Origin of the sequence: Rhizobium gallicum bv. gallicum R602sp, from assembly GCF_000816845.1 — a bacterium.
In the GTDB taxonomy this organism is placed as follows: domain Bacteria; phylum Pseudomonadota; class Alphaproteobacteria; order Rhizobiales; family Rhizobiaceae; genus Rhizobium; species Rhizobium gallicum.
In genome coordinates, this window is record NZ_CP006877.1 from 67501 (window position 1) to 295741 (window position 228241).

Below are 228241 nucleotides of genomic sequence, written 5' to 3' on the forward strand. Positions count from 1 at the left end.
CAGTCGTGAGACATCCTGGAGGTATCGGAAGTGCGAATGTCGACATGAGTAACGATAAAGAGGGTGAGAGACCCTCTCGCCGAAAGACCAAGGGTTCCTGCTTAAAGTTAATCTGAGCAGGGTTAGCCGGCCCCTAAGACGAGGCGGACACGCGTAGTCGATGGGAACCACGTTAATATTCGTGGGCCTGGTGGTAGTGACGGATTGCTCAACTTGTAAGGTCTTATTGGATTGATCTTGCAGGGACGCGGTTCCAGGAAACAGCTCCACCGTATAGACCGTACCCGAAACCGACACAGGTGGTCAGGTAGAGTATACCAAGGCGCTTGAGAGAACTATGTTGAAGGAACTCGGCAAATTGCACGCGTAACTTCGGAAGAAGCGTGACCCCATTTTGGGCAACCAGGATGGGGTGGCACAGACCAGGGGGTAGCGACTGTTTATCAAAAACACAGGGCTCTGCGAAGTAGCAATACGACGTATAGGGTCTGACGCCTGCCCGGTGCTGGAAGGTTAAAGGGAGAGGTGCAAGCTTTGAACTGAAGCCCCAGTAAACGGCGGCCGTAACTATAACGGTCCTAAGGTAGCGAAATTCCTTGTCGGGTAAGTTCCGACCTGCACGAATGGCGTAACGACTTCCCCGCTGTCTCCAACATAGACTCAGTGAAATTGAATTCCCCGTGAAGATGCGGGGTTCCTGCGGTCAGACGGAAAGACCCCGTGCACCTTTACTATAGCTTTACACTTGGCATTCGTGTCGGCATGTGTAGGATAGGTGGTAGGCTTTGAAGCGGGGACGCCAGTTTCCGTGGAGCCATCCTTGAAATACCACCCTTATCGTCTATGGATGTCTAACCGCGGTCCGTTATCCGGATCCGGGACAGTGTATGGTGGGTAGTTTGACTGGGGCGGTCGCCTCCGAAAGAGTAACGGAGGCCGCGCGATGGTGGGCTCAGACCGGTCGGTAAATCGGTCGTCGAGTGCAATGGCATAAGCCCGCCTGACTGCGAGACTGACAAGTCGAGCAGAGACGAAAGTCGGTCATAGTGATCCGGTGGTCCCGCGTGGAAGGGCCATCGCTCAACGGATAAAAGGTACGCCGGGGATAACAGGCTGATGACCCCCAAGAGTCCATATCGACGGGGTTGTTTGGCACCTCGATGTCGGCTCATCGCATCCTGGGGCTGGAGCAGGTCCCAAGGGTTTGGCTGTTCGCCAATTAAAGCGGTACGTGAGCTGGGTTCAGAACGTCGTGAGACAGTTCGGTCCCTATCTGCCGTGGGTGTAGGAATATTGACAGGATCTGTCCCTAGTACGAGAGGACCGGGATGGACATATCTCTGGTGGACCTGTTGTCCTGCCAAGGGCATAGCAGGGTAGCTACATATGGAAGGGATAACCGCTGAAGGCATCTAAGCGGGAAACCCACCTGAAAACGAGTGTTCCCTATCAGAGCCGTGGAAGACGACCACGTTGATAGGCCGGGTGTGGAAGTGCAGCAATGCATGAAGCTTACCGGTACTAATAGCTCGATCGGCTTGATCGTTCTCATTGACAATGCTCATCAAAAATGAGCCTGACCCTTACCGGTCAAGACGTGTTCAAAAAAAACGAAGTGAAAACTTCTCCAGCTTCTCAAATCGTTGCGCTTCGCTGACCTGGTGGTTATGGCGGGGTGGCTGCACCCGTTCCCTTTCCGAACACGGCCGTGAAACGCCCCAGCGCCTATGGTACTTCGTCTCAAGACGCGGGAGAGTCGGTCGCCGCCAGGTCTGCGAAACGCAACAAATCAAAAATCTTCTCAAAAACAATAAAACGGCAAATAAGCCAGATAAACCGGCCGCAAATCAAGCGGTCCGTTCCGCTCAATCAAAATAACGCGGGGTGGAGCAGCCCGGTAGCTCGTCAGGCTCATAACCTGAAGGCCGCAGGTTCAAATCCTGCCCCCGCAACCAAAGCAAGCCCGCCACGATGAACTGACCCCCGAAAGTTGGACACCGACCTTCGGGGGTTTTGCATGTCCAAGTACAGCTTAGCGTTCAAGCAGTCCGTCATCGCCGCTTATGAGAGCGGCACGGAAGGGGCACGCGCAGTAGCGGCTCGGTTTGACGTTGATCATTCGACGGTGCGCAAATGGGCTGCGGCTCATGCGGCGCATGGCGTGTCTGGGTTGGTAAAGAAATACAGCTCCTTTGACGCGTCTTTCAAGCTTTCGGTATTGCAGCGGATGTGGGACGATGGGCTTTCCTATCGGCAGACGGCTGCGATTTTCAACATCCGCAACAAGAGTAGCCTTGTCGATTGGGAGACGTGTTACGAGCGCGGCGGGATAGAGGCGTTGGCCCCGCGGTGTAGAGGAAGGCCCCGATTGATGCCCAAACCGCCTACCACCGATGAACCGCAAGCCTTGGCGAGCGATGACACGAAGAGCCGCGAGGAGTTGCTTTCGGAACTGGCCTATCTGCGCATGGAGAACGCTTTCCTAAAAAACTGGAGGCCTTAACGCAGGAACAACAGCGGCTCAAAAAGCGCAAGCCGTTCACGCGTTAAGGCCGCTCCATTCGTTTGCCGGTCTGCTGCAATTGGCAGGCCTGGCCCGCAGCACGTTCTACTACCAGCAAACGGCAGCATCGCTGGCCGACCGCCATGCCGCGCTCAAAGACAGCATCAAAGCCATCTTCGCCCTTCACAAGGGGCGCTATGGCTATCGCCGCATCACGGCTGCCATCTGCCGACTGGGACAGCACGTCAATCACAAGACAGTTCAGCGGCTGATGGGGCAAATGGGTTTGAAATCGCTGGTGCGGCCGAAGAAGTATCGGTCCTACAAGGGCGCTACCGGCCGCACCGCTCCCGATCTCATCCAGCGCAAGTTCACGGCTGAGGATGCAAACCAGAAATGGGTGACGGATGTGACCGAGTTCAACGTTGCGGGCGAAAAGCTCTATCTCTCACCGGTCATGGACCTCTTCAATGGCGAGATCATCGCCTTCGAGACAGCCCGCCGTCCCGTCTTCAAACTCGTGGAAAAAGGCGCTGGACCGGCTGGGGAGCGGCGAAAAGCCGATCCTGCATTCCGATCAGGGATGGCACTATCAGATGACCGCCTATCAGCGCACGCTTGAAAAACACGACGTCATCCAAAGCATGTCACGCAAAGGCAACTGCCTCGACAACGCGGCAATGGAAAGCTTCTTCGCGGTGCTGAAATCAGAGCTGTTCTACCCGACCAAATTCGCCAGCATTCAAAGCCTGCAGTCCGCCATCACCGACTATATCAACTACTACAATCACGACAGGATCAAAATGAAACTCAAAGGGCTGAGTCCTGTACAATACAGAACCCAGCCCTTAAATCTGCCTTGCCTTTAGACCGTCCAACTTAATGGGGTCAGTTCACGACGGCGGGCTTTTTGTTTGCGCGAGGACGGCGTGAAGCGACCATAAAGCGCTTGTCTGTGAAGTGCTACCGAATTTCTTGAACATCTCACCTGAACCGCCGGGACGTGGATCGTAGCCCTTTCGTTGCAGTGCGCCGATCAGGGGTAGCTCGGCATCCCGCTCTCAAGTGCATCGTTGTCCATGCTCCTTATTGAGCTTCAACATTCAAGCATGCGTGAACGTGCCCCGACGCAATCTCTCGCAACTCCGGACGTGTCCGTCTGCAATGGTCGGTCGCAATTGGACAGCGCGGATGGAAATGGCAGCCGGGGGGCGGGTTGAGCGGCGAGGGGATTTCGCCCTGGATCGGCATGAACTTGCGTCGCTGCAGCGAGATCTTCGGCATGCCGTCGAGCAGCATGCGCGTATAGGGGTGCGCAGGCGACGCGAAGAGCTGCTCGGTCTCGGCAAGCTCCACGACGCGGCCGAGATACATAACGGCTACCCGGTCGCACAAATGGCGGATGACGCCAAGATCATGGCTGATGAAGATCATCGCAAGGCCGCTGTCGCGCCTGATGTCCATCAGGAGATTGATGATCTGCGCCTGGACAGACACGTCGAGTGCGGCCACCGCCTCATCGCAGATCAGCATGTCGGGCTTTACTGCCAGCGCCCGGGCGACGCCCACGCGCTGACGCTGACCACCGGAAAATTGATGAGGGTAGCGGCCGACGCCGTCCGCGGGCAGGCCGACGCGCGCAAGGATGTCGACCACATAATCCTTTACCAGTGAGCGCGGCACTAGTCCGTGCAGGACTGCCGCCTCGCCGACGATCTCGCCGACGCGTAGGCGCGGATTGAGAGAGGAAAGCGGGTCCTGGAAGACCATCTGGATTTTCAGTGCATCGCGCTTACGGGTAAGGAAGCTGTCGTAGGGCTCACCGCGGAAGTGCCGCTCGCCGGAGGAGGCAGGCAGAATGCCGGCGATCATCCGCGCCAGTGTCGATTTCCCGCAGCCGGATTCGCCGACGACGCCAAGTGTTTCGCCCTTGCGCAGCGTGAGCGAGACGTTGTCGACGGCGCGCAGCACGGTGGGCGGGCGGTCACGCAAAAAGTGGTTCGCGAGATCGCGAAATGCGCTGCGTCCCGCTATGAAGCTGCGCGACAGATCCTTTGCTTCGAAGATCATCTCGTTCACGCGTCAGCCCTCGAATGGATGATAGCACCAGATGCGGTGCGTGGCCGATAGCTCCGTCGCCGGCACCGGCTCGCTGCAGATCTCCGTCGCCCGCTCGCAGCGGCTGGCGAAGGGACAGCCCTTTCCGAGCGAAAGCAGCGAGGGCATGTTGCCCGGGATCTGCCTCAGCTTCTCCCCAGGTATGTTGCGCGAGGGAACGGAATCGAGAAGCTTGCGGGTGTAAGGATGGCGCGGGGAGCCGATGATATCCTCGGTCGTGCCGATTTCCATCATCGCGCCCGCATACATGATCATGATCCGGTCGGCGAGTTCCGAAAGCGTCGAAAGATCGTGAGTGATCCAGATCATGCCGAGGCCGCGTTCATCGATCTGGCGGCGGATATGGTAGATGATCTGAGCCTGGATCGTCACGTCGAGAGCCGTCGTCGGCTCGTCTGCGATGATCATGTCCGGTCCGAGCAGCAGGGCGGTGGCGATGACGACGCGCTGGCGCATGCCGCCCGACATCTCGTGCGGATAGGCGTCCAGCCGCTCCTCCGGCGAGGGAATCCCCACGGCCTTCAGCGCCTCGATGCAGCGGTTGTGCTTCTCCTTGCGGGAGACATTCTCGTGTTCTTCGATCGCTTCGTACATCTGGTCGCGCACGCGCATCAGCGGATTCAGCGTCATCAAGGGGTTCTGGAAGACCATGGCGATCCGCCGGCCGCGATAGCGGCGCATCGCCTCGAAGTCGAGTACCGTCAGCTCCGTACCATCGAGCGAGATCGAGCCGGAAACGATGCGGCCCGGCTCATCGACCTGGCCCATGATCGACATGCCCGTCACCGATTTGCCCGAACCGGATTCGCCGACGATGCCGAGCACCTCGCCGCGGCGAAGGTCGAAGGAAATGTCGCGCACCGATTTCATCACCCCTTGGCGAGTGAAGAACCAGGTGTTGAGGCGGTCGACTTGGAAGAAGGGTTTCGTCATTGCCCGGCTCCTCTAGCGGTCGAGCCGCGGGTTGTTTAGATCGCGCAACCGGTCTCCGAGCAGGTTCATGGCGACGATCATCACCAGCAGCACCACCCCCGGATAGATGCTGATCCAGTACTTGTGCGAGAAGATGAATTCGTAGCCGCTGGCGATCAGCATACCGAGCGAGGGCCTGGTGAGCGGCAGGCCGACGCCGAGGAAACTCAGTGAGGATTCGAGCGAGATCGCCGCGGCGATGTTGAGCGTGAAGAGCACGATGATCTGCGGCATGCAATTCGGAAGCACGTGGCGCAGCATGATGCGTGTGGGCGAAAGGCGCAGGCACCTTGCCGCCTCGACATATTCCTTGCTGAGTTCGCTCATGGCGAAGGAGCGGGCCGTGCGCGCATAATAGGACCATTGCACGATGACGATGGCGAGCACGACCTTGCTGACGCCGTTGCCCAGGATGGCGAGGATCGCAAGCCCGACGAGCAGGGCCGGAAGGCCGAGCATGAAATCGACCGCACGCATGATGATCGCGTCTGTCATGCCGCCACGCCAGGCAGAGAGAAGCCCGAGCCCGGTGCCGAGCAACATCGCGGCGCCTGCCGCCACCAGCCCGACGAAGACGCTGATCCTGATGCCGTAGAGGATGGCGGAAAGCATGTCGCGGCCGAAGCTGTCGGTGCCGAGACGAAAGACGAAATTCGTCTCCTGATCGAGGGATTTCGCGATGGCGAGGACGGTGAAGTTTTCAGGGAGCGGGCCGTTCGAAACGATCCTGACCTTGCCGCCCTCCGGGTTGTCCACGGTCCACCAGGGCTGGACGATATGCTTCCTACCGCCTTCCACGGTGGCGCCGGCCGGCAGGTTGCGGATCTGCAGGCTGGCGAACTTCGTGCCTTCCGGCAGCACGCCGACGCTGAGACAGTTCGGTCCGCAGGACTCGGCCGCGATACTATTGCGGGTCTGTGCCGGTGCGGCGGGTTCGACCGAGGTCGCACCGTCCTGCAGGCGGATGTTGGCGCGGACTTCCTCTCCCGGCAGCATGCGCTTCGAGCCGGCGGGCTTCAATGCGTCCGAAAGCTGAAGCTGCGTCAGGTCGTAGGGGTCCGTTGGCGAGATCAGAGGTGCGAGGAGGGCGCACGCGACGAAAACGAGGCTGATCAGCAGACTGATGATGGCGGTGCGGCTTTCGGCGAAACGCAGCGCGAAATTGTTGAATTCGGTCATGCTCATGCCGCGCGCCTCAGAACGGATTTCACGCGCGGATCGATGGCCATATGCAGGATGTCGACGATGAAGTTGATGGCGATGAACAGTAGCGCCGTATAGGTGAGTTGGGCCACGATCAGCGGACGATCCAGTACCTTGATCGAGTTGATCAGCAGCTTGCCAAGCCCGGGCCAGGAAAATACTGTTTCGGTGATCACACCGTAGGCCAGCAGGTTGGCGAGTTCGATCCCTGTTACCGTGATGAGCGGAACCAGCGCATTGCGCAGGATATGCCTGACGACCACCTTACGGCTGCGCACGCCTTTCGCATAGGCGAACTTAACGAAGTCGAGGCGGGAGATTTCCATCGTCGCGGCGCGCGTGACGCGCATCAGCAACGACATCTTGAGGAGCGCCAGACTGAAGGCTGGCATGACGACATGCGACCAGCCGTCAAGCGTCCAGAGGCTGGTGGTGATGCCGAAATGGGTCGTCACCTGGCCCCGGTCGCCGACCGGCAGGATTGGCAGAGCGATGCCGAAGGCGACGATCAGGAGCATGCCCTGCCAGAAGGTGGGGATGCTAACGCCGATCAGCGAGAAGGCTATGACGCCACGCCCGAGCGGCGATTCCGGTCTAAGCCCTGAGTAAAGCCCGGCCGGCACGGAAACGGCAATGGCGATGATGAAGGCCACCAGACCGAGTTCGAGGCTAGCCGGCAGGCGTTGCAGCAGGATGCTGGTGACGGGTTCCTTGTAGACAAAGGAGGTGCCCCAGTCTCCCTGCACGGCATTGCCGAGGAAGATCAGGTATTGCTGCCAGAGCGGCTTGTCGAGCCCGAGTGCGGTGATGGCGGCCAGCCGGTCGGCCTCTGAAGCCTCCGACGAAATCAGGATGTCTGCCGGATTGCCGATCAGCCACACCCCGACGAACAGCACGACCGACAGCACAAAGATCACGACCACGCTTTGCAACAAACGCTGCAGCACGAAGGAGAACATCAGCGGGCAGCCTTCAGGTAGGCGTTGATGTTGCGCTGCTCTACGGTCGGCATCGCCCCTGCCGCAATATCCTGGACCAGCGATCCGAAATGCAACGCATATTCGGCGCATATGCCGCCCGTACTGCTGGTCTCAAGCCGGTTCTCGATCTCAGCGCGCAGTGCCTGGCCGCCCGGGAGTTGTGCCAGTTCGTCGAGGAACGGCGCCTTGCCGGCTGCTGCTGCCATGGCGGCATCGTGCACCAGCTCATGGCCCCTGTGTTTGCCGAGCGTCTCGCCAAGCCGCATCATAGCGAACTCGCCGAAGATCGCCCCGTGCGACAGGTCCAGATTGGCCCGCATCCGCTCCGTATCGACATAGAGGTCGCGCGCCAGAAGCTCGGTCCGCACGAGGATTTCGGAAATGGCGCTGATCACCTCCGCTAGTCCGTCCTCGAACATCTGGTTGGCGCTGCCGTCGGATTCGAACGGGCGATGGGCGGTCGCCATCAGCATGCCGGCGCAGGAATAGAGCTTGTTGCTGTTGGCGATGATGCCGTAGCAGAGGATCGGGTTGATCTTCTGCGGCATGGTGGAGGAGCCGATAGTGCCTTCGATGCGACCTTCGTGCAGCTCCCCGTACTCCTCGGAGGAACTCTGGTAGACCTCTTCCGCGATCTTGTGGCAGATGGAAGCCGTCAGGCTCAGCGCATTGACATACTCGCACATATGCGTGCGGATCGCCCGCGAGGGAATGGCCATTTCGCCCATGCCGAGAAGTGCTGCCACGCGTGACTGGAAGGCCGGGCCCTGCCTGCCCAGAGCCGAGAAACAACCAACTGCGCCACCGGCTATGACGACGAAGGCACGCTTTTCGGCTTCCCGAAGCCTATCCGAGGCCTGAAGGAATTCGTCGATCCATACCGCGACCTTGAAGCCGAAGGTGATCGGCACCGCATGACGATAATGGGTCCGCCCCGCCATGACGGTTTTCGCGTAGGTGCGGGCATGGCGGCCGAGATGGCGCAGGATGTCGGCGAGCAGCCCGTCCAGCACTGCCTGGGCACGCTTGGCGAGCAGCAGCAGTCCGGTCTGGATGACGTTCTGCGTGGTGATGCCCCAGTGGACATACCCGCCGTGCCGTGGGCCGCAGAGCCGGACGAGCTCGTTGATCAGCGGCATAAGAGGGTGACGGGTCGTCCGGTACGACGTGCCCAGCCGGTCCACGTCCAGATACTCGTAACGGCAATGTTCAGCGACCACCTCCGCCGAGGCAATCGGGATCATGCCGAGCTCTCCCTGAGCGAGCGCTACAGCCTTTTCGACATCCAGGAAGGCTTGGTACATGGCCGGCGGAGCAAAAGCGTCCCGCAGTCCCCGGTAATCGTATTGTGACGTGAGGGCGTCGTTGAATTCTGTACCCATCTGGCTTCGCACTTTCATGAATGAGAAGACAAGGCCGGCGTGACCGCCAGCCTTGCCAGTATCGTCTTATTCGGGGCGCGCGGTGTAGAAGATGTTGGTCAGGTTGGCGTTGGGGTCGTAATGCACGCCATTGCGTACGCCCCAGACGCCGAACTCGTGGTAGAGCGGCACATAGCCGTGGTCATCGTAGACTTCGACCACCGCCGCACGGATCAGCTCTTCCCGCCTGGCGTCGTCCAGCGTCGACTGTGCGTCTTCAAGCGCCTTGTCGGTGACCTTGCTGGAATAGCGCCCACGGTTTGCGCCGCCCCAGCCGCGGTCGGGATTTCGGGTGCCGGCGAGGTTGATCATCTGGCTCAGGCCTTCGCCCGTGTCGGCGGCGGCACCGGCCAGATAGAGGCTGAACTCGTAGGCGCTCGCCTTGGTGAAGTAGATACTGAACGGGAAGGTCTCAAGCGTCACGTTCAGCCCGATCTGCGAGAGCATGGCGGTGACGGCCTGAGCGACTTGCGCGCCATTGACGTAGCGGTCGCTGGGGGCGTTCAACGTCATCGAAAAACCGTTCGGATAGCCCGCGTCGGCCAGCAGGCGCTTGGCCTCCTGCGGATCATAGGGATAAGGCTGCAGATCGGGATTATGGCCGAAGACACCGTCCACGATGATCTGGCTTGCCGGTTGAGCCATGCCGCCCATCACGGTTTCGGCGATCTGCTCGCGGTTGATAGCGAGGTTGAGCGCCTTGCGGACACGCGGGTCAAGGAAGGGGTTCTTTCCGTCTGTACCGGAAACCTTCGGCGTCTTTTCCTGACCCTGGTCGGGCAGCAGGAAGATTAGCAGCGTGGAAGGAATGGACGACAGGTGGTACTTGCCCGAGGACTGGATGCTGTCGATGCTGTTGATTGGCACGGCGTTGATGACATCCACCGAACCGCCGAGCAGGGCGGCGATGCGGGCGCTGTTGTCCGGCAGGGATTTGACCAGCACCGAATCGTAGGCAGCCGGCGTGCCGTAATACTGTTCGTTGCGCTCTAATCCGATCTCAACATCAGGCGCGAACTTCTTGACGCGGTAGTGCCCGATGCCGGGCGATACCTTGCCGCTGTTGAAGCCGGCTGTCTCTAACCAGTTGTCGTTCCGCAGGTCTTGTCGTCATAGGCCAGCGTGCGGCCGGTCGAATTCTGGACGATGCCGATATTACTCAAGCTGCGCAGCAGGTTCGGATCGGGTTTCTTGGTGTCTATCTCGATCTTGCCATCGCCGGCATCCTTGATATCGGCGATCGTGGCGATGAAGCTGCTAAAGAGGCCGGGGCTGTTCGGCACATTGCGCACCCGGCAGATCGAATAGATCACGTCGTCGGCTCCGAGCGCATTACCGTCGTCGAACTTCGCCTTCGGCTCGAGCGTGATGACCCATTTGGTATCACCTTGGATCTCCCATGATTTCGCAAGGCGCGGTTCGACGCTGCCATTGACGCCGTTGGTGTAGACGAGCGCGTCCGAAATGTTCTCGCGAAGATCGAAGTTGTAGCCGGCGCGGTGGAAATGCGGATCGACCGAGGTGGCGAGCGCGGCGAGACCCACGCGCAATTGTTCAGCCGCTGCCGGAAGCGGCACAAGCGATGTCGCGGCTGCGAGCGCCAAGCCGAAAGATGCCAGTGACAAGTTTTTCATAGTCCTCCTCCCATTTATTCTGTGGGACCGTATCGCCGCGCTGCCTGGTGAAAAATCGAATTTTTCTGGACTCGATTGAGTTTTTCTCAATTGAACGATAGAGATGGCAGCGGGAGGAAAATACAAATGCAAACAAGGCGTAGGGACCTGCCACCCATGACCTCGCTTCCGGTGTTCGAATCGGTGGGGCGGCACATGAGCATTGCCAAGGCGGCGGACGAACTCTGTCTGACATCCGGCGCGGTTAGCCGGCAGATCCAGAATCTTGAATCATTCCTCGGTTGCGATCTCTTCGAGCGGTCGCATCGAAGGATCTCATTCACACCGGTCGGCGAAGTCTACTGGGATAGGATCCATGTTTCACTCGGCCAGATACGCGCGGTGACGAGCGACCTATCGGTCGGCGTCGACCGGCGACCGCTCGTCATCGGCAGCCCGCGCGTCTTTCTGCAGAAATGTATCATGCCGGTGCTTGGAACGCTTTATGCTCGCCGTCCCGACATCGTCGTAAAATTCGTTACGGGCGGGCATGATGTCGAGGGGGTGGACGGTGCAATCCATGTGGGCGAGGCAATCAGCAAAAAGGGATTCGTGTGCGAGATATTGGGCGACGCTGACCTCATACCGGTCTGCAGCCCTGCCTATCTTCGCCGCGCGCCACCCCTCGATACGCCCGACGATCTGGAACGGCATACTTTGCTTCGTTCCGCGGAATTCACCCGCAACTGGGAGCGTTGGCTGGGGCCGCGCGCTCCAAGAATTTTTTCCAGCACACGCTTCATCGATCTCGAAAGCTCCGGCCTCGAACTGACGGCCGCCGTCGAAGGACTTGGCATTGCGATTGTTCGCCAGAAACTGGTCAAGCAGGAACTGGCGGATGGTCAACTCGTTGCGCTGTTCGAGAAAGACATGGTGCATGAGCACTATTTCTTTATGTTCGCCGATCCGAAACTTCGGTCCGACAGTTTCAGATTCTTTCGCAATTGGCTGAGGGACGCGGTTGTGGAATAGAACAGGCCGTTGTGTCAGTCCACGGCGCGCTAACATACCTGAATTCTTCTGGTGCGCGGCCGTTCTATTTTCTCTTTTTGAGGCTTTTTCGTTGCTTTGGGACGAGAAGCGGAAATCATTGTCGCAGAACTCACCAACAGTCTTAGAGGTTGCAAGTCTCTGTGTGATCAGGCCCCCGCAACCAGAATTTAAATAGGCAGCAAGAAAGCCGTCCCAGCGTGGAGGGCTTTCTTGCGTTTGGGCCCAGCAATTCGATCTCGAGAGTCCAGGCTCGGTGGCCGGTTTTGTTAAAGACGCCGGAGTGAGCGCCAATTGGCCCAGACATCACTTCACCGCGACGACGACCTTCCCTTTCGCACGACCCGTTTCGACATAGTTGAGCGCCTCATTCGTCCTCTCGAACGGGAAGACCCGGTCCATCACGGGGCGTATGTCACCCGCCTCGATCAGGGATGTGATTTTTCCCAGCTGCCCACCGTTCGCTGTCATAAAGACAAACGAATAAGTGATGCCTTGGCGTTTCGATTCTTTCCTGATGCTGAAACTCAGCAGGCGCATGACCTGTTGAAGGAGCCAACCAGAGCCGTTCTGCCTCGCGAAGTCCGGATCGGGAGGACCGGAAATCGAGATCAGCTTTCCACCCGGCTTCAGAACAGCCAGGGATTTCTCCAGCGTGTCCTTCTCGAGACTGTTCAGCACGACGTCGTAGCCGTGCACCACTTTCTCGAAATTATCCTTCTTATAGTCGACGACGACATCCGCTCCGAGGTTTCTAACGAGATCGACATTAGCTGTGCTCGTCGTCGTTGCCACGGTCGCACCGAGATACTTGGCAAGTTGGATGGCAATCGTTCCCACGCCACCTGAGCCGGCATGGATCAGAATCTTCTGTCCCTTCTTGAGGTTCGCCCGTTCGACAAGCACCTGCCAGGCGGTCAGGGCGACGAGCGGCAGCGATGCCGCCTCTTCCATCGTGAGGTTCTTCGGCTTCAGTGCTAGATCGGCCTCATCGATGGCGACATATTCTGCAAATGTCCCGATGCGATCTTGGGCCGGACGTGCATAGACCTCGTCACCGGGCTTAAACTGCCGGACTTTGGCCCCGACCCGGACCACGACGCCCGCTAACTCGTTGCCGAGCACCAGTGGAAGGCGGTAGGGCAGGATGAGCTTGAACTCGCCGTCCCTGATCTTGTTATCCAAGGGGTTCACCCCGGCGGCATGGATCTCCACCATGACATCGTTGTCGCGCAGTTCCGGCTCCGGACTATCACCGAGCCGTAGAGCCCCACCTTTTGTATAGCGATCAACTAAGAATGCCTTCATGAGTACTAACTTTCTTTCTTTTCCCAAGGTGACGGCAATTGGGGGTTAGGCGGGAAGCCTGTTGAATTTCCGAAGATTTTTGTCGACGAAAGACTCGGGCATGAAGCGGCGCAGGAAACGGACCAGCCCCGCAGCCTTTCCTACGGTGTAACGCCTCTTCGGTGATGCTGCGTTGGCCGACTTGACCACCATGTTGGCGACGATCTCGGGTGCGTCTCCCGTCTCGACAATCTCTCGCATCAGCTTCTCAGCGTCGGCACGAACGCTATCGTACACGGCGAGCGGTTGATCCGCGCGCGTGAGATTTTCCTCGAACGATGTGCGGGTGACCCCAGGTTCCACCAGTACGACGCGAATGCCTTGCGTTCGCACTTCATGGTCGAGCGATTCCGAATATCCCTCAATTGCGTGCTTGGTCGATGCATAGAGGGCGTTGAAGGGGGCAGGAATGAGCCCGAGAATGGAGCTCATGTTGATGATCCTGCCTTTCCGTTGGCGTCTCATGATCGGTAGTATTGCATTTGTTAAACGCATGACGCCGAAGACATTCACGTCGAACAGAGTTTTTGCTTGCGCGGCAGAGGACTCCTCAGCACCTCCGAGCAGTCCAATTCCGGCATTGTTGACGAGAAGATCAATCCGTCCTGCACGGCTCACGACATCATCGACGAACTTCTGTACAGACTCGTCGTCGGTGACGTCGCAAACCAGCATTGTCACACCATCGTCGGTGTTGGCCATCGGCTTCCGGCTGGTTCCGAACACCCGGTAGCCATTGCGCCGCAACGCTCGTGCGGCCGCCATTCCAATGCCCGACGATGCGCCTGTGACCAGGGCGACTCCGCGTTCTGTCTTACTCATCTGTCTCTGCTTTCATTTTTGTCGTGGAATATCGATGCAAACTAGGTTACTATCAATTTGAAAGTAAGTCACTATCAAAAAGATATTAACATGCCGGACCTTTCGGACCAGCCATGCCTGATCGCCCGTAGCCTCGCGTTGGTAGGGGACGCATGGAGTATGCTGATACTGCGGGACGCCCATGCTGGGCTCACCCGCTTTGATGAATTTCGGAAGAGCCTTGGCATCGCGCCCACAATTTTAACCCGTCGGCTTTCCGCGCTTACCGACGAGGGGCTGCTGGAGAAACGGCGCTACTCGGAGCGGCCGCCACGGGACGAATATGTGCTGACGGAGGCCGGTCGGGACTTTTTGCCGGTTCTGTTTTCGATCGGCGCGTGGGGGCGAAAGCACCGCAACAAAAACGGTGTAACCCGGTTCTTTGACGCCGAGACTGGAACGGAGATTGATCCTGTCACGATCGACCGCACAACCGGTGCTCCGATCGGAACACGTCCAATACGCATCGCCGCACCCGAATAACCCGCCCCATATGGTGGACCTATGGTCGGTTATGGCCAGGCACCGGTGCCATCTTTATCCATAAGGCCCACTCGACTGCCTTTTCCGCAGTTCGCCGTACCGGCAGGGCAGCCGCGCGTCCGGAACGGTCGGGGGACTGCCAGCTTGCGGGTTCATGCTGCGGCGCTCCCGTAGAGGAGCGGGTGATTTGCTGCGCTCCCCTTGAGCATATCGAGATCATCCAGCGTCACCTCGCGAAAACTGTCGAACAGTTTAGCAGATCGCCCGCCGGAGCAGCGACCAACCGCCAAGGCCGGGTATTCAGCGACCTGCATGGGATAAGACGCAGCAGCAGCCCCAAGAAGGCGTTTAGTTCTGGGCGAATGAAGCGGTCAAGCCATTAGACCATGCATAATGAGATCGAGATGCGCTTCCAGGTAAGTCGTCTTGTCCAGAGCTCTTCGATCATTGAAAATGAGCTTGAAAATCAGCATGGCGATGGCAGGAGCCACTACCGCGTCGGCGAATGCCGCTGGCGCCGGCCGGAACTCGCCTTGGTTGACACCCTCATCGATGAGGGATTGCAAATGAGCGTTGAGTGGGTCGATGAACTCTTCGTGGTGCCGATCGACGACTTGGGGAAACCGTGATCCTTCCGCGATGACGAACCTCATCAGTTCCCGCAATCTGCGGTTCTCGACAATGCGATCGTAGAGCATCGCTATAAGGCCCTCAAGCCGCTCCGAACATGTTCCGCTTAGCTCATGGGCACTAGCCAGGAGATCTTCGAACGGCACGGAGATGTGCCTGATCATTGCCTCAAAAAGCTGCTCCTTGGTTTCGAAGTAAACGTAAATCGTCCCCTTCGTTACTCCGACCCTGTCAGCGATGTCTTCAACGCGTGTCGCCACGTAGCCGCGTTCCACGAACTCCTCAAAGGCCGCATCGAGGATCTGTGCAGGGCGGCGCGCTTTCTGCTCCGCACGCGTCAGTTTCTTCATATCAGGCATGTCTCACCCTTGGGCGCTCCTTGTCATTCCGTGGCCTGGCACGAGGCAATTTTCCGCAATTTCTATTGACTAATGAGTCAGTCAATTATATCGATCGCGCGAACGGATGCAAGAGGTCAATTCATGAGAACTATCCTTGTCGCCGCCTTGCTGGCCATAGGCGCAGTCGCGCTTTCGTCGTGCGAGAAGCAGGCCACGAATGAGGTGAGGCCCAAGAGGGTGGAGACTGTCGTCGTGAAGACGGCACCTGTCGGCGAAATCAATTTCATCACGGGCGAGGTAAGCGCGCGCGTGCAGAGTGACCTGTCCTTCAGGGTCAGCGGACGGATCGTCGCGCGCCTTGTCGATGTCGGCGCGTTCGTAAAGGCAGGACAGGTGCTTGCGCGCATCGACGCTGAGGAACAGAAGGCTGATCTGGATGTCGCCACAGCGAACCTGCAGTCAGCTAGAGCCCAGCAGACGCAAGCCCAGCTGGCCTTCGGTCGGCAGCAGAATCTCTTTAAGGCTCAGGTCACGACCCGGGCAGCGCTTGACCAGGCCCAGGAGGCGCTGCTGACGGCCCAAGGAAGCCTGAAATCGGCGCAAGCCCAGCTCGACACGGCGCGAGACGCTTTCTCTTACACGGAGCTGCGCGCCGATGCCGACGGCGTGATCACGGCGAGAAACGCCGAGATCGGCCAGATCGCGCAGGCTGCGCAACGGATATTCACGCTTGCCCATGAAGGACCGCGTGACGCGGTCTTCAACGTCTACGAATCCCTCTATCTCGGACGAAAGCTTGAGGACAAAGTCACGGTTGGCCTGCTTTCGACTCCATCCCGGAAAGTAGATGCGGCTGTACGCGAGATCTCGCCAACCATTGACCCATCGACTGGAACGATCAGGGTGAAGGTAGGTCTCGAAGGGGCGCCGTACATGTCGCTTGGCGCTCCGGTCGTCGGCTCCTTCCGTTCCATCACACAGGACACAATCGAACTGCCATGGTCGGCAATGGCCTCGAAGGGTGGCCAGCCTGCCGTTTGGGTCGTGGACCCCTCGTCGTCCAGCGTGTCCATCCGGCCGGTTGATGTTTCGAGCTATGGCACCGGCCGGTTCGCTGTGCGCACGGGCGTGTCTCCAGGTGAAATCGTCGTATCCGATGGTACCAAATTCCTACGGCCCAACGAGGTCGTCTCCTATGACAAGGAAGCCGCGAAATGAGTATCCGTGTAACATCCGGGCTGCTGCTGCTTGGCCCATTGCTGCTGTCGTCTTGCCAAAGGCAGGATGAAGCGCGTGAGGAACCGCCTCGCCCCGTTCTTTCCGTTGTCGCCAAATCAACAGCCGCTTCGTCCCTGAGCCTGCCAGGCACAGTCGAGGCCAAGATCGAGACCGAACTTGGATTTCGCGTCCTCGGACGGGTGATAACCCGCAAGGTCAGCGTCGGCGACATCGTCAAGAGGGGTGACGTCGTTGCCGCCATTGATCCGCTGGCGCTAGAGCTTGCGCTCAGAAGCGCGCAGTCCGAACTTTCCAATGCGCAGGCACAGCTGACAAATGCTGTCTCCACGGAAGAGCGGCAACGGAGTCTGACCGAAACAAGGTCTGGAAGCGAGGCCGCTTTCGAGGAGGCTCAACTGGGGCGGCGCAGTGCCGTTGCTGCCGTCGCAAAAGGGCAGGCCAATCTGGACAAGGCCGAAGAACAATTGAGCTATGCGCAGCTTCGCGCAGAATTCGATGGCGTTGTGACGGCCACCTCTGCGGAAGTGGGTCAGGTTGTTGCCGCAGGCCAGAGCATCGCCACCATTGCCCGTCCCGATCAGCGGGATGCGGTCATTGATATACCGGATGCGAGCTTCGACGGCCTCAAGGTGGGATCGCCCTTCGAGGTTTCCCTCCAGCTAGATCCAACCATTCGCGCGAGCGGTGTCGTTAGAGAAATTGCACCCGAAGCCGAGACGACGACCCGTACACGCCGCACGAAGATAACGCTCGTCAACCCGCCGGCGGCGTTTCGCCTGGGCGCGGTCGTGACGGCAACTGCGACCATTGCAGCCCAGCCACTGATCCTGCTCCCATCGTCCTCGGTGCTGATGAAGGATGGGAAACCGAACGTCTGGGTCGTCGATACCACGGCCGGCAAGGTCTCCATTCGGGCGATCAAGATGGACGGAGACGTTGCGGAAGGAGGCAACATTCGCATCGCTGAAGGCGTCAATCCGGGCGAACGCGTCGTCGTTGCCGGTGTTCACAAGCTTACTGACGGCCAGGCTGTCGGGCTGGATCAAGGGGAAAACCCGTGAAAAAATTCAATCTTTCCGACTGGGCACTCGAGCACCGTTCGCTCGTCTGGTATTTCATGATCGTCTTCATCCTTGCCGGCGCGTTTTCCTACATCGGTCTCGGCCGCGAAGAAGACCCGGACTTCACCATCAAGACCATGATCATCCAGGCGCAATGGCCCGGTGCATCCGCCGAGGAAGTGACCAAGCAGGTCACCGACCGTATCGAGAAGAAGCTCGAAGAGCTTGAGTCGCTTGACTACACCCGCAGCGAGACGGTCGCCGGACGGACAACGATTTTCGTGGAGCTATTGCCGACCACCAAGGCCCGGGATGTCAATCCAACCTGGATGCGCGTCCGCAACATGATCGACGACATCAAGGGAGATTTTCCGAGCGGCGTCGTGGGGCCGTTTTTCAACGACCGCTTCGGCGACGTTTTCGGCAATATCTACGCCTTCACCAGCGACGGGCTCACGCAGCGCCAGCTTCGCGACCTTGTCGAGGACGCCCGCGCAAAAGTCTTGACCGTTCCCAATGTCGGCAAGGTGGACATTATCGGTGCGCAAGACGAAGCGATCTACCTTGAATTTTCGACTCGAAAGATTGCGGCCCTTGGTATCGACCAGCAATCGGTTATCGAGACACTGCAGGCGCAGAACGCCGTCACTCAGTCGGGTTTCGTTGACGCTGGCCCCGAGCGCATCGCCTTGCGCGTCGGTGGTCAGTTTACATCGGAGGAAAGCCTCAAGTCGATCAATCTGCGTGTCAATGACCGGTTCTTTCCGCTGACCGATGTTGCCACGATCAAACGCGGCTATGTCGATCCTCCGTCGTCACTGTTCAGATACAACGGTCAGCCCGCGATCGGTCTCGCCATCGGCATGAAAGCCGGGGCAAATCTGCTGGAATTCGGCAAGGCGCTCGACCAGCAGATGGATCGCATCGTGACCGATCTGCCGATCGGCGTGGATGTCCAGCGCGTTTCCGATCAGCCTCACGTCGTCGACGAAGCGGTCTCGGGCTTCACGCGCGCTCTGTTCGAAGCAGTCGTCATCGTCCTTGCGATCAGTTTCATCAGCCTAGGCGTTCGCGCGGGCCTGGTTGTCGCAATCTCGATCCCTCTTGTGTTGGCGATCACGTTCCTCGTCATGGCCTATTCGGGCATTTCGCTGCAGCGTATTTCGCTCGGCGCGCTGATCATTGCGCTTGGCCTTCTCGTCGACGATGCGATGATTGCCGTCGAGATGATGGTCGCCCGGCTCGAGGCAGGTGACGATCTGAAAAAAGCAGCAACCCATGTCTACACGTCTACGGCCTTCCCGATGCTCACGGGCACCCTCGTAACGGTCGCCGGCTTCATTCCCATTGGCCTGAATAACAGTGCCGCGGGCGAATTCACCTTCACTCTTTTCGTGGTGATAGCTGTCTCACTCCTGGTCTCATGGATCGTCGCAGTGTTGTTCACGCCACTTTTGGGCGTGAGCATCCTTCCCAACACGATGAAGTCGCATCATGAACAGAAAGGCCGGCTGGCGAGAGCTTTTTCGTGGCTTTTGAACCTTTCCATGCGGTGGCGCTGGATCACCATCGGCGCGACAGTCGTTGCCTTCGCGCTCTCCATCGGCGGAATGAGCCTTGTGCAACAGCAGTTCTTCCCTTCCTCTGACAGACCCGAACTGATCGTCGATTGGAATCTGCCGCACAACACTTCGATCTTCGAGACGAACAGGCAGATGGCCAAGTTCGAGCAGGAGATGCTCGCGAACAATAAAGATATAGAGCACTGGACGAGTTATGTCGGACAAGGTGCTCCCCGCTTCATCCTGTCCTTCGATGTTCAGACACCCGACGTGTCGTTCGGGCAGACCATCATCGTGACCAAGGGGCTTGATGTTCGCGACAAGGTCAAGAGCGAACTGCAGGACTATCTAACGAAAACCTTCCCCGGGACCGATGCGTTCGTAAAGCTCCTGGACATCGGGCCTCCGGTCGGCAAGCCTGTGCAATATCGCATCAGCGGGCCGGATATCCAGAAGGTTCGCGATATCGCCCAGCAATTTGCGGGCATCGTCGGCCAGCATCCGCTGCTCTCCAACATGACCTTTGACTGGAATGAACCGTCGCGTGTCGTGAAGGTCGATGTTCTGCAGGACAAGGCGCGGCAACTGGGCGTCTCGTCGCAAGACATTGCAACAACCCTTAACGGGATCGTGGAGGGATCGTCGGCCACGCAGATCAGGGACAACATCTATCTCATAGATGTGATCGGCAGGGCCCAAACCTCGGAGCGCGGCTCCATCGAGACGCTGCAGAACCTTCAGCTGCCTGGCTCAAACGGCAAATCGGTACCGCTCTCGGCAGTTGCCAATTTCCGCTACGAGCTGGAGCAGCCGACGATCTGGCGTCGCACGCGCACGCCGACAATCACCATCAAGGCTGCCGTCGTCGGGCCGACACAGCCGGCGACTATCGTCACCGAACTGCAGCCCAAAGTCGATGCGTTCGTCAAGGGTCTTCCAGCCGGCTACAGCATCGCCAACGGCGGTTCCGTCGAGGAAAGCGCGAAGGCGCAAGGACCGATCGCTGCGGTCGCGCCGCTGATGTTGTTTGCCATGGCGACGATCCTCATGATCCAGTTGCAAAGCTTCAGCAGGTTGTTCCTGGTGTTCGCAGTGGCTCCAACGGCACTCATCGGAGTGGTTATAGCACTGCTCTTCAGTAACGCGCCCATGGGATTCGTCGCAATTCTTGGCGTGCTTGCGCTGATAGGGATCCTGATCCGGAACTCTGTCATCCTGGTCGTGCAGATCGAACAGCTTCGGAGCGAAGGCGTGCCCCCATGGCGCGCCGTCGTCGAGGCGACGGAGCACCGGATGCGTCCGATCATGCTGACGGCGGCGGCCGCGACCCTGGCGCTCATTCCAATCTCCCGGGAAGTCTTCTGGGGTCCCATGGCCTACGCCATGATGGGGGGTATTGTCGTCGGTACCGCACTCACTCTTCTTTTCCTTCCGGCGCTCTACGTGGCGTGGTTCCGGATAGGGAAAGAGAATCTGGGGGAGCGGAAACCCGCACATTCCTAGCGTTTGGGGAACCCGATTACGATCGCCCTCCGCTTGGGCGCCCGCCTACCGGCGGGGCCGGAGCCCCGCAACCAACGCTCAATAAAGAGGCCCGCCAGGCTGAACTGACCCGTGAAAGTTGGACATCAACGGTCAGGGGTCAGTTTACGAGGGCGGGCCTTCCGGGAGGAGAAACCTGGATTCAGCTTCTGATCGTTGCCTTGCCTTGTTCCACCAGGCGAGCGGCGGCATCGGCGGGCGTCGTGCGTTCGAACGCGAGCTCGTCAGCGAGGGGCCGAAGGACGCGCTGGTCGAATTCCGTCGCGCCAAGTGGGGCAGGAGCCGGGTAATCGCCGACCTGATCCTTAAGAAGGTTGACGTACTTGACGGTATCCTGCTCCGTCGGGTTAAGGTTCGGCAGGATCGCCTCGCGTACGGTCGCCGACATCGGCACGCCCCGTTCCACTCCCAGGATCTTGCCGGCGTCGATGTCGTTGACGAAGAAGTCGATGAACTTGGCGGCCGCTTCGCCGTTCTTCGTCGTCGCTCCGATGCTCCAGATAAGCGCGGGACGGTAGTAATGGCCGGAGGGACCACCCTTCCTTTCGCGCGGTAGCATAGTGATCGCCAGTTTGTTCTTCGAGATCAACTGATAGCCGACGAGCTGGTTTGAATAGGCCATGCCGATCGCCGATTTGCCAAGCGCCAGGCAGTTGGTGTCGATGGTGTTCTGGTCGAGCGTCTGTACATCCGCCGCGACCGTGCCACCCTTCTTGCGCAGGTCCTCCCAGAAGCTGTACCACTCCTTGGCGTCCTCGACGTCGAAGCCCAGGCTGCCATTGGCGTAAAGGCTCTTGCCGCGCTGGCGCAGCCAGGCATCGAAAACATAGGCATAGCGCGCGCCGTAAGGGCCGCCCCAGTAATTGTCCTTGCCGGCAGCTTTTGTAAGCTCGACGGCCAGTTTGGCATATTCGTCCCAGGTGAGGTCTGGCGTCGGCAAGGGAAGTCCAGCCTTTTCAAAGATGGTCTGATCGAAAAAGAGCGCAAAGGAGTTAAGGCCGAGGCCGATGCCATAGAGCTTGCTGTCGACGGTCGTCAGCTTCAGCATATCCTTGCCGAAGGTATCGACCTTGAGCGCCGAGGGAACGAACTCGTCGAGGGGCAAGCAGGCCCCGCGCTTCGAGTAATCGGAGATCGTGCTGGGCTCGAGCTGGAACACATCGGCGATCGCGCGGCCAGCCATCTGCGTCGCGAGCTTCGTCCAATAGCCGTCGCCGCTGAGCGACTCGCCGACGATGGTGACGCCCGGCGTCTTGGCCTGATAGAGCTTTGCAACCTCCAGCGTACGCTTGGCGCGGTCGTTAGAACCCCACCACATGGCACGCAGTTGCGCGTCTTCGGCAAATGCCGGGATGGCACTCCCAGCGCCGAATGCGAGGCCCGTAGCCACACCGGCCGAGCCCATCAGAAATGAACGTCGATTGATCTGCATGATGATCCTCCTTTGTCGCCTGCCCGTGCCGTCCTCCAACGGTTCTCGAGCATGTCTGGGGTAGAGTACGCAAATAATTTCGGTTTGCAACAAATTATATTATCATTGCAAATTTGCATGATTTGCATATGTTTGAGTTATGAACGAAATCAAACCCAGACGGCTGCGTCAGGCCGACATCGCAGCCTTAGCAGGCGTCTCCGTTTCGACGGTTTCACGCGTGCTTGCCAACGAGCCAGGCATAAGCGAAAGCGTGCGCGAGCATATTCTGAGGGTGGCGGCCGAGCATGGATACCAGGTGAGGTCTGCTCCGGAAGCGGTTCCGGGCGGACTTGCGCTGATTGCCAGCGATGGCGTCACGGGCGGACTGAGCGTTTTCTACGAATCCATCGTCGAGGGTCTGCGCACAGCGGCAGCCGAGCACGGTATGTCGTTTGAGGTTCGCCTCATCCGGGAAGACCGCGCGACGCCCGAGGTCATTCGCGACTATTTAAAGTCGGCGCGTGCCGAGGGTCTCTTTCTCGTCGGCATTGATCCGAGTGGGGCTTTGCGCGGCTGGATCGACGACGAGAAAGTTCCGGTTGTCCTCGTCAACGGGACGGATCCTCAGCTCCGACTCGACGGTGTTTCGCCTTCCAATTTTTTCGGTGCCTTCCAGGCTGCCCAGCGGCTGCTGAAGGCCGGCCACCGCCGCATCCTCCATCTGACCGGTTCCCACCGCAATACGATCCGCGAGCGTGTTCGCGGTTTCGAGGCGGCGATAACCTCGGTCCCGGATGCCGAAGGCCGGCTTGTGCCGATGACGTTTCATGGCAGTGCCAGCCGCGAGGCGCATGAGCTGACGGCGGCGATTCTTGCGGAGAACGCCGGCTTCACTGCCGCCTTCTGCATGAACGATTTTATTGCAGTCGGTGTCTTGGAAGCCGTCACGGAAGCTGGCCTTCGGGTGCCGGAAGACTTTGCGATCGTCGGTTTCGACGATCTGCCCTGCGCATTGATGACCAATCCGCCGCTTTCCACCATGCGCGTCGATCGTGCGGCGCTTGGCCGGGAGGCGATCGGTCTGATGATGTCGCGTTTCCGCGACCGGGCGGCCCCCGCCCGTCATGTATGCCTCGGGGTCATCCCCGTTGCCGGGGGCACAGTATCTGATGTTGCAACCTCATGAGTGATTCCGATGACCTATGATCCGGCCAGCGCCAATCCGCTTGCAGGCAACCCGCTCGAAACCCGCGAGGACATGGGCCGCGCGCTTCTCGATCTCTTCGATCCACTGCTGCCTTACTTTTCGAAGGGCAATGCCCGCGTGCGGCTGGATGGCGCTGGCGCACATTTCGATCGTGCCGCGGCCGATCTGGAAGGCTTCGCCCGGCCTCTGTGGGGTCTTGCTCCTTTGGGTGCGGGAAACGGCCGCTTCGAGCATTGGAAACGTTTCGCCGAAGGCCTCGCAAATGGCGCCGATCCGCAGCATCCGGAATATTGGGGCACGGTCAACGGCCGCGACCAGCGCATGGTGGAGCTTGCCGCGCTCGGTTTTGCGCTGGCGCTTGTCCCGGAAAAGATCTGGGAGCCATTAGATGGTCATGCCCGGAACAACGTCATCGCCTATCTCAAGCACGCGCGCCAGTTTGACTACGCCGACAACAACTGGAAGTTCTTCCGCATCTTCGTCGATATAGCGCTTGACCGATTGGGAGCGGATTTCGATCGCAGCCTCACTAGGCAATATCTGGAAGAGCTGGAGGGCTTCTATATCGGCGATGGCTGGTATCGCGACGGCAATGTGCGCCGTATCGATCACTACATTCCCTTCGCGATGCACTTTTACGGCCTGATTTATTCGAAGCTTGTCGATGATGACTATGCCAAGCGATACCGCGAACGGGCAGTACTTTTTGCGAAGGATTTCAAGAACTGGTTTGCATCCGACGGTGCGACGATCCCCTTCGGCCGCAGCCTGACATACCGTTTCGCCTGCGCAGGTTTCTGGTCGGCGCTTGCCTTCGCCGACCTCGAAGCTTTGCCGTGGGGTGAAGTCAAGCATCTTTGCCTCCAGCATCTGCGCTGGTGGAGGGACAAGCCGATGACGAACCGAGACGGCATCCTTTCAATCGGTTTCGGCTATCCCAACCTGCTGATGTCGGAGAGTTATAATTCTGCAGGCTCGCCCTATTGGGCTTTCAAGGCCTTCTTGCCGCTCGCAATTCCAGCAGATCATCCGTTCTGGACGTCAAAGGAAACGGCGCCGGAAGCGGTCGCCGTCTCCCCGCAGCGCCATCCGGGCATGGTCATGATACGGGCGGGTGGCGATGTCGTGGCGCTTTCTTCCGGCCAGGAAAATTTGCAGATGCGTTTTGGAACGGAAAAATACGCAAAATTCGCATATTCAGCGCGCTACGGATTCAGTGTTGAGGCCGACGAGCGAAATTTCGCCGGCGGCGCTTTTGATTCGGCGCTGGCTTTCAGCGACGATGGATTGCATTACCGAGTTCGCGAGACAAATGCGGAAGCCAAGATTGCCGGTGACGTGCTTTATTCGAAGTGGTCGCCGTTCAAGGATGTCTCGGTCGAAACATGGCTCGTACCGGCTGCGCCCTGGCATATTCGCGTTCACAGGATCAATACGCCACGTGCGCTGCAGACGTCCGAAGGCGGCTTCGCGATCGCCAAACGGGATTTCGATCTTGATACGCTTTCGGTAGAAGCAGGTGCCGCGCATGTCATTGGAGAGAGTGATTTTTCCGGCATCGCCGATCTTGGCTCGACCGTGACGCGCACCGGCCTTGCGCAGAAAGCCTTGCCGAATACGAACCTCATTGTGGCAAAGACATTGGTGCCGCAGTTGCGCGGCGAAATCCCCGCAGGTGAGACCGTGCTGATCACGGCAGTGCTCGCAATCAATGATCCGCAAGCTGTTTCCGGGGCCTGGATGAAGCGCCCTGTTGTCCCGGACATCGGAGCTTTGGAGCAGCAGGTGAGGGAATACGGCGTGACGGTCAGCGCCATTGTCGCGCCGGGACAGATGCCATGAGCCGTCCCGGCATCGCGTTTGCCATGCATCCGGAACGCACCGAACATGTCGTCTCGGATGAGTTGCTTCAACGCCTGGAAGTCATCGGCCGCTTGCTCGACCGCGAGCCGCTGCAGAATTTCTCTGATGAGCGCGCCCGGCGCGTGCTCCCGGAGACGGAAATCCTCATTACAGGCTGGGGGGCGCCGCAGGTGGGCGGTGAGGTGCTTGCCGCAGCGAGGCGTTTGAAGATTGTCGCTCATGCGGCCGGCACCGTCAAAGGCATTATCGGTGAAGAGATTTTCAGGGCCGGGATTGCGGTCAGCCATGCCGCTGAAGCCAATGCCGCACCGGTCGCGGAGTTTACGCTCGCAGCCATTCTCTTTGCCGGCAAACAGGTTTTCCGCTTCCGCGACCGTTACGTGACAGACCGCAACCGTGACCGCACCCATCCGATGCAGCGTTTGGCGATCGGCAACTACCGGCGCACGGTCGGCATCATTGGTGCATCGCGGATCGGCCGTCGCGTCATCAAGTTGCTGGAGCCGTTTGACTACCGGCTTGTCCTTTTCGATCCGACGATTAGCATGGCTGAAGCCCAAGGGCTTGGAGCAGAGAAGGTCGAGCTGGATACTCTCATGAGGGTTTCCGACATCATTTCGCTTCACGCGCCGTCTCTGCCTTCCACGCAGCATATGATCGATGCGGACAGACTGGCTTTGATGAAGGACGGCGCAACTCTTATCAACACGGCTAGGGGCGCAATCATCGATGAAGCTGCGCTGCTGGCGACGCTTGCAACCGGCCGCATCGATGCCATCATCGATGTAACGGACCCGGAAATTCCCGAGCCTTCATCGGCCTTTTACGATCTGCCGAATCTGTTCCTGACGCCCCATATTGCAGGCGCCGTCGGACTGGAGCGCATGCGCCTCGGCGAAATGGCGGCGGACGAGATCGAACGTTTCTTAAAGGGCGAGCCGCTTCGTTATGGCGTCACCCTTGCGGATCTCGAAAAGATGGCCTGAGCCTATTCGACCCTGCGGGAATTCGGCGAGTCGTCATTGGCAAGCTCAGGCATCAGATCGGCGAGATTGACGACTTTGCCGGTGCGGGAACTCTGAAGCGCTGCAATGCCGCAAAGCACCGACATGGCCCCGGCACGCGTTCCCGCACGCTGATGAAGCCTGTCCTGCATGTCCGGCTTGAAGATCATATTGCGCATCCGGTCGTCCCCGCCGTAGTGGCCGCCGGACGAATGCGGCACGATGATACGCTCGACCGCCTCCTTCCCATTGGGGAAATTCCGGATCAGCAGGATCTCATCCTCTTTCTTCACCTCCCAGGGTTGGGCTTCATGCTGGCGGATTTCGATTCGGCCTTTGGTGCCGTTGAATGCCAGATGGTGGCCTTCGATCGGCTGGAAGGTGTTCAGCGAATAGGAGACATGCACGTTGTTTCGATAGCGGATGCTGACGACCATCGTGTCCGGAATGTCGATATCCTCGCGGAAGACGCAGCCGTCGCGAAAGTATCCGTCGATCTTCGACGGTTCCTCGTAGAGTGCGTCCAGGAAGGGATCTGCCTCCAGATCGAGATAGTAGTCGCATTCATGGGTGTGCGGACAGAGCTTGCAGCGTGGGCCGCGGAAGGGGCCTTTGCGGCCGTAATTCTGTAGGTCGGCGAAGGACGTCACGGCTTCGGGATCGCTGTCGAGATACCAGTTCAGCAGATCGAAATGGTGCGTGGCCTTGTGGACGAAGAGGCTGCCGGAATTTTCGGTATAGGCGTGCCAGCGACGGAAATAGTCGGCGCCGTGTTTCGTGTTCAGATACCAGTGGAAATCGACCGAACTGATGCGGCCGATCTCGCCGGAATTGAGCAATTCCTTGATTTTGGCTGCGGTCGGCGCATAGCGGTAGTTGAATGACACGTCGACGCGCCTGCCGGTGCGCTTCTCGGCGTCGATGATGCGGCGAATCTTGTCGACTGCGGTCGTCATCGGTTTTTCGGTGATGACGTCGATCCCGGCCTCCAGCGCCCGAACGACGATCGCATCATGCGTTTGATCCGGCGTGCAGACGATGACAAGGTCCGGTTTGACCTCGGCCAGCATCGCATCGATATCCTCGTAGATCGGTGCATTGCTGCCGATCATCGTGCGGGCGCGCTCGCCGCGAAGAGAGTTCTTTTCGACGATCGCGACGAGATCGACATGTTCGCGCCAACCGGCGAGCAGTTCTTTGCCCCACATGGTGGTTCCGCGATTTCCTGTCCCGATCAGTGCAAAACGGCGTTTCTCCATCGAATGATCCTCCTCAGGCGTGCTGAAATGTATCGAACTATGCTTGGCAGCAGCTATGGTATCGCTCGACGCAGGTCGCGATGACCTCGTCCGCTGGCCGTTTCCACCAATTCTCTGCCGAAAAGATTTCGACCTCCTGCGCGCCGAGGAAGCCTGCCTTCTCGATCATGCGCCGGATGCCTTTGAGATCGATCACGCCATCGCCCATCATGCCGCGGTCGGTTAGCATGTCCTTTGTCGGCACCAGCCAGTCGCAGATATGATGCGCGAAGATACGCTTCATCTGGCCGGCGCGCGCGATCTGGTTGGCGAGATCCGGATCCCACCAGACATGGTAGACGTCGATTGCAACGCCGACGTTTTCGCCCAGCTGCTCACACATATCGAGCGCGTGAGCGAGCGTGTTCACGCAGGCTCGGTCGGCCGCATACATCGGATGCAGGGGTTCGATTGCCAACGGCATGCCGGCGGCTTCTGCATGCGGCGATACCGCAGCGATACCGTCGGACACCATCTGGCGCGCTGCGCCGATGTCCTTGGAACTGCCCGGCAGCCCGCCGACGACGAGCACGAGGCAATCGGCACCGAGCGCGGCAGCCTCATCGATTGCGCGCCTGTTGTCGTCGAGGTTCCTCTGCCATCCCGCCTCGTTTTCCGCCGGAAAGAAACCGCCGCGACAAAGGCCGGTCAGCTTCAGTCCGTTCGATTTGACGATGCGAACGGCCTCGGCGAGTCCAACTTTCGCGACCTGCTCCCGCCAGGGTGCGATCCTGGTGATGCCGTGCTTCAGGCAGAGATCGACGGCTTGGCCAAATCCGCATTGTTCACGGATCGTCGCAAGGTTGATCGAAAGTCCTTCGACCTGCATATGAATTCCTCCCGCTCCCGATCGGCGTCAGTAAACGCCATGAACGGCGAGCACGCGCTTCATGCGGTTGACCGCCATATCGGGATCGGCAAGTACGCGCGCCTTGTCCGCCAGCCGGAAAAGCTCCGCGAGATGCGTCAGTGAACGCGTGCTCTGCTGCCCGCCGATCATCGTGAAGTGGTCCTGCAGGCCGTTGAGATAGGCAAGGAAGACGACGCCAGTCTTGTAGAAGCGCGTCGGCGCCTTGAAGATGTGACGTGAAAGCGGAACGGTCGGATCGAGCAAGTCGAAGAACTCGCGGTTGCTCTTGCGGCCGAGTGCTTCCATAGCGGCGGAGGCGGCCGGAGCAATGGCATCGAAGATGCCGAGCAGGGCGTCGGAGTGCCCCTGTTCGTCGCCGGCTATCAGTTCCGCATAGTTGAAGTCGTCGCCGGTATACATGCGCACGCCCTTCGGCAGTTGCCGGCGCATTGCGATTTCCTTCTCCTTGGAAAGCAGGGAAACCTTAATGCCGTCGACCTTTGCGGCATTGGCCTCGATCACTTGCAGGCAGGTGGACATGGCCTTGACGTGATCCGGATTACCCCAATAGCCTTCCAGCGCCGGGTCGAACATCTCGCCCAGCCAGTGGATGACGACCGGTTCTTTCACCTGCCGCAGGATGCGGTCATAGACGCGGATGTAATCGTCCGGCCCTCTCGCAGCTGCCGCAAGCGCGCGGCTTGCCATCAGGATGATGCGCCCGCCCTCTGCCTCGACGGCTTCGATCTGTTCTTCGTAGGCCCTGATGATCGTGTCGATCGTCACGTCGGGACCGGGCGCCAGATGATCGGTACCGGCGCCGCAGGCGATCAGTGCATCCTTGCGAGTGCGTGCTTCGGCAAGAGCTCGGCGAATGAGATCGCGCGCTTCGGGCCAGCCAAGTCCCATACCGCGCTGCGCCGTGTCCATCGCTTCGGCAACGCCGAGGCCGAGGTCCCAAAGGCGGTGGCGGAAGGCGAGGGTCCGTTCCCAATCGATGGCAGGCGTCAACCATGGATCGTTGTCCGCCAGCGGGTCGGCGACGACATGGGCAGCGGCAAAGACCACGCGCGGAAAATCTTTCGCATCACGCTTCTTGAGCTCGATTGGCGTTCCGGTCAGCGTATAGGGGGCGATCCTGCCGTCGAGGGGAAGATTGATCGTCTGCATATCAGAACTCCAATGCCGGAACGTCGAGCCAGCGGCGCTCGGCCCAAGATCTCAGGCCCAACTCCGCAAGCTGGACGCCCTTGGCGCCCGCCTCTAGGCCGTAGGGCCAGGGGGCGTCTTCGGCGACATGGCGCAGGAACATTTCCCACTGCACCTTAAAACCGTTGTCGAATGCCTGCGTATCCGGCACCTCGTCCCATGTCTGGTAGAAGTCGATCGTTTGCGGCTGGTCCGGATTCCACACCGGCTTCGGCGTATTGACCCGATGCTGCGTCCAGCATTTCGTAAGACCGGCGACGGCAGAACCGTGCGTGCCGTCTACCTGGAAGGTCACGAGATCGTCGCGGCGCACGCGAACGGCCCAGGACGAATTGATCTGCGCGATGACGCCGCCTTCAAGCTCGAAGGTAGCATAAGCCGCATCATCCGTATCGCAGGCGTAGGTCTTTCCCTGCTCGTCGACGCGGCTGCCAATATGCGTTGCGCCGAGGCAGGAAACCGCTTTCACCTCGCCGAAAAGATTGTCGAGCACGTAGCGCCAGTGGCAGAGCATGTCGAGGATAATGCCGCCGCCATCGCCCTTGCGGTAGTTCCAGGACGGCCGCTGCGCCGGAACGCCCCAATCGCCCTCGAAAACCCAATAGCCGAACTCGCCGCGCACCGAGAGGATCTTGCCGAAGAAACCGGAATCGCGCAGCAGCGCCAGCTTGCGAAGACCCGGCAGGAAGAGTTTGTCCTGCACGACACCGTGCTTGAGGCCGGAGGCTCGCGCTTTCCGTGCAAGGTCAACGGCCACTTGCAGGTCGTCGGAGATCGGCTTTTCGCAATAGACGTGCTTGCCGGCATCGAGTGCCTTGGAAAGCAGCTCGGCGCGCATCAATGTCGTTCCGGCATCGAAGAAAATCTGGTCGTCCGGGTTGGCGAGCGCTCCGTCCAGATCTGTCGACCAGCGCTTGATATTGTGCTTCTTCGCCAACTCTTCCATCTTGTCGCGGTTGCGGCCGACGATGATCGGGTCGATCTCCAGCCGCTCGCCGGATTTCAAATACAAACCGCCCTGGTCGCGGATGGCCAGGATCGATCGCACTAGGTGCTGGTTGTAGCCCATGCGGCCTGTAACGCCGTGCAAAATGATCCCCAGACGAGCCATCTTATTTCTCCCTGCCAAATTGTCGAACGGCGGGAGCGGGCGTTGCCCGGCCCTCCCAAGCCAGTAACTAAACGGTTACTTGATGGCAGATCGGAAGCGGGGCTGTCAATAGTCAAATCAAATTTTGAATTTTCAGCGCTTGATCGAAGCGAGGGTCACGTGGACGATATGCTGTTCCCAACTGTCGAGATTTGAGGGCTCAATCAGTTCGCGCCCGAAGATCGTCGAAAGCGTATGTTGGTTCGAAAGGTAGAAGTATCCGAGCGACGCGATCGTTAGATAGACGTGAAGGGGATCGGCGTTCTCGATGAAGACGCCTTCCTTCTTGCCGCGCTCTAGGACCCGCGCGAGCTCACCGATCAGGTGAGAATGCAATTCCTTGAGCCGGACGGATTGGCGAAGCCAGCGGGCGCGGTGCAAGTTTTCCGTACCGAGCAGGCTTAAAAACTCCGGATGCTTGAGGAAATAGCGCCAGGTGAAGAGAGCAAGCTCGCCGATTCCTTCTTCCGGGCTGCGGTCGCCGATATGCAGGGCACGCTCCGCTGTACGGATGCCGACATAAGCCTCCTCCAGCACACGTAGGTAGAGCTGCTCCTTGTCGCCAAAATAGTGATAGAGCATGCGCTTATTGGTGCCGGCCCGCTCGGCAATTGCGTCGACGCGCGCCCCGCCCATGCCGTTTTCGGCAAATTCGCGGGTAGCTGCTTCCAGGATCGCGGCCTTGGTTCTTTCGGGGTCGCGTTGCAATACGCGATCACCGGCCACCCGCTTGGCTTTTTTCTTTTCCCCGGTCTCGCCGCTATTATCCATCCGCTCATCTCCCCAGACGCTCTGTTGCGCTCATAAGGCTTCGGTGCGAGATTGTAAAAGCGACAATCCGGGAGGAGAACCTCGCGAAATTATCACCGCTTGACAGGCCCGATGCTTGTCCATAGCTTGTAACCAATTAGTTATTTGTTGCAAGAGAAACCAGCAAGGAGCGTGTGGAGGCGCTCCCCAAGGGAGGAGGAAAAACAGATGACACTACGCGTAAGCAGACGTAATTTCATGGCGGGCGGGGCAACGCTTCTCTCGCTTTCGGCACTTGGTTCCAATGCCTTTGCGCAGGATACACGACTGCGTCTGCTGTGGTGGGGATCCCAGCCACGTGCAGATCGCACCAACAAGGTATCGGAACTCTACAAGGCAAAGAATCCGGGCACGTCGATAACCGGCGAGTTTCTCGGTTGGGGTGATTATTGGCCTCGCCTCGCCACGCAGGTCGCTGGCAAGAATGCCCCCGATGTTATCCAAATGGATTACCGTTACATCGTCGAGTATGCACACCGCGGCGCACTTGCGCCTCTCGATTCCTACATGCCGTCGAAGCTCAATCTAGGTGACTTTGACAAGGCGCAGATCGAGGGCGGCAGCGTCGATGGGCATCTTTATGGTGTGAGTCTGGGTGCGAATTCGGCGGCCACCATGCTGAGCAAGACCGCCTTCGAGGAAGCGGGCATCGATCTTCCGACAAAGGCAACGACCTGGGAAGAGTTTGGCAAGATGGCAGCCGAACTGACCAAGGCCGGCAAGCGTAAAGGCATGTTCGGAATGGCCGATGGCAGCGGTGGGGAGCCGCTTTTCGAAAACTACCTCCGCCAACGCGGAAAGGCGCTTTATACTGCTGATGCGAAGATTGGCTTTGGCGTCGAAGAGGCATCCGAATGGTTTGATATGTGGAACAAGTTCCGTGAAAGCGGTGCATGCGTTCCGCCCGACATTCAGGCTTTGGACAAGAACGACATCGAGACCAATACGCTGACCCTTGGCAAGTCTGCCGCTGGTTTCGCGCACTCGAACCAATTCGTGGCATACCAGCAGATGAACAAGGACAAGCTCACTCTGGCAAACCACATGCGAGTGACAAAGGATTCGAAGGGCGGCCACTACCGCAAGCCTTCCATGTTCTTCTCGGTTTCAGCTCAGTCGAAAGTGGTCGATCAGGCAGTCGATTACGTGAACTTCTTCGTCACGAACCCGGATGCAGCACTGGCGCTGGGTGTTGAACGCGGCATTCCGGAATCGGCAGCGATGCGTGAGGTCGTGGCAGCCAAGCTCGACGCTGTCGGGAAAGTGCCGCTGGAATACGTCTCCGGCCTCGGCGATCTCGCCGGCAAGTTGCCACCGCCGCCGCCTGCGGGTGCCGGTGAGGGTGAGCTCACGCTTCGAAACATCTCTGAGCAGGTCGGCTTCGGGCAGTTGACAGCGGCAGACGGCGCCAAGCAGCTCGTGGACGAACTTACGCGCATTCTCGCGCGGGGCTGATCCATATGAATAATGCGATGCGCACGATGCCTGCAGAGGCGGCGACGGTAGAACGGTATCGGGGGGCGGTGGCCGACAGCCGGTTCAGGCGGCTGTGGAATGCCAATGCTCCAGGCTATCTCTTCCTGCTGCCGTGGCTTCTGGGTTTCTTCGGGCTGACGTTCGGACCTGCCCTGATGTCGCTTTACCTATCCTTCACCGACTTCGACATGTTGAGGTCGCCGGGCTGGGTGGGCGCGGCAAACTACGTGCGCATCGCCACTGCCGATCCGAAATTCGCCTCGGCGATGTCGGTCACACTGACCTACGTGATGTTGGCCGTGCCCTTCAAGCTTGCTTTTGCGCTGATGGTTGCGCTGGCGTTGAACCGGGGCATCAAGGGCCTGCCAATCTATCGCGCTATCTTCTATCTGCCCTCGCTGCTCGGCGCGAGCGTGGCGATCGCCGTACTCTGGCGCCAGCTTTTTGCCGGTGACGGCCTGGTCAATGCGGCACTTGCACAATTTGGCATTCAGGGACCGAGCTGGATCTCGCATCCGAACTATTCAATCTATACGCTGGTTGCGCTGAGCGTCTGGCAGTTCGGCTCGCCGATGATCATCTTCCTTGCCGGTTTGCGTCAGATCCCGCAGGACATGTACGAAGCCGCCAGTCTCGATGGCGCGTCGAAGTTCCGGCAGTTCTACAAGATCACGCTGCCGCTTCTGACGCCGGTCATCTTCTTCAACGCCGTCGTGCAGACGATCGACGCCTTCAAGGCCTTCACGCCCGCCTTCATCATCTCCGGCGGCACCGGCGGCCCGATCAATTCGACGCTATTTTATACGCTATATCTCTACCAGGAAGCCTTCGGCAACTTCCGCATGGGCTATGCCTCGGCGCTTGCCTGGATTCTGGTGATCATTATCGCGATCTTCACCGCGTTCTCGTTCCTGTCCTCGCGTTACTGGGTGCACTACGATGACTGAGATGACTGCCATTGTCACCGCCCCGCAGCCGCCCTCGGACGTCAACAAGCGCAGCCTGCCGGGCTCGATCCTGGTCCATGCCCTGCTGATCGGCGGCTCGCTCCTGATGCTCTATCCGTTGCTTTGGATGGTTTCGGCTTCGGTGCGGCCGGAAAACGAAATCTTCACGTCAACGTCGATTTTTCCATCGTCCATTGATTTCTCATCCTATCTTCGTGGATGGGTCGGCCTCGATGTCAGCTTCGGTCGGTTCTTCTGGAACTCCCTGGTGATTTCGGTGCTGACGGTGGTCGGCAATGTCATTGCCTGTTCCCTCGCTGCCTTCGCCTTTGCGCGCTTGCGCTTTGCTGGCCGGAACTTCTGGTTCGCGATCATGCTCGGCACGCTGATGATCCCCTATCACGTGACGCTGATCCCGCAATATGTGCTCTTCCTGAACCTCGGTTGGGTCAATACCATCCTGCCGCTGGTGGTGCCGAAGTTCCTGGCAAGCGACGCCTTTTTCATTTTCCTCATGGTGCAGTTTTTCCGCGGCATCCCGCGCGAACTGGATGAGGCCGCGATGATGGACGGTTGCAGCGCTTGGCGCATCTATTGGAAGATCATGCTGCCGCTATCGCTGCCAGTGTTGGCAACAGCCGCAATCTTCTCTTTCATATGGACCTGGGACGATTTCTTCGGTCCGCTGATCTACCTGAATGACATGAACACCTACACGATCCAGCTCGGTCTGCGAACCTTCGTCGACTCGACCAGCGCATCGGATTGGGGCGGCCTATTCGCCATGTCGACGCTCTCGCTCGTGCCCGTCTTCTTCTTCTTCCTCTTCTTCCAGCGCCTGCTGATCGAAGGCATCGCCACGACCGGCATGAAGCGCTGATGCGGATGGGAAAGTGACATGAGCATCAAGACTGTTGCCATCGTCGGCTGCGGTATCGGGCGTTCTCACATCGTCGAGGGCTACCTGCCGCATCCGGATAAGTTCAGGGTCGCAGCCATCTGCGATCTCAATGAGGAGCGGCTGAAAGCGGTCGGCGACGAGTTTGGAATTGAGAAGCGTACGACGTCCTTTACGGAGCTTCTGGGCGACGACGAAATTGACATCATCGACATCTGCACACCACCCGGCATTCATCGTGAACAGGTCGTGGCAGCTCTTGCGGCGGGCAAGCATGTCGTCTGTGAAAAACCGCTCACCGGCTCCCTCGCCGCTGTTGATGAGATCGTGGAGGCTGAAAAAAGTGCCAAAGGCGCTCTGATGCCGATTTTTCAGTATCGTTATGGCGATGGCATCCAGAAGGCGAAATCTATCATCGACGCAGGCATAGCCGGCAAGTTCTACATGGGCGCTGTCGAGACCTTTTGGCTGCGCAAGCCCGAATATTACGCGGTTCCCTGGCGCGGCAAATGGGCAACTGAACTCGGCGGCGTACTCGTAACGCATGCGCTGCACCTGCACGATATGCTCTTCCATCTCGCAGGTCCGGCCGCCCGCGTTTTTGGCAGGGTTGCCACTCGCGTCAATAACATCGAGGTGGAAGATTGCGCCTCCGTCAGCCTTCAGATGCAGAATGGCGCCTTCGTTTCGCTTTCCTGCACGCTGGGTTCGCAGCAGCAGATCAGCCGGCTGCGGCTGCATTTCGAGAACGTTACTTTCGAAAGCAACCACGATCCCTACGCGCCGGGCAAGGGGCCGTGGCAGATCATCGCCGCAAACGACGAAGTGCAAGCAAGGATCGACGCTGCGGTTGGCGACTGGCGACCGGTTGCCCCCCGGTTCAACACGCAAATGGCCCGCTTTCATGACTACCTCAGCGGTCATGGCCCGCTGCCGGTCACCAGCGCCGATGCCCGGCGTGCGCTGGAGCTGGTAACAGCAATCTATCAATCGTCCGACAGCGGCGCAGACATAGCGCTGCCCATCGGTCGCGACAGCCCTAAATACGCCGACTGGCGTGCAAAAACGAGATAACGGACCAGGAGAGGGTTTAGAAGATGGCAACAAGTGTCGTTCTTCAGAAGGTCGAGAAGCGCTACGGGTCGCTGGATGTCATCCATGGCATCGACCTCACGATCGATCCCGGCGAGTTCGTGGTCTTCGTCGGCCCGTCCGGGTGCGGCAAGTCCACGCTGTTGCGCATGATCGCCGGCCTCGAGGAGATTTCAGGCGGCGGTCTGCTGCTCGACAACGAGCGCATGAACGAAGTGGCGCCTGCCAAGCGCGGCATCGCCATGGTCTTCCAGTCCTATGCGCTCTATCCGCATATGTCGGTCTACAAGAACCTCGCCTTTGGTCTTGAGACGGCTGGATACAAGAAGGCCCAGATCGAACCGAAGGTGCGCCGCGCCGCTGAAATCCTGCAGATCGAGAAGCTTCTGGAGCGCAAGCCGAAGGCCTTGTCCGGCGGTCAGCGCCAGCGCGTCGCGATCGGCCGCGCCATCGTGCGCGAGCCACGCATCTTTCTCTTCGACGAGCCGTTGTCGAACCTTGATGCGGAGCTGCGTGTTCAGATGCGCGTCGAAATTTCCCGCCTGCACCGCAATCTCGGCAACACGATGATCTATGTCACCCACGATCAGGTCGAAGCCATGACCATGGCGGACAAGATCGTGGTACTGAATTCGGGCCGCATCGAGCAGGTCGGCGCTCCGCTCGACCTTTACAACCATCCGGCAAATCGCTTCGTCGCAGGCTTCATCGGCAGTCCGAAGATGAACTTCCTGAAGGCGAAGATCGAGCGGGTCAATGACGGCGACACGACGATCAATGTCTGCGGCAATTCAATCCGCCTGCCGCGTCGCTTGAAAGGTTCGGCCGGTCAGGAGGTTACCTTCGGCATCCGTCCGGAACACTTGTCCGTGGCCGATGGCGGCATTGCACTTGCGACCGTCGACATCGACCTGGTCGAAAACCTTGGCGGCGCCACCATGCTCTATACGAAGACGCCGGACGGCCAGCACCTGACCGTGGCTCTCGACGGTCAGCAGAAGGTTGAGCGCGGAACGAATGTGACGGCGTCCTTCGACCCCGCCCGCTGTCATGTTTTCGATGCTTCGGGTGCCACGATATAAAGCCTGCTCTGCTTGACAGCCAAGCCTGCTCTGGCCCATCCTTTGCAGGTGGGTTGCGAGGGGGAAAGCGTGACGCCTGAAGATAGGATTCATGCACTCGGCATCTGGCACGGCCCGATCGAAATCGCACCGATTGCCGGCGGCATTACCAACCGGAACTATCTCGTAACCGATCGCATATCGCGCCGCGTCGTACGCCTCGGCGCCGATATTCCGGTTCATCATATCAGTCGCCAGAACGAGTTTGCAGCGAGCCAGGCAGCCTACGCTGCCGGACTTTCGCCCGCGGTCATCCATTATGAGCCCGGCGTGCTCGTCCTCGATTTCATCGAGGCGCGGGCTCTGATGGCGGAAGACATCCAGGATGCGCAAATGCTCGCCCGCATCGTGCCACTGGTTCGCGCCTGCCATCATGACATCGCCCTTCATTTCCGTGGCCAGGCGATGATCTTCTGGGTCTTCCATGTCATCCGCGACTATGCGGCCACTCTGATTGCCGCTGAAAGCGACCATGCGCCGATGCTTCCCGCGCTGCTCGAAAAGGCCGAACTGCTCGAGCAAACCGCCGGCCCTTTCGATATCGCCTTCGGCCATAACGACCTTCTCGCCGCGAACTTCCTTGATGACGGCAAGCGTCTCTGGCTGATCGATTGGGACTACGCGGGTTTCAACACGCCGCTCTTTGACCTCGGCGGCCTCGCCTCCAACAACGAGTTTTCGGAGGATGCCGAGCGGCAAATGCTGGAAACCTATTTCGGCCGGCCGCTGACGCGGGATCTCTGGCGGCGCTATAGCGCCATGAAATGTTCATCTCTGCTCCGCGAAACCCTTTGGAGCATGGTTTCCGAGATCCATTCGACCATCGATTTCAACTATGCGGCCTACACAGTCGAAAACCTCGCGCGCTTCGAGCGTGCCTACAAGGCATTTGAACAGGACCAGTAATATGGCGAAGGAATTACCGAAGACGGCGAAAGCTGTGGTCATCGGCGGCGGTATCATCGGTTGCTCGACGGCCTATCATTTGGGCAAGCTCGGCTGGACGGATACGGTGCTGCTCGAGCGAAAGAAGCTCACCTCCGGCACCACCTTCCATGCGGCGGGCCTCGTCGGCCAGCTGCGCACCAGCGCCAACATCACCCAGCTGCTTGGCTATTCTGTCGATCTTTACAAAAAACTTGAAGCCGAAACCGGTCTCGGCACCGGCTGGAAGATGAACGGTGGATTGCGGCTTGCCTGCAATGAAGAGCGGTGGACCGAGGTGAAGCGCCAGGCAACGACAGCGCAGTCTTTCGGCCTCGACATGCGATTGCTCACTCCGCTGGAAGCCTTCGAACTCTGGCCGCTGATGACGATCGACGACGTTGTGGGCGCAGCCTATCTGCCGACCGACGGCCAGGCCAATCCCTCCGACATCACGCAGGCGCTGGCAAAAGGCGCCCGGATGTCCGGCGTCTCGATCTTCGAGGATACGGAAGTTCTCGACCTGGAAATCGACAAAGGAAAGATCCGCGCCGTCATCACCGAAAAAGGCCGCATCGAATGCGAACGCGTCATCGTCTGCGCCGGTCAGTGGTCCCGGGCTTTCGCTGCCCGTTTCGGTGTCAACGTGCCGCTCGTCTCCGTCGAGCATCAGTACATCATCACCGAATCCTTCGGCGTGCCTTCCAATCTGCCGACGCTGCGCGATCCGGATCGCCTGACCTATTACAAGGAAGAAGTTGGCGGGCTCGTCATGGGCGGCTATGAGCCGAATCCAATCCCCTGGGCGGTGAATGGCATTCCCGAAGGTTTCCATTACACGCTGCTCGACAGCAATTTTGATCACTTCGAGCAGATCATGGAGCAGGCGCTGGAGCGGGTTCCAGGCTTGCAGAAGGCGGGGGTCAAACAGCTCTTGAACGGACCTGAGAGTTTCACGCCGGATGGCAATTTCATTCTCGGCGAAGCGCCGGAGCTGAGGAATTTCTTCGTCGGCGCCGGGTTCAACGCTTTCGGCATAGCCTCCGGCGGGGGTGCCGGCATGGCACTCGCCGAGTGGGTCGCCAAAGGTGAGCCGCCTTATGATCTCTGGCCGGTCGACATCCGCCGCTTCGGCCGCCCCCACTTCGATACCGACTGGGTGCGTACTCGCACGCTGGAGGCCTACGGCAAGCATTATACGATGGCCTGGCCTTTCGAAGAGCATTCGAGTGGTCGCCCCTGCCGCAAGTCGCCGCTTTACGATCGCCTCAAGGCTCAGGGCGCCTGCTTCGGCGAAAAGCTCGGCTGGGAGCGACCGAACTGGTTCGCCGATCTCTTTGCCGACGAGGAGCCGAAGGACGTCTATACCTACGGCCGTCAGAACTGGTTCGATGCCGTCGGCCGCGAGCACAAGGCCGTGCGCGAAGCGGCTGTCATCTTCGATCAAACATCTTTTGCAAAGTTTGTTCTGAAGGGGAGGGATGCAGAGGCCGCTCTTTCGTGGATCGCCTCGAATGATGTCGCCAAGCCCGCCGGATCGCTCACCTACACACAGATGCTGAACGACAAGGGGGGCATCGAATGCGACGTCACCGTCGCCCGCATCGCCGAGAACGAATTCTACATCGTTACCGGCACCGGCTTTGCCACTCGCGACTTCGATTGGATCGCCCGCAATATTCCGGCAGATATGCGGGCCGAGCTTGTCGATGTGACATCGGCCTATTCGGTTCTTTCCCTGATGGGGCCGAATTCCCGCGATGTCCTTGAGAAAGTCACCACCAGTGATGTGTCCAAGGCGGCCTTTCCGTTCAGCCGGGTAAAGACCATCGGCATCGTGGGCTGCCCCGTCAGGGCGTTGCGGATCACCTATGTCGGCGAATTGGGCTACGAACTCCATGTCCCTGTCGAATATGCAACGACGGTCTATGATGCCTTGATGGCTGCCGGGAGCGGTTTCGGTCTTGTCAATGCCGGCTACCGTGCCATCGAAAGCTGCCGTCTGGAAAAAGGCTATCGTGCTTGGGGTTCGGATATCGGCCCGGATCATACACCGATCGAGGCCGGGCTCGCCTGGGCAGTCAAAACGAGGAAGAACATCGACTTCCGTGGCCGCAAGGCGATCGAGCGCCAGCTTTCAGGGGGTGTGAAAAAGATGCTCGCCTGCGTCGTGCCGGACGATCCGGAGACCGTCCTTCTCGGGCGCGAAACCATTTATCGGAATGGCAAACGTGTCGGCTGGCTTTCCAGCGGCGGCTTCGGCTACACGATCGGCAAACCGATCGGCTACGGCTACATCCGCAATCCCGACGGCGTGACCGAGGATTTCGTGTTGTCGGGAACCTATGAACTGGACGTTGCGAGGGAGCGTATTCCCTGCACGGTGTCGCTGAAGCCGCTCTATGATCTTGAGATGAAGCGCATCAAGGCTTGATCGGCGTTTGCTATGCGGGCAAGCGCCCAACCTCTCTCCTCGTTCCTGTCCTTATGACAGGAGTCCAGCCACGCCACCGTGAATCACCCGATTAAGAGCCCGAGCGCCCAGGACCTGGGCGCGGGTGGCGGCGGAGTAACGCGGCGCCTCCACTCAGATCAACGGCAGCCTGTTATCCTGGATCAGAATCTCCAGCTTGTTCGCCACGTCCTCGGTCCAGGCGGCGTTTTTCGCCAGTGCCGCTGGGAAGAGCCCGGGCAGGCCGAAAAGCGCCGCTGCTACCGCAGCGCCATTTCGCGGGACATCTGTAAGGAGATGTGCGATTTCACGAGCTCTGGGATCACGCAATTCGTAACTTTTGCCGTTCCGGTCGACGCCCAGCGCATAGCGCATCCAGGCGGCGACTGCGATTGCATAAGTCTCCGCCTTGCTGCCATGAACAAGCGCTTCCGTTGCCGGCTCCAGGAGACGTTGCGGCAGTTTCTGCGTCCCGTCCATGGCGATCTGATAGGTGCGGTGCGCGATCGCCTTATTTGCAAAGCGCGCTATGAGTTCTTCCGCATAGTGCTCGAGATTGATCCCTGGAACGGGATCGAGGGTCGCAGCTGCCGCGCTCATGTGGCGCCGCGCAAGCGCTGCCAATCCGGCATCTTCCATGACGTCGCGGATGTATTCATAGCCACCTATATATCCGAGATAGGCGAGCAGGGAATGCGCCCCGTTCAGCATGCGAAGCTTCATCTTCTCGTAGGCCGAGACCTCCTCGACCATCAGCACGCCAGCCTTCTCCCAAGCCGGGCGGCTATTGGCGAAATGGTCTTCGATCACCCATTGCGTGAAGGGCTCGGTCTCGATTGCCGCGAGATCCTGCCGCCCCGTCAGGCGTTCGGCATCGGCATAGGTAACGTCGGTACTGGCCGGGGTGATGCGATCCACCATCGTGGAGGGAAAGGGTACGGTCTGCTCGATCCAGTCGTGCAACGAAGGATCGACGCGACTCGCGAATTCGAGAACCAGGCGCTTGAGGACTGCGCCGTTGCTCGGCAGGTTATCGCAACTCAGCGGCGTGAAGGGCGCAATACCCTTTTTACGCCGACGGGCCAGCCCTTCGACAAGATAGCCGACAACGCCGCGCGGCGCATGCGGATGGATAAGGTCGGTGGCGATGTCGGGATGGTTGAGATCGAGGCCGCCAGTAAGGGTATGCAGACCATAGGCCTTCTCGGTCACCGTCAGGCTGACGATGCGGATTGCCGGATCTTCCAGGCGGCCAAGCAGCCCTGCTGGGTCACGCGTTGCGACATGCGCCTTCAGGATCGGGCCGATCACCTGCGCTGTCGTCCCCGACGTATCGCGGATGAGCATCGTATAGAGGCCGTTCTGCTCGTTCAGATGATCGGCGACATCGGCGGTGCGCAGGCTTGCGACTTCAATGCCCCAGTCGCCGCCGGCGGCCGCAAGTGCCGCATCTGTAAAGGGTGCAAAATGCGCGCGGAAAAAGGCACCCGGGCCGAGATGCACGATGCCGCTTTTCAGCCTGCTTCGGTCATAGGCCGGAAGTTTTGCCGTCGGCGCAAGGCTCGTCAGGTTTTGCAGTCGCTCCGTCACAGCTTGTATGCCTTCTTCGCATTGTCATAGGAAAGTTCGCGCGCGACGATCTCGGCATCCTTCTTTGAAATCCGGTGCTCGGCTGCGAGCTGCGCCAGGAAGCGGCAGACCTCGCGGCGCCAGACGTCGTGGCGGGCGGGGATTGAAAGCAGTGCCCGCGTATCGTCGTTGAAGCCGGCGAGATTGGCAAAGCCGGCCGTTTCAACGACTTGGTCTAGATAGCGGCGAATGCCGTTCGGGCTATCATGGAACCACCAGGGCGGACCGATCATCAGGCACTCCCAGTGCCCGGCCATCGGTGCCAGTTCGCGGGCATAGGTCGTCTCGTCGAGTGTGAAGAGCAGAACCCTGAGACCGGACGCATGGCCGTATTTCGACAGCAGAGCGTTCAAGCCGCCGACCCAGTCCGTGCGTGTCGGAATGTCGGCGCCCATGTTCGGACCGCGCGTCTGGAAAAGGCCGCTGTCGGTGTTTCGGCGGGAGCCGGCATGAATTTGCATCACCATGCCGTCTTCGGCCGAGAGGCCGGCCATCTCCGTCATCATCAGGCCACGGAAAAGTTCGGCATCGGCCCCAGAAAGAGGACCTCTCAGGGCTTTGTCGAGCAGCGCCTGCTTGTCGGCAAGCGGGAGATCGGCGGTAAAGGCCGTCGGCACGCCGTGGTCCGTGGCCGTTGCGCCGAACTGGCGGAAATAGGCGCGGCGTTTGCGGTGCGCATCGACCATGCCATCCCACCGGGTAATGTCGGTGCCGGTGATTTCGCCGAATTGCAGGAGGTTGGCACGGAAACCGACGGCGTCCGGGTCGGTGACGCTGTCGGGCCGGTATGTGGTGCGCACGCGCCCGATCCATCCCTCAGCCGCCATCTTCTGGTGATGGGTCAGCGGGTCGAGCGCGCCTTCCGTCGTCGCAATCGTCTCGATACCGAAACGCTTGTGCAGCGCGCGCGGGCGGAATTCGGGCAGCGCCAATTGTGTGTTGATGTGGTCGTAAAGCTTATCGGCATTATCCGGGGTCAGCGGCTCTTCGCAGCCAAACACGGCCGACATCGCATGATCGACCCAGAGACTGGAAGGCGTACCCCGGAAAAGGTGATATTGTGCAGAAAATGCCCGCCAGATCGCCCGGCCCTCTGCGACCGGCTTGCCATCGAGCCGCGGCACGCCGAGATCGTCGAGCTTGACGCCGACACTGTGCAGCATGCGGAAAAGATAGTGATCGGGAATGACAAGCAGCGAAGCTGCATCCTCGAAAGGCCTGTCCTCGGCAAACCACGAAGGTTCGGTGTGCCCGTGCGGGCTTACAATCGGCAGATTGCGAACCGCTTCGTAAAGGTCGCGCGCGATGGTTCGCGTTGCCGGATCGGCCGGAAAGAGCCGGTCCGGATGAAGAAAGCCGTTTCCTACATCCATCAGATTTCCTCCCTGATGAGACAGGGCCTATCCCACCTGGGCAAGGACGGCAAGCCCTATTAGTAACTAAACGGTTCACTTTCGGAATCGTTTTTTGCGAGCCGCAAAAGCATTGACGCAAAGACTTATTTCCGCTTTGGAAAGGCAGGAATTGCCGGGAGGAAACCGATGTCCGACGAGACGGGTCGAATCACCAAACTTGAGGAAATGGTCGCCCATCAGGCAAAGACGATCGACGAGCTTTCCGATCAACTCGCGGAGCAATGGAAGGTAGTCGAGCAGATGCGCACCAAGCTCGACCGGCTGACGGAACGCTTTCTGTCCCTTGAGGAGCAATCCCTCGAAGCCCCGGCGATCACGCGTCCGCCGCACTATTGACTGTAAAAGGGCGCCGTCGACGGCGCCCTTTGACTTTCGGCTCAGAGATTGCCGATGCACAGGTATTTCATTTCGAGATAATCATCGACGCCATGGCGTGAACCTTCGCGGCCTTGCCCGGATTGCTTGACGCCGCCGAAGGGCGCCGTCTCGGTGGACATCAGGCCGGTATTGATACCGACCATGCCATATTCTAGCGCTTCGGCAACCTTCCAGACCTTCTTCAGATCGCCGGCGAAAAAATATGCGGCAAGGCCGAATTCTGTGTCGTTGGCCTGTTCGATCACCTCTTCAACAGTCTCGAAGCGGAAGAGTGGAGCAACAGGACCGAAAGTTTCTTCACGTGCGACCTTCATGCCGCGGGCAACGCCGGTCAATACCGTCGGCGTGAAGAAGGTGCCGGCGCCTTCGATGCGCTTGCCGCCGGTCAGAACCCTGGCGCCCTTGGAAAGCGCGTCGCTGACGTGATCTTCGACCTTCGCAAGGCCCTGCGCGTCGATCAGCGGGCCGATCGTGACGCCTGCCTCGAAGCCGTCGCCGACGGACATGGATTCGACCTTTGCTGCCAGCTTGGCCGCAAATGCGTCGTAGACGCCTGACTGGACGTAGAGCCGGTTGGCGCAAACGCAAGTCTGGCCGGCATTGCGGTATTTGGAGGCGATCGCGCCTTCGACGGCGGCATCGAGATCGGCATCGTCAAAGACGATGAAGGGTGCGTTACCGCCGAGCTCGAGGCTTACCTTCTTGATCTGGTCGGCGCACTGGCGCATCAGGATGCGGCCAACTTCCGTCGAACCGGTAAAGCTGATCTTGCGCACTTTGTCGTTGCTGCAAAGTTCCTTGCCGATCGCCGGACCGTCTTCGCCGACAATGACGTTGAAAACGCCAGCCGGAATGCCGGCCTGTTCGGCAAGAACCGCAAGCGCGATCGCCGAAAGCGGGGTCTGCTCGGCGGGTTTCGAAACAACCGTGCAGCCGACAGCCAGCGCCGGAGCGATCTTGCGGGTAATCATCGCTGCTGGGAAGTTCCAAGGCGTGATGGTGCCGACCACTCCGACCGGCTGTTTGATGACGATCATGCGCTTGTCGTTGGAAGGAGCGGGAATCGTTTCGCCGTAGATGCGCTTGGCTTCCTCCGCATACCATTCGATATAAGCGGCGGCATAAAGGATCTCGCCGCGCGCTTCAGGAAAGGGTTTGCCCATTTCCGCCGTCAGGATCGCCGCCAGCTCATCGGCGTTGGCAACCATCAGGTCGAACCACTTGCGCAGGATAGCGCTACGCTCCCTTGCAGGACGTGCTGCCCATGCAGGTTGCGCCGCATAGGCCGCGTCGATGGATTTGCGGGTGTCGGCAGCACCCATGTCCGGCAGCGAGGCGAGCACTTCGCCTGTGGCCGGGTTTAAAACGTCGAAGGTTTTCGTTGCTTCGCCCCTCGTCCATTCGCCGTTGATGTATCCGCAGTCGCGGAGGAACGGCGAGGAAAAGGGCACGTGCTTGGTCAGTGCAGTCGTGAATGACATGTCATTTACTCCGAAGGGCGGTTACTTGCCCGCACTTGCTTGAAGGATAGAGGCTTCGAGGATGTCGAGCGCTTCGACGAAGATATTGTCCTGGATGGTGATCGGGGCAAGGAAGCGAATGACGTTTCCGTGCACGCCGCAGGTCAAAAGAATGAGACCCTTATCCAGCGCGATCAGGCGGATCCTATTTGCGAAATCCGCGCTCGGCAGCTTTGTCGCCTTGTCGTTGAACTCGACGGCGTTCATGAAGCCCGGGCCGCGGATGTCGGCGATTTCCGGCACCTTGTCGCGCAGAGCTTCCAACCGTTGCTTCAGGTGGCCGCCGAGCTGGTTGGCTCGGTTGCAGAGATCCTCATCCTTGATGACGTCGAGCACGGCATGTGCCGCTGCGATGCCGAGGGGGTTGCCGCCATAGGTGCCGCCGAGACCGCCAGGGGCAGGTGCATCCATGACCTCCGCGCGACCGGTGACGGCAGCCAGCGGAAAGCCGCCGGCAAGGCTCTTTGCCATGGTCATCAGGTCGGGCGCGACCTCATGGTGGTCCATCGCAAACATCTTACCCGTGCGTGCAAAGCCCGTCTGCACTTCGTCGGCTATCAGTAGAATGCCGTGCTGGTCGCAGAGTTCGCGTAGCGCCTTCATGAATGCGACCGGCGCCGGATAGAAACCGCCTTCGCCCTGAACCGGTTCGATGATGATAGCGGCGACGCGCTGCGGATCGACATCGGCGGCAAAGAGCTTCTTCAGGGCGCAAAGCGACTGTTCAAGAGACACCCCATGCATCTCGACGGGGAACGGCACGTGGAAAACATCGCCCGGCATCGCGCCGAAGCCAACCTTGTAGGGCACGACCTTGCCGGTCAGCGCCATGCCCATGAAGGTGCGGCCATGGAAGCCGCCGCCAAAGGCGATGACGGCGGAGCGGCCGGTCGCAGCACGCGCTATTTTCACGGCGTTTTCGACGGCCTCGGCGCCCGTCGTCACGAAGATCGTCTTCTTGGCAAAGTTTCCGGGCGTCAGCGCGTTCAGACGTTCGGCGAGATGCACGTAGCTTTCATAAGGCACGACTTGATGGCAGGTATGGGTGAAGTGATCGAGTTGATCTTTTACCGCGGCGATCACTCGCGGATGGCGATGGCCCGTGTTGAGCACTGCGATACCGGCCGCGAAATCGATGTAGCGGCGTCCCTCCTTGTCCCAGATCTCGGCATTCTCCGCTCGGTCGGCATAGATCTGCGTGGTCATGCCAACGCCGCGCGAAATGGCGGCATTCTTCCGGTCCGTAAGGGTGATCGTGTTCATCGTGCGCTCGCGCTCCTGCGCCTGAGGTAGAGGAATTATCTTGCATAATTTCTGCAAGGCGTTTAGAAAACTCCTACATTTTTCCTGCAGGAAATCAAGCGGCATTTTTTGCTTCAAACATCACGCTTTTTGATGGATGCTCGCGCCAAAAGATTCTGACACGCATAATGCCTAAAACAAACACGGAATCAGGGATTTATTACTTGATGAACACCAACGGTCCGGTACGCTACAAGGTGGCCGAAGCGGCAAGGCTGGCAGGCATTTCCGCCTCCACGGCGCGCCTCTGGGAAAGCCAGGGCCTGCTCGTTCCCGGTCGCTCGGAAACAGGGCATCGGCAATACAGCGCCGAGGATGTCGCCCGTCTGAAGCGGATTTCGTGGTATCGCATCGAGCGCGGCCTTAATCCGGCTGCGATCCGCGAGGCGCTGGAAAGCGAGGACCCATCGGCCGAAAGCGCCGAAAGCAGCAGCACTTCCGACATCGGCCGCAGGCTTCGCAGTCTTCGCCATGCGGCGGGCAAGACGCTGGAGCAGGTGGCGAACGATATGGGCATCACCTCTTCGACCCTGTCGACGCTGGAGCGCACGTCGCAGGGCGTCAGCTTCAAGACGCTGCACGATCTCGCGGAATATTACGGCACCACAGTCTCGCGCCTTTCCGGCGAGGAGAGCGAAGACGTTACCGCAATCATCCGTTCCGGCGAATGGCGCACCTGGCCGCAGACGACGCCCGGCGTTACGGTGCAACTGCTGGCCGAAGGCCGACGCATGATGGATTGCCATCGTTTCGTGCTGGCACCGGGGGCTGCCAGCGAAGGCGCCTACCGGCATGAAGGCGAGGAATTCATGCATGTGCTTTCGGGTCGCCTCGAACTCGTTCTCGATTCCGACCAGTTCTTTGATCTCGGCCCGGGTGACTCGCTTTACTTCGAAAGCCGCCGCTATCATTCCTGGCGCAATCGTCACGATGGCGAGACCGTGCTCCTGTGGATCAATACACCACCGACATTCTAACGCTCGAAGAACGTTAAAGCGGTATCGCTACGGCTGCCTTTGCGCTATAGCGCGACGTGAGACATTGAAACGACAAGAGACAGCCATGGCCGCCACCATCCGTTACCACGAAGGCGATATTTCAGAGCCGGACGCCGCCCGTTATAGAGGCGCGATCGCGATCGATACGGAAACACTCGGCCTCGTGCCGCGCCGCGACCGGCTCTGCGTCGTGCAGCTTTCGCCGGGCGACGGCACCGCCGATGTCATCCGCATTGCCGCGGGACAGAAGGAAGCGCCCAACCTCGTCGCCATGTTCGCCGATCCGGCTCGCCAGAAGATCTTCCATTATGGACGCTTTGATATCGCTGTGCTGTTCCATACCTTCGGCGTCACCACGGCGCCGGTCTTCTGCACCAAGATCGCATCGCGCCTGTGCCGCACCTATACGGATCGCCACGGCCTGAAGGACAATCTCAAGGAAATGCTGGACGTCGACATCTCCAAGGTGCAGCAGTCGTCGGACTGGGCAGCGGCGACCCTGTCGCCGGCGCAGCTCGAATATGCCGCCTCCGATGTGCTCTATCTGCATGCGTTGCGCGACAAGCTGACCGAGCGGCTGATCCGCGACGGCCGCATCGACCACGCAACCGCCTGCTTCGAATTCCTGCCGACCCGCGCCAAACTCGATCTGCTCGGCTGGGAAGAAGCGGATATCTTCGCCCATAGCTGACGTCCTTGAGGCCAAAAACATGCCTGCGGCGGCCGGGCGGGATTTCACCCCCGCCCGGCCGTTAGCGTTTCATTAACGAGACTTCGGTAAGATTACCGCTAATTTTTATGCATTCGACGGTGCGATGACGCGCCATGCGGACAGGAGGATCTGCGGGAGAATGCGAGGGGCCGGATGAGCGCGGTCCTCTTGTGATCTGCTTCCATCGTCACTTTGCGACAAAAGGAGCATGCCATGTTGACTCCGGTTCGTGCAGCGTCAAATGCAAGCCTTTCCTCCCACGGCCAAACTGCAGTGATCTCTGCCAACGGGCTCGGTCGTTCAGTCGTTGCGCCGACGCCTGTCCAGGCAGTCGAAGCCACAGACCTCAATTCAGCGATTGCCGGCAAGCTCAATATCCTTCTCGCAGCCGCTCGCGCGCGCATGTTCGACGTGTTGCTCGATGCCATCAATGCCGCCTCCCGCGCGCTGCCGCTGCCGCGCCGGGAATTGGAGAGCAATCTCGCTTTTGCATCGCGTCTCGCAGAAGCCATCCAGACGCTTCCGGCCGCCCGGATCAACGAGATTGAGACCCAGCTTGCAGGCGCCGGTCATACTCTGCCGCTGCGGTTGATTGCTGAGGCACTGAAGAACCCGGCCGGTCCGGAGGCCGCCCGTGTGATCGCCTATCTGGAAACGATCCGTCATAAGGATCGTGATCTGGCGGCCCGCGCCGTCGTTCGCTCCTATCGCCAGAACGATGCTTCGCCTCTGCGCCCGGAAGCGCGGCCAAACATCGCAATCCAGGAAGAGAAATTGCTGCCAATCGCAAAGGCGCAGCAATCGCCCGTACGGGAAGCTCAGGCCTCCCCGCCAACCCAGAGAGCGTTGCCGCTTGCGCCAGCTGTGCTCATTGCCGAATTGGCGGAGCAACCGGTCAAAATCGTCGAGGCGGCATTAGAAGAGCCTGCACGCGCAAAGGACAACCCTCTCGAATTCCGTGATGCAGTTGACCTGCAGGCCGAGGATCCGGTTTCGCTGGATACGCCGAAGTTGATCGACGAGCCAATAGACGTTGAAGCTCAGATCCCGGCGGTGCGCTCCGATCCTTCGGAGCCGGTTATTCCGAAAGTCTGGACCGGTGTTCTTGCCTCGATGACCGAAGAAGCTTCGGAGCTCATCGTTGCAATCATCGGCGAGCAGGACACGGCAACACTCCTCGACGATTTGGCAGAGGTGCCTGGAACAACCGAGAGGCCAGCCGGGGACATGGTGGCCGAGGCAGAACCGGCTCCGGCAGACATTTCCGAAGCCGCGGTCCCTGCGAAGCTGCAGCAGACAGTGGTGACTGCGCGGTTACCGGTTGCCGGACCCACACAGATCATCCATCAGCAGAAAGACATCGTGGCGCAGCCGCAGGTTCTTCCTGCCGATATTGCAGAGGCCGTGCAGAAGTCAGGTTTGCTGAAGCCAATTGATGGAATGCCATACGCCCAGCATCCTTACCAGTTCGCCAAGGACGGTGCCCAACGCCGCGACGGGGAAATGCATCGTCGCGACTACGAAGGAAGTGGCTCCGAGGGCGAGCAGCAGGCCAACACAGGCGGAGAGCGTCAGGAGCCAGAGGCTGAAGGCGAGCAACGAGCGGAAGGTGTCGCGCCGCAGGATCTGCCCGAGGTTGACGCCACAGCATCAGGAAATACCGTCGCCGATCCGGTTTACGCACTCTATCAGCGCATGGCCGGCTGGGAATAAGCAAACAAAAAACCCGCCGGATCGCTCCAGCGGGATCTTGATTTCAAAGGCTTAACGATTACTCGCCGCGGTTCTTCAGAGCCGCGCCAAGGATGTCGCCGAGCGAAGCGCCGCTATCGGATGAACCGAACTGAGCGACAGCTTCCTTCTCTTCTGCGATTTCCAGCGCCTTGATGGACAGCATGATCTTGCGGTCCTTCTTGGAGAAGTTGGTGACGCGGGCGTCAACAACCTGGCCAACCGAGAAGCGTTCCGGACGCTGTTCGTCGCGGTCGCGCGAGAGGTCTGCGCGGCGGATGAACGACGTGATGTCTTCGTGGTCGACGAGCTTCACTTCGATGCCGCCGTCGTTGACTGCGATGACCTCGCAGGAAACGACTGCATTCTTGCGCAGGTCGCCGGAAGCAGCTGCTTCGCCAACCGCATCCTTGCCGAGCTGCTTGATGCCGAGCGAGATCCGTTCCTTCTCGACGTCGACGTCGAGAACGACTGCCTTGACGACGTCACCCTTGTTGAACTCTTCGATGACCTGCTCGCCCGGACGGTTCCAGTCGAGGTCGGAGAGATGCACCATGCCGTCAACGTCGCCGTCGAGACCGATGAACAAGCCGAATTCGGTCTTGTTCTTGACTTCGCCTTCGACTTCAGTGCCGGCCGGATGATTGCGGGCGAATGCTGCCCACGGATTTTCCAGCGTCTGCTTGAGGCCGAGCGAAATACGGCGCTTGGACGGATCGACTTCGAGGACGACGACTTCGACTTCCTGGCTCGTGGACAGGATCTTGCCGGGGTGTACGTTCTTCTTGGTCCAGGACATTTCCGAGATGTGGATCAGGCCTTCGATGCCCGGCTCCAGCTCGACGAAGGCACCGTAGTCGGTGATGTTCGTGACTGTACCGGAAATCTTCTTGCCTTCCGGATACTTGGCCTGGATGCCATCCCACGGATCGCTTTCGAGCTGTTTCATGCCAAGCGAGATGCGGTGGGTTTCCTGGTTGATGCGGATGATCTGAACCTTGACCTGCTGGCCGATGTTCAGGATTTCCGACGGATGGTTCACACGGCGCCATGCCATGTCGGTGACGTGCAGCAGGCCGTCGATGCCGCCGAGGTCAACGAACGCACCGTAGTCGGTGATGTTCTTGACGACGCCGTCAACAACCTGGCCTTCTTCGAGGTTCTGAACGATTTCAGAGCGCTGCTCGGCACGGGACTCTTCCAGAACCGTACGGCGCGAAACCACGATGTTGCCGCGGCGCTTGTCCATCTTGAGGATTTCGAAGGGCTGCGGGTTGTGCATCAGCGGGGAAACGTCGCGGATCGGACGGATATCGACCTGAGAACGCGGCAGGAAGGCGATCGCACCGTCGAGGTCGACCGTGAAGCCGCCCTTGACCTGGTTGAAGATTACGCCTTCGACGCGCTCGCCGGCTTCGAACTTTGCTTCAAGCTTGATCCAGCTTTCCTCGCGGCGAGCCTTCTCGCGCGACAGAACCGCTTCGCCAAGCGCGTTTTCGATACGCTCGACATACACTTCAACTTCGTCGCCGACCTTCAGCGAACCATCCTTGGCTTTCGCGCCGAATTCCTTGAGCGCGATGCGGCCTTCGACCTTCAGGCCGACGTCGACAACGGCGACATCCTTTTCGATGCCGGTGACGATGCCCTTGGTGACATAGCCTTCAGCCAGATCGTTCTTGGCAAAGGACTCTTCGAGAAGGGCCGCGAAATCCTCGCGAGAGGGAGTAGCTACTGACATAAAATCTCCTGCGTGACCTTTGATACTGACAAGGCCCACGTATGCGCCGGTTGGTTCGTGTTAAACGGGCCTGAACCCAGTCCGCCTCCTTGCAAGGAAGCAATCCGGCGCTTGGACGGAATTTCAGGCTTTTAATAAAGCGCTTTCCGGCAAAAGCACGGAACGATCGCTCGAATTCAGTTATTTCGGCTCAATGCTGCGTCGATGATCGATTTCGCAGCTTGAAACGCGGCCTCTATACTCATTTCCGACGTATCAAGCAAGTGTGCTTCTTCCGCTGGTTTCAAGGGGCTGTCGGCCCGTCCCATATCGCGTTCGTCGCGTCGCTTCACGTCCTCGAAGATCGCATCGAAATCCGCCGTTCCTCCCTTGCCGATGATCTCTTCGTAGCGGCGCCTGGCGCGCACCTCCGGGGAAGCCGTCACATAAAGCTTCACCGGCGCATCCGGGCATACGACGGTGCCGATATCACGTCCGTCGATCACTGTTCCGGGAGCCTTCTCCGAAAACCGCCGCTGCGCCTCAACCAGCGCCCGGCGCACGGCCGGCATGACGGCAATCTTTGAGGCGGCTTCGCCGATCTCATGCTTTGCAAGTATATCGCGTTCGAGGTCGCCCAGTTCAACCTCGCGGGCCATCTTTTCGGCGACCTGCTCGTTATCGAGCGGCAGGCCGGCATCGAGCAACGCCTTCGCAGCCGCTCGATAAGTCAGACCAGTATCGAGATGATGAAAGCCGTACTCATCGGCGATCTGCCGCGAAAGGGTGCCCTTGCCCGCGGCTGCTGGTCCGTCGATGGCGATTGTAAATGTCTTGCTCAATGGTTTCCTTCCAGCCTGCCGTAGCGCTTCACAAGATCCAGTATCTCGGCCTCACCAGTCGTCCCGCCGACGCCTGCCGCCACGCATTCGCAATCTCCGGCTGGCCGGTTTTGGCTGACCTTCCACTTGCCTTCGATCGCCGCAATCTCGATTTCGACGCCGATGATGCCTTTCAGTTGCGCTCGGATAAAATCCTCAGGTGCATCGCAAACGATCCATGGATGGGCGCGGATTAGCTGGTGCGGTATCACCAGATCATCTTCCCTGAAATGGGGCGATTGATACATCTGTTTCTCGATGACTTATCGTTTCCGGCGCTACCTAACACAATGTTATTTGCCGGTCATCTGACGATCATTTCACCATACTGATTGCAGCGCGAAGTTTAGCTTTGACATCGTTGGCTGCAACGATTATGGGGACCGGCTTATAAATTCCGATGAAACGCCGGTTTGAACGGCATTTGCCGAATTTAGCATTCGGCCATTCTCACGAGGCTTATAGTGGCGAAAGCGGAACTTGGAACCAAGCGTACCGATCCGGAAACCGGCAAGAAGTTCTACGATCTGAACCGGGATCCGATTGTTTCTCCTTATACCGGAAAGTCCTACCCATTGTCCTTCTTCCAGGAAACCTCGGCCGCAGCAGCCGAGGTCGCCGAAGAAGACGAGGTTCAGGAAGTCGATACCGAAAACACCGAAGTCGAACTCGTATCGCTGGAAGACGCCGATGAAGGCGCATCCGGCGATGATATCCCGGATATCGGCGATGACGACGTCGAAATCGAAGGCGATGACGACGATACCTTCCTCGAAGCCGACGAAGACGATGAAGATGACGACATGAGCGACATCATCGGCGTCACCGGTGACGAAGACGAAGTCTGATCCTAAAGCGCGGCCCGGACGACAAAAAATCTCCGGGCCGGTTTTTTTGGCTTGCCATCTGCGAAAACCGCAAGTAAGAAGCCGCCACTCCGCCAGGCATATGCCACGGATTATCCCAGGACCGGCAAAATACCGGACCACCCTGATGGGGCTATAGCTCAGCTGGGAGAGCGCTTGCATGGCATGCAAGAGGTCAGCGGTTCGATCCCGCTTAGCTCCACCAAGATCTCCAGATTTCAAGTTTAATATAGGGCTTATCCCGATCGCACAGGTGTTAACAGCATCTAGCATTGGAGGATGACGTATCTCCCACGCTTCAGTATTTAAGCGGGATGAATGAGCGAAAGCCTGTTTCCGACGCGGCAAATGCCACAATCTCCGCCAACGTCAGGACGGCCGGAATGCGAGCGGAAGGCCCGATCGGTTTGCCCCCGTTGCGGGCGATCATTAGCGGTTGCCGCATGATCGAATTGGCGGAATTTTGCCGTACGCCTCCATAGGACGCGGCAAGCCATTTCCAAAGAGTTGATTTGACAACCTCCATGATCGCGCCGAGGTTGTTTTAGAAATCCTTAATATGCATTCTAACAAATTGGCTAGGGAGGACACAATGGAAGCCGTCAGTCGTAGAACCACGCTCGCACTCGGCCTTACAACGGCCGCAACGCCACTGATCGCCTGGGCGACGCCAGCAGCCGCCCAGACTTACGGCCCCGATGAGGGCGAGGAGATCGGACCCGGTGTCAGAGTTGTCGCGCTCGGCGAGCGGGCTTCGGTCATACCAGCTTATAAAATGGTGAAACTGCGGGATGTTGTTATCCAACCTGGGGCGAAGACGCCGGACGACATCATGAAGAACGACATGCTCTGCCATATGACTGAGGGACAACTTTCGGTCGTTCAGAACGAAAAAAAGTTCACGGTCAAGAAGGGCGATGTTTGGACCTGCGCTAATGCCGATACGACAGAAGGCACCCAGAACACGAGCAATTCGGTCGCGATCATGCGGGTCATCGATTTGATGACCGCATAAGGAGACGACGCGCGGAAGTGCGGCAACGGCGGCTCTAAGAGGGAGCCGAAGACGTCGTTGCCGCCATGTGGGCGATCTATAATGCAGGAATGTCCACTGTTGGCACCACCTGCACGTTCTGATCGATGAGACGTACGGCAGAAAGCTACCGAGGACTAAGCCGCTCGCGCGGCACTGGCGCCCGTGGTGAGGGTGCAGCAATGATCTGAACGCCGTGCATTTGTGGGTTTGCGATCCTGGCTCACGATTGGGGTCTTCTCAATCATCAGACAGGAGGTTCCCATGACGGAGGAGAGGACCACCCCGCTGCGCGAGCGGCTTAGTCCTCGGGCCGAATGCTGCCCTTTGCGCTGGTGGCGTTTGCTACCTCAGTCAGCCAGCGCTCTGGCTGATGCGAAATAGCTTGGCGAACTGATCCTGACCTTCGTTTGATTCCGCGCCCTCTCGGGCAGCCTGAGGACCGCTTCTCCCTCGACCTGGGAACGGACTTCCACTTCCTCTATATACTGCTAGAGGTCTCTACCTGTGCCAACGGGATAAGCCATTTTAATATTCGGTGCCGGTCGGCGCGGTGTCGTTTCCCAGGCGAACCATTCTAGCATCCGCCCCGCAGTCATAAAGCGGCTTGTCTCATACCGACCCTTGCCATGAACTGCCGTTCGGCATAGCTCTGCCCCAATGCCCCGAATCCGGATATTCGATGCCCCACAAGGTTTCCCTTTCCTCTCTGAAGCTGACCGACTTCCGTAACTACGCGGCGGCTTCGCTCGTGCTCGACGGGCGGCATGTCGTGCTGACGGGGGATAACGGTGCCGGCAAGACCAATCTGATGGAGGCGGTCTCCTTCCTCTCGCCTGGCCGCGGTCTTCGCCGTGCCACCTATGCAGATGTTACGCGGGTCGGGGCGCGCGCGGGGTTTTCGATCTTCGCCGAGCTTGACGGCATGGAAGGTGAGGTCGAAATCGGGACTGGCATCGATACTAGCGATGAAAATACCGGCCGCAAGCTGCGCATCAACGGCACGCCGGTAAAGACGGCCGACGAGCTGACGGATCATCTGCGCGTGCTCTGGCTGACGCCTGCCATGGATGGCCTTTTTGCCGGCGGATCTTCAGACCGGCGCCGCTTTCTCGACCGCCTCGTGCTGTCGCTCGATCCCGCACACGGTCGCCGCGCCACCGATTTCGAGCGCGCCATGCGCAGCCGCAACAAGCTCCTGGACGATGGCCGTTTCGATCCCTCCTGGCTCTCGGGCATCGAAGAGCAGATGGCAAGCCTCGGCATCGCCATGGCGCTTGCACGCGAGGAAATGCTCGGCCTGCTTGCCCGCCTGATAGACGAAACGCGCGAAACCTCGCCCTTCCCCTCCGCCACACTCGAGCTTTCCGGTTTCATGGATGGCCAGTTCGCGCGCCCTTCCGTAGACCTGGAAGATGAATATGCCGCGATCCTCGCTGAAAACCGCTATCGCGACGCCGGCGCCGGCCGCACGCTTGACGGCCCGCACCGTGCCGATCTGCTGGTCCGGCACCGCGAAAAGCAGATGGAGGCGGAGCGTTGCTCGACGGGCGAACAGAAGGCGCTGCTTGTCGGCCTGATCCTCGCCCATGCCAAGCTCGTCGCCAATCTTACCGGCCATGCGCCGGTTCTGCTTCTCGACGAAATCGCCGCCCATCTCGACGAGGCCCGCCGTGGCGCGCTCTTCGATCTCATCGATGCGCTTGGCGGCCAGGCTTTCATGACCGGCACCGATCGCTCGATGTTTTCTCTCCTCGGCGACCGCGCTCAATTCTTCACTGTTGCCGAGGGCCGGGTCTTCGAATGACGGATGCCGCTTTCCCCGCGCCTTCAGGCCATGATAGCATTGCGTCCATGGAACCTTTGAGCCCGGAAGAAATCGCAAGATATCAGCGTCATATTCTGCTGCCTGAGATCGGCGGGGCGGGTCAGCAAAGACTGAAGGCCGCGCGTGTGCTGGTAATCGGCGCGGGCGGGCTTGGCGCACCGGTTCTGCAATATCTGGCAGCTGCCGGGATCGGCACACTCGGCATTGCCGACGACGATCGCGTTTCGCTCTCCAATCTGCAGCGGCAGGTCATCCATGACTCCGGCACAATTGGCGAACTGAAGACGGAAAGCGCCGCCTTTGCAATCGCCCGGCTGAATCCGCATGTGAACATCATCCGCTTCGAAGAGCGCTTTTCGTCGGAGTCCGCCCGCCGCCATCTTTCTGGCTTCGATTTGCTGATCGATGCGTCGGACAATTTCGAGACGCGTTACGCCGCAGCCGATGCCGCTGAGAAAGCGGAAATTCCGCTCGTAAGCGGCGCTGTCGGCCGTTTCGACGGTTCCTTGACTGTGTTGAAACCTTACGAACGAGCCGAAGATGGCTCGCTCAATCCCGCCTATCGCGATCTTTTTCCGGAAATCCCGCCGGAGGGCCTCATTCCCGCCTGCGCCGAAACCGGCATCATCGGAGCATTGACCGGTGTCATCGGCACGCTGATGGCGATGGAGGCGATCAAGCTCATTACCGGCGCCGGCGAGCCGCTTATCGGCCGGTTGCTGCTCTACGATGCGCTGTCTGCCCGTTTCGACAGCGTCCGTTACAAGCGCCGCCGCGCGCAAGGGCCGAGCGTTTCATGAAGATCGTCCCGATCGATGAGAACTTTCACCGCTGGAGCGAGTTGCTGCAACTAATCCTCTCGTCCTTCGCCTATATGAATGGCCGCATCAATCCGCCGTCTTCGGCCTTGAGCCTGACACCGCAATCGCTTGCCGAGAAAACCCTAAACGAGATCGGCTACGTCGTGCTTGAAGACGAGGATCTGCTTGGCTGCATGTTCTTGAGGCCTGAGCCGGGATGTCTTTATCTCGGCAAGCTCGCGGTCGCGCCGGAGGCGCAGGGAAGGGGTATCGGCAGGCTGTTGCTGCAGGTAGCCGAGGCGGCTGCGAGAGAGCGCCTGTTATCTGCGCTGCGGCTCGATACGCGCATCGAATTGACCGGCAACCATTCAGTCTTTGCCGCCTGGGGCTTTGCAAAGACGGCCGAAAAATCTCATCCGGGTTTCGATCGGGTCACCTATATCGAAATGCGCAAGGTTCTCGCCGTTTAGCGGCCGGGCAGTACGCGGTTCGGCGGTCGGTGGCCGTCGATGAAGGCGCGTATGTTGATAATCACCTTGTCGCCCATATCGATGCGGCCTTCGATCGTCGCCGAACTCATGTGCGGCAGCAGCACCACCTTGCCCTCGTTCGCAAGTTTGACAAGCTTCGGGTTGACGGCAGGTTCGTTTTCGAAAACGTCGAGCCCGGCGCCCGCGATCTTCCCCTCTCTCAGGCATTTGATCAGGGCGCTCTCATCCACGACGTCACCGCGCGCCGTGTTGACGATATAGGCCGTCGGCTGCAGCAGCGCGAGGCGGCGAGCGGAAATCAAGTGAAAGGTTGCGGGCGTCGAAGGGCAATTGATGGATACGATGTCGACCCGTGCCAGCATCTGGTCGAGGCTTTCCCAATAAGTCGCCTCTAGTTCGTCCTCGGTCGCCGGGCTCACCCGCTTGCGGTTGTGATAGTGGATCGACAAGCCGAATGCCTTGGCGCGGCGCGCGACGGCCGTGCCTATCCGGCCCATGCCAACGATGCCGATGCGCTTGCCGTGAATGCGCCGGCCGAGCATCCAGGTCGGCGACCATCCGGCCCATTCGCCGGGCTTGTCGGTAAGCACCCGTGCACCTTCGCCGAGGCGCCGGGGCACGGCGAGGATCAGCGCCAGGGTCATGTCGGCCGTGTCCTCGGTCAGAACATTCGGCGTGTTGGTGACGGTAATGCCCCTGCGGGCTGCCGCCTCGACGTCGATGTGGTCGGTGCCGTTCGAAAAGCTCGCTATCAGCTTCATTTGCGGCCCGGACTGCTCGATAAGAGCGGCATCGATGCGGTCCGTCACCGTCGGCACCAGGACCTCGGCTGTCTTTACGGCCTCGATGAGTTCAGAGGCGGAGCGTGGCGAATCATCGATATTGAGCTCGGCGTCGAAAAGTTCCCGCATGCGGGTTTCCACCGCATCCGGCAGTTTCCGGGTGATGTAAACCTTCGGTTTTTTCTTTGATGTCATCGCGGCCGGCCATGCCTTGTTCAGAGGTCTTTAACCAAGACGGGGGATAATTTTCCCGTCTCGGGCATTTTCTACCAGACCCACACGCGAAGACAAACAAAACTCGCGGGTAGCGTTAGGTGAATGTCAAAGCCCGGCGGCAAGCAGGCTGGATCTGCTGGCGTACTTGAGCGAACGGAAATCTCCATGCGTGGAAAATATTTGAAGGTCTGCCTCGTCTTTGCGGTTGGTCTGATGTTTGCGGGGGAAGCCGTCGAACCCGCATATGCGCAGGTGGCAAAGGGCCCGAGCGGCCTGCCGCTTCCACGGTTCGTCTCGCTGAAGTCCAAGCGCGTCAATCTGCGCATCGGCCCGGGAACGGATTATGCCGCGTCGTGGATGTATCTGAAAGCCGGCCTGCCGGTCGAAATCATCCAGGAATACGACAACTGGCGCCGTATCCGCGATGCGGATGGCACGGAAGGGTGGGTCAACCAATCCCTGCTGTCGGGCCAGCGCGCGGCGATTGCCGCACCGTGGATGAAGGGCAAGGGCAAGTTCGTCTATGTCAACATGCGCCGTGAGCCGCAGTCGTCAGCGACCGTGGTTGCCAAGCTGGAGCCGGGTGTGATGATCCATATCGCCGAATGCAATGGCGATTGGTGTCATGCCGAAGCCGACAGCGCCGAAGGTTGGGTGGCGCAGTCGGAAATCTGGGGCGCTTACCCGGGCGAAGCTTTCAAATAAGCTGCGCGTCGCGGGCGGCTTCGGAAAGCGATCTCATCGGCCGCGGTCCGATCTGCTGAATGACGATCCCAGCAGCAAGGCAGCCAAGCTTGCCGCAATCTTCCAGCGTCCGTCCCTGCGTGTAACCATAGAGGAAACCTGAAGCGAAGAGGTCGCCGGCACCGGTCGTATCGACCACTTCCTTGATGCGGATCGCATCGACATACCAGCGCTCGTTGCCCTTCAGCATCACGGCGCCGTTTTCGCTCATCGTCACGGCCGCGATCTTGCAATCCTTGGCGATCTTGTTGAGCGCCACCTCGAAATCGTCCGTCTCATAGAGCGCGAGTACTTCCTGCCGGTTGGCAAACACGATGTCGACAGTGCCGGAGCGCATGAGGTCGAGGAACTCCGCGCGGTAGCGATCGACGCAGAAGCTGTCCGAAAGCGTCATGGAGACTTCGCGGCCGTTCTCATGGGCGATGCGGGCGCATTCGCGGATCGCTTCCTTGGCGCGCGGCGGATCCCAGAGATAGCCTTCGAAGTACGTCACCTTGGCTTGTGCCACGACCTCGGGCTCGACATCCTCCGGGCCGAGTTCGACGCAGGCGCCGAGATAGGTATTCATCGAGCGTTCGCCGTCATCCGTGACGAAGATCATCGAGCGCGCGGTCGGTGGGAACGTGCCCTTTGGTTTCGTCTGGTAATGTACGCCCTGTGCCCGGATGTCGTGGGCGAAAATCTCGCCGAGCTGATCCTCCGCTACCTTGCCGAAATAGGCGGCCCTGCCGCCGAGGCTTGCAACGCCCGCTGCCGTATTGCCGGCGCTGCCGCCTGAAGCTTCGAGTGCCGGCCCCATGCGCGAATAGAGAAGTTCGGCGCGGGCGGCATCGATAAGGTTCATCGCCGCCTTTGTGATGTTGTTGTCAATGAGGAACTGGTCGTTGCAGCGCGCGATGATATCGACGATGGCGTTGCCGACAGTCAGAACATCGAATTTTGTCATGAAAGGGAAGGTTCCGGATTAGATGATAGCCGGGATCCGGTCTTACCGGAATTTCCGGGCTTTGGAAGAAAAAACGCCGCCAACGGCCCATTTCTTCGCACATGCCGTCGATCCGTCATGCCGTTGTCACCTTGAGCTTTTAGACACGATCACAAGCAGGCCGGCATGAGCAGCCTTTGGGTTGCGGCCGGATGAGAAGGGGATGATGCCCTTCGCCTCTACCGGAGCAGGCGCTGACCACGGATGAACTGGCAGCACCGGAACCGGGTGTCCGGCCAGTCCGGATGCGGAAAAGCGGGCAGTGCCCGCTTTTTTTGTTTCTGTGGTCCGGTTCTTTGCGCGCCGCTTTTGCCAATCCATTTGTCAACGAAGAAGTTTTGCTGCTAGAGCAGGGTATCCCCGCGCAAGGCATCCCTCCGCATGATAGCCATCATTTTTGACGTCCTTCCCATCTTCATCATGATTCTGATCGGCTGGCTGATCGTCAAAACTGGACTGATGAAGGCAGATGTCGGCGACGCCTTGAGCGATTTCGTTTTCAAGATTGCCGTCCCACTGCTCCTTTTCCGCACGATTGCCGAAGCGGATTTTCATGGCGCTTCGCCGTTTCGTCTCTGGATCGCTTATTTCTCCGGCGTTGCGGTGACCTGGACGGCGGGCCATATCGCAGCGACCCGTCTTTTTGGCCGGGATGATCGCATCGGCGTGCTTGCCGGCGTTTCGTCGGCATTCGCCAATACGATCTTCGTCGGTCTGCCGCTTGTTCAACGCACGGTCGGCGATGAGGGCCTTGTGCCGCTTTCCATCCTCATCGCCGTGCATCTGCCGGTCATGATGGTCATCGGCACGATCATGATGGAGCGGGCGGAGCGGAAGATTGCGGGCAAAGGCGAACGCAGCATGCTGAAACTCTTTCGCCAGATTGGTCTCAACCTTGTTCGCAATCCGCTCGTTATCGGCCTTGTCGCAGGTGCCGCGGTTCACCTTGCAGGTGTTCCAATGCCGCTGCCGGTGGCGTCCATTGTCGACCAACTGGCGGGCGTTGCCGGGCCTGTGGCCCTGGTCTCTCTGGGCATGGCGCTCGAGAAGTATGGCGTTTCCGGCAATGTCGGCATTGCCAGCGTCACATCTGCCTTCAAACTGGTGTTGCTTCCATGCTGCGTCTGGGCCGCAAGCCATCTGGTTGGATTGACCGGCAGTTGGACCGCGGCGCTGGTGCTGATCGCCGCTGTTCCCACCGGTGTCAACGCCTGGCTGATCGCCAACCGTTTCGGCGTCGGCCACAGCCTCGCGGCCTCCACCATCACGGTCACGACGGCACTCGGCGCCATTTCGGTTTCGCTCTGGGCCTACCTGCTCGGCGCCTGATCGCAACAAAAAAGCCCGGCGTCGGCCGGGCTTGCGATTTCGTCGGAAAGCTTTGCACGATTACTGCGTAACGGTGTCGGGCGCGTTCGGATCCGGCAACGGAACCGGTGCGTCTGCCAGCGTGTGCAAGTAAAGGATCACGTTCGCGCGGTCCTGTTCCTTCGGCAGACCGGCAAAGCCCATGGCCGTGCCCGGAACCTGCTTTTTCGGGGCCAGCAGGAAGTGGTTCAGGTGATCGAAGGTCCACTTTTCGCTGCCGCCCTTGGAGAAATCCTTCATGGGGGAGGAATAGGCGAAGCCCTCATGCGAAGCGATCGGACGATCGACGAGACCATAGAGGTTCGGGCCGACTTTGTTTGGCCCTCCCTTGGTCACGTCATGACAGGACTGACACTTCTTGAATACCGTTTCGCCGGCCTTGGCATCGGCGCTGGCAAGAAGCTTGGCGATCGGAACCACAGCTGCTGCAGGTGCAGCCTCGCCACCGCCGGCAGCGGGTGCCTCTTGCGCAACGATGGCGAAACCTTCCTTCTCCGGCGCTTCGGAGTGGAAGATCCCTTCGGACGCGATCGACACCGACATCAGGACGAAAATCGTTCCGAGCAGCGCCCCAACGCCCATATTGACATAAGAATTCATCTGCAATGCTCCCCGTGCAGTCGGCAGACCCTGAATAGGCACCATCTTGAAATCGCGCGGAACCTATGTCTTTTGGCAGTTCGTTGCAACTGTCTAAATGGTCTTGTACGTGAGACTTTTTGACACTTTCCCGCCTGGAATAGAAGGTCCGAACGATGACTGCTTCAAATTTAGATGACGTGCTGGTTCTGATCCCCGCCCGCATGGCGTCCACCCGCCTTCCCGGCAAGCCGCTGGCCGATATTTGCGGATTGCCGATGATCGTCCAGGTGGCATTGCGGGCGAAGGAAGCGGAGATCGGCCGCGTCGTCATCGCGGTCGACGACGAGGAGGTTTTCGAGGCGGTTTCGAAGGCCGGCTTTGAAGTCGTTATGACCCGCAAAGATCATCAATCCGGCTCCGATCGCATTTTCGAGGCCTTGCACAAGGTCGACCCGGACGCGCGCGCCAGGATCGTCGTCAACGTCCAAGGTGATCTACCGACCATCGATCCCGAAACGATCCGCGCTGCATTGCGCCCGTTGGATGAGGAGACCGTCGACATCGCGACGCTCACCGTCGAGATCACTGATGAGGAAGAGAGGACCAATCCGAATGTTGTCAAGGTCGTGGGGTCTCCGCTCTCCGAAACGCGTCTTCATGCGCTCTATTTCACCCGCGCGACAGCACCCTATGGCCAAGGGCCGCTCTATCACCATATCGGCCTCTATGCCTATCGCCGGGCTGTGCTCGAGAAATTCGTCTCGCTCGGACCGTCGGCCCTTGAGAAGCGCGAATCCTTGGAGCAGCTTCGCGCGCTCGAAGCCGGCATGCGCATAGACGTGGAGATCGTTAAAACCGTTCCGCTTGGGGTCGATACGCCGGCCGATCTCGAAAAAGCCCGGCGCATACTCTCGGCAAGGAAGGCATGAAGGACATCGTCATGAACATCAAGACCAATCGAATCTCGTTTCAAGGCGAATTCGGCGCGAATTCCGACATGGCCTGCCGTGACATGTTCCCGACAATGGAGCCGTTGCCTTGCCAGACATTTGAAGACGCCTTCATGGCGGTCGACAACGGTGATGCCGATATTGCGATGATCCCGATTGAAAACACGATCGCGGGCCGAGTCGCCGATATCCATCACCTCCTGCCGGAGTCGCGGCTGCACATCATCGCCGAATACTTCATGCCGATCCGTTTTCAGCTGATGGTGCTGCCCGGCGTATCGAAGGACGAAATACGCACCGTGCACAGCCACATCCACGCGCTGGGCCAATGCCGCAAGATCGTGCGCGCAAATGGCTGGAGGCCGGTGATTGCGGGAGATACGGCAGGTGCCGCGAAGCTCGTCAAGGAAACCGGCGACCGAACCATGGCGGCGCTTGCGCCGCGTCTTGCCGCCGAACTCTATAGCCTCGACATCGTTGCCGAAAATGTCGAGGACACCGAGAGCAATGTTACGCGCTTCGTCGTGCTCTCGCGCGACGAGGAATGGGCAAACCGCAGTTCCGAGGAAGAAAAGATCGTCACGACCTTCGTCTTCAACGTCCGCAACATTCCGGCCGCGCTCTATAAGGCTCTCGGTGGTTTCGCGACGAACAACATCAACATGACGAAGCTCGAAAGCTATCAGCTGGGTGGCAAATTCGTAGCGACGCAGTTTTACGCCGATATCGAAGGCCATCCGAACGATGCCCATGTCCGCCGGGCTTTGGAAGAGTTGCGGTTCTTTTCAGAAAATGTCCGCATTCTCGGGGTCTACAGGGGCCACCCGATGCGCGGCCAACTGCACAAGTGACGGAGGGCGCCGACGGCGCCCTCCTGCTCATTCATTTGTCGGGTTCGCAGACGCGCAACCGGTGGCCGTCCGGATCGAGCGCGACAAAGGTCGGGCCGAAATCGAGATCGGTCAGCTCCTGAGCAATCGGCAGACCGCGCTTTCGCCAATCCTCGTATTGCTTGGCAACGGCATTTTCGCCAGCCACCATGAAGGCGACCTCGCCGCGATTGCCGATCGCGGAAGGTTGCGGCTCGACCGTGCTGCGTCGCCACAGGCCGAGCGTGAAGCCGCCGTCGAGCGGGAACGCGACGAAATTCGGTGCGGCAACCCCGGGTTCGCGGCCGAGCAGATCCTTGTAAAAGATCGCACTTTCGGCAGGATCCTTGACGTAAAGAATGATGAGGTTCGGGCTGGTCATATCGGTGTCTCTCGTATCTGGAAGAGGTGGTGCAGGTTTAGCGCTTGCCGGCGACTAACGACGGCAAGCGCGAAAGCCGCCGCTGGTGCGGCGGCGCTACGTCGATGAGACGGTCCAGTGAATTCAGTTGCTCTCGTGGTGTGGGTGGTTCCAGTCTAAGAACCCGATATCGCGCTTCATATAGTCGGACATCGCATCGAGATCGAGCTGAGGATAGCGGCTCCGCACCATCTTGCGCGATGCGTTCAGCATCATTCGCAGCATCAGAGATTGGGGGTATCTCGCTTGCGTGGTCGTGTCCTCGACAGCGCGATTTCCGCATGTGGATCGGGTGAGGTTCAAGCTCGTCATCATCGGTCCTCCAGTTTGGGATTGTCCCGATAATAGCGCTGCCCACTGTCAGTTTATGGCAGTAGCGTCGAGGCTAAGACGAAATTTCCTGCTGATCCCGCCACTCCTTGAGAAGCACTGCGCGGCGGCGCGGATAGCGTACGTCTTGGGGTCTCATTTCGACGATCCGGTCGGTGCGGAAATGGCGGTAATCCTGCCGCAGTTCGCACCACGCCACCACGACGCGGACCTGCTCGAAGTAGCTGAGCGCAAAGGGCCAGATATTGCGAACGGAAACGGTTCCGCTTTCGTCGGAATAGGTCAGCTTGAGGATCCGTTCGCTGCGGATCGCCTTGCGAATGGCGTCAAGATCCGCCTTGTCGGCAACGGGCGGACGCAGGTGAACGAGAAGCGTCGAGGTCTCGATTTCATCGCGCATTTCGTGTGGCAGGACATCGGCAATCTTGGCCAGTGCATCGGCCCCGGCAGCAGCAAGACGCGGATCGGCGGCGCGGGCGACCCAGCGCGAACCTAGGACCAATGCCTCGATCTCGTCCTGCGAAAACATCATCGGCGGCAGCATGAAGCCGGGCTTCAAGACGTAGCCGATGCCGGGTTCGCCCTCGATCAGAGCCCCCTGTCCCTGGAGGCTGGCGATATCGCGATAGAGCGTGCGGATGCTGACACCTGTTTCCGTAGCCAGGACGGCACCGCTCACCGGCCGTCGGTAGCGCCGCAACGTCTGAAGCAGGGTCAGAAGGCGTTCCGAGCGCGCCATCACATCAGCCTATTGCTTTTTCCACTCCACCCAATCGCGCATCAGGCGGTGCGCGATAGCGCCTTTGGGCGGCGAAGCCTGGCCGTTGGCGCCGGGGCGTTCGAGCATTTCAAGTGTTTCCTCGCGGGTGAACCAGCGGCAATCTTCCAGTTCCGATTCGTCGCGGTGGACCTCTGTTGACTTCGCCTCGGCATAGCAGCCGATCATCAGCGTATGCGGCATCGGCCAGGGCTGCGACGCGTGATAGCGAATCCGGCCGGTCTTGATACCGGATTCCTCCAGCGTCTCGCGGCGCACGGCATTTTCGATCGTTTCGCCGGGCTCGACGAAGCCGGCGAGGCAGGAATACATGCCCGGCGTAAAATGGTGGCTGCGGCCGAGCAGGCAAAGGTCGCGCTGTTCATCGATCGTCAGCATGATGACCACCGGGTCGGTGCGCGGGAAGATCATGTGTTCGCAGGCCGTGCACACCCGCTTGTAGCCGCCGATACGCATCTCCATCGTGCTACCGCAGCGGCCGCAGAAGCGGTTGTCGCCGTTCCAGCGGATGAGGCTTGCGGCCTGGGCGAATTCGCCAAGCAGAACGTCATCGACGAGCTGGTCGCGGTAGAGGGTCCGGCCGTCGGCGGGCTTGTAGTGGCTTTCAAGCTCCTCGGCCGGAATGCCGACTGGAACGGCAAGCCGCGGTTCGCCCGTCTTGCGGTAACCGAGCAGGATCGTCTCGTCCCAATGTGGCTGCAGTTCCTGTAGTTCGTAGCGGGCAAACAGCGGATCGAGCACTTGTCCATCATGCTTCAGGACAAGCTTGTCCTTGGCGAAGGCGAAGATATGCGTGCCGTCCTTCGCGAGTGCATTTTCGACGGCCTGCTCGTCGCGATGTTCGGAATCGCGGTTGAGGTCGTTTGCGGCAAAGGCGGTGAGATTGCTGGGCTCCGGATGTGGGACATCCGAATCGAAAAGCGATCGGTTCATGATGAAAGGGCTTCCCGCAACTTCGCTATGAATTCATCTCTCTTGCCCGCTTCGTAGGGCTCGGCCTTACCGAAGCTCCAGACGGGGCCTGGCCAGTTGGCATCGCCTTCGAAGCGGGCAATGACATGAACATGAAGCTGACGGACGATATTGCCAAGGGCCCCGATGTTGATTTTTGTGGCACCGGTGATCTTCTTCAGCGCAGCCGCGGTCATTTCCGTTTCGAAGGTGAGAAGCACCTGATCGAGCGGCGTGAGTTCGAAGATCTCCGTCATGTTGGCCCTGCGTGGCACCAGGATCAGCCAGGGCCAGCGGGCGTCCTTCGATAATCGGAGATCACACAGACCCGTCTGCATGACGCTGTCGCTATCGCTCTCCAGCCGACGGTCGAGAATGAAATCGTCCAACAGGCATTCCTCCATATTTTTCCTATGATTAGCAGTTTTTTTTGAGCTTGGCTTGCTTTTGATGGCGATATTGCCGATATGTGCATCCGGGAGGTTGGTGGTGGACGAGCCACTCGCCAACCGGGTCAGGTCCGGAAGGAAGCAGCCCTAACGAGCCCGGCACGGGTCATCGTGCCAGCCTCCCACCCTTCTCTCTTCCAAATGCCCGGCGTTCCGGGCGATAAGCAGGGCGATGAGCGAAACCGAGCGACAGTCACAAGATGCCGCCTCGACGGGCACCGGGTACCGGGTGCTGGCACGCAAATACCGCCCCAAGGATTTCACGGATCTCATGGTCGGCCAGGAGCCGATGGTCCGCACGCTGACCAACGCTTTCGAGACCGGCCGCATTGCGCAGGCCTACATGCTGACCGGCGTCCGTGGCGTGGGCAAGACGACGACAGCCCGTATTCTGGCGCGCGCGCTGAATTACAAGACGCCCGAGATCGACAAGCCGACGATCGATCTGCGCGTGCCGGGCGAGCATTGCCAGGCGATCATGGAAGGCCGCCATGTCGACGTGATCGAAATGGACGCCGCCTCCCATACCGGTATCGACGATATCCGTGAAATCATCGAGCAGGTACGCTATCGGCCGGTGTCTGCGCGCTACAAGGTTTATATCATCGATGAAGTACACATGCTTTCGACGCAGGCCTTCAACGGCTTGCTGAAGACGCTCGAAGAGCCGCCGGAGCACGTGAAGTTCATTTTTGCGACCACCGAAATCCGCAAGGTTCCGATTACCGTTCTCTCGCGCTGCCAGCGCTTCGACCTCCGCCGCATCAGCGCGGCAGATCTCGTCGCCTTGTTTACAACCATCGCAGCGAAGGAAGGCATCGATGCGGAGCCGGATGCGCTGGCGATGATCGCGCGCGCCGCCGAAGGCTCGGCACGTGACGGCCTTTCGCTGCTTGACCAGGCAATCGCCCATGGTAGCGGTGTAGTCCAGGCGGAAGCGGTGCGCGGCATGCTGGGCCTTGCCGATCGTGCTCGCATCGTCGATCTCTTCGAGCATGTTGCCAGAGGCGATGTCGCCGCAGCGCTTGCCGAATTTCAGGCGCAGTACGAGGCGGGCGCAAATCCCGTCGTCGTTTTGACCGACCTTGCCGATTTCACCCATCTCGTTACCCGGCTGAAATATGTGCCGGACGCTGCTAATGACCCGTCGCTCAGCGAAGTCGAGCGAACCAGGGCTTCTGAGTTCGCTCAAGGGATTGCGGTAACGACGCTGTCGCGGATCTGGCAGATGTTGTTGAAGGGCATTCCGGAAACCGAAAGCTCTTCGCGCACGGCCGGTGCGGCGGAAATGGTGCTGATACGGCTGGCACATGCAGCGCATCTGCCGTCGCCCGAAGATGCCGCGCGTCGCCTTGCCGAACTCTCCGAAAACGGCAGCGGTTCGCGTCCTTCGCCCACGACGTCGGGTAACGGTAGCGGCAATGGTGTCCGTGTACCATATCAGTCGGCGGTAGCCGTACGCGCGACGGAGAGCACGCCGAGGCCGCAGCCTTCAGGGGGACCGGCCATGTTGCGTGCCGTACCCGATCCCGATCCGCAGCTGATGAGCACGGCAGGCCGCATCGAGACGAAGCCAGCGGAAGCGCCCAAGCCGCTCGTTCATGTCAATTCGATCGCCGATATCGTTAATCTCGCTGCGGAAAAGCGCGATCCGAAGCTGAAAGCACTCGTGCGCAATTTCGTGCGGCCGGTGAAGATCGAGACAGGCCGTCTCGATGTTAACCTTACCGACGGGGCGCCGGCGACACTGCTCAACGAGCTTGCCGTCAAGTTGAAGGAATGGACCGGCATACACTGGATCGTCAGCCTCAGCCGCGAGGCCGGCGACCCGACGATGGTCGAGGCAGAAGCCAAGGCCAAGGAGCAGCAGGTGAGCGACGCCCGGCAGGATCCGGATGTGGCGGCAATCCTGGCGCAGTTCCCCGGCGCAAAGATCATCGACGTGCGGGTAAGGGCACCCGAACCGGAGGAGGAAGGCGAGGTAAAACCGCCTGCAGTCGCCGAATCCGAGGAGGGTGACATTCTGCCCGGCGACGACATAGAATTCTGAAGTTGAAGAAGGAACCAGACGATGCGCGACCTCATGGGCATGATGGGCAAAGTCAAGGAAATGCAGGCCAAGATGGAGCAGATGCAGGCGGAAATAGCCGAGCTCCAGGCTGAAGGAAAGGCGGGCGGCGGTCTCGTGACCGTTGTCATGAACGGCAAGGGCGAACTGAAGAGCCTGAAGATCGACCCGTCGCTCTTCAAGGAAGACGATGTCGAGATCCTCGAGGATCTGATCGTCGCCGCCCACAAGGATGCCAAGGACAAGGCGGAAGCCGCTGCAGCCGAAAAGACGAAGGCGCTGACCGCCGGCCTGCCAATCCCGCCCGGCTTCAAGATGCCGTTCTGAGCTTTGCAGCGATCTACGCGGGAAGAGAGCGCCGATGACGCTGACCAGTCTCCTTGTTTTTGCCGGCGCTCTCTTCATGGCCGCCGGCTCGCCGGGGCCGAGCGTTGCGGCGCTTGTCGCGCGCGTATTGTCGAAGGGCACCCGTGATGTTTTGCCATTCCTCGCCGCCATGTGGATTGGCGAAGCGATCTGGCTGACCTGTGCGGTGGCTGGCCTTGCCGCCGTTGCCGAAACCTTCCATTTGGCCTTTGTCGCCATCAAGTGGCTCGGTGTCTGCTATCTGCTCTATCTCGCCTGGAAGATGTGGTTCGCCTCGCAAGATCAGAACGAGGAAAAGCTGCCTGAAGCGCAATCCGCTGCAAAGCTCTTCTTTGCGGGCATGACGGTGACGCTCGGCAATCCTAAGATCATGATGTTCTACGTCGCCCTGCTGCCTTCGATCATCGATATCCAGTCGGTGTCCATTGTTGGCTGGACAGAACTCGTCGCGACCATGTTCGTTGTCCTGATTCTGATCGACGTCAGCTGGGCACTGCTTGCCTCAAAAGCCCGCGGCTTCCTGAAAAGCCGCCGTGCGATCAGGATCGCAAACCGTGCCAGCGCCGGAACCATGGCCGGTGCCGCCGTCGCGATCGCGATGCGCTGAGTCACGTCTGTGCGAAAATTCCGAACATCGCCTTCGTCAACGAGTAGCGGACTGTCGAATCCGGTCAGTCGCAACAGGTCGCGACCAACGGCTTTGACGGTTCGCCGCGCAGCACGAGCGATGTCGTGGCCGCGCCGTGCCGCGCAATGGGTCGACGACGGTTTCAAGATCCAACGGCGAGAGCTTGAAGCAGTCCTCTCCCGTCAGCCGCAGCATCTCGTGCGTGGTTGGCAGCCTGATGAGCGCCGTCATTGCAAGTCCGAGAGCTGGGCTTCCAGAAGGTGGCGCAGCTTGTAGTGGATGGGCGCGGCGAGATACCGCGCACGGTCCTCGGCGGAAAGCAGCTTGCCGAATGTTGCGAGCATCTCGGGCATCGTCACCTTCTGGCCTCCGTAAGGCACGTATTCGACGGGCATTCCGGCCTCCGCCACCCCACCGGTGATAACCCGGCAATAGATGCCGGGGCGGCAGGCCTTGGTGTAGCGCTTCACGAATTTCGGATCTGCCATCTTTGCGGCGAAAGTCGCGCACGGGATACGCGCCGACGTCGCCTCGAGAACGAGCTCGCCCGTTATCAAGCGATCGCCAACTGAAACTACGCGGTTGTCGAGGCCGTCGATCACAAGATTTTCGCCGAACGTGCCGGGCTCGATCGGGCGCCCGAGCTCTCCCGCCCACCAGTCGAGTGTCAGCGATCCTTCGAGATAAACGGCCTGATCGACACCGCCGTGATGCTTGCGGTTGCAAATGGCGTCGCCGACGAGACCTTCGGAGTCGATGATCACAGCGCCGTTGACGGCATGCTTGTAGATACCCGTCTTGTATTTCTTGCCGGGCAGCCGCTCGGGATTGGCGGTGCAGACGGCACGTATTTTCATCATATGGTCGGTTCTTTCCGCGATTCCGTTTTGGCAACATATGGGCTAAGAACGGCACATGACAAAGCGAGTCACCGGCCCCGAAATCGAAAAACTCATCCAGCTTCTGGCGAAGGTGCCGGGCCTCGGGCCTCGCTCGGCCCGGCGCGCGGCGCTGCACCTGATCAAGAAGAAGGACCAACTGCTCGGCCCGTTGTCGACCGCGATGGGTGAGGCCTATGACAAGGTGAAGGTCTGCTCGCGCTGCGGCAATGTCGATACCGTCGATCCCTGCACTGTATGCACCGACGAGCGCCGCGACCACTCCGTCATCATCGTTGTCGAGGATGTTTCCGACCTCTGGGCATTGGAACGCGCCGCAGCGATGAACGCAGCATATCATGTACTCGGCGGCACGCTTTCGCCGCTCGATGGCATCGGGCCGGATGACCTGAACATTCGCGGGCTGATCGATCGCATCGGGGAAGGCGGCATTCGCGAACTCATCATCGCCGTTAACGCGACTGTCGAGGGCCAGACCACAGCGCACTATATAACGGACCAGCTGACGGGATTGGACGTGAAGATCACGCGGTTGGCGCATGGCGTGCCGGTCGGCGGTGAACTCGACTACCTCGACGAAGGCACACTGGCTGCCGCCTTGAGGGCAAGGACTGCGATCTGAGGAGGCAAAATGCGAGACGACACCCCCCTCTACCACTTTGTGACATCCCCGCTACGGAGGGGGAGATCAGATGGAGCTCGGCGAGGGCGCTTCCTGCCGATCTTCCCCATTGTCGGAGAGACGCCCAGTCGGGGGGAGCGGGGCAGCATTTGCCGTTGGGCCATTGCTTTGGTATGTTTTTTCGCTCTCCTCCCTCTTCCTGCGCTTGCCCAGAACAGGCCGGCGGTGGAAAGACAATTCCAGCAATGGATCATCAGCGATCTTGGCCCTGATGCGAAGAAGGCCGGCATTTCAGAAAAGACGCTGCAGGCCGCATTCAAGGGTATCGCACTCAACTGGAGTCTTCCCGATCTTGCACCTCCCGGATTCCCGCCGGCGAAAGAGCGCAAGCAGACGCAGGCGGAGTTTTCCTCGCCCGGTCCGTATTTCAACGAGGACCGGCTGAAGAAGCTGGCGGCAACCGGACGCGGTTTTGCCTCGCAATATGCCTCGACGCTGAAGCGCATCGAAAAGACCTATGGCGTGCCGGGCGCGATCGTACTGGCGATCTGGGGCCGGGAGACGGGTTTCGGCGCGGCGAAGATCCCGAATTCGGCGATCGAGGTTTTGGCGACCAAGGCCTTCATGTCGACTCGCAAGGAAATGTTCCGGGCCGAGCTGATCGCGGCGCTTCACATTCTCGATGTCGGTGACGTGACACCGGCCGGCTTCAGGAGCTCGTGGGCGGGAGCGCTCGGCCAGCCGCAATTCATGCCGACCAGCTATCTGAAATATGCGGTCGACTTCGATGAGGACGGGCACCGCAATATCTGGACGTCCGTACCGGATACACTGGCATCCATAGCCAACTATCTCGTTAAGAAAGGCTGGCAGCGAAATCGTGACTGGGGCTTCGAGGTGACGATCCCGGCGGCGGTTTCCTGTGCACAGGAGGGACCGGATATCGCACAGCCGCTTTCGCACTGGGCTTCGCTTGGCATCAATCGCAAGTCCGGCAAGGGCTTTCCATCCGGCGAAATGAAGGCTGCGGGTATGATGCTTGTGCCGGCTGGCCGGGATGGGCCGGAATTCATCGTCACGCCGAACTTCTACATCATCAAGGAATACAACAACTCCGATCTCTACGCGCTCTATATCGGCAACCTCGCCGACCGGATCGCTTATGGCTCCGGCGCCTTTCAAGGTGCTTGGGGCGATGTCGGCAAAATGCTGCGATCCGATGTGGCGGCAATGCAAAAAGCACTGGAACGCCAAGGCTACGACGTCGGCGGATCGGACGGCTTGCCGGGCTACAAGACCCGCCGTTCGATCGGACAGTGGCAGGAAAAAAATGGAATGCAACCGACCTGTTTTCCCGACGCATCGATGAAGGGCAAGCTGAAGTAACCGTCCTATAGGCTACGCTTCAGACCTTCGTGGCTCGCAGTAAAGCCGAGCTTTTCATAGAAGCGGATGGAATCCGCCCGGGATTTGTCCGAGGTGAGCTGCACGAGCTTGCAGCCGCGCGCACGGCATGTCTCTACCGCCCATTCGATGAATTCAGTCCCCAGTCCGGTGCCGCGCGCTTCCCTTGCAATCCTTACGCTCTCGATCTGCCCGCGCCACGTGCCGGTGCGCGACAGTCCGGGAATGAATGAGAGCTGCAAACAGCCTACGACGTGATGCTTTTGATCCACGGCAACCGCCAGCAGTTGGTTTTTATCCGCGTCGATTGCGGCAAAGGCTGTCTGGTAGCGCCCATCGACGGGATTGGCGACGACCTCTCTGCCTTGGCCGATATCGTCGTCGGCAAGCAGCCGGATGATGTCGATAAGGTCGCTTTCGCGGGCTTTTCGGAATGTGTGGATCATCGCATTGCCTCAGTGGTGAAGATCGATCGGCGCCTTGTGGAACACATCGTCGGATGGCGGGATGGTCTGGCGCTCAATCATGCGGTGAACATGCGGCGCTGCCGTGCCGCGGTGGAGGGCGCGCAGGCGATCGGCGTTTTCCGCATCGGCCTGCGTGCGGCGCTGGTTGTGGCGGATGTACTCCACCCAGGTCGGCGTGTGATAGGTTTCGGTCCAGGTACCGGGATTTTCGAGGTCGCGCATCAGTGCCCAGTTGCGTGCGCCGTCGCGGATGCGGATGCGCCGCCGTTCACCCATCAGCGTCAGGAATTCGGGCAGGTCGCTATCGCCGATCTGATAATCGACCTGAATGACGATCGGCCCGCTGCGGGGCGTGATGTCGAGCCCAAGCGCGGGCTCGATGAAGCGGTTGAGCGGGTCGAGATTAAGCGAGGCAAAGGCCGGCATCGAGAAGCGAAAGCCGATAACGATACCGATCAGCATCACCGCGGCTGAGCCATAAAGCGCATTCGAAACGCCGAAGCGATCGGCGGCCACACCCCAAAGCCAGCTGCCGCCAGCAATGCCGCCGAAGGTGACCGTCTGATAAAGCGACAGCGCCCGGCCGACGACCCAGCGCGGCGTCGAAAGCTGTACGATCGTGTTGAACAGCGAAAGCGCGAGTACCCAGCACGCGCCGGAAACGAGCAGTCCCGCCGAGGTGAGCACGGCAAGCGGGCTCGACGCGGCAATCACCATGCTGATGGCAAAACCGGCAAAGGCGTAGCGGATGATGGTCTCGCTGCTGAACATCTCGCGCAGCCGCGCATTGAGCGCCCCGCCGCCGATTGCGCCGATGCCGAAGGAGCCGAGCATGAAGCCGTAGGTCAGTGGCCCGCCGGCGACGAGATCGATTGCGACAATCGGCAGAAGCGCGAGCACCGAGCTCGCGCCCACGCCGAAGATCAAGCCGCGGATAAGTACCTTTTCAAGGTTGGGCGACATCGAGACATATCGAAGACCGGCGGAGATCGCACTCCCGAGGCTTTCCCGCGGAAGGCTGGAAGCGGGCAGCGATGGCTTCCAGCGCGTGAGTGCATAGATGAGCGCAAAATAGCTGACCGTATTCACCATAAAGGCAGCGGCGGCACCCGCCGTCGCGACAATGACGCCGCCGATGGCGGGGCCGACGCTGCGGGTCATGTTGAAGCCCATACTGTTCAGCGTCACCGCGTTCGGCAGGTCTGCACGCGGCACCATATCGCCGACGGAGGCCTGCCAGGAGGGGTTGTTGAGCGCCGTGCCGCAGCCGATCAGGAAGGTGAAGAACAGGAGCAGCCAGGGCGTGATCCAGCCGAGCAGGGCACAGGCGGTGAGGATCGTCGAGACTGCAAGCATGAGGAATTGCGCCGTCAGCATCACCTGTCGCCGGTCGAAATTGTCGGCGAGCGCGCCCGAGATGAGCGAGAACAGCATTATGGGAAGTGCTGTCGAGGTCTGGACCAGCGCCACCATGTCCTCGGAAGCGGTGAGGGTCGTCATCATCCACGCTGCCCCTACCGCCTGGATCAACCCGCCGAAATTCGAGGCGAGGCTTGCGAACCAGATTGTGCGGTAGGTTTCATGCTTCAGCGGCGCCAGCGTTGATGAATTGGATGGCACGATTCCTCCCGCTTGCTAAATTTCCCTCGGCTCCAATATATGATGAAGCTCGACCGTGGCTAGGCGCGATTGCGCCTCCGCGGCGCATTTGAGCCCAGAGCTTGCAATTTCCTAAAAACAGGCCTATATGCCACTCAAATTCTTGATCGTGCGATGAAGAGTGGGCCGCAAGGACCCGCTCTTTTTTATTAGCGCGATCGTCTAAATGCATGAAAATTGCGAGGAGCGCATCGCTTGTCGGATCCGACGAACGCAGACAATGAACTTGAGCCACGGTTGATTACCGAAACCGGGCTGGACCAGCGCCTTGCCGACATCATCGAACCCGTGCTCGTCGGCATGGGCTTCCGCCTGACCCGCGTGCGCATGCTCAACCAGAACGGCGCTACGCTGCAGATCATGGCAGAGCGCAACAATGGCACAATGAGCGTCGAAGACTGCGAAGAGGTCTCGATGGCCATTTCTCCGGTTCTTGATGTGGAAGATCCGATCGATCGGGAGTATCATCTGGAGGTGTCTTCGCCCGGTATCGACCGTCCTATGGTGCGGAAATCCGATTTCACCCGTTGGCAAGGGCACCTTGTGAAGTGCGAAACGTCGATCATGATCGGCAACCGCAAGCGCTTTCGCGGAAAGATCATCGAAGCGGACGCGGATGGTTTCACGCTCGAACGTGACCAGGTTGCCGATGGCGAAGAGCAGAAGGTCACCATTCCCTTCACGGCGCTTAGCGATGCGAAGCTCATTCTGACCGACGATCTGATTCGCGATGCGCTGCGCGCCGATAAGGCCGCGAAAGCGCAGGCAGCGAACCAGAACGAGGCGGGCGACGAAGAATAACCGATCAACTACGGCTCCAGGGACGGGAACCCGCAAGGCCAAGACGGAGAGATAAGACAATGGCAGTTAGTGCGAACCGGCTCGAACTTCTGCAGATCGCAGATGCAGTGGCGCGCGAAAAGGTCATCGACCGTGAAATCGTGCTTGCCGCGATGGCGGATGCGATCCAGAAGGCGGCGCGCTCCCGTTACGGCACGGAATCGAACATCCGCGCCGATATCAATCCGAAGACCGGCGAAATTCGCCTGCAGCGCCTGCTCGAAGTCGTCGACAAGGCAGAAGACTACTCCACGCAGATCCCGTTGGAGCTGGCCCGCGACCGCAACCCCGACGCAGCGCTTGGCGACTTCATCGCCGATCCGCTGCCGCCGATGGATTTCGGCCGTATTGCCGCCCAGTCGGCCAAGCAGGTCATCGTCCAGAAGGTTCGCGAAGCCGAGCGTGACCGGCAGTTCGACGAATTCAAGGATCGCGTCGGCGAAATTGTCAACGGTACCGTCAAGCGCGTCGAATATGGCAACGTCATCGTCGATCTCGGCCGTGGCGAAGGTATCATCCGCCGTGACGAAATGATCCCGCGCGAGAACGTCCGTTACGGCGACCGCGTTCGCGCATATGTCTATGACGTCCGCCGCGAACAGCGCGGTCCGCAGATTTTCCTGTCGCGTACGCATCCGCAGTTCATGGTCAAGCTCTTCACCATGGAAGTGCCGGAAATCTACGACGGCATCATCCAGGTCCGCTCGGTCGCCCGCGACCCGGGTTCGCGTGCCAAGATCGCTGTCATCTCGAACGATAGCTCGATCGATCCGGTCGGTGCCTGCGTCGGTATGCGCGGTTCGCGCGTCCAGGCCGTCGTTGGCGAGCTTCAGGGCGAAAAGATCGACATCATTCCCTGGTCGCAGGATCCGGCGACCTTCGTCGTCAACGCGTTGCAGCCGGCTGAAGTCGCCAAGGTCGTTCTCGATGAAGATGCAGAACGCATTGAAGTCGTGGTTCCCGACGAGCAGCTTTCGCTGGCGATCGGCCGTCGTGGTCAAAACGTGCGCCTCGCCTCGCAGCTGACCGGCTGGGATATCGACATCATGACGGAAGCCGAAGAATCCGAGCGCCGTCAGAAGGAATTCAACGAACGCACCAACCTCTTCATGGATGCGCTCGACGTTGACGAAATGGTCGGCCAGGTTCTGGCTTCCGAAGGCTTTGCCGCCGTTGAAGAACTCGCCTACGTCGACCTCGACGAAATTTCGTCGATCGACGGGTTCGATGAAGAGACGGCGCAGGAAATCCAGCAGCGTGCTCGCGAATATCTCGAGAAGCTCGAAGCGGAGATGGACGAGAAGCGCAAGGCGCTCGGCGTTTCCGACGAACTGCGTCAGATCGACGGTATGACCGCCCAGATGATGGTTGCGCTTGGCGAAGACGGCATCAAGACGCTGGAAGATTTCGCGGGCTGCGCGGCGGACGATCTCGTCGGCTGGACAGAGCGCAAGAACGGCGAAACCAAGAAATTCGAAGGCCTCTTCTCGAAGTTCGACGTTTCACGTGTCGAGGCCGAGCAGATGGTCGTCCAGGCACGCCTTGCTGCCGGCTGGATTACCGAGGAGGATCTTGCGAAGGGCGCTGAAGTTGTCGAGGCCGACGCTGCCGAGCAGGAAGCATAATGATCGCGGAGGTGCACGCTTTCCCTGAGGATGATGATCTTGCAGGTTATGACGTGAACAGCCGCATGTGCATCGTGACGCGTGAAAGCGGATCGCCGGATGAGTTGATCCGCTTCGTTGCAGCGCCCGACGGGACGGTGATCGCCGATCTGAAGCGTCAGCTTCCGGGACGCGGCTGCTGGGTCAAGCTAGATCGCGCGTTGGTCGACAAGGCGGTGGCGAAGAAGTCTTTCGCCCGCGCATTGAAGGCGGACGTGAAGGCAGCAGCCGATCTCGGTGAAACCGTCGACCGGCTGCTCGCACAGCAGCTGATGCAGATGATGAACATGGCGCGCAAGGCGGGCCAGTTCGTCAGCGGCTCCTCGAAAGTGGATGCCGCAGTCAGAAGTGGAGCAGCACTCGCCGTGTTCCATTCGACGGATGCGGCCGGCGATGGCGTGAGAAAAATCGACCAGGCTCGCAAGGCCTGGCACCTCGGAATGGAAACCGAGGAGAAAATACCTTCCTTCCGGCTCTTCTCGGAGAGCGAAATGGAAGGCGTGATGGGCCAGAATGCTTTTATCCATGCCGCAGTGCTTGCAGGGCAGGCAGGTGAGGGTGTAGTGAAGCGCGCAAAGATGCTCGAACAGTACCGCAGTGGCGGTCAATCCCGGGCACCAGGCGGCGCTGGCCAGCAAAAACAATGATGCGGCGACCGGCACCGGCCGGCCCATCATTGATCGAAAAGTATTTGAACGATAGGGTTTGATGACGTCATCGCTCCCTGTCCGAAGGAACGGGAACGAATGACAGATAGCAATGACGACAAGACGCTTGGAGCAAAGAAGACGCTTACCCTGAAGCCATCGGGGATAAGCCAAGGCACCGTGCGCCAGGATATGGGCCGTGGCCGCACCAAGGCGGTCGTTGTCGAGACGCGCAAGCGGCGCCCGATGCGCCCCGAAGACGATCGCCCGACCACGCCGGCTCCAGCGCCCCGCGCGGCAGAACCCGCTCCGGCGGCAACGCAGGCGCCTGCACCTCGCATCCAACAGCCGGGCGGCCAGCCGCCGCGTGCCCAGCAACCGGCTTCGCAGGCTCCTCGCCAGCAGGACCGCCCGCGTCCGGTCGTCCTGAACCATCTTTCGCCTGAGGAAATGGACGCCAGACGGCGCGCGCTAGCGCTGGCCCAGGTCCGTGATGCAGAAGATGCAGTCCGCCGGGCTGAAGAAGAAAAGCGCCGTGCAGCCGAAGAAGCCGTCCGCCGCGAAGCGGAAGCAGCCGAAGCAGCCCGACGTGCAGCCGAAGAGGCCGCCCGTCCTTCTGCACCGGTCGAGGAGGCTCCTGCGCCTCAAGCAGTTGAGGTCCAGGCGGAGGCTCCGGCCCCGGCGCCGCCGGCCGTGCGCCGTCCCGAGACTCCGGCGCCGACTTCTGCACGTCCGGCTCCGGCTGGGGTTGCTCCCGCAGTCCGTGGCCGCCGTCCGGAAGGCGAGGAGGAAGAGCGCGGATCTCCTCGTGGGGCTCCTGCCCGTGGCAGGGTCGTTCGTCCGGAACCGGCAAAGCCGGTGACGACGCGTCCGAAGACGGAAGAGGAGCGCCGCCGCGGCAAGCTGACGATCACGACGGCAAATGTCGATGACGACGGCAATGCGCGCGGCCGTTCGCTTTCCGCTATGCGTCGCCGCCAGGAGAAGTTCCGCCGCAGCCAGATGCAGGAAACGCGCGAGAAGATTTCCCGCGAAGTCATTCTGCCGGAAACCATCACCATTCAGGAACTGTCGCAGCGCATGTCCGAACGCGCCGTCGACGTCATCAAGTTCCTGATGAAGGAAGGCCAGATGATGAAGCCAGGCGACGTTATCGACGCTGATCTGGCAGAACTCATCGCTGGCGAATTCGGTCACACCGTCAAGCGTGTTTCTGAATCCGACGTCGAACTCGGCATCTTCAATGTCACGGATGAAGGCGGCGAACAGGTCTCGCGTCCGCCGGTCGTCACCATCATGGGTCACGTCGATCACGGCAAAACCTCGCTGCTCGACGCCATCCGCCATGCGAACGTGGTTGCCGGCGAAGCCGGCGGCATTACGCAGCATATCGGCGCTTATCAGGTGGAACAGAACGGTCAGAAGATCACCTTCATCGACACCCCCGGCCACGCCGCCTTTACGGCAATGCGTGCACGTGGTGCCCAGGCGACTGATATTGCCGTTCTCGTCGTCGCTGCCGACGATAGCGTGATGCCGCAGACGATCGAATCGATCAACCATGCCAAGGCGGCAGGCGTTCCGATCATCGTTGCGATCAACAAGGTCGACAAGCCGACGGCCAATGCCCAGAAGGTTCGCACCGAACTTCTGCAGCACGAGGTCTTCGTCGAGTCCATGGGCGGTGAGGTTCTCGACGTCGAGGTTTCGGCGAAGAACGGCACCAACCTCGACAAGCTGCTCGAGGCGATCCTGCTGCAGTCGGAAATCCTAGATCTGAAGGCCAACCCGGACCGCACCGCGGAAGGCACAGTCATCGAAGCTCAGCTTGATCGCGGTCGCGGTTCGGTTGCGACGGTCCTCGTTCAGAAAGGCACGCTGCGTCCCGGCCAGATTATCGTCGCTGGTGATGTCTGGGGCCGTGTGCGCGCCCTCGTCGATGACAAGGGCAACCATGTCAAGGAAGCGGGCCCGGCCACTCCGGTCGAGGTTCTGGGTCTCTCAGGCACACCGCAGGCGGGCGACAAGTTCGCCGTTGTCGAAAACGAAGCTCGCGCCCGCGAGATTTCCGAGTACCGTCAGCGGCTTGCCCGCGACAAGGCTGCTGCCCGCCATTCGGGCCAGCGCGGCTCGCTGGAACAGATGATGAGCCAGCTTCAGACGGCTGGCGTCAAGGAGTTCCCGCTGGTCGTCAAGGGCGACGTGCAGGGCTCGATCGAGGCGATCGCCGGTGCGCTCGACAAGCTGGGAACCGACGAAGTTCGCGCTCGCATCGTGCATTCTGCGGCTGGTGGCATCACTGAGTCGGATATCTCCCTTGCGGAAGCGTCCGGTGCTGCAATCATCGGCTTCAACGTTCGTGCGAATGCGCAGGCGCGTACGCTCGCAGAGCGTCAGGGCATAGAAATCCGGTACTACAACATCATCTACGATCTCGTGGATGACGTTAAGGCAGCGATGTCCGGCTTGCTCTCTCCGGAGCGGCGCGAAACCTTCCTCGGCAATGCCGAGATCCTCGAGGTGTTCAACATCACGAAGGTCGGAAAGGTCGCGGGTTGCCGCGTTACCGAAGGCAAGGTCGAGCGTGGCGTCGGCGTCCGCCTTATCCGCGACAACGTCGTCATCCACGAAGGCAAGCTCAAGACACTCAAGCGCTTCAAGGATGAAGTCTCGGAAGTGCATTCCGGCCAGGAATGCGGTATGGCCTTCGAGAATTACGAAGACATCCGCGCGGGCGACACGATCGAATGCTTCCGCGTCGAGCACATCACCCGCACGCTCTGACGGCGCGAGACTGGTATTTTCGACGGGCGCCGGATCATCAGAGGCCGGCGCCCGAACCTTTTTTGGCAGAGAATAATGGCAACAAAACCCACATCCTCGGCACCTTCGCAACGCATGCTACGCGTCGGCGAACAAGTGCGTGCCGCGATCACGCAGGTCCTCCAGCGTGGCGAAGTGCGCGATGACGTGATCGAAAAGACCGTCATTTCGATCTCTGAAGTCCGCATGTCTCCGGACCTGAAGATCGCGACAGCCTACGTGACGCCGCTTGGCATTTCCGATCACGGCGCAGTCATCGATGCGCTGAACCGCAACGCAAAATACATCCGCGGCCGTCTCGGCCCACAGCTTCGGCAGATGAAATACATGCCGGAGGTCCGTTTCCGCGACGATACGAGCTTCGACAACTACAAGAAGATCGATGAATTGCTGCGCTCGCCCGAAGTCCAGCGCGACCTCGACGGCGACACTGAAGAACAATAGCAGAAGAAGCGAATGTCCAAACCACGCAAACCCAAAGGCCGCCCGGTTTCCGGCTGGCTGATCCTCGACAAGCCCATTGATTTCGGTTCGACGGAGGCGGTCTCCAAGATCAAGTGGCTCTTCAAGGCGCAGAAATGCGGTCATGCCGGCACCCTCGACCCGCTGGCGTCTGGAATGCTGCCGATTGCGCTGGGCGATGCGACGAAGACTGTTCCCTATGTCATGGACGGCCGCAAGATATACGAATTCAAAGTGACCTGGGGGGAGGAGCGCGCAACCGACGACCTCGAAGGCGAGGTGACTCGGAGTTCCAACCAGCGCCCCACAGAGGAGCAGATCCGCAATCTGCTTCCGAAATACACCGGTGTCATCAGCCAGGTGCCGCCGCAGTTTTCCGCGATCAAGATCGCCGGCGAGCGCGCATATGACCTGGCGCGCGACGGCGAGACCGTCGAGATTCCTTCCCGTGAAGTCGAGATTTTCCGCCTGACGCTGCTTGCATGCCCGGATGAGAATACCGCGCATTTCGAAGTCGAGTGCGGCAAGGGCACGTATGTACGCGCGCTAGCTCGCGATTTCGGCCGCGAGCTCGGCTGCTACGGCCATATCTCCGGGCTACGCCGGACCTTCGTGGCACCTTTTGGCGAAGACAGTATGGTGCCGCTCGCAAGCCTCGTCGCGCTTGAGACACTTGAAGACATGGACGAGCGTCTTGCCGCGCTCGACGCCCTGCTGATCGATACCAGCGAAGCCTTGTCCTCGCTGCCACACCTTGCCGTCAACGACGATCAGGCACATCGCCTGAGGATGGGCAATCCCATCTTGGTGCGTGGCCGTGATGCACCCGTTGCCGAAAGCGAAGCCTATGCGACGGCACGCGGAAAGCTCATCGCGATCGGCGAGATCGGTCAGGGAGAGTTCCGCCCGAAGCGCGTCTTCGTTTAAGTCGCAATGCGTCTTTCCGGCGCCGGAGCGACGGCTCATCCCCTTGAGCTATGTTTTTCCTCCTTGCGGCTATGAAAACCACCCAGCTTGAGGAGCAGGTCATGCGCGCAGTTGCGTCGCAGTCGCGTTGTTCTTTTCGGCCGCTCTCGCGGCCGCAAGCGCCCGGTCGGCCGAGCGCTGAGCGGAGTTGCCCGCCTTCCCTCCCATGCCGCCGGCGAAGACGAGCGGCATGGCGCCAGTAAACGACATCAAGATGTATTACGCCGAGTAGGGTGCGGGCGATCCGATCTTGTTCATCCTTGAGGGCCTCGGCAGTGCCGATGTCCGGGGCCGTCAGGCCGAGGATCTTGCCAAAGACCATCTTGTGATAGTCGCCGACAGCCGCGGGCACGGACGCTCGACGCGCAGCGGGCTCATCATCCGGAAGGATGCCAGCCATTTTGCGATGCTGCAGGATCCCGAAGGGTACGATGCGATGATCCGCGACGCGATGGCGGGAAAGTGATAAATCCGCCATCTGGTGCGGGCCCCTTTCCATCGCGCCTCATTTGGTTTATAGGCAGCGCCAGCATCAGGCAGGACCTGAGTGCATTCGCGGCCGAAGCTGGACGACATCCCGGCTTTTGGCGACCTAATCTCCTCTCATAGAAAGGAACATCCGATGTCGATTACAGCTGAGCGCAAGACGGCTCTCATCAAGGAATACGCAACGTTCGAAGGCGACACCGGTTCTCCGGAAGTTCAGGTTGCGATCCTGACCGAGCGTATCAACAACCTGACGGAACACTTCAAGGGTCACAAGAAGGATAACCATTCCCGCCGTGGCCTGCTGACGATGGTTTCGAGCCGCCGCTCGCTTCTTGACTATCTCAAGAAGAAGAACGAGGGCCGCTACACCAAGCTGATCACCAGCCTGGGTATTCGCCGCTAATGATTTCCGGCGGGCGTTCCTTATGGACGCCCGCCGGATGTTTTTGAAGGGCCGATGGCCCCCATGAAATTCTGCCGCCGCGCCCTATCTTCGCGTGGAGGAAATACGGCGGACCCGGATGGGCCGGTTCTGCCAAACCAACCGTTGACCTGTCATGGGGCAGGATTGCCGGATGCTTTCGGCCAAAGTCTTTCAAGGAGGGCTTTGGTCCGGTTTCTCAGGAAGCTGGGGATGAAAAGCCTCCCGTTGTCTTGCCCATGATACGTCACACCAATTGCGGTCGACTGTGCGCTGCGCTTTCCGCGACGGCGCGCGCTCCCGCATCGAAGGACAAGACATATGTTCGATACCCATACCGTGGAAATCGAGTGGGCTGGCCGCCCGCTGAAGCTCGAAACTGGCAAGATCGCCCGTCAGGCTGATGGTGCCGTTCTCGCGACTTACGGCGAAACCGTGGTTCTTGCCACCGTCGTTTCCGCCAAGGCGCCGAAGCCAGGCCAGGACTTCTTTCCGCTCACCGTCAACTACCAGGAAAAGACCTACGCGGCCGGCAAGATCCCCGGCGGCTATTTCAAGCGCGAAGGCCGTCCGAGCGAAAACGAAACCCTCGTTTCCCGCCTGATCGACCGCCCGATCCGTCCGCTCTTCCCTGAAGGCTACAAGAACGACACGCAGGTCGTCGTCACTGTCATCCAGCATGACCTGGAGAACAACCCGGACATCCTATCGATGATCGCGACCTCGGCTGCCCTGACGCTCTCCGGCATTCCCTTTATGGGTCCGGTCGGCGGCGCGCGCGTCGGATATATCAATGGCGAATACGTCCTGAACCCGCATCTCGACGAAATGGACGAATCGAGCCTCGATCTCGTCGTCGCCGGCACGCATGACGCCGTCCTGATGGTCGAATCTGAAGCCAAGGAGCTTCCGGAAGACGTCATGCTCGGCGCCGTCATGTTCGGCCACAAGGGCTTCCAGCCGGTTCTCGAAGCGATCATCAAGCTCGCTGAAGTTGCCGCCAAGGAGCCTCGCGATTTTGCACCGGAAGACTATTCCACTCTCGAAAGCGAAATGCTTGGCCTTGCAGAAGCCGAACTTCGCGAAGCCTACAAGATCACCCAGAAGGCTGATCGCTACGCCGCTGTCGATGCGGTCAAGGCGAAGGTGAAGGAACACTTCCTGCCGGCAGAAGGCGAAGCCGAATATACGGCCGAAGAGGTCGGCGCGATTTTCAAGCACCTGCAGGCAAAGATCGTTCGCTGGAACATTCTCGACACCAAGAGCCGCATCGACGGCCGCGATCTCGCGACTGTTCGCCCGATCGTCGCCGAAGTCGGCCTGCTTCCGCGCACGCACGGTTCGGCTCTTTTCACCCGCGGTGAAACGCAGGCGATCGTCGTTGCCACGCTCGGAACCGGCGAAGATGAGCAGTACGTCGATTCCTTGACGGGTATGTACAAGGAAAACTTCATGCTGCACTACAACTTCCCGCCCTACTCGGTCGGTGAAACGGGCCGCATGGGTTCCCCGGGCCGCCGCGAGATCGGCCATGGCAAGCTTGCATGGCGCGCCATCCACCCGATGCTGCCGTCGGTTGAGCAGTTCCCCTATACGCTCCGCGTCGTCTCGGAAATCACCGAGTCCAATGGTTCCTCCTCGATGGCAACCGTCTGCGGTACGTCGCTGGCGCTGATGGATGCAGGCGTTCCGCTCGCAAAGCCGGTCGCCGGTATCGCCATGGGCCTGATCAAGGAGGACGAGCGCTTCGCCGTTCTTTCCGACATTCTCGGCGATGAAGACCATCTCGGCGACATGGACTTCAAGGTTGCCGGCACGGAGGCAGGCATCACCTCGCTGCAGATGGACATCAAGATCCACGGCATCACCGAAGAGATCATGCAGATCGCTTTGGATCAGGCGAAGGGTGGCCGTCTGCACATCCTCGGCGAGATGGCGAAAGCCATTTCCGAAAGCCGCGGCCAGCTCGGCGAATTCGCTCCGCGCATCGAAGTCATGAACATCCCGGTCGACAAGATCCGTGAAGTCATCGGCTCCGGCGGCAAGGTCATTCGCGAAATCGTCGAAAAGACGGGCGCGAAGATCAACATCGAAGACGACGGCACCGTCAAGATCGCATCGTCGTCCGGCAAGGAAATAGAAGCGGCCCGCAAGTGGATCCACTCGATCGTCGCCGAGCCGGAGATTGGCCAGATCTACGAAGGCACGGTCGTCAAGACCGCTGACTTCGGCGCTTTCGTCAATTTCTTCGGCGCCCGTGATGGTCTCGTCCATATTTCGCAACTGGCTTCCGAGCGCGTTGCCAAGACGCAGGACGTCGTCAAGGAAGGTCAGAAGGTCTGGGTCAAGCTCCTCGGCTTCGATGAGCGCGGCAAGGTCCGCCTGTCGATGAAGGTCGTCGACCAGACGACTGGCCAGGAACTCCCGGCTGCCGAAAAGAAGAAGGAGGAGGCGGCTGAGTAAGTCGCGCCTTTCCAACCGTTCATGGGCGCGGGATATTTCTCGCGCCCTTTTTGTATGAAGTCGAGAAGAGATCATGAGCCGCGAAACGCTGAAGACCCTGCTGCATCCCTTTGCGAGCGGTACCATTGATCCGCCGGGCGAGGATTCGCGCGTGCTGTTCCTGGGTGCGGAAGCAGGCTTTTTGCTACCGGAGGGCTTTGCCGCATCCCTCAGCGCCGTACAGGGCTTCCGGCCGCTCTACAGGCAGCTTCTGTCGCAGCGCATCGAAGCATCGCCTGAGATCGAGGGCGAAGATTATGATGTGGCGCTCGTGCTTTGCACGAAGCACAAAGGCGAGAACGAAGCGAATATCGCTGCAGCACTTTCCCGCTTGAAGGTCGGTGGCTTGATCGTCGTTGCCGGTGGCAAGGAAGACGGCATCCAGCCGCTGCGCAAGCATCTGGAAGGCTTCGGCCTCGATATCAAGCACATGCCGAAATATCACGGTGTTGCATTCTGGTTTACGCGGCCGAAGGACGTCAGCGAAGCTGTTTCGAAATTCGCCAAGTCACCGGTGCGCGTCGACGGACGCTTCAATGCTTCAGCCGGCATGTTCTCGCATGACCGCATCGATGACGGCTCGGAGTTGCTCGCCTCGCGCCTTCCGACAAATTTCACCGGCGACGCAGCCGATTTCGGCGCAGGCTGGGGCTATCTCTCGGTCGAGCTTGCGGAGAAATCGCCGAACCTCGAGCGCCTCGACCTCTACGAGGCCAACTACGCGGCTTTGGAGGCCGCCAAGGCCAATCTGGCGCAGAACTGCCCGAATGCACCGGCACGCTTCTTCTGGCACGATCTGGCGGCCGAACCGGTCAAGGACAAGTACGATCTGATCGTCATGAACCCGCCCTTTCATGAAGGACACGCGGCGGAGCCTTCGCTCGGCCAAGCAATGATCAAGACGGCTGCATCGGCGCTACGCGGTGGCGGCCGTCTGATGCTCGTCGCCAATCGCGGTTTGCCCTACGAGTCGGTGCTTGCTGTAAATTTCAAGGAAAGCGGCGAAACCTGCCGAAACGCGCGTTTCAAAGTGCTGTGGGCAAAGAAATAAGAAAGACGGCCAGTCCGCCACCCCACAACCTGAAACTCCTGCGGCGACTGGCGGAACAGGACCGCCGGCCGATTGCGCGATGAGCACCGCTATACAGCCCGGTACAAGATCTTCAACGAAGCCTATGTGAAGGGCCCTACCCGAAGCACTTCGAGATAAGCGAAGAAACGCTTGGGCCGGCTCCTTGAGCGGACCGAACCCTTGCACCAGATTGTCGCGGTGATTGGTAAGCAGCGCCTTTCGGATTGGAAAAGGAAAGCGGTGACAACTGACGGCTTTCCGAACTTTATCCAGCAACAGGGCGGATACGCGCTGCGGCCGTTTCCCTGATAGAAATCCGGTGTCGTGCCGCCTGGAGCAACAGGCGTCGCCGGCGACCAATCTGCCTCGCTTATTCTACATCTGCCTTGCGCAGCGTATCCAGCGTCGGCATCGAGGTTATGTTGTAGCCGGCGTCCACAAAATGGATTTCGCCGGTCACGCCTGCGGACAGGTCGGAGAGCAGGTAGAGGGCGGAATTGCCGACCTGATCGATACTGACGGTCTTGCGCAGGGGAGCATTCCGCTGGTTCCAGGAGAGGATTGCACGGGCATCCGAAATGCCCGCGCCCGCCAGCGTGCGGATGGGGCCCGCGGAGATGGCGTTAACGCGGATGCCGCGCGGACCGTAGTCGGCGGCGAGATAGCGCACGGAGGCCTCCAGAGCAGCCTTTGCAACCCCCATGACGTTGTAGTTCGGGATGACGCGTGTGGAACCGTTATATGTCAGCGTCAGCATAGAACCGCCCTCGGCCATCAGCGGTGCGCAGCGCCTGGCGATCTCCGTAAAGGAAAAGCAGGAGATGACCATCGTTCGGCTGAAGTTTTCGCGCGTAGTATCCGCGTAGAGGCCCTTCAGCTCGTTCTTGTCGGAAAAACCGATGGCATGGACGATGAAATCCAGTTTGCCCCAACGCTCCTCGAGTGCACCAACAACGCCGTCGACTGAGGCAATGTCTTCGACGTCGCAGGGTACGACGAAATCCGAGCCGACTTCCGCTGCGAGCGGTTTCACCCGCTTGCCGAGCGCCTCTCCCTGATAGGTAAAGGCAAGCTCGGCGCCTTGGGCTGCAAGCGCCCTTGATATACCCCAGGCGATAGAATGGTTGTTGGCGACGCCCATGATGAGCCCGCGCTTACCCTGCATGATTGCGGTCATGTTCTTATCCGTTGTAGCGCTGGAAAACGAGCGTCGCGTTGGTGCCGCCGAAGCCGAAGGAGTTGGACAGAGCGATGTCGATCTTGGCGTTGTCAATGCGTTTGCGGACGATAGGCACTCCATCGAATTCAGGATCGAGTTCCTTGACGTGGGCGCTTTCGCCGATGAAGCCTTCCTGCATCATCAGGATCGAATAGATCGACTCCTGGACGCCGGCTGCACCCAGCGAGTGACCCGTCAGCGACTTGGTCGACTGGATGTGAGGCATCTTGTCGCCGAAGACCTCGCGGATCGCGCCGATTTCCTTGCTGTCGCCCACCGGCGTAGAGGTGCCGTGCGTATTGATGTAATCGATATCACCCTTCACCGTCGAGAGTGCCTGGCGCATGCAGCGCACGGCGCCTTCGCCGGAAGGAGCGACCATGTCGTAACCGTCGGAGGTCGCGCCGTAGCCGACGATCTCGGCGTAGATCTTCGCACCTCGTGCCTTTGCATGCTCCAACTCTTCAAGAACGAGAACGCCGGCACCGCCAGCGATGACGAAGCCGTCACGGTTGACGTCGTAGGCGCGCGAAGCCGTTTGCGGCGTGTCGTTGTACTTGGAAGACATCGCACCCATGGCGTCGAAAAGGTTGGACATGGTCCAGTCGAGGTCTTCGTGACCGCCGGCGAACATCACGTCCTGCTTGCCCCACTGGATCATTTCTGCGGCATTGCCGATGCAGTGCGCAGAAGTCGAGCAGGCCGACGAGATCGAGTAGTTGACACCGTGGATCTTGAACCAGGTTGCAAGTGTCGCCGATGCCGTGGACGACATTGCCTTCGGCACGGCAAACGGGCCGATGCGCTTCGGGCTGTTGTTTTTGACGGTGATCTCGGCAGCTTCGATCAGCGTGCGGGTGGACGGACCGCCGGAGCCCATGATGATGCCGGTGCGTTCGTTGCCGCTGATCACGGACTCTTCGAGACCGGAATCGGCAATCGCCTGCTTCATGGCGACATGATTCCAGGCGCCGCCTTGCGACAGGAAGCGCATTGCGCGGCGATCGACCAGATCGGTCGGATCGAGGCTGGGACGGCCCCAGACCTGGCACTTGAAGCCATGCTCGGCAAAATCGTTGGAGAAGGAAATGCCGGACTTGGCATCGCGCAGCGAGGCCGTGACCTCAGCGGCATCTTTGCCGATCGAGGAAACAACGCCCAGACCCGTGACAACTACCCGTCTCATGTGTTTCGACCTTTTCGTTTTTTCTATCTTGGAATACCGGGCTGTTTCGCCCGGTAGAGTCAGTCGGCCTTTTCCTGGAAAAGGCCGACGCGCAGATCGGTAGCCTTGTAGATGACCTCACCGTCGGCCTTCATCCAGCCATCGGCGATGCCGAGAACGAGACGGCCGCGCATGACGCGCTTGAAGTCGATGCCGTATTCGACAAGCTTCGTCTTCGGCGTCACCATGCCGGTGAACTTCACCTCGCCGGTAGAGATTGCACGGCCCTTGCCAGGCTCGCCTAGCCAGCCGAGGAAGAAGCCGGTCAGCTGCCACATCGCGTCAAGGCCGAGGCAACCCGGCATCACGGGATCGCCCATGAAGTGACAGGGGAAGAACCAGAGGTCAGGCGTGATGTCGAATTCGGCGCGAATGAAACCCTTGCCATGCGGTCCACCGTCTTCGGAAATCTGCGTAATGCGATTGAACATCAGCATCGGCGGCAGCGGCAGCTGCGCATTACCCGGGCCGAACATTTCGCCACGGCCACAGGTCAGGATTTCCTCATAGGTGAAGCTGGATTGTTTCGTTGTCATCAAAATTCTGTTTCCCCCGCACGTGCCAATGGAGTGATTGTTTAGTCCAAGTTCCAAGGAAAATGAAGCATAAGCATGGCTAGTTCTACCCCGCCCTTGAACTGACTTGTCGCCTTATTTGGTGGTCGCATACAGGAAGGCCAAGGCCCCGGCCAGACCCAATTGCGTCAAAAGCCCGATTTTCCGGCGTTTCGGAGGCCATTGTCCCCATGGGAACTATTGAAAGGCTTCCGCGCAAAAGATATATGGCTTAGGAAACCTGATTGATTGACGCTAGAATAACCGGAGTTCTTCCCTTATGGCGGCTGCAGCCCCGATCGCAATCGAAGCCAGACTGCGCAGCGCAGGCCTGCGACCGACGCGTCAACGCGTTGCGCTCGGCGATCTGCTTTTTGCGAAAGGCGACCGGCATCTGACTGTCGAGGAACTGCACGAGGAAGCAGTTACCGCCGGCGTTCCGGTTTCTCTGGCGACCGTCTACAACACGCTGCACCAGTTTACCGAAGCCGGCATGATCCGTGTTCTCGCCGTCGAGAGCGCCAAGACCTATTTTGACACCAACGTTTCCGATCATCATCACTTCTTTGTCGAAGGCGATAATGAAGTGCTGGATATTCCGGTCAGCAACTTGACGATCGGCAATCTACCGGAGCCGCCGCCGGGCATGGAAATCGCCCATGTCGACGTTGTAATCCGCCTGCGCCCGAAGCGCTGAATTTCACATGACATCGTCAGGGTGGCGACCGGGCTTGTGCCTGTAGGTCGGGAACGTCCATCCGAACCATAATGCGCCGCCGCGTACGGCAAAGGCTGCGACAACGCCAAGGGCGGATGCGCCATAAAGCGGCAGGCCGAGTTCAGTTGCACCGGTAAAGATGCCCGCACCGAAGAGTGCCGCAGTGATGTAGATTTCGGGTCTCAGGAGCACGGAGGGCTCGTTCGCCATCAGATCGCGCAACACGCCCCCGAAAGTTGCCGTCAGTGTCCCCGTCACGATCGCGATCGTCGGCGAGCCTGTCGCGGCAAGTCCCTTGGCCGCACCCATGACGCAATAGGCGGCGAGCCCCACCGCATCGAGCCAGATCAGCAGCCGGTAACGCGACTCCACGAGATGGGCGGTGAAAAAAACCACGATGCCTACCAGACAGCAGATGACGATATAGGCTGGGTTCAGCACCCAGAATACCGGCACGCGGCCAAGCACGATATCGCGCACCGTGCCGCCGCCGGTGCCTGTTACCATAGCGAAGAAGAGGAAGCCGATGAGGTCGAGCTGCTTGCGCGAGGCGGCGAGTGCACCCGTCGCGGCAAAGAGTGCGATGCCAGCATAATCGAGATAGACGAGCAGAGACATTGATTGGCCCCCAGAGCCGGCAGACGATACTGGACTGAATCACGGTGGCAAGGGCGGCGCAAGGCGGATCGTCCAGAATGGGCGCCTGTCAGTGTCCATCCGACAAAAGAGGAAAGCCGTGAAAGCGCTGCTCATCGTCCTGAATTTAATAGCCCTCCTTGTGGCTCAGTCGGCCTCTGCGCAGCAATCGCTGATCTCGGATCCGGAAATCTACGAGAAGAAGCATTTCACCGAGCAATGTACGAAGGCCGAATTTTCGGACGCTTACATCACGCGCCAGGACATCAACAATGACGGCCTTATCGACGCCGTGGTCAATGAGGGCGAATTGACCTGCGACGGAAAGAAGGGGCCGCAGTGCAACGACGATGGCTGCACCTATAATTTCTACCTGCAGGTGGCCGAGGGGGGCTATTTCATGATCGCGACGGCGCAGATTTACGGCTACGATTTCATCAAGCGCTTCGGCAATATGGTGCTGGCCATGAAGATGCATCCGCGCTTCTGCGATCGCACCGACGGCGGCCCCTGCATCGTAACGGCGCGTGTTCGCGGCACGAAGTTTGTCACCATTTCAAAGAAATAATGCTTCAGGCTGGATAGAGCTCGGACGTTCGACCAGCAAGGTAATAGCCGACGAGACCGAACCATTCGCGCACGGCAGTCGCCATGTTCTGCGCATTGAGGCTCGGCTGCGTGAAGTCGATGCGCAGCGCTACATGACCATCCGTCCGGTAATCCGTCGGCCACGGCACGACATCGATGCCCTGCTTGCGAAAAATGCCGACCGAACGCGGCATGTGATAGCCGGATGTGATCATCAGGCAGTTCGAAAGTCCCTGGCTTGCAAGCAGCTCCTTGGTATTAATCGCATTTTCGAAGGTCGTGCGCGATGTTCTGTCTTCGACAAGCCGTTCACGCGCAATCCCGAAAAGCGGAAAGAAGCGCGCCGAGGCGGCCGCATCGCCTTCATATTTTCCAGAAATCGAGCCGTCCCCGCCCGAAATCAGAATACGCGATTGCGGATATCGCTGCGCCAGCCGCAGCGCTTCGATAAAACGGTCCGCGCCTGCATTGAACTCGATTCCGTGGCTGGTCGTATTCACCTCATTTTCAAACGCGCCGCCGAGAACGATCAAGCATTGCAAGTTATCCGGATCGCGGTCCGGCTTTGGAAAGCGCAATTCCAGATCCTGGAGGAGGTAATTGCCTGTTGTGGTGAAAAGGATGACGAAGAGCAGCAGTGTGCCGAGCGCCGAGAAAAATACGGCGAGGCTCCTGAAGCGGAGAACGACGGCAAGGAATGAAAAGAGAATTAGGAAGAACACCAGCGATAGCGGCTGGCCGACGACCCAGACTAACTTCGAGAAGAGAAACAATGATGCCCCCATGTCAAAACCAGCGGCATCTTATCCGATTCGATTGTGACGGGAATGACGGACGCATGGCACGATCGGAAGCTTGGATTGGGGATGGGATGGGGCTTTCGGCATAGGAACACCGTTGCTTCAAGCAAAGCTCCGTCAGCGTTTGCGTCAATCAACGCGCAATCCGCCAGCTGGGCATTCGCCTTGGTTCGGCCGATGTCCTACGGAGAAATTCAATGCCCCATGGCAAACTCTCCAAACGCAATGACACGATTTGCCGTGCCGTTTATGGTGTCGATGCCGATGTCTCCGCCATCAGTATCGTCGCCATGCAGGGCGGTGGCCCCGCGTGCTTCGGCCATGTGGCGATCCGCATGGGCGCTGTCTTGGAGCGTCGCTTTCCGGTACTGTTGCGGGTCACGCCGGCTGTCCGGCGCATCGCTTCATCCATCGTTGAATCATAACGAAAAAAATGAAGGCTGACCACATACCCTGCCGGCACTGTGTATCGCCGCCGCGCAGATCAGGCTCAATCGGATCATCCCCGGATTTGTCTTGCCGCCCGTTTGTGTTCCGTCTTTCGAGCCGCTAGTTTGAGGCCGACTCATCTCCTGGAAGCCATCGCGGACATGTCTGCACTTGAGAATTTCGCCGAAAATCTGCGGCGCCTCTGCCTTGCCAAGGCAGGCAGCATCAGCGCTGCCGCGCGCGGTATGCAAATCGGCCGCTCGCAGATTGAATCCTATCTTCAGGCGCGGCGCGCACCGGGCCGGGCCTCTGTAAAGAGGATCTGTGAATATCTCGGTGTGACCGAGGAAGAGATGTACCAGCGGCCGGTTGCGGTCGATTTGGACCACGGCCGTCCATCGGCGCAACGCATCTTGTCTGCGGCGAGGGATGCACTGGAGCCGCTCCTCTTTGCCGATCCTTCCGCCGGCATCGCACCCGGCATTTATCATGCCTACATGACGATCCCTGGTACGCCGGAGAGCCTACTTTGTGCCGTTGTTGTTCTTGCAAAGCAGGGAAGCGCCACGACTTTCCGTCGTCTTACCAATCGAGCGATCAAGAAGGGCGAATATTGGTCCCGCTTCACCGGCGATCATAAAGGCATTGTCGTCGAGCGGCTCAATTGCCTTTCCTTCGTCGCAGCCAATCAGATTGGTACGCAAGAGCCGACGCTGATGCGCCTTCGGTGGCTGCCATTCTCCGAGAAGCTGCTTGGAGGGCACGCCATGATTTTTACGCCCGCCGGACCGTCCTTCAGCGCCGTTGTGATGGTGCCGCTGAGCACGAAGACAAACCTCAGAACGGCGCTGCGCCTCGCGAAAGTCTACCGAACGGCCGATGAGGCCGTTCCGCGGATCGTACGGGACATGATTACCCAGCAGCGTGCCGATTTCATCTCCTCGGTCACACGCGATCTCGGTTAGTTGAGCGACAGCCCGGCTTCATGGGTCGCGGGCGCGTGATCGACGTTGACGCGGTGCGCCTCGATCAGCGCCATAGACAAGAGGTAGGTCAGCATCGGCTGCCGGGCGCTGCGGCTTTGCGCGATCAGCGTGTTCAGCATGTCGATCGTATAGTCACCGACCCCATCATCAAAATTCCGCGTTTGTTCGGCTTTCGCAGTCTTTTTATGGGCCATCGTGCTTTCTCCGGCGTCTTGTCGAGTTCATTCGCGCAATATGATTGGCATAATTCACGTTTTTCGGCTAGATATTTCTGTATAAACACAAAAATAACGATTTTAATTCAGAAATTTCCGATTTTTGACTTAAATTGAAGCAATACGCCACTGTGATGTATCAAACTAATATTTGCGAATTAATCGAATATTTTCGGTTGGCGTCTCATTGTTCGGGCTGCGATCAACACCGATTGCTTTCGAACCGAGGAGATGGAGCATGCAGAAGAAGAGCAAGCCGAACCTTAAGGTTACCGCAGCCAAGGCTAAGCCGACATTTGTCAGCCGCGGCATGATGTTCCGCATCGATTAAGCGATGAGATGCCTGCCGGGCGAATGGGCTGCGGCGGGCATTTTTCTGCGATGCGCTATCGTTCCTCCCGCACGCTCGTCTTCCATAATGATGGTGCCGAGTTCGTAGCCTGCAATTTCCTCACCAAGGCCGTCTTCGAGTGCAGTCCGGACCTTCTGGATTTTTTGCGCGCTGTTGCCGAGTGGAGTGATCGCGCCGCGATCCGCGATCAAGCGCCCGGCCATAGTGAGGACGAACTCGATGAAACGCTGGTGGCGCTTGTCGAGATGTCCGCACTCGTCGTCGAAGGATCCGAACTTGAGATGCGGGAGGACGCCTTCCGTCAGCATTGGAAGTGGGGCGTGCCCGCCGCCCTGATGCATTTTTGCGTTCAGGACCCCGATTACATGTCCCTTAATGAGGCCGAAGATCTGCAGCGCGCTGCGCTCGCAAGCGATGGCGAGATCGAGCTCTACAGCCTCAATTCGGGGCAAGGCGATGTCATTTCGCTATCGGCCGAACCCTCCGGAAATTCTTTGCTGGCGCTGATGGCGAGGCGGCGGACTCAACGCAAGGGTCTTACGAAAGCCGTGTCATTACACGCGCTCTCCGAAGCGCTCTTCGCAGGCCTTGGGATTACAGGCACTGCACGAAATTCGGTGGTGACGCTACCGCTGTCGATGACACCGTCCGGCGGCGCACGCAACCCTTATGAAGCCTATGTTTTTGTGAAGGCGGTCGACGGCCTGGCGCCAGGAATCTATCACTATTCGGCCTTCGAGCATTCGCTGGCAAAGATATCGGACGCTTCGCCCTCTTTCGGCGATCTCGTCGGCGGCCAGGAATGGGCCGATACCATGCCCTGCATGATCGTACTCGTTGCCCATATGGACCGCAGCATGTGGAAATATAGCGATGCCAACGCCTACCGCGTGGTTTTGATCGAGGCCGGGCATATTGGGCAAAACATCATGCTTTCGGCCACGGCGCACGGAATGACGGCTTGCCCAACCGCGGCTCTAAGCCATACGCGGATCGGTGAATTGGTTGGTCTGCGCAATCCTGCTCATGCGCCGATCTACGCACTGACGCTTGGTTTCCCTGACGTAGCGTAAAGCCCAAAAAAAGTCGGTTGAATTTTGCAACTATCGGGTTGAGTTCTGCGCAAGAACCGTCATAGTATCGTTAGGAATTCGTTAATATATGAGGGAATGCCAGGTGCCGGATCCCGTAGATATCCTCGTCGGTCGCAATGTCAGACAGCTCCGCGCCCGCCGCCGTGTCTCGCAACTGGAGCTGGGGGAAGCTCTTGGTTTGACTTTCCAGCAAATTCAGAAATACGAAAAAGGCACCAACCGGGTCTCCGCCAGCAAGTTGCACCAGATCGCGGTCTTTCTTGGCGTCGAGATCTCCGCACTCTTTGAAGGCGCCGAAACGTCGCAATTCCCGTCAAAAGTTGCGCTAAGCCCCGAGGCTTATGAACTGGCTGTCAATTATGACAGGCTTCACTCGCCCGCAGGCAAGGAAGCGGTCAAGACCATTCTGACGCTGATGAGCGCGGAAAAGGCTGCCTGACGCTTCGATTGCGGCGCCATAGCAAAAGAGTATCCCGGTACCTTATGCCCGCCGCAGGCGGGTTTCTTTTTGTTTCGGGATTCTAATGAAGTTCGCGCTCGTGCAGCGCGACAAGCAAGTCGTCCTGCGTGTGATGCCCGGCATGATAAAGGTCGATCGCGATGCTGGCGATCGAAAGGCCCTGCTGGCTGCGGAGCTTGATATTGCGCTCCGCACACCAGGTATAAAGCGCGCCGGCAAGGACGTCGACGTCATCCGGCTGAAAGGACAAGGAGGCTGCTGCCGTCATGGAAGGACCTTCAATTGGTTTGTTCCCAGAATTATGCGCGTAGTAGTGATGGCATTTCAGCAGGTTGCAAGCGGCATCCGCAGCCTGCGTTAACGCAGGACGTATTGCCGGTTTTCTCTGTTTCAAATTGGAACAGAAATGGCCAGCTCTACGGAGCGGTTCTGGATTCGTGTGGTTTTGAGACATGCCGCCATGTGCCGGGTGGCTATCGGCCGCTCGTAAATTGGCCCAAAAACGGCGCGCGTGATCCTTATTCTCCGTGGCGAACGATGATTAGTGCATTGCCAGCATTGGCCTTGATACTGCGAGACCAGCCCGGATGATGACCAGCCGGAGCTTCGTCATGGCGCCCTTCGTGCATTGCTCGATCCTACGTCCCGGTCGGTTCTCGGATGGCAGCTACGGGATCTATTATGCGGGCGACAGCGAAGAAGTCGCGGTCGCCGAGACCATTCATCACCACGAAAAATTCATGCGCGCCACGAACGACTCCGGCTGGACGGCGGACTTCCGGGTCCTGATCGGCAGCGTCGATCGGGATCTCGATGACGTCAACGCGGTGCCTGACGTGCTGCACCCGGACGACTATACTGTCTCCCAGGCCAAGGGACGCGGCCTCCGGGCCGCCGGAAGCGATGGTCTCGTGTGGGGTAGCGTCCGCATGCCAGGCCGGCAATGCATCGGCATATTCTGGCCAGACGCAATCACGATACCGATCCAGGGGCGGCACTACAGCTACCACTGGAACGGGACACGCGTAGATTTCGTGCGTCAGCACGACACCGGGCTCGTCCTGGCGGTCAGCTAAGGGCGCTACCGTGATCGGTTGAAGGGCAGCGCTGAGCCTGCGAACGGCCATAACGATGCCACTGCGTGCGCCGCCGGCCTCTGAAAGCATTACCCGATTCCAACACTCCTCCTAAGCTCCGATCACGGCCAGCTTGGCATCCGATCAAAGATCACGCCCAGTCGCGACGTGAGCGCACTGGCATTTTGCACTATTGCCTGTCAGAAAGTCCGAGGAACTCGATGACGCTATTGCCGTTACATATCAGCAGACATCGCAATGGGAGTTTCCAAATGACGATCAGGTCTGTTTTTGTCACAATCTTCATATTGATAGCCAGCGTCGCGAGTGCTGCCGATACAGTAGTGGGAACCTGGAAGACGGAAAACGGCGAGACGTCGGTGATCGACCATTGCGGAGCGAACTATTGCATTGTGGCGAAGAGCGGGCGATATGCGGGACAGCAGATCGGTTTCTTTTCAGGCAGGGCGGATACGTATACCGGCCGGCTCACAGATCCGCGGACCAAGACAACCTATAGCGGCAGGCTCACCGTATCGGGAAACAGCCTCAAACTCCGTGGCTGCGCGACGAGCGTATTGTGCAAGACCCAGATCTGGACCCGCCTGAACTGAGATAGCGCTATCATCAGACCGTTTTGTTTTCCGAGCATCATCGTGGCGCTGGGCGGGATGATTGTTTCCAAGGGCCCGTATCGCTTCTTGCACTATCCGAACTATGTTGTCGTGATGGGCGAGATCGCGGCACTCCCACTCGGTTTTGCCACTTTATGCACTTCTGTTTTCCATCGCCAATGCAGTCATTGTGACCAGCGCGTCAAGAACGCCGCACTTGCAGGATTGTCCCATGCCGGACAGGCTTGAGTCTGATCTTACCGATCGCCGCCAGACCGTCATCTGGATCGGTTTCTTCGCCATGTGCATTGGCATGTTTATGGCGATCTTGGATGTGCAAGTTGTGGCGACGTCGTTGCCAACGATACAGTCTGCTCTCGACATCGATCCCGAGCAGATGAGCTGGATTCAGACCGTCTATTTGATTGCCGAGGTAGTCGCCATCCCGTTAACCGGGTTCCTGACGCGTTTTCTCACCATGCGATGGCTGTTCGTGACGTCGCTGGTCCTTTTCGTGATCGCGTCGGCGGGATGTGCGATCAGCAGCGGCTTCGGCGAACTCGTCGCTTGGCGGGTTGTGCAGGGCTTTTCAGGCGGAACGCTGATACCCTCTGTCTTCTCGGCGGTGTTCATTCTGTTTCCAAACGAGCGCCAAGCCCTTGCCACCACCATTGCCGGCGTTCTCGCCGTCCTCGCTCCGACTGTCGGGCCGATTGTCGGTGGCTGGCTGACAGAAACCTACTCCTGGCATTGGCTTTTTTTGATCAATATCATTCCTGGAATTCTTGCCGCTCTTGTTGCAATGCGATCGCTCCCTCAAGAGCGCGTCGACGTCTGGGAACTTCGCGGGCTTGACGGGGTGGGATTGGCCACGATGGCCGTCGCTTTGATTACGCTGGAGCTTGGATTGAAGGAAGCGCCCACGAGCGGCTGGATGTCAACCTATGACAGTGGCCTGTTCGCCGTCTCAGCCCTATCAGCATCGGCATTCATATGGCGATCGCTCCACCGCGCCCGGCCGTTGGTAGAGCTTCATAATTTCCAAGATCGAAACTTTATGGTGGGCTCGACGCTAAGCTTCATCCTCGGCTTCGGTCTATTCGGTTCTGTCTATCTGATGCCTGTGTTTCTGGCCTTTGTCAGAGGACATAACGCATTCGAAATCGGGATGACAATGCTCGTAACCGGCATCGCGCAATTATGTACAGCGCCAATTGCTGTTGCGCTCGAAAAGCAAATGGACCCCCGCCTACTGTCCGCGCTCGGCTTCGCGCTCTTTGCAATCGGCATCGGTATGAGTGCTTCGCAAAACCCTCGCTCCGACTATGATGAAATGTTCTGGCCACAGGTCATAAGAGGCGTCTCCATCATGTTTTGCCTTCTGCCGCCGACCCGTCTGGCGCTCGGCACGCTGGCGCCCGAGCGTGTTCCAGATGCAAGTGGTCTGTTCAATTTGATGCGAAACCTTGGCGGCGCAATTGGGATCGCGCTCATCGATACCATCCTATATACCCGCTCGGAGCCGCTTGGACAAAAGCTCTGGGATCGCTTGCAGGCAGGGAATTTGGAGGCTGCCGAGTTCATCGGCGCACCGGCCCAGATCGTTGCCGGCCACACCGGCGCTTTTGATGCGGATACGACAGCAATATTGAACCCTCTTGTTCAGACCGCGGCAACCGTCCAAGCGCTCAACGAAGCGTGGATGATGGTCGCAATCATCACGGCATGTGCTGTCATATGCCTCCCTTTTGCAAAGCCTGTTTTGCCGGCGCAGTCGTGACCGAAGTCCCGCGTGATGCGCGCAAATCAGGGATCATGGAGGCGGGGTGGAGGTCAGCAATGAGCTTCTGCTTCGTGCTGACATCCACAAGGTTTCGATCGCGGATACGCACCCGCCGATCTGATTTCCGCTTTGTCGTAAGCGGGCGCCTGAAGGCGTTCTTCCAGAACGGGAAGCACTATTGCGACCTGAGGGTCAGCGGCTGCGTCTGCATGGAGGCCTGAACTGGCATCGGGAGGAGCGTTTCCTCGGCTAACGTGAGCGAACATGGCTGGGCAACGCCTAGGCGGGCATGAAAAAAGCGGTACTAGGTAGCAAATGCCACCAGCGGCCGCTTCCGGCCCGGAGCCGTGATAAGGTCTTTGGTGGTGGTCTTACCACGGCATCGATGAACCGTGCGTGCTGGGCTAGGTATTCCTCGATGCCGCTCTCGTTTGTCGCCTCCAACTCTAGCTTCAGGCTTTGATATCCGCGCCGCAATTCGTCATCCTTCGCGGCCATCCGGGCGGGCTTTTTTCCGAGTGCCTCGGCGATCTCCCCGTTGGCCTTGCCGGCAGCGATTAGGCTCGGAATATCGGCTCGCGCGGCGTCAGGGGATCCAATGTCATGATTGCCCGGCAGCTTCCAAAATGAGCTTGGTGATCTCATTCGGATGTGAAATGAGCGACAGATGGCTGGATTTGAGTTCGATGGCTTTAGCGCCCATGCGTCTGGCCATGAAACGCTGCAGGTCTGGATTTATCGTTCCATCTTGCGTCGAAACGGCGTAGTAGCTTGGCTTGGAACGCCAAGCAGCGTTTGAGGTTTTGCCGGTGAGCAACGCCTTTTGGAATGGTTGTTGAACGGCATAGAGAACCCTCGCCCTAGCCTCGGGAAGGTCGCCCCCGAAATCGCGCAGGAACGCTTCCTCCGTCAGCCGTCCTTCGTCGCCGTCGAAGACAATGCCCGCGGTTGCGGGTGGTGTCGGGTAGGTTTTTGCCAAAGCTGCATAGTCCTCACCTGCATCCGGTGCTCGGGCAGCGACATAAACCAGTGAAGAGACGTTCGGATGTACGCCTGCTTCGGTGAGGATCATCCCCGAAAAGGAGTGGCCGACAAAGACGGTCGGACCGTCCTGCCGGTCGAGGATGCGCCGGGCGGCCGCCACGGCCTCGGGCAGCGTAGTGAGCGGGTTCTGGACCGCCGTGCAGTTTAGGCCCTTCGCTTGCAGCAGGGCGATAACCTCGGTCCAGCATGATCCGTCGGCGAAAAGTCCATGCACGAGAACGACATTGCGCGCCTTTGGAGGCGTGTGAGTGGCGGCCAGGCCGGCATGTGTCGCAACAAGTGACGTGGCAGCACCGACGAGCAAAGTTTTCGAAAATGTGCGTCTGTTCATTATCATGATCGAATCTCCATCGTGTGCGAAGCGGTAGGATTATTTGAACTCGGTCCGGACCGGCATCTCAGATTGACATGCCGCCGGAGACCTCGATGCGTTGGGCATTGACCCAGCGGTTGTCCTCAGAGAGCAGCGAGGCAATCATCGGACCGATATCGTCGGGCAGGCCGGCGCGGCCCAGCGCCGTCATTTCGGCGACACGCTGGTTCAGATCCGGATTGTCGCGGACCATACCGCCGCTAAAGTCGGTCTGGATGGCGCCGGGCGCGACGACATTGACGGCGATGCGACGCGGTCCCAGCTCCTTTGCCATGTACCGGGTCAGCACCTCGACCGCTCCCTTCATCGCACCGTAAGAAGCGCTGCCAGGGACGATGATGCGAGTCAGGCCGCTCGACAGGTTGACGATCCGGCCGCCGTCATTGATCAGCGGCAAGAGCTTCTGCGTCAAGAAGAAAACACCCTTGAAGTGCACATTGTAAAGCATGTCCAGTTCATCTTCCGTCGTCGCCTCGATGCTGTTGTGGTGCGAGGTTCCGGCATTGTTGACGAGGTAGTCGAAGCGCTCGGCGGCGCCCAGATCGGCAAGCGCCTGCTTTATGGCGTCGACGAAAGGGTCGAAACCCTGGGCGTCGCCGGTGTCGAGCTTGAGGGCAATGGCTTTGGCGCCGGCTTCAGCAACCAGGGCCACGACCTTTTCGGCTTCCGCCCTGCTGGAATTGTAGGTGAGGATCGAGTCGACACCACGTCTGGCGAGGTTGAGCACGGTGTTGCGGCCCAGCCCGCGGCTGCCGCCGGTGACGATTGCGATTTTGCGTTCGGAATTCTGTGTCATCGCCGTTCTCCTTTGTTGATGACGGTGAACATAAGAGGGCGAAGCACGGGTGAACATGCCGGAACCGGCTTCTTTCTTGCCTGATCCTGCCTCCAGCGTTAATTTGGAATTCCAGATTTGCGGGGGATCCGATTGAGCACTCTTTCGATGTTGCATGATGCCGTCGTCGCCGCGTTTGCGGCTCATGGAAGCGGGAGCCCCTATTTCACCGTGATCGACGGACTGGCCTTGCTCCGATCCTTCTCCGAGCGGCATCCGAACCACCTGATCCACCGGCCAGCGCTCTGCATCGTGGTGCAGGGCGCGAAATGGACGACGTTCGGCGAACGGAGGCTCCATTATCGCACCAGCCAGGCCATGGTCGTCAGCGTCGAGATGCCGGGTGCAAGCCAGGTGGTGCACGGAGCGCCGGATGCGCCCTATCTCAGCGCCGTCATCGAACTCGACCAGGCGATCCTACGCGAAGTCTATGAAAGCATGGAGGCACCGCCCACTCCGGCCTCCGGCGAGCATGCCGCCGCCTTCGTTATGGAGCTCAACGAGGCGATCCTCGGCTGCGCCGCGCGCGCCGTCAGCCTGCTTGGCGAGCCGCAGGCAATCCCGCTGCTCTATCCCGGCGTCAAGCGCGAACTCTGCTACCGCCTGCTGGCCGGGCCACATGGCGGTGTCTTCGCCCGCATGGTCGTCGGCGCGGAGCGAAACCGGCGTCTGGTCGAAGCGATCCACGCATTGCGGGGCAATTTCGACAAGCAGGTGCGCGTCGATGATCTTGCCGCGCTCGCCGGCCTGAGCCCGACAGCCTTCCATCGTCAGTTCAAGGCAATGACCGCGATGACACCGGTGCAGTTTCAAAAGCAGATCCGCCTGATGGAGGCGCGCCGGCTGATGCTGTCGCGCGAAATGTCGGCGGAAACGGTCGCCTTTGAGGTGGGCTATGCCAGCCCCTCACAGTTCAGCCGGGAATATGCCCGGCTGTTCGGGGCTCCGCCACGCCGAGACATCGGAAAGCTTCTCTCGGCCTGACTGTTTCAGCGTGCACGCTGAAACTACGCATGACCGCTGTTGGCGGCGCAAAGCGGTCACCGCGCACGATCACCGGCTGGTGGCATTTGCTACATAATTCCGGAAAAAAGCCGGGATGGAAACCCCGGCTTTCAACCTGTGCTGTGTTTGCGCGCCAGCCCTTATCCTTCGAAGAATTCCTTCATGCGCGCGAAGAAGCCTGTCGATTCCGGATTGTTCTCCTTCGAGGAAAGCTGCTCGAACTCCTGGAGCAGTTCGCGCTGCCGCTTCGAGAGCTTTTGTGGCGTCTCGATCTGGATCTGGATGTAGAGATCGCCCGTCTGGCTGGAACGCAGCACCGGCATGCCCTTGCCCTTGAGGCGGAACTGCTTTCCGGCCTGCGTGCCTTCGGGAACGGTGACGCGCGACTTCGTGCCGTCGAGCGTCGCCACATCGAAAGTGCCGCCGAGCGCTGCCGTCGTCATCGAGATCGGAACGGCGCAATAGAGGTCGGCTCCATCGCGCTGATAAAATTCGTGCGGCTTCACCGACAGGAAGATATAGAGATCGCCCGCCGGTCCGCCGCGCGTGCCGGCCTCGCCTTCGCCCTGCAAGCGGATGCGCGTGCCATCTTCGATACCAGCCGGAATATTGACCGAGAGCGAACGCTCTTCCGTTACGCGGCCCTGGCCATGGCACTTGGGGCATGGATCGGGAATGGTCTGGCCGCGGCCATGGCAGGTCGGGCAGGTTCGTTCGATCGAGAAAAAGCCCTGCGCGGCGCGAACGCGGCCGGAGCCTTGACAGGTGCCGCAGGTTTTCGGTTGCGTGCCGGGCTTGGCGCCGGAACCCGAGCACATATCGCAAGTGATCGAGGTTGGAACACGAATCTGCGCCGTCTTGCCGGAGAAGGCCTCTTCCAGCGAAATTTCCATATTGTAGCGAAGGTCGGCACCACGCTCGCGTCCGCCGGATGAGCGCTGCCGTCCCCGGCCACCGCCCATCATCTCGCCGAATATGTCTTCGAAGATGTCGGAGAAGCCGCCGCCACCGGCGAAGCCCGCACCGCCGCCGAAGCCGCCAGCACCCATGCCGCCATGCTCGAAGGCTGCGTGACCATAACGGTCGTAGGCCGCACGCTTCTGCGGGTCCTTCAGCGTTTCATAGGCTTCGTTGATTTCCTTGAATTTGATTTCGGCGCTCTTATCGTCCGGGTTCTTGTCCGGATGATATTTCATTGCCAGTTTGCGGAAGGCGCTTTTCAGCTCTTTTTCATCCGCCGTTTTGGCGACGCCCAGAGTTTCGTAAAAGTCCGCTTTTGCCAATTTAAACCCCGGAAATGGATTTCCGGCTGCCCTCGGACAGCCGGATTGCAGTGTTTAGCATAACCGCTTCGCCGCGGATTTATGCGGACTTCTTGCGGTCGTCGTCCTTGACTTCTTCGTAGTCGGCATCAACGACATTGTCATCACCTGCCGAAGCATCTGCCGTACCGGCTTCCGCCTGCTGGGCTTCGTAGATCGCCTGGCCGAGCTTCATGGACACTTCCATGAGGGTCTGGGTCTTCGCCTTGATATCCTCGGCATCCGGGTCGGTCGCCTCGGCTGCAGACTTCAGAGCCGCAATCGCATCAGAGATGGCGGTGCGGTCGGCCTCGGAAACCTTGTCACCGTAATCCTTCAGCGATTTTTCCGTCGAGTGAACCAGGCTTTCGGCTTGGTTCTTGGCCTCAACGCTTTCGCGGCGCTTCTTGTCTTCCGCGGCATGCGATTCTGCATCCTTGACCATCTTTTCGATGTCGGCGTCCGAAAGGCCTCCGGAAGCCTGGATGCGGATCTGCTGTTCCTTGCCGGTACCCTTGTCCTTGGCCGAAACCTGCACGATGCCGTTCGCATCGATATCGAAGGTAACTTCAATCTGTGGAACACCGCGCGGCGCCGGCGGCAGGCCGACGAGGTCGAACTGGCCGAGCAGCTTGTTGTCGGCAGCCATTTCGCGCTCGCCCTGCGAAACGCGGATGGTGACGGCCTGCTGGTTGTCATCGGCAGTCGAGAAAGTCTGCGACTTCTTGGTCGGGATCGTCGTGTTGCGCTCGATCAGACGGGTGAAGACGCCACCGAGGGTTTCGATGCCCAGAGACAGCGGGGTCACGTCGAGAAGCAGAACGTCCTTGACGTCACCCTGCAGAACGCCGGCCTGGATGGCAGCGCCGAGCGCAACGACTTCATCCGGATTGACGCCCTTGTGCGGCTCCTTGCCGAACAGCTGCTTGACGACTTCCTGAACCTTCGGCATGCGGCTCATACCACCGACGAGAACGACTTCATCGATCTCAGCCGGGGTGACGCCGGCATCCTTGAGGGCCGCCTTGCACGGCGCGATCGTGCGCTGCACGAGGTCGTCGACCAGGCTTTCAAGTTTGGCGCGCGTCAGCTTCAGCGTCAGGTGCTTCGGGCCAGAAGCGTCAGCCGTGATGAAGGGCAGGTTGATTTCGGTCTGCTGCGAGGACGAGAGCTCGATCTTGGCTTTTTCGGCAGCTTCCTTCAGGCGCTGCAGCGCGAGCTTGTCGTTCTTGAGGTCGATGCCGTTGTCCTTCTTGAACTCTGCGACGAGGTATTCGACGAGACGCATGTCGAAGTCTTCACCGCCGAGGAAGGTGTCGCCGTTGGTGGACTTCACTTCGAAGACGCCGTCACCGATTTCGAGGATCGAAATATCGAAGGTACCGCCGCCAAGGTCGTAGACGGCAATCGTCTTGCCTTCCTTTTTGTCAAGCCCGTAAGCGAGGGCCGCTGCGGTCGGCTCGTTGATGATACGCAGAACCTCAAGACCCGCGATCTTGCCAGCATCCTTGGTTGCCTGGCGCTGCGCGTCGTTAAAGTATGCCGGAACCGTGATGACGGCCTTCTCGACCTTTTCACCGAGGTAGGATTCAGCCGTTTCCTTCATCTTCTGAAGGATCATCGCGGAGACCTGCGCGGGCGAATAGCCCTTGCCATTGGCTTCGACCCAGGCATCGCCATTGTCACCCTTCGAAATACTGAAAGGGACAAGACCCTTGTCCTTCTCGACGGTCGGATCTTCGTAGCGGCGGCCGATCAGGCGCTTGACGGCAAAGAGCGTATTCGTCGGATTGGTGACGGCCTGGCGTTTTGCCGGCTGGCCGACAAGGCGTTCGCCGTCGTCGGTAAATGCTACCATGGAAGGAGTCGTGCGCGCGCCTTCTGCGTTCTCAATGACCTTCGCGTCCTTGCCGTCCATGACAGCGACGCAGGAATTTGTCGTTCCGAGGTCGATACCAATTACTTTTGCCATGTCATTTACTCCTTGAAGCAAGCTGTCGGAACCCCGAGAAGGCATTTCCCTGACAGCCCCTTACGGGATGTGGGTCTTCGGAATTAACGCAATCGTGATTGCGGTGATGCGGCGTATATAAGGAGCGGTTTTCTGGACTGCAAGGCGAGAATGAGCCCGAAATCCAGCAAAACGAACGTGTTGCATTCACTTTCTACAGTGAGCGAAAAAACTCCGCCGTGCTTCGCATCTGCGTGGACTTACCAAAGCCGGCTTGCATCGAGCATGAGCGGCTTCGCTCATTGGCCCATGATCAGGTCAAGCAGAGTGGTGCGGCGCGGCTGGACGGAAGAGGTGGCCGCAGGGCCGCCGACATCTCCCGGTGGAATAGGTCCTCCCGGGGCCGCCACGGCCTGTTGCTCGTGACCGGGTGCCGGTGGAAATGATGTTTGCGCCTCCGTGCTGCTCCCGCCTCCGAAAACGCCGGAAATGATGCCGCCGATCGTTGTCGGCTGCTCCTGCATCGGCCGTGGTTCAGCCTGCGCCATCGGCTGATTGCCGAACTCATTCGGGTCCGCAATGAACTGGCCGTTGCCGAATAGCGGAGCTGGAGAAAGACCCTTGTGCGCGGCAATCATGAATTCCTGCCATGCCTTCGCAGGCAGGCCGCCGCCGGTAACCTTCTTCATCGGCGTGCCGTCGTCATTGCCGAACCAGACACCGGTCGTCAGATTGCTGGTGAAACCGACGAAGAGCGCATCGCGCGAATTCTGGGTCGTGCCCGTCTTGCCGGCCGCCTGCCAGCCAGGAATCTTGGCGCTTTTGCCCGTGCCGGTCTCGATCGTGCCCATCATCATGGCATTCATGTTGGCGGCGACCGTTTCAGAAACAACGCGGGGCGGGTTGTCATAGGTGTTCTCATAGAGAACCTTGCCCTCGGCGGTCGTCACCCGGCGGATCACATGCGGGGTTGCCTTGTAGCCGCCGTTCATGAAGGCGGCGTAGGAAGCGGTGAGCTCCGTGAGCGACACTTCAGACGTGCCAAGCGCGATCGAGGCATTCGGCTGCAGTTCGGTCTCGATGCCGAGTCGGTGCGCAAGCTTGATCACCTGCTCCGGCCCGTCATACATGACGAGCTGGGCGGCGACGGTATTCAGCGACTTGGCAAGCGCGGTCGCGAGTGTCACCTCGCCATTGTATTTCTTTTCATAATTTTCAGGCGTCCAGTTGCCGATGCGAATCGGTGCGTCGTTGAAGACGGAATAGGGCGTCAAACCCTTTTCGAGTGCGGCGGCATAAACGAAAGGTTTGAAAGAGGAGCCCGGCTGGCGCTTCGCCTTGACCGCGCGGTTGAACTGGCTTTCGGCATAATCCCTGCCGCCGACCAGCGCTCGGATCGCGCCAGTCCCGTCGATCGAGACGAGGGCGGCCTGGGACGCATCGAGCTTTGCGCCGTCCTTGCCGAGAATGTCGTTGAGCGACTGCTCAGCCTTCCTTTCCAGCCCCTTGTCGATCGTCGTATCGACGATGAGGTCCTCTTTCACTTCGCCGACCAGCCCGGGTAGCTCGTCCATAACCATGTCGGCCACATATTGACCAGCGCCCGACCAGTAGCTCTTCGCCTTGGACGGCGTCTGCGTCATCGCCGTCTTTACCTCGTTGTCGGTGATATAGCCTTGGTCGCGCATGGCCTGCAGTACGATCTGGGCACGGGCGTTTGCGGCGTCTGGGTCGCGGGCCGGAGACAGGCGTGACGGCGCCTTGACGAGACCGGCGAGCAAAGCCGCTTCCCCGAGATTCACGTCACGCGCGGACTTGTTGAAATAACGTCGGGCGGCGGCCTCGACGCCGTAGGCATTCGAGCCGTAGAAGACGCGGTTCAGATACATCGCAAGGATCTGATCCTTCGTATATTTCTGCTCGAGCCAGAAAGAGAGCAGCACTTCCTGCACTTTGCGCTCCAGAGTGCGATCCGGCGAAAGGAAGAGGTTCTTCGCAAGCTGCTGCGTCAAGGTGGAGCCACCCTGAATCGGCTGGCCCGTCAGGTTGTTGACGACGGCGCGGGCAAGCCCCATTGGGTCGACGCCGAAATGCGAGTAAAAGCGCTTGTCTTCTATCGCGATGATCGCTTCAGGGATGTAGGGCGACATCTGATCGAGCGATAGCGCCTCGCCGCCGGTGGCGCCACGATTGGCAATCACGCTGCCATCGACAGATGCGATCTTGACGTTCGGCGGCCGGTCAGGGATCGCCCAGGTGCTAGCGCTCGGCATGCGCGAGCCGTAGTAGAAAACCAGCCCAGCTGCACCGATGCCGGCCCAGATACCAAGCACGATGCACCAGTAGACCACGCGGCGGATGAAGTTGAAGAGACCGCCGTCCTGGCGTTCGGGCGGCTCGCGTCTGCTGCGCCTTTTCCTGTCGGGTGCGCGGGTTCGTGTCGCGTCCGAGGAAAAACGTTTGGTTCCGCGTCGGCCGGAGATACGATCGTCGTCGTCCAGCGAGAAATCGTCGTCCTCTTCAAAGCGGCTACGGCCGCTGAAGGACGGTTCGATTCTATCGCGTGATCTGCCCCTACCTGCCATCGTGGACCGGCCGCACCCCATATGTCGCAAGCGCTCTTTGCGCAATCATCCGGGTGGACTTTAAATACGGCGATTTAAGGGGTGGTTAAGACTGCAGGCAAGCGGTCCCGACGGCGCTTCAGCCCTGCCGTTTGCGCATGGCTGCCATTCGTTGCAGCTGTCACGAAACTGACATATATCGCGCCACCTTACGCCGAAGAAAAAAGCAATAAGCGTAGTAGTTAGGCATTTAATATGAGCATTGACCTTAAGAGAATAGACGAGACCTGTCTTCGCGAGATCTGGAGCATCCATGAGTTTGCCCGGCAGCATCGGCTGAGCAAGATGGAGGAAAGCCGCCTGAAAATGCTGCACGGTCCGTTTGCACAGATGCGTGAGCTCGTGACAGGCTCTGATCGCAAAGCTTCCGTTTGGTAATTTGGAACCTTTAGCTGTCCCGCCAGTTTCCTTTGTAGCGGGACAGCCCTCAAGTCCCGTTATGGATCGGTCGTCTCCCCTCAACACGGCCGATCGAAATCAGGCCCGGCGCCTCCGTCTTGGAGCGTCGGGCTTTTTCTATGCAGCTTATCGCAAAAGGGCGGCATCTCTGCCGCCCCAGCGCCACGTTAGTTCCGGCAACCCGGCTCGCCCGGTTGGCAGGCGCCTCGCTGCGGCCTGCGGCGATCATTGTCACCACCGCTGCGGTTCCGATTGTCGTCACCACGGACGCGACTATTGCCATCATCGCCTCCACGTTCGAAGTTCCGGCGGTCATTGTCGCCACCTCGGCGGTTACGATTGTCGTCGCCGCGGACGCGATTATTGCCATCATCGCCTCCACGTTCGAAGTTCCGGCGGTCATTGTCGCCACCTCGGCGGTTACGATTGTCGTCGCCACGGACGCGATTGCCATCATCGCCTCGACGTTCGAAGTTCCGGCGGTCGTTGTCACGATCGCTGCGGTTTCGATTGTCGTCGCCGCGGCGGATGACGCGATTGCCATCATCGTCTCGACGTTCGAAGTTCCGGCGATCGCGATCACGATCGCCGCGGTTGCGCAGATCACGGTCAAAGTCCGGCTGCCTGTCGACATTGGGCCTGCGGTCGGGCGCGCGATCGAAATCCGGCAGGCGATCCCGACGATCGTCAAAGTCCCGGCGTCGTTCACGGCGATCGGAGTCGCGATAGAAGTCCGGTCCGCGGCGCCAGCGATCGCGGTCGCGATAGAAGTCACGGTCGCGGTAATTACGATCCCAATAGCTGCCGAAGCTGAAGACAACGACGGGAATACCGAGTGGGCGATAATATTGAGGCCCGAGATAAACGCGGCGCTGTTGATAAAGTGCCTGGATATATCCGCCGTGCACCCAGCCACGGGCGCCGTAGAACTCCACGTCGCACCATGGCACGTCTGCAAGACAGCCGTAGATTTCGATGGACTCGCCGGCCGGAATTACGGTGACCGCCGGATATTCCGTGCTTGGGCCGGCCCGCATATTGACGTTCGTCGTCGCGAAGCCTTCTGCCGCCTGAGCGATCGCCGGAGCAAACAAGAGCATACCGGTCGCGGCAATTTTCAAGAGGGTGCGTTTCACGTTTTCAACTCCCTGGGAGGTAGCGTCATGCCACATCCGGTATTTGTTTTACTCCGGCTTTTGCCGGCTCCGGGCACAGTCCGAGGCTCGCCGACTTTTGTTAGCCGGCGATCATTCGTCTTGTCTTTCAATGGTTTATAGCGCGTGTTGCATGAACGCAGCTTGAACGGAAAAATGGGGCTCTAGGCCTTGAAAGTGCCGGAGCGGCTTCCGATATGACGCTCAACAGATCGCAGCCAAGTGGATGCTGTGCGCGCCTTAAGCGTTTGCCGTTTTCCATATCATTCCGACTGCTGGGCGTCTTAACGGCGTGTTAACCTTTCGGGATCAATCTTGGGCAAAGTCCGCTTTTTCCTTGACCACGGATGTACTGGCATTGAAGCGAAGCGGATGATGAAGGCCGGTTTATCCGGCCTTTGTTTTTGTCTGAATGCGTGCCCGCGTAAATCATCGCGAGGCACGCACTTTTCGTTCAAGCTGCCAATGCGTCGAGGATGCGCACCCAGGAGCGGATGCCCTTGTGGTAGGAGGCGAGTTCGTATTTCTCGTTGGGCGAATGGATCCGGTCATCTGCGAGGCCGAAGCCCACGAGCAGCGATTCCATGCCGAGCATTCTCTGGAAATCGCCGACGATCGGGATCGAGCCGCCCATGCCGATAACGACGGCGGGCTTGGGCCATTCGTCGGAAAGCGCGTTCTTCGCTTTCGTGATCACCGGCGAATCATAGGCAAGGTGAATTGCCGGCGAGGCGCCATGGGCATGGAACTCGACCGAGCAATCGGCCGGCACCTTCGAGCGGACATAGTTTCGGAACGTCTCTCGAATCTTTGCCGGATCCTGTTTGCCGACGAGGCGGAAGGAAACCTTAGCCGACGCCTTGGCGGCAATCACTGTCTTGAAGCCTTCGCCGGTATAGCCGCCCCATATGCCGTTGACTTCAGCCGTCGGGCGCGCCCAGGTGAGTTCCAGAACGGAACGGCCTTTTTCACCCGACGGCACCGAAAGGCCGACTTGGCCGAGTAAGTCTTCAGCGCTCTGGCCGAGCTTTTCCCATGAGGCCTTGATGTTTGCAGGCGTTTCCTCGACGCCTTCATAAAAATTCTCGAGTGTTATGCGGCCAGTTTCGTCGTGCAGACCGGCGAGCGCTGTTGTCAGGACATGGATCGGATTCGCTGCCGCGCCGCCGAAAAGCCCGGAATGAAGATCGCGGTCGGCCGCCGTAACGACGACTTCTTCACCGACAAGGCCGCGAAGGGCAGCAGCAATCGCCGGGGTCTCGCGGTCCCACATGCCGGTATCGCAGACAAGCGCATAGTCGGCCTTCAGTTCTGTCGCATTTGCCTCCAGAAAGGGCTTGAGCGACGGCGAGCCGGATTCCTCTTCGCCCTCGAAAAGGATAGTGATGCGGCAGGGAAGCGCGCTGTTGACCTCTTTATAGGCTCGGCAAGCTTCGACGAAGGTCATGAGCTGGCCCTTGTCGTCGGCGGTGCCGCGGCCCGTCAGGATCTTGCGGCCATTGCCCATGTCCTTGATGGCTGGTTCGAAGGGATCGTTGTCCCAAAGCTCGATGGGATCAACCGGTTGAACGTCGTAGTGGCCGTAAAACAGCACATGCGGCGCATCCGCGCTGGCGCCGGAATGATGTGCAACGACCATCGGGTGACCGGGAGTATCGCGAACGGAAGCTTCGAAACCCAGTGTCTTCAAATAGGCGACCAGCCATTCGGCAGCCGTGTGGCACTCGGCTTTGTACGCCGGGTCAGTCGAGATCGATTTGATGCGCAGCAACTCGAACAATCTGTCCAGGCTTGAACCGAGGTTCTGATCGGCGCGCGAAAGCACCGGGGTTACGTCTGTCATTTCCGACTCCTTTCGAGATTCGGCCGGACGATAGACCAAAGGCGGGGACGTTTCGAGGAAGAAAAATCGAAACGAGGGAGCGCCTAGACGGTCAGATTTTCTTCGCGTTTTCGAGGAGGCGGCGGATATATTCCAGCATCAGTTCGCGTTCGAAGGTCTTGAAGCCTTGGAAAAGCGCCAGGTCGGCTTCACGTGCGATCTTGACCGCTTCATCTTCGATGGCCCGCGCATTGGGCGTCAGGAAGATCAGTTGCGCTCGTTTGTCGGAAGGATGGGGACGGCGCTCGATGAGGCCATCGCGCGCCATGCGCGCAAGCGTATTGGCCATCGTCGCCTGTTCGATATCGACGCGTTCGAGCAATTGCTTCTGCGTGAGGCCATCTTCCGCCCAAAGTTCGAGAAGGATCGGGAATTGCCCGGGGGAAAAACCAAGCCCCGCCGCGCGCTGCTGCAGCGAGCGGGCAAAACCCTTGGCCAACTGGCTGGCAAGATATGCTCCCGAATCCATCCTATTAAATCCCATGATTGCAGTTAGGCTCAAAAACTGACGCGAAACAATGCAACAAATCGCATGCGATGGATCAAAACTTGTCCTTTAAGCTTCATAAATGTGCATCTTCGCCAAAAAACAAAGCCGCCATGGCCTGGAGGTTGGCCATGGCGGCTTGAAAATGGGGACAAAGGCCCGGAGAGGGGGATAAGGCCTTTGTCCAAGCCTGATGCGGCGGGGGACAAGCCGGTAATCAGACCCTCGGCGCGATCAAACGCCGGTAGACCTGATTTGTGACCGGGAATGTGGTTTTTCAAGGGAAGCCGGCCGAGCCGATAATTACAAATTGGTAACAGTTCGGTGAAGCATTAATTCGCGCGCCCTCCAGCAATCATTCCAGAAGAACACAAGGTTCCATTCGCTGGCAATGACGACTGCCACGAGAGCAAGCGGGACGGCATAGGCGAGCGCAGCACCTGTGCTTTTCCATAGGCAAGTCTTTCCGAAGGCGAGGGGGGGTCAGCAATAAATAGAACCGCAAACTGCATGTGCAATGGACGTTTCCATCTCGCCACGCTATCCATGCAGCCATGAAAAAAGGCGATCATCTTTTCCTTATTGACGGTTCGGGTTTCATCTTCCGGGCGTTTCACGCCCTGCCGCCGCTGACGCGCAAGTCCGACGGCTTGCCGGTCGGCGCAGTCTCTGGCTTCTGCAATATGCTCTGGAAGCTGCTGACCGATGCGCGTGACACCTCCGTCGGCGTCACGCCGACGCATCTTGCAGTTATCTTCGACTACTCGGCAAAGACCTTTCGCAAGGATTTGTATGATGCCTACAAGGCCAATCGCTCGGCACCGCCGGATGAGCTGATACCGCAATTCGGGCTAATCCGCGAGGCGACGCGCGCCTTCAACCTGCCCTGCATCGAGACTGAAGGGTTCGAGGCCGACGATATCATCGCCACCTATGCCCGGCAGGCGGAAGGGACGGGCGCCGATGTGACGATCGTCTCCTCCGACAAGGATCTGATGCAGCTCGTGACGCCGAACGTCCACATGTACGACAGCATGAAGGACAAGCAGATCGGCATCCCTGACGTCATCGAGAAATGGGGCGTACCGCCCGAAAAGATGATCGACCTGCAGGCCATGACCGGCGATTCGGTCGACAATGTCCCAGGTATTCCCGGTATCGGCCCGAAGACCGCCGCCCAGCTTCTTGCAGAATACGGCGATCTCGACACGCTGCTGGACCGTGCGCATGAGATCAAGCAGGAAAAGCGCCGCCAGACGATTCTCGAGAATGCCGACAAGGCGAGGCTTTCGCGCGAATTGGTTCGGCTGCGATCTGATGTACCGCTGGTGCTTGGTCTGGACGACCTCGTTCTCGAAGTGCAGAACGGCCCGAAGTTGATCGGTTTCCTGAAGGCGCTGCAATTCACGACGCTGACGCGCCGTGTGGCGGAGGCCTGCAATTGCGATGCCAGTGCCATCGAGGCGGCCGACGTAAAAGTCGAGTGGGGTACTACTGCGCACGGCCCCGATCTTGATGCCGTTGAACCGGAGCCGGTTGCGGGCGGCATCCCGGATGTCGAGGGCGCTGCCGTTCCGATTCCCGTCAAGGCCAAGCCCGCCGGCAAAGGCTTTACGCCCGCCGAACTCGCCAAGGCGCGCGCCGAAGCCTTTGCAGTGCTGCCATTTGATCATTCCACCTACGTGACGATCCGCGATCTCGCGACGCTCGACAAATGGATTGGCGATGCGCGGGCAACCGGCCTGGTCGCCTTCGAAACCGAAACCACTTCGCTTGATGCGATGCAGGCGGAGCTGGTTGGGTTCTCGATGGCGATTGCCGACAACGACAAGAACCCGGCGGGCGTCAAGACGCGCGCCGCCTATCTCCCGATCAGCCATAAGAACGGCGTCAGCGATCTCCTTGGCGGCGGGCTTGCGGACAATCAGATACCGATGCGGGATGCGCTGCCGCGGCTAAAGGCGCTGCTCGAAGACGAGTCCGTTCTCAAGGTCGCGCAGAACCTGAAATATGACTATCTGCTGATGAAGCGATATGGCGTCGAGACAAAGAGCTTCGACGATACGATGCTGATGTCCTACGTGCTCGACGCCGGCACCGGCGCGCATGGAATGGACTCGCTCTCAGAGAAAATTCTCGGCCATAAGCCGATTGCTTACAAGGATATCGCAGGAAGCGGCAGGGCGAATGTTACGTTCGACCTTGTCGATATCGATCGTGCTACGCACTACGCTGCCGAAGACGCCGATGTGACATTGCGGCTCTGGATGGTGCTGAAGCCACGACTTGCCGCAGCAAAGCTGACGGCTGTCTACGAGCGTCTGGAGCGCCCGCTGCTGCCGGTACTGGCGCGCATGGAAGAACGCGGCATCACGGTCGACCGTCAGATCCTGTCCCGCCTTTCCGGTGAACTGGCGCAAGGCGCAGCGCGCCTGGAGGACGAAATCTATGCGTTGGCGGGTGAGAAGTTCACGATCGGCTCGCCGAAGCAGCTTGGCGACATTCTCTTCGGCAAGCTGGGGCTTGCTGGGGGCAGCAAGACGAAGACCGGGCAGTGGTCGACCTCGGCAAGCGTGCTGGAAGACCTTGCCGCGGCGGGTTTCGAACTGCCGCGCAAGATCGTCGATTGGCGCCAGCTGACCAAGCTGAAATCCACCTATACAGATGCGCTTCCCGGTTACGTGCATCCGCAGACGAAGCGCGTCCACACCTCCTATTCGCTGGCTTCGACGACGACAGGGCGGCTTTCGTCGTCCGAGCCGAACCTGCAGAACATTCCGGTGCGAACGCTGGAAGGCCGGAAAATCCGCACCGCTTTCATCTCCACGCCCGGGCATAAGCTGATCTCGGCCGATTACAGCCAGATCGAACTGCGCGTGCTCGCCCATGTCGCGGAAATTCCGCAGCTGACCCAGGCTTTTGCCGAAGGCATCGATATTCACGCGATGACGGCCTCCGAAATGTTCGGCGTTCCTGTCGATGGCATGCCGGCCGAAGTGCGCCGCCGCGCCAAGGCGATCAACTTCGGCATCATCTACGGCATTTCCGCCTTCGGCCTTGCCAACCAGCTCTCGATCGAGCGCTCGGAAGCGAGTGACTACATCAAGAAATACTTCGAGCGTTTCCCCGGCATTCGCGACTATATGGACAGCCGCAAACAGATGGCGCGCGACAAAGGCTATGTCGAAACGATCTTCGGGCGGCGAATCAACTATCCGGAAATCCGCTCCTCCAATCCTTCGGTGCGCGCCTTCAACGAGCGGGCTGCGATCAACGCACCGATCCAGGGCTCGGCAGCCGATGTCATCCGCCGGGCAATGATCAAGATCGAACCGGCACTCGCCGAAGCCGGACTTGAGGATCGGGTGCGCATGCTGTTGCAGGTGCACGATGAACTGATCTTCGAAGTCGAGGATGCCGACGTCGAAAAGGCGATGCCGATCATTGTATCCGTCATGGAAAACGCCGCCATGCCGGCGCTCGAAATGCGCGTGCCGTTGAAGGTCGATGCGCGCGCCGCGACCAATTGGGACCAAGCGCATTGAGCGCTTCGTCCTTCCGGCCCCAAAGATTTTTCTTGATGACTTAACTAATTGGCAAATATAGGTTTTTGGTTCTGTAGGTGTGTCTTTTCGACAAGGTTGGAAGGAACTTGTTAACCTTCGTTTTCTAATCCGGATGGGTCAGAAATTGAGTGAGTAGCGGGCGCATGCGTTTTCCCAGAACGAATTTGACGGATGCCGGTGATTTTTCCTCGGAAATAGACGTACAGCATGCGGGCGATGACATAAATGTCGCTCCCGCAGCGCCGGTTTGGCAAAGCAATTTCTCGCTTGCACCGAACGTGCGTTTTACCCGCACGCCGGAAAACCTGATCAGTAAACGCCGCGTGCCGGCCGAATCGGAACAGTCGTCTTGCGAGGAGATCGTCAGCGAAGGGCCGGCAGTTGATGTCGAGTCAAGCGCCCCGATGATGATTGACGTGCCGTTCGACGTCTACCTGCCGGAAGCCGCTCCATCCGCGTCCGAGACCGATCATCCCGAACATGTCGCCGAAATTCAGGTCGAGCCGGAATTTCGCGCTTCGTCCGAGCTGACCGGCATTTCCGATTTCGCCTTCTGGGAAGTCATGGCCTTCGAGGAGGCGACTGCGCCCCCGATTACCCTACCAGTTGCTTTCCTGCCAAAGGTTGAGGTCACGCCGGAATCGCTCATCCAACACTTCCGCGTGATGGAATGGCGCCCCGGAGGGAGGCCGCAAAAGCCCGACGCACCAGCCACGGCCACAGCCGCTCCAGCGCCTGTAAGGTCTATATCGAACGTGGCTCCGGCAGCTCGACCGGCCGCCCCACCGGTGACCGCGAGAACGCAGCCGATCGCGCCGATGCCAGTTCGCGTGCAGGCCGCTGCAGCCCTGGCGCCCGCACCGCGGGCTGTAACGCAGAAGACAATCCCGGCGAAAATCGATCCATCCGGCTACGAGTTTCCGCCCCGCTCGCTGCTGCAGGAACCACCGGAGCGTTTTGGCGAGATCATGCCGCAGGAAACGCTGGAGCAGAATGCCGGGCTGCTGGAAAGCGTGCTGGAGGACTTCGGCATCAAGGGCGAGATCATTCATGTCCGCCCAGGTCCGGTCGTAACGCTTTACGAATTCGAACCTGCACCCGGAGTGAAGTCGTCGCGCGTCATCGGCCTTGCCGACGATATAGCCCGCTCCATGTCGGCGCTGTCGGCCCGTGTCGCCGTGGTGCCTGGCCGCAATGTCATCGGCATCGAATTGCCGAACGCGATGCGCGAGACGGTCTATTTCCGCGAGATGATCGAGAGCCAGGATTTCGAGAAGAGCGGTTACAAGCTGGCACTCGGCCTCGGAAAGACGATCGGCGGCGAGCCGGTGATCGCCGAACTTGCGAAGATGCCGCACCTGCTGGTTGCCGGCACCACGGGCTCCGGTAAATCCGTCGCCATCAACACTATGATCCTCTCGCTGCTCTATCGCATGACGCCGGAACAATGCCGTCTCATCATGGTCGATCCCAAGATGCTGGAACTGTCCGTCTATGACGGCATCCCGCACCTATTGACGCCCGTCGTCACCGATCCGAAGAAGGCCGTGATGGCGCTGAAATGGGCGGTGCGCGAGATGGAGGAGCGCTACCGCAAAATGTCGCGCCTCGGCGTGCGCAACATCGACGGCTACAATGGCCGTGTCGCGCAGGCCCGCGAAAAGGGCGAGACAGTCCGCATCATGGTCCAGACCGGTTTCGACAAGGGCACAGGCGCGCCGATCGAAGAGCAGCAGGAAATGGACCTGACGCCGATGCCCTACATCGTCGTCATCGTCGACGAAATGGCTGACCTCATGATGGTTGCCGGCAAGGAGATCGAGGGCGCGATCCAGCGCCTGGCGCAGATGGCGCGCGCCGCCGGCATCCATCTCATCATGGCGACACAGCGTCCGTCGGTCGATGTCATCACCGGCACCATCAAGGCGAATTTCCCGACTCGCATCTCCTTCCAGGTCACGTCGAAGATCGACAGCCGCACGATCCTTGGCGAGCAAGGCGCCGAGCAGCTGCTCGGCCAGGGCGACATGCTGCACATGCAAGGGGGCGGCAGGATTTCTCGTGTCCACGGCCCGTTCGTCTCCGACCTCGAGGTCGAAAAGGTCGTCGCGCATCTGAAGACGCAGGGCCGTCCGGAATATCTGGATACGGTCACGGCTGACGAAGAGGAGGATGCCGAGCCGGAAGAAGGCGCCGTCTTCGACAAGAGCGCGATCGCGTCCGAGGACGGCAACGAGCTTTACGATCAGGCGGTCAAGGTCGTGCTGCGCGACAAGAAGTGCTCGACCTCATACATCCAGCGCCGCCTCGGCATCGGCTACAACCGCGCGGCATCGCTTGTGGAGCGCATGGAAAAGGAAGGCCTCGTCGGTCCCGCGAACCATGTCGGCAAACGTGAGATCGTGTCGGGGCGCGAAGAATGACGCCGGCTAACCAATTTTCGTAAGGAAGCTGTTGAGCGTCTCGATGATCTTGCGCCCGGCTTCTTCCAGCGAGCCGCTGTTGTCCAGTTCGGTGACGTCGTAATCGCCCCGTACGGTCAGCGGACCGCGGGCGAGGCGGGCCATAATGTCTTCGTGCGTCTCGCGGCCGCGGGCTTCGAGGCGGCCGGCCAGCACTTGCGGGCGGGCGGTCACGTTGATGACCTTGAGGCGGGGAAAAACGGCCTGGAAGAGGTGGAGTGCCGAGCGGGAGCCGTTGGCGATTACCAGGTGTCCCTTGGCGAGCGCGACGGAAACCTCTGCTGGAATGCCGTATTTCAGGCCATGGGCCTCCCACCAAACGGCGAAGTTGCCGGATTGCTCCATAGAGACGAAGCCTCCGTCGGAAACGGACAGATGATCTTCGCCGCCGGCATCGCGGTCCCGTGTGATGACGCGGCGAACGAAATGCACGTCGGGACGGCCGGCAAAATGCTTTGCCGCCAAGTTTATCAGCGTGTCCTTGCCGGCGCCGCTCGGGCCGACGACAACGACCATGATGCCTCGCTCTGTGCCGGGTACCAAATGTGGCTCGTGCGAGGGGATCATGCGACCCGGCGCCCTTCGCGCCAGACCGAACGGGTCACCGGCACGCCCTCGTCGCGGAAGACGCGGACAAGATCGGCACGAAGGCCGGTATCGATCCGGCCGCGATCATTGAGGCTGACGGTGCGCGCGGGCGTGGCGGTCACCATCGCGATGGCCTTGGACAACGAAATGGTCTCCACCTCGTCGGCAAGAATGAAGGGTGCGTAAAGCAAGCTGAGCGGTACGTAATCGGAAGAGAGTACGTCGAGGACGCCGCGCTCTGCAAGATCGCGAGCGGCGATGTTGCCTGAGTGAGACTTGCCGCGCACGACATTGGGAGCGCCCATCAGCACGCTCATCCCGTGCGTGTGCGATGCCTTGGCGGCGTCGAAGCTCGTTGGAAACTCCGCAAGGCGCACGCCGTTTTCGATCGCCTCGTCGACATGGGCAAGTGTCGCATCGTCGTGGCTCGCAACGGTGATACCACGCTCCTTGCAGACCTTGGCGATCGCGGAGCGGTGCGGCGTCGAATTGCGAGCGGATTCGCCGAGGCGCTTTTCGATGAAGCGCGCGAACGCCTCGTCCGAAAGGCCGCGCTTCTTCTGATAGTAGAAGACGTACTGATCCATCGTCTGGAACTGACGCTGGCCCGGCGCGTGGTCCATCAGCGAAACGAGGCGGACATAGGGATCGTCCTCGAAGTCTGCGAAATGCGCCAGCACGTTGTCGGCCGAAACTTCGCAGCGCAGGTGGATCAGGTGTTCCGCGCGAAGCCGGCCTTCCTGCTCGGCCTTCTGGATGGCGTCAGCCATCTCGCGCATTTCGCCGTGTTCAAAGCCACCGTCCTCGTCCGCGCCCATGCGCAGGCAGTCGAAAACGGTGGTGATGCCAGAGGTGACGATCTGGGCGTCATGGGCCTGGATGGCCGCCGTCTTGTTCCAGCGCAGGCCCGGGCGAGGCGAATAGTGGCCTTCCAGATGGTCGGTATGGAGTTCGACGAGGCCGGGGATCAGGTAATCGCCTTCGAAATCCTCTCCGTTTGCCGAATTGCCTTCGGAGATATCGGCAATCCTGCCGTCGCGGATCAAGAGCGAGCCATTCACGATCTCGTCTTCAAGAACGATGCGGGCGTTGGAAAGGACTGTCTCTGTGGTCATCTGCGGATCTCTTAGCGTTTGGCGCCGGCAAGCGGCAGCCAGGAATGAATCTTGAACGGTCCGCCGCGCTCTTCTTCGGTGAAGACCGCGAGGCCGGAAATGGAAAGCGGCCGGCCGATGAAGGCGGCGAAACGCTTCTCCAGGATCGATTTCATCAGTGCTGAGCGCTCTTCGGGCACTTGGCCGGTGAGCGTCATGTGGAAACCGAAATCCTCCATTACATAGGGATAACCCCAGCGCATGAGGTTGGCACGCTGGCTTTCCGTCAATTTTTCAGGCTTTCGCCTTGCAATATCGGCCTCGCAAAGCGCTGCGCGAAACGGCTCGAAGGACTTTACCACGCTTGCCGCGAAATCCTGAAGCGGCGCATGCAGAAAACCTGGAACGAGCGCAAAGAAGCGGCCGATCTGCCCGAGGACGAGTTCGGGGATTTCGAATGCCGGTGTACGGCCGGTGAAATCCTCCACGACAGCCATCAAGTCTTTCTCGTTGACCGAAGAGGCAAGCGCAAAAGGCGCCTTTATAGTCGCATGAAAGCCGTAACGGCGCGGATCGGCTGTCAGCTCGAATTGCTCCGCGGCCGTCATCCCATCTTCCTCTGGAGCCGGGTAAGTTTCGCCCACAAATGCGTCGCGCCCGAGCCAGATCGAGGCTGCGCCCGTCAGGGGATCGTTCTTTGGCGGCGTGAAATAGAGGGCGTAGCGCAAAAGTCTTGTCCTGAAAAGATGGTCGGGCAGAGCCGCAATGTCAGCGATTTGGCGATGGACTGCAAGCAAGCTCCCCGGCTAAAAGATTTCCGTGACAGAATGATGATCAAGCGGCGACATCGATCTTTCAGCGGCCTTGCCCGCAGAGCTTTAGCCATCATGCCGGCAAAGGAAGGCTTCGGCCGACAGCGCCCGGAAATCCTCGAGCGCTGCGCGCAATCTTGAATGCTCCCAATCCCACCAGGCAAGTTTGTCCATCCGCTCACCGATTTCCTTGGGGAAGCGTTCACGAATAAGCTTTGCAGGAACGCCGCCGACGATCGTGTAGGATGCAACATCGTTCGAGACGACGGCGCCGGCTCCAACCACCGAACCATTGCCGACAGTGACGCCGGGCAGGATGGTGGCCCCGTGGCCGATCCAGACATCATGACCGATGACGACGCGGTTGGAACGTCGCCATTCGAAGAATTCCGTCTCCATGTTCGCATCCGGCCAGTAGTCCGCGGCGCGATAGGTGAAGTGATGCAACGTCGCACGCCATGTCGGATGGTTGGTCGCGTTGATGCGAACTGCGGCGGCAATGTTTACGAACTTGCCGATCGTCGCGCACCAGATGGAGCCGTCCTGCATGATGTAGGAATAATCGCCGAATTCGACTTCGCTGATCCGGCAGCGTTCGGATATTTCCGTATAACGGCCAAGTGTGGCATCGCTGACGGAGGCGGTCTCATGAATATAGGGCGTGTCGCCCAGCTTCCGGCTCATGCTGCGACCGCCTTTCGCGGCGAAAACTGCTGGACGTCGAGGATGCGATCGGCGACCGCCTCTCGCACCTCCTCGTCATGGAATATGCCGAGAAGCGCAACGCCGGTCTTTTTTTTCTCCGCGATCATGCCGACGACCACGGCGCGGTTTGTCGCATCGAGAGAAGCGGTCGGCTCATCGAGCAGCAGCACCGTATGCTCTGTGATAAAACCGCGAGCGATGTTGACGCGCTGCTGCTCGCCACCCGAGAAAGTCGCAGGCGGCAGTTGCCATAACGCTTCGGGAAGATTGAGCTTTTCAAGCAGTGCTGCGGCTTTTTCGCGAGCGCCGGCTGCGGCCTCTCCGCGGGCAACCAGTGGTTCGGCAACGACATCGATCGCGGCAACGCGCGGCACGGTGCGCAGGAACTGGCTGACATAGCCCAGCGTATGACGGCGGACATCGATAACGGCGCGTGGGTCCGCAGCGGCAAGATCGACAACCCGGCCTTTGTGACTGATCAGGATCTGGCCGGTGTCGACGGCGTAGTTGCCGTAAATCATTTTGAGCAGCGAACTCTTGCCGATGCCAGAAGGGCCCCCAAGGACGACGCATTCGCTGGCAGCAACGGAGAAGGCGACATCGGAGATGACCGGCAGCTTGATGCCATCGCGCAAATGCATCGTGAAGCTCTTCGAGACTTCGGAAATGACGAGGGGCGTTGCCATGATTGTTGCCTTTCAGACCTGCAGGATCGATGAGACGAGCAATTGTGTGTAGGGCTCGCGCGGGTCATCGAGCACCCGATCGGTCAGACCGTGCTCAATGACATAGCCATCCTTCATCACCATCATGCGATGCGAGAGCAGACGCGCGACGGCGAGATCGTGCGTGACGATGATGGCCGAAAGGCCGAGATCATTGACGAGACCTCGAACCAGATCGAGCAGGCGCGCCTGAACCGAGACGTCGAGGCCGCCGGTTGGTTCGTCCATGAAGACGAGCCGCGGGCTGGTGACGAGATTGCGGGCGATCTGCAGGCGCTGGCGCATGCCGCCCGAAAAAGCGCGGGGCTGATCATCAATGCGGCCGGCGTCGATTTCGACACGCTCCAGCCAGTCGATGGCAGTCGAGCGGATTTTGCCGTAGTGCCGGTCGCCGATCGCCATCAGCCGTTCGCCGACATTGGCCCCGGCCGACACCGTCATGCGCAGGCCGTCGGCCGGATTCTGGTGCACGAAACCCCAATCGGTGCGCATCAGGAAGCGACGCTCTGCCTCGTTCATGCGGTAGAGATCGCGATAGTTTCCGTCGCGCATATGATATTCGACGCTGCCGGTCGTCGGCATCAGGCGCGTCGAGATACAATTGAGTAGCGTCGTTTTGCCGGAACCGGATTCGCCCACGACGGCCAGCACTTCGCCCGGCCAGAGCTCGAAAGAGGCATTCCGGCAGCCGATACGATTGCCATAGAATTTCGAAACGTCGTTGACTTTGAGGAGAGGGGTGTCGGTCACTCCGCAGCCTCCTTCGGCGCAAGCATCTCGCCTGCATGTCCCTGCTCGCGGCGGTCTTCGCAATGGTCGGTATCGGAGCAGACGAACATCCGGCCGCCCTTATCGTCGAGGATCACTTCGTCGAGATAGACATCCTCCGCGCCGCAAAGCGCGCAGGGTTTGCCGAAGCGCTGGATTTCAAAAGGGTAGTCTTCGAAATCGAGGCTGACGACTTCCGTATGGGGCGGCACGGCATAGATCCGTTTCTCGCGGCCGGCGCCGAAGAGCTGCAGCGCGTTCGACAGATGCATTTTCGGATTGTCGAATTTTGGCGTCGGCGAAGGATCCATCACGTAGCGGCCGGCGACCTTCACCGGATAGGCATATGTCTTGGAGATGCGGCCGTTATGGGCGATGTCCTCATAGAGCTTCACATGCATGAGGCCGTATTCTTCTAGCGCATGCATCTTTCGCGTTTCGGTTTCACGTGGCTCGAGGAAGCGGAGCGGTTCGGGGATCGGCACTTGGTAGACGAGCACTTGGTTGGCTCCGAGCGTTTCTTCCGGGATGCGGTGGCGCGTCTGGATGATCGTCGCGTCCCTGGTGTGGGTGGTCACCGCGACGTTTGCGACCTTCTGGAAGAAGGCGCGGATGGAGACAGCGTTTGTGGTGTCGTCGGCGCCCTGGTCGATGACCTTGAGCACGTCGTCCGGCCCGATGATTGAAGCAGTCACCTGCACTCCACCGGTGCCCCACCCATAGGGCATGGGCATTTCGCGCGAAGCAAAAGGCACCTGATAACCGGGAATCGCGATTGCCTTGAGGATGGCGCGGCGGATCATCCGCTTGGTCTGCTCGTCGAGATAGGCGAAGTTGTAGCTGGCAAGATCACTCATTCGGCCGCCTCCTTGATGGTGTCGCCGCCGGCTCGGTTTGCCTCGAAGTCGCGGCGCATGCGGCGGACAAGGTCCAGTTCGGCCTGAAAATCCACATAGTGCGGCAATTTCAGATGCTCGACGAAACCGGTCGCCTGGACATTGTCGGAGTGAGAAATGACGAATTCCTCGTCCTGTGCCGGCGCCGTGATGTCTTCCCCGAGCTCTTCGGCGCGTAGCGCGCGATCGACCAGCGACATCGACATCGCCTTCCGTTCGCTCTGGCCGAAGACGAGGCCGTAGCCGCGCGTGAACTGCGGCGGTGCCTTGGCCGAACCCTTGAACTGATTGACCATCTGGCATTCGGTCAATTGGATCGCGCCAAGCGACACGGCAAAGCCGAGTTCGGGAACATAAAACTCCACTTCGACCTCGCCGATGCGGATTTCCCCCGTGAAGGGATGATTGCGGCCGTAGCCTCGTTGCGTGGAGTAGCCGAGTGCCAGGAGGAAGCCCTCGTCGCCGCGGGCGAGCGCCTGCAGGCGAAGGTCGCGGCTCATCGGAAATTCCATCGGTTCACGAGTAAGGTCACCGATCTCGTGATCCTCCGGCATATCGCCGTCGGCCTCGATCAGCCCCTCCTGGCCAAGGATCTCCGACACGCGGATCATGCGGCCGGCTTCGGCAGGGCGTTGCGCCGGTTCTTCAACGGTCTCGTCGGAAAGCAGCGAAGGATCGAGCAGTCGGTGCGTATAGTCGAAGGTCGGACCGAGAAGCTGGCCGCCCGGCAAATCCTTGTAGGTCGCCGAAACGCGGCGCTCGATCTTCATCGCCGCGGTGTCGAGCGGTTTCGAATAGCCGAAGCGTGGCAGCGTCGTGCGATAGGCGCGCAGCAGGAAAATTGCCTCGATCATGTCGCCGCGCGATTGACGGACGGCAAGTGCGGCGAGCGTGCGGTCGTAGAGCGAGGCTTCCGCCATGACACGGTCGACGGCAAGGGCCAGCTGTGCGACGATCTGGTCGATGCCGATCGCAGGCAGCGAGCGGTCGCCGCGACGGCGGTCGGCAAGCAGGCGATGGGCGTTCTCGATGGCGGCCTCACCCCCTTTGACGGCAACATACATGGCTCACATCTCCGTTGCGATGATCTTGGTGGTGCGCGGCAAGCAGAGGAAACGGCTGCCTGCCGTCAGCACGAGGTCGATGCCACGCGGAAAGAGGGCGTGGTTTTCCGTCCAGAGCCGCAGGAACGCCTCTGGCAGGCCAACAGGCGCAATCTCGTTCACGCTTTGAATGCCGGGGCCTGTCAAGGCCAGCCGGCGGCCGCCTTCGAGTCCTGCAAGTTCGACGATCAGCGTTGTCGAGCGATCAGGATATTCCTGCGTGCCTAAGGCAAAGAGTCCGAACGAGGAAAGCGTCACGCCGTGCTCAATAAAGGCAAAGCTGGCTTCGGCCCTTTGAGGCACCACGGGCGCGCCGGTGTGAAAGCCGAGCCAATCAAGCATTGCCGATTTCGCGAGCCCCGAAGAGAGCCAAACCGGTGTATCATGGTCGCACAGTGTCAGCGCAATTGCACCTGCAGCTACGCCAAGTGGCGCAGGTGGCGCAACTTCGGGCGCGATGGTCTGGATCGTGCCGGGACGCGCCATGCCATCCATCATGGTCTTGAAGACGCTTTGGGCGTGGAAGACCGGTTCGGCAAAACCACCTGTCAGGGCTTCTGTCTTGAGGCTCATCAGTCGTCTCCGCGCACCATGGTGAAGAAATCGACCCGTGTCGCCGCCGTCTCGTCCGCCTTGCGGCGATCGACCCCAGCGATCCGCGCCGCGATCGGCGAAAGCAGCCTCTCCTCGACGAAATCCTTCATCGCATCGTCCTGCCACAGTGCGTCGAAGATCGCGGCAAGCCTTACCTTTTCGCGGTCCGTGCCGAGCGCCTGTGCATGACCCACGGCGCCGGAACCAAGCCGTATTGTTGCGCGCGTAACCGTGACCTCGCCGAGATTGAAGGCGGCGCCGCCGCCGCCGATGCGGCCGCGCACCATCACCAGACCGGTTTCCGGCCCGCGCACCGGTTGAACCGATGGCTTTTCAGCGAGTGCGTCAAAGGCACCAACGAGTTCGTGCGGGTCAGCCCGCGCGAGAAGATCGGCAACGCGCTTGCGATCAATCTCGGGCTGGGTCGCAAGGCGCTTTTGTTTCGCTGACGTCATCGCCGCTCCTTTAAATGTCTATTGATATAGACAACCATACAAGGTATTTGTAGCCTTAAGGTGAAGACGTGACAAGCGTGTGACATCACTCAAGGGAACGTGCGGGGCGGGAACGAATGGCCGGACTGAACCAGGTACAGAGACAGACGGGCGTGGCGCTCTGGCGCCAGATCGCGGACCGGATTCGCGACGCAATCAGTGCCGGGGCTTATGACGAGACCGGCATGGTGCCGCCGGAAACTGTCCTGGCGCTGCAATTCGGCGTCAATCGCCATACGGTCAGAAGCGCGCTTGCCGCCCTTGCTCAGGAAGGCATCGTGCGCGCAGTGCAGGGCCGCGGCACCTTGATCGAGCGGAAGGACAGGCTGAATTTTCCGATCACGCGGCGTACGCGCTTCACCGCCGGTATTGGCGCTCAGGCGCGCGAGATGCGCGGCCTGCTGCTTGACCATGCGCAAGAGAGGGCTGATGCTGACGTTGCGCGCTGGCTGAAGCTTAGGTCCGGGACGGGGGTGATCCGTCTCGAAACATTGCGCCTGGCCGACAAGCGGCCGGTATCTTGCGCAACGACATGGTTTCCGGCCGACCGGTTTGCCGGTATCGACGAAGTCTATCGCAAGACGGAATCGATCACCAAGGCCTTTGCCGACCTCGGACTGCCGGATTACGTCCGCGCAACGACCGAGATTACCGCCGCTCACGCCGATTCACACGACATCGCCACGCTGGAATTGACGCCAGGCGCCATCCTGCTCATCGCCAAGGCAATGAATACCGATCTTGACGGCGTGCCGGTTCAGTATTCGATCAGCCGCTTTGCAGCCGACAGGGTGCAGTTCACGATAGAGAATTGAATTGAAAAAGCCGGGCAGCGAGCCCGGCTTTTGAATGAGATGTCGAAGGCTTAATGCGCCCCGGACATATCGCCGAGCACTTCCTTGGAAGCGACGGTGGAGTCGGCATTGAGCTTGTAGACCATGGGAACGCCGGTCGCGAGGTTGAGTGCCAGGATCTGTTCCTTGGTCAGGCGGTCCAGCACCATGACCAGCGAACGCAGCGAGTTGCCGTGGGCAGCGACGAGCACTTTTTCACCGCGCAGTACGCGTGGCAAGATCTCGGTGAGATAGTAAGGCCAGACGCGCGCGCCGGTGTCGCGCAGGCTTTCGCCGCCAGGAGGCGGGACGTCGTAGGAACGCCGCCAGATATGAACCTGCTCCTCGCCCCATTTGGCGCGGGCATCGTCCTTGTTGAGGCCCGAGAGGTCACCGTAGTCGCGCTCGTTCAGCGCCTGGTCGCGGATGGTCTTGAGGTCAGGCTGGCCAATCTTGTCGAGAATGAGCGTCAGCGTGTGCTGCGCACGCACGAGCGCCGACGTGAAGGCGACATCGAATTTTATGCCGTAGTCGGCAAGCGCCTGCCCTCCCGTATTGGCTTCTTCGATGCCAAGTTCGGTGAGATCCGGGTCCTTCCAGCCGGTGAAGAGATTTTTCAGGTTCCAGTCGCTCTGGCCGTGGCGAACGAGGACGAGGGTGCCGCTCATGAAATATGCCTCCGTAGTGAGATCAATGTGAGGAGAGCCCGAGCACGTCGAGCATGGAGTAAAAGCCGGGCTTCTTGTCGCGCGCCCAGAGTGCCGCCTTGATGGCGCCGCGCGCGAAGATCGAGCGGTCAGCGGCGCTGTGCGACATCGATACTATCTCGCCTTCTCCGGCGAAGAGAACGGAATGTTCGCCGATCACCGAACCGCCGCGCAGCGTCGCAAAACCGACCGTACCCGTCTCGCGCGCGCCGGTATGGCCGTCGCGGACGCGGACGGATTGCGACGACAGGTCGATATTCCGGCCTTTGGCGGCAGCTTCTCCCAGAAGCAGTGCGGTGCCCGACGGCGCATCGACCTTGCGCTTGTGGTGCATTTCGAGGATTTCGATATCCCAATCGGCAGCATCGAGCGCTCGTGCAGCTTGCTCTACGAAAACGCTGAGAAGGTTCACGCCAAGGCTCATATTGCCCGATTTCACGATACGCGCATGACGCGATGCTGCCGCGATCTTGGCGTTATCCGCATCCGAACACCCGGTGGTGCCGATGACATGGACGATGCGCGCCTGGGCGGCGAGTGCAGCAAATTCGTTTGTCGTCCCGGGCGTTGTAAAATCCAGGAGGCCGTCGGCATGAAGAAAGGCCGCGAGAGGGTCGTCCCCAATTATGACGCCGTTCGGTCCAAGGCCTGCGATTTCGCCTGCATCCTTGCCGACGAATGGCGAGCCGGGCCGGGCCACGGCCGCATGCAGCGTGACACCCTCCATGGAATCGATAAGCCGGATCAGCGTTTGTCCCATGCGACCCGCTGCCCCAACCACCACCAGCTTCATCGCAGCATCGCTCATGTCAGCTCATAATCCGTGTCAAAAAGAATCGGAGGCGGCGGGCCGCTGAAGATTGTTGAGGCGAGCGTAAAGTCCGTCGTTGCGCTTCGCAAGCGTCTCGTGATTGCCTTCTTCGACGACACGGCCCTGCTGCATCACGACCATCTTGTCGGCACGTACGACCGTCGAAAGACGATGGGCGATGACGACGACGGTGCGGCCGGTCATCGCTTCATCGAGCGCCCTCTGCACGGCCGCTTCGGATTCCGTATCGAGTGCCGATGTAGCCTCGTCGAGAAGCAGGATCGGCGCTTTCCGGACGAGCGCCCGGGCGATCGACAGTCGCTGGCGCTGGCCGCCTGACAGCGTCACGCCGTTTTCGCCGACGGGCGTGTCGTAGCCGTTGGATTGCGCGAGGATGAATTCATGGGCGTAGGCAAGCCGGGCAGCCTCTTCGACCTCGGCGTCCGTCGCTTCCGGCCGCCCGTATCGGATGTTTTCGCGGATCGTGCCTTCGAAGAGATACGGCTGCTGCGACACATAGGCGAGTTGCTGGCGAAGCGACTGTTTGGTGACGTGTGCAATATCCTGACCATCGATGAAAATCTGTCCGCTCTTCGGGTCGAAGAAGCGTGGAATGAGATTGATGACCGTTGATTTGCCGGCACCGGAAGGGCCCACAAGCGCCGTCGTCTTGCCGCCTTCTGCAACAAAACTCACGTTGTTGAGGATCGGATCGGCACTGTACGCGAAGGACACGTCACGGAATTCGATGCGGGCATCCGTCACATTCAACGGCTTGGCATCAGGAAGGTCGCGCTGACGCGGCTCCATGTCGAGCAGCTCGTAGATCATGCGGGCATTGACGACGGCGCGTTCCAGCTGAACCTGCAGTCTTGCAAGACGGCGGGCCGGATCGTAGGCGAGCAGCAATGCCGTTACGAAGGAGAAGAATGCGCCCGGCGGCACGTTATGATAGATCGAACGGTAAGCGGCATAGGCAAGGATGCTGGCGACGGCGAAACCGGCGAAGGTCTCCGTCATCGGCGCATTGCGCTCCGAGAGGCGCGCGATCCGATTTGCGCGGTTTTCAGCAGCCCCGACAAGCTTGTTGAGCTTGCGTACCAGTTCGCCCTCCATTGTGAAGGCTTTGACGATCGCAATTCCCTGGATCGTTTCCTGCATTGCGCCCAAGACATGGCTGTTGAGATGAATCGCTTCCCTGGTCACCTGACGCAGACGCTTGGAAAGATATCGCAAGCCGTAAAGGAGCGGCGGAGCCAGGATGAAGACTGCAAGACTTAGCAGCGGATCCTGAAAAACCATCACGCCGAGCAGCGCTATGAAAGTGAGCAGGTCTCGCGCAGTCGACGTGATGGTCAGATTCATGACATCGCGGATGCCGCCGACATTCTGGCTGACTTGCGCTGCGATGTGCGCCGAGCGGGCTTCGTTGTAGAAGCCGACGGACAGCGTCATCAGGTGGGCATAAAGGCGCCGCTGGTAGCGCGCCACGATGTTGTTTCCGATCCTGGACAGAGCAACCGCTTGGCCGTAGCTCGCAAAGCCACGCAGTACGAATGCGATGAAGATCGAAAGACAAATGATCCAGACCATGTCCGCACGGCGATTTGCGAAGGCTTCGTCAATGATTACCTTCATGATCCAGGCGGTGAACGCAGTCGAAAGTGCGACAACAACGAGGCAGCTGATCGCGAAAGCATAGCCCCCAATATGATCACGGCCGTTTTCGGCGATGATGCGCTTCAAGACGCCGGTGATGGTATCGCTGCTGACGGTGCGCTTTTTGTTCGCGGACGATTCCAAAAATGAAGCTTCCTGTCTCGGACTACGTGCGCCACATGAGCCGCGCGCTTGGGGCGGCTCTATAAAGAGTTGGCGCGCCTTTGGCTAGAGCGGCGCTATCGGCGCCAGCGGCGGCCTTCGGTCGAGACGCCGAAGCTTGCGGGCTGGCGGGCATAGAAGGAAAGCCCGGCAAGAGCTGCAAGCGGGTGAGTCACCACATAAGTCGGAATCGCCCTCAGCCAGTGCGAGTGCGGCGCTTTGTCCTCGAACGCGGCGCGGAATTCCGACCGTCTCAATGCAGGCAGGATCTTCTGCGAGATGCCGCCTGAAAGATAGACGCCGCCTTTGGCCATGAAGATCATCGCCAGATCGCCCGCGAGCCGGCCGAGGTAAGTTGAAAAAAGCGAGATGGTCTCCACGGCCGTCTTGTCGGTTTCAGCAAGCGCATGAGAGGTGATATCGGCCGGATCGCGGTATTTGGAATCAATGCCGTCCGCCTTGCATATCGCGCGGTAGAGATTGACAATGCCGCGCCCGCAAAGGATCTGTTCGGCCGCAACGCGGCCCTCGATCGTCTCGATATATGGAAAGATTTCCAGATCGCGCATGCTGCGTGGTCCGAGATCGACATGGCCGCCTTCGCCCGGCACCGGGATCCATGAGCCTTGCGCGTGCACAAGCCCGCCAACGCCGAGGCCGGTTCCCGGACCGAGCACAACACGGGAAGCGACAAGCTCTCTCGATGCGGTGCCAATGCGCTCACGATCGTTCTCACCGAGCGCGGAAATTGCCAGTGCCTGCGCCTCGAAGTCGTTGATGACAATCACGTCCTCGATGCCGAGACCTTCAAGCATCGTATGAGGACGGACGATCCAGTCGCAATTGGTCAGCGGAATTTCATCGCCATTGATCGGGCCGGCAACGGCGAGAATAGCCGCCCGCGGGCGCATGTCCGTCTTTGCAAAAACGCCCATCAGGATCGCTTCATCGATGGTTTTGAAATCGGCCGTGCGAACGTTCGGGAAATTGACGGCCTCGGCGGCGGCGTCCGCAAGAATGGAGAAGCGCGCATTCGTTCCGCCGATATCGCCAATCAGGATCGGAAAGGGCAGGTGGGCATCGCTGGTGTTGAGCATGGACATAGCCGGTTCCGTGTCTAGGCGTGCAGAGTCGGGATGAGCTTTTCGGCAGTCGCTTCGTTCAGCGCCATTGGAATATCGTAAACGATTGCAAGCCGCATCAATGCCTTCACGTCAACATCATGCGGCATCGGCGTCAATGGATCGACAAAAAAGATAAGCGCGCCGACTTCACCGGTCGAAATCAATGCGCCGATCTGCTGATCGCCGCCGAGCGGCCCGCTCTTCAGCCGGGTGACATCGAGATCGGGCACCGCGTCGAGGACGCGGCCGCCGGTTGTTCCGGTTGCCACGATCTTCCATTTGGAAAGCTGGTCTTTGTTGCGGCGGGCAAATTCCGCCATCTCGTTCTTCTTCTGGTCATGCGCAATCAATGCGAGGCATTTGCCGCCGGCCATGAAAAAGAACCTCCATCCCATGAATTCAATCGATTTGGCAGCCGCTTCTATAACAAGCCCACGATTTGAAAAACAAGCATTTCCGCTCTTATTGCACCAAGGGCTTGTCGGTGGGAACCGGGCCAACGGCAGGAAGAAGGTCTCCGGCTGCTGCAGGTACGGCCGGTGCGACTGTCAGGGCGGTTGCGGCCGAGCCGCCGTTAGTCGCCGCCATGGATGCAGCGGCCGGCGCATCCAGAACGGCCGCACAAGATTTCGGAAGATCGGACACCATCATTTCGCGCGGGGGCTTAGGTGGCCGGGCATTGGGCTTCGGTGCGGCCCACGGCTCCTTGGTGAACCACCAGGCCAGCGACTTGCCGCAGCCATCGTCGTCGGTAATTGGCGCCTGCGGCTTGCAGGCCGCAGCGCCCGGCGGACATTTCATACGAATGTGGAAATGCGAATCGTGGCCGTAGATCGGGCGCAGCTTGCCGAGGTTCGTGCGGTCGCCCGTCCAGGTGTCGCACATCTTTTTCTTGATTGCGGGGTTGACGAAAATGCGTTCCACCTCGCGATAGCTTGCCGCAAGCATCAACAGTTTGGCATGGGATTGCGTCCAGACCGTGGGATCGATTGTCAGGAACTTCCCCTTCTGCAGCGTCGTGGTGAAGGGAAGATCTTCGCGCTCCTGCGCTGTCATCCGGCGTGAAGGCATCGGCGTTAGCCAGACGTCGGCATCGAGGCCGATCTGATGCGAGGCGTGGCCGTTGAACATCGGCCCGCCGCGAGGTTGGGCAATATCACCGACCAGCAGCCCCGGCCAGCCGATCTTCTGTCGCGCATCGCGGGACAATTGCTCTAGCAATGCAATCATCGCCGGATCGCCCCAGCGGCGGTTTCGGGAAAGGCGCATCGTCTGCCATGTCGGACCATCCACGGGCAAGGCGACGCCGCCCAGCATGCACCCTTTCGAATAGAAGCCGATCGGTTGGGCCGGGCCCTGTGCGGGCAGGGAAACCGAACCGAAGAGTGCTTTGGCGCTGCCGGGACTCGGCTGTTTCTGCTGTGCTCCCGCATCGCCCGCAATCAGGCTTGCACCGACAATACCCGCCAAAGCGAGTCTGCCGATTGTCTGGAAAGGCGAAGCAAGGCGGAATGTCATGCGGTATCCTGAATGTCTGCCGGAGTGATTTGCATCGAATCTACCGTGAAAAGCAATTTTGGTGAATCGATGTTTTGGCAGCAAGGTTCGGGACGACGTTGGCAAGGCGGCTTGGGAACCCGTGTTCTGGGGCTTGAACTCGGTCAAAATTTTGCGAGATGGACGAAAACGTCACACTTTCCTGTTTTTTGCCTGTATTTCCCGTATTCTCGAAGAAAGCTAAAATGGCGGGGTTTGGTGAATGGCGGTCGCGTGGTCGAAAAGAAGTTTGCTCGTTGCTCTGGTTGCCTTGATCTCCTTGCCACTGGGAGTCTCGGCGCAAGACCAGAACTTCAGGATTGGCTCGTCGACGATAGGCGAACTCAAATACCAGCCCGGCTTCAAGCATTTCGATTACGTCAATCCGGACGCACCGAAAGGCGGGAATCTGAGGCTTTCGACATCCGGCACTTTTGACACCTTCAACCCGCTGCTTGCGAAGGGCGAGGCTGCGATCGGGCTGGCATTGTCCTTCGAAACCTTACTGAAATCTGCCGATGACGAAGTGCTCTCGTCATATGGCCTTCTGGCGGAGGGCGTTTCCTATCCTGACGACGTATCGAGCGCGACGTTCCGGCTTCGCGTGGAGGCGAAATGGGCGGATGGCCGACCTGTGACGCCTGAAGACGTCATCTTCAGCTTCGACAAGACAAAGGAACTTAGCCCGCTTCAGGCCAATTATTACAAGCATGTCGCCAAGGCAGAGAAGGTGGGCGATCGCGATGTGAAGTTCACCTTCGACGAAAAACACAACAAGGAACTGCCCAACATTCTAGGCCAGCTTGTTGTCGTCCCCAAACATTGGTGGGAGGGCACCGGCCCGGATGGCAAGCCTCGGGATATTTCGAAGACGACGCTCGAGCCGGTGATGGGGTCGGGACCATACAAGATCGCTGCCTTCTCCGCAGGCTCCACCATCCGCTACGAGCTGCGGGATGATTATTGGGGAAAGGACATCAATGTGAATGTCGGCCAGAACAACTTCCGTTCGGTCACATACACTTATTTCGGCGACCGTGACGTGGAATTCGAGGCCTTCCGCTCCGGCAATGTCGATTACTGGCAGGAAACGCAGGCAAGCCGCTGGGCCACCGGATACGATTTTCCGGCCGTAATGGAAGGCCGCGTCAAGAAGGAGGAAGTCCCCAACCCGCTGCGTGCCACCGGCATTCTGCAGGCTCTGGTGCCCAACATGCGGCGTGACGTCTTCAAGGACGAGAGGGTGCGCGAGGCGCTGAACTACGGGTTCGATTTCGAAGAGCTGAACCGCACGGTCGCCTTTAATAGCTACAAGCGTATCGACAGCTATTTCTGGAATACCGAGCTTGCCGCTTCCGGCCTGCCGCAAGGCCGGGAACTGGAGATTCTTCAAGGGTTGAAGGACAAGGTGCCGCCGGAAGTCTTCACCGCACCCTACAGCAACCCGGTCGGCGGCGATCCACAGAAGAGCCGCGACAACCTGCGCAAGGCGATCGCGCTTTTCAAGGAGGCCGGCTGGAACCTCAAGGGCAACCGCATGGTCAATGCCAAGACCGGCCAGCCGATGAGTTTCGAGATCCTGCTGTCCAGCCCGATGCTGGAGCGCTGGGTCGTGCCCTACGTCAACAACCTCAAGAAGATCGGCGTGGATGCGCGGGTGCGGACTGTCGATGCCTCGCAATATACCAATCGGGTGCGCAGCTTTGACTACGACATGATCTGGAACGTCTGGGCAGAGACGATGAATCCGGGCAACGAGCAAGCCGACTACTGGGGATCGGGTTCGGTTGCTCAACAGGGCTCCCGCAATTATGCCGGCATTGCCAATCCGGCAGTCGACGCGCTTGTTCGCATGATCATCTTCGCGCCGAACCGCGACGAACAGGTGGCGGCGATCAAGGCCATGGACCGCGTGCTGCTTGCCAACCACTATGTCATACCGCTCTTTTATCGTGACACCTATTGGATTGCCTATTGGAACACGGTCACACGGCCGGCTGAGCTGCCAGCCTACGCCCTTGGCTTTCCGGATGTCTGGTGGTCGAAGGATGCAAAATAGCGGGCTTGCATTGCCGGAACGGCTGGGTTCCAAATGGACCACCCGAATCACTTCGGAAAACCCTGAAAAGCCGGTGCGCCCGGCGGGAAGGCTGGCGGATTGAAGACTCTTGATGCGACGCGCACCGCAATGAATTTCGAGACCTGGAAGGCTGCGCGCTGATGGGAGCATACATTCTTCGACGCCTGCTTTTGATGATACCGACGATTGTCGGCATCATGGCAATTTCCTTTACCGTCATTCAGTTTGCCCCGGGTGGCCCTGTCGAGCAGGTCATCGCGCAGCTGACCGGTCAGGCGGATAGTGCCGACCAAAGGATTTCCGGCGGCGGCGATCTCGCACAGCAGTTTGATGACAGCGGTTCCAGTTACCGCGGTGCCCAGGGCCTGGATCCGGAACTGATCGCCAAGCTCGAAAAGCAGTTCGGCTTCGACAAGCCGCCACTGACGCGCTTTCTGGAAATGATGTGGAATTACATCCGTTTCGATTTCGGCGAGAGCTTCTTCCGCAATACCTCGGTGCTCGATCTCATCAAGGAAAAGCTGCCGGTTTCGGTTTCGCTCGGCATCTGGATCATGATTTTCTCATATGCCATCTCCATTCCGCTCGGCATCCGCAAGGCGGTGAAGGATGGTTCGACCTTCGACGTATGGACGTCCGGCGCCATTATCATCGGTTACGCCGTGCCGAGCTTCTTATTCGGCATCCTCTTGATCGTGCTTTTCGCCGGCGGCTCGTTCTATAACTGGTTTCCGCTCCGCGGATTGGTGTCGGATAATTTCGACCAGCTCGCCTGGTGGCAGAAGCCGCTCGATTATTTCTGGCACCTGACGCTGCCGCTGATTTCGCTCTCGCTTTCCGCCTTTGCGACGACGACGCTGCTGACGAAGAATTCCTTCATCGAGGAGATCAAGAAACAATATGTCACGACGGCCCGCGCCAAAGGGTTGAATGAGCGCCAGGTGCTCTACGGTCATGTCTTCCGCAATGCCATGCTGATCGTCATCGCCAGTTTTCCGGGCGCCTTCATTTCCGCCTTCTTCACCGGCTCGCTGCTGATCGAAAATATCTTCTCGCTCGACGGACTCGGCCGCCTCGGCTATCTCTCGGTCGTCAACCGCGATTACCCGATTGTCTTTGCGACGCTCTACATCTTCTCGCTGCTCGGCCTTTTCGTCAGCCTGCTCTCGGACCTGATCTATACCTGGATCGATCCACGCATCGATTTCGAGCGGAGGGATGTCTGATGGATGCGGCTGCCAATCCGACGCCCGTCACGCCGGTCAAGCCACCGCGCAAGGGCCTGCTTTCCCCAACGAACATTCGCCGCTGGCGGAATTTCAAGGCAAACCGGCGCGGCTACTGGTCGTTCTGGCTGTTCATGGCGCTGTTCGTCCTGACGCTGTTTTCGGAATTCATCGCCAACGACAAGCCGATCATCGCATCCTACAAGGGTGAAATCCTGTTTCCGGTGCTGGTGGATTATCCGGAGGAAAAGTTCGGCGGCTTCCTGGCGGAAACGGATTACCGCTCGGATGTGATTGCCGACGAGATCAAAGCCAATGGCTGGATGATCTGGCCGCCGATCCATTATTCCTATCGATCGGTGAATTCCAACATCCCGCATTCCGCGCCGACGCCGCCGTTCTGGCTGATGAGCAAGGAGGAGCGCTGCTCCGGCTATCCGCAAGGCGTCAACGACCCCAATTGCAACTACGGCAATCTCAACTGGCTCGGAACGGACGACCAGGCGCGCGACGTGCTGGCGCGCATCATCTACGGTTTTCGTGTTTCCGTGCTCTTCGGCTTGGCATTGACCATCTGCTCGGCAATTGTCGGCGTGACGGCCGGCGCCGTGCAAGGTTATTTCGGCGGTTGGACGGACCTGCTACTGCAGCGCTTCATCGAGATATGGTCGTCGATGCCGGTGCTCTACATCTTGCTGATCATCGCCGCGATCCTGCCACCGGGCTTTTTTGTGCTGCTCGGCATCATGCTGCTCTTCTCATGGGTGGGGTTCGTCGGTGTCGTGCGCGCGGAGTTCTTGCGCGCCCGCAACTTCGAATATGTCCGCGCCGCCCGCGCGCTCGGTGTCAATAACCGGACGATCATGTGGCGCCATATGCTGCCGAACGCCATGGTGGCGACCTTGACGTTCCTGCCCTTCATCCTGTCCGGCTCGATCACGACGCTCACTTCGCTCGACTTCCTGGGCTTCGGCATGCCGCCCGGCTCGCCGTCGCTCGGCGAGATGATCGCGCAGGGCAAGGCCAATCTTCAGGCGCCATGGCTGGGGCTGGCGGCCTTCTTCACCATGTCGATCATGCTTTCCCTGCTGATCTTCATCGGCGAGGCCGTTCGCGACGCGTTTGACCCGAGAAAGACCTTCGCATGAGCCAGATGCCTGAACCCCTTCTGTCCGTCCGCGATCTTTCCGTCGCCTTCCATCAAAGCGGTGAAACATCGCTGGCTGTCGATCGCATCTCCTTCGACATCAAGAAGGGCGAGGTCGTCGCGCTGGTCGGCGAATCCGGGTCGGGCAAGTCCGTCTCCGCAAATTCCATCCTGCGGCTTTTGCCTTATCCTGCTGCAAGCCATCCGACTGGCGAAATCTTCTTCAAGGGCAAGGATTTACTCAAGGCATCGGAAAAGGCGCTGCGCGAGGTGCGCGGCAACGACATCACGATGATCTTCCAGGAGCCGATGACCTCGCTCAATCCGCTTCACACGATCGAAAAGCAGATCGCCGAAATCCTCGATCTGCACCAGGGCGTGACGGGCCAGGCGGCCCGCACGCGGGTGCTGGAACTCTTGAACCAAGTCGGCATCCGCGAGCCGGAAAAGCGGCTGAAAGCCTATCCGCACGAGCTTTCCGGCGGCCAGCGCCAGCGCGTCATGATCGCGATGGCACTCGCCAACCGACCCGAACTGCTGATCGCCGACGAGCCGACGACGGCGCTCGATGTCACGGTCCAGGCACAGATATTGGACCTGCTGCGCAAGCTGAAAGGCGCGCACGGCATGTCGCTGCTCTTCATCACCCATGATCTCGGCATCGTCCGCAAGTTCGCTGATCGCGTCTGCGTCATGACCAAAGGCAGGATTGTCGAGACGGGTACGGTCGAAGAGGTCTTCAGCAATCCGAAGCATGACTACACCCGCCATCTCTTGGCCGCGGAGCCGCGCGGCGAGCCGCCTGTTGCCGATCCGTCCAAGCCGTTGGTGATGGAGGGCTCCGATATCCGGGTCTGGTTCCCGATCAAGGCCGGATTGATGCGCAGGGTCGTTGACCATGTGAAGGCCGTCGACGGCATCGATCTTTCGCTGCGCGCCGGCCAGACGCTCGGAGTTGTCGGCGAATCCGGCTCGGGCAAGACGACGCTTGGCCTGGCGCTCACCCGGCTGATTTCCTCCAAAGGGCGCATCAGCTTCGTCGGCAAGGATATAGCGGACTATTCGTTCACCGAAATGCGGCCGCTGCGCAACCAGCTTCAGGTCGTTTTCCAGGATCCTTACGGGTCGCTCAGTCCGCGCATGTCGGTCGGCGATATCATCGCGGAAGGGCTGAAAGTGCATGAGCGCTCGCAGTCCCATGAAGAACGGGACCAGCGCGTCTGCTGGGCGCTGGAAGAAGTTGGCCTCGACCCGCTGACCCGTTGGCGCTATCCGCACGAATTCTCCGGCGGCCAGCGTCAGCGTATCGCGATTGCCCGCGCCATGGTGCTGAAGCCGCGCTTCGTCATGCTCGACGAGCCGACATCGGCGCTCGACATGAGCGTCCAAGCGCAGGTCGTCGATCTGTTGCGCGACCTGCAGAAGAAGCACGATCTGGCCTACCTCTTCATCAGCCACGACCTGAAAGTCGTCAAGGCGCTCGCCAACGACGTCATCGTCATGCGTTTCGGCAAGGTGGTGGAGCAGGGGCCGTCTGCAGAAATTTTCCGCGCGCCGAAAGACGACTATACCAAGGCGCTGATGGCAGCCGCTTTCAATATCGAGGCAGTGCCGACGCCTGCCGTCCAGCAGTAAAAAGATCATGCCCGCAAGACCTCCTGTTCTCATCGATTTGAAGTTCAACCCCGAAGGCATCGCCCGTATTCTGAAAACCGCCTTTCCGGATCGAGGCAGCATCAATCTTGCCGATCCGGCGGCCAAAAGCCGCGATTTGAGCGCGATCGACTATGCGTTGCTGTGGAAGCCGGATGCTGACCTGTTCGAACGCGCACAGAACTTGAAGGTCATCTTCTCGGGCGGTGCCGGCGTTGATAGCTTCATGAACCTTTCGGGGCTGCCCGACGTGCCGATCGTTCGCTTCGTCGACAGCAGCCTGACGGTTCGCATGAGCGAATGGGTGGTGCTGCAGTGCCTGATGCACCTGCGCCGGCAGCGCGAACATGACCGGCATCAGCGCGATCGGATCTGGAGCCAGATGGCGCCGCCGGAAGCTGCGGAAATCACCGTTGGCGTTATGGGACTTGGGGTATTGGGGCAGGATGCCGTTCGCAAGCTGAAGATCATGGGCTTCAACGTCATTGGCTGGTCGCGAAGCCGCAAACGACTTGATGGGATAAAAACCTTCGATGCAAGCGAACTCGATATCTTCCTGTCGAAGACCGATTTCCTCGTCGGCCTGCTGCCGCTAACGCCGGAAACGACGGGCCTTTATGACGCGCGGCTGTTCGCAAAGCTTCATCGGGGCGGTGCACTCGGAAAGCCGGTCTTCATCAATGCCGGGCGCGGCAGGAGCCAGGTGCAACGCGACATCGTTGCGGCGATTGAAAGCGGTGTGCTCGGCGGCGCATCGCTCGACGTCTTCGAGGTCGAGCCGCTCCCGGCAGAAGATCCGCTCTGGGGTTTGGAGTGTGTCTTCATAACCCCGCATGATGCCGCAATCTCCGAAGAGAATGCGCTCTTTCGCCATGTCGAGGCACAGATCGCCCGCTACGAGCGCGGTGAGCCGCTGGAGTTCGTGGTGGACCGGAAGGCAGGCTACTAAGCGCGGTGGAACCATGCCGCCGCATAGCCGTTGCTCCTAGCGACAGTTCTGAGGCGGGCCGGCATACGGCCCGCGAGACATCGAAGGGAGACGAAGATGGCTCGTCAGATGGAAAAGCGCTGGGAAAACGCCGATGGAAGGCGGCATGCCGAAGAGCAGATCTCTGCGGTGAAGGCAAAGCAGGGCCGCACCGGTGCCCGCATCCTGATGGTTCTGGTCGTTGCGCTCATTCTTGCATTCGTCGTTTGGATACCGGTCGAGATCTGGGGCAACCGTGAAGCTGATGAGGTAGCGCCACAGCAGCCCGGTCAGGAAATCCAGTCCCAGTCGCCGGCACCGGCTGCGCCGCCAACCACGCAGAGTGGCGGTGCGGTTCCCACGGAGACGCCGAACACGCAGCCGCCGGCACCGAACGTTGAGCCCGCGACGCCTGCCACACCAGCGCCGTCTCAGCCGGCGCAATAGGCTTGAGTCCAGGGCGATCATCGAAAGAGGCCCTGCCGCCTGGCTGCGGCGGGGCTTTTATTTGCGCTGGACATTACCTGCTGATTTTTCGATAAGAAGGCGCACGAGCCGGTCGTCGTGTGCTGGCCTTTTGCGGCACCCGACTGGATTGGGACGGGATGGAGCATGGCCAAGACAGATATTGCACGGCGCGTTTACAATCACGCCTGGAAGCTTGATCCCATCGTCCGTAGCCTCATCGATACGGACTTCTACAAGCTTTTGATGCTGCAAATGATCTGGAAGCTTTATCCGGATGTCAGCACCACATTCACGCTCATCAACCGCACCAAGCGCGTCCGTCTCGCCGAGGAGATCGACGAGGGGGAACTGCGCGCTCAGCTCGATCATGCCCGCACGCTGCGGCTCTCCAAGAAGGAGATGATCTGGCTCGCCGGTAACAGTTTTTATGGCCGTGCGCAGATTTTCGAGCCGGAGTTCCTCGCCTGGCTTTCTCATTTCCAGCTGCCGGAATACGAGCTGTCGAAGAAGGACGGCCAGTACGTGCTCGATTTCCATGGCTCGTGGAAAGAGACGACGATGTGGGAAATCCCGGCGCTTGCGATTATCAACGAGATGCGCTCGCGCTCGGCGATGAAGGCGCTCGGACCCTTCACGCTCGATGTGCTTTATGCGCGTGCCAAAGCCAAGATGTGGGCAAAGGTAGAGCGGCTGCGCGAATTGCCTGGCCTGCGTATCTCCGATTTCGGCACACGCCGCCGCCACAGCTTTCTGTGGCAACGCTGGTGCGTTGAGGCGCTGAAGGAAGGTATTGGCCCCGCTTTCACTGGCACAAGCAATGTATTGCTCGCTATGGATTCCGATTTGGAAGCGGTAGGAACGAACGCCCACGAGCTGCCGATGGTGGCCGCCGCACTTGCAGACACCGACGAGGAGTTGCGCAACGCGCCCTACAAGATCCTGCGGGACTGGAACAGGCTTTACGGCGGCAACCTCTTGATCGTCCTGCCGGATGCCTTCGGTACCGCAGCCTTCCTGCGTGACGCGCCCGAGTGGGTCGCTGATTGGACCGGCTTCCGTCCGGACAGTGCCCCGCCGATCGAGGGCGGCGAGAAGATCATCGAGTGGTGGAAGAAAATGGGCCGCGATCCGCGCCAGAAGCTGCTGATTTTCTCGGATGGACTCGATGTTGACGCGATCATCGACACCTACAAGCATTTCGAGGGCCGTGTTCGCATGAGCTTCGGCTGGGGCACCAACCTGACCAACGATTTTGCGGGCTGCGCCCCGACTGAAATTTCCGGCCTCAACCCAATCTCGATCGTCTGCAAGGTCAGCGAGGCAAACGGCCGCCCCGCGGTCAAGCTCTCCGACAATCCTCATAAGGCAACCGGAGACCCGAAAGAGGTCGAGCGTTACCTCAAATTCTTCGGCGCGGAGGACCGCACTGAGCAGACGGTTCTCGTCTGACGAAGGTTACGGGGAGGGCCAGTGCGGCCTCGCCTCCTCCTTTTCGCTCCGCCGGCCTTTTCTGCGTGGTTTTGCTGACATGGCCGCCTCCTCGAATGGCGTGGCAACGCCAAGCCTTTGGGCAAGCGAGCGTGCATCTGTCGGCGCGCGAACCTTCACGTCGTTGTCGAAATAGACGAAGACGTCACGGCCTTTGGCTGACGTCTTGAGCGGCGGCAGTACGCGATGGGCATCTTCCGGCTCGTGTCCGCGCGCCCATGCCGCGATACGTTTGGCCCATGCATCGAGCGCCGCATCGTCGTATCCGCTGACATAAAGCTCCTCGGATCCATGAAGACGGCAATAGACGAAGTCGGCAGTGACATCCATCAGGCGCGGCCACTCGACCGTGTCGGCGCAGACGAGCCCCACGTGATGTTTTCGCAGCAGTTCGATGAATTCCTTGGCGCAAAAACTGTCGTGGCGAATTTCCAGCGCGTGACGAAGCGGCTGCTGCACATCGCTTTCCAGCCAGTCACGGCCGTTCAGCCGGTCATCATGGCGCTTTGCAAGCTTTGCCGCGTCATCCGTATCTTTCGGCAGCATTGCCAGAAATCGCGCGAAAAGTTCTGCGTCGAATTTCATGGTCGGCGGAAACTGCCAAAGAATGGGGCCGAGCTTTGGCCCCAGCCGCAGGAGGCCGGACGCCATGAAATTGGCAAGCGGCGTCTCGACGTCGCGAAGCCGCTTCAAATGCGTGATGTAGCGTGAACCTTTAACGGCGAAGACAAAGCCGTCCGGTGTCGCCTCCCGCCAACGCGCAAAGGCGTCAGGCTTTTGCAATCCGTAAAACGTGCCGTTGATTTCAATGGAGGCAAAACTGCGCGCGGCAAAATGCAATTCGTGCTTCTGCGGCAGGCCTCCAGGGTAAAATACCCCGCGCCACGGCGCATAGGTCCAGCCGGATATGCCGATACGGATGGTGCCGTTCCTTGCCATGAAAGACAAACTGACCGCGCGGCCGCTTGTTCCCCCGCCGGGTCGGTCGGATATTCAGGCTTGCGGTTTTCGCTTTTCTTCGGCTTCGCGAATGGCGTCTTCGTGGTACCAGGTATCGAAGGCGGCGTCGCAGACATCGGGATCGATGTCGAGCGGCTGGCGGGCCCCAAAGCGTTCGTCCGACCTGCGGAATTTTACTGGGAACTGATAGATCTTCGCGGTTTCGCGATGGACATTTGCTGGCATCGAATTGCCTTCCATTCTCTTCGCACACCGGTTGCCCGGGCACTTATAGTAACAGAGTGCACATGATTTGCGCAAATCGCCTAAAAAAACGCCAATAACTGTGGGATTCATAAGCATTTGATAAAACGAATGAAATGCCCCGTAATGCCTGCATCTTTTTGAGGCGTTATGTGTAGATCAAAAAAACGTCCTGCGTGCGGATGTGTTCCATGGTCCTAAACCCTCGCTTTCGTTGAAAGTTGACGATTGTCTGGAGGTTGATTCCCGCCGCGCGTCTCATGGCAGTCCCGTATGTCTACTCGAAACTGGCACGCCACGTGCTTGGTATTAGGCATCCGGTGGTGATCAAGCACGCGCTTAGCGGTCGCTTCGGAATTTGCTCACACCCTTACGTTTGAGAGACTGGCCAATGACAAAGTATAAGCTCGAGTACATCTGGCTCGACGGTTACACACCGACGCCGAACCTGCGCGGCAAAACGCAGATTAAGGAATTTGACGCATTTCCTGCTCTTGAGCAGCTTCCGCTCTGGGGCTTTGATGGTTCCTCCACGATGCAGGCCGAAGGCCGCAGCTCCGATTGCGTGCTGAAGCCTGTTGCCGTCTACCCGGACCCGGCCCGTACCAACGGCGCTCTCGTCATGTGCGAAGTCATGATGCCCGATGGCGTCACGCCGCATCCGTCGAACAGCCGCGCAACCATCCTCGATGATGAAGACGCCTGGTTCGGCTTCGAGCAGGAATACTTCTTCTACGAGAATGGCCGTCCCCTCGGCTTCCCGGAGCAGGGTTATCCGGCTCCGCAGGGTCCGTACTACACCGGTGTCGGCTACAAGAACGTCGGCAGCGTTGCTCGCGAAATCGTTGAAGAGCATCTCGACCTCTGCTTGGCTGCTGGCATCAACCACGAAGGCATCAATGCCGAAGTGGCCAAGGGCCAGTGGGAATTCCAGATCTTCGGCAAGGGCTCCAAGCGCGCCGCCGACCAGATCTGGATGGCTCGCTACCTGCTTCTCCGCCTCTGCGAGAAGTACGGCATCGACATCGAGTTCCACTGCAAGCCGCTCGGCGACACGGACTGGAACGGCTCGGGCATGCATTGCAACTTCTCGACCAAGTTTATGCGCGAAGTCGGCGGCAAGGCCTACTTCGAAGCGCTCATGGCGCAGTTTGACAAGAACCTGCAGGCTCACATCGATGTTTACGGTCCGGACAACCACCTGCGCCTGACCGGCAAGCACGAGACGGCCCCGTGGAACAAGTTCAGCTATGGCGTCGCCGACCGCGGCGCGTCGATCCGCGTTCCGCACTCCTTCGTCAAGAACGACTACAAGGGCTATCTGGAAGATCGCCGCCCGAACTCGCAGGGCTGCCCTTACCAGATCGCTTCGCAGGTCCTGAAGACGATTTCGGAAGTCCCGACCTCCGGCTTCGCTTCGGCTGCTGCCTAAGCCTTAGGCTTTCCTCCCAAGGGCGCCGGTTGCCTCGCAACCGGCGTTTTTTATTCGCCGAATGGTCTCCAAGGAAAACATTCCTTCACGCCGTCGGCCGCGCTATAGTCGCAGCATGGCACAACGAGCAGGCAGCGCTGATCTTCCATTGCATGGCGGCAGAGTTCCGAAGTGGCTCGGCGAGCGGATGACGAAGCTCGGCGCAGTGATCACCGAAGCAGTCGTGCACCATTATGGCCGGGATGAACTGCTCCGGCGCCTCGCGCATCCCTTTTGGTTCCAGTCTTTCGGTGCCGTGATGGGCATGGATTGGCATTCATCAGGCATAACCACCAGCGTGCTTGGCGCTCTCAAGCGCGGGCTAACTCCGCTTTCAAGCGAACTTGGCCTTCATGTCTGCGGTGGCCGCGGATCGCATTCGCGCAAGACGCCGGGCGAACTCGTTGCGATCGGTGATCGAGTTGGTTTCGACGGCGGGGCGCTCGCGACTGCGAGCAGGCTTGTGGCAAAAGTCGATAGCGCCGCCGTTCAGGATGGCTTTGATCTCTATCTCCATGGCTTCATCGTCACGGATGACGGCAAATGGGTCGTGGTGCAGCAAGGCATGAATGGCGACAAGCGTCAGGCCCGGCGCTATCACTGGCTCTCGGAAGGTCTCGAGAGCTTCGTCAATTCGCCGCATACGGCAATCGAGGGCCGCAGGCAGGGCAATATCATCAATCTGGCCGACAGGCGTGCCGAGCGTTCGCGTACCGGGCAGCTTGATCTTCTAACAACGCTCGGTCCGGACGGTATTTTGCGCGAAGCGGCAGCTTTGGCACGCGATATCGCAAAGCCCGCACCGCAGCCCGACCAGCCGCTTTTGCCGCATCTCATCTTGCCCGCCCATCACGACGTCCGCGAAAAGGACGTCAACATGAAGCGCCTGCATGGCAATCTTGCAGCCGCCGCTGACCGCGGACCGGAAGATTTTGAGCAGCTTCTGCTCGTGCCCGGCGTCGGAGCGCGAACGGTACAGGCGCTGGCGATGGTTGCCGAAGTGGTTCATGGTGCGCCCTGCCGCTTTTCCGATCCTGCGCGTTTCTCGCTTGCCCACGGCGGCAAGGACCGGCATCCCTTTCCCGTCCCGCTGAAGGTCTATGACGAGACGATCAAGGTGATGAGGTCGGCCGTGCAGAAGGGCAGGCTCGGCCGCGAGGAGGAGCTGCAGGCCCTGAAACGCCTCGACGACCAGTCCCGCCAGCTCGAGCGATATGTCACTGGCCCAGACCTCAAGGAGATCGTCGCCGGCGAATTCCGAACCTCATCCGACTGGGGCGGCAGAAGCGTCTTCGGCTGGGAGAAAAAGGATTCGCCTTAAGGCGCTTCATACTGTAGGAAGTCTTTGATTTTTATTAAGAAATGGCGGACAGAGAGGGATTCGAACCCTCGGTACGCTTTCACGTACACACGCGTTCCAGGCGTGCGCCTTAAACCACTCGGCCACCTGTCCATTTGCGTTTCGCACCCGGAGAGGAGCAAATCGTCGGAACGGCGCGATATATACCGATGAATTTTCGCTGATCAACCTAAATCTAACAGTTTTTTGACTTCTTCCGATAAAACTCCGCGCGCGCTGTCCATTGCGCTTTGGCCATGAGATAATTATTTATTGGCTAGGGTGGAGAATGGCGCGGCTGACCGGAAATCCGGCGGTAGGGCGTCGGAGGTACTGATGCGTTTCTTGTTGCGTTTGGCTAGCCTTGTCGCGCTTGCTGTAGCCGTGATTGCAGGAACGATCGATTCAATTCAATCCGTTGCGGCGTCGGCAGTCGTGGTGACACCCGTGGGCGATGCCTGGCAGGATTTGAGCCCTTCGTCGCTATTGGCACTGCAGTCGTCTGTTTCCTACTATGTGCACCCGCGCTTCTATGCCTTCGTATTCCAATGGCTGATGCTGCAGCCCGCTTTTGCCGTCCTTCTGGTGATCGCGCTGCTGCTTTGGATGATGGGCTACAAGAAGCCGGCGGTGGCGGGCCGCTTTACCGCGTAACAAACGCGCCGCCCTGGCGTATCAGCTTTGGGACCGCGAATCCACGGCAAGGCTGCAACAGCTAGCCACGGCAGAGCGCGTGCGCGACACGTTCGAGAGACGCCCAAATCTGCCGGCCGCACCTAAAAGATCATCACATAGAGCGCCCCGGCAGGTGAATTCTACTATGCCGAGAACTATTACCAGCAGTATCTGGCGAAGAATCCGGATGCTTGTTACGGTATTGACGGAACCGGCGTGAGCTGCCCGATTGGTTCGAAAAATCGCATTCCAGCAGCTCATTTTGCGCAAAAATCAGCCCATCTGGACTGATTTTCAGCATCTACACGGAATTTTTACCGGCCGAAAAATTTCTCGTGAATTTTTCCCTTAGCCATGCAAGGATGCGCGCAGCCAGGCCTCCGGGGGGAGGCCGGTGGTTCCGCAGACATGCCTGCCGAGGGCTTGCGGGAGGACCCAGACAAATAGCAACAATAGGGCTGCACTATGAAAAAAACCCTTCTTTCTTTCCTGGCCGTGGCCGCGATGTCCACGACGGCGCTCGCTGCCGACGTCAAGCCGGCTCTGGTTTACGGCACTGGCGGAAAGTTCGACAAGTCTTTCAACGAAGCAGCCTATAATGGCGCTGAGAAGTTCAAGGCTGAAACCGGCATAGCCTATCGCGACTTCGAGCCGACCGGCGACACACAGGGTGAGCAGGCGATCCGCAACTTCGCAAGCCGCGGCTTCAACCCGGTGGTGGCCGTGTCCTTCGCATGGACCTCGGCAATCGAAAAGGTTGCTGCAGAATTCCCGGACACCAAGTTCATCATCGTCGATTCAGTCGTCGACAAGCCGAATGTCCGCTCGGTCGTCTATAAGGAAGAAGAAGGCTCGTTCCTCGTCGGCGTTCTCGCCGGCATGGCTTCCAAGACCGGTAAGGTCGGGTTCGTCGGGGGCATGGATATTCCTTTGATCCGCAAGTTCGAATGCGGCTATGAGCAGGGCGCCCGCTCCGTCAAGGCGGACATAGAAGTCTTTCAGAACATGACCGGCACAACCGGCGCTGCCTGGAACGACCCGGTTCGTGGCGGCGAGCTTACCAAAAACCAGATCGACCAGGGCGCCGACGTCATTTACGCCGCTGCAGGCGCGACTGGCCTCGGTGTTTTGCAGACGGCTGCCGACAACAAGAAGTTTTCGATCGGCGTCGATTCCAACCAGAACCATCTGCATCCGGGCTCCGTGCTGACCTCGATGGTCAAGCGCGTCGATCTCGCCGTCTATAACGCCTACGCCGATACGAAGAACGACAAGTTCACCGGTGGCGTGCAGGCTCTCGGCGTCAAGGAAGACGGCGTCGGCGCTGCGATCGACGACAACAACAAGCCGCTGATCACCCCGGAAATGCAGGCCGCCGTCGACAAGGCAAAGGCTGACATCATCGCAGGAACCATCAAGGTTCACGATTACACGACGGACAACTCTTGCCCGAAGTGATCCGCGACTGAGATGGGCGTATGGCGGCCAGATTTTTCCGCCATACGCCCTTTTCGTATTTGGAGCCTGCAGTGACAGACACGCCCGCTATTGAACTTGTGGGCATCGATAAGAAATTCGGTGCCGTTCATGCAAACAAGGACATCAACCTTACCGTCGCCAAGGGCACGATCCACGGCATCATCGGGGAAAACGGTGCCGGTAAATCGACGTTGATGTCGATCATCTACGGTTTTTATCACGCCGATGCCGGGGAAATCCGCGTCAACGGCACGCCGGTGACCATCCGCGACAGCCAGGCGGCGATCGCAACCGGTATCGGCATGGTCCACCAGCACTTCATGCTGGTCGATAATTTCACGGTCCTGGAAAACGTCATGCTCGGCGCCGAAGGTGGCGCACTGCTGGCAAAGGGCGTTGCGTCAGCTCGCGCCGAATTGAAACGGCTGGAGAAGGAGTACGGGCTCGAGGTCAATCCGGATGCGGTGATCGAGCAGCTCCCGGTCGGCCTGCAGCAGCGCGTCGAAATCCTCAAAGCCATGTATCGCGGCGCCGAAATCCTGATCCTCGACGAGCCGACCGGCGTCCTGACACCGGCTGAAGCCGACCACCTGTTCCGCATCCTCAAGGTGTTGCGCGACCAGGGCAAGACCGTCATCCTCATCACGCATAAGCTGCGCGAAATCATGGCCATCACCGACACGGTCTCGGTGATGCGCCGCGGCGAGATGGTCGCGACCCGTAAGACCGCGGAAACGACGGTCGAAGAGCTCGCCGAACTCATGGTTGGCCGCCGTGTTCTTTTGCGTGTCCAGAAGGGCGAGGCGACGCCTGGCGATGTGCTGCTGTCGGTCCGCAACCTGACAGTCAAGGACAATCGCGGCGTGACGATGGTTGACAACGTCTCCTTCGATGTCCGGGCCGGCGAAATCGTCGGTATTGCAGGCGTGGCGGGCAATGGCCAGTCGGAGCTGCTGGAGGCGATCGCGGGCATCCGCAAGCCGCATTCCGGCGAGATTTTCCTTGATGGCCAGCCGATCGACAAGGCCGACGCGGCGCGCCTGCGCGAGCTGGGCCTGGCCCATATTCCAGAAGACCGCCACCATATGGGTCTCGTGCTGAAGTTCGAGGAATACGAGAACTCGGTTCTCGGCTATCACCGCAAGCCTGCCTACAGCAGAGGCCCGCTGCTCGATCTCGATGCGATCCGCAAGGATGCCATGGAGAAGATCGAGAAATACGACATCCGCCCGCCGAACCCGCGGCTGAAGACCGCCAATTTCTCGGGCGGCAACCAGCAGAAGATCGTGGTTTCCCGCGAAATCGAGCGCGACCCTGCCGTGCTCATTATTGGCCAGCCGACACGCGGCGTCGATATCGGCGCCATCGAATTCATCCACCGCCGCATCATCGAGATGCGCGACGCGGGCAAGGCGATCCTGCTCGTCTCTGTCGAACTCGATGAAATCCGCGCCCTTTCAGACCGTATCCTTGTCATGTTTGCCGGCCATGTCGTCGGCGAGAAGACGCCCGATGCCGGTGAACAGACCCTCGGCCTGATGATGGCCGGCATTGCCGCGTGAGGTCTTAATGAGCACTGCTTCTGTTTCTCTTCCAAATTGGATCACCTACGGTCTCATCCCGGTTTTGAACCTGATCGTTGCCTTCCTGATCTCCGGCGTTGTCGTCTGGCTGATCGGCGAAAGCCCGCTAGGTGCTCTTTCCTTGCTGATCGAGGGGGCGCTCGGCAGCGGCGAAGGTATTGGGTTCACACTGTATTACGCCACAAGTTTCATTTTCACTGGCCTTTCGGTCGCGGTTGCGATCCATGCCGGTCTCTTCAACATCGGCTCGGAAGGTCAGGCCTATCTCGGCGGACTTGGTTGTGCACTGGTTGCGCTGGCGCTCGACCGCTTCGTGCCCTGGTACGTCACCATGCCGGTTGCCGTCGTCGGCGCCGGCCTTTTCGGCGCCGCCTGGGCATCCATTCCTGCCTTCCTCCAGGCAAAACGCGGCAGCCACATCGTCATTACGACTATCATGTTCAATTACATCGGCGCGGCGCTGATGGTTTACCTGCTGGTCCACGTGCTGATTGTCCCCGGCAAGATGGCGCCGGAAACACGCACCTTCCTCGAAGGCGGCCAGTTGCCGAAGCTCGGATGGGTGATGAACCTCTTCGGTGCGAAGCTCGGGGCCGCGCCGTTCAATGTCTCCTTCATGATCGCCCTTGTCGCCGCCTACTTCGTCTGGCTGCTCATCTGGCGAACCAAGCTTGGATTTGAGATGCGCACGCTTGGCGTCAGCCCCACTGCCGCCTCCTATGCAGGCATTCCCTATGCCCGCACGGTGATGATCGCTATGCTGCTGTCTGGCGCGCTGGCCGGCATGATGGCGCTGAACCCGGTCATGGGCTCTTCAGCCCGCCTGCAGGTCGAGTTCGTCGGCGGCGCCGGTTTCGTCGGCATTGCCGTCTCACTGATGGGACGTAATCATCCCGTCGGGATCATCTTCTCGGCGATCCTTTTCGGCATCCTCTATCAGGGCGGCGACTGGATCTCCTTCGAGATGCCGAACATTACCCGCGAGATGATCCTCGTGATACAGGGCCTGGTCATTCTTTTTGCAGGCGCACTCGAATATATGTTCCGCCCGGCGCTCGTCCGCGTCTACCAACAGTTCAAGACCACGTGAGGGGCGGACGATGGATTACTACGACATCCTAATCAACGTTCTGAGTTCGACGATCCGACTCTCGATCCCGCTGATCTTTACCGCCCTTGCTGGACTCTTTTCCGAACGCGCCGGCGTCTTCGACATCGGTCTCGAAGGCAAGATGCTGGGCGCGGCCTTTGCCGCCGCTTGCGTTGCATACATCACCGACTCGGCCTGGCTCGGCCTTGTCGCGGGCATCCTCTGCTCTGTCGCGCTGAGTTTGGTGCATGGCTTTGCATCGATCACCAATCGGGGCAATCAGATTATCTCGGGCGTTGCCATCAACTTCTTCATCGCCGGGATCACCATTGTGCTTGGCCAGGCCTGGTTCGGTCAGGGCGGCCGCACGCCGCAGCTCTCCCCGGCAAGCCGGTTCTCGCCAATTACGCTTCCGGGCGCAGACGTGATGCGGGAGGTTCCGGTCATCGGTCCGCTCTATTCGAACGTGATCTCCGGCAACAACATCCTGACCTATCTCGCATTCCTGGCAGTTCCGCTTTCCTGGTGGATCCTCTACAGGACGCGCTTTGGCTTGCGCCTTCGCGCCGTCGGCGAAAATCCCGGAGCAGTCGATACAGCCGGCATCTCGGTCAGTTGGCTGCGCTATCGTGCCGTCATGTGCGCCGGTATTCTGTGCGGCTTCTCGGGCACCTATCTGGCGATCGCGCAGTCGGCGGCCTTCATCAAGGATATGTCGGCGGGCAAGGGTTATATCGCCCTTGCTGCCCTGGTCTTCGCGAAATGGAAACCGGTGCCGGTGATGTTCGCCTGCCTGCTTTTCGGCTTCCTCGATGCGCTGGCGAACTTCATGCAGGGTAAGCAGGTGCCGCTGATCGGCGCAGTGCCGGTTCAGATATTCCAGGCTTTGCCGTATATTCTCACCTGCATCTTGCTTGCTGGCTTCATCGGCGTTGCAACTCCGCCAAAGGCTGGTGGCGTCCCCTATACGAAGGAGCGTTGAAACCATGTCACACGACCTTTTCGAAGCCGCCCGCGGTGCCATGGCCTTTGCCCACGCGCCCTATTCCAAATTCCCGGTCGGTGCGGCGATCCGCGCCGAGGACGGCAAGGTTTATACTGGCGCCAATATCGAAAACCTCTCCTTCCCGCAGGGTTGGTGTGCCGAGCCGACGGCCATCAGCGCCATGATCATGGGCGGAGCGAAGAAAATCGTCGAAATGGCGGTCATTGCCGAGAAGCTGCCGCTTTGCCCGCCGTGCGGCGGCTGCCGGCAGAAGATTTCTGAATTTGCGGAGAAGGATACCAAGATTTATCTTTGCGATGAGATGGGCGTGAAGAAGACCATGACGATGGAAGAGCTTCTTCCCTTCAGCTTCGAGGCCGAACTCGGATGAACGCCGCCATCGATCTACTCGTCGGCAAGCTCGGTGGGCTCGTGCCGCGTCACGGCATCGTGCTCGGCTCCGGCCTTGGCTCGCTGGTAAGCGAACTGACGGATGCGGTGCGAATTCCCTATCGGGATCTGCCGGGCTTTCCTGTCAGCGCCGTCTCCGGGCATGCGGGCGAGGTCGTTGCCGGTCGTCTCGGCGGCGTGCCTGTGATCATGTTGTCGGGCCGTGTCCATTATTACGAAAAAGGCGATGCCAACGCCATGCGGCTGCCGATCGAGGTGCTGAAAGGCCTTGGCGTGCAATCGCTGTTTCTAACCAACTCCGCAGGCTCGCTGCTTGAGGAGATGGCACCGGGCTCGGTGATGCAGATCACCGACCACATCAATTATTCCGGCATGAATCCGCTGATCGGCGAGGAAAGCGACCACCGCTTCGTCGGCATGACGAGCGCCTATGATGGCGACCTTTCCGTGTCCATGCGCAAGGCGGCCGAGAAGCTTGGCATCAAGCTCTTTCACGGCGTCTATATGTGGTTTTCGGGACCAAGCTTCGAAACGCCTGCGGAAATTCGCATGGCGCGGCTCCTCGGTGCGGATGCCGTCGGTATGTCGACCGTACCGGAGGTCATCATCGCTCGAATGCTGGGTTTGAGGGTTGCCGCAGCTTCGGTTATCACCAATTATGGAGCTGGCATGACGGGTTCCGAACTCAGCCACGAAGAAACAAAAGACATGGCGCCCGTCGGCGGCGCGCGTCTCGCCGCGATCTTGAAGGAAATGATTGCGGGTGGAGGAAGCAATAATGAATAATCACTCGCAAAAGGAGACGGCAGCTGTCGCGCTGTCGCTGCTTGATCTCACCAATCTCAAGGACGATTGCACGCAAGAGCAGATCGACACGCTTTGCGCCCGCGCGCAGACGCCCTACGGGAACAGTGCGGCGATCTGCATCTGGCCACGCTTCGTGGCACATGCCCGCACGGTCCTTGGCAAAGGTCATCCGGTCCGCATCGCGACGGTCGTCAATTTCCCGTCCGGCGATATGGAAGTGGCCGATGTCGCCGCTGAGACACGGGAGGCCATTGCGGACGGTGCCGATGAGATAGATCTGGTCATTCCCTACCGCAAATTCCGCGATGGTAACGAAAAGGCCGTGATCGACATGGTGACGGCGGTGCGCGCGGAATGCACCGGTGGCGTATTGTTGAAGGTTATCCTGGAGACGGGTGAGATCAAGGACCCCGCCCTCATTGGCCGCGCGTCCGAACTTGCAATCGATGCGGGCGCGGACTTCATCAAGACATCCACCGGCAAGGTCGCCGTGAACGCGACGCTCGAAGCTGCGGATATCATGATCCGCGCGATCCGTCACAGCGGCCGCAAGGTAGGCTTCAAGCCGGCCGGTGGCATTGGCTCGGTCGCCGATGCCGCCCTTTATCTCAGCCTTGCCGAAACGATCATGACGCCGGACTGGCCGATGCCGTCGACCTTCCGTTTCGGGGCCTCCGGCCTGCTCGATGACATTCTCGCTGTCCTCAGCGGCGTCCAGTCAGCGCCCGCCAAGGCCTCGAGCTATTGAACATGATCCCGCAGGAGATCATCCGGCAAAAGCGGGATGGCGGTGCCCTTTCCACGGCTGAGATTCAGTCGTTCGTTGAGGCCCTTTCCGCCGGTGAGTTGTCAGAGGGTCAGATCGGTGCCTTTGCGATGGCCGTCTGGTTCAAGGGCATGTCGCGCGGGGAGGTCGTCGCGCTGACGCTCGCCATGGCGCGCTCCGGCGACATGCTGACGTGGCCCGGGATCGATCATCCGATCGCCGACAAGCATTCGACCGGCGGCGTCGGCGATAACGTTTCGCTGATGCTGGCGCCGATTGCGGCTGCTTGCGGGCTTGCGGTACCGATGATCTCGGGCCGCGGCCTCGGCCACACCGGCGGAACGCTTGACAAGTTGGAATCCATTCCAGGCTATCAAATCACGCCGGATGCTGCTCATTTCCGCAACGTCGTCAACGAAGCCGGCTGCGCCATCATCGGACAGACGGGCTCTCTGGCGCCTGCCGACGGCAAACTATACGCCGTGCGTGATGTTACGGCGACGGTCGATTCCATTCCGCTGATCACCGCATCCATTCTCTCCAAGAAACTCGCCGCCGGGCTTCAGACCTTGGTGCTCGACGTGAAAACCGGCAACGGCGCCTTTATGGCAGATCACGGGCAGGCAAAGCTTTTGGCGCAATCTCTGGTGGACGTGGCAAATGGGGCAGGGATCAAGACCTCCGCGTTGATCACCGATATGAACCAGCCGCTGGCGGACGCAGCGGGCAACGCCGTGGAGATATGGAACTGCCTGGATTTCCTGGCCGGCAGAAAAGCTGGAACCCGGCTCGAGGCCGTCGTTGTGGCCTTCGCAGCCGAGATGCTGGTGAGCTCAGGCATTTGCCAGTCTCTGAAAAATGGCGAAGTGAAAGCCCGCGAAGCGCTGACGTCTGGTAAGGCGGCGGAGGTTTTTGCCCGCATGGTGCATATGCTGGGCGGCCCGGTGGATTTTGTCGAAAAGCCCGCAAAATATCTGGTGAAAGCGCCGATCGAAATGCCGGTTCTCGCAAGTGAGAGCGGATGGCTTTCAGCTTGCAATGCGCGCGAGGTCGGCATGGCCGTTATTAATCTCGGCGGCGGGCGGCGCGGTCCGGCAGACAAGATCGACCATCGGGTCGGCTTTGCCGCTCTCTTGCCGCTCGGCACGCGCGTCGAGAAGGGCGATAGGCTCGCGATCGTGCATGCTGCAAGCGAGGCGGCGGCACAAAAGGCAGCAGCCTCGATCGCGTCAAGCTACCGCATCTGCGGCAACGCGCCTTCGCTGCCGCCTGTTATATCCGGCCGCATTTGATTATTGCTTCAGCTTCAGTGAGCCGTCGGCAACGGAATAAGACTCGAGTTTTTTCAGGAAACTCATGCCGACCAGGGTCGTCGAAAGCGCATCATCCTTGAGCACGAAGGCTTCCACGCCTTGCACGCGGATGCCGCCGATCTCCATGCGATCGAGCGTGACATGTGCGGCCTTGGTCTGGCCGTTTGCTGTGTTCACGGCATGCCGGAAATCGAGTTGATTGGCACTGTAGCCGAGACGGCGGGCAAGGCTTTCGTTCAGCGCCACATAGGTCGCGCCCGTATCGATCAGGCCCTTCACGGGTCTGCCGTTGATCTTGAAGTCGCCTGTATAGTGCCCCTGCGCATTGGCCTGAAGGCGCATGCGGCCGTTACCGGGAACCGGCGCGGGTGTCATAGGCTGGTCGGTCGCGGTTGAGACGATGTTGGCCGAAGCGGTCTCGGTAGCCGGCTGACCGCCGTTGCCTTCGAAGAAGGAGGGGACTTGCGTGGCGAGCGCGGCGATAATGCTCGCGAAAATGACGATACGCATGAGCATGAACAGAAATCCTGCCTGTATAAACCACGCCTCATGCGGGCTTGAGTCTTCAAGATCGCTACGCCGCAATTGCTGACAAGTCGCTAATGGCGAAGTTAAAAAGGCCCGGATTATTGCTCCGGGCCTTCGATATCTTTGGATTTGGTAAAGGAAAGCTGAAGTTACTTCGTGCCGTACATGCGGTCGCCTGCATCGCCAAGTCCGGGCATGATATAGCCCTTTTCGTTCAGATGGCTGTCGATCGCTGCCGTAAAGACCGGCACATCGGGATGCGCTGAACGGAAATTCTTGATGCCTTCGGGAGCCGCGAGCAGGCAGAGGAAGCGGATATTGTGTGCGCCACGTTCCTTCAGCTTGTCGATCGCGGCAATCGAGGAATTGCCGGTCGCGAGCATCGGGTCGACGACGATGATGAGACGCTCTGCCACGTCCTCCGGCGCCTTGAAGTAATATTCCACAGGCTGCAGCGTCTCGTGATCGCGATAGACGCCGATATGGGAAACGCGGGCAGAAGGCACGAGATCGAGCATGCCTTCGAGCAGCCCATTGCCGGCGCGCAGGATCGAGGCGAAGACGAGTTTCTTGCCCTCCAGGATCGGCGATTCCATTGTCTGCAGCGGCGTTTCGATGGTTTCCATCGTCAGTTCGAGATCGCGCGTCACCTCGTAGCAGAGGAGCGTCGAAATCTCGCGGAGCAGCCGGCGGAAACTGCCAGTCGATGTCTCCTTGCGCCGCATGATGGTGAGTTTGTGCTGCACAAGCGGGTGATCGATGACGATGACGCCTTCCATGGCCTGGCCTTCCTTAAATTGTTCTTATGGGACGTTTCTTTCATGGAAAGCGCCTCAACTGCAAGAGTGGAGGCGATTTTCAGGGCATGATCTTCAAGCCCCGGTGGTTCAAAGGCGGGCGAGCAGCGCCATGCGGGTTGTTTCATCGACGAAAGCCGCTTCGATGCCGGTCCGCGTCAGCTCGTTGATTTCGCTGTCGCTGAAACCGAACGCCTCGGCGGCGAGCTCATACTCGCGCTTCAATGAAGTATGAAAAAAGGGCGGATCGTCTGAACTGATCGTCACGCGAACGCCGGTTTCCTTGAACGTGCGCAGTGGGTGCGAAGCGAAATCGGGAAAGACGTTCAGCGCAATATTGGAGCCAGGGCAAACCTCAAGAACGGTGCCGAGATCGGCAAGCCGCCTGACGAGGTCCGCGTCCTCGATCGCACGAACGCCATGCCCGATGCGCGATGGACGCACGACGTCGAGCGCATCGGAAACGCTGAAGGCGCCACAGACTTCGCCGGCATGAATGGTGAGGCCAAGACCGGCGTCGCGGGCGATATCGAAGGCGCGGGCATAATCGGCAACCCGCCCCATGCGCTCCTCTCCGGCCAAGTTGAAGCCGGTGATCAGCGGGTTGTTGGCCTTGGCCGCGTATTTCGCAGCCGCGATCACGCGCTCAGGCCCGAAATGCCGCTCGCCGGTGACGATCAGCCGCGCTTCGATGCCACTTTTTGCCCTGGCCTGGCGAATGCCTTCGCAGATGCCGGCGATGTAGGCGTCTGCACCAAGCCCGATACGCTCGCCGTGGTCTGGTGAAACGATAAGTTCGCTATAGATCGTACCGATCCCCGCGAGCTCCTGCAGATAGGTCTCGGTAAGTAGCGCATAGTCCTCGTCGGTCTTGTAGACCTCGGAAACCTTGTCGTAGCATTCGAGGAAGCTCGCAAAATCATGCCAGACATATGTTCCGTCGCGGAGATAGGCGCTGATGTCGGTATTGTATTTTCGCGCCTGGGCTCCGGTCAGCGCCGGAGGTGCCGCACCCTCCAGATGGCAGTGCAGCTCGACCTTCTTCAAATGTGACGTCACAGAAAGCTTCTCCCATGCTGCCCGGCGGCGATGCCGAGATGTCGGGCAACCGTCTCGCCGATATCGGCATATGTGCTGCGAATGCCGATATTGCGAGACTTCAGCCCCGGACCGTAAGCGATGATCGGCACGCGTTCTCGTGTATGATCCGTGCCGCGCCAGGTTGGATCGCAGCCGTGGTCGGCCGTAAGGATGACAAGATCGCCGGGGGCAAGCTTGCGGTGCACGTCCGGCAGCCGCGCGTCGAAGGCTTCGAGCGCGGCGGCATAGCCAGGCACATCGCGCCGGTGGCCATAGATCATGTCGAAATCGACAAAATTGGTGAAGACGAGGTCGCCGTCGTTCGCCTCTTCCATGGCAGCAAGCGACGCGTCCATCAGTGCGTCGTTGCCGTTGGCCTTGATGACCCTTGAAACACCCTGATGCGCGAAGATATCGCCGATCTTGCCGATGGCATGAACCTTGCGTTCCGCCTTGACGAGACGATCGAGCAGCGTCGGCTCCGGCGGTGGCACCGAGAAATCGCGGCGATTGCCGGTGCGCTCGAATGTTGAGGAAGTTTCGCCCATGAAGGGCCGGGCGATCACCCGGCCTATGTTGTGGCTGTCGAGGAGTGCGCGGGCGATGCGGCAAAAGCCGAGCAGCCGGTCGAGACCAAAATGCGTCTCATGTGCCGCGACCTGAAAGACAGAGTCGGACGAGGTGTAGCAGATCGGCTTGCCGCTGCGGATATGCTCCTCGCCGAGCCGGGCGATGATTGCCGTGCCAGAGGCGTGGCAATTGCCGAGAATGCCGGGAACCTCCGCCGCGTTGCAGAGCGCCTCGATAAATTGCGACGGGAAAGCCTCGCCTTCCGTGGGGAAATAACCCCAATCGAATGTCACCGGCGTTCCCGCGATTTCCCAATGGCCCGACGGCGTATCCTTGCCACGGGAGATCTCATTGGCGCAGCCATGAATGCCGTAGACTTTATCTGGAACCGGCATGCCGGCTGGAGCGCGCCCGGTCGCGGTCTTGGCAATCTGCATCAGGCCGAGGGCCGACAAATTGGGAAGCGAAAGCGGGCCGGACCGCAAGCCTTGCCGGTCGGCAGCGCCGGCCGCGCAAAATTCCGCGATATGGCCAAGCGTATCCGAACCCTCGTCGCCATAGTGCGCCGCGTCCGGCCCGCCGCCGACGCCGAAGGAATCAAGAACGAAGAGAAATGCACGGGCCATCGCAAACCATCAAGCTGGGCGGCCGAAAAGCCGCAATTCTGCTCAGGCATATAATGCTGCCGCAGGCTTGGCAAATTTCAACGGAACGCGATCAACAATCGCCGCAGGCAACATTGTCGCCCTGCCGCTGGCGGTAATAGTAGGTGCGGCGGATGGTGAGTTCCTGCATGTCGCCTGGAAGAAAATCGGGGCCGAATGCGAACAGCTTATAGGGGATGCTGAGATCGGCCCGCACGAGAAAGCTATCTGCCTTCTGCATGTCGGCCGGAACGCCCGTAACGGTGGAATTTGCCGCGTAGGGCGCCGTCGTCGCGTCGTTTGCCCAGGACCACAGAACCTTGGCATTGGCACCGGCATCGATGGTGATGCCGGTCACTTTGATCTGCATGCCGGTCGTTTCGAAAGGCGCGAAAATCGCGCCGGCAAGAGAACTGATATCGCTCAGCGAACCCCTGGTCACATTCTGCTGCTGCGTGATCAGGTCGGCGATCGAGCCGGCAGCGCGGCTGGTGCGTTTGCTGACGTTCAGTCCGATCGTGATCTCGAAGGCGCCGATATAGAGCATCACCAGGACGGGAAAGAGGATGGCGAATTCGATTGCGCCCACGCCGCTGCGATCGCGCCCGAGCCGGACGAGCTTTTCTTTCAACCGCATCAGGGTTCCGCTCGCCGCCATCAGTATTGCTCGTTCTGGAAGGCGGCTGTGGCGACGATAAGGTAGTCGTTCAGCCTCGATCCGTCGGCGGTACGGTATGGGGTGATATAGGGCCGGACAAGATCGGTGACGACCTGCCAGTGGTAGTAGGCGCGAACCATGTTGATCGAGCTTGAGCCGCCGGGTGAATATTGCATCCCTGTCGTATCGAGGCCCGTCGCATTCATCGGAATGGTGGCGGGAATATCGGAGAATTTGCTGAATGTGCGGACATCGAGCCAAAGTTTGTTCGGCGTGGCGACCTCGGTGGCGGAGCACTGGATCAGGATCGACACTTCCTCGCAAAAGGTCTGCCGGAATGCCGTCCGGTCCTTATAGGTTGTCTGCCCGACGACATTGGTGATCTGCCCGGTCCGCAGCTTGCGGCTCATGGTGTCGACGGCGTTGGAGACCAGTTCTTCCGCGGCAAAGGCGATGAAGGTCTCCAGGATTGCGAAGATCACCATGAAATAGGGAATGGCAAGCAGCGCAAATTCTATCGCTGCCGATCCGTCGCGCGAGCGCGCAAAAGCCCGCCATCCACCCCGCCTGCCGGGCGGCATGGAGGTTCGATCTGCCTGGTGATCATTGGCCGCGACGGCGCCATCCGATGGAACGTTCATAAAGCGATCGTAAAGTGCGTTCGTTGATTTTCCGTTTCAGGGCGGGTCAACAATTTAACGGATGACGATCCCGCGTCAGCCTCCGGCATCTGCCGCATTGTCCTGCTGCGTGTGTTGTTCGCAGTTCGGCGTGCAGGAAAGGACCGAGCGATCGGTCTGCCGGTAGACGCGAACCGTGTTGCCTTCGTCGATGGAAACGAGGACCGTCTCGTCGAGTATCGCATTGCCATCGGCATCGAGCAGCACCAGATTGGTCGTCCCGAAACTGCGTCCCGTCAGCACGATCGTTTTTGGATCGGCAACGGTGGCGTCGGCAACCTTGGAATTGCCGATGATCACTTTGCTGGCTGGCCGGTCGAGCTTCAAAACACGCGCGTGATCCATATAGACGCGCAGCACGTCTTCCTCGGCGCGCCCGGGAGCCTGGAGCCCGCAAAGCACGAGGATGGCTGCCGCGGTAAAGGAGATAGTTTTGCCGCTCGATGGCATAGCGTTCTCTTTTATTGGGATCCGGATCAGAGTCCGGGAGAAATCTCAAGATAGAATGGAGAAAAATGGTGAATGATGCCTTAAGAATCGCCGGCCCTGCCTGGTGATGGCACGTGTTTCTCCAATTTGGGTCAGGCAAGGGGGATTTCCCGGGGCATAGTGATCTGTAATGGCGCAGCCGATGTAATGTTTTGGTGCATCCCTAAGATCGGTGTTTTATGAGATCCGCAATATAGATAAAATTGAATATATCCAAGTAACGCAATACTTACCATGGAAGTTTCTACTTTAGCATTTACGATCTGGTAACCCTCTTCTTTAAGCCGATTGAAACAGCCCCTCGCTAGGTTGTGGCATCCGATCAACGGCAACAGTTGGCGGACGTGCTGAACCTCAACTGGAGTTAGGAGTAACCATGACCAAGCTTTTTAGCCGTTTTCTGAAGGACGAATCCGGCGCGACCGCAATCGAATACGGCCTGATCGCAGCGCTGATTTCCGTAGCGCTCATCGCCGGCGCCACCAGCCTCGGCGGCAAGATCAATGCCACGTTCAACAGCCTTGCGACGACCATGAACGGTGCTGCCGCAAAGGGCAACGTCGCCATCCCGTGATGGTTGCCGGTGGCAATGAGTGATGAAATCAGGCTCACAGCTCGAAGCGGTGAGCCTTTTCATATTTCGCACAGGAGGCGCGGATGACCGCAGCAGCAATTTTTGTGGTTTTCCCTCTCTGCCTCGCGATCGCGGCATTCTCTGATCTGTTCACCATGACAATCCCGAACCGTGTACCGCTTATTCTCGTCATTTCATTTCTGATCGTTGCGCCGCTTTCCGGGATGTCAGTTCCGGTGATCGGCATGCATCTTTCTGCAGGTCTCGTCGTGTTATGCGCCTGTTTCGCGCTCTTTGCCTTGAATACAATGGGCGGAGGGGACGCGAAGCTTCTCAGCGCTGCTACGCTCTGGTTCGGCTTCGATCAAAGCTTGATCTTCTTTATTGGCTGCGTCGGCGTGATCGGCGGTTTTCTTACGCTGTTCATTTTGATGATACGTTCGCAGTCCAATACGATCCTTGCTATCGGTCTGCCTCTTCCGAATTCACTCCTGCTCGCAAAGAAGATTCCTTATGGCATCGCAATCGCGATTGGCGGCTTCATGGCGTTCCCGTACTCGCCGATGCTGATTAATGCGCTGGAAACGTTGAAATAGCGGCGGTTTAAACGTCCGTTAACTTAAAATGTAAGTGTTCCGTTAACTATAATTACACCAATTCCTGAGCATTCTTCGGGGTGAACATGCCGTCTCCCGAGGACCGAATAATGAAGCCCGCTCGTTTGATGATACTTTCAGTGGCCGTCGTTGCCGCTGGGCTCGCCGGTTTTCTGGCGATGAAGCTTGCCGGGCGGGGCGGCGTCGTCACCCAGGTGCAATCGGTCGTCGAAAAGGAACCGACGGTCAATGTGCTGGTCTCGAGCGCCAATCTACCGGTCGGCGCCCGCATTGACGACAAGGCGGTTCATTGGATGCCTTGGCCGCGGGGCGCTGTCGTACAAGGCTTCATCACCGAAGCCGACAAGCCGGATGCGGTCAAGGATATGCTGGGCGCGGTGGTCCGCCTGCCGATCTTTGAAGGCGAGCCGATCCGCCCCGAAAAAATCGCCGATTCCAACAGCCGTATACTCTCCGCACTTCTGCCGGCCGGCAAGCGCGCCGTCGCAACGGAAATCTCGGTCGCGACCGGCGCCGGCGGCTTCATCCTTCCGAACGACCGTGTCGACGTCATCATGGTCCGCAGGGCGCAGGGAAGCGACAAGTTCCTGACCGAGGCCGTGCTGAGCAATGTCCGCGTTCTCGCCATCGATCAGCAGATCCAAGAAAAAGACGATGGTTCCAAGGCTGTAGTAGGCACCACGGCGACGCTGGAACTGACGCCCGATCAAACCAAGGTTCTAACTGTCGCGCAACAGATGGCCGACAAGCTGTCGCTGGCATTGCGTTCCGTAGCCGACGCGCAGGAGCAGGATACGAGTGCCGCCGATTATCTCCTGAACGGAGACAATGGAAGCGCGCTGGTCCAGGTCATCAAGTCCGGTTCGATCGTCACAGATAGCAGTGCGCCAAAGGCCGAGTGAGGGGAATTTAATGGTCAACACAGTGCGGTGCACCAAGTCTTTCCTCGCAGGCTTCCTCACGCTGACGGTCGCCGTTTCAGGGCTGACGCCTCCCGCCTTCGCACCACTCGTTGGCGCAGGGATTGCGCATGCGCAATCGGAAGGCGTCATCCAGATCTCGCGGACCGGCCCCGGCGCCCACCGCCGGCTGAAACTCGGTCTCAACAAGGCACTCGTCGTCGACCTGCCCGAAGAAGCACATGATATCCTCGTCTCCGATCCGTCGATGGCAGATGCCGTAACGCGCACCTCGCGCCGCATCTACCTCTTCGGCAAGAAGGTCGGCCAAACGAACATCTTCATTTTCGGGAGCGATGGCCAGGAGGTCGTGAGCCTCGACATCGAAATCGAACGCGATGTCTCCGGTCTCGAGACGAACCTGAGGCGCTTCATCGTCGACTCCAATATCAAGGTCGAGATCGTGTCCGACAACATCGTGCTGACCGGCACAGTGCGCACGCCGCAGGATGCCAAGCAGGCCGCCGACCTTGCCCAGGCATTTCTGACGGGCGGCGAAGCGACGACGCGAACCGAGACGGCCGCCAGCAGCGCACAGCAGGGCGATGTCGCGATTTTCGCCGAGGCGCGCCAGGAATCGCAGGTCGTCAATCTGCTGCAGATTGAGGGCGAGGACCAGGTCACTCTCAAGGTGACGATCGCCGAAGTCCGTCGCGAAATCCTGAAACAGATCGGCTTCGACAATCTCGTATCGAATTCCTCTGGCATGACCGTGGCGCAGCTGGGTGTGCCTAATGTGGATGGCGCCGCTGCAACGGTTGGTGGCGGACTTGCAGCCCTCTTCAAGACCTCGATCGGCCGCTACGACATCTCCACTTATCTGAATGCGCTGGAACAGGCCAAAGTCGTCAGAACACTTGCCGAGCCTACGCTGACGGCGATTTCCGGTCAGGCTGCCACCTTCAATTCGGGTGGTCAGGTTCTCTATTCGACCACCGACAATGACGGAAACGTGACCGTGGTTCCTTACAACTACGGCATCAATCTGGCCTTCAAGCCGGTGGTGCTCTCCTCAGGACGCATCAGCCTTGAAATCGTGACGAATGTGTCCGAGCCTGCACCATCCGTCTCGGGTTCGCAGCCGACCTACCAGCGCCGTTCGGCCCAGACATCCGTCGAGCTTCCCTCCGGCGGCTCGATCGCCCTTGCCGGCCTGATCAGGGACAACGTTTCGCAGACATCGAACGGCACGCCGGGTGTGAACAAGATCCCCCTGTTGGGTACATTGTTCCGCCAGAGGACGGTGCAGCGAGAGGAAACCGAACTTGTCATTATCGCGACCCCCTATCTGGTACGGCCCGTCGCCCGCAACGAGCTTAACCGGCCGGATGACAATTTCAGTCCGGAACATGATGGTCAGGCGTTCCTCATGAACCGTGTCAACAAGGTTTATGGCCGCCGCGAAGCGCCGGTGGCAGACGCGCAATTCCACGGTTCCATTGGGTTTATCTACAAATGAGCGGCGCAGGATCGAAAACGATGAAACGATATGGTGACCGGGCGATGGCTCAAAGCGCGAAATCCACGATGCGGTGGGCCATGCTTGGCGCGGCCGTACTTGCGGGGACGATGATTTCTGGCTGCGCGGCTCCACGCGACAATCTGACAACTGGCGGTATCCCCGACGACTACCGCCAGCGCCATCCGATCGTGGTGGCCGAGGCCGAGCAGACGGTCGACATCCCTGTCGCCTCTACGGATCGGCGCTTGACGATTGCCCAGCGCGATATGATCCGCGGTTTTGCAGCCAATTATAGGTCCCGGGCTTCCGGCCCGGTTTATGTCATGACCCCGCAAGGCTCGCCAAATTCGGCTGCCGCAAGCCAGTTGCGGAACCAGGTGCGGGCCGAGCTCTCGAAGCGAGGGATACCGAGCTCGAAGATCGTCAATGCGAGTTATTCGGCAGCTCCTGGCGATGCAGCGCCGATCCGCCTCAGTTTCGTCGGCATCACAGCCATGACCACACAGTGCGGCCAATGGCCGAAGGATATCGGCGGCGGCTTCGACAACCAGAATTATTACAATTTCGGCTGCGCTACTCAGAACAATCTGGCCGCGCAGATCGCCAATCCGGAAGACCTGATTGCGCCACGTGGCATGACGCCGATCGATGCTGCGCGCCGCAATGACGCCATCACTGAATATCGCGAATACAGGACCGTCCTTGAACACGACAATTCAGGCACCTTCTAATGAGGAGCGGATCCAGCCGATGAGCCCGATCGAATACGAGATCAAGAACACGACGGAGCTCCAGCATGCGGAAGACGCCGTTCGCATGGGCGAGCTGGAAAATATGCGGCCGCTGCCGCGTATTTCCGTGCATGCTTTCTGCGAAAGTGAGGCGCTTCAGCGGGTGATGGAGCGTTGCGGCAACGACCGGCGGATGGCGAAGGTCAGCCTGCGGATCACCAGCGGCGGCATTGCGGCTGCTGCGAACATGTTCGCCAGCGCTCCGACCCCCAACCTGATCATCCTCGAAACCAAGGCCAATGCGGCAAGCCTGCTCTCAGAGCTTGCGCCGCTTGCGGCGGTCTGCGATCCGAGCACCAAGGTCGTTATCATCGGCTACTACAACGACATCGCGCTTTACCGCGAGCTGATCCGCAACGGCATTTCCGAATACATGGTCCAGCCGATCGCGATGCCGGACGTCATGATGGCCATGGCGTCGATTTTCGTCGACCCGGATTCCGAGCCGCTTGGCCGCAGCATTGCCTTCATCGGATCCAAGGGAGGCGCCGGCGCCTCGACGATCGCCCACAATTGCGCTTTCGGCATCTCCAATCTCTTCTCGACCGAGACGATCCTCGCCGATCTCGATCTGCCTTACGGAACGGCAAACATCGATTTCGACCAGGACCCGACGCAAGGGATCGCCGAGGCGGTCTTCGCTCCCGATCGGTTGGACGAGGTCTTTCTCGACCGATTGCTGACGAAATGTTCCGAACACCTGTCGCTGCTTGCAGCACCGTCGCTACTTGATCGGGCCTACGATTTCGATGGCCAGGCATTTCAGCCGGTCCTTGAAGTCCTACAGCGCAGTGCGCCGGTGACGGTGCTCGATGTTCCGCACGCCTGGTCGGAATGGACGCGCTCGGTCCTGGCTGCCGCCGATGAGGTCGTTATCTGCGCCGTTCCCGATCTTGCGAACCTGCGCAACGCAAAGAACATGCTCGATGCCCTGCGCAAGCTGCGCCCGAACGATAAGATGCCGCATCTGATCCTCAATCAGGTCGGCATGCCGAAGCGGCCGGAAATCGCTCCGTCCGATTTCTGCGAACCGCTCGAGATCGAGCCGATCGCGATCATTCCTTTCGATATCGGTCTGTTTGGCAATGCCGCCAATAGCGGTCGGATGATCTCGGAGATAGATCCGAAATCGCCAACCGCCGAAACCTTCTCGCAGCTGGCACACATCGTCACCGGCCGTGTGGCCATCAAGAAGGCGAAGCGCGGCGGGCTGATGGGGCTGCTGAAGCGCGCCAAGTAGTGACGAAAACGAGTAGATTGGATTTGTGGTATGTTCGGAAAACGCGGAAATGAAGGCTTCGGAAAGGGCGGTGCCGTAAGCGCACCGCCACCGCCGCCTGCCGCGGCGGCCCCTTCTTCCGCGCCCGCCGTGCTGGTCGAGCCGGCAAGAGAGCCTGGCCGGCCCCAGGTGACACCGCCACCGATGCAGTCCCCCCAGCGCCGGCGGCCGGCCCGCACCGATGAATATTACGACACCAAGGCGCAGGTCTTTTCGGCGCTGATCGATACGATCGACCTGTCCCAGCTTGCCAAGCTCGATGCCGAAAGCGCTCGCGAAGAAATTCGCGACATCGTCAACGATATCATCACCATCAAGAACTTCGCGATGTCGATATCCGAGCAGGAAGAGCTGCTCGAAGACATCTGCAACGATGTTCTCGGCTACGGCCCGCTGGAACCGCTGCTCGCGCGCGACGACATCGCCGACATCATGGTCAACGGCGCCGGCAAGACCTTCATCGAAGTCGGCGGCAAGACGGTCGAATCGGAAATTCGCTTCCGCGACAACGGCCAGCTTCTCTCGATCTGCCAGCGCATCGTCAGCCAGGTCGGCCGCCGCGTCGATGAATCGAGCCCGATCTGCGACGCCCGTCTTCCCGATGGTTCGCGTGTCAACGTCATCGCCCCGCCGCTCGCCATCGACGGCCCGGCGCTCACGATCCGTAAATTCAAGAAGGACAAGCTGACGCTCGATCAGCTCGTCCGCTTCGGCGCGATCACGCCTGAAGGCGCAACACTCTTGCAGATCATTGGCCGGGTGCGCTGCAACGTCGTGATCTCCGGTGGTACCGGTTCCGGCAAGACGACGCTCCTGAACTGCCTGACGAACTATATCGACAGAGACGAGCGCGTCATCACCTGCGAGGATACGGCGGAACTGCAGCTGCAGCAGCCGCATGTGGTCAGGCTCGAAACCCGCCCGCCGAACATCGAAGGCGAAGGCGAGATCACCATGCGTGATCTCGTCAAGAACTGCCTTCGCATGCGTCCGGAACGCATCATCGTCGGCGAAGTGCGCGGACCGGAGGTTTTCGACCTTCTGCAGGCGATGAATACCGGTCATGACGGCTCGATGGGAACGATCCACTCGAACTCGCCGCGCGAATGCCTGAGCCGTATCGAATCCATGATCGCCATGGGCGGCTACAGTCTTCCGGCAAAGACCGTTCGCGAAATCATCGCCGGCTCGATCGACGTCATCATTCAGGCAGCGCGTCTTCGCGACGGCTCGCGACGCATCACGGCGATCACCGAAGTGATCGGCATGGAAGGCGACGTGATCATCACCCAGGATCTGATGCGCTACGAGATCGAAGGCGAGGACGCTGGCGGCCGACTGATCGGCCGTCATTTGTCGACCGGTATCGGCAAGCCGAATTTTTGGGATCGCGCGCGCTACTACAACGAGGAAAAGCGCCTGGCCGCCGCCTTGGATGAGATGGAAGCAAAGTCGAAGGAAGTATGATGTTCGGTGTCGACCCGATAGTGCTCGCCATCATCGTGCTGGTCGCGGTCGCTGCGGGCGCGGTTTGCTATGGCCTGCTCTTCAGCCGTATGGAGACCGAGAAGAAAGCCGCCAATCGCGTCAACCGCGTCGCTTCAACCGAGACCGACCGGGTGAAGGTCAAGGCCGCACGGGACCGTGTCCAGGAAATGTCGAAACGCCGCAAGTCGGTGCAGGACAATCTCAAGGACCTCGAAAAGCGCCAGCAGGAAAACACAAAACGGAAATTGTCCCTGAAGTCCCGCCTGACCCAGGCGGGCTTTGCGGTCACGCCCGCCAAATTCTACATGTTCAGCGCGGCCTTCGGCCTGTTCCTGATGCTGATTGCGCTGCTTGCCGGCGCGCCGATGCTGGTCGTACTTGCGCTTCCGGTCGTTGCCGGCCTCGGCCTGCCACGATGGATCCTGGGCTTCCTGATAAAGCGCCGCCAGAACAAGTTCCTCGACGAATTTCCGAACGCGCTCGACGTCATCGTGCGTTCGATCAAATCCGGCCTGCCGCTGAACGACGCGATCCGCCTTATCGCAAACGAGGGCCGCGATCCGGTGAAAACCGAATTTCGCCGGGTCGTGGAATCGCAGCAGGTCGGCCTCAGTATTCCCGACGCCTGTGCTCGCATGACCAACTACATGCCGCTGCAGGAAGTAAGCTTCTTTGCGATCGTCATCGCCATTCAGTCGCAGGCCGGCGGCAATCTTTCCGAAGCGATCGGCAATCTTTCGAAGGTTCTCCGCGACCGCAAGAAGATGAAGGCCAAGGTGAAGGCGCTGTCGATGGAGGCCAAGGCTTCCGCCGTCATCATCGGCGCTTTGCCCTTTATCGTCGCCACGCTCGTCTACCTCACGTCACCGCAATACATGATGGTTCTGTTCACCGATCCGCGGGGGCACTTCATCATGGGTGCATCGGCGGTCTGGATGTCGATCGGCATCTTCGTCATGCGCAACATGGTCAATTTCGACATCTAGCCGGAGGCAAGCGTCATGTCAGCAGATCTTGCAGCGCGATTGACCGATCCGGCCATGCTGGTCGCGCTTCTTGTTGCGATCGCTGTCTTTGCGACCTTCTACACGATCGCCGTTCCCTTCTTCGAGCGCGGCGACCTGAACAAGCGCATGCGCGCTGTTTCGACGGAGCGTGATCAGATTCGCGCACGCGAGCGCGCCCGGATGAACACGGAGGCGGGAAACAAGGCGTCGCTTCGCAACCAAAACAATCGCTCTGTTCGCCAGATCGTCGAGCGCTTCAATCTGCGCAAAGCGCTGGTCGACGAAAACACGATGAACAAGCTGCGCGCAGCCGGCTACCGCTCGGAAAACGCTCTGAACACCTTCCTCGTCGCCCGCTTCCTTCTGCCCTTCGTTTTCCTTGCCCTCGCTGCCTTTTGGATTTTCGGTCTCGGCAATCTCGCAACCAAGCCTCTTCCTATCCGCCTGCTTGCTATGATCGGCACGGGCTATCTCGGTTTTTATGCGCCGAACATCTTTATCTCGAACCGCATGTCGAAGCGTCAGCATTCGATCAAGCGTGCCTGGCCGGATGCGCTCGACCTGATGCTGATTTGCGTCGAGTCCGGTATCTCGATCGAAGCCGCGATGCGCCGCGTGTCGGAAGAGCTCGGCGAACAGTCGCCGCCGCTTGCCGAAGAAATGGTGCTGACGACGGCCGAGCTTTCCTTCCTGCCGGACCGCCGTCAGGCGCTCGAAAACCTCGGCACGCGCACGCAGATCGATCTCGTGCGATCTGTCACCCAGGCCCTCATCCAGGCCGACCGTTACGGCACGCCGATTGCGCAGGCGCTGCGCGTTCTCGCACAGGAAGGCCGCGACGAGCGCATGAACGAGGCTGAAAAGAAGGCGGCTGCCCTGCCGCCGAAGCTGACCGTTCCGATGATTTTGTTCTTCCTTCCCGTACTCGTCGCCGTCATCCTCGGCCCGGCCGGCATCCAGGTCGCCGACAGGTTCTGATGCCGCTTGCAGGCGGGGCGGAAACCAGCTAGCCGTAGTTTCGCGTGACTGGCGAACGCGATCGAAGACCATCGGAAGCGCTGATGTGACCGCCGCTCGCCTGGCGTTTTTCGAAATCAGGAGCGAGCCTTCATGTCTTCTGCAGCCATCCTCACCAGCATTTTTGCAGCACTGATGGTCGGAGCGATGAGCCCCGGCCCGAGCTTCGTCGTCGTCTCCCGCATCGCCATTTCCCGCTCGCGCCTTGATGGCCTGGCAGCGGCACTCGGGATGGGTGTCGGCGGCGTCATGTTCGGCATTCTTGCGCTCGCAGGCCTGACGGCTTTGCTGACGCAATTCGCGTGGCTCTATCTGGTGCTGAAGTTTGCAGGCGGTGCCTATCTCGTCTATATCGCGTTTCGCATCTGGCAGGGCGCGAAGGCACCTCTGGAGGTGTCCGGTGCGGTCGAGGGCAGGGCGTCGCTCGGCCGCAGTTTCTCGATGGCGCTGCTGACGCAGCTCAGCAATCCGAAGACCATCATCGTCTATGCCAGCATATTCGCAGCGTTTCTGCCGAAAACCGTACCCGCAGGTGTCATGATCGGTCTGCCGATCGGAATCTTCGCGATTGAGGCCGGATGGTATTCGATCGTGGCGCTGGCTTTCTCCGCGCGCCGTCCACGCCAGGTCTATTTGGCCGCCAAACACTGGATCGACCGCGCTGCTGGGCTTGTCATGGGCGGGCTGGGTTTGCGCTTGATCTTCTCCGGCGCGATGCTTCGGTAGTCGGAGATCAGTTGGTGTTGCTTGCCGGCGCGCTGTCCTTCGCCGCGAGTTTCTGCCAGGAATTCTGCTGGGAAAGCATTGAACGCAAATAGGCGACGTTGGCGTCTGCCTGCTGCGGCGCGAGTTCGCGGCGGGCGATCTCTTCGGCCTCCGAAAAACGTCCCTGCAGGCCGACAGCAAGGGCGAGGTTCTGCCTGACGCGGCTATCGGCGCCCGGCTGGCTCGCCGCCTGCTTGAGATAGGTTTCGGCGGTCCTGAGATCGCCTGTCAGCACGTAGGACATGCCGAGATTTGAAAGCACGGAAGGCTCGTTCGGCATGATGTCCAGCGCATCGCGATAACGTGCTCGCGCATCGCTGGGCTTACCCATCTGGTCGAAAATCGCGCCCTGGGCAGAAATGAGCTTCCAGTCGGGCCGGTCCGGGGTTTGCGCCCGGCCGATCGTGTCGAGCGCTTGCTGGAACTGTCCTGCGGCTGCCTGGGCCTTGCCGTAGGCAGCCAGGACATTGCGGTCTTTGGGATTGGAAATCGCAACCTGCTGCATGACGGCAAGCGCCTGCGCGTCGCGCCCGGCCATGCGCAGCAGGTTGGCGTAGTTGACGCCGTTTACCGGATCGCGGGGATTTTTCTCGTAGGCCTGCCCGACCCGGTCCGTCATTGCGTGAAGCTCGTTCGCATCCATGGTTTCGACGGGCTTTGTCAGCTTCGGCACCGAACCCGTCGTCATCTTGTCCTTGGTCGTCGAGCAACCGGCGAGCGCGGTGACCACCAGCGCTGCGGTGACGCACTGGAAAATACGGTTCTTGAATGGATGGATGGCGGGGAGAGGCATTGCGCTTTCCTGAATTCAGAAACTGGCGTTTGACCTCTAAGCGGAACAGGGAAAGGTTTGACGCAATCTTCACTCCAGCAATAGTCTGTTAACCCTAACGGACCGTTAAAAAAACGATTCCCGGACATCGTCGAAGGATAAATATGGCCCCCTATCAGTTCATCGAGAGACCGACGCCTTTCAACACGAAAGGCGGTTCCACATTGCCGATCTTCGCGGTCACGCCGGCGCATATCGAGACCGGCACGATCGATCCGATCGCGCTCGATTGGGCGAAGAAGGCAGGCTACAAGGCGGAAAGCGGCTCGCTGCTGCTGATCCCGACCGCCGCCGGCCATCTCGGCGGCGCGCTTTTCGGCCTCGGCGCCAATCCATCGGAGCAGCCCTATATCACCGGCAAGCTTGCCCGTTCACTGCCCGCCGGCGACTGGCATATCGAAACCGCACCGCTGACGGCAAACCGCCTGTCGCTCGGTTTCGGTCTCGGTAGCTACCGTTTCGACCGCTATCGTTCCGACAAGCAGGCAGCCGCGACGCTGATGATCCCGCGCGATGCCGATGGCGCGGATATCAAGCGTCAGCTCGCAGGCGTGTTCCTCGCTCGCGATCTCATCAACACACCGACCAATGACATGGGCCCCGAACAGCTCGAAGCTGCCTTCCGCGGCCTGGCCGAGCACTACAAGGCGGAAATGTCGGTCACCATCGGCGATGATCTGCTGAAGGAGAACTTCCCACTGGTCCACACCGTCGGCCGCGCCAGCGTCGACGCGCCACGGCTTCTGGAACTGCGCTGGGGAAAGAAGGGCCACCGCAAGGTTACGCTTGTCGGCAAGGGCGTCTGCTTCGATACCGGCGGTCTCGACATCAAGCCGGCCTCCTCCATGCTGTTGATGAAGAAGGACATGGGCGGTGCGGCGAACGTGATGGGTCTTGCGCTGATGATCATGGACGCGAAGCTTAAGGTCGACCTCCGCGTCATCATTCCCGTCGTCGAAAATTCGATTTCGGCAAATGCGTTCCGCCCGGGAGACATCTACAAGAGCCGCAAGGGCCTGACAGTCCAGATCGACAATACCGATGCGGAAGGCCGCCTGATCCTCGCCGATGCGCTGGCTTATGCCGACGAGGAATCACCGGATCTCCTGATCGACATGGCGACGCTGACGGGGGCTGCCCGCGTTGCGCTCGGCCCCGATCTTCCGCCGTTCTTCACGGATGACGAAAACCTTGCCCAGGATCTGACCGACGCAAGCCTCGAGACGGACGACCCGCTGTGGCGGCTCCCGCTCTATATGGGCTATGACAAGGATATCCGCGCCAAGATCGCCGACATCACGAACGCTCCGGCGGGTGGCATGGCGGGTGCGATCACGGCGGCGCTGTTCCTGAAACGCTTTGTCAGCAACGCGAAGAGCTGGGCGCATTTCGACATCTACGGCTGGGCGCCGACCGAGCGCGCTCATTCGCCAGGCGGCGGCGAGGCGCAGGCGATCCGCGCCCTTTACCACCATATCCGCCGCGGCTGACCGCGATCATTAAAATTTTATTCACCCTGGGAGGCGGCAGATTCTGCCGCCTCTTGCCTGCCAGCCTCCTCTCGCGGAAAATAGAACGCTGGCGTAATGATTTTCCGGAGGAGCCTTGCCGATCGAATTGACTGCCTCGCAGGCCCTGCGGCTTTGGCACGGCGTTACGCTCAACCAGGTTCACCATGACGAACGTGATTTGACGTTGCGTCAGATGGCGATCCTGCTGCATATCTATCTGGTGCCGCCGCCCCATACGGTACGGGGGCTTGCCGCGACACTGAACGTGACGAAACCGGTTATCACCCGGGCGCTGGATACCATGGGCGAAATGGGCCTTGTCGATCGGGCACGCGACGAAAGCGACCGGCGCAACGTGATCATCAAGCGCACCGTCGGCGGCGCGCTCTATCTCGAGAAGCTGGGCGACCTGGTGCGTGACCAGGGGCGCCGCCTGCCGATCTAAGTGGAATGGAGATGACGATGCTCGACCGCCGCCTGCATGCCTATCGGCCGGATCTTGCCGAAGCGCGTCTTGAAGGCAAGGTCGAAGCCTTGCGCTTTGTTTCCGGTATCCCGGCGCAGATCGCCGTCGCCGTTGCACCGCTTCGCCCGCAACCGGATATGTCAGTCGGCATCGATACGGAACTGCTCCTCGGGGAGGATGTAACGGTCTTTGACCGCGCTGGCGGCTGGTGCTGGGTAAAGGCCCGTTCGGACGGGTATGTCGGCTATATGCCGGAGGAAATGCTGTCCGACGCCCAGACGGAGCCGACACACATCGTCACCGTACAGCGCACCTTCCTCTATCCGCAACCGGAATTGCGAAAGCCCTATAAATCCGTGCTTTCCATGGGCAGCCGCGTCAGGGTCGCGGGTGAGGCAGAGGTGCGCGGAAATCACTACGTCGTTCTGGAGGATGGCACGGCAATTTTTGCAAGGCATGTCCAGCCCATCGCCGCCGGCAAGGATGACGATTATGTCGAGATCGCGTCGCGCTTCATGAATGCACCCTACTTGTGGGGCGGCCGTTCAGGCCTTGGCATCGATTGTTCCGGTCTCGTTCAACTGGCCATGCTGATGACCGGCAAAAGCGCGCCGCGCGACACGGACATGCAGGCAGCAAGCCTCGGCGAGAGGATCGATCGCTCCGGGCTTCGCCGCGGCGACCTCGTCTTCTGGAAGGGACATGTCGCAATCATGGAGGACCCCGAAACGATCCTTCACGCCAATGGCTACACGATGACTGTCGCCCGCGAGAATTTCGAGGCCGCTGTCAAACGTATAGGCCAGCTCTACCAACAGCCGACCGGCTATCGCCGTCCGGTCTGATCAAAATCGCCGCGGGTCGAAGAAATCGCGCAGTCCATCGCCCAGCAGGTTGAAGCCGAGAACGGCAAGGCCGATCGTAAGCCCGGGCAGGATGGCAAGCCATGGCGCCAGCCCAAGATAGGTTTGGGAATCGGCGAGCATCCGGCCCCAGGTCGGCGCCGGCGGCGCCACGCCGAGGCCGAGGAAACTTAGACCGGCCTCGGTGAGGATCGCCAGCCCAAGCTGGATCGCGGCATGGACGATGATCTGGTTCATGATGTTCGGCAACACATGGCGCACCGAGATCGTCAAGCGGCTGTTGCCGATCGCGCGCGCCGCCAGCACGTAGTCGCGGCTCCAGGCCTGGAGGGCAGCAGCAAGTGTGACCCGCGCGAAGACCGGGATCATGAAGACGGCGATCGCTGTGATCGCCGTGAACCTGCCCGATCCGAGAAAAGCGCCGAGGATCATCGCCGAGAGGATCGGCGGCAGCGCGAAGATGACGTCGCACACGCGCATCAGCAGTGTTTCGAAAATGCCGCGGGTGGCTGCGGCCGAAATGCCGGCAGCCGAGCCGATCGTGCCGCCGATGACCACCGCGGTGATGGCGATCGACAGCGAATTCCAGCATCCGGCCATCAGCATCGAAAGAACGTCGCGGCCGAATTGATCGGTGCCGAGCACGCCGAAGGCGAAGGGCGGCTGCAGTTTGTAAATGATCTGCATCTTTGCAGGGGGCAGCGGCGTCCAGACGAGTGAAAGAAGTGCAACCGCAACAAGCAATCCGACGATGGATGATCCGGCGAGCAGCTTTATTTGCCGGCTAATTATAAATGGCCGCCGTTTGATGGGACTGCCGGAAGCGATCGCCATTGTCACACGTCCTTTCGCAGTCGCGGGTCGATCGCGAGATAGGACATATCGACCAGGAAATTCATGATGACGACGAGCGCGGCAAAGAACAGCACGACGTCCTGCATGGCGATGATGTCGCGTTGCGACAATGCCTGAAAGGCAAGCCGTCCAAGACCTGGAAGGTTGAAGACGTTTTCGACCAGAATCGCGCCGGCCACCAGGAACGTAAACTGCAGTCCAAGGGTGGTCAGGATCGGCACCAGCGCATTCGGCACGGCGTGCCGCCATAAGACTGCGCGGGCCGACAGTCCCTTCGCGAGCGCCGTGCGCGTGAAGTCCTCGTGCAGCGTTTCCAGTACCGCTGTGCGGGTGACGCGCGTCAGCACGCCTGCTTGCGGAAGCGCTAAGGCTGTGGCGGGCATAACCAGCGCCTGCAGTGCGGGCCAAAGCCCGCTACCCCAGCCGGGAAAGCCACCTGCCGGCATGAGCCCAAGTGTTGTCGAAAACAGGATGATCAGCAGCAGTGCCACCCAGAAAGCCGGAACGGCAATGCTTACCTGTGAAAAGAGCGTCGCTATGATATCGGCGATGCCGTCGCGCCGTGCTGCCGCGAAGGTACCGAGCGGCACGGCGATGACGACGGAAAGGAGGATCGCGAACAGCGCCAGCGGCAGCGTCACCGCCAGCCGCTCGATGATCAGTCCCGCAACCGGCACGCCATAGGTATAAGACTGCCCGAGATCACCGGATAACACCCCGGCTACCCATTGGCCGTAGCGAAGGAGCAGAGGCTGATCGAGCCCGAGTTCATGGCGAAGTGCTGCCAGCGTCTCCGGCGTCGCCGAGGTTCCGAGCATGATCGAAGCAGGATCGCCCGGCAGAAGGTCCATGACAGCAAAAATCAGGAAAGAGACGGCGGCAAGCGTCAGGATCAGTCCGGCAAAGCGGCGGCCAAGAAGCGCGATCATAGGCGCTGCTTGCTTGCGGCCGACGCATTCGTCGTTCTCCTCATTCCCATCCTCGGTCTTGCTTCGGGGATCAGCACAGGAATCCAGCCGCGGCGCGTCGGCGTCGCGAATGACTGGATCGAAGGAGTCTTTTGCGCCCAAGGAATTCGGCGTTCTAGATCCCTGTGACAAGCACAGAAATGAGGGAGAAGAGAATCGCGCGTCACCTATTCACGCCTTCTGCATATCCGGCACAAAACCCAGCCTCACTCCTTCCACGCCACATTCGTCAGAACGTTCGAAGGAATCGGCTCGTTTTCCCACAAGCCCTTCAGATTCTTGTCCCATACGCCGAGCTTGGGCATGACGAATAGATATAGCGCCGGCACATCCTCGGCGAGGATTTTCTGCGCCTCTTCGTTGATCTTGATCTGCAAGGCGGGATCGGTCGTCTCCTGCACCTTCTTCACCAGGTCATTGAAGACCGGGTTCTTGTAGTTGAAGTAGTAGGGATCGCGGGAATAGATGTCGATATCCATCGGCTCGGCATGGGCCACGATGGTCATTTCGTAGGCGCGGTCCTTCATTACATCCTGAACCCATTTTGCCGGAAATTCGGTGGGTTCAATGTTCATGGTCACGCCGATCTCGGCAAACATTGCCTGCATGACCTGGGCGCTGCGTGGCGCATAGGCCATCTGCGGCGATTTGATCGTGAAGGTGAAACCATTCGGATAACCGGCTTCCGCAAGGAGCGCCTTGGCCTTTTCGGGATTATAGGGCAACACGCCGGTCATGTCCTGATAACCCGGATCGTTCGGTGTATAATGGCTACCGATCGCCGTGCCGAGGCCCGACCAGGCGCCGTCGATCACCGTCTGGCGGTCGATCGCCATCATCAGGGCCTGGCGCACTCGCTTGTCGTCGAAAGGCTTCCTGGAATTGTTCATGCCCGCAACGACTTTGAGCTCGGTATTGCCGATCTTCGTCACGAGCCGCGGATCATCTTTAAACGAGCTCATCAGCTCGGGTGCTGCAAATTCCGGAATGGCGTCCACGTCGCCTGCCTTCAGTGCGGCAGCCTGTGCCTGCGGGTCGGCTATGAAGCGGAAGGTCACCTTGTCGAGCTTCACGGATACTTGGCTGTTCCAATAGGCTTCGTTTTTTGCGAGTTCGACCTTGTCGCCCTTCGCCCAGTTTACGAATTTGAACGGACCGGTGCCAACCGGGTGCGTCTTGTCGCTCGCAGCGGACTTCGGACCAACCATGACCGATGCCGGCCAACCGAGCCAGTAAAGCAGGCTTCCCGTCGACTGCGAAAGGTGCAGCACCAGCGTTTCGGGATCGGGCGTATCGATGGAGGCAATCGAGGCGAAGAAGCGCTTCTGCGGATTGACCGAATCTTTGCCGCGGGCACGCTCCAACGCGAACTTGGCCGTCGTGGAATTGAAGGTTTCGCCGTCGTGGAACTTGACGCCGGTCTGCAGCTTGAACGTATAGGTCAGCCCGTCCGGGGAAACGTCCCAGCTCTTGGCAAGCTGCGGTCGGACCTTGCCGCTCTCATCGATAGACACCAGCCCTTCAAAGACATTCTGCCAGGTCACCTGACCGATCGCGACCGGGGCGGCGATTGTCGGGTCGAGCCCCGTCGGCTCGACGCTCATGCCGAGGTTCAGCACCGCCTTGCCCGCTTGAGCCGGCATGGCGACGCTAGCCATGATCACGACGGAAAGGGCAGCGCTGAGGGAGAGGCGTTGGGCAAGGCGTGTGAATGGTGCCGGAAACAGGCTGGTGATCATAATCCTGCGAATCCCGAAAAAGCGGTTTGAAATTGATGCGAACATTTTGTGTTCACAGTGTATCGAAAAAAGCTACACACTAAAAACAGAGAAAATGCAAGCTGTCTCCTTGCGACCGGCCTCAGCGGCTCTTCAGTTTCGTCCGCATGAAATTCTCGATGAACCCGATGAGCTTGCTGGCCGCGAAGGAGAGCTGCCGGTCCGGTGCAATCGAGAGCTCGGCATGGGTGCGGATGGAGGTTTCGCTGGAAAGAGGGATTGCAGCAAGCTGGCCCGCCTCGATCTCGCGGCGTACAGCAAGTGCCGGCAGTAGCGTCACTGCGCTGTCGCTGAGCACGAGTTCCTTAAGCATTTCCAGCGAACTTACCGTGAAAACCGGGTCGATCGTCAGCCCCTGCCGCTCGATAAGTGCATCGAAACTCTGGCGGAAACCAAATGACTTCTCGGGCAGGGCGAGCGTATCGCGCGCAAGTTCGCGAAGGGTGATTTCCTTGCGGCCCGCCGCTGCATGACGCGCCGAAACGATCACGTCGTAAGCGATTTCAAAGCGCGTCACCACTTTTGCCTCCGACATCGGCGGCGCAAAAAGCGTCAGCGCCATGTCGGCCTGTGCTGCGTTCACCGCTTCGATGGCCTGCCGCGCGCTGGTGATCATCACTTCGAAACGGATATTGGGGTAGCTGTTGCTGAATTGCGAAAGCGCGGGTGCGAGCAGGCTGGTGACGATCGCTCCATTGGCGTAGATGGTCACCTTACCGCGCGCGATCCCCTTGAGATCTTCGATCAGCTGTTGCACGTGCTCGAGTTCGCGAAGTGTCCGCCCGGCGCGCGCGGCAAGCAGCTCACCTGCGGCCGTCAGCGTCACGCCGCGCGTGCTGCGTTCGACGAGCGCAGCGCCGAAATGCTCTTCGAGATTCTCGATCTGGCGGCTGACGGCAGTCGGCGCAACGCCCAGGTTCTCGGCAGCCTGGCGCATGGATTTGGTCCTAACCAACTCGTCGAAATACATCAGGGCCCGGATCTGCATTTTTTCTCTCCGCCGCTTGTCCTTCTTACTCTGTCCGGGCAATCAACGCCCGTCCGGGTAGAGCTCCCTCCAGGCCGGCTGCGCACCCTCGTAAGGCAGCGTCGTCGCTTCGTAAACACCGCGGGCGATGGCGCGGGCCATGACCATCCCCGCAAGATGGCAAAGCTCCATCAGTTCGCCCATGTCGGCCACCGCTCGTGCACCGGTCGAGGCAGCAAAGACCGTATCGCCGTCGAGCGGCAGGTGCGCCGGAAGCAATGCCCTTGCCAGCCCGTCATGGGCGCCCAGCGAAAGCCGGTGAGCCTCGGCTTTCGTGAGCGCCGCATCGGTCACGACTACACCGATCGTGGTTGCAGGCGCCATCATGCCCTTCAGCCGCAAGCGATGATCCATCATCTCCGGCATTCCGAGCCCGCCGAATTCGTTGTCTCGTTCGAAGGGTGCCGCCCAGAAATGCGGCCCGTCGCCGATCGTTGGCGAACCGAGCGCATTGACTGCGACGATTGCCGCCACCCGATGCCCAGCGCTGCTGGCCGTGCTTGCCGAGCCGAGCCCGCCCTTGAATGTCGCTGTCGTCGCACCCGTTCCAGCCCCGACCGTTCCAAGCGGAAATTCGCCTTTCTTCGCTGCCTTGAAGGCGGCATAGCCCATCTCCCGGTACGGCGAATGCAGGCCCCAATCCTTGTCGCCGCCGTTTAAGAGATCGAAGAGGATCGCCTCGGGTACGATCGGCACGCGCACCGTGCCCACCTGGAAACCGCGGCCGGCTTCCCTCAGGCCGGCCTGAACGCCGCCTGCCGCATCCAGCCCAAAGGCTGAGCCGCCGGAAAGAACGAAGGCATCAACCTTCTCGACCGTCATCGACGGATCGAGCAAGGCGGTGTCGCGGCCCGCGGGCGCGCCGCCGAGAATGGCGGCCGAAGCCGTCGCCGGCTCGTCGAAGACAATCGCCGTGACGCCGGAACCGAGCTTCAGGTCCGTTGCGTGGCCAATCGAAACGCCTTCGATATCGGTAATGAGATTGAGCAAATGCGCCGTCCTTGTTGACGTCGGATAGGATCGCAACCAGCATGAAAAAACAAGACCGGCCCCTTCTTTTGGGGCCGGTCATAAACCTTGGAAAGCGATGAAGTGCGGAAACCTAAGCCTGTTTTCAGGCATGGATTGGCTTTGGATGGCGCCGGGTCATCAGGTCGTGGATCGCAAGCTTCACCTCATCCGGCGAACTGAAACGCTGCTCGTCAAGGTCGTGCACGTGAAACTTCACGGCGATGAATTTCAGCCGGTCTTCATCCGGAATGACGATCCCCACGGGGACGCCTGCATATTCGATAACTTGCTTTTTCATGCGTAGAACTCCTGCCGCGCGGATTGCGAGGCGATGACGAATTGACTTGTCTGATACCGTTGAAAGGGGACGAAGGTCACATTCGACAGTTCGGGCGGGAGAGGGCGCCCGGACGGTCATTGCCGAGCACAATTCGCCCAAGGAGGGTGGCGAGAATACCGATATCAATCATGTCTCGTTCCTTGTGTTGGCGTTGCACTCTTGAGGTCTCGAAAGGCTCAAGACCCGGCGACGACTATCTTTTATAATCTACCTGGTTTGTAGAGAATAGAGGATAGCCTGTCAGAAACATATTCCGAAACGTGTCAAAATCTCGACGATCCGAAAAAAATAATTCCACCACAAACATACTTGCTGAAAGAACGTTATCAGATCTTTGTGCAAATTGCGTGACGGCCGGAAGCCTCGTTTCGATCACCGGGACCAGACATAGGAAGCCGTTTTGATTCCGGCAATGGGGCTTTTGATTAAAAAACCGAAAGCCTCGAAATGACCGCACCGGTTAATGGCGGCGGCGAGGTCACCAGCCCTCGGATAGGACCTTCTCCAGCATGTCCGCGAAGAAGTCGGCGCTCTCGGTGGTCAAGCAAAGCGGCGGTTTGATCTTCAACACATTCAGGTGATCGCCGGTTGGCTGCATGATCACGCCGAGTTCGAGAAGGCGATTGCAGATGGCCGCCGTCTCTTGCGTCGCCGGTTCCAGCGTCGTTCTGTCGCGTACGAATTCAAGGCCGAGATAAAGTCCCATGCCGTGGACGGCGCCCGCAATCGGGTGCTTGTCGATCAGCGCGGCCAGTCGGCTTTTAAGATGATCCCCGACGTCGCGTGCATTGTCCTGGAGCTTTTCGTCCACCATGACGTCGAGCACCGTCATGCCGGCAACGCAACTGACCGGGCTGCCGCCGGACGAGGAAAAGAAATAGCCTTCCTTCTCCAGCGACCCGGCGATGGCCTGCGTCGTGATCACCGCGCCGAGCGGGTGGCCGTTGCCCATGCCCTTGGCGATGGTGATGATATCCGGCACCACGCCCTGCTGTTGGAAGCCCCAGAAGTGATGTCCAAGCCTGCCATAGCCGACCTGCACCTCATCGGCTATGCAGACTCCTCCACGGGCACGCACTTGAGCATAGGCTTCTGATAAATATCCCTCCGGCAGGGAAATGCCGCCGGCGTTCCCATAGACCGATTCGGCAATGAAGCCCGCAAGCCCTTGCCCGCCGGCATCGATCGACTGCAGCACGGGCGCCATCGCGGTGAGATAGTCTCCGGCCGAATCCGGCCCACGAAATTCGCCGCGATAGGTGTTGGGTGAAGCGACGGCATGCACCCAATCCGGCCGGGTCGCCAGGGCCTGAGGGTTGTCGGCAATTGAGGTGGAGACGGCGTCGCTTGCCACCGACCAGCCATGATAGGCTTCCCGCAGGCAAAGCATGTTGCGGGCACCCGTATGCGCCCCGGCGAGCCGGATCGCCAGGTCATTTGCCTCCGATCCGCTGTTGACAAGGAAGACGCGGTCCAGTCCGTCGGGCGCCAGAGCTGCCAATCGCTCGCAGAACTCACTGAGCGCCGCATAGTGAAAGCGCGAATTGGTGTTGAGCCTCAGCCATTGTTCGCCGATCGCTTCTGCCAGGCGCGGATGCCCGTGGCCGAGAATCGTGACATTGTTGACCATGTCGAGATAGGCGCGCCCCTCGACATCGAACATGTGTTCCTTCCAGCCGCGCTCGATCTGCGGCGGCACCTCGTAGTAGTTCTTCTGCGGTTTTGCGAGATGCGCCTGGCGCCTGGAGAACAGTTCTTCCGTCTCCGGCTCGGGCGCACTGGCGCTCAGTCCAAGCAGGCCCGCAGGCGAGGGGCAAAGCACGGACCAGGCGGCTGCCTCCTGCGGCGCGGCAAAGAGGGGCGGTTCGAGCGCCGGAACCGTGCAGAACTGGATACGCAAGCCGCCGAGCGAAGAGGCTTCGCCCGAGACCGTCCCGATGATCTGCCCCTGTTCCACCTCGGTGCCATCCTCAACAGACAGGTCCAGGCCATCAAGATGTAGATTGATACCGTCGCCGATCAGGACGAGATGGTGGTTCTTGCAATCGATGCGCCCGGTAAATGGTGCAGCGACGCTGTTGCCGCCGGGGAGGCAGATGTCGGTATGCAACGCGTAGGTCGATGGCTGCCTGGCGCTTCGAAGAACGGCGCGCGAAAGCCGGTATTCGCCGTAGCGGGTCGCGGCGATGCCCGCCTCATTCGCCGCGCGTGCCAAAAGCCGCCAGTCCATCTCCGCATTCAGCCAGTTTCCGGCCGCAAAATGCGGGCTCTGAACGCCGAGGTCGAGATAGGCGATGTTTGCAAGGTCGATCTCCGGCAGAAGCGCGTGCCAGCTAGACATATCGACGGGCGTCATGTCGGCGCCGACTGCGTCAAGAATTGCCGCCTCCATCAATTCGAAGGAAACGGACATGGCCGTGTCGAAGATTTGCCGTTCAAGCTTCAGATTGTCGCGGACGTAGTCGTTTTCCGGGTCGATGGAAATCTGCTGTTCGCTACTCGCGACGAGAATGACGGCACGCGCGACAATCAGCGGCCAGAGCGCCTTCAGTTCCTCGTCCGTCAGCGGATAGATCTCGTGATAGGCCTTGACGGCGGGCAGGATGTAGAAGGGATCGCCATCGGCCTGATGCAGCAGCGAGGCGCAGGTAACGGCAAGATCGCCGACGAGCCAGCCGCGAATGATATCGCCGAAATCGATGACACCGTCGGGCATCGGCCGCCCTTGCTCATCAATCCGGCAGACGACGTTGTCGCCTGTTACATCATGATGCACGGCCTGGACGCGAAGCGATGGCGCGAGCGGCTGGATGCGGCGTACGGCAAGCACCATGCTCTTGGCGATCCGGTCGCGCGCAGCGCTATCGGTGATGGCCGAAAGCAGCTGAACGGCAACAGGCCCCGCGCGGCGCAGGTCCCATTGCAGGCTGCGGTCGAGGCCCGAATGATTGAAGTCGGCGAGCGCCTGTGCCAGCCGGGCGCAGAGTGCGCCAAGGGCGGCGACGGAAGCCTTCGGCAGGTATTTGCGATGCGTCAGTCCTTCGCCTTCGAGATATTCGAGCACACGCACCTTGAAGGTCTGTTCGCGAACCGTGACGGCAATGATATCCTGGCCGTCCGTCGAGCTCATGACCCGCGGGACACGCGGCGTACCCTCCTTGCTGGTCAGATACCGGATTGCCGCATTCTGCGCCTCGAGCTCCAGCGTATCGTAAGCCATGTGGCAGATCTTCAGCACATAGCTGCCATCACCAGTATTGATCCGGTAATTGCGGTCCTGCTGGCTGCCGAGTTCGGTGATCGTGCCGTGGAGGCCATAGCGGGATTGCAGGATGCTTTCCGCTTCGGCCGGCGTTACGTCCGGGCGCGGCAAGTCCAAACGATCGGCACGCGCATCATCGGTCATGGCATCCCCCAGCATGATTCGATTTTACACATTAAGCAGATAATCGAATGCATGTCATGGGCAAGCGCTTACGACTACCCTTTCGGGTTGTTTCAACCCATACGTTCGGAGGCGTAGCTTCCTGGGCTGGCCGGGAAGACGATGGTGCGGTTGCCGTTCAGGAAGACGCGGCGATGGATATGGGCATGGATGGCGCGCGCCAGCACCTGGCTTTCGACATCGCGGCCGATCGAGACATAGTCCTCGGCACTCTGGGCATGGGTGATGCGCGCCGTATCCTGCTCGATGATCGGGCCTTCGTCGAGATCGGCGGTCACGTAGTGTGCCGTGGCGCCGATCAGCTTTACGCCGCGCTCGTAGGCCTGCTTGTAGGGGTTGGCGCCCTTGAAGGACGGCAGGAAGGAATGGTGGATGTTGATGATCCGGCCGGACATCTTGCGGCACATGGCATCGGAAAGCACCTGCATATAGCGGGCGAGCACGATCAGTTCCGTGCCGGTCTGGTCGACGAGCTCAAGCAGCTGGGCTTCGGCCTGCGGCTTGTTTTCCTTGGTGACCTTGATGTGATGGAAGGGAATGTCGTGGTTGACCACGACCTTCTGATAGTCGAAGTGGTTGGAGACGACGCCGACGATATCGATCGGCAGGGCGCCGATTTTCCAGCGATAGAGTAGGTCGTTCAAACAGTGGCCGAAGCGGGAGACCATCAAGAGCACCTTCATGCGGCTGTCCCCATCGTGGATTTCAGCCTCCATGCCGAATTTCTCGGCGATCGGTTCGAAGCCTTCCTTCAGCGTCGGCAGTGCAACGCCTTCCTCGGAAATGAAGCTGACGCGGGTGAAGAACTTGCCGGTGTCGAGGTCGTCGAACTGCGAGCTGTCGACGATGTTGCAGCCCTGATCGGCGAGATAATTCGCAATCGCCGCTACGATGCCGCGCGTCGATTGGCACGATACGGTCAGTACATAATGCGTCATGGCCCTCTTCCCTCTCACGGCAATAGCCGACAGGTCTGCTTAGATCAAAGCAGCTACGCCGCATAGGCGAAGCTCTTTCATTCGTGCAACGATTTGCAGGAGAAGCTGTCAAGGACTTGCAGGCTCTCGCATCCGTTCGTTACGCTCCAACTTACGGAAGTCATAGCGAGAGTCCGTTCCGCCTGCGCCGTCGCGTATCCCCGCCGCGCAGCCGTTCAGGCAGAAACCGACATGCCTACTTTATCGGCAGCGCGTTTCCCTCGCACGCCCTCGTTGACCTTCAGGAAGCCGACGAGCAGCCAGACGAGGCCGGCTGTCTTCATGGAGAAGATCGCCGTGGAGCCGATCATCAGGTTCAGGAACATGAAGAGCGACAGCGAATGGGCAAGCCGCTTCTGGTTCGGCGTCTCGCCTGCCGGGAAAAAGGAGACGAACAGCCAGAAGAGGATGAGGCCGAAGATCGTCGCGCCATAGGTTATGTAGACGTAGCCGCTATCGACGAAAGTCGTGGCTTTCTCGAGTTCAAGGCCGAGCGCCGCCGGGATATCCATTGCGATGATGTTCCGGATTGTGCCGCTGATGCGGCCGACGAAGTCGTCTTCATGGGCATCGGGACGGAATGCATAAATGACGAAGCCCATGACGATAATCATCGGCATCATCAACAGATCGCAGATCTTCGGAATCCACGGAAAGAGAAAATAGCCGGCGAGGCAGGCCATGCTGAAAATCAGCATCGTACGCGTGTCGTTGGTAATGAGGATCAGCATGACGGTGAAGACGAAGAGCAGCCGGTCGAACAATCTCAGGCGATTGGAAAAGCTGACGAGATAGATGACCAGCACGCCGCAGAAATTGGCAAGTGACACCTGTTCCAGGAAGATCGATGAGGACCGGTGATCGATAATCCCGAAGGAAAATCGGGATGGGAACCCGAGCGCGCCGCGAAAAAGCCCGATGTCACTATAGGTGGCGCGGGGCACGCCGCGGGTGTTTTCGAAATATTCAGCCGGATGGAACAGGGCCACATAGGCTTGCACCGAGACAATCTCGCAGATCAGCACCGCCAGCACCACAACGCTGCATATCTTGAAAATCAGCTTCAGCGTTCGTTCGTTCGTCCATCGGCCCATGATGACGAAAGCGAAAATGATCAGCACGTTGCGCAGGTGGTCGATATAACCTGCGCGGTTGACCGCGATCACATAGACGGTGAGGAAGATCGTCGCCAGCAAATAGCCAAGCGGCGCGAGGTCTTCTTCGTAAAGGCCTCTCTTTAAAAGAAAGCCAAAACTGTAGATCAGCAGCAGGATCTCGCTGAGGGCGACATGCGACGACGCAAGCGGCGTGATGTTGTGGTTGATGAAGGCGAGAAGGCAATTATAGGTGACCGACAGCACGCCGACGGCCAGGATGCCGTAGTCGATAGGTTCCTTCGTTGTTGCATCTGGCTGTTCCATCGCCGCTACCTGCCCATTGTCCGGCACGCGTCCTCGGCAGGAGAAGGCGCCTTGGCGGCGGATTCCAGCACCGCGATCTGCTTTCGCTCATGGCCGTCGTGGGGCTGCACGTTCAAGGGCTCGCTCGCCGGCCACCAGTCACCGGCCACCCAATAGGTCCAGCCAAGCCAGACGTCGTCGTTCTCCTGCATCGTATCCAGAACCGTCTTCAAGCCGGCGACGCATTCGGGTGCTTGCGAAACGCCGAATTCGCCTAAGAGCACCCTGGTGCCGTGCTCGCGTGCCCATTCGGACATGCGGATGATGGCATTCCTGGCGTTCTCATTGCCGGAGCATTCGTCATGCGTACCGGAAGAATCGCTGTCGAAATACTGGTGAACCTCGTAGGCAAAGTTCTTGCGCGGATCCTTGACGCCGAGCATCACAGTGCCGTTCGGCCCGCCTGGGCCATCGGACTGCCAGGAATGGGCGCCCGTCCACTTCGTGCCCGGCACGAGGACGAGATTGTTGGCGCCGACCGCCCGGATGCCGCGGAACGCCGCATTGGCTGCGCTAAGCCATTTGTCGCTGGCAATGTCGTGGGGTTCGTTCATGAGCCCGAAAATCACGTCGTCCTGATTGGCAAATTCGGAAGCAAGCCGAGTCCAGAAATCTGAAAATGCCAGGGTCGTCGCCGGCGGTGTCCCGACCTGCGTTTTCTTGTACTGGGCATAATTGTGCGGATCGAGAATGGCAGTCATCTCATGCTTGCGCAAAAGGGCCACCGTATCCTTTATGCGCTGGAGTTCGGCGTCGTTCAGTGGCTGCCCGAGTTCAGGCTGCAGGCGCTCCCACAAGAACGGCAATCGAACGATATTCATCCCCTTCTGCTTGAAGTAGCCGATTGTCTCTTCGGAGGGGTAGGCATAATCCTTGAAAATCTCTCCACCCGGATTGCCGAATTCCGCACCGGAAAGATTGATGCCACGAAAGCAGGGACCCGCCGCTTCGGCAAGGCCGACGTGCCACGGCAGCATTGCTGCCGCGGCGATCGTCAGCATGCGGCGCCAGGGCGATAACGCGGCTTTCATCGATCTCGCTTTCTAGAGTTCTGCCATGTTCCGGCAATATCGGGTAGGGTATCTTAACGCTCCGTTAGCTAAGGATTTCTAAAGTCGGTCTACCTCCGCCAAAGATCTGCGTCGGCGGGTCACGAGTGTGTTTATGAGCCAATTTGACAGGAACAGAGTTAGTCGGCTGCCTAGCTGGCGAAGCTACGAGCCTGCGCCAACCGCGCCGGAAAGCTCTGCCGCGCGCGCGCCTGTCTTAAGGCCTGGTGATTTCGCAAAATCCTTTCCCGAGCCGGAGGCGCCGCCGTCGCCCATTCCTCCCGAAAAGGACTTGCGCCAGACACAGCCTTTGCCGTCGCAGCCCGAGCGTGCCGTTGTCCGCGCAGCGCCGGTTTCCGTCGATACTGATGCGCCGCTTGTTGATATGCGATCGGCCATCTTTGCGATCTGGAACAGAAGGCTGATTGTCCTCGGACTGGCCGCGCTCGGCGCTTTGGCGGGCGCAGCACTGCTGCCGTCGCTGCCGCAGAAGTTCACCGCAAGCACAAGCCTTTATTTCGATCCGCGCCAGATCGGCCTTGCAGATTTGGCGACACAATCATCGACGATCTCGCCGGAGATGATTTCGTCGATGATCGACAGCCAGGTGCAGATCCTGATGTCCGGCAACGTGCTGCGCCGGGTTGCCGATACCATGAAGCTTGCGCAGGATCCGGAATTCAACGGCGGGCGGAGCGACGACGCGGCTGTAGTCAGCGCCCTGCAGAAGTCGCTTACGATCACCCGCCAGAGCAGCACCTATGTCGTATCGTTGACAGCCGTGACGAACAATCCGGAGAAATCCGCCAAGCTTGCAAACCAGGTCGTGACCTCGTTCATGCAAGAGGAAAGCAGTGCCTCGACAGGTCTATACGAAAATACCACGGCGACGCTGGATGTTCGTTTGACCGATTTGCGCCAGAAAGTGCAGGAGGCCGAGCAGGCCGTCGAAACCTTCCGCGCCGACAACGATATGGCGGCGACGGAGGGCAATCTGATTTCCGACCAGCGTCTTGCCTCGCTAAATACGCTGCTGCTGACTGCGCAGGAAAAGACAATTCAGGCCAAGGCCCGCGCGGATGCGGCCGCGAACATGAGCTTCGAGGATGTCGTCGCCAATAGCCAAACGGACGGCAATTCTGTGAACTCGTCGCTCGCGAGCCTTCGACAGCAATATGCCACTCAGGCCGCAGCGGTCGGCAGCCTCGAGAGCCAGATGGGCGCTCGTCATCCGCGACTGCAGGCCGCCCGCTCGTCACTGCAGAGCATTTCGGGCGAGATCAAGGGCGAATTGCAGCGCATGGTGACTTCGGCGCGCGCCGATTTTGAGCAGGCGGCAAAGGCCGAGGAGGCGATTGCCAGGGAACTGAACATTCAAAAGGCGCTGCAGGCGACCACATCCGACAAGCAGGTCGAGCTTAACGAACTGCAGCGCAAGGCGACGGCCGCCAGGGAAATTTACGAGACCGTCCTGAAGCGCTCCAGTCAGACGACCGAGGAGCAGAACCTTCCACAGAGCAACATCCGGGTCATTTCAGAAGCCGAACCGCCAACGAAACCGGACGGTCCCGGCAAGAAGATTCTATTGATCGCCGGCGTTATCGGCGGGCTCTTCACCGGCTTTGCCGCCGGCGCGGCCTTTGCGATCCTCGCAAGCCTCTTTGGGCATCCGGTCATTCGGAGCTATTTCCGCCGGGAGGCCCCGCGGTAAAGGGCTACCAAATCAATTTGTTGTGCCCGGTCTACCGCTTGATGGCTGCATGGCTGCTTCCTAAATTTGAAGACGAATGTCGCTGGAGCCCGTCCTGCAACGAAAGGTCACCGATATGCGATCCCTGCCGATGTTGCTCGCTGCCCTTTCTGTCGTCAGCGGCCTGATCGCCGCGCCGGCTTTTGCGACGGATTGGAGCCGGGCGGGCAAAGCAGCCGCTCAGCCGCTCTATCCCTATCCCGATCTCCCCGGCGTAAAGTCTCAGCCCGACAAGAAGGATGAGGAACAATATGTCTGCCGCACCGAAACGCGCGGCATTCGGCGCAATGGGGACTGGATCTTCCGCTCCGGCGGCATGCCGACCACCGTCTACGTATGCGACCGCGACGGTTACGTGAGCCAAGGAACGCAAGTGCCCGCAAGAGGCCACTATCAGCCCGTGCGCTGACGCTTCATGCCGTGCGGGAAAAATACCGCGCGATGAAGTAGTCCATTGAGACGCGCCCCGGTCCGCCTGCAATGATGACCAGGAAGCAGACGGCCCACGTGCCGTGTGTCGGCCATGCATCGGGATAGAGGAAGATTTCGATCACCAGCGTCATGACGAGAAGTGCTAGTGCCGAGAGCCTGCTTGCAAATCCGATGACGAGAAGCGCCGGGAAGAAGTGCTCGGCGAAAGCTGCAAGATGCGCGGCGAGCCAGGGATTGATAAACGGCAGCCGGTATTCGGTCTCGAACAGATAGACTGCGGTTTCGGCAACGCGCCATCCGTCGACCTTGGTTTGCCCGGATTGCCAGAATACTGCGCCGATCGAGATGCGCGAAATCAGGGCGATCAGGTCGTGCGGGATGTAATCGAGGAGATGCAGCAAACCGTTGAGTTTCTGCGGAAGGCCGCGAGGGGCTATCGTTGTCATGGTGCTCTCGTCAGTCATGATTGTCTCCCGCGCTGTTCCAGCGCACGTCGATGAAGGCGCCGGCCTGCAGCGCGCCGGCGAGGTTGGATGAAAGATCGAAATCCAGCGACGCTTTTGTGGCGCGCTCTACGGCGGCAGCCAGTGCCGTACCCTTCGCAAGCTCCGATAGGAAGGTCGCTCCGCCGGCCGGCAGACGATGCGCTTCGACACGCGCACGTGGCCTGACCACCAACACGTCCTCGCTGGTCCAGTTTTCAATCGGCCGAAGCTCCATTTCGCCGACATTCATTGCCCAGATGGTCACAATCGGATGAGGGGATGTGAGGACTGACAGGGAGGGATGGGCGACGAATGTCAGTTCGGCGAGGCGATCCGGATCGATTGCGGCCAGTCGCTCGGCCTGCAACGGAGCCGCCTCTGCCGCATGATAGGCTCGTCCTCGCGCCGCTTCCAGACGGATCACATCCGCAAGATAGGCGATGTCCCTGGCGGGCGCGAAGCGTTCGACGAATTCCGCAAGGTCATCACCATATGCCAGAAGCAGCGGCGAGCGCGGCGGATGAAGCCGAATGAATTCACGCAACATCGCGGCAAAGAACGCATTGCCGACGATCTTTTCCGCCACTGGAAACCGCGAAGCGAGCGCCCCCATCAGGCCGATTGTCACATTGTTGCGATAGACGCCGAAACGGCGCTCCGGCCGCGGGCCATCCCAGGCGGTCAACCCTTCGGGAACCGGCAGGGAGATGTCGGTCAGTGCTGCTGCGAAGTTGCTTTGCGTAATGGTTGACACAGAAGACCTCATGCGGCTCGGCGCGCAGCGCCCTTAAGGATCGCATCGGCGGCCTGTGCTTCGGCACGCAATACCGGCCATTGCGGCACGTCGTTGTCCCATTCCACCAGGCTTGCGATCGGCCCGGTTCGCATGATCAGTTCCTCATAGAGCGCCCAGACGGGATCCTTTACGGGCGTGTCATGCGAATCGATCAAAAATCGCGCCCCCGCATCGTCGACCGTTTCCGAATGGCCGCTCAGGTGGATTTCGCGAACCCGTTGAACTGGAAAGCGGGCGAGATAATCGCGCGGGTCCATATGATGGTTGGTGGAGGCGACGAAGACGTTGTTAACATCGAGGAGCAGGCCGCAGCCGGTCCGCCTGGCGACTTCGGCGAGAAAATCGGTCTCTTCGATCGTGCTTTCCTCGAAGAGCAGGTAGGTGGCGGGATTTTCGAGCAGCATCTGCCGCTTCAGCGTGTTTTGCACCTCATCGACATGCTCGACGACCTGCACAAGGGTTGCCTCGGTATAAGGCAGCGGCAGGAGATCATTGAGGAAGACTGTATCGTGCGTCGACCAGGCGAGATGTTCGGAGAAGCTCTCCGGCTCGTAGCGGTCGCAGACGGTTTTCACGCGGGCAAGATGTTCCCTGTCGAGTGGCTGCATTGAGCCGATCGAAAGGCCGACGCCGTGGATCGAAAGCGCATAATCTTCACGCAACTTGCCAAGTTGGGCGTGCGGTGGCCCGCCAGCACCCATATAGTTCTCGGCATGTACCTCGAAGAAGCCGATCGGCTGGGGTTCAGCATTGATGTCGGCGAAATGTTGCGGCTTGAAGCCGACGCCGGCGCTACGGGGAAGTCCTGACGCCTTCATGTGATCTCTCCTGGTAGGGGACGGCGGTGCTGATAATCGGCGCCGCCGGTCTTTTCGGATGTTTTGGGGTCTCAGGCCGGAGCCGGGCCTTGCTTCAACGAGCCGTGACCATTCGGCGTCTTCATCGCCTCGCAGGTTCCGGCTGGAACGAGCTTCCAGGCGTTTTGCTGATAGTCGACCTTCGAGGTACCGGCGCAAGTGGTCCCGGGTCCGGCCGCGCAGTCGTTCTGGCCCTTCATGGAAACGCCGTAGCACTTTTCCTTGTTGTCCGCAGCCGAAGCGGCAGGAGCGGCAACAGTTGCAAGCGCCGAGGCGAGCGAGCCTGCGAGAGCCAACGTAACGATGCTGTTTTTCATTATTCATCTCCGTAAGAATGGCGAGCCGTGATTGGCTTGCATTGCGGGCTACGGAGGGAGTCGACGGAATGTTACAGCGCTTCTCGCGATTTTTTTGCCGGCCCGGCTTGCCGTCTGCGCGATTGCAGGGGAAAACGCCTGAGAACAAAGGCTCGCCCGCTACCGCGAAATATTTTCGAACGAGCGGTAACAAAGATGTGTGCCCTCTCGTAGAGGATGATATCGGGTGAAATATTCAGCACGGGAAGAGGAATGGGCAGGCTGGATGCGCAGCGCCATGGATGGCGATGCGCAAGCCTATCACCGCTTTCTTTGCGCTGTGACACCTCATCTGCGCGCCATGGCCCGCAGGCGCTGCGATCAGTTTGGCGCGCCGGCAGGCGAGGCGGAGGATGTCGTGCAGGAGGTGCTGCTTGCAGTTCACCTGAAGCGCGGAACCTGGGATCCGGCTCGCCCGATCGGCCCTTGGCTGTCGACGATCGTGCGCAATAAGCTGATAGACAGCCTGCGCCGCCGCGGCCGTCACATCGATGTGCCCATCGACGACGTGATGACAACGCTCGAAGCGGAAGAACAGGCGGGCAATTTGGATCGGCTCGACGCCGAACATATGTTGAATCGCCTGAAGGATCCGCAGCGTGATATCGTGCGCTCGATTTCGATCGAGGGAGCAGGTGTTCGCGAAACGGCCGAAAGGCTGAGAATGAGCGAAGGTGCGGTGCGCGTCGCGCTGCACCGGGCGTTGAAGTCGCTGGCGGCATTGTATCGGAGTGAGACGAGTGAAGACCGATGACCTGATCAGCCTCCTGGCACAAGACGCGCCCATCCGCACGCGGCTTGGTCCCTTGCTCCTGGGTGCGCTGCTGATCGGCGTCGCAGTCTCTGCGGCGTTGCTTCTTTCGGCCGTCGGTATCCGTCACGACATGGCAAGCGCGATCGAAACGGCACGCGTGCTCTTCAAGATGGTCCTGACCCTGATGCTCGCCGTCACCGCTTGCAGGCTTGTCTTTCGCATAGGCCGTCCAGGCGTGCCGTTGAGACATTCAAGCCTGGCGCTGTTCGTGCCGCTGATCCTGCTGGCAGCTGGCACTGCGGCCGAATTGTCGGCCATTCCGCAGGATTTATGGGAAACGGCGATGCTCGGCCGCAACGCACGCTTCTGCCTGTTCTTCATCCCGGTCCTGTCGCTCGCGCCGCTTGCGGGTTTCCTCTGGGCGCTGAAAAACGGCGCTGCGGAACACCCAAGCCTTGCCGGTGCTGCAGCAGGCCTTGCCGCCGGCAGCATAGCGGCGGCGCTTTATGCCTTGCACTGCACGGACGACAGCCCGCTGTTTCTCGCAGTCTGGTACACCGCGGCAATCGCGGCAGTGACAGCCATCGGCGCGCTGCTTGGATCACGATTTCTGAGGTGGTAAGACAGCGAGGTCACGAGACCACGGCCGTTGGCATCGGCTCTTTCTGCTATCTTTGTAATGGAATGGTGCCCAGAAGAGGACTCGAACCTCCACACCCTTTCGGGTACCAGCACCTGAAGCTGGCGCGTCTACCAATTCCGCCATCTGGGCGACGGAGAGCCATGTAAGGGGGTGGCTCTTTGCTGTCAACTGGCTTTTTGAAGTTTTCCTGACAGGCTGAAAAAAAGAGCGAATATGCCTCCCTAACACGCCAAAACCGGGCGATCACGCCGAACTGAACGGCTTTCGATCTTGTGGTGGATGCCATGCGGCGGCGGGTGTTCTATATCTGCAGCAGCAGAAAGGAATCAGTGATGTCTGCTCTTCGAACGATCATCTTCGGCTCCGTCATCGGCTTCGTGCCGCTTGCGGCCAGTGCCGCGCCTCCGCTTGCGCCGCTGCAACAGCGTATTCCGGCGATCATCAACGTGCAATCGACCTACTGCGATTATCGCGGTTGCTTCGGCTTCGGGCCGCAGCAGTGGCACCGCCCGGCCTATGTCCAGCCGAACTATCGTCCGCCGGAAGCGAGAGGGCCGACCTATTACCAACCGCGCGCCCAGCCCAGGCGGCAGCTCTCCTATGATCCGCCGCCAATTCGCCGGATACGTCCGCCGGCGAAGGATATGCATGTCGAATGGTGCCGAAATCAGTATCGGACCTACAATCCGAGGACCGATCGTTTTGTGACCTACGAGGGCATCTACAAGACCTGCAATTCGCCCTTCGACTGAGGGTCAGCTCTCCAGCGAAACGCGGTCGGCATGGCCGAGATCGCGGCCGGGTTCGATGATGTCCCGCACCCGCTGCTTGAGTTCCTTCGGCCCCGGGAAACCACCGTCGCGTTTGCGCTCCCAGATGAGGTCGTCGTTGACTCGAATCTCGAAATTGCCGCCCGTACCAGGAATGAGCGCCACTTCGGCGAGGCTATCAGAAAAGGTGTGCAGCAATTCCTGCGCCATCCAGCCGGCGCGCAGCAGCCAGTTGCATTGGGTGCAGTAGAGGATCGTCACACGGGCTTTTTCAGTCATCGGCGGATTCCTTGCAATGCTTCGATTTAAGGCCTTCGTGGCCGCTTCGCAACGTCCGGCTTGCGCGGAAAGGCCGTCGCATGTTCATGTCGCGAAGTTAGCTATGGTGCTGCGCGGCACGGTCCGCTTAATAGGCGTTCAGCACCGGGAGAGGCAGATGAGCGAGCGGGACAAGATGACGGCTGGCGAGTGGTATTGCTGCCTTGATGGCGAGCTCGAGGGGCTGCGCCAGCTGGCGCGAAGGGCCGTTCACCAGCACAACACGATGCCGCCGGACGAACGCGGCAATATGGCACCGGCGCTGGCGCTGCTCTTTGCAAAGGCGCCTGCCGACGCTTTCATCGAGGCGCCGTTTCATTGCTCCTATGGTGTGAACATAGCCCTCGGCAGTCGCGTCTACCTCAATGCCGGCTGTACCATCCTCGATTCGGGAACGGTGGCAATCGGCGAGCGGTCCATGCTGGGGCCGGGCGTGCATATCTATTGTGCGGAACATCACAAGGATGCAGCTCTTCGCAAAGCCGGGATCGAGATGGCGCGGCCGGTTTCGATCGGGGAGGATGTCTGGATCGGCGGCGGCGCTACCATTTTGGGCGGCGTGTCGATCGGGGACGGCGCAATCGTCGGCGCAGGCGCGGTTGTGACGAAAGATGTACCGAGCGGTGCGACGGTCGTCGGCAATCCGGCGCGAATCCATAAGTGATTGCGATGCATATCGGCCGTGGCCTTGATTGACGTCGGATGACGCTAGATTATGGGCGAACCTGGAGGATTGGCCGATGAGCAATAAGAACCTGCCATGGGAAGGTGGCTGCCGTTGTGGCCGAGTCAGGCTCAAGATCAGCGCAAAGCCGCTGCTCACCATGGCGTGCCATTGCACCGGCTGCCAGAAAATGTCGTCCAGCGCCTATTCGTTGAGCGCTGCAATTCCGGCGGAAGGCTTCGAAGTGACCCGGGGCGAACCCGTGATCGGCGGCCTGCATGGCGTAACACGGCACTATTTCTGCCCGCATTGCATGAGTTGGATGTTTACGCGGCCCGAGGGCATGGACTGGTTCGTCAACCTGCGTGCCACCATGCTGGATGATACAACCTGGTTCACACCGTTCATCGAGACTTGGACGAGGGAGAAGCTGTCATTCGCCGAAACCGGTGCGGTGTATAGCTTTGAAACGCTGCCGGAAATGAATGCCTATGAGGGGCTGGTGAAGGAGTATGTGGCGCGGGGATGAGGCTTAGAGGCCCTGGAACAGGAGATCCGGCTCGGCAGCAATTTCGTCGCCAACCCGGCCTACTTCGTCCGCGCTCATCAACAATCTCTTGATTTCACGGATTCCCAAGCGTTCTGAATCGGAACTGCCGAAAACTGCTTTGCGGCCCAATTTGTGGTGTTCTTTCTGATGCGACCGAAGCAGCCTTCTTCTGGCAAATATGCACTGTTTCGCGAAACGCATTAGCCTGCAGAGCTGCCGCTCGCCCGCTCCAGCTCGACCAGCTGCTCCTTGCAGATCGTCTCGACGAGGCGGTGCAGATGCTCCGTCCGCTCGACCAGCCACGCAAGCGCTTCGTCGGTAATCTCGAAGTGCTTCGAGTAACGCGCCTTCACATAGGCTTCGTTGAGGATGTTGTACCAGGCGGTATAGCGGTGCTGGTCGCGCGGCCAGGCGTCGATCAACCGGCGGTCCTGATCTTCGGCCAGCCCGCGTAGGAATTTCAGGTTGTGCGATGGCGGGCTATAATTGGTCAGCGTGAGAAGCGCCGTCGCAAAAGCATGCTCGTTTGCCTGGTGTAGACTAAACGCTGCCAGACGTGCCCATTCGGTCGCTTCACCAATTTGGCTGGCCTGCCATTGCGCGGTCCGAAGGGTTAATTGAGCCTCCGGGTAGCGCCTCTCGAAATGCTCCTTCGCCACCCTGTATGCATCGACGGCGGAAAGCCTTCTTGGTTCGGCCAGCGGCCGGTCGTCGAGCTCGTAGAGCACGATGCCCTCGCGCAAGATGTCGACGAAGAAATACTGGCCGTCGGCCAAAAAGTTGTTCACTTCCCGGGCGCCATGGACGATCAGCCCGACCGGCGTTTTCACATCCTTGTCCCACATCAGCCGGTCGGTCGCCTTGTCCCAAAATTGCGGTTCGGCCAGTTGCTTGGAATTGACGATCACCAGGATGTCGTAGTCGGAGCGGTAGCCCTTCATCGTGTGCGGCTCGTCGACCCAGGTGCCGCGGCTATACGAACCAAACAAAATGATTTTTAAGATCCGACCGCGCTTCTTGAAGGCCGCAGACGTGCCTGACAGGGCGTCGGCGAACTCCTCATGGATGATCGCAACGACGCGGGCAAGCTCGCGCTGCTTTTCTTCCGGCAGATGTTCCAAGGACGATCGCATGGGTCCATCGATAGGCCAAAGACGATTCGCCGTCTACTACTGGAAACTGTAGGAACTGCGACCGTTTGCAAGCCGACGCAATCTCCCGCGGCTACAGTGGAGCGGGATGGTTCCTTGCTTTTTCAGGGGTTTGAAAGCGGGCCATGAAATTTGCCGTACTTCACAAACGGTAGCCCGTGCGTTTCAACGCAAGCATCTGCTTCGGCTATCGCCTCCGCATTCTCGCCGCAAGCATTCGCGCTCGGCTTTGATCGCGCGGGTGATCCCGTTTTCCGCGGCACGGTAGATGTTGACATTGAGTTGGCGTGCGGAGGAGACGATCTGAGCATCGAGAGACCGATTCGAGGCCTTTCGGACAGGCGGTGCACGGCGATAGTCCTTCCGAAGTTATGCGCAGGAAATTGCGCATAACTTCGAAGGGAAAAGGATCTACTCGTCGCCCATCTTCAGCGCCGCGATGAACGCCTCCTGTGGGATTTCTACCTTGCCGAACTGGCGCATGCGCTTCTTGCCGGCCTTCTGCTTGTCGAGCAGCTTGCGCTTGCGGGTGGCGTCGCCGCCGTAGCACTTGGCGGTCACGTCTTTGCGCAGCGCTGAGATGGTTTCGCGGGCAATCACGTTGCCGCCGATCGCGGCCTGGATCGGGATCTTGAACATGTGCTTCGGGATCAGCTCCTTGAGCTTCTCGCACATGTCGCGGCCGCGCTTTTCAGCCGCCGTCCGGTGCACCATCATCGACAGGGCGTCGACCGGTTCGCCGTTGACGAGGATCGACATCTTCACGAGGTTGCCTTCGCGGTGGTCGCTTAACGCATAGTCGAAGGAGGCGTAGCCCTTCGAAATCGACTTCAGCCGGTCGTAGAAATCGAAGACAACTTCATTGAGCGGCAAATCGTAAGTCAGCATTGCGCGCGTGCCGACATAGGTAAGTTCGATCTGGATGCCGCGCCGGTCCTGGCAGAGCTTCAGGATGCCGCCGAGATAATCGTCCGGCGTCAGGATTGTGGCTCTGATCCAGGGTTCGTGGATCTCGGCGATTTTCACGACATCCGGCATGTCGGCCGGATTGTGCAGCTCGCGCTCCGTACCGTCTGTCATGTACATCTTGTAGACGACGGAAGGCGCGGTTGCGATGAGGTCGAGGTCGAATTCGCGTTCCAGGCGTTCCTGGATGATTTCGAGATGAAGCAAGCCTAGGAAGCCGCAGCGGAAGCCGAAGCCGAGGGCTGCGGAAGATTCCATCTCGAAGGAGAAGGAGGCGTCGTTGAGGCGCAGCTTGCCCATCGCGGCGCGCAGATCTTCGAAATCGGCAGCATCGACTGGGAAGAGGCCGCAGAAGACGACGGGCTGGGCCGGCTTGAAGCCCGGCAGCGCTTCTGCAGTCGGCCGCTTGTCCTCGGTGATGGTATCGCCGACGCGGGTGTCGGCCACTTCCTTGATGCTGCCGGTGATAAAACCGATCTCGCCAGGACCGAGGCAATCCACATTGACCATCTTCGGCGTCAGCACGCCGACGCGTTCCACCTGATACTTGGCATCGGTGCCCATCATGCGAATTGTCTGGCCCTTGGTCAGTACGCCATCGATGACGCGCACCAGAACCATGACGCCGAGATAGGCGTCGTACCAGCTATCGACGAGCAGTGCCTTCAGCGGCGCCTTCTCGCCGCCCGGGCTCTTCGGTGCCGGCAGCTTGTGGACGATCGCTTCCAGCACAGCCGGAATGCCGAGACCGGTCTTGGCAGAGATCAGTACCGCGTCGGAAGCGTCGATGCCGATCACTTCCTCGATCTGCTCCTTGATGCGCTCAGGTTCTGCCGCCGGTAGGTCGATCTTGTTGAGGACGGTGACGAGCTCGTGGTTGTTGTCGATCGCCTGGTAGACATTGGCAAGCGTCTGCGCCTCCACGCCCTGGGACGCGTCAACGACCAGCAGCGAGCCTTCGCAGGCCGAGAGCGAGCGTGAGACTTCGTAAGCGAAGTCGACGTGTCCGGGGGTGTCGATCAGGTTCAGGATGTAGGTCTCGCCGTCATCCGCCTTGTAGTGCAGGCGCACGGTCTGCGCCTTGATGGTGATGCCGCGCTCGCGCTCGATGTCCATGTTGTCCAGCACCTGCTCGGACATTTCGCGATCGGCAAGGCCGCCGGTCGTCTGGATCAGACGGTCGGCAAGCGTCGATTTGCCATGGTCGATGTGGGCCACGATCGAGAAATTGCGGATGTGGGACAGCGGAGTCGTCGGTTTGGTGCTCATGCGCGCCATATAGCAGTGCCGCCCCCCGCCGCAAAGCGGAAAAGCAGGACTCCGTTTAGGATAAAACGCGCGTCATAGGCGGTGACAAAAACCGCTTGATTCCATTATCAGGCCATGCATTTCTCTTATAGTAGAATCAGTGGATCGGACGATGGACCAGGAACTCGAAACGGCGATCGGCATTCGCATCCGCAAGCTCAGGGTCGAAAAGGGCCTGACGCTGGATGACCTTGCCAATGCCTCCGGCGTCAGCCGCGCGATGATCTCGCGCATCGAGCGGGCGGAGGCGAGCCCGACGGCCTCGCTGCTTGCAAGGGTCTGTGCCGCGCTCGGGCTTTCGCTTTCAGCCTTCTTTGCCGATGAAAGACAGGCCTCGCCACTTGCAAGACGCCATGAGCAGCAGGTCTGGCGCGATCCGGAAACCGGTTATCTGCGCCGCTCCGTCTCGCCACCCGCAACGTCGTCCGAGGTCGATATCGTCGACGTCGAGTTCCCTGCGGGCGCCTGCGTCAGCTTTCCGCCGCATACGGCAAGCCACGGCATGACACAGCACGTCTGGGTGTTCGAAGGCGAGATGGAGATGACCACTGGCGCAACGGTGCATCATCTTTTGCCCGGCGATTGCCTCTTCATGCCGGTCGGGGAGGGGCATGTCTTCCGCAATCCCACCGGCAAACCCGCCCGTTATTGCGTCGTGCTCAACCGTAGCACCCGCTGATTTGATTTTCAGGAGAGAGATCGTGACCGTCATTCGTATTCTTGATGCACAACAGGCCAATGGGGCTATTCCGGAACTTTGCGAGATACTCGTCGACTGCGTGGAGGGCGGCGCTTCAGTCGGCTTTATGCAGCCTTACACGGCGGCCGACGCCGAGCCCTATTGGAGGAGCGTCGCAGAAACGGTCGGGGCGGGCGTCAACCTGCTCGCCGTGGCTGAGATCGACGGAAAGATCGTCGGGACGGTGCAGGTCGGATTTGCCTCGATGCCGAACCAGCCGCACCGTGGCGATTTGAAGAAGCTGCTCGTGCATCGTTCTGCTCGTGGCAAAGGTATGGCACGGCTGCTGATGGAAGCGATCGAACACGAAGCCGCAAAACATGGCAAGCGCCTGCTGGTGCTCGACACAGCAACCGGCAGCGAGGCGGAGGCAATCTATCCGCGACTCGGCTGGGAGCGCGCCGGCGTCATTCCGGATTATGCGATGTGGCCGGAAGGCGGCTATTGCGCAACCACGCTCTTCTACAAGCGCATCGCTCCCTAAACCATTGACAAGGCGTGCATCCGCCGCGCCTTATCCAACAAAACAAATCAGGGGAGAAGCCGGTGCGCGTCATTTATTCCGAAGACCACAAGCTGCGCGATGCGAAGACAGAGCTGCATGGCGGTCTGCTGGTGACGCCGTTCGAAGGACCGTTTCGCGCAGAGTGGATCCTAAAAGCAGTCAAAGAAGCGGGCTTTTCGGATGTTGTTGCGCCGGAACGGCATGGACTGGAAACGGCTCTGAAAGTGCATGACGCCGGCTATCTCGATTTCCTGTCGAAGGCCTGGACTTTGTGGCAGGCGAGCGGGGCCGCGGGCGAAGCGATCCCGACCTCACTGCCGGTGCGCCGCGCAACGCAGCGCGTGCCGAACGATATCGACGGAATGCTCGGCTATTACGCCAATGCCACCGAAACCTCGATCACCGGCGGCACCTACGAGGCCGCCGTTGCCTCGATGCAATGCGCGATCACCGGCGCCGATTGGCTAAATGGCGGAAACCGGTTCGCCTTCTCGCTTTGCCGGCCTCCCGGCCATCATGCGGGCATCGATCTCTTCGGCGGCTATTGCTTCATCAACAACGCCGCCGTCGCGGCCCAACGCCTGCTGGATATCGGCGCAAAGAAGGTTGCGATCCTCGATGTCGATTTCCATCACGGCAACGGCACGCAGGACATCACCTATCGCCGCGGCGACATTTTCTTTGCGTCCCTGCACGGCGAACCCGCCAATGCCTTTCCCTATTTCTGGGGCTATGCCGATGAAACCGGTGAGGGCGACGGCGAAACCTGCAATGCGAACTACCCGCTGCCGCGCGGCACGGCCTGGGCTGCATGGTCGGCAGCGGTTGCGGATTCGCTTGCGCGCATCAAGGCTTTTGGCGCCGAAGCCATCGTCGTCTCGCTCGGCGTCGATACCTTCGAACGCGATCCGATCTCCTTCTTCAAGCTGACTTCCGATGATTTCACACGCATGGGCGCATTGATCGCCAAGGCGGGCCTTCCAGTCCTGACCTGCATGGAGGGCGGCTATGGCGTAACGGAAATCGGTCTCAACGTCGCCAATATGCTGAAAGGGCTGGAGGCCTAGAAAGCCTGCGATGGACGACCAAAATCAGCAATCCGATGTTCCGACGCCGCGAATGCTCTCCTGGGCACGCAACTCGACGATCTATCGCCTCGAGCGCCGGATGATGACGGAAAAACAGCTCTTCGATGCGATCACGCGAAAGGCGAAGCAGAAGTTCGAAGACATCAGTGCGGCGCAGCTGAAGGCGCTGGCCGACTCGGCGGTTAAATTCGCCTACGACCAGAAGGCTCTGGACGACGTCGCCTATGCTGCGGTGAGCACCCGCTCGGCGGTGCGCGGCGGCAAGTCGAAACGGAACATCGCGCAGAAACTCTCCTCGAAAGGGGTGGCAACCGATATCGTCGATACCGCGCTCGAGCGTGCAGACGATCTGTTCGCCGCCGTCGTCTTCGCCCGCAAGCGCGCCTTTGGTCCGTTCCGGCGTGGCGATCTAGATGAGAAGCGAAAGGTGAAGGAGCTTTCAGCTTTCGCCCGGAATGGATTCAGCTTTGAGATCGGCAAAAAAGTGTTTGGCATGAGCCTCAGCGAGGCTGAAGAGGTGCTCGAAACTAGGCTGGCGTTTTAGCGTCTCGGTTCATAAAGCGCGCTTATGTTCGGATCAGAAGTTTGCATTTGCCGCTCTGCGATTGCGTTCGTATCAGTGGAGCAAATCAGGAGCGGAAAATGGATCAGAAGACGGGCGAACCAGCGGCAAACGGCAGTGCCGTTGCGCTAACTGCAGCGACCCCCTCATTTTCCAGCGGTGTTGCGGCCGGTGCACTCATGTGCCTGCTGTCGATGTCGTCCATTCAGTTTGGTGCAGCATTCTCTTCCGGCGCGATCGCAGCCTATGGATCGGCCGGTGCCTCCTGGCTACGGCTTGCCTTCGCGGCAGTCATCCTTGCGATCGCCGTTCGCCCGCCATTACTGCGCTACAGCCGCGAGCAATGGATCGGCGCACTGGTTCTCGGCACGACGACAGCGCTAATGACCATGTCCTTCTTCGCGGCGATCGAGCGAATTCCTTTGGGGCTTGCGGTAGCGATCGATTTTCTTGGTCCGCTTTCGGTCGCGACGTTCGGTTATGGCCTGACGCGGCGCCTGATCTGGCCGGCGATTGCCGCAGCCGGAGTTCTCCTCCTCGCCTATGATGGCGAGCAATGGGTCGGCAATCTGCCCGGCGTGCTCTTTGCCTTCGGCGCCGGCGCGGGCTGGGCATGCTATATCATGCTGACGAAAAAGGTCGGTGCGGCGTTCAAGGGACTGGAAGGCCTCTCCATGTCGCTGATCGTGGCAGCGGTGGTGGCGACGCCCTTCGGCTTTGCCGGGGCCGCGTCGAACCTCGATGGCTACGGTCTCGTCGAGATGGCAGGTCTGGCGATCCTCGTTCCGCTCTTGCCCTATACCCTGGAAATGATTGCGTTACGGCGGATGTCGACGGCCGCGTTCGGCATCCTGATGAGCTTGGAACCGGCAATCGGCGCGCTCGCGGGCTTCCTCATCCTTGCGCAACCCATGACGCTGTTGCAGACGCTCGGGACCGCGCTGGTCGTTGCGGCGAGCGCAAGTGCGACCTTTTCGACGGAAAAAGCTTAGGCGGGCTTGCGCGCCGGATCGTCCAGTGCGGGGTTGTAGAATAGCGATAGCGTCAAACTCTTCGCGATGCGTTCCGCTGTCGCCATGAACCAGGCCTTTGCCGCGGCATTTGGAGCGATATCATCGAGCGTTGCGGCAAAGAGCTCCAGCCATTGCGGAAAGAGAGCCGGCGTCATGTTTGCAACACCGACATGTGCTTGCACCGGCTTCCCGCCGTAGGCGCCGCTGCGGAAGGCGACGGACGACCAGAAGCTCTTCATCTTCGCCATGTGCTCCGGCCAGCGGCCGGCAAGCCGGGCGTCGAAAACCGGGCCGAGTTCGGGATGTGTAAGGACGCGGCCGTAGAATGTCTCGACCAGCCTGTCGATGAAGGCATTGTCGATGCCCATCGCATTCATTTCTGCTTCCGCTCGCTGGCGGATTGCGGCGGCATGCGCCGCCCTGCCTTGCAATTCACTATTCATCTCAGACCCATGGTCGCTTTGTTGCAGCACGCCTCATATAGGCACCCGCCTCTTCCAACTGAAGTCCACAATTCGTCTTGCGGCAATCTGTCGGGATCGTCCGCGCGGTGCTTGACGCCTTGCGGAGCGCTGTTTAGATTTAGAATAATTCTAAAATGGAGCTATTGTTATGCTGCCGCAGTTTTTCAGGTCGTTCAAACGTTCATTCAAATCATTGTCGGAACAGGAAATTCTGGCGCTAGCGATTGCCTCCGAGGAGGACGACGCCCGCATCTATCGTGCCTATGCCGACCAGCTGAAGGCCGCTTATCCCGCCTCGGCGCAGGTCCTGGAGGACATGGCGGAAGTCGAAAATACGCACCGCAAGTCGCTGATCGAGATCCATCGGGAGCGTTTCGGCGAACGCATTCCGTTAATTCGCCGCGAGCATGTGCAGGGCTTTTATGAGCGCAAGCCGGATTGGCTGCGCAAGAACCTGTCGTTGGAAGCAGTGCGACAGGAGGCCGAGACGATGGAGGAGCAGGCTTATCGCTTCTACGTCGAGGCGGCAAAGCAGACTTCGGATGCCTCGACGCGCCAGCTTCTCGGCGATCTCGCGCTCGCCGAACAGGGTCATGAAGACATTGCCAGGATGCTCGGCGACAAACATACGCCGGAGGGCGTAAAAGACGCCGAGGACGATACGGCGCGGCGGCAATTCGTGCTCACCTATGTGCAGCCCGGCCTTGCAGGCTTGATGGATGGTTCGGTCTCGACGCTGGCGCCGATCTTTGCGGCCGCCTTTGCGACGCAGGATACGTGGCAGACCTTCCTCGTCGGCCTCTCGGCCTCGGTAGGCGCGGGTATATCGATGGGCTTCACCGAAGCTGCCCATGACGACGGCAAGATTTCCGGGCGCGGTTCGCCAATCAAGCGTGGTCTCGCCTGCGGCATCATGACAACGCTCGGCGGTCTCGGCCACGCACTGCCCTATCTCATTCCGCAATTCTGGACGGCGACGATCACCGCCGTCGTCATCGTCTTTTTCGAGCTCTGGGCGATCGCGTTCATCCAGAACAGGTATATGGAAACGCCATTTCTGCGCGCCGCCTTCCAGGTCGTGGTCGGCGGGGGCCTTGTGCTAGCTGCCGGGATCCTGATCGGCCATGGGTGAGGCCCGGTCCGGCGCAGCCGAAGCAATCGAGGTCAGTGACACGATTGCAAGTACTGAACGCCTTGAAATCAATCGAAGGGCGCGAGACCGTGCGGCACACAAAGTCTCATGAAGCGGCCGACCGTCGCAGGCCTTGGTGCTGAAGGTTGAATTTCTTACTTCAAAGCGCCGACCAGGACGTCGCGGCCGTTTTCGATCGTCACCCAGCGGCCCGCATTGTAGCTCGACTGGCGCTTGACGAAGGAATAAGCCGTGTCGAACCAGGGCTTCACGCTGGAAGCGAGGTTGTCGAGAATGAAGTCGCCTTCGGTTGTGCGAAGCGTCAGCACGGCATGGCCTTCGCCATCCGGTTTACGCACCACCGTCATCAGAAGGTTTGCCGGCTCAAAGCCGCGCTGGATCAGGATGCGGCGCTTAAGGAGTGCAAAATCTTCACAGTCGCCCGCCGTTCCCGGATAAGCCCAGATTTCGTCCTTGCCGTAGATTTCCTTGTCCGTCATCGGAGTGATGGTGCTGTTGACGGTGGAATTGACCGAGCGGACAAGAGCCCACTTCTCGCCATTCATTTCCGCCGGCCCTGCATTGCGGTCCGCACCGCATTCGATCCGGTGCAACTGGCAGAAATCATAATGGCCGATTGGCTGCGAGGTGGCGCCGCCGGTAACCATCGAGAGGTTTCTTGTGGGGGCCGGTAATGCGGCCGAAGACATCGCAAACATGGCCATCATGACCATCAAGTAACCCTTGATCCGCACGCCCGTTTCCCTGCATCGCCCTTGTATTTGTTAACAAAGAGTTAACGGAGAGGGCGTTGAGGAGTCAATCATTACTTCTCGAAGGGCTGCCCTAACAACCCGACATGGTTAAAATGCCACACAACCGTCGGTTCCAGGCGCGCACGGTCTCGAGCTCTGGTGGAGGCGGCAGGCGCCTGCTTCGACTAACGAATGAGGCCTTTGGCGGCAGATAGTATCCGCTCGATATCCTGCGGCCGTGAAAGCCGATGGTCGCCATCGCGAATGAACGTCAACACGACATTGTCGGCGGGCAGGTGTTCAACCAGCTTCATGGCGTGACTGTAGGGAACGTCCGGATCTTTCATGCCCTGCAGGACATGCACCGGGCAGCCTGTGTTGATGATGCCGGTCAAAACCCGGTTTTCGCGGCCGTCTTCCAGGAGTGCACGGGTGTAAATGTTGGGCTCCGGGCTGTAGTCGGACTTTTCTTCGAAATAGCCGCGTTCGGCAAGCGAGGCGCGATCCTTTTTCCTCAGGTGCGGCTCGATGAGGTCCGATGTGAAGTCGGGTGCCGGCGCGATCAGCACCATACCGTCGAGCTTTGGCGCCCCCTCCAACTTTGCAAGTTCCTGCGCCAGCCGCAACGCTATCCATCCGCCCATGGAGGAACCGACGATGATGACGCGCTCGGGTCTTGCATGGAGGAGGACGGCGAGCGCTTCTTCCAGCCAGCGGGAAATCGTTCCATCCTTAAACTCTCCAGCGGAAAGTCCATGCCCCGAATAGTCGAGGCGGATGCAGGCAAGTCCGAGTTCGCCGGCCAGCCGATCGAGCTCTATCGCCTTTGTGCCGCTCATGTCCGACCGATAGCCGGAGAGCCAGACGAAGGTCGGGCCGCGATCCTTCGAGGTGGCTTGACGAATGATGAAAGCGATCTTTCGCTCCGCGTCGCCTTCGCCCACCGTCAGGAACTGCGGCTCGGATATGGCTGTTGCTTCGGACATAAGCACAAACTCCCATTGTTTGTGCCTATAAAACAGATTCTCGATAGGCTGACAGCAGGTGATTTTTCCGCTAAAGCGTGTTATTGACGACATCGCAGCGATAGCGAGACTTCGTTGCGCCCCAATGGAGCGCGAAGCTGCGATCTGAAACAACTCGAGGAGAGTACGACCATTCGCAGACCTTTTAAAACCGACGCGCCCGTGAAGGAAGGGCCGCGTTCGAACCGGGAAATCCGTATTCCTAAGGTTCAGTTGATTGATGCTGAAGGACAGAATTTGGGCGTGGTGCCCACCGATCAGGCCTTGAGAATGGCTGAAGAAGCCGGCCTCGACCTTGTGGAAATTTCTCCCAACGCCGAACCGCCTGTATGCAAGATTCTCGATCTGGGCAAGCTGAAGTACGCCAACCAGAAGAAGGCCTCCGAGGCGCGCAAGAAGCAGAAGATTGTCGAAGTCAAAGAAATCAAAATGCGTCCGAACATCGACACCCATGATTATGAGGTGAAGATGAAGGCTATGGGCCGCTTCTTTGAGGAAGGCGACAAGGTGAAGGTGACGCTGAAGTTCCGTGGCCGCGAAATGGCCCACCAGGAACTCGGCATGAAGCTTCTGCAGCAGGTCAAGGCGGACACACTGGAATTTGCAAAGGTCGAAGCCGAACCGAAGCTTGAAGGCCGCCAGATGATGATGGTGCTCGCGCCGAAGTGAGCGGTCCTCATCAATGCATCAAAGCCGTCCGTAAGGGCGGCTTTTGTGTTTTTCAGCGCGCCTGAAGAATCCTCGTCTGCCCCGTTGCACTTTGGCGGCGCTGCGGGTATAAGCGCGCGTCCGAACTGACCGGCAGGGCATGCCGTGGCAGTTTCGAATGCTTGCGGGACGGTTTCGTCGCCATGCCCGCAGATCAACAACAAACACTCCCGCACCTTGTTGCGACGGCCGGAAGACCGGACATCGCAGAAGGGCTTTTTTGAAGAAGCGCGCAGGGAAGATAGAAACGGAGTAGCAAAATGCCCAAGATGAAGACGAAGTCCTCGGCCAAGAAGCGGTTCAAAATTACCGCGACCGGCAAGGTCAAGGCCGCTGCTGCTGGCAAACGCCATGGCATGATCAAGCGTACCAACAAGTTCATTCGCGACGCACGTGGCACGATGGTTCTCGCAGAACCCGATGGCCGCAAGGTTGTGAAGAACTACCTGCCGAACGGTCTCTAAGACTATTCCGCGAACGCTTTAGATTAAGGAGATCATGAAATGGCACGTGTAAAAAGAGGCGTTACAGCCCATGCCAAGCACAAGAAAGTTCTGAAGGCAGCAAAGGGCTTCTATGGCCGCCGCAAGAACACTATCCGTACCGCCAAGGCTGCCGTCGATCGCGCCAAGCAGTACGCCTACCGCGACCGCAAGGTCAACAAGCGCAATTTCCGCGCGCTTTGGATCCAGCGCATCAACGCTGCCGTCCGCGAATTCGGCCTTACCTACGGCCGCTTCATCGACGGCCTGAACAAGGCTGGCATCGAGGTCGACCGCAAGGTCCTCTCCGACATGGCGATCCATGAGCCGGAAGCATTCGGCGCGCTCGTCACAGCCTCCAAGAAGGCCCTCGAGTACCTCAAGGATGCCGGTACGAAGAATGAGTTTGAAAGCGCGGTTCGTTAACCAGCGCTTCCCAACCTTGACGCTTTTTTGAATTTTGGGAAACCCGCGCTGGTTTGGGCTGGCGCGGGTTTTTCTTTCTCTCTACTGCTTGCCCGGCCGGTTCTAACCAGCCTCCGATTTGCCCGCCTGATCCCGGACGGAAAGAATTGACGATGTCAGATATCGACCAGCTCAAATCATCGCTGCTTGCCGAAATTGTTGCCGCCAACGACGAACCGGCACTCGAAGCCGTGCGCCTTTCGGCCCTCGGGAAAAAGGGCTCCGTTTCCGAGCTCCTGAAGACGCTCGGCGCGATGTCGCCTGAAGAGCGCCAGACCAAGGGCGTTGCAATCAATGTCCTCAAGAATGAGGTCGCAGATGCACTTGCCGCTCGCAAGGCGACGCTCAAGGAAGCGACAGTCAATGCCCGCCTGAAGGCCGAGACGGTCGACATCAGTCTGCCGGTCCGCTCCTCGCCCGCCGAGCGCGGCCGCATTCACCCGATCAGCCAAATCGTCGACGAAATCACCGCGATCTTCGGCGACATGGGCTTCTCGATCGCCGAAGGTCCGGATGTCGAGACCGACTATTACAATTTCACGGCGCTGAATTTCCCCGAAGGCCACCCAGCCCGCGAAATGCACGACACCTTCTTCTTCCAACCGGATGAGAACGGCGAGCGAAAAGTGCTGCGTACGCACACTTCGCCCGTACAGGTGCGCACCATGGAAGCGCAGAAGCCGCCGATCCGCATCATCATCCCTGGCAAGACGTATCGTCAGGATTCGGATGCGACCCATTCGCCGATGTTCCATCAGGTCGAGGGACTGGTGATCGACACGAAGGCGAACGTCGCCAACATGCGCTGGGTGCTCGAAGAGTTCTGCAAGGCCTTCTTCGAGGTCGACAGCGTGACGATGCGTTTCCGCCCGTCGTTCTTCCCGTTCACTGAGCCGTCCTTTGAAGTCGACATCCAATGCGACCGCTCAGGCCCGATCGTCAAATTCGGCGAAGGAACGGATTGGATGGAAATCCTCGGCTGTGGCATGGTCCATCCGAATGTGCTGCGCTATGGCGGGCTCGACCCGGACGAATATCAGGGCTTTGCCTGGGGCATGGGCCTCGACCGCATCGCTATGCTGAAATACGGCATGCCCGACCTGCGCGACTTCTTCAACGCCGATGTCCGCTGGATGACCCACTATGGCTTCCGCCCGCTCGACATGCCGACGCTGTTCGGCGGCTTGAGCGTGTAAGGGAGGATTGAGATCATGAAATTCACGCTCTCCTGGTTGAAGGATCATCTGGAAACGGATGCCACCCTGAATGAAATCTGCACCCGCCTGACGATGATCGGGCTGGAGGTCGAAGATGTCGATGACAAGGCGGCCTTCAGGCCTTTCATCATCGCCAGGGTTCTCTCCGCTGAGAAACATCCACAGGCCGACCGCCTGAAAGTTCTCTCGGTCGATACCGGCAAGGGTGCGCCGATCCAGGTCGTTTGCGGGGCGCCGAACGCGCGGGCCGGCCTCGTCGGCGCATTTGCCGCGTCGGGCACCTATGTTCCCGGCATCGATGTGACGCTTTCCGTCGGCAATATCCGCGGCGTCGAAAGCCATGGCATGATGTGCTCCGAAAAGGAACTCATGATTTCTGACAATCATGAGGGCATCATCGATTTGCCTGAAGACGCGCCAATTGGGACCAGCTATGCGGCTTATGCCCATCTCGACGATCCTGTCATCGAGATCAACCTCACCCCGAACCGTCCGGACTGCACGAGCATTTACGGCATTGCACGCGATCTGGCCGCTTCGGGTCTTGGCACGCTGAAGACGCGGCCTGCGCCGTCCTTCGCCGTCGAAGGCGAGACGCCGGTCAAGGTGAAGCTCGATCTTGACGACGAAAGGCTCTGCCCGGGTTTTGCGCTCCGCCTCGTGCGCGGCGTCAGGAACGGCCCAAGCCCGCGCTGGATGCAGCAGCGGCTGCTGGCGATCGGTCTGCGTCCAATTAATGCGCTGGTCGATATCACCAACTACATGACCTTTGATCAGGGCCGGCCGATGCACGTCTTTGACGCTGCCAAGGTAAGCGGCAATCTGACCGTCCGCCGTGCCAGGGAAGGCGAGACGGTGCTGGCGCTCGACCAGCGTGAATACAAGCTTGGCCCTAACAATGTCGTGATCGCCGATGCGGACGGCATCGAGTCGATCGGCGGCATCATGGGCGGCGAGCATTCCGGCTGCGACGAAAACACGACCGACGTGCTGATCGAATGCGCGCTCTGGGACCCGATGAACATCGCCAAGTCCGGCCGCGCTCTGGGCATTATCACCGATGCCCGCTATCGCTTCGAGCGCGGCGTCGATCCGGAATATATGGTTCCTGGTCTGGAGCGCACGACGGAACTCGTTCTTGAACTTTGCGGCGGCACGCCGGCGAAGGCGGATGTCGTCGGCTACAAGGGCTATCAGCCGAAGATCGTCGATTTTCCCTACTGGGAGGTCAGGCGCCTGACCGGCCTCGAAGTCTCGACTGAGGAGAGTAAGGATATCCTGACCCGCCTCGGCTTTGAGGTGTCGGGCTCGGGCGAAAGCGTCTCGGTCGCCGTTCCTTCCTGGCGTCCGGACGTCGGCGGTAAGGCCGACCTCGTCGAGGAAGTCATGCGCATCCACGGCGTCGACAACATCAAGCCGGCGCCGTTGGAAAGCCATGCAGCCGTGAACGGCAAGATTCTGACGACGCTGCAGATCCGCACGCGTATGGCCAAGCGGGCGCTCGCCTCGCGCGGCATGCTGGAGGCCGTCACCTGGTCCTTCATTTCGCAAGAGCAGGCGAAGCTCTTCGGCGGCGGCTCGCCGGCCCTCAAGCTTGCGAACCCGATCGCAGCCGAAATGTCCGACATGCGCCCGTCGCTTTTGCCGGGTTTGTTGATGGCTGCGCAGCGAAACGCCGACAAGGGCTACGGCGATGTGACCATCTTCGAAGTTTCCGGAACCTATGAGAATGACAGGCCGGAAGGCCAGCGCCGTGTTGCCGGTGGCATTCGCCGCGGTACGGCGTCGCTCACCGGCGCCGGCCGCATGTGGTCGAACAATTTGAAGGGCGGCGGCAAGCCGGTCGATGTCTTCGACGCCAAGGCCGATGCGCTGGCGGTGATCGAGGCCTGCGGCCTTCCGATGGGCAACATCCAGATAGAGCAGGGCGGACCGGAATGGTATCACCCCGGTCGTTCCGGCACCATCAAGATGGGTCCGAAGGTCGTGCTGGGCTATTTCGGCGAATTCCATCCTTCGACGCTCGAAGCGCTCGATGTCTCAGGCGCGCTCTGCGGCTTCGAGGTCTATATCGACGCTATGCCCGAGCCGAAGAAGAAGGCGACACGCACCAAGCCGGCGCTGGAGCTTTCGCCCTTCCAAGCCGTCAAGCGCGATTTCGCTTTCGTCGTCGACAAGACGGTTGAAGCAGGCACGATCATAAAGGCTGCGAGCGGTGCCGACCGCAAGCTGGTCACCGGTGTCAACGTCTTCGACATCTTCGAAGGCGGATCGCTTGGCGAGGGCAAGAAGTCGGTTGCGATCGAAGTGCAGATCCAGCCCGTCGAGCGAACGTTGACGGACGAGGATTTTGAGGCTTTGACGCAGAAGATCGTGGCGAGCGTGACGAAGTTCACCGGCGGTGTGCTGCGAAGCTGACAAAGCTACCATGGCACTGCGGGCCGGCGGCTGCGCCGGCCTGGCTCATTGAAAGCTGCGCCGCCTAGGAGTGCAGGTAGTAGAGCTTGTTGACGATGGTCCATCGACCGTCGATCTTCAGCATCGACAGATAATCGGTAAAGCGCATCCCGGCGAATTCGTCAGTCACCTTCGCCATCGCGGCATCGCCTGCGACATCGATCATTGTTATATCCATATACGGTTGCGTTCCCGGCGGGGCGGCGCCTTCAGCGGTGATTGCAGCGATGAATTCGTCGCGCGTCAGCCATTCGACCGCGTGTTCATAGTGACCGATGATTGTGCTTTGCGGATGGAAGGCCTTTCGCAATGCAGCTTCGTTGGCAAACGTCATGCCTTCGACGTAGAGATGGACGACTGCTTCGATTGCCTGCTGTTCGGACATATCTTGCATCCTCCGTGTCGGCGTCATGATAACGCTGAAGGATTTAGAGGCGGGCGGTCCTTTGGCAAGCCGTGCCCATTCTGAAACAGCCGGTAAGACCGGCTGTTTCAGGGAGTTGTCGTCAAGCTGCGCGGGCGGCTTTCTGGTTTGCGGCGGTGATGGCGAGTTTCGTGAGCAACTTGTCAGTTGCCGTTTCTTCCTGCAGGGTCTGGTCCAGCAGCACGACGGCGTCCTTGTAGCCGAGGTTCTGCGCCCAGGTCTTCAGTGTGCCGTAACGGGCGATCTCGTAGTGCTCCACGGACTGCGCCGCAGAGATCAGGCCGGCGTCGACCGCGACCGTCCCTTTGAATTCTTCCATGATCTCTTCGCCCTCAGCGATGATGCCCTGAATTGCTTCGCACGTCTTGCCCTGAGCACGTTTGCCGGCAATCTCGAACACCTGCTGCAGGCGTTCTACATGGAGTTCGGTTTCTTCCTTGTGCTTTTCGAAACCCGCCTTCAGGTCGGCGGACTGAGCAGCGCGGGCCATCTTCGGCAGGGCGCGCAGAATCTGCCGCTCGGCGAAGTAGATATCCTTCAGAGTGTCGTAGTAGAGATCCTCAAGTGTCTTTCCCTTGGCCATTTCTTCGATCCTTGTTCTCGTTTTTGGAGTCACGCAGTCGTGAACCCTTAGAGAAGCGACCTAGTTGGAAATTGTTCCGCTGGAGCCCGCAATTTCCGGGTGGCAATAGCCGGATGACGGGATAGGTTCGTGCCGCCGATGGAGGAGAGACGCATGAAAAAGCCTGGGTCGATGAAATCGCTCGAGGATCTGGGCCGGACGCGGCTTTCGAAGAATTTCTTCCTCCGCGATTTCCTGCATTCCGAGATCGCCGATTTCTATCGTATTCCAAATATTCCAGACGACTCGGATCTTGCAGTTGAGGCAGGTAGGCGGCTTTGCAAGGAACTGCTCGAGCCGCTTCAAGCGACGTTCGGCAGGCTGCACATCCGCTCGGGCTACCGTTCTGCCGCCGTCAATGAATTTGGAAACAAAAACAAGCTCAACTGCTCGAGCAATGCCTCGAGTGCGGCGGACCATATCTGGGACCTGCGCGATTTCGATGGCTGCATGGGGGCGACGGCCTGTGTCGCCGTACCCTGGATGATCGATACTTATCGTGATGAGGAAGATTGGCAGAAGCTCGCGTGGTGGATCCACGATCATCTGCCCTACGCATCGCTCTGCTTCTTTCCAAAGCTATGGGCCTTTAATATCCAATGGCACGAGCGGCCGAAGCGTGCGATCCAGAGCTATGTGCGGCCGCGCGGAACTCTCACCAAGCCGGGCATGGCGAATTGGCAAGGCGATCATTCGAAATTCTACCAGGGATTTCCGCCGCTCAGAAACTGATGCGATAGCGAATGTGTCCGTCGCTTTCGACATAGCTGTCATAGAGCGCACGTGCCGTCTTGTTCTGTTCGTTCGTGTGCCAGTAAAGCCGCGACCAGCCGTACTGCTTGCAGAGCAAAATCAGGTCATCCATAAGCGCCCGGCCGACCCCTTTGCCGCGGGCGCCTGGGTGGACAAACAGGTCTTCGAGATAGCAGTCCTTGCCGCGAATCCACGTGCCTTCATGCGTCAGTGAGAGGGTGAACCCCATCACCTCTCCGTCGACTTCCGCAACGCGCATGAAGATTGCTGACGCCGGATCGAAAACCCGGCGCCACGTTGAATCGGTAATGTCCCCATCGACCGTGACTTCATAAAAGGCGAGGTAATCCTTCCAGAGTTCGCGCCAGCGCGCTTCGTCTTCCGGTCTAGCAGCGCGGATCGTCACGGTCATGTCATCCCCTCAGGCTCCTGCCCTGTCGAGCAGTCTCATTGCTTCGTCAGAAAGCTCAAGCTTCGCCGCCTTCACCAGACTATCGAGCTGTGAGGTGCTGGTAGCACTGGCGATCGGTGCCGTCACGCCTTTCTTGTTGAGCAGCCAGGCGAGGGAGATCTCGGCAGGTTTCGCGCTCGTTTCGGCGGAAATCTGATCGAGTGCGGCGAGAATGCGCATGCCCTTAGCGTCGAGATATTTCGCGACCCTATCTTTGCGGGCCTTGCCCTGCGTATCGGCCTTGCTGCGGTACTTACCGGAGAGAAAGCCGGCTGCGAGGCTGAAGTAGGTGATGACACCGATATCTTCCTTCACGCAAAGATCGGCAAGCTGGCCTTCGAAGCTCGATCGCTCATAAAGATTATATTCGGGTTGGAGCACATCGTAGCGAGGAACTCCAGCCTTCTCGGCGGCATCGAAGGATGCCTGAAGCTGGCCGGCATCGAGATTGGAGCAGCCGATCGCTCGGATTTTCCCCTGCTGCTTCAGCTTGGCGAAGGCGGCGAGCGTTTCTTCATAGGGTGTACTTTCGTCGGGCCAGTGGGAGAGGTAGAGGTCGATGTAATCCGTCTGCAGGCGGCGGAGCGAATCCTCCACGGCCTTGAGGATATATTGCTCTTTCAGCGACTTGCCTTGGCCCATGTCGGAGCCGACCTTGGTGATGATGACTGCCCTGTCGCGGGAAATCTTTCCGTTCTTCAGCCACTTGCCGATGATCTCCTCTGAATCGCCGCCTTTGTTGCCGGGCACCCAGGATGAATAGACGTCGGCCGTGTCGATGGTATTGAGACCTGCGTAGAAGAATGCATCGAGAATATCAAAGGACGTTTTCTCGTCGGCCGTCCATGCGAAGACATTTCCGCCGAAGACGATAGGCGAGATTGAAAGACCTGTTTTTCCGAGCCGGCGCATTTCCATGGCGCTATCCTAAATTGCTGATTTGATTGAAGTGCGGATGCGGCAGAACGTCGCCGAAAGTAAACTAGTGCAGGTTCCGGCAGAGGAAAACCAAACTTTCGTGATTTGTGCGCACGCCATTGCGTCACCCGCAACCCCTGAATAAGGTTGCGCCCATTCAAGCTCTGGGAGGCTAAGCCATGCTCCGTTTCGGTATTATTTCGACGGCAAAGATCGGCCGTGAACTCGTCGTTCCGGCCATTCAGGACGCGGAAAACTGCGTCGTCACTGCGATTGCCAGCCGCGACCTGAAAAAGGCGCGCGAAATGGCCGACCGCTTTTCCGTGCCGCATGCCTTCGGCTCCTATGAAGAGATGCTCGCCTCCGACGTGATCGACGCCGTCTACATTCCGCTGCCGACGTCGCAGCATGTCGAATGGACCATCAAGGCGGCAGACGCCGGCAAGCACGTCCTTTGCGAAAAACCGATCGCGCTCAATGCCGGCGAGATCGACAGCCTCATTGCTGCGCGCGATCGCAGCAAGGTCCTGATTACCGAAGCCTACATGGTGACCTACGCGCCGGTCTGGCGAAAGGTCCGCTCGCTGATCGCCGACGGCGCGATCGGCAAGCTTCGCCATGTCCAAGGCGCCTTCACCTATTTCAATCGCGATCCCGGCAACATGCGCAACATTCCCGAACTTGGCGGCGGCGGCCTGCCCGATATCGGCGTCTATCCGACGATCAGTACGCGCTTTTCGACGGGCAAGGAACCACTGCGCATCCAGGCCGTCACCGAACGTGACCCGGAATTCGGCACCGATATCTATTCGAGCGTGAAGGCCGACTTCGGCGATTTCGAGCTGAGCTTCTACATCTCCACCCAGATGGCAAACCGCCAGGTCATGGTGTTCCACGGCACGGAAGGCTATATCGAGGTGAAATCGCCATTCAACGCCGACCGCTGGGGACCGGAAGAACTGGAACTCGCTAACCGCAGCCATAGCGAGTCGACCATCTTCCGCTTCCAGGACAGCCGCCAATACAAATGTGAAGCAGAAGCTTTCGCCCGCGCTGCCAGGGGCGAGAAGGAAGAGGTCGTGACGCTCGAAAATTCGAAGCTGAACCAAAAGGTAATCGACGCGATCTATCGCGCCAGCGAGAAGGACGGCTGGGAGCCTGTTTGATTATTCGCGAAATGCGAACCGGATGTAGCCGAAAATTGCAAAGCACAGTGTAGAGGCGGAGGCGAAAACCATCGCCGCCAACGGCTGCAGGGACGGCAATACCATTATGAGCGTGGCGTAGAGACCATAATTCAAGATCGCCGCAATCAGCACGATGGCGACGATCCCGGCGCGGCCGACCGACAGCCGGCCGCCCGTCGTGAAATCGATGCGTCGCAGCATAGCGAGCATAATGCCAAGGATTGCAACAAGGCTCACTGCCCGTGTCAATAGCGGGCCTTGCATCACCTTCAGCAGCAAATGGAAGAGTAGCGTTTCGGCCGCCAATCCAAGCAGCGACAATGCGGCAAAGCGCAGAAGCGACCCGCTTCGATTGAGAGAGGCGTCAGCCATTGATCGCAAGCATGCCAGCAACGATGAAAGCCGCGCCAATGGCGTAGCGAACAGTGAGGGCTTCTCCAAGAAAGACCTGCGCCAGCAAAGGCACGAAACAGAAGGTCAATCCCATAAAGGAGTAAGCAATCGTCAGCGGGACGGCTTTCAGGACGTAAATCCAGATAATTGTTCCGAGACCGTAAAGGAGTAGCGCTGCAAGCAACACCGGATTGAGAAGCAGAGCAAGAATATTGCGGACACTGAGCTCGCCTGTCGCTGCGCTCGCCAGTTTGAACAGCACCTGGCCCGCGGCAATCAGCAGTGGCGTGCCGATAAGGCCAATCCATGTTGCGGTCGAAAAAGTGGAAAGCATCGAACCGTCCTTCAATCCGCTGCACCTCTTTTTTCCGAATAGAAGATGTCGCGACCGATATCCTCGCAGACAAATGCTGGAGGCACCGGGTGGACAGCTCTCAGGAATGAGTGCGTATAAGGGAAGAAGTTGAAGTGCGGATTGAACGTGTAGCGATATTCGCGTTCCCTCGGCACAACGATGATCAGGCGGCGTTTTGCAATCCGGCGCAGTTCCGCAATCGCTTGCCGGTAGTCGAGAATATGCTCGATCACATGCGTGCAGATGACCGTGTCGAATTCCGCGTCTGCAAAGGGGAGGTTTTCGACCTTGGCCGCGACGTATTCGATGCCAGGCAGTCGTGATGCGTCTTCAATCACGAAGTCGACGCCTGTAAGGCGGTTGAGCCCAGGATGCGTCGCCTGGATGCTGCGGAGCAGCGAACCCGTGCCGCAGCCGATATCGCAGACGCTCTCTCCGGCGATCGATCCGAGGATGCGGCTGATGCAGGCCGCAGAATTGTCCGTGCCCTCGTGAACACGGGGATGCTTGCGGTAAAGCTCGGCATATTCCTCTGCCGAAAGAAACGGTGCTCGCTCGCGAAATTTCGCCAAGTGCGTGATATGGTCGCCCCAGACGCGCCGCGCCGCCCAGCGAAACGCACCGGAATCACGGACAAACGGCGGCAGGATGTCTTCCAGCACGAAACGAATACGGTTTGTGGTTTCTCTGTTCATGAAAAGAGCGTCACCTTTGAGCGGAAGCAACTATGCGATACGCGTGGTCCTGCCACCTTGCGCGGTTTCAATGGACTTTTCCGGCGCTAAACCCTGGCTCGGCGCGGCGACGTTGAGGTAGTGAATGCGAAGCTGTTCGGCACGCGAGCGGGCGACGGAATCAAGGATCAGGCCCGCTGTAAAGACCATGAAGGAGATCATCATCAGCGCCAGGGAGAGAACCCATGTCGGCATGCGGTTGACAAGCCCGGTCTCGAAGTATTCCGCCAGCACAGGCGCCATGAAAGCCATGCTCGACAGCATGAAGAACGCGCTGATGAGGCCGAAGAAGACAAAGGGCCGCGTTTCCTTCATGAGCATGGCGAACATCCAGAGAATCTTGCCGCCGTCCTTCAAGGTCGAGAGTTTCGAGTGCGAACCTTCCGGGCGACGGCCGTAATCGAGTTCCAGCTCGGCGACCGGCAGCTTGAGCCGAGAGGCGTGGACGGACATTTCGGTCTCGATCTCGAAGCCGGCGGAAACGGCCGGGAAGCTCTTGACGAAACGGCGCGAGAAGGCCCGGTAGCCTGAGAAAATATCGGTGAAGTCCGGACCGAAGATCGTGCGGTAGAGAATGTTGAAGATGCGGTTGCCGAAAGCATGTCCGTTGCGCCCGGCGTCGGAATGAACGCCGCGACGCGTTCCGACCACCATGTCAGCGCGTTCGGTCAGCAGCGTGCGGATCAGCTCTTCGCCGTCTTCGGGCGCATAAGTGCCGTCGCCATCCGCCATCAGATAGATGTCGGCGTCGATATCGGCGAACATGCGGCGGACGACATGGCCCTTACCCTGGCGCCGTTCGCGCACGACAGCGGCGCCGGCCAGCATCGCATGGAGCGCGGTGCCGTCTGTCGAATTGTTGTCGTAGACATGAATCTGCGCTTGCGGCAGTGCCGCTTTGAAGCCGCGGACGACTGCACCGATCGTGGCCGCTTCGTTGTAGCACGGAAGCAGCACAGCGATGTTTGGCGTTCTGGTCTGCGATCGTGTCATGATGCCACTTGCCATTGACAATTGGCGCGCAGTCTAAAACATGCAGCGTTAATAAGACCCTATAACGCGGCAAGAATCGGCAGCCATCCGGACGCTTTACACTTTCTTGATCTGCAAAAGCTAAAGTTCGCGCAGCTCAGGACGGGACAAGGAATGGCGAACGTCGCAGGAATGACCGGCAATTCAGCTTCAAAATCTTCGCCGCCCATCGTGTCGCTTGCCGCTGTCCGCATGCTTCTCACGCGTCTGTTGCCGTCCGTGTCGCTTTATAGCGCGGTGCTGATCGCGTCCATTTTGCCGGTGAAGCTGATCGGGGCGAAAGACTATGTCGGTCCTGACAACGACGACGGCATGCGGCTCGTCGAAGTAAGGGATTTTCTTTCTGGGCAGAGCTGGTTCGATTTGACGCAATACCGGCTCGGCGTTGATGGCACGCTGATGCACTGGTCGCGGCTGATCGATTTGCCGATCGCAGGGCTCATCAAATTCTTCGGTTTGTTTCTGGCGGCCGAGCAGGCCGAGGCCGTGGCGCTCGCGATCTGGCCCGTCTCACTCGCCCTCCCTCTCATGCTTGCGATGGCGATTGCAGGCCGCCGCATCGGCGGCGTTCCTGCCATGCATGTCTCTCTGGTGATGACCGCACTAGGCGTATGGACCAGCAACCGTTTCGTGCCGGGTGCGATCGATCATCACAACGTGCAGATCGGGCTTGTCGCGATGATGACGGCAATGCTTCTCGATGAGGAGCATCAGGCCTGGAGCTATATCGTCGCAGCCTCGATGGCGGCACTCGCGATCGCCATTGGGGTCGAGACAACACCTTTCGTCGCAGCGGTTTGCCTCGTCGTCGCTCTTCATTGGGCCTGGGTGGGGCAGGCCTTTCAGAAGGCTGCCAAAGCATTCGGGCTGACGCTCACGCTGGCCGTCAGTATTCTGTTCTTCTCGACCATGCCGCCCCGGCTTTATTCGACCGTGACCTGTGACAATTTTTCGCTTGGTTTTTACGGCCTTACTGCGATCGGCGGTGGAATGCTTTCCGTTGTGGCTGTTTTCGCAAGCAGCGCGTCGAGAATAGGACGCTTCGTTGCACTCGGTGGTATCGGCATCACCGTTGCAGCTTCGGCCATGGTGATCGCGCCCCAATGCCTGCATAATCCGCTTGATGATCTCGATCCAATGCTCGTTGAGCTGTGGCTGAACAATATTTCAGAAGCGCGCTCCATGCTCGACATGATCCGCAACGAGCCTTTCGGCATCGGTGCCTTTTACGCAGCCGGTCTTTTGGGCATTGCTGTCAGCGCATTCCGAATCCTCTATCGCGACAGGGTGCGGATTCACGCCATCCTGCTTTTCCTGCTCGTCCTCTGCTGGGCCATCGGCCTGATGCAGGTGCGCGGGGCACCCTTTGCAAATCTGATCGCTATCCTGCCGCTCGCGCTGCTTATTGTCGACATCCGCCGTATATCCAACAGCGATCGGGAAAATGTCGCTGTCGCATTCTGTTACATCATGCTGGTGCTTGCCAGCGTACCTGCTGTTTGGGCCGTTGCTGGAGCCTTCGTTGAGCTGCAGAGGCAAACGGAGGAGGACAAGAACGAAGCGAAAGACGAGGAAAACAAGCCTTCGTGTATCTCAAGAGAGGCTCTTGCGCCGCTGAATGCGATGCCTGTCGGCATGGTGGCGGCTTCATCTGAACTCGGCGTGCCGATCCTCCGCTTTACGAGGCAGCATGTTCTGACCGCACCTTATCATCGCAATCCCCGGGGTATGCTGACCGAAATGCATATCGGCCTCTCGGAACCTAAGGATGCAGAGGCCTTCCTGAGGGGGGCGGACGTTCATGTTTTGGCTTTCTGTCGCGACGATTATCCGACGATGCAGTTCGCAAAACTGAAGCCGGAGGGACTTTATTCTCAATTGGCGAAGGGCAATGTGCCGTCCTACCTCCAACCGCTTCCCAAGGCTGCGGGCGTTGGGGTGCAGTTCTTTCTCTTCAAGCCGGAAAATTGAGCGCCAACCCGATGCTCTACTGATCTTTCCCTCCGCTTTCGCTAGAAAGGAAGGATGAGCAATGTCTTCGACACCGATTCGCCCACCAACCTGACTGAATATTCGGTCTCCGAACTTTCGGGATCGATCAAGCGCACGGTCGAGACTGCTTTCGACCAGGTCCGGGTGCGTGGCGAAATCTCCGGCTATCGCGGCCCGCATTCATCGGGGCATGCCTATTTCTCGCTGAAGGACGATCGCGCCCGTATCGACGCCGTCATCTGGAAAGGCACGTTCTCGCGGCTAAGGTTCCGGCCGGAAGAAGGCATGGAGGTGATTGCCACCGGCAAGGTGACGACCTTTCCTGGCTCGTCGAAATACCAGATCGTCATTGAAACGCTGGAGCCCGCGGGTGCGGGCGCGCTGATGGCGTTGATCGAGGAGCGCAAGCGCAAGCTTGGTGCTGAGGGTCTTTTCGACGCGGCACGCAAGAGGCGGCTGCCGTTCATGCCGAGGGTCATCGGCGTCGTCACGTCGCCAACGGGCGCCGTCATTCGCGATATCCTGCACCGCATTTCCGATCGTTTTCCAGTCCATGTCATCGTCTGGCCTGTCAAGGTGCAGGGCGATGGGTCCGGCGAGGAGGTGGCCAATGCCATCCGCGGTTTCAACGGCTTCCAGCCGGGCGGCGAAATGCCGAGGCCTGATGTGCTGATCGTCGCGCGTGGTGGCGGCAGCTTGGAAGATCTCTGGAGCTTCAATGACGAGATTGTCGTGCGCGCCGCTGCTGAAAGTGAAGTTCCGCTTATCTCGGCGGTTGGCCACGAAACTGACTGGACGCTGATTGACTATGCGGCCGATATGCGCGCGCCGACGCCGACGGGGGCTGCGGAAATGGCCGTTCCCGTCAAAGCCGAACTGGACGCCCAGGTTTCTGCCCTTTCGGCCCGTCTGCAAGGCTGCGTGAGCCGTCAGATGGATCACAGGCGGCAGTCCGTTCGGGCATTGATGCGAGCGCTGCCGTCGCTCGATCAGTTGCTGGCGCTGCCGCGCCGACGCTTTGATGAAGCGGCCGCAGGCCTCGGCCGCGGGCTGGAGCTCAACACAATCAACAAGCGCCGCAGCTTCGAGCGTACCGCATCGCATCTGAGGCCGGACGTTCTATCGAACCGCATTGCCGAGCGCCGCCGGATGCTTGCCGAGCGGATGACGCGCGCCGAGCGCACGGTGGAGCGACTGATCGATCGCTCCAGGTCCCGTGTCGGGCGGGCCGATGCCGTCTTTGCGTCCTTGCCGGCGCGGCTGAAGACGCAGACGGCCCGCATGCGCGACCATCTGGCAAACCTGTCCCGTCACGCCGATTCCGCTGTCCGCCATCAGTTGACACGGGCAAGGGGCGAGCTTTCGGCACAGGACCGCGTATTGCAGTCCCTTTCCTACAAGAACGTTCTGAAGCGTGGTTATGCAGTCATCCGCGATGATGAGAACCGGCCGGTCTCGCAGGCCGCGGCTCTTTCAGCCGGCCTGGGCATTTCGATCGAGTTTGCTGACGGCCGCATCGGCGCCGTGACAACCGAAGGCGGTGCGCCACCGAGGAAACGCTTGCCGAAGCCTGACGAGCCCACCATGCCGCCGAAGCAGGGTAGCCTGTTCTAGGAGAACCGATGCGTATCCTGCTGGTGCTCGCCCATCCGCTTAACGAGAGTTTTGCTGCCGCTGTTGCAAGGACTGCGTGTGAAGCTTTGGCAGAAGCTGGTCATGCGGTCGATCTGCTCGATCTCTACGCCGAGGAATTCGACCCTTGCCTCACGAAGGCCGAGCGCAGCGGTTACTTCGACATCCCCTATGACACCTCCGGCGTCTCCAAGATTGTGGAGCGGTTGAAGGTGGCCGATGGATTGATCCTCGTCTTTCCGCAATGGTGGTTCAATTTTCCGGCGATCCTCAAGGGGTTCTTCGACCGGGTCTTTGCGCCCGGTGTTGCCTTCTCGCATGATACGGCCGGCGGGCGGATCGTTCCGCAGCTGACAAACATTAAGCTGCTTTGGGCTCTGACAACGACGGGCTCGCCGTGGTGGCTGGTTCATCTCTACATGGGCAATCCCGTGCGCCGGCTACTGAAGCGCGGCATTGCGAATTTCTGCTCCAGGGGCCTCAATTTTCGAATGCTCAGCCTGCACGACATGGACCGCGCGACGGCCACCAAACGCCAAGCTCATCTTGATCGCGTGCGCAAGGCGTTGAGCGCGATCTGACTATTCGAAGTTCGCGAGGAACTTGCGCAGCAGCGCATCGAGGGCTGCCTTGTCTTCATCGCTGAGGTTCTCGATAAGCCGCTGCTGATTTGCAACGTGGGCACCGACCGCGCTCTCGACGGCCGCAAAACCATCCTCCGTCAATGCAATCAGCACGCTTCGCCGGTCGTCGGGGTTGAGAACGCGTTCAACGAAACCTGCTTTCTCGAGCTGGTCGATGCGGTTGGTCATCGTACCGGAGCTCACCATTGTCATCGCCAGCAGATCGCCAGGCGAGAGGCGATAGGGTTTTCCAGAACGCCGCAGCGTTGCCAGCACGTCAAAGGCGGATGACGAGAGCCCGTGCTGCAGCAGGACTTGCTCTACCTCGCGTCCGAGATGTGTCGTCAGCCGTTTCAGGCGCCCCAGGATACCCATGGCTTCCACATCGAGGTCGGGCCGCTCACATTGCCATTGGGACAGGATTTTATCGACGCGGTCCATTGCTTCTTCATCCCTTCGATAATCAAGCGATAGCACGATATGTCTTGACGTCAAGATAAATGCCGATAAGTTGAATTTATCTTGAGGTAGAGATTCTTGACATGAAGAAAAATAGCACATATGCAGCCGATGTCCTGATGACTGCCATCGCGCCCGCCATCTGGGGCAGCACCTATTTCGTAACGACCGCCTTCCTGCCTGCCGGCTATCCGCTGACCGTTGCAATGCTGCGCGCTTTGCCTGCCGGTCTCCTCTTGCTCGTCACCATCCGTCGCCTGCCGTTTGGTATCTGGTGGGGCAGGGTGTTCATCCTCGGCGCGCTCAATTTCTCGTTCTTCTGGGCAATGCTTTTCGTTTCGGCTTACCGGCTTCCGGGCGGTGTCGCCGCGACTGTCGGGGCTATTCAGCCGCTGATCGTCATCGCGTTATCGCGCCTCTTTCTTGGCAGGCCGATCAAGCTTCTTGCCGTAATTGCCGGTTTGGCCGGAATGGTTGGCGTCGCGCTGTTGGTGTTGACACCCAAGGCTGCGCTCGATCCGCTCGGCGTTGCCGCCGGTCTGGCCGGCGCCGTATCAATGGCTATCGGCACGGTGCTGACGCGCCGTTGGACGCCGCCGGTCTCCAACCTCGCATTCACGGCATGGCAACTGACAGCTGGTGGGCTTTTGCTCGTGCCAGTCGCGCTGATGTTCGAGCCGCCTCTTCCGATGCCGACAACTGCAAATGTGCTGGGCATGGCCTATCTCGGACTGATTGGCGCGGCTTTTACCTATGTCCTATGGCTGCGCGGCCTGTCAAAGATCGAGCCAGCGGCGGCCGCGTCGCTTGGCTTTTTGAGCCCGCTCGTGGCGACGGTTCTCGGTTGGCTGGCGCTTGGCCAGAGCTTGACGCCTGTGCAGCTCTTCGGATTTCTGCTTGTGCTGGCGAGCGTCTGGATCAGCCAGAGAGCGATGGCGCCCGTCAGGCCCATTCTCCCTGCCGCATCACCGGAATCCGCGAGCCGTCCGGCTTGATGCCATCGATATCCACTTTGTCGGAACCGATCATCCAATCGATATGGATAAGGCTGGAATTTCCGCCCTGCGCCTTGATCTGGTCCTGGTTGAGCTTTGCGCCGTCGAGGAAGCACTTCGAGTAGCATTGTCCGAGCGCGATATGGCACGAGGCGTTTTCGTCAAAAAGCGTATTGTAGAAGAGGATACCGCTCGCCGAGATCGGTGATGAATGCGGCACGAGCGCCACTTCGCCGAGGCGGCGCGCGCCGTCGTCGGTATCGAGCACCTTGTTCAATACCTCCGCGCCACGCGAAGCTTTGGCCTCGACAATGCGGCCCTCTTCGAAACGAACCTGGATGTTGTCTATCAGCGTGCCCTGGTGCGAGAGCGGCTTGGTGCTTGAGACATGGCCCTCGACGCGCAGCGCGTGCGGCGTCGTGAAGACCTCTTCCGTCGGGATATTCGGGTTGCAGGTAACGCCGTTCTTGGCGACGGAGGCGCCGCCATGCCACTCATGACCGTCGGCAAGGCCGACGGTCAGGTCGGTACCCGGTCCCTTGAAATGCAGCGCTGCGAAGCGCTGACCGTTCAGCCAGGAGGAGCGGGCGGCAAGGTTCGCGTTGTGCTCCCTCCAGGCTGAGACCGGATCGTCGAGATCGACGCGCGAGGCGGCAAAGATTGCCTTTGCCAGTTTGGCGATCGCAATTTGCTCTGGATCGTCCGCAAACACGACCTTCGCCCAGGAGGGATTCGGATAGGCAACGATGTTCCAATTAATGTCGAAGTTCGAGATCTTTTCGAGCGCTGGTTTGTAGGCGGTGGAATTCGCCCGGTTCGCGCGGCCGACCTTGCCGGGATCCTGTTCGGAAAGCAGCATCGGATTGTCGCCGGCAATTGCAAGGCGTGCTGCACCGTTTTGATATGCCTTTGCCATACCTTCGTAGAGCCAGCCGGAGGCACGGTCGAAGCCTTCGTCGCTGCCGTATTGATAGCGGGCAAGCGTCGTTTCTTCGTCGGAGTAGAAAGTCGTAACAAGCCCCGCGCCCGCCATGTAGGCGTGGTTGGTGATCAAGCGAACCAGCGGCATTGCGACAATCGGCGCGGTCATCACCAGGTCCTGACCTCTTTGAAGCTGCAGGCCGACCCTGACGGCGACCTCGGCGAGCTTTTCCAGCTTGATCGGATCGACGGAATTCTGACTCTGGGGCATGAACGTCATGGCCGGCTACCTCCTGAAATCGACTCTCTGAAGATTCCAGACTTAGACCCCTTTACGGCGAAAATGAAGCTCGCCAGCGTGAAAACGCAGGGCCGCAAGAGACCACCCGATCTTAAGCGGCCGCCTGTTCAAGCAATGCCGACTGATGTTTCTCAAGGAACGCGATGAGACGCTCGTGATAATCGGCAGCGGCGGCTTGCCTAACACTCGGCCGCTGCACAAGCGTGCTCCGCCAACGCTTCACCTTTTCCAGGCCATCAAAGATGTGGCTGTCGCTGATTGTGTCGAAGACATCGAAATATCGGAAGATCGGTGCGAAGACGGCATCGACGAGGCTGAAGCTCTTCCCGACGAAAAAGGGTCCACCGGAAAGCTCGGTTTCGATGATAAGGAATTTCGATGCAAGGACCGTTCGTTTGGTCTCCAGCACCCGCGGGTCGCTAGTCGTTTCATACACCCAAAGATCGGCAAGGATCGACGAGCCGAACTCCATCCATCCGCGATGCCGGGCGCGTGTCAGGGCATCTTGCGGATGAAGCCTCGGCCCGGGTTGCGTTTCGTCGATGTATTCGCAAATTGGCGCACTCTCGAAGAGGGCGACCTGCCGCCCGTCTTCCTCGATCAGCAGAAGCGGAACCTTGCCGAGCGGAGAAATCTTCAAAAACCAGTCCGGCTTGGCATCGAGATCGATGAAAACGCGCTCGAAGGCCGCACCCTTCTCACCAAGGGCAATCGCAGCCCGCTGCACATAAGGGCACAGGTGATGCGAGATGAGGGTAAGCTTTTGCATGGCATATTCCCTTAAGAGGCTTTTGCAGGTGCAAGCGGTTGTGAAGGGCGAAGCGCGAAGGCGCCGTCTCCGAGCATGGCCTGGGCGATCGAAAGCACGATCAGATAGAGCGGATATTCCCAGCCGCCGCCCGGCGCAGTAAAGACCCAGCCGTTCGCCCCATGCGCCCAGATGATCGCGCCGGCAAGGGCCGGTACGAGCGCCAAGGCGACAAGGCGGCTCTGAATGCCGAGAACCAAGAGCGCCCCGCCGACCGCTTCGGCCGCAAAGGTGAGGTAGGCCAGCCAGCCCGGCAAGCCGATCGACGTAAAATATCCGGCGGTCCCCATCAGTCCGAAAGTCATCAATTTCAGGACGATGCTGTGGGCGAGGTACATCGTGCCGAGGCTGATCCGCAGCAGGGCAGTTGCATAGAGGATGGATTTATCTGCGTTCATGTTCGTCAATTTCCCATGATAGATGCATATGCATATAATTTATCTTGCTCCTTCGTCAAGGTAAATGTAATTGCATCTATATGGGCAAGGAACCTCGATCCGAGACAACTACGCAGGCGTGGATTTCCATCATGCGTGCTCAGCAGCGCCTGCTGCGGGCCATCGAGAGCGACCTCAAGAAGGCGGGCCTGCCGCCGCTTGGCTGGTATGATGTGCTCTGGGAGTTGGCGCGCGCGGAAGAAGGCAAACTGCGCCCCTTCGAAATCGAAGAGAGGACGCTGCTCGCGCAATACAACCTCTCTCGGCTGCTCGACCGGCTCGAACGCGAGCAGCTCGTAAGCCGCGAGACGTTCGCCGAAGACGGGCGCGGCCGATGGGTTGTCATTACGGCGGCCGGCCGGGCGCTTCGCGAACGCATGTGGACCGTTTATTCCAAGGCGATCGAGGTCCACGTCGGCTCGAAGCTTGACGAACCAGCCGCCACGGCGCTCGTGAATCTGCTGGCGCGATTTTCCGCCTAAGCGATGAGCGAGGCAGCTTTGGCGTTCAGCGTCGTGAGCGCCTCCTTCGGCGCAAAGCGCACCTGCAGTCCGCGTTGACCGCCGTTCATGTAAACCAGAGGCTCTGTAAGCGTGGCCTCCTCCAGCGCCGTCGGAACGAGCTTTTTCTGGCCGAACGGGCTGATGCCGCCGACATGATATCCGGTCAGCCGCTCGGCATCTGCAGGCTTCATCATGTTTGCCGTCTTGCCGCCGAAGGCGCTGGCAAGCTTCTTCATGCTGACGTCGCGATCGCAGGGCACGACGACACAGACTGGCTTGCCGTCCACTTCCGCCATCAGCGTCTTCAGCACGCGATGCGGCTTTTCGCCGAGCGCTTCG

Annotated in this window: 218 protein-coding genes, 4 tRNA genes, 2 rRNA genes, 1 other RNA gene and 5 pseudogenes (2 of these 230 running past the window's edge); 119 read left to right on the forward strand and 111 right to left on the reverse strand. The window is 59.6% G+C overall.

What is annotated here, in order from left to right; all coding sequences use genetic code 11:
- The 4 genes and pseudogenes from RGR602_RS00320 to RGR602_RS36820 all read left to right on the forward strand — a co-directional run.
- Window positions 1-1546 (forward strand): 23S ribosomal RNA (locus RGR602_RS00320) (it extends 1410 nt beyond the left edge of the window).
- Between the two features lie 111 nt (window positions 1547-1657).
- A 5S ribosomal RNA gene (rrf, locus tag RGR602_RS00325) occupies window positions 1658-1772 on the forward strand.
- 106 nt (window positions 1773-1878) lie between these two features.
- Window positions 1879-1955 (forward strand) — tRNA-Met (locus RGR602_RS00330).
- A 62-nt stretch (window positions 1956-2017) separates the two neighbouring features.
- Window positions 2018-3372, forward strand: a pseudogene (locus tag RGR602_RS36820) (IS3 family transposase).
- A gap of 217 nt (window positions 3373-3589) precedes the next feature.
- Here the strand turns inward: RGR602_RS36820 and RGR602_RS00345 are convergent.
- The 7 genes from RGR602_RS00345 to RGR602_RS39155 all read right to left on the reverse strand — a co-directional run bounded on the left by RGR602_RS00345 (window position 3590) and on the right by RGR602_RS39155 (window position 10831).
- Window positions 3590-4573 carry an ABC transporter ATP-binding protein gene (locus RGR602_RS00345; RefSeq protein WP_039846554.1) on the reverse strand — a complete coding sequence of 328 codons (984 nt, stop codon included), beginning with the start codon at window positions 4571-4573 and terminating at the stop codon, window positions 3590-3592.
- A 12-nt stretch (window positions 4574-4585) separates the two neighbouring features.
- Entirely contained in the window at window positions 4586-5554 is a 969-nt protein-coding gene (locus tag RGR602_RS00350) for an ABC transporter ATP-binding protein (RefSeq protein ID WP_039843449.1), read from the reverse strand.
- Between the two features lie 12 nt (window positions 5555-5566).
- Window positions 5567-6778 (reverse strand): ABC transporter permease, encoded by a 1212-nt coding sequence (locus tag RGR602_RS35100; RefSeq protein WP_063855984.1) that lies wholly within the window; start codon window positions 6776-6778, stop codon window positions 5567-5569.
- Window positions 6775-7755 carry an ABC transporter permease gene (locus tag RGR602_RS00360; RefSeq protein ID WP_039843450.1) on the reverse strand — a complete coding sequence of 327 codons (981 nt, stop codon included), beginning with the start codon at window positions 7753-7755 and terminating at the stop codon, window positions 6775-6777. Before RGR602_RS00360 ends, RGR602_RS35100 begins: the two co-directional genes overlap by 4 nt.
- Window positions 7755-9158: a class-II fumarase/aspartase family protein gene (locus tag RGR602_RS00365; protein WP_052451464.1), complete on the reverse strand. Its 1404-nt coding sequence runs from the start codon at window positions 9156-9158 to the stop codon at window positions 7755-7757. Before RGR602_RS00365 ends, RGR602_RS00360 begins: the two co-directional genes overlap by 1 nt.
- Window positions 9159-9224: 66 nt before the next feature.
- Window positions 9225-10298, reverse strand: coding sequence for an ABC transporter substrate-binding protein (locus tag RGR602_RS39150; protein WP_203226192.1), 1074 nt, complete (start codon window positions 10296-10298; stop codon window positions 9225-9227).
- Window positions 10277-10831: an ABC transporter substrate-binding protein gene (locus tag RGR602_RS39155; RefSeq protein WP_203226179.1), complete on the reverse strand. Its 555-nt coding sequence runs from the start codon at window positions 10829-10831 to the stop codon at window positions 10277-10279. The genes RGR602_RS39150 and RGR602_RS39155 overlap by 22 nt, the downstream gene beginning before the upstream one ends.
- A 126-nt stretch (window positions 10832-10957) precedes the next feature.
- On the opposite strand from RGR602_RS39155, the gene RGR602_RS00375 reads away from it, so the two are divergent.
- Window positions 10958-11842, forward strand: coding sequence for a LysR substrate-binding domain-containing protein (locus RGR602_RS00375; RefSeq protein WP_082046474.1), 885 nt, complete (start codon window positions 10958-10960; stop codon window positions 11840-11842).
- A 324-nt stretch (window positions 11843-12166) separates the two neighbouring features.
- On the opposite strand, the gene RGR602_RS00380 is transcribed toward RGR602_RS00375, so the two are convergent.
- Window positions 12167-13168, reverse strand: coding sequence for an NADP-dependent oxidoreductase (locus RGR602_RS00380; RefSeq protein ID WP_039843452.1), 1002 nt, complete (start codon window positions 13166-13168; stop codon window positions 12167-12169).
- A gap of 45 nt (window positions 13169-13213) precedes the next feature.
- Window positions 13214-14029, reverse strand: a complete 816-nt coding sequence (locus RGR602_RS00385; RefSeq protein WP_039843453.1) for an oxidoreductase — start codon at window positions 14027-14029, stop codon at window positions 13214-13216.
- A gap of 90 nt (window positions 14030-14119) precedes the next feature.
- Here RGR602_RS00385 and RGR602_RS00390 point away from each other — a divergent pair, with 90 nt between their 5' ends.
- Window positions 14120-14551 carry a winged helix-turn-helix transcriptional regulator gene (locus tag RGR602_RS00390; protein WP_039843454.1) on the forward strand — a complete coding sequence of 144 codons (432 nt, stop codon included), beginning with the start codon at window positions 14120-14122 and terminating at the stop codon, window positions 14549-14551.
- A 371-nt stretch (window positions 14552-14922) separates the two neighbouring features.
- Here RGR602_RS00390 and RGR602_RS00395 read toward each other — a convergent pair whose 3' ends face one another.
- A complete protein-coding gene (locus tag RGR602_RS00395) occupies window positions 14923-15540 on the reverse strand; it encodes a TetR/AcrR family transcriptional regulator (RefSeq protein ID WP_039843455.1) in 618 nt (205 codons plus the stop codon).
- 123 nt (window positions 15541-15663) lie between these two features.
- Here RGR602_RS00395 and RGR602_RS00400 point away from each other — a divergent pair, with 123 nt between their 5' ends.
- From RGR602_RS00400 to RGR602_RS00410, 3 genes are read left to right on the forward strand one after another with little or no spacing between them, the layout of a single operon-like run.
- A complete protein-coding gene (locus RGR602_RS00400; protein WP_039843456.1) occupies window positions 15664-16740 on the forward strand; it encodes an efflux RND transporter periplasmic adaptor subunit in 1077 nt (358 codons plus the stop codon).
- Window positions 16737-17822, forward strand: coding sequence for an efflux RND transporter periplasmic adaptor subunit (locus RGR602_RS00405; RefSeq protein WP_039843457.1), 1086 nt, complete (start codon window positions 16737-16739; stop codon window positions 17820-17822). Before RGR602_RS00400 ends, RGR602_RS00405 begins: the two co-directional genes overlap by 4 nt.
- The gene (locus RGR602_RS00410) at window positions 17819-20887 is read left to right on the forward strand and encodes an efflux RND transporter permease subunit (RefSeq protein WP_039843458.1); all 3069 of its coding nucleotides are present in this window, start codon (window positions 17819-17821) and stop codon (window positions 20885-20887) included. Before RGR602_RS00405 ends, RGR602_RS00410 begins: the two co-directional genes overlap by 4 nt.
- Before the next feature lie 181 nt (window positions 20888-21068).
- Here the strand turns inward: RGR602_RS00410 and RGR602_RS00415 are convergent, their stop codons facing one another.
- Window positions 21069-22358: an ABC transporter substrate-binding protein gene (locus RGR602_RS00415; RefSeq protein ID WP_039843459.1), complete on the reverse strand. Its 1290-nt coding sequence runs from the start codon at window positions 22356-22358 to the stop codon at window positions 21069-21071.
- Between the two features lie 139 nt (window positions 22359-22497).
- Between RGR602_RS00415 and RGR602_RS00420 the strand changes: the two genes are divergently transcribed.
- The 3 genes from RGR602_RS00420 to RGR602_RS00430 are packed head-to-tail and all read left to right on the forward strand — an operon-like array spanning window position 22498 to window position 26396.
- Window positions 22498-23526, forward strand: a complete 1029-nt coding sequence (locus RGR602_RS00420; protein WP_039843460.1) for a LacI family DNA-binding transcriptional regulator — start codon at window positions 22498-22500, stop codon at window positions 23524-23526.
- Window positions 23527-23535: 9 nt separating this feature from the next.
- Complete coding sequence (locus RGR602_RS00425; protein ID WP_039846557.1) at window positions 23536-25389, forward strand: DUF2264 domain-containing protein; 1854 nt, start codon at window positions 23536-23538, stop codon at window positions 25387-25389.
- Complete coding sequence (locus tag RGR602_RS00430) at window positions 25386-26396, forward strand: hydroxyacid dehydrogenase (protein ID WP_039843461.1); 1011 nt, start codon at window positions 25386-25388, stop codon at window positions 26394-26396. The genes RGR602_RS00425 and RGR602_RS00430 overlap by 4 nt, the downstream gene beginning before the upstream one ends.
- Before the next feature lie 2 nt (window positions 26397-26398).
- On the opposite strand, the gene RGR602_RS00435 is transcribed toward RGR602_RS00430, so the two are convergent.
- From RGR602_RS00435 to RGR602_RS00455, 5 genes are all read right to left on the reverse strand, one after another.
- A complete protein-coding gene (locus RGR602_RS00435; protein WP_039843462.1) occupies window positions 26399-27673 on the reverse strand; it encodes a Gfo/Idh/MocA family protein in 1275 nt (424 codons plus the stop codon).
- 37 nt (window positions 27674-27710) lie between these two features.
- The gene (locus tag RGR602_RS00440) at window positions 27711-28541 is read right to left on the reverse strand and encodes a sugar phosphate isomerase/epimerase family protein (protein WP_039843463.1); all 831 of its coding nucleotides are present in this window, start codon (window positions 28539-28541) and stop codon (window positions 27711-27713) included.
- 27 nt (window positions 28542-28568) lie between these two features.
- Window positions 28569-29732 carry a dihydrodipicolinate synthase family protein gene (locus RGR602_RS00445; protein ID WP_039843464.1) on the reverse strand — a complete coding sequence of 388 codons (1164 nt, stop codon included), beginning with the start codon at window positions 29730-29732 and terminating at the stop codon, window positions 28569-28571.
- Window position 29733: 1 nt separating this feature from the next.
- Window positions 29734-30882, reverse strand: coding sequence for a Gfo/Idh/MocA family protein (locus RGR602_RS00450; protein ID WP_039843465.1), 1149 nt, complete (start codon window positions 30880-30882; stop codon window positions 29734-29736).
- Window positions 30883-31014: 132 nt separating this feature from the next.
- Complete coding sequence (locus RGR602_RS00455; RefSeq protein WP_039843466.1) at window positions 31015-31692, reverse strand: TetR/AcrR family transcriptional regulator; 678 nt, start codon at window positions 31690-31692, stop codon at window positions 31015-31017.
- A gap of 207 nt (window positions 31693-31899) precedes the next feature.
- Here RGR602_RS00455 and RGR602_RS00460 point away from each other — a divergent pair, with 207 nt between their 5' ends.
- The 7 genes from RGR602_RS00460 to RGR602_RS00490 all read left to right on the forward strand — a co-directional run bounded on the left by RGR602_RS00460 (window position 31900) and on the right by RGR602_RS00490 (window position 40623).
- Window positions 31900-33186 (forward strand): ABC transporter substrate-binding protein, encoded by a 1287-nt coding sequence (locus RGR602_RS00460; protein WP_039843467.1) that lies wholly within the window; start codon window positions 31900-31902, stop codon window positions 33184-33186.
- Between the two features lie 5 nt (window positions 33187-33191).
- Complete coding sequence (locus RGR602_RS00465; RefSeq protein WP_039843468.1) at window positions 33192-34154, forward strand: carbohydrate ABC transporter permease; 963 nt, start codon at window positions 33192-33194, stop codon at window positions 34152-34154.
- Window position 34155: 1 nt separating this feature from the next.
- Window positions 34156-35034 carry a carbohydrate ABC transporter permease gene (locus RGR602_RS00470; RefSeq protein WP_372415170.1) on the forward strand — a complete coding sequence of 293 codons (879 nt, stop codon included), beginning with the start codon at window positions 34156-34158 and terminating at the stop codon, window positions 35032-35034.
- 18 nt (window positions 35035-35052) lie between these two features.
- On the forward strand, window positions 35053-36126 hold the full coding sequence (locus tag RGR602_RS00475; protein ID WP_039843470.1) for a Gfo/Idh/MocA family protein: 1074 nt from the start codon (window positions 35053-35055) through the stop codon (window positions 36124-36126).
- Between the two features lie 23 nt (window positions 36127-36149).
- Window positions 36150-37226, forward strand: coding sequence for an ABC transporter ATP-binding protein (locus tag RGR602_RS00480; protein ID WP_039843471.1), 1077 nt, complete (start codon window positions 36150-36152; stop codon window positions 37224-37226).
- A 69-nt stretch (window positions 37227-37295) separates the two neighbouring features.
- Entirely contained in the window at window positions 37296-38171 is an 876-nt protein-coding gene (locus RGR602_RS00485; RefSeq protein ID WP_039843472.1) for a phosphotransferase, read from the forward strand.
- Between the two features lies 1 nt (window position 38172).
- The gene (locus RGR602_RS00490) at window positions 38173-40623 is read left to right on the forward strand and encodes a GcvT family protein (RefSeq protein WP_039843473.1); all 2451 of its coding nucleotides are present in this window, start codon (window positions 38173-38175) and stop codon (window positions 40621-40623) included.
- A 153-nt stretch (window positions 40624-40776) separates the two neighbouring features.
- Here the strand turns inward: RGR602_RS00490 and RGR602_RS00495 are convergent, their stop codons facing one another.
- Complete coding sequence (locus tag RGR602_RS00495; protein ID WP_039843474.1) at window positions 40777-42231, reverse strand: mannitol dehydrogenase family protein; 1455 nt, start codon at window positions 42229-42231, stop codon at window positions 40777-40779.
- On the reverse strand, window positions 42228-43643 hold the full coding sequence (gene uxaC, locus RGR602_RS00500) for a glucuronate isomerase (protein WP_039843475.1): 1416 nt from the start codon (window positions 43641-43643) through the stop codon (window positions 42228-42230). The genes RGR602_RS00495 and uxaC overlap by 4 nt, the downstream gene beginning before the upstream one ends.
- Window positions 43644-43811: 168 nt before the next feature.
- Here uxaC and RGR602_RS00505 point away from each other — a divergent pair, with 168 nt between their 5' ends.
- Window positions 43812-44021: a SlyX family protein gene (locus RGR602_RS00505; protein WP_039843476.1), complete on the forward strand. Its 210-nt coding sequence runs from the start codon at window positions 43812-43814 to the stop codon at window positions 44019-44021.
- Window positions 44022-44062: 41 nt separating this feature from the next.
- On the opposite strand, the gene RGR602_RS00510 is transcribed toward RGR602_RS00505, so the two are convergent.
- Both RGR602_RS00510 and RGR602_RS00515 read right to left on the reverse strand, forming a co-directional pair.
- Window positions 44063-45544: an NAD-dependent succinate-semialdehyde dehydrogenase gene (locus RGR602_RS00510; protein WP_039843477.1), complete on the reverse strand. Its 1482-nt coding sequence runs from the start codon at window positions 45542-45544 to the stop codon at window positions 44063-44065.
- Between the two features lie 21 nt (window positions 45545-45565).
- A complete protein-coding gene (locus RGR602_RS00515; protein WP_039843478.1) occupies window positions 45566-46846 on the reverse strand; it encodes a 4-aminobutyrate--2-oxoglutarate transaminase in 1281 nt (426 codons plus the stop codon).
- A gap of 206 nt (window positions 46847-47052) precedes the next feature.
- On the opposite strand from RGR602_RS00515, the gene RGR602_RS00520 reads away from it, so the two are divergent.
- The 3 genes from RGR602_RS00520 (at window position 47053) to RGR602_RS00530 (ending at window position 50308) form a co-directional block, all read left to right on the forward strand.
- Window positions 47053-47862 (forward strand): MerR family transcriptional regulator, encoded by an 810-nt coding sequence (locus RGR602_RS00520; RefSeq protein ID WP_039843479.1) that lies wholly within the window; start codon window positions 47053-47055, stop codon window positions 47860-47862.
- Window positions 47863-47947: 85 nt separating this feature from the next.
- Window positions 47948-48574 carry a ribonuclease D gene (locus tag RGR602_RS00525; RefSeq protein WP_039843480.1) on the forward strand — a complete coding sequence of 209 codons (627 nt, stop codon included), beginning with the start codon at window positions 47948-47950 and terminating at the stop codon, window positions 48572-48574.
- A gap of 234 nt (window positions 48575-48808) precedes the next feature.
- Window positions 48809-50308: a hypothetical protein gene (locus RGR602_RS00530; RefSeq protein ID WP_039843481.1), complete on the forward strand. Its 1500-nt coding sequence runs from the start codon at window positions 48809-48811 to the stop codon at window positions 50306-50308.
- A 58-nt stretch (window positions 50309-50366) separates the two neighbouring features.
- Here RGR602_RS00530 and rpsA read toward each other — a convergent pair whose 3' ends face one another.
- The 3 genes from rpsA to RGR602_RS00545 form a co-directional block, all read right to left on the reverse strand.
- The gene (gene rpsA, locus RGR602_RS00535; RefSeq protein WP_022713201.1) at window positions 50367-52067 is read right to left on the reverse strand and encodes a 30S ribosomal protein S1; all 1701 of its coding nucleotides are present in this window, start codon (window positions 52065-52067) and stop codon (window positions 50367-50369) included.
- Window positions 52068-52243: 176 nt separating this feature from the next.
- Window positions 52244-52888 carry a (d)CMP kinase gene (gene cmk, locus RGR602_RS00540; protein WP_039843482.1) on the reverse strand — a complete coding sequence of 215 codons (645 nt, stop codon included), beginning with the start codon at window positions 52886-52888 and terminating at the stop codon, window positions 52244-52246.
- On the reverse strand, window positions 52885-53175 hold the full coding sequence (locus RGR602_RS00545) for an FMN-binding negative transcriptional regulator (protein WP_052451465.1): 291 nt from the start codon (window positions 53173-53175) through the stop codon (window positions 52885-52887). The genes cmk and RGR602_RS00545 overlap by 4 nt, the downstream gene beginning before the upstream one ends.
- 216 nt (window positions 53176-53391) lie before the next feature.
- Between RGR602_RS00545 and RGR602_RS00550 the strand changes: the two genes are divergently transcribed.
- The 6 genes from RGR602_RS00550 to RGR602_RS00580 all read left to right on the forward strand — a co-directional run bounded on the left by RGR602_RS00550 (window position 53392) and on the right by RGR602_RS00580 (window position 57924).
- The gene (locus RGR602_RS00550) at window positions 53392-53775 is read left to right on the forward strand and encodes a TIGR02300 family protein (protein WP_039843483.1); all 384 of its coding nucleotides are present in this window, start codon (window positions 53392-53394) and stop codon (window positions 53773-53775) included.
- 147 nt (window positions 53776-53922) lie between these two features.
- A tRNA-Ala gene (locus RGR602_RS00555) sits at window positions 53923-53998 on the forward strand.
- Window positions 53999-54385: 387 nt separating this feature from the next.
- Window positions 54386-54808, forward strand: coding sequence for a hypothetical protein (locus RGR602_RS00565; protein ID WP_039843485.1), 423 nt, complete (start codon window positions 54386-54388; stop codon window positions 54806-54808).
- A gap of 700 nt (window positions 54809-55508) precedes the next feature.
- Window positions 55509-56633: a DNA replication/repair protein RecF gene (recF, locus tag RGR602_RS00570; RefSeq protein WP_039843486.1), complete on the forward strand. Its 1125-nt coding sequence runs from the start codon at window positions 55509-55511 to the stop codon at window positions 56631-56633.
- Entirely contained in the window at window positions 56630-57454 is an 825-nt protein-coding gene (locus tag RGR602_RS00575) for a molybdopterin-synthase adenylyltransferase MoeB (protein ID WP_039843487.1), read from the forward strand. The genes recF and RGR602_RS00575 overlap by 4 nt, the downstream gene beginning before the upstream one ends.
- A complete protein-coding gene (locus RGR602_RS00580) occupies window positions 57451-57924 on the forward strand; it encodes a GNAT family N-acetyltransferase (protein ID WP_039843488.1) in 474 nt (157 codons plus the stop codon). Before RGR602_RS00575 ends, RGR602_RS00580 begins: the two co-directional genes overlap by 4 nt.
- On the opposite strand, the gene RGR602_RS00585 is transcribed toward RGR602_RS00580, so the two are convergent.
- On the reverse strand, window positions 57921-58922 hold the full coding sequence (locus RGR602_RS00585) for a 2-hydroxyacid dehydrogenase (protein WP_039843489.1): 1002 nt from the start codon (window positions 58920-58922) through the stop codon (window positions 57921-57923). The two genes, RGR602_RS00580 and RGR602_RS00585, sit on opposite strands and share 4 nt — an antisense overlap.
- Window positions 58923-59108: 186 nt before the next feature.
- Here RGR602_RS00585 and RGR602_RS00590 point away from each other — a divergent pair, with 186 nt between their 5' ends.
- Entirely contained in the window at window positions 59109-59648 is a 540-nt protein-coding gene (locus RGR602_RS00590; protein ID WP_039846559.1) for an SH3 domain-containing protein, read from the forward strand.
- On the opposite strand, the gene RGR602_RS00595 is transcribed toward RGR602_RS00590, so the two are convergent.
- Window positions 59641-60633 carry an adenosine kinase gene (locus RGR602_RS00595; protein ID WP_039843490.1) on the reverse strand — a complete coding sequence of 331 codons (993 nt, stop codon included), beginning with the start codon at window positions 60631-60633 and terminating at the stop codon, window positions 59641-59643. The genes RGR602_RS00590 and RGR602_RS00595 overlap by 8 nt on opposite strands.
- A 420-nt stretch (window positions 60634-61053) precedes the next feature.
- On the opposite strand from RGR602_RS00595, the gene RGR602_RS00600 reads away from it, so the two are divergent.
- A complete protein-coding gene (locus RGR602_RS00600; RefSeq protein ID WP_039843491.1) occupies window positions 61054-62001 on the forward strand; it encodes an AEC family transporter in 948 nt (315 codons plus the stop codon).
- Between the two features lie 60 nt (window positions 62002-62061).
- Here RGR602_RS00600 and RGR602_RS00605 read toward each other — a convergent pair whose 3' ends face one another.
- On the reverse strand, window positions 62062-62640 hold the full coding sequence (locus RGR602_RS00605; RefSeq protein ID WP_039843492.1) for a c-type cytochrome: 579 nt from the start codon (window positions 62638-62640) through the stop codon (window positions 62062-62064).
- 155 nt (window positions 62641-62795) lie between these two features.
- On the opposite strand from RGR602_RS00605, the gene RGR602_RS00610 reads away from it, so the two are divergent.
- Complete coding sequence (locus RGR602_RS00610) at window positions 62796-63551, forward strand: 3-deoxy-manno-octulosonate cytidylyltransferase (protein WP_039843493.1); 756 nt, start codon at window positions 62796-62798, stop codon at window positions 63549-63551.
- An 11-nt stretch (window positions 63552-63562) separates the two neighbouring features.
- Entirely contained in the window at window positions 63563-64423 is an 861-nt protein-coding gene (locus tag RGR602_RS00615) for a prephenate dehydratase (protein WP_039846560.1), read from the forward strand.
- Window positions 64424-64454: 31 nt separating this feature from the next.
- Here RGR602_RS00615 and RGR602_RS00620 read toward each other — a convergent pair whose 3' ends face one another.
- The 5 genes from RGR602_RS00620 to RGR602_RS00640 all read right to left on the reverse strand — a co-directional run bounded on the left by RGR602_RS00620 (window position 64455) and on the right by RGR602_RS00640 (window position 67310).
- Window positions 64455-64823, reverse strand: coding sequence for a VOC family protein (locus tag RGR602_RS00620; RefSeq protein WP_022713217.1), 369 nt, complete (start codon window positions 64821-64823; stop codon window positions 64455-64457).
- 123 nt (window positions 64824-64946) lie between these two features.
- Entirely contained in the window at window positions 64947-65174 is a 228-nt protein-coding gene (locus tag RGR602_RS00625; protein WP_223843963.1) for a hypothetical protein, read from the reverse strand.
- Window positions 65175-65247: 73 nt separating this feature from the next.
- Window positions 65248-65931, reverse strand: a complete 684-nt coding sequence (locus RGR602_RS00630) for a helix-turn-helix transcriptional regulator (RefSeq protein ID WP_039843495.1) — start codon at window positions 65929-65931, stop codon at window positions 65248-65250.
- 9 nt (window positions 65932-65940) lie between these two features.
- Window positions 65941-66903, reverse strand: a complete 963-nt coding sequence (nudC, locus tag RGR602_RS00635; protein ID WP_039843496.1) for an NAD(+) diphosphatase — start codon at window positions 66901-66903, stop codon at window positions 65941-65943.
- Window positions 66900-67310 carry an HIT domain-containing protein gene (locus RGR602_RS00640; RefSeq protein ID WP_028739367.1) on the reverse strand — a complete coding sequence of 137 codons (411 nt, stop codon included), beginning with the start codon at window positions 67308-67310 and terminating at the stop codon, window positions 66900-66902. Before RGR602_RS00640 ends, nudC begins: the two co-directional genes overlap by 4 nt.
- An 89-nt stretch (window positions 67311-67399) precedes the next feature.
- Here RGR602_RS00640 and ffs point away from each other — a divergent pair.
- The 4 genes from ffs (at window position 67400) to RGR602_RS00655 (ending at window position 70411) form a co-directional block, all read left to right on the forward strand.
- Window positions 67400-67496, forward strand: an RNA gene (gene ffs, locus RGR602_RS35105) — signal recognition particle sRNA small type.
- Between the two features lie 46 nt (window positions 67497-67542).
- Window positions 67543-69420, forward strand: coding sequence for a DNA polymerase III subunit gamma/tau (locus RGR602_RS00645; protein WP_039843497.1), 1878 nt, complete (start codon window positions 67543-67545; stop codon window positions 69418-69420).
- Between the two features lie 21 nt (window positions 69421-69441).
- Entirely contained in the window at window positions 69442-69765 is a 324-nt protein-coding gene (locus tag RGR602_RS00650; RefSeq protein WP_039843498.1) for a YbaB/EbfC family nucleoid-associated protein, read from the forward strand.
- Between the two features lie 34 nt (window positions 69766-69799).
- Window positions 69800-70411, forward strand: coding sequence for a LysE family translocator (locus RGR602_RS00655; protein WP_039843499.1), 612 nt, complete (start codon window positions 69800-69802; stop codon window positions 70409-70411).
- A gap of 248 nt (window positions 70412-70659) precedes the next feature.
- Here the strand turns inward: RGR602_RS00655 and RGR602_RS00660 are convergent, their stop codons facing one another.
- Window positions 70660-71289, reverse strand: a complete 630-nt coding sequence (locus RGR602_RS00660; RefSeq protein WP_039846561.1) for an MOSC domain-containing protein — start codon at window positions 71287-71289, stop codon at window positions 70660-70662.
- Window positions 71290-71347: 58 nt separating this feature from the next.
- On the opposite strand from RGR602_RS00660, the gene recR reads away from it, so the two are divergent.
- Together recR and RGR602_RS00670 are read left to right on the forward strand one after the other, a co-directional pair.
- Window positions 71348-71953 carry a recombination mediator RecR gene (gene recR / locus RGR602_RS00665; RefSeq protein WP_039843500.1) on the forward strand — a complete coding sequence of 202 codons (606 nt, stop codon included), beginning with the start codon at window positions 71348-71350 and terminating at the stop codon, window positions 71951-71953.
- Between the two features lie 168 nt (window positions 71954-72121).
- Window positions 72122-73339: a lytic murein transglycosylase gene (locus RGR602_RS00670; RefSeq protein WP_407692035.1), complete on the forward strand. Its 1218-nt coding sequence runs from the start codon at window positions 72122-72124 to the stop codon at window positions 73337-73339.
- Between the two features lie 5 nt (window positions 73340-73344).
- Here RGR602_RS00670 and RGR602_RS00675 read toward each other — a convergent pair whose 3' ends face one another.
- Together RGR602_RS00675 and RGR602_RS00680 are read right to left on the reverse strand one after the other, a co-directional pair.
- Complete coding sequence (locus tag RGR602_RS00675) at window positions 73345-73800, reverse strand: GNAT family N-acetyltransferase (protein ID WP_039846563.1); 456 nt, start codon at window positions 73798-73800, stop codon at window positions 73345-73347.
- A 12-nt stretch (window positions 73801-73812) separates the two neighbouring features.
- A complete protein-coding gene (locus tag RGR602_RS00680; protein WP_039843501.1) occupies window positions 73813-75444 on the reverse strand; it encodes an MFS transporter in 1632 nt (543 codons plus the stop codon).
- A gap of 234 nt (window positions 75445-75678) precedes the next feature.
- Between RGR602_RS00680 and rimP the strand changes: the two genes are divergently transcribed.
- The 10 genes and pseudogenes from rimP (at window position 75679) to RGR602_RS00730 (ending at window position 87348) form a co-directional block, all read left to right on the forward strand.
- Window positions 75679-76284: a ribosome maturation factor RimP gene (gene rimP, locus RGR602_RS00685; protein ID WP_039843502.1), complete on the forward strand. Its 606-nt coding sequence runs from the start codon at window positions 75679-75681 to the stop codon at window positions 76282-76284.
- Between the two features lie 59 nt (window positions 76285-76343).
- A complete protein-coding gene (nusA, locus tag RGR602_RS00690; RefSeq protein ID WP_039843503.1) occupies window positions 76344-77948 on the forward strand; it encodes a transcription termination factor NusA in 1605 nt (534 codons plus the stop codon).
- Entirely contained in the window at window positions 77945-78634 is a 690-nt protein-coding gene (locus tag RGR602_RS00695; protein WP_407692045.1) for an RNA-binding protein, read from the forward strand. Before nusA ends, RGR602_RS00695 begins: the two co-directional genes overlap by 4 nt.
- Before the next feature lie 99 nt (window positions 78635-78733).
- A complete protein-coding gene (gene infB / locus RGR602_RS00700) occupies window positions 78734-81418 on the forward strand; it encodes a translation initiation factor IF-2 (RefSeq protein WP_039843505.1) in 2685 nt (894 codons plus the stop codon).
- 75 nt (window positions 81419-81493) lie between these two features.
- Window positions 81494-81901, forward strand: coding sequence for a 30S ribosome-binding factor RbfA (gene rbfA, locus RGR602_RS00705; RefSeq protein ID WP_039843506.1), 408 nt, complete (start codon window positions 81494-81496; stop codon window positions 81899-81901).
- Window positions 81902-81913: 12 nt separating this feature from the next.
- Complete coding sequence (gene truB / locus RGR602_RS00710; RefSeq protein WP_039843507.1) at window positions 81914-82846, forward strand: tRNA pseudouridine(55) synthase TruB; 933 nt, start codon at window positions 81914-81916, stop codon at window positions 82844-82846.
- A gap of 127 nt (window positions 82847-82973) precedes the next feature.
- Window positions 82974-83342, forward strand: a pseudogene (locus RGR602_RS35220) (alpha/beta fold hydrolase); the annotation flags it as partial.
- 165 nt (window positions 83343-83507) lie between these two features.
- Window positions 83508-83777: a 30S ribosomal protein S15 gene (gene rpsO / locus RGR602_RS00720; RefSeq protein WP_026283114.1), complete on the forward strand. Its 270-nt coding sequence runs from the start codon at window positions 83508-83510 to the stop codon at window positions 83775-83777.
- A gap of 339 nt (window positions 83778-84116) precedes the next feature.
- Window positions 84117-86258, forward strand: coding sequence for a polyribonucleotide nucleotidyltransferase (gene pnp, locus RGR602_RS00725; protein ID WP_039843509.1), 2142 nt, complete (start codon window positions 84117-84119; stop codon window positions 86256-86258).
- Window positions 86259-86331: 73 nt separating this feature from the next.
- Window positions 86332-87348 carry a class I SAM-dependent methyltransferase gene (locus RGR602_RS00730; protein WP_039843510.1) on the forward strand — a complete coding sequence of 339 codons (1017 nt, stop codon included), beginning with the start codon at window positions 86332-86334 and terminating at the stop codon, window positions 87346-87348.
- Between the two features lie 391 nt (window positions 87349-87739).
- Here the strand turns inward: RGR602_RS00730 and fabI are convergent, their stop codons facing one another.
- The 3 genes from fabI to fabA are packed head-to-tail and all read right to left on the reverse strand — an operon-like array spanning window position 87740 to window position 90349.
- On the reverse strand, window positions 87740-88546 hold the full coding sequence (gene fabI / locus RGR602_RS00735; RefSeq protein WP_039843511.1) for an enoyl-ACP reductase FabI: 807 nt from the start codon (window positions 88544-88546) through the stop codon (window positions 87740-87742).
- Between the two features lie 4 nt (window positions 88547-88550).
- The gene (gene fabB / locus RGR602_RS00740; RefSeq protein WP_039843512.1) at window positions 88551-89774 is read right to left on the reverse strand and encodes a beta-ketoacyl-ACP synthase I; all 1224 of its coding nucleotides are present in this window, start codon (window positions 89772-89774) and stop codon (window positions 88551-88553) included.
- A 59-nt stretch (window positions 89775-89833) separates the two neighbouring features.
- Window positions 89834-90349, reverse strand: a complete 516-nt coding sequence (gene fabA, locus RGR602_RS00745) for a 3-hydroxyacyl-[acyl-carrier-protein] dehydratase FabA (protein WP_039843513.1) — start codon at window positions 90347-90349, stop codon at window positions 89834-89836.
- Between the two features lie 298 nt (window positions 90350-90647).
- On the opposite strand from fabA, the gene irrA reads away from it, so the two are divergent.
- Complete coding sequence (irrA, locus tag RGR602_RS00750) at window positions 90648-91064, forward strand: iron response transcriptional regulator IrrA (protein WP_039843514.1); 417 nt, start codon at window positions 90648-90650, stop codon at window positions 91062-91064.
- 3 nt (window positions 91065-91067) lie between these two features.
- On the opposite strand, the gene RGR602_RS00755 is transcribed toward irrA, so the two are convergent.
- The gene (locus RGR602_RS00755; protein ID WP_022713243.1) at window positions 91068-91703 is read right to left on the reverse strand and encodes a trimeric intracellular cation channel family protein; all 636 of its coding nucleotides are present in this window, start codon (window positions 91701-91703) and stop codon (window positions 91068-91070) included.
- Window positions 91704-91821: 118 nt separating this feature from the next.
- On the opposite strand from RGR602_RS00755, the gene RGR602_RS00760 reads away from it, so the two are divergent.
- Window positions 91822-92289 (forward strand): hypothetical protein, encoded by a 468-nt coding sequence (locus RGR602_RS00760; RefSeq protein WP_039843515.1) that lies wholly within the window; start codon window positions 91822-91824, stop codon window positions 92287-92289.
- Between the two features lie 4 nt (window positions 92290-92293).
- On the opposite strand, the gene RGR602_RS00765 is transcribed toward RGR602_RS00760, so the two are convergent.
- The gene (locus tag RGR602_RS00765; RefSeq protein ID WP_039846564.1) at window positions 92294-93082 is read right to left on the reverse strand and encodes a YdcF family protein; all 789 of its coding nucleotides are present in this window, start codon (window positions 93080-93082) and stop codon (window positions 92294-92296) included.
- 224 nt (window positions 93083-93306) lie between these two features.
- On the opposite strand from RGR602_RS00765, the gene RGR602_RS00770 reads away from it, so the two are divergent.
- Complete coding sequence (locus RGR602_RS00770; RefSeq protein ID WP_039843516.1) at window positions 93307-93534, forward strand: hypothetical protein; 228 nt, start codon at window positions 93307-93309, stop codon at window positions 93532-93534.
- A 165-nt stretch (window positions 93535-93699) separates the two neighbouring features.
- A complete protein-coding gene (locus tag RGR602_RS00775; RefSeq protein ID WP_039843517.1) occupies window positions 93700-94503 on the forward strand; it encodes a helix-turn-helix domain-containing protein in 804 nt (267 codons plus the stop codon).
- On the opposite strand, the gene RGR602_RS00780 is transcribed toward RGR602_RS00775, so the two are convergent.
- A complete protein-coding gene (locus tag RGR602_RS00780; RefSeq protein WP_039843518.1) occupies window positions 94500-94718 on the reverse strand; it encodes a hypothetical protein in 219 nt (72 codons plus the stop codon). The genes RGR602_RS00775 and RGR602_RS00780 overlap by 4 nt on opposite strands.
- Window positions 94719-95120: 402 nt before the next feature.
- Between RGR602_RS00780 and RGR602_RS00785 the strand changes: the two genes are divergently transcribed.
- Window positions 95121-96164 carry a SagB/ThcOx family dehydrogenase gene (locus RGR602_RS00785; RefSeq protein ID WP_039846565.1) on the forward strand — a complete coding sequence of 348 codons (1044 nt, stop codon included), beginning with the start codon at window positions 95121-95123 and terminating at the stop codon, window positions 96162-96164.
- 103 nt (window positions 96165-96267) lie between these two features.
- Window positions 96268-96624 (forward strand): helix-turn-helix domain-containing protein, encoded by a 357-nt coding sequence (locus RGR602_RS00790; protein ID WP_022713250.1) that lies wholly within the window; start codon window positions 96268-96270, stop codon window positions 96622-96624.
- Between the two features lie 82 nt (window positions 96625-96706).
- On the opposite strand, the gene RGR602_RS00795 is transcribed toward RGR602_RS00790, so the two are convergent.
- Window positions 96707-96913 (reverse strand): hypothetical protein, encoded by a 207-nt coding sequence (locus RGR602_RS00795; RefSeq protein ID WP_039843519.1) that lies wholly within the window; start codon window positions 96911-96913, stop codon window positions 96707-96709.
- Window positions 96914-97244: 331 nt separating this feature from the next.
- Here RGR602_RS00795 and RGR602_RS00800 point away from each other — a divergent pair.
- From RGR602_RS00800 to RGR602_RS00810, 4 genes and pseudogenes are all read left to right on the forward strand, one after another.
- Window positions 97245-97721, forward strand: a pseudogene (locus tag RGR602_RS00800) (RES family NAD+ phosphorylase); the annotation flags it as partial.
- 272 nt (window positions 97722-97993) lie between these two features.
- Window positions 97994-98335: a DUF2147 domain-containing protein gene (locus tag RGR602_RS00805; protein WP_039843520.1), complete on the forward strand. Its 342-nt coding sequence runs from the start codon at window positions 97994-97996 to the stop codon at window positions 98333-98335.
- A gap of 57 nt (window positions 98336-98392) precedes the next feature.
- Complete coding sequence (locus tag RGR602_RS35225; RefSeq protein WP_223843995.1) at window positions 98393-98584, forward strand: isoprenylcysteine carboxylmethyltransferase family protein; 192 nt, start codon at window positions 98393-98395, stop codon at window positions 98582-98584.
- Complete coding sequence (locus RGR602_RS00810) at window positions 98568-100115, forward strand: DHA2 family efflux MFS transporter permease subunit (RefSeq protein ID WP_039843521.1); 1548 nt, start codon at window positions 98568-98570, stop codon at window positions 100113-100115. Before RGR602_RS35225 ends, RGR602_RS00810 begins: the two co-directional genes overlap by 17 nt.
- Before the next feature lie 604 nt (window positions 100116-100719).
- On the opposite strand, the gene RGR602_RS00820 is transcribed toward RGR602_RS00810, so the two are convergent.
- The gene (locus RGR602_RS00820) at window positions 100720-101499 is read right to left on the reverse strand and encodes an alpha/beta fold hydrolase (protein WP_039843523.1); all 780 of its coding nucleotides are present in this window, start codon (window positions 101497-101499) and stop codon (window positions 100720-100722) included.
- Between the two features lie 61 nt (window positions 101500-101560).
- Window positions 101561-102331: an SDR family NAD(P)-dependent oxidoreductase gene (locus tag RGR602_RS00825; RefSeq protein ID WP_039843524.1), complete on the reverse strand. Its 771-nt coding sequence runs from the start codon at window positions 102329-102331 to the stop codon at window positions 101561-101563.
- Between the two features lie 132 nt (window positions 102332-102463).
- On the opposite strand from RGR602_RS00825, the gene RGR602_RS00830 reads away from it, so the two are divergent.
- Window positions 102464-103354: an AraC family transcriptional regulator gene (locus tag RGR602_RS00830; RefSeq protein WP_082046477.1), complete on the forward strand. Its 891-nt coding sequence runs from the start codon at window positions 102464-102466 to the stop codon at window positions 103352-103354.
- 161 nt (window positions 103355-103515) lie between these two features.
- Here RGR602_RS00830 and dnaJ read toward each other — a convergent pair whose 3' ends face one another.
- From dnaJ to RGR602_RS00865, 6 genes and pseudogenes are all read right to left on the reverse strand, one after another.
- Window positions 103516-104658, reverse strand: coding sequence for a molecular chaperone DnaJ (gene dnaJ / locus RGR602_RS00835; RefSeq protein ID WP_039843526.1), 1143 nt, complete (start codon window positions 104656-104658; stop codon window positions 103516-103518).
- A gap of 79 nt (window positions 104659-104737) precedes the next feature.
- Entirely contained in the window at window positions 104738-106648 is a 1911-nt protein-coding gene (dnaK, locus tag RGR602_RS00840) for a molecular chaperone DnaK (protein WP_039843527.1), read from the reverse strand.
- 278 nt (window positions 106649-106926) lie between these two features.
- Complete coding sequence (locus tag RGR602_RS00845; protein ID WP_039843528.1) at window positions 106927-109212, reverse strand: transglycosylase domain-containing protein; 2286 nt, start codon at window positions 109210-109212, stop codon at window positions 106927-106929.
- Window positions 109213-110231: 1019 nt separating this feature from the next.
- Window positions 110232-110786: pseudogene (locus tag RGR602_RS39995) on the reverse strand (SH3 domain-containing protein); the annotation flags it as partial.
- Window positions 110787-111258: 472 nt separating this feature from the next.
- Window positions 111259-112647, reverse strand: a complete 1389-nt coding sequence (locus RGR602_RS00860) for a M20/M25/M40 family metallo-hydrolase (protein WP_039846568.1) — start codon at window positions 112645-112647, stop codon at window positions 111259-111261.
- A gap of 91 nt (window positions 112648-112738) precedes the next feature.
- Window positions 112739-113155, reverse strand: coding sequence for a MarR family winged helix-turn-helix transcriptional regulator (locus RGR602_RS00865; RefSeq protein WP_022713262.1), 417 nt, complete (start codon window positions 113153-113155; stop codon window positions 112739-112741).
- A gap of 572 nt (window positions 113156-113727) precedes the next feature.
- Here RGR602_RS00865 and polA point away from each other — a divergent pair.
- Window positions 113728-116718, forward strand: a complete 2991-nt coding sequence (gene polA, locus RGR602_RS00870; protein WP_039843530.1) for a DNA polymerase I — start codon at window positions 113728-113730, stop codon at window positions 116716-116718.
- Window positions 116719-116882: 164 nt separating this feature from the next.
- Window positions 116883-119162, forward strand: coding sequence for a DNA translocase FtsK (locus tag RGR602_RS00875; RefSeq protein ID WP_039843531.1), 2280 nt, complete (start codon window positions 116883-116885; stop codon window positions 119160-119162).
- Window positions 119163-119168: 6 nt separating this feature from the next.
- Here RGR602_RS00875 and phnN read toward each other — a convergent pair whose 3' ends face one another.
- The 10 genes from phnN to phnG all read right to left on the reverse strand — a co-directional run bounded on the left by phnN (window position 119169) and on the right by phnG (window position 126941).
- Window positions 119169-119768 carry a phosphonate metabolism protein/1,5-bisphosphokinase (PRPP-forming) PhnN gene (gene phnN, locus RGR602_RS00880; protein WP_039843532.1) on the reverse strand — a complete coding sequence of 200 codons (600 nt, stop codon included), beginning with the start codon at window positions 119766-119768 and terminating at the stop codon, window positions 119169-119171.
- Complete coding sequence (locus RGR602_RS00885; RefSeq protein ID WP_039843533.1) at window positions 119765-120904, reverse strand: alpha-D-ribose 1-methylphosphonate 5-triphosphate diphosphatase; 1140 nt, start codon at window positions 120902-120904, stop codon at window positions 119765-119767. Before RGR602_RS00885 ends, phnN begins: the two co-directional genes overlap by 4 nt.
- Before the next feature lie 11 nt (window positions 120905-120915).
- Window positions 120916-121611: a DUF1045 domain-containing protein gene (locus RGR602_RS00890; protein ID WP_039846569.1), complete on the reverse strand. Its 696-nt coding sequence runs from the start codon at window positions 121609-121611 to the stop codon at window positions 120916-120918.
- Between the two features lie 150 nt (window positions 121612-121761).
- Entirely contained in the window at window positions 121762-122379 is a 618-nt protein-coding gene (locus tag RGR602_RS00895; protein ID WP_039843534.1) for a DapH/DapD/GlmU-related protein, read from the reverse strand.
- Window positions 122376-123086, reverse strand: a complete 711-nt coding sequence (gene phnL, locus RGR602_RS00900; protein ID WP_039843535.1) for a phosphonate C-P lyase system protein PhnL — start codon at window positions 123084-123086, stop codon at window positions 122376-122378. Before phnL ends, RGR602_RS00895 begins: the two co-directional genes overlap by 4 nt.
- A 12-nt stretch (window positions 123087-123098) precedes the next feature.
- The gene (gene phnK / locus RGR602_RS00905; RefSeq protein WP_022713271.1) at window positions 123099-123875 is read right to left on the reverse strand and encodes a phosphonate C-P lyase system protein PhnK; all 777 of its coding nucleotides are present in this window, start codon (window positions 123873-123875) and stop codon (window positions 123099-123101) included.
- Window positions 123872-124750 (reverse strand): alpha-D-ribose 1-methylphosphonate 5-phosphate C-P-lyase PhnJ, encoded by an 879-nt coding sequence (locus RGR602_RS00910; RefSeq protein ID WP_039843536.1) that lies wholly within the window; start codon window positions 124748-124750, stop codon window positions 123872-123874. The genes phnK and RGR602_RS00910 overlap by 4 nt, the downstream gene beginning before the upstream one ends.
- Window positions 124747-125853 (reverse strand): carbon-phosphorus lyase complex subunit PhnI, encoded by a 1107-nt coding sequence (locus RGR602_RS00915; RefSeq protein ID WP_039843537.1) that lies wholly within the window; start codon window positions 125851-125853, stop codon window positions 124747-124749. Before RGR602_RS00915 ends, RGR602_RS00910 begins: the two co-directional genes overlap by 4 nt.
- A gap of 3 nt (window positions 125854-125856) precedes the next feature.
- Window positions 125857-126465, reverse strand: a complete 609-nt coding sequence (phnH, locus tag RGR602_RS00920; protein ID WP_039843538.1) for a phosphonate C-P lyase system protein PhnH — start codon at window positions 126463-126465, stop codon at window positions 125857-125859.
- Window positions 126465-126941 (reverse strand): phosphonate C-P lyase system protein PhnG, encoded by a 477-nt coding sequence (phnG, locus tag RGR602_RS00925; protein WP_039843539.1) that lies wholly within the window; start codon window positions 126939-126941, stop codon window positions 126465-126467. The genes phnH and phnG overlap by 1 nt, the downstream gene beginning before the upstream one ends.
- A gap of 116 nt (window positions 126942-127057) precedes the next feature.
- On the opposite strand from phnG, the gene phnF reads away from it, so the two are divergent.
- Window positions 127058-127795 carry a phosphonate metabolism transcriptional regulator PhnF gene (gene phnF, locus RGR602_RS00930; protein ID WP_039843540.1) on the forward strand — a complete coding sequence of 246 codons (738 nt, stop codon included), beginning with the start codon at window positions 127058-127060 and terminating at the stop codon, window positions 127793-127795.
- Between the two features lie 50 nt (window positions 127796-127845).
- Here the strand turns inward: phnF and RGR602_RS00935 are convergent, their stop codons facing one another.
- The 6 genes from RGR602_RS00935 to mepA form a co-directional block, all read right to left on the reverse strand.
- Window positions 127846-128481: a 2,3-bisphosphoglycerate-dependent phosphoglycerate mutase gene (locus RGR602_RS00935; RefSeq protein ID WP_039843541.1), complete on the reverse strand. Its 636-nt coding sequence runs from the start codon at window positions 128479-128481 to the stop codon at window positions 127846-127848.
- A gap of 22 nt (window positions 128482-128503) precedes the next feature.
- Window positions 128504-129328 carry a 4-hydroxy-tetrahydrodipicolinate reductase gene (gene dapB, locus RGR602_RS00940; RefSeq protein ID WP_039843542.1) on the reverse strand — a complete coding sequence of 275 codons (825 nt, stop codon included), beginning with the start codon at window positions 129326-129328 and terminating at the stop codon, window positions 128504-128506.
- A gap of 18 nt (window positions 129329-129346) precedes the next feature.
- Window positions 129347-131134, reverse strand: a complete 1788-nt coding sequence (locus RGR602_RS00945) for an ABC transporter ATP-binding protein (RefSeq protein ID WP_039843543.1) — start codon at window positions 131132-131134, stop codon at window positions 129347-129349.
- A 95-nt stretch (window positions 131135-131229) separates the two neighbouring features.
- Window positions 131230-132255 carry a glucokinase gene (locus RGR602_RS00950; protein ID WP_039843544.1) on the reverse strand — a complete coding sequence of 342 codons (1026 nt, stop codon included), beginning with the start codon at window positions 132253-132255 and terminating at the stop codon, window positions 131230-131232.
- A gap of 14 nt (window positions 132256-132269) precedes the next feature.
- Window positions 132270-132650 carry a methylglyoxal synthase gene (locus tag RGR602_RS00955; protein ID WP_022713281.1) on the reverse strand — a complete coding sequence of 127 codons (381 nt, stop codon included), beginning with the start codon at window positions 132648-132650 and terminating at the stop codon, window positions 132270-132272.
- Window positions 132651-132738: 88 nt separating this feature from the next.
- Window positions 132739-133794, reverse strand: coding sequence for a penicillin-insensitive murein endopeptidase (gene mepA / locus RGR602_RS00960; RefSeq protein WP_039843545.1), 1056 nt, complete (start codon window positions 133792-133794; stop codon window positions 132739-132741).
- Window positions 133795-134035: 241 nt separating this feature from the next.
- Between mepA and RGR602_RS00965 the strand changes: the two genes are divergently transcribed.
- The 7 genes from RGR602_RS00965 to pncB all read left to right on the forward strand — a co-directional run bounded on the left by RGR602_RS00965 (window position 134036) and on the right by pncB (window position 142802).
- Window positions 134036-135871, forward strand: coding sequence for an extracellular solute-binding protein (locus tag RGR602_RS00965; RefSeq protein WP_039843546.1), 1836 nt, complete (start codon window positions 134036-134038; stop codon window positions 135869-135871).
- A 161-nt stretch (window positions 135872-136032) separates the two neighbouring features.
- Window positions 136033-137118: a microcin C ABC transporter permease YejB gene (locus RGR602_RS00970; RefSeq protein ID WP_022713284.1), complete on the forward strand. Its 1086-nt coding sequence runs from the start codon at window positions 136033-136035 to the stop codon at window positions 137116-137118.
- Window positions 137118-138266 (forward strand): ABC transporter permease, encoded by a 1149-nt coding sequence (locus RGR602_RS00975; protein WP_039843547.1) that lies wholly within the window; start codon window positions 137118-137120, stop codon window positions 138264-138266. The genes RGR602_RS00970 and RGR602_RS00975 overlap by 1 nt, the downstream gene beginning before the upstream one ends.
- Window positions 138263-139900, forward strand: coding sequence for an ABC transporter ATP-binding protein (locus tag RGR602_RS00980; protein ID WP_039843548.1), 1638 nt, complete (start codon window positions 138263-138265; stop codon window positions 139898-139900). Before RGR602_RS00975 ends, RGR602_RS00980 begins: the two co-directional genes overlap by 4 nt.
- 7 nt (window positions 139901-139907) lie before the next feature.
- Window positions 139908-140867 carry a 2-hydroxyacid dehydrogenase gene (locus tag RGR602_RS00985; protein WP_039843549.1) on the forward strand — a complete coding sequence of 320 codons (960 nt, stop codon included), beginning with the start codon at window positions 139908-139910 and terminating at the stop codon, window positions 140865-140867.
- A 96-nt stretch (window positions 140868-140963) separates the two neighbouring features.
- Window positions 140964-141332 carry a flagellar basal body-associated FliL family protein gene (locus tag RGR602_RS00990; RefSeq protein ID WP_039843550.1) on the forward strand — a complete coding sequence of 123 codons (369 nt, stop codon included), beginning with the start codon at window positions 140964-140966 and terminating at the stop codon, window positions 141330-141332.
- Between the two features lie 165 nt (window positions 141333-141497).
- A complete protein-coding gene (gene pncB, locus RGR602_RS00995) occupies window positions 141498-142802 on the forward strand; it encodes a nicotinate phosphoribosyltransferase (RefSeq protein ID WP_039843551.1) in 1305 nt (434 codons plus the stop codon).
- Between the two features lie 6 nt (window positions 142803-142808).
- On the opposite strand, the gene RGR602_RS01000 is transcribed toward pncB, so the two are convergent.
- Both RGR602_RS01000 and RGR602_RS01005 read right to left on the reverse strand, forming a co-directional pair.
- Complete coding sequence (locus RGR602_RS01000; RefSeq protein WP_039843552.1) at window positions 142809-143780, reverse strand: DUF72 domain-containing protein; 972 nt, start codon at window positions 143778-143780, stop codon at window positions 142809-142811.
- 54 nt (window positions 143781-143834) lie between these two features.
- Window positions 143835-144026: a DUF2735 domain-containing protein gene (locus tag RGR602_RS01005; protein WP_039846570.1), complete on the reverse strand. Its 192-nt coding sequence runs from the start codon at window positions 144024-144026 to the stop codon at window positions 143835-143837.
- A gap of 409 nt (window positions 144027-144435) precedes the next feature.
- Between RGR602_RS01005 and RGR602_RS01010 the strand changes: the two genes are divergently transcribed.
- Window positions 144436-145476, forward strand: a complete 1041-nt coding sequence (locus RGR602_RS01010) for a glutamine synthetase beta-grasp domain-containing protein (protein WP_022713293.1) — start codon at window positions 144436-144438, stop codon at window positions 145474-145476.
- A 115-nt stretch (window positions 145477-145591) separates the two neighbouring features.
- Complete coding sequence (locus tag RGR602_RS01015) at window positions 145592-146836, forward strand: DUF763 domain-containing protein (RefSeq protein ID WP_039846571.1); 1245 nt, start codon at window positions 145592-145594, stop codon at window positions 146834-146836.
- Between the two features lie 42 nt (window positions 146837-146878).
- Here RGR602_RS01015 and RGR602_RS01020 read toward each other — a convergent pair.
- Window positions 146879-146968 (reverse strand) — tRNA-Ser (locus tag RGR602_RS01020).
- Window positions 146969-147190: 222 nt separating this feature from the next.
- On the opposite strand from RGR602_RS01020, the gene RGR602_RS01025 reads away from it, so the two are divergent.
- The 9 genes from RGR602_RS01025 to deoA all read left to right on the forward strand — a co-directional run bounded on the left by RGR602_RS01025 (window position 147191) and on the right by deoA (window position 155942).
- Window positions 147191-147508: a hypothetical protein gene (locus RGR602_RS01025; RefSeq protein WP_039843553.1), complete on the forward strand. Its 318-nt coding sequence runs from the start codon at window positions 147191-147193 to the stop codon at window positions 147506-147508.
- A gap of 486 nt (window positions 147509-147994) precedes the next feature.
- Window positions 147995-148987 (forward strand): BMP family lipoprotein, encoded by a 993-nt coding sequence (locus RGR602_RS01030; RefSeq protein ID WP_039843554.1) that lies wholly within the window; start codon window positions 147995-147997, stop codon window positions 148985-148987.
- A gap of 71 nt (window positions 148988-149058) precedes the next feature.
- The gene (locus tag RGR602_RS01035) at window positions 149059-150570 is read left to right on the forward strand and encodes an ABC transporter ATP-binding protein (RefSeq protein ID WP_039846572.1); all 1512 of its coding nucleotides are present in this window, start codon (window positions 149059-149061) and stop codon (window positions 150568-150570) included.
- A gap of 7 nt (window positions 150571-150577) precedes the next feature.
- The gene (locus tag RGR602_RS01040; RefSeq protein WP_039843555.1) at window positions 150578-151681 is read left to right on the forward strand and encodes an ABC transporter permease; all 1104 of its coding nucleotides are present in this window, start codon (window positions 150578-150580) and stop codon (window positions 151679-151681) included.
- A gap of 10 nt (window positions 151682-151691) precedes the next feature.
- Window positions 151692-152663 (forward strand): ABC transporter permease, encoded by a 972-nt coding sequence (locus RGR602_RS01045; protein ID WP_039843556.1) that lies wholly within the window; start codon window positions 151692-151694, stop codon window positions 152661-152663.
- 4 nt (window positions 152664-152667) lie between these two features.
- Window positions 152668-153057 carry a cytidine deaminase gene (locus RGR602_RS01050; RefSeq protein ID WP_039843557.1) on the forward strand — a complete coding sequence of 130 codons (390 nt, stop codon included), beginning with the start codon at window positions 152668-152670 and terminating at the stop codon, window positions 153055-153057.
- Window positions 153054-153863 (forward strand): purine-nucleoside phosphorylase, encoded by an 810-nt coding sequence (locus RGR602_RS01055; RefSeq protein WP_039843558.1) that lies wholly within the window; start codon window positions 153054-153056, stop codon window positions 153861-153863. Before RGR602_RS01050 ends, RGR602_RS01055 begins: the two co-directional genes overlap by 4 nt.
- Entirely contained in the window at window positions 153856-154632 is a 777-nt protein-coding gene (gene deoC, locus RGR602_RS01060) for a deoxyribose-phosphate aldolase (RefSeq protein ID WP_039843559.1), read from the forward strand. The genes RGR602_RS01055 and deoC overlap by 8 nt, the downstream gene beginning before the upstream one ends.
- A 2-nt stretch (window positions 154633-154634) precedes the next feature.
- Window positions 154635-155942, forward strand: a complete 1308-nt coding sequence (gene deoA, locus RGR602_RS01065) for a thymidine phosphorylase (RefSeq protein WP_039843560.1) — start codon at window positions 154635-154637, stop codon at window positions 155940-155942.
- Here the strand turns inward: deoA and RGR602_RS01070 are convergent, their stop codons facing one another.
- The 7 genes from RGR602_RS01070 to RGR602_RS01100 form a co-directional block, all read right to left on the reverse strand.
- The gene (locus RGR602_RS01070; RefSeq protein WP_039843561.1) at window positions 155943-156479 is read right to left on the reverse strand and encodes a TIGR02281 family clan AA aspartic protease; all 537 of its coding nucleotides are present in this window, start codon (window positions 156477-156479) and stop codon (window positions 155943-155945) included.
- A gap of 161 nt (window positions 156480-156640) precedes the next feature.
- Entirely contained in the window at window positions 156641-157270 is a 630-nt protein-coding gene (gene upp, locus RGR602_RS01075) for a uracil phosphoribosyltransferase (protein ID WP_022713305.1), read from the reverse strand.
- Window positions 157271-157378: 108 nt separating this feature from the next.
- Window positions 157379-158347 (reverse strand): adenosine deaminase, encoded by a 969-nt coding sequence (locus RGR602_RS01080; RefSeq protein WP_039843562.1) that lies wholly within the window; start codon window positions 158345-158347, stop codon window positions 157379-157381.
- Window positions 158344-159564 carry a phosphopentomutase gene (locus RGR602_RS01085; RefSeq protein ID WP_039843563.1) on the reverse strand — a complete coding sequence of 407 codons (1221 nt, stop codon included), beginning with the start codon at window positions 159562-159564 and terminating at the stop codon, window positions 158344-158346. The genes RGR602_RS01080 and RGR602_RS01085 overlap by 4 nt, the downstream gene beginning before the upstream one ends.
- A gap of 91 nt (window positions 159565-159655) precedes the next feature.
- Window positions 159656-160240: a TadE/TadG family type IV pilus assembly protein gene (locus RGR602_RS01090; protein ID WP_039843564.1), complete on the reverse strand. Its 585-nt coding sequence runs from the start codon at window positions 160238-160240 to the stop codon at window positions 159656-159658.
- Window positions 160240-160881, reverse strand: a complete 642-nt coding sequence (locus tag RGR602_RS01095) for a TadE/TadG family type IV pilus assembly protein (protein ID WP_039843565.1) — start codon at window positions 160879-160881, stop codon at window positions 160240-160242. The genes RGR602_RS01090 and RGR602_RS01095 overlap by 1 nt, the downstream gene beginning before the upstream one ends.
- A 75-nt stretch (window positions 160882-160956) precedes the next feature.
- Window positions 160957-161370, reverse strand: a complete 414-nt coding sequence (locus RGR602_RS01100; RefSeq protein ID WP_039843566.1) for a pilus assembly protein N-terminal domain-containing protein — start codon at window positions 161368-161370, stop codon at window positions 160957-160959.
- A gap of 415 nt (window positions 161371-161785) precedes the next feature.
- Between RGR602_RS01100 and RGR602_RS01105 the strand changes: the two genes are divergently transcribed.
- The 10 genes from RGR602_RS01105 to RGR602_RS01150 all read left to right on the forward strand — a co-directional run bounded on the left by RGR602_RS01105 (window position 161786) and on the right by RGR602_RS01150 (window position 171329).
- Complete coding sequence (locus RGR602_RS01105; RefSeq protein WP_039843567.1) at window positions 161786-161983, forward strand: Flp family type IVb pilin; 198 nt, start codon at window positions 161786-161788, stop codon at window positions 161981-161983.
- Window positions 161984-162066: 83 nt separating this feature from the next.
- Complete coding sequence (locus RGR602_RS01110; protein WP_039843568.1) at window positions 162067-162579, forward strand: A24 family peptidase; 513 nt, start codon at window positions 162067-162069, stop codon at window positions 162577-162579.
- A 110-nt stretch (window positions 162580-162689) separates the two neighbouring features.
- Complete coding sequence (gene cpaB / locus RGR602_RS01115; protein ID WP_039843569.1) at window positions 162690-163502, forward strand: Flp pilus assembly protein CpaB; 813 nt, start codon at window positions 162690-162692, stop codon at window positions 163500-163502.
- Between the two features lie 10 nt (window positions 163503-163512).
- Window positions 163513-165018, forward strand: coding sequence for a type II and III secretion system protein family protein (locus tag RGR602_RS01120; protein ID WP_039843570.1), 1506 nt, complete (start codon window positions 163513-163515; stop codon window positions 165016-165018).
- Window positions 165015-165752: a CpaD family pilus assembly protein gene (locus RGR602_RS01125; RefSeq protein ID WP_039843571.1), complete on the forward strand. Its 738-nt coding sequence runs from the start codon at window positions 165015-165017 to the stop codon at window positions 165750-165752. Before RGR602_RS01120 ends, RGR602_RS01125 begins: the two co-directional genes overlap by 4 nt.
- 19 nt (window positions 165753-165771) lie before the next feature.
- Window positions 165772-167052 (forward strand): AAA family ATPase, encoded by a 1281-nt coding sequence (locus tag RGR602_RS01130; protein WP_039843572.1) that lies wholly within the window; start codon window positions 165772-165774, stop codon window positions 167050-167052.
- 30 nt (window positions 167053-167082) lie between these two features.
- On the forward strand, window positions 167083-168558 hold the full coding sequence (locus RGR602_RS01135; protein WP_039843573.1) for a CpaF family protein: 1476 nt from the start codon (window positions 167083-167085) through the stop codon (window positions 168556-168558).
- A complete protein-coding gene (locus RGR602_RS01140) occupies window positions 168558-169565 on the forward strand; it encodes a type II secretion system F family protein (RefSeq protein WP_039843574.1) in 1008 nt (335 codons plus the stop codon). The genes RGR602_RS01135 and RGR602_RS01140 overlap by 1 nt, the downstream gene beginning before the upstream one ends.
- Before the next feature lie 15 nt (window positions 169566-169580).
- A complete protein-coding gene (locus RGR602_RS01145; protein WP_039843575.1) occupies window positions 169581-170564 on the forward strand; it encodes a type II secretion system F family protein in 984 nt (327 codons plus the stop codon).
- 132 nt (window positions 170565-170696) lie between these two features.
- Window positions 170697-171329 carry a LysE family translocator gene (locus RGR602_RS01150; RefSeq protein WP_039843576.1) on the forward strand — a complete coding sequence of 211 codons (633 nt, stop codon included), beginning with the start codon at window positions 170697-170699 and terminating at the stop codon, window positions 171327-171329.
- A 7-nt stretch (window positions 171330-171336) separates the two neighbouring features.
- On the opposite strand, the gene RGR602_RS01155 is transcribed toward RGR602_RS01150, so the two are convergent.
- Window positions 171337-172161, reverse strand: a complete 825-nt coding sequence (locus RGR602_RS01155; protein WP_039843577.1) for a tetratricopeptide repeat protein — start codon at window positions 172159-172161, stop codon at window positions 171337-171339.
- A gap of 143 nt (window positions 172162-172304) precedes the next feature.
- Between RGR602_RS01155 and RGR602_RS01160 the strand changes: the two genes are divergently transcribed.
- From RGR602_RS01160 to RGR602_RS01170, 3 genes are all read left to right on the forward strand, one after another.
- Window positions 172305-173690 (forward strand): leucyl aminopeptidase family protein, encoded by a 1386-nt coding sequence (locus RGR602_RS01160; RefSeq protein WP_039843578.1) that lies wholly within the window; start codon window positions 172305-172307, stop codon window positions 173688-173690.
- A gap of 115 nt (window positions 173691-173805) precedes the next feature.
- A complete protein-coding gene (locus tag RGR602_RS01165) occupies window positions 173806-174156 on the forward strand; it encodes a MarR family winged helix-turn-helix transcriptional regulator (protein ID WP_028739383.1) in 351 nt (116 codons plus the stop codon).
- A gap of 11 nt (window positions 174157-174167) precedes the next feature.
- On the forward strand, window positions 174168-175022 hold the full coding sequence (locus RGR602_RS01170) for a C40 family peptidase (RefSeq protein WP_039846573.1): 855 nt from the start codon (window positions 174168-174170) through the stop codon (window positions 175020-175022).
- Here the strand turns inward: RGR602_RS01170 and RGR602_RS01175 are convergent, their stop codons facing one another.
- From RGR602_RS01175 to RGR602_RS01220, 10 genes are all read right to left on the reverse strand, one after another.
- Window positions 175023-175874: an ABC transporter permease gene (locus RGR602_RS01175; protein ID WP_039843579.1), complete on the reverse strand. Its 852-nt coding sequence runs from the start codon at window positions 175872-175874 to the stop codon at window positions 175023-175025. It abuts the gene before it with no gap.
- Between the two features lie 2 nt (window positions 175875-175876).
- Window positions 175877-176824: an ABC transporter permease gene (locus RGR602_RS01180; RefSeq protein WP_039846574.1), complete on the reverse strand. Its 948-nt coding sequence runs from the start codon at window positions 176822-176824 to the stop codon at window positions 175877-175879.
- A 245-nt stretch (window positions 176825-177069) separates the two neighbouring features.
- The gene (locus RGR602_RS01185; protein ID WP_039846575.1) at window positions 177070-178602 is read right to left on the reverse strand and encodes an ABC transporter substrate-binding protein; all 1533 of its coding nucleotides are present in this window, start codon (window positions 178600-178602) and stop codon (window positions 177070-177072) included.
- A 121-nt stretch (window positions 178603-178723) separates the two neighbouring features.
- Window positions 178724-179629, reverse strand: a complete 906-nt coding sequence (locus tag RGR602_RS01190) for a LysR family transcriptional regulator (protein ID WP_039843580.1) — start codon at window positions 179627-179629, stop codon at window positions 178724-178726.
- A gap of 42 nt (window positions 179630-179671) precedes the next feature.
- The gene (locus tag RGR602_RS01195) at window positions 179672-180658 is read right to left on the reverse strand and encodes a P1 family peptidase (RefSeq protein WP_039843581.1); all 987 of its coding nucleotides are present in this window, start codon (window positions 180656-180658) and stop codon (window positions 179672-179674) included.
- A 124-nt stretch (window positions 180659-180782) separates the two neighbouring features.
- Window positions 180783-180977: a hypothetical protein gene (locus tag RGR602_RS01200; protein ID WP_027510551.1), complete on the reverse strand. Its 195-nt coding sequence runs from the start codon at window positions 180975-180977 to the stop codon at window positions 180783-180785.
- Between the two features lie 520 nt (window positions 180978-181497).
- Window positions 181498-184425, reverse strand: a complete 2928-nt coding sequence (locus RGR602_RS01205) for an aminotransferase (protein ID WP_039846576.1) — start codon at window positions 184423-184425, stop codon at window positions 181498-181500.
- A gap of 92 nt (window positions 184426-184517) precedes the next feature.
- On the reverse strand, window positions 184518-185402 hold the full coding sequence (purU, locus tag RGR602_RS01210) for a formyltetrahydrofolate deformylase (RefSeq protein ID WP_039843582.1): 885 nt from the start codon (window positions 185400-185402) through the stop codon (window positions 184518-184520).
- A 215-nt stretch (window positions 185403-185617) separates the two neighbouring features.
- The gene (locus tag RGR602_RS01215) at window positions 185618-186862 is read right to left on the reverse strand and encodes a hypothetical protein (RefSeq protein ID WP_039843583.1); all 1245 of its coding nucleotides are present in this window, start codon (window positions 186860-186862) and stop codon (window positions 185618-185620) included.
- Window positions 186863-186867: 5 nt separating this feature from the next.
- Window positions 186868-187932 (reverse strand): glycoside hydrolase family 5 protein, encoded by a 1065-nt coding sequence (locus RGR602_RS01220; protein ID WP_039843584.1) that lies wholly within the window; start codon window positions 187930-187932, stop codon window positions 186868-186870.
- 133 nt (window positions 187933-188065) lie between these two features.
- On the opposite strand from RGR602_RS01220, the gene RGR602_RS01225 reads away from it, so the two are divergent.
- Window positions 188066-189661: a GumC family protein gene (locus tag RGR602_RS01225; protein ID WP_039843585.1), complete on the forward strand. Its 1596-nt coding sequence runs from the start codon at window positions 188066-188068 to the stop codon at window positions 189659-189661.
- A gap of 115 nt (window positions 189662-189776) precedes the next feature.
- On the forward strand, window positions 189777-190109 hold the full coding sequence (locus RGR602_RS01230; protein WP_039846577.1) for a hypothetical protein: 333 nt from the start codon (window positions 189777-189779) through the stop codon (window positions 190107-190109).
- Between the two features lie 4 nt (window positions 190110-190113).
- Here RGR602_RS01230 and RGR602_RS01235 read toward each other — a convergent pair whose 3' ends face one another.
- From RGR602_RS01235 to RGR602_RS01250, 4 genes are all read right to left on the reverse strand, one after another.
- Window positions 190114-190596: a DoxX family protein gene (locus tag RGR602_RS01235; RefSeq protein ID WP_039843586.1), complete on the reverse strand. Its 483-nt coding sequence runs from the start codon at window positions 190594-190596 to the stop codon at window positions 190114-190116.
- The gene (locus RGR602_RS01240) at window positions 190589-191371 is read right to left on the reverse strand and encodes an HvfC/BufC N-terminal domain-containing protein (RefSeq protein ID WP_039843587.1); all 783 of its coding nucleotides are present in this window, start codon (window positions 191369-191371) and stop codon (window positions 190589-190591) included. The genes RGR602_RS01235 and RGR602_RS01240 overlap by 8 nt, the downstream gene beginning before the upstream one ends.
- 8 nt (window positions 191372-191379) lie before the next feature.
- A complete protein-coding gene (gene bufB, locus RGR602_RS01245) occupies window positions 191380-192231 on the reverse strand; it encodes an MNIO family bufferin maturase (RefSeq protein ID WP_039843588.1) in 852 nt (283 codons plus the stop codon).
- 71 nt (window positions 192232-192302) lie between these two features.
- Window positions 192303-192587, reverse strand: coding sequence for a BufA1 family periplasmic bufferin-type metallophore (locus tag RGR602_RS01250; RefSeq protein WP_039843589.1), 285 nt, complete (start codon window positions 192585-192587; stop codon window positions 192303-192305).
- A gap of 226 nt (window positions 192588-192813) precedes the next feature.
- Here RGR602_RS01250 and RGR602_RS01255 point away from each other — a divergent pair, with 226 nt between their 5' ends.
- Entirely contained in the window at window positions 192814-193380 is a 567-nt protein-coding gene (locus RGR602_RS01255; RefSeq protein WP_039843590.1) for a sigma-70 family RNA polymerase sigma factor, read from the forward strand.
- On the forward strand, window positions 193367-194002 hold the full coding sequence (locus RGR602_RS01260) for an NrsF family protein (RefSeq protein WP_039843591.1): 636 nt from the start codon (window positions 193367-193369) through the stop codon (window positions 194000-194002). Before RGR602_RS01255 ends, RGR602_RS01260 begins: the two co-directional genes overlap by 14 nt.
- 63 nt (window positions 194003-194065) lie before the next feature.
- Here the strand turns inward: RGR602_RS01260 and RGR602_RS01265 are convergent.
- Window positions 194066-194152 (reverse strand) — tRNA-Leu (locus RGR602_RS01265).
- A gap of 203 nt (window positions 194153-194355) precedes the next feature.
- On the opposite strand from RGR602_RS01265, the gene RGR602_RS01270 reads away from it, so the two are divergent.
- Window positions 194356-194775 carry a BA14K family protein gene (locus RGR602_RS01270; RefSeq protein ID WP_039843592.1) on the forward strand — a complete coding sequence of 140 codons (420 nt, stop codon included), beginning with the start codon at window positions 194356-194358 and terminating at the stop codon, window positions 194773-194775.
- A 3-nt stretch (window positions 194776-194778) separates the two neighbouring features.
- On the opposite strand, the gene RGR602_RS01275 is transcribed toward RGR602_RS01270, so the two are convergent.
- Window positions 194779-195072, reverse strand: a complete 294-nt coding sequence (locus RGR602_RS01275; protein WP_039843593.1) for a SelT/SelW/SelH family protein — start codon at window positions 195070-195072, stop codon at window positions 194779-194781.
- A 157-nt stretch (window positions 195073-195229) separates the two neighbouring features.
- Between RGR602_RS01275 and RGR602_RS01280 the strand changes: the two genes are divergently transcribed.
- Together RGR602_RS01280 and RGR602_RS01285 are read left to right on the forward strand one after the other, a co-directional pair.
- Window positions 195230-195775, forward strand: coding sequence for a sugar O-acetyltransferase (locus RGR602_RS01280; protein ID WP_039843594.1), 546 nt, complete (start codon window positions 195230-195232; stop codon window positions 195773-195775).
- A 76-nt stretch (window positions 195776-195851) separates the two neighbouring features.
- Entirely contained in the window at window positions 195852-196304 is a 453-nt protein-coding gene (locus RGR602_RS01285; RefSeq protein WP_039843595.1) for a GFA family protein, read from the forward strand.
- 221 nt (window positions 196305-196525) lie between these two features.
- Here the strand turns inward: RGR602_RS01285 and RGR602_RS01295 are convergent, their stop codons facing one another.
- The 3 genes and pseudogenes from RGR602_RS01295 to lepA all read right to left on the reverse strand — a co-directional run bounded on the left by RGR602_RS01295 (window position 196526) and on the right by lepA (window position 199720).
- Window positions 196526-197458, reverse strand: a complete 933-nt coding sequence (locus tag RGR602_RS01295) for a nucleotidyltransferase and HEPN domain-containing protein (protein ID WP_039843597.1) — start codon at window positions 197456-197458, stop codon at window positions 196526-196528.
- 122 nt (window positions 197459-197580) lie between these two features.
- Window positions 197581-197779, reverse strand: a pseudogene (locus RGR602_RS35235) (type II toxin-antitoxin system CcdA family antitoxin).
- Between the two features lie 108 nt (window positions 197780-197887).
- Window positions 197888-199720, reverse strand: coding sequence for a translation elongation factor 4 (gene lepA, locus RGR602_RS01300; RefSeq protein WP_039843598.1), 1833 nt, complete (start codon window positions 199718-199720; stop codon window positions 197888-197890).
- Window positions 199721-199862: 142 nt separating this feature from the next.
- Here lepA and RGR602_RS01305 point away from each other — a divergent pair, with 142 nt between their 5' ends.
- The 5 genes from RGR602_RS01305 (at window position 199863) to RGR602_RS01325 (ending at window position 203636) form a co-directional block, all read left to right on the forward strand.
- On the forward strand, window positions 199863-200429 hold the full coding sequence (locus RGR602_RS01305) for a helix-turn-helix domain-containing protein (protein WP_039843599.1): 567 nt from the start codon (window positions 199863-199865) through the stop codon (window positions 200427-200429).
- A gap of 22 nt (window positions 200430-200451) precedes the next feature.
- Window positions 200452-200973: a GNAT family N-acetyltransferase gene (locus tag RGR602_RS01310; protein WP_039843600.1), complete on the forward strand. Its 522-nt coding sequence runs from the start codon at window positions 200452-200454 to the stop codon at window positions 200971-200973.
- Window positions 200974-201035: 62 nt separating this feature from the next.
- Complete coding sequence (locus RGR602_RS01315; RefSeq protein WP_039843601.1) at window positions 201036-202061, forward strand: histone deacetylase family protein; 1026 nt, start codon at window positions 201036-201038, stop codon at window positions 202059-202061.
- Window positions 202062-202071: 10 nt separating this feature from the next.
- Complete coding sequence (gene recX / locus RGR602_RS01320; RefSeq protein WP_039843602.1) at window positions 202072-202626, forward strand: recombination regulator RecX; 555 nt, start codon at window positions 202072-202074, stop codon at window positions 202624-202626.
- Window positions 202627-202724: 98 nt separating this feature from the next.
- Complete coding sequence (locus RGR602_RS01325; RefSeq protein WP_039843603.1) at window positions 202725-203636, forward strand: EamA family transporter; 912 nt, start codon at window positions 202725-202727, stop codon at window positions 203634-203636.
- Here the strand turns inward: RGR602_RS01325 and RGR602_RS01330 are convergent.
- Entirely contained in the window at window positions 203633-204100 is a 468-nt protein-coding gene (locus RGR602_RS01330; RefSeq protein WP_039843604.1) for a group III truncated hemoglobin, read from the reverse strand. The two genes, RGR602_RS01325 and RGR602_RS01330, sit on opposite strands and share 4 nt — an antisense overlap.
- Window positions 204101-204269: 169 nt before the next feature.
- Here RGR602_RS01330 and mbfA point away from each other — a divergent pair, with 169 nt between their 5' ends.
- Window positions 204270-205253, forward strand: coding sequence for an iron exporter MbfA (gene mbfA, locus RGR602_RS01335; RefSeq protein ID WP_039843605.1), 984 nt, complete (start codon window positions 204270-204272; stop codon window positions 205251-205253).
- 155 nt (window positions 205254-205408) lie between these two features.
- Here the strand turns inward: mbfA and RGR602_RS01340 are convergent, their stop codons facing one another.
- Complete coding sequence (locus RGR602_RS01340) at window positions 205409-206008, reverse strand: transglutaminase-like cysteine peptidase (RefSeq protein ID WP_039843606.1); 600 nt, start codon at window positions 206006-206008, stop codon at window positions 205409-205411.
- Window positions 206009-206193: 185 nt separating this feature from the next.
- A complete protein-coding gene (locus tag RGR602_RS01345) occupies window positions 206194-206994 on the reverse strand; it encodes an alpha/beta hydrolase (protein ID WP_039843607.1) in 801 nt (266 codons plus the stop codon).
- A gap of 171 nt (window positions 206995-207165) precedes the next feature.
- Here RGR602_RS01345 and infC point away from each other — a divergent pair, with 171 nt between their 5' ends.
- The 5 genes from infC to pheT all read left to right on the forward strand — a co-directional run bounded on the left by infC (window position 207166) and on the right by pheT (window position 212323).
- Complete coding sequence (gene infC / locus RGR602_RS01350; protein WP_074063010.1) at window positions 207166-207702, forward strand: translation initiation factor IF-3; 537 nt, start codon at window positions 207166-207168, stop codon at window positions 207700-207702.
- 299 nt (window positions 207703-208001) lie between these two features.
- Entirely contained in the window at window positions 208002-208205 is a 204-nt protein-coding gene (gene rpmI, locus RGR602_RS01355; protein ID WP_004108077.1) for a 50S ribosomal protein L35, read from the forward strand.
- Window positions 208206-208244: 39 nt separating this feature from the next.
- On the forward strand, window positions 208245-208649 hold the full coding sequence (gene rplT, locus RGR602_RS01360; RefSeq protein WP_039843608.1) for a 50S ribosomal protein L20: 405 nt from the start codon (window positions 208245-208247) through the stop codon (window positions 208647-208649).
- Between the two features lie 152 nt (window positions 208650-208801).
- The gene (gene pheS / locus RGR602_RS01365) at window positions 208802-209884 is read left to right on the forward strand and encodes a phenylalanine--tRNA ligase subunit alpha (protein WP_039843609.1); all 1083 of its coding nucleotides are present in this window, start codon (window positions 208802-208804) and stop codon (window positions 209882-209884) included.
- 15 nt (window positions 209885-209899) lie between these two features.
- Window positions 209900-212323, forward strand: a complete 2424-nt coding sequence (pheT, locus tag RGR602_RS01370; RefSeq protein ID WP_039843610.1) for a phenylalanine--tRNA ligase subunit beta — start codon at window positions 209900-209902, stop codon at window positions 212321-212323.
- Between the two features lie 64 nt (window positions 212324-212387).
- On the opposite strand, the gene RGR602_RS01375 is transcribed toward pheT, so the two are convergent.
- Together RGR602_RS01375 and RGR602_RS01380 are read right to left on the reverse strand one after the other, a co-directional pair.
- Window positions 212388-212747, reverse strand: a complete 360-nt coding sequence (locus tag RGR602_RS01375; protein WP_039843611.1) for a nuclear transport factor 2 family protein — start codon at window positions 212745-212747, stop codon at window positions 212388-212390.
- A 121-nt stretch (window positions 212748-212868) separates the two neighbouring features.
- Window positions 212869-213369, reverse strand: coding sequence for a YciE/YciF ferroxidase family protein (locus tag RGR602_RS01380; RefSeq protein ID WP_039843612.1), 501 nt, complete (start codon window positions 213367-213369; stop codon window positions 212869-212871).
- Window positions 213370-213522: 153 nt separating this feature from the next.
- On the opposite strand from RGR602_RS01380, the gene RGR602_RS01385 reads away from it, so the two are divergent.
- Window positions 213523-214140 carry a hypothetical protein gene (locus RGR602_RS01385; RefSeq protein WP_039843613.1) on the forward strand — a complete coding sequence of 206 codons (618 nt, stop codon included), beginning with the start codon at window positions 213523-213525 and terminating at the stop codon, window positions 214138-214140.
- On the opposite strand, the gene RGR602_RS01390 is transcribed toward RGR602_RS01385, so the two are convergent.
- Window positions 214130-214573 carry a GNAT family N-acetyltransferase gene (locus RGR602_RS01390; RefSeq protein ID WP_039843614.1) on the reverse strand — a complete coding sequence of 148 codons (444 nt, stop codon included), beginning with the start codon at window positions 214571-214573 and terminating at the stop codon, window positions 214130-214132. The genes RGR602_RS01385 and RGR602_RS01390 overlap by 11 nt on opposite strands.
- 9 nt (window positions 214574-214582) lie before the next feature.
- Entirely contained in the window at window positions 214583-215530 is a 948-nt protein-coding gene (locus tag RGR602_RS01395) for an aldo/keto reductase (protein WP_039843615.1), read from the reverse strand.
- A 179-nt stretch (window positions 215531-215709) separates the two neighbouring features.
- Here RGR602_RS01395 and RGR602_RS01400 point away from each other — a divergent pair, with 179 nt between their 5' ends.
- A complete protein-coding gene (locus RGR602_RS01400) occupies window positions 215710-216696 on the forward strand; it encodes a Gfo/Idh/MocA family protein (RefSeq protein ID WP_039843616.1) in 987 nt (328 codons plus the stop codon).
- On the opposite strand, the gene RGR602_RS01405 is transcribed toward RGR602_RS01400, so the two are convergent.
- From RGR602_RS01405 to RGR602_RS01420, 4 genes are read right to left on the reverse strand one after another with little or no spacing between them, the layout of a single operon-like run.
- A complete protein-coding gene (locus tag RGR602_RS01405; protein ID WP_052451468.1) occupies window positions 216697-217089 on the reverse strand; it encodes a hypothetical protein in 393 nt (130 codons plus the stop codon).
- Window positions 217082-217444: a DMT family transporter gene (locus RGR602_RS01410; RefSeq protein ID WP_039846579.1), complete on the reverse strand. Its 363-nt coding sequence runs from the start codon at window positions 217442-217444 to the stop codon at window positions 217082-217084. Before RGR602_RS01410 ends, RGR602_RS01405 begins: the two co-directional genes overlap by 8 nt.
- Before the next feature lie 11 nt (window positions 217445-217455).
- On the reverse strand, window positions 217456-218160 hold the full coding sequence (locus tag RGR602_RS01415) for a class I SAM-dependent methyltransferase (RefSeq protein ID WP_039846580.1): 705 nt from the start codon (window positions 218158-218160) through the stop codon (window positions 217456-217458).
- A gap of 30 nt (window positions 218161-218190) precedes the next feature.
- On the reverse strand, window positions 218191-219192 hold the full coding sequence (locus RGR602_RS01420) for a glycosyltransferase (protein WP_039846581.1): 1002 nt from the start codon (window positions 219190-219192) through the stop codon (window positions 218191-218193).
- Between the two features lie 171 nt (window positions 219193-219363).
- Here RGR602_RS01420 and RGR602_RS01425 point away from each other — a divergent pair, with 171 nt between their 5' ends.
- From RGR602_RS01425 to RGR602_RS01435, 3 genes are read left to right on the forward strand one after another with little or no spacing between them, the layout of a single operon-like run.
- Complete coding sequence (locus tag RGR602_RS01425; RefSeq protein WP_203226194.1) at window positions 219364-221202, forward strand: hypothetical protein; 1839 nt, start codon at window positions 219364-219366, stop codon at window positions 221200-221202.
- A 54-nt stretch (window positions 221203-221256) separates the two neighbouring features.
- Window positions 221257-222837, forward strand: a complete 1581-nt coding sequence (gene xseA / locus RGR602_RS01430; protein ID WP_039843618.1) for an exodeoxyribonuclease VII large subunit — start codon at window positions 221257-221259, stop codon at window positions 222835-222837.
- A gap of 8 nt (window positions 222838-222845) precedes the next feature.
- Window positions 222846-223436, forward strand: coding sequence for an NAD(P)H-dependent oxidoreductase (locus RGR602_RS01435; RefSeq protein WP_039843619.1), 591 nt, complete (start codon window positions 222846-222848; stop codon window positions 223434-223436).
- On the opposite strand, the gene RGR602_RS01440 is transcribed toward RGR602_RS01435, so the two are convergent.
- On the reverse strand, window positions 223437-223919 hold the full coding sequence (locus RGR602_RS01440; RefSeq protein WP_039843620.1) for a MarR family winged helix-turn-helix transcriptional regulator: 483 nt from the start codon (window positions 223917-223919) through the stop codon (window positions 223437-223439).
- Window positions 223920-224020: 101 nt separating this feature from the next.
- On the opposite strand from RGR602_RS01440, the gene RGR602_RS01445 reads away from it, so the two are divergent.
- Entirely contained in the window at window positions 224021-224932 is a 912-nt protein-coding gene (locus RGR602_RS01445; RefSeq protein ID WP_039843621.1) for an EamA family transporter, read from the forward strand.
- Here the strand turns inward: RGR602_RS01445 and RGR602_RS01450 are convergent.
- The 3 genes from RGR602_RS01450 to RGR602_RS01460 form a co-directional block, all read right to left on the reverse strand.
- Entirely contained in the window at window positions 224880-226133 is a 1254-nt protein-coding gene (locus tag RGR602_RS01450) for an aminopeptidase (protein ID WP_039843622.1), read from the reverse strand. The two genes, RGR602_RS01445 and RGR602_RS01450, sit on opposite strands and share 53 nt — an antisense overlap.
- Window positions 226134-226245: 112 nt before the next feature.
- Window positions 226246-226923 carry a glutathione S-transferase family protein gene (locus RGR602_RS01455; protein ID WP_039843623.1) on the reverse strand — a complete coding sequence of 226 codons (678 nt, stop codon included), beginning with the start codon at window positions 226921-226923 and terminating at the stop codon, window positions 226246-226248.
- 11 nt (window positions 226924-226934) lie between these two features.
- Entirely contained in the window at window positions 226935-227360 is a 426-nt protein-coding gene (locus tag RGR602_RS01460; RefSeq protein WP_039843624.1) for a DoxX family protein, read from the reverse strand.
- Window positions 227361-227440: 80 nt separating this feature from the next.
- Between RGR602_RS01460 and RGR602_RS01465 the strand changes: the two genes are divergently transcribed.
- Entirely contained in the window at window positions 227441-227881 is a 441-nt protein-coding gene (locus RGR602_RS01465) for a MarR family winged helix-turn-helix transcriptional regulator (protein WP_039843625.1), read from the forward strand.
- On the opposite strand, the gene ybaK is transcribed toward RGR602_RS01465, so the two are convergent.
- Window positions 227878-228241: the 3' portion of a Cys-tRNA(Pro) deacylase gene (ybaK, locus tag RGR602_RS01470; RefSeq protein ID WP_039843626.1), read on the reverse strand. 110 nt of this gene lie beyond the right edge of the window; 364 of the gene's 474 nt are visible here — the last part of the coding sequence; its start codon lies beyond the right edge, outside the window — the gene reads right to left on this strand; the stop codon is at window positions 227878-227880. The genes RGR602_RS01465 and ybaK overlap by 4 nt on opposite strands.

Coding starts and splice junctions, on each gene's coding strand:
- mbfA (WP_039843605.1), top strand. CDS start 204,270: ATGCTGCCGCAGTTTTTCAGGTCGTTCAAACGTTCATTCAAATCATTG.
- RGR602_RS00980 (WP_039843548.1), top strand. CDS start 138,263: ATGAGCCAGATGCCTGAACCCCTTCTGTCCGTCCGCGATCTTTCCGTC.
- xseA (WP_039843618.1), top strand. CDS start 221,257: ATGAGCAATGTCTTCGACACCGATTCGCCCACCAACCTGACTGAATAT.
- pnp (WP_039843509.1), top strand. CDS start 84,117: ATGTTCGATACCCATACCGTGGAAATCGAGTGGGCTGGCCGCCCGCTG.
- RGR602_RS00990 (WP_039843550.1), top strand. CDS start 140,964: ATGGCTCGTCAGATGGAAAAGCGCTGGGAAAACGCCGATGGAAGGCGG.
- RGR602_RS00630 (WP_039843495.1), bottom strand. CDS start 65,931: ATGGCGCGCTCGGAACGCCTTCTGACCCTGCTTCAGACGTTGCGGCGC.
- RGR602_RS00845 (WP_039843528.1), bottom strand. CDS start 109,212: ATGGCAGGTAGGGGCAGATCACGCGATAGAATCGAACCGTCCTTCAGC.
- RGR602_RS00575 (WP_039843487.1), top strand. CDS start 56,630: ATGACGGATGCCGCTTTCCCCGCGCCTTCAGGCCATGATAGCATTGCG.
- RGR602_RS00595 (WP_039843490.1), bottom strand. CDS start 60,633: ATGACAAAATTCGATGTTCTGACTGTCGGCAACGCCATCGTCGATATC.
- RGR602_RS01205 (WP_039846576.1), bottom strand. CDS start 184,425: ATGACCGATGATGCGCGTGCCGATCGTTTGGACTTGCCGCGCCCGGAC.
- RGR602_RS01415 (WP_039846580.1), bottom strand. CDS start 218,160: ATGAACAGAGAAACCACAAACCGTATTCGTTTCGTGCTGGAAGACATC.
- RGR602_RS01420 (WP_039846581.1), bottom strand. CDS start 219,192: ATGACACGATCGCAGACCAGAACGCCAAACATCGCTGTGCTGCTTCCG.
- phnF (WP_039843540.1), top strand. CDS start 127,058: ATGGCCGGACTGAACCAGGTACAGAGACAGACGGGCGTGGCGCTCTGG.
- phnN (WP_039843532.1), bottom strand. CDS start 119,768: ATGATCCCCTCGCACGAGCCACATTTGGTACCCGGCACAGAGCGAGGC.
- RGR602_RS00610 (WP_039843493.1), top strand. CDS start 62,796: ATGACTGCTTCAAATTTAGATGACGTGCTGGTTCTGATCCCCGCCCGC.
- RGR602_RS00430 (WP_039843461.1), top strand. CDS start 25,386: ATGAGCCGTCCCGGCATCGCGTTTGCCATGCATCCGGAACGCACCGAA.
- RGR602_RS01345 (WP_039843607.1), bottom strand. CDS start 206,994: ATGTCCGAAGCAACAGCCATATCCGAGCCGCAGTTCCTGACGGTGGGC.
- RGR602_RS00615 (WP_039846560.1), top strand. CDS start 63,563: ATGAACATCAAGACCAATCGAATCTCGTTTCAAGGCGAATTCGGCGCG.
- RGR602_RS00515 (WP_039843478.1), bottom strand. CDS start 46,846: ATGAACACGATCACCCTTACGGACCGGAAGAATGCCGCCATTTCGCGC.
- RGR602_RS00660 (WP_039846561.1), bottom strand. CDS start 71,289: ATGAAAATACGTGCCGTCTGCACCGCCAATCCCGAGCGGCTGCCCGGC.
- RGR602_RS01380 (WP_039843612.1), bottom strand. CDS start 213,369: ATGGCCAAGGGAAAGACACTTGAGGATCTCTACTACGACACTCTGAAG.
- RGR602_RS00490 (WP_039843473.1), top strand. CDS start 38,173: ATGGCGAAGGAATTACCGAAGACGGCGAAAGCTGTGGTCATCGGCGGC.
- RGR602_RS00885 (WP_039843533.1), bottom strand. CDS start 120,904: ATGACCACAGAGACAGTCCTTTCCAACGCCCGCATCGTTCTTGAAGAC.
- recF (WP_039843486.1), top strand. CDS start 55,509: ATGCCCCACAAGGTTTCCCTTTCCTCTCTGAAGCTGACCGACTTCCGT.
- RGR602_RS00820 (WP_039843523.1), bottom strand. CDS start 101,499: ATGATAATGAACAGACGCACATTTTCGAAAACTTTGCTCGTCGGTGCT.
- RGR602_RS01375 (WP_039843611.1), bottom strand. CDS start 212,747: ATGTCCGAACAGCAGGCAATCGAAGCAGTCGTCCATCTCTACGTCGAA.
- RGR602_RS01155 (WP_039843577.1), bottom strand. CDS start 172,161: ATGCCTCTCCCCGCCATCCATCCATTCAAGAACCGTATTTTCCAGTGC.
- RGR602_RS00605 (WP_039843492.1), bottom strand. CDS start 62,640: ATGAATTCTTATGTCAATATGGGCGTTGGGGCGCTGCTCGGAACGATT.
- RGR602_RS00345 (WP_039846554.1), bottom strand. CDS start 4,573: ATGATCTTCGAAGCAAAGGATCTGTCGCGCAGCTTCATAGCGGGACGC.
- RGR602_RS01145 (WP_039843575.1), top strand. CDS start 169,581: ATGTCAGCAGATCTTGCAGCGCGATTGACCGATCCGGCCATGCTGGTC.
- RGR602_RS01285 (WP_039843595.1), top strand. CDS start 195,852: ATGAGCAATAAGAACCTGCCATGGGAAGGTGGCTGCCGTTGTGGCCGA.
- RGR602_RS01330 (WP_039843604.1), bottom strand. CDS start 204,100: ATGAATAGTGAATTGCAAGGCAGGGCGGCGCATGCCGCCGCAATCCGC.
- RGR602_RS00400 (WP_039843456.1), top strand. CDS start 15,664: ATGAGAACTATCCTTGTCGCCGCCTTGCTGGCCATAGGCGCAGTCGCG.
- dapB (WP_039843542.1), bottom strand. CDS start 129,328: ATGAGCGATGCTGCGATGAAGCTGGTGGTGGTTGGGGCAGCGGGTCGC.
- recR (WP_039843500.1), top strand. CDS start 71,348: ATGACAAAGCGAGTCACCGGCCCCGAAATCGAAAAACTCATCCAGCTT.
- truB (WP_039843507.1), top strand. CDS start 81,914: ATGTCCAAACCACGCAAACCCAAAGGCCGCCCGGTTTCCGGCTGGCTG.
- RGR602_RS00785 (WP_039846565.1), top strand. CDS start 95,121: ATGCGCTATCGTTCCTCCCGCACGCTCGTCTTCCATAATGATGGTGCC.
- RGR602_RS01085 (WP_039843563.1), bottom strand. CDS start 159,564: ATGGCCCGTGCATTTCTCTTCGTTCTTGATTCCTTCGGCGTCGGCGGC.
- RGR602_RS00480 (WP_039843471.1), top strand. CDS start 36,150: ATGGCAACAAGTGTCGTTCTTCAGAAGGTCGAGAAGCGCTACGGGTCG.
- RGR602_RS00625 (WP_223843963.1), bottom strand. CDS start 65,174: ATGACGAGCTTGAACCTCACCCGATCCACATGCGGAAATCGCGCTGTC.
- RGR602_RS01000 (WP_039843552.1), bottom strand. CDS start 143,780: ATGGCAAGGAACGGCACCATCCGTATCGGCATATCCGGCTGGACCTAT.
- polA (WP_039843530.1), top strand. CDS start 113,728: ATGAAAAAAGGCGATCATCTTTTCCTTATTGACGGTTCGGGTTTCATC.
- RGR602_RS01440 (WP_039843620.1), bottom strand. CDS start 223,919: ATGGACCGCGTCGATAAAATCCTGTCCCAATGGCAATGTGAGCGGCCC.
- RGR602_RS00425 (WP_039846557.1), top strand. CDS start 23,536: ATGACCTATGATCCGGCCAGCGCCAATCCGCTTGCAGGCAACCCGCTC.
- cpaB (WP_039843569.1), top strand. CDS start 162,690: ATGAAGCCCGCTCGTTTGATGATACTTTCAGTGGCCGTCGTTGCCGCT.
- RGR602_RS01270 (WP_039843592.1), top strand. CDS start 194,356: ATGTCTGCTCTTCGAACGATCATCTTCGGCTCCGTCATCGGCTTCGTG.
- RGR602_RS00780 (WP_039843518.1), bottom strand. CDS start 94,718: ATGGCCCATAAAAAGACTGCGAAAGCCGAACAAACGCGGAATTTTGAT.
- RGR602_RS01460 (WP_039843624.1), bottom strand. CDS start 227,360: ATGAACGCAGATAAATCCATCCTCTATGCAACTGCCCTGCTGCGGATC.
- RGR602_RS01395 (WP_039843615.1), bottom strand. CDS start 215,530: ATGGAAATGCGCCGGCTCGGAAAAACAGGTCTTTCAATCTCGCCTATC.
- RGR602_RS01150 (WP_039843576.1), top strand. CDS start 170,697: ATGTCTTCTGCAGCCATCCTCACCAGCATTTTTGCAGCACTGATGGTC.
- RGR602_RS01070 (WP_039843561.1), bottom strand. CDS start 156,479: ATGCTCATGCGTATCGTCATTTTCGCGAGCATTATCGCCGCGCTCGCC.
- RGR602_RS00470 (WP_372415170.1), top strand. CDS start 34,156: ATGACTGCCATTGTCACCGCCCCGCAGCCGCCCTCGGACGTCAACAAG.
- RGR602_RS00380 (WP_039843452.1), bottom strand. CDS start 13,168: ATGAAGGCATTCTTAGTTGATCGCTATACAAAAGGTGGGGCTCTACGG.
- RGR602_RS00955 (WP_022713281.1), bottom strand. CDS start 132,650: ATGGCCGGCGGCAAATGCCTCGCATTGATTGCGCATGACCAGAAGAAG.
- RGR602_RS00350 (WP_039843449.1), bottom strand. CDS start 5,554: ATGACGAAACCCTTCTTCCAAGTCGACCGCCTCAACACCTGGTTCTTC.
- infB (WP_039843505.1), top strand. CDS start 78,734: ATGACAGATAGCAATGACGACAAGACGCTTGGAGCAAAGAAGACGCTT.
- RGR602_RS00545 (WP_052451465.1), bottom strand. CDS start 53,175: ATGTATCAATCGCCCCATTTCAGGGAAGATGATCTGGTGATACCGCAC.
- RGR602_RS00860 (WP_039846568.1), bottom strand. CDS start 112,647: ATGACAGACGTAACCCCGGTGCTTTCGCGCGCCGATCAGAACCTCGGT.
- RGR602_RS00620 (WP_022713217.1), bottom strand. CDS start 64,823: ATGACCAGCCCGAACCTCATCATTCTTTACGTCAAGGATCCTGCCGAA.
- RGR602_RS01305 (WP_039843599.1), top strand. CDS start 199,863: ATGGACCAGGAACTCGAAACGGCGATCGGCATTCGCATCCGCAAGCTC.
- RGR602_RS00460 (WP_039843467.1), top strand. CDS start 31,900: ATGACACTACGCGTAAGCAGACGTAATTTCATGGCGGGCGGGGCAACG.
- RGR602_RS00565 (WP_039843485.1), top strand. CDS start 54,386: ATGGAAGCCGTCAGTCGTAGAACCACGCTCGCACTCGGCCTTACAACG.
- lepA (WP_039843598.1), bottom strand. CDS start 199,720: ATGGCGCGCATGAGCACCAAACCGACGACTCCGCTGTCCCACATCCGC.
- RGR602_RS01040 (WP_039843555.1), top strand. CDS start 150,578: ATGAGCACTGCTTCTGTTTCTCTTCCAAATTGGATCACCTACGGTCTC.
- RGR602_RS01050 (WP_039843557.1), top strand. CDS start 152,668: ATGTCACACGACCTTTTCGAAGCCGCCCGCGGTGCCATGGCCTTTGCC.
- RGR602_RS00985 (WP_039843549.1), top strand. CDS start 139,908: ATGCCCGCAAGACCTCCTGTTCTCATCGATTTGAAGTTCAACCCCGAA.
- RGR602_RS01090 (WP_039843564.1), bottom strand. CDS start 160,240: ATGGCGGCGAGCGGAACCCTGATGCGGTTGAAAGAAAAGCTCGTCCGG.
- RGR602_RS00440 (WP_039843463.1), bottom strand. CDS start 28,541: ATGCAGGTCGAAGGACTTTCGATCAACCTTGCGACGATCCGTGAACAA.
- rpmI (WP_004108077.1), top strand. CDS start 208,002: ATGCCCAAGATGAAGACGAAGTCCTCGGCCAAGAAGCGGTTCAAAATT.
- RGR602_RS00520 (WP_039843479.1), top strand. CDS start 47,053: ATGAACACCAACGGTCCGGTACGCTACAAGGTGGCCGAAGCGGCAAGG.
- RGR602_RS00445 (WP_039843464.1), bottom strand. CDS start 29,732: ATGCAGACGATCAATCTTCCCCTCGACGGCAGGATCGCCCCCTATACG.
- bufB (WP_039843588.1), bottom strand. CDS start 192,231: ATGAAGGCGTCAGGACTTCCCCGTAGCGCCGGCGTCGGCTTCAAGCCG.
- RGR602_RS00465 (WP_039843468.1), top strand. CDS start 33,192: ATGAATAATGCGATGCGCACGATGCCTGCAGAGGCGGCGACGGTAGAA.
- RGR602_RS00935 (WP_039843541.1), bottom strand. CDS start 128,481: ATGAGCGGCACCCTCGTCCTCGTTCGCCACGGCCAGAGCGACTGGAAC.
- RGR602_RS00385 (WP_039843453.1), bottom strand. CDS start 14,029: ATGAGTAAGACAGAACGCGGAGTCGCCCTGGTCACAGGCGCATCGTCG.
- RGR602_RS01185 (WP_039846575.1), bottom strand. CDS start 178,602: ATGATCACCAGCCTGTTTCCGGCACCATTCACACGCCTTGCCCAACGC.
- RGR602_RS00395 (WP_039843455.1), bottom strand. CDS start 15,540: ATGCCTGATATGAAGAAACTGACGCGTGCGGAGCAGAAAGCGCGCCGC.
- RGR602_RS00895 (WP_039843534.1), bottom strand. CDS start 122,379: ATGAGCCGGAAGCTGGGCGACACGCCCTATATTCATGAGACCGCCTCC.
- upp (WP_022713305.1), bottom strand. CDS start 157,270: ATGGAAGGCGTCATCGTCATCGATCACCCGCTTGTGCAGCACAAACTC.
- RGR602_RS01450 (WP_039843622.1), bottom strand. CDS start 226,133: ATGACGTTCATGCCCCAGAGTCAGAATTCCGTCGATCCGATCAAGCTG.
- RGR602_RS00600 (WP_039843491.1), top strand. CDS start 61,054: ATGATAGCCATCATTTTTGACGTCCTTCCCATCTTCATCATGATTCTG.
- RGR602_RS01405 (WP_052451468.1), bottom strand. CDS start 217,089: ATGGCTGACGCCTCTCTCAATCGAAGCGGGTCGCTTCTGCGCTTTGCC.
- RGR602_RS00975 (WP_039843547.1), top strand. CDS start 137,118: ATGGATGCGGCTGCCAATCCGACGCCCGTCACGCCGGTCAAGCCACCG.
- RGR602_RS00525 (WP_039843480.1), top strand. CDS start 47,948: ATGGCCGCCACCATCCGTTACCACGAAGGCGATATTTCAGAGCCGGAC.
- RGR602_RS00450 (WP_039843465.1), bottom strand. CDS start 30,882: ATGGCTCGTCTGGGGATCATTTTGCACGGCGTTACAGGCCGCATGGGC.
- nudC (WP_039843496.1), bottom strand. CDS start 66,903: ATGAACCGATCGCTTTTCGATTCGGATGTCCCACATCCGGAGCCCAGC.
- RGR602_RS01390 (WP_039843614.1), bottom strand. CDS start 214,573: ATGACCGTGACGATCCGCGCTGCTAGACCGGAAGACGAAGCGCGCTGG.
- purU (WP_039843582.1), bottom strand. CDS start 185,402: ATGACGCATTATGTACTGACCGTATCGTGCCAATCGACGCGCGGCATC.
- RGR602_RS00530 (WP_039843481.1), top strand. CDS start 48,809: ATGTTGACTCCGGTTCGTGCAGCGTCAAATGCAAGCCTTTCCTCCCAC.
- RGR602_RS00970 (WP_022713284.1), top strand. CDS start 136,033: ATGGGAGCATACATTCTTCGACGCCTGCTTTTGATGATACCGACGATT.
- RGR602_RS01170 (WP_039846573.1), top strand. CDS start 174,168: ATGACGATGCTCGACCGCCGCCTGCATGCCTATCGGCCGGATCTTGCC.
- RGR602_RS01225 (WP_039843585.1), top strand. CDS start 188,066: ATGAGCCAATTTGACAGGAACAGAGTTAGTCGGCTGCCTAGCTGGCGA.
- RGR602_RS00655 (WP_039843499.1), top strand. CDS start 69,800: ATGACGCTGACCAGTCTCCTTGTTTTTGCCGGCGCTCTCTTCATGGCC.
- RGR602_RS00825 (WP_039843524.1), bottom strand. CDS start 102,331: ATGACACAGAATTCCGAACGCAAAATCGCAATCGTCACCGGCGGCAGC.
- RGR602_RS01230 (WP_039846577.1), top strand. CDS start 189,777: ATGCGATCCCTGCCGATGTTGCTCGCTGCCCTTTCTGTCGTCAGCGGC.
- RGR602_RS01140 (WP_039843574.1), top strand. CDS start 168,558: ATGTTCGGTGTCGACCCGATAGTGCTCGCCATCATCGTGCTGGTCGCG.
- RGR602_RS00875 (WP_039843531.1), top strand. CDS start 116,883: ATGCGTTTTCCCAGAACGAATTTGACGGATGCCGGTGATTTTTCCTCG.
- RGR602_RS01095 (WP_039843565.1), bottom strand. CDS start 160,881: ATGAACGTTCCATCGGATGGCGCCGTCGCGGCCAATGATCACCAGGCA.
- RGR602_RS00510 (WP_039843477.1), bottom strand. CDS start 45,544: ATGTCATTCACGACTGCACTGACCAAGCACGTGCCCTTTTCCTCGCCG.
- RGR602_RS00965 (WP_039843546.1), top strand. CDS start 134,036: ATGGCGGTCGCGTGGTCGAAAAGAAGTTTGCTCGTTGCTCTGGTTGCC.
- RGR602_RS00360 (WP_039843450.1), bottom strand. CDS start 7,755: ATGTTCTCCTTCGTGCTGCAGCGTTTGTTGCAAAGCGTGGTCGTGATC.
- RGR602_RS01025 (WP_039843553.1), top strand. CDS start 147,191: ATGCGTTTCTTGTTGCGTTTGGCTAGCCTTGTCGCGCTTGCTGTAGCC.
- RGR602_RS01435 (WP_039843619.1), top strand. CDS start 222,846: ATGCGTATCCTGCTGGTGCTCGCCCATCCGCTTAACGAGAGTTTTGCT.
- RGR602_RS00435 (WP_039843462.1), bottom strand. CDS start 27,673: ATGGAGAAACGCCGTTTTGCACTGATCGGGACAGGAAATCGCGGAACC.
- uxaC (WP_039843475.1), bottom strand. CDS start 43,643: ATGGATGTAGGAAACGGCTTTCTTCATCCGGACCGGCTCTTTCCGGCC.
- RGR602_RS00730 (WP_039843510.1), top strand. CDS start 86,332: ATGAGCCGCGAAACGCTGAAGACCCTGCTGCATCCCTTTGCGAGCGGT.
- nusA (WP_039843503.1), top strand. CDS start 76,344: ATGGCAGTTAGTGCGAACCGGCTCGAACTTCTGCAGATCGCAGATGCA.
- RGR602_RS00390 (WP_039843454.1), top strand. CDS start 14,120: ATGCCGGACCTTTCGGACCAGCCATGCCTGATCGCCCGTAGCCTCGCG.
- RGR602_RS01015 (WP_039846571.1), top strand. CDS start 145,592: ATGGCACAACGAGCAGGCAGCGCTGATCTTCCATTGCATGGCGGCAGA.
- RGR602_RS00415 (WP_039843459.1), bottom strand. CDS start 22,358: ATGCAGATCAATCGACGTTCATTTCTGATGGGCTCGGCCGGTGTGGCT.
- RGR602_RS01120 (WP_039843570.1), top strand. CDS start 163,513: ATGGTCAACACAGTGCGGTGCACCAAGTCTTTCCTCGCAGGCTTCCTC.
- RGR602_RS01275 (WP_039843593.1), bottom strand. CDS start 195,072: ATGACTGAAAAAGCCCGTGTGACGATCCTCTACTGCACCCAATGCAAC.
- phnH (WP_039843538.1), bottom strand. CDS start 126,465: ATGAGCCTCAAGACAGAAGCCCTGACAGGTGGTTTTGCCGAACCGGTC.
- fabA (WP_039843513.1), bottom strand. CDS start 90,349: ATGACAACGAAACAATCCAGCTTCACCTATGAGGAAATCCTGACCTGT.
- RGR602_RS01190 (WP_039843580.1), bottom strand. CDS start 179,629: ATGCAGATCCGGGCCCTGATGTATTTCGACGAGTTGGTTAGGACCAAA.
- RGR602_RS01200 (WP_027510551.1), bottom strand. CDS start 180,977: ATGAAAAAGCAAGTTATCGAATATGCAGGCGTCCCCGTGGGGATCGTC.
- RGR602_RS00805 (WP_039843520.1), top strand. CDS start 97,994: ATGACGATCAGGTCTGTTTTTGTCACAATCTTCATATTGATAGCCAGC.
- RGR602_RS00645 (WP_039843497.1), top strand. CDS start 67,543: ATGAGCGAAACCGAGCGACAGTCACAAGATGCCGCCTCGACGGGCACC.
- RGR602_RS01180 (WP_039846574.1), bottom strand. CDS start 176,824: ATGATCGCGCTTCTTGGCCGCCGCTTTGCCGGACTGATCCTGACGCTT.
- rpsA (WP_022713201.1), bottom strand. CDS start 52,067: ATGTCAGTAGCTACTCCCTCTCGCGAGGATTTCGCGGCCCTTCTCGAA.
- RGR602_RS00770 (WP_039843516.1), top strand. CDS start 93,307: ATGCCCCATGGCAAACTCTCCAAACGCAATGACACGATTTGCCGTGCC.
- pncB (WP_039843551.1), top strand. CDS start 141,498: ATGGCCAAGACAGATATTGCACGGCGCGTTTACAATCACGCCTGGAAG.
- rplT (WP_039843608.1), top strand. CDS start 208,245: ATGGCACGTGTAAAAAGAGGCGTTACAGCCCATGCCAAGCACAAGAAA.
- RGR602_RS01010 (WP_022713293.1), top strand. CDS start 144,436: ATGACAAAGTATAAGCTCGAGTACATCTGGCTCGACGGTTACACACCG.
- RGR602_RS00795 (WP_039843519.1), bottom strand. CDS start 96,913: ATGACGGCAGCAGCCTCCTTGTCCTTTCAGCCGGATGACGTCGACGTC.
- fabI (WP_039843511.1), bottom strand. CDS start 88,546: ATGACCGCAATCATGCAGGGTAAGCGCGGGCTCATCATGGGCGTCGCC.
- phnL (WP_039843535.1), bottom strand. CDS start 123,086: ATGGCAACGCCCCTCGTCATTTCCGAAGTCTCGAAGAGCTTCACGATG.
- RGR602_RS00475 (WP_039843470.1), top strand. CDS start 35,053: ATGAGCATCAAGACTGTTGCCATCGTCGGCTGCGGTATCGGGCGTTCT.
- RGR602_RS01280 (WP_039843594.1), top strand. CDS start 195,230: ATGAGCGAGCGGGACAAGATGACGGCTGGCGAGTGGTATTGCTGCCTT.
- pheS (WP_039843609.1), top strand. CDS start 208,802: ATGTCAGATATCGACCAGCTCAAATCATCGCTGCTTGCCGAAATTGTT.
- RGR602_RS01030 (WP_039843554.1), top strand. CDS start 147,995: ATGAAAAAAACCCTTCTTTCTTTCCTGGCCGTGGCCGCGATGTCCACG.
- deoA (WP_039843560.1), top strand. CDS start 154,635: ATGATCCCGCAGGAGATCATCCGGCAAAAGCGGGATGGCGGTGCCCTT.
- RGR602_RS00910 (WP_039843536.1), bottom strand. CDS start 124,750: ATGAGTGATCTTGCCAGCTACAACTTCGCCTATCTCGACGAGCAGACC.
- RGR602_RS01295 (WP_039843597.1), bottom strand. CDS start 197,458: ATGCGATCGTCCTTGGAACATCTGCCGGAAGAAAAGCAGCGCGAGCTT.
- pheT (WP_039843610.1), top strand. CDS start 209,900: ATGAAATTCACGCTCTCCTGGTTGAAGGATCATCTGGAAACGGATGCC.
- RGR602_RS01130 (WP_039843572.1), top strand. CDS start 165,772: ATGAGCCCGATCGAATACGAGATCAAGAACACGACGGAGCTCCAGCAT.
- RGR602_RS00580 (WP_039843488.1), top strand. CDS start 57,451: ATGAAGATCGTCCCGATCGATGAGAACTTTCACCGCTGGAGCGAGTTG.
- RGR602_RS01410 (WP_039846579.1), bottom strand. CDS start 217,444: ATGCTTTCCACTTTTTCGACCGCAACATGGATTGGCCTTATCGGCACG.
- rbfA (WP_039843506.1), top strand. CDS start 81,494: ATGGCAACAAAACCCACATCCTCGGCACCTTCGCAACGCATGCTACGC.
- RGR602_RS00455 (WP_039843466.1), bottom strand. CDS start 31,692: ATGGATAATAGCGGCGAGACCGGGGAAAAGAAAAAAGCCAAGCGGGTG.
- RGR602_RS01250 (WP_039843589.1), bottom strand. CDS start 192,587: ATGAAAAACAGCATCGTTACGTTGGCTCTCGCAGGCTCGCTCGCCTCG.
- RGR602_RS01100 (WP_039843566.1), bottom strand. CDS start 161,370: ATGCCATCGAGCGGCAAAACTATCTCCTTTACCGCGGCAGCCATCCTC.
- deoC (WP_039843559.1), top strand. CDS start 153,856: ATGAATAATCACTCGCAAAAGGAGACGGCAGCTGTCGCGCTGTCGCTG.
- RGR602_RS01005 (WP_039846570.1), bottom strand. CDS start 144,026: ATGCCAGCAAATGTCCATCGCGAAACCGCGAAGATCTATCAGTTCCCA.
- RGR602_RS00865 (WP_022713262.1), bottom strand. CDS start 113,155: ATGGATTCGGGAGCATATCTTGCCAGCCAGTTGGCCAAGGGTTTTGCC.
- RGR602_RS00505 (WP_039843476.1), top strand. CDS start 43,812: ATGTCCGACGAGACGGGTCGAATCACCAAACTTGAGGAAATGGTCGCC.
- fabB (WP_039843512.1), bottom strand. CDS start 89,774: ATGAGACGGGTAGTTGTCACGGGTCTGGGCGTTGTTTCCTCGATCGGC.
- RGR602_RS00915 (WP_039843537.1), bottom strand. CDS start 125,853: ATGTATGTTGCCGTCAAAGGGGGTGAGGCCGCCATCGAGAACGCCCAT.
- RGR602_RS00650 (WP_039843498.1), top strand. CDS start 69,442: ATGCGCGACCTCATGGGCATGATGGGCAAAGTCAAGGAAATGCAGGCC.
- RGR602_RS00950 (WP_039843544.1), bottom strand. CDS start 132,255: ATGTCCATGCTCAACACCAGCGATGCCCACCTGCCCTTTCCGATCCTG.
- phnG (WP_039843539.1), bottom strand. CDS start 126,941: ATGACGTCAGCGAAACAAAAGCGCCTTGCGACCCAGCCCGAGATTGAT.
- RGR602_RS00420 (WP_039843460.1), top strand. CDS start 22,498: ATGAACGAAATCAAACCCAGACGGCTGCGTCAGGCCGACATCGCAGCC.
- RGR602_RS01175 (WP_039843579.1), bottom strand. CDS start 175,874: ATGGCGATCGCTTCCGGCAGTCCCATCAAACGGCGGCCATTTATAATT.
- RGR602_RS00585 (WP_039843489.1), bottom strand. CDS start 58,922: ATGACATCAAAGAAAAAACCGAAGGTTTACATCACCCGGAAACTGCCG.
- RGR602_RS00775 (WP_039843517.1), top strand. CDS start 93,700: ATGTCTGCACTTGAGAATTTCGCCGAAAATCTGCGGCGCCTCTGCCTT.
- RGR602_RS01385 (WP_039843613.1), top strand. CDS start 213,523: ATGAAAAAGCCTGGGTCGATGAAATCGCTCGAGGATCTGGGCCGGACG.
- RGR602_RS01045 (WP_039843556.1), top strand. CDS start 151,692: ATGGATTACTACGACATCCTAATCAACGTTCTGAGTTCGACGATCCGA.
- irrA (WP_039843514.1), top strand. CDS start 90,648: ATGGCGGCTGCAGCCCCGATCGCAATCGAAGCCAGACTGCGCAGCGCA.
- RGR602_RS01105 (WP_039843567.1), top strand. CDS start 161,786: ATGACCAAGCTTTTTAGCCGTTTTCTGAAGGACGAATCCGGCGCGACC.
- RGR602_RS01055 (WP_039843558.1), top strand. CDS start 153,054: ATGAACGCCGCCATCGATCTACTCGTCGGCAAGCTCGGTGGGCTCGTG.
- mepA (WP_039843545.1), bottom strand. CDS start 133,794: ATGACATTCCGCCTTGCTTCGCCTTTCCAGACAATCGGCAGACTCGCT.
- dnaK (WP_039843527.1), bottom strand. CDS start 106,648: ATGGCAAAAGTAATTGGTATCGACCTCGGAACGACAAATTCCTGCGTC.
- RGR602_RS01125 (WP_039843571.1), top strand. CDS start 165,015: ATGAGCGGCGCAGGATCGAAAACGATGAAACGATATGGTGACCGGGCG.
- RGR602_RS01160 (WP_039843578.1), top strand. CDS start 172,305: ATGGCCCCCTATCAGTTCATCGAGAGACCGACGCCTTTCAACACGAAA.
- RGR602_RS00755 (WP_022713243.1), bottom strand. CDS start 91,703: ATGTCTCTGCTCGTCTATCTCGATTATGCTGGCATCGCACTCTTTGCC.
- RGR602_RS01135 (WP_039843573.1), top strand. CDS start 167,083: ATGTTCGGAAAACGCGGAAATGAAGGCTTCGGAAAGGGCGGTGCCGTA.
- RGR602_RS01465 (WP_039843625.1), top strand. CDS start 227,441: ATGGGCAAGGAACCTCGATCCGAGACAACTACGCAGGCGTGGATTTCC.
- RGR602_RS39155 (WP_203226179.1), bottom strand. CDS start 10,831: ATGAAAAACTTGTCACTGGCATCTTTCGGCTTGGCGCTCGCAGCCGCG.
- RGR602_RS35225 (WP_223843995.1), top strand. CDS start 98,393: ATGATTGTTTCCAAGGGCCCGTATCGCTTCTTGCACTATCCGAACTAT.
- RGR602_RS01425 (WP_203226194.1), top strand. CDS start 219,364: ATGACCGGCAATTCAGCTTCAAAATCTTCGCCGCCCATCGTGTCGCTT.
- RGR602_RS01445 (WP_039843621.1), top strand. CDS start 224,021: ATGAAGAAAAATAGCACATATGCAGCCGATGTCCTGATGACTGCCATC.
- RGR602_RS00375 (WP_082046474.1), top strand. CDS start 10,958: ATGCAAACAAGGCGTAGGGACCTGCCACCCATGACCTCGCTTCCGGTG.
- RGR602_RS01235 (WP_039843586.1), bottom strand. CDS start 190,596: ATGACTGACGAGAGCACCATGACAACGATAGCCCCTCGCGGCCTTCCG.
- RGR602_RS01455 (WP_039843623.1), bottom strand. CDS start 226,923: ATGCAAAAGCTTACCCTCATCTCGCATCACCTGTGCCCTTATGTGCAG.
- RGR602_RS00405 (WP_039843457.1), top strand. CDS start 16,737: ATGAGTATCCGTGTAACATCCGGGCTGCTGCTGCTTGGCCCATTGCTG.
- RGR602_RS01110 (WP_039843568.1), top strand. CDS start 162,067: ATGACCGCAGCAGCAATTTTTGTGGTTTTCCCTCTCTGCCTCGCGATC.
- RGR602_RS01400 (WP_039843616.1), top strand. CDS start 215,710: ATGCTCCGTTTCGGTATTATTTCGACGGCAAAGATCGGCCGTGAACTC.
- RGR602_RS00590 (WP_039846559.1), top strand. CDS start 59,109: ATGCGTGGAAAATATTTGAAGGTCTGCCTCGTCTTTGCGGTTGGTCTG.
- RGR602_RS01220 (WP_039843584.1), bottom strand. CDS start 187,932: ATGAAAGCCGCGTTATCGCCCTGGCGCCGCATGCTGACGATCGCCGCG.
- RGR602_RS01215 (WP_039843583.1), bottom strand. CDS start 186,862: ATGGAACAGCCAGATGCAACAACGAAGGAACCTATCGACTACGGCATC.
- RGR602_RS01325 (WP_039843603.1), top strand. CDS start 202,725: ATGGATCAGAAGACGGGCGAACCAGCGGCAAACGGCAGTGCCGTTGCG.
- RGR602_RS00810 (WP_039843521.1), top strand. CDS start 98,568: ATGCCGGACAGGCTTGAGTCTGATCTTACCGATCGCCGCCAGACCGTC.
- RGR602_RS35100 (WP_063855984.1), bottom strand. CDS start 6,778: ATGAGCATGACCGAATTCAACAATTTCGCGCTGCGTTTCGCCGAAAGC.
- rpsO (WP_026283114.1), top strand. CDS start 83,508: ATGTCGATTACAGCTGAGCGCAAGACGGCTCTCATCAAGGAATACGCA.
- RGR602_RS00365 (WP_052451464.1), bottom strand. CDS start 9,158: ATGGGTACAGAATTCAACGACGCCCTCACGTCACAATACGATTACCGG.
- recX (WP_039843602.1), top strand. CDS start 202,072: ATGGACGACCAAAATCAGCAATCCGATGTTCCGACGCCGCGAATGCTC.